The sequence below is a fragment of the Actinocorallia aurea genome, assembly GCF_054783995.1.
Genome location: NZ_BAAGPQ010000014.1, coordinates 54,811 through 258,243, shown reverse-complemented (window position 1 = coordinate 258,243; position 203,433 = coordinate 54,811). Strand labels below are relative to the sequence as shown.

Below are 203,433 nucleotides of genomic sequence, written 5' to 3'. Positions count from 1 at the left end.
TCGGCTCCCCCACCCCCCCGCCCCCCGGCACCCCCACCTTGCAAGGCGACTCCTCGAGCGCCCCCGGCGCTCCCGCCCTGCACAGCGACCCTTCGGGGGCCCACGGAACTCCGTCCCACGGGCCCGACGCCGCGCTCCCGAACGTCCCCGGCGCACCGAGCCCGACCACTGGTACGCCCACCGGCCTGCCGGGCGCCCCTTCGGGGCCGCCCCTGCCGCAGACCGCCGAGGACAACGCCTCAAGCACCCCCGGCGGCCCGCAGCCCGTGCGCCTGCCGGGCGGCCCTGACGCACCGCAGGGGCCGACCACCGGTCCCCTCTCTTCCCCGCAGAGCCTGAACGCCGCCGGTCTGCCGGGCCCTGTCCCCGGCACCGATCCGACGCGGCCGAACGCGGCCACGCCGCAGAACTCGGCCACGCCGCAGAACGGGGCCACGCCGCAGAACGCGGCCACGCCGCAGAACGCGGCCACGCCGCAGAACGGGGCCACGCCCCCCGGGGCCCCGGGCGAGACGCCCGGCACCCCCATCGGCCTGCCCGGCACCCCCGCCGAGGCGACCGCCCCCCAGACCACCGGCGAGAACGCGCCGCAGGGCACGGTCCCCTCGGCCGGCGGCCTGCCGGGCGCGCCCCACGCGGTCCCCGAGACCGGCGCGGCCTTCCCTTCCGGCCACGACGCGGGCACGACCGTCGGCCTTCCCGGGAGCGCATCCGGTACCGACGCGACGCGGCCGCATGCGGACGCACCTTCCCCCGCCGCAGGCGACGGCGGCGCGAGCGGCACGGCCCCAGGCGCACCCGCCCGCGCCGCAGACCCGACCATCGGCCTCTCCGAAGCCGCGCCGGGCGCGAACCCCACCCGGCCGAGCACGGCCCCCCACGACGGCGGCCCTTCGAACACGTCCGGCGCACCGCACGCGGCAGCCCACGTGCCGGGCACCGCGGCCGGATCCACGGGCCTGCCCCTCACCGGCGACGCCGCTTCCGGCATCGCCGCACCCGGACCGCACGGCACGCCTGGCGCGCCGGCCCCCGGCGTTCCCTACGGCCAGAGCGGCCCCCCCGGCGTCGGCACGGCAGGCACGTCCGCCGCGGCGCAGCAAGGAATCCCCGGTCCCGAGGCGACTTCCGGGAGCGGCGAACCGTCGGGCGCAGAACCCGGCCTGCGCGGCGCACCGGCCTCCGACGCGCCTCACCCGCCCGGCCACGGCGGGGTCCCCGGCCTCGGCTCGGCGGTCCCTTCCGCCGCTCCGCAGACAGGTGCCCCGGGTCCCGACGGCCCGGCTTCGGCCACGGCCGAACACGGTGCGCCGGGAACGCCGGCCTACGGCGTTCCTCACACGCCCGACCAGGGCACGGCCCCCGGCGTCGGCACGCCAGGCACATCGGCTGCGCAGGCGGGCGTCCCCGGTCTCGACGGCCCTGCGGCTTCCGGCGGCGGCGAACACGGGCCGCACGGTGCGCCGGACTCTGCGGCCTCCGGTGTGCCGCACGCGCCCGGTCAGGAGGGCGCTCAAGGCGCATCGGCCGGAGTTCCGGGCCTCGGTGGCCAGGCGGCTTCGGTCGGCGACGCCCTTCCCGGCTCGTACCGGCCTGACGCCCTCCGCGACGGGTCCGTCGGCGCGCCGAATGGACCGGGCCAGACCGACGGTCTCCCGGCCGCGCCGCCCTCGCATGACGGCGCCGCGGGAACACAGCACGGCTCCGGTGCGTTCGCCGGTGACCCGTCCCGGGGTGCTCCGCCTCTTCCCTTCGCCGACGCGCAGCCGTCCGTGCCGTCGGGCGGTGCCCTTCCCGGCGGGCTGCCCGTGAACATGTCCGTCGGTCTTACGGGCTCCCCGAGCGGGCCCGCGAACCCGGACGTTCCACTCTTCCCGGGCGCATCGCAGGACGCCTCGGGCCAGGGCGGTGCCGTCCCGCAGGAGGAACCGAGCGTCGGCGTTCCGGGCGTCCACGACGCGCACAGCCACCCCATGGCCTCCCAAGCGCCCGGTGAACCCGCGGCCCTCCCTCCGACGGACGGCGGCCCCGGCTCCGACGCGCAGGGCGCTCCGAGCGCGACCGCCCCCGGCCGTCTCCCCGAGGGCCTTCCGGGCTTCCCGCAGACCGGGGCGCCTCTGCCGAGCGACCCGGCGGCCGCCCAGGGCCACCCGGGCAACCCGTACGTTCCCGGCCTGCACGGTCCGACCGCAGCGCAACAGGACTCCTCCGTGTTCCGCGGCACGGGCGAGCACGCCGCGCACCCCGCGATCCCGCCCATGGGCCTCCCGAACTCCCCGCGCCCCACCCCGGGCCCGGACGGCTTCCCGAGCTCCGAGCAGACGAGCAGCGCACCCGCAGCAGGCCCCGCCACAGGCTCGGACGGCAGCCTCCCGAACTCCCCGCAGACGCACGGCGCGCCCGCGTCGGGTCCCGTCGCAAGTGCGGACGGCGGCCTTCCGGGGTTCCCGCCGACCGGTGTTCCGGCGAGCGCCGCCGAGGCGTCCGGCGGTCTTGCTGAGGCTGCCTCGCAGGGCCCCGCGGGCTTCGGCGATGCCGCCTCCGACGGGCAGGGCAGCAGCGGAACGGCTTCGGAAGGACTTCCCGGGAGCGCCGCGGCGGTCCCGGGCGCCGACGGTGCCCCGCAGGGCGACGCCAGGGTGCCCGGCGGCCTCCCGAGCGGATTTCCGAGCGGACTTCCGCCGCATGTCCAGGAGGCCCTGGGCCGACGGCCGGACGCGTCCGCCTTGCCGGGATCACCGGCTGCGGGCGGCTCCTCGGACGGCGACGTCGCGGCCCCCCAGGGCGGTCTGCCCGGAGACGTCCGCCATGCGGTCCCCGGCACGGCGCCGCACGGGGGACCCGCTCCTTCCGACGTCCCCGGCGATCCCAGGCTCGCCCTTCCCGGCTACTCCCCGCCCGCGCCCTACGACGACCCCACCCGTCCGGAGTCTCCCGCGGGCGCCGGAGTCTCCTCCGCGGCGAGCGCGCCGACCTCCTTCGGCCGCCCCGACCAGCAGCCCCGCGACGCCGCGGGCACACAGGCTCCCGCGCAGGACGCGCACCTCCCGTCCTCCTCGGGCGACGACGTACGTCAGGCCTTCCCCGCCGCAGACGCCCTCCAGGCGGACCAGCACGCGGCCAGGCACGGCCTCCGCCTCCCGTCCGACGAGACCGACCGACCCGGCATCCCGACCGCGCCGGGCCGACACGAGTCCGTCCCGGGTTCCGGCCACCACGAGAACGACCCGCAGCGACCCGGCTCCGACACCCACGGCTCCCACAGCGCAGCCCCCCGCCACGCCCAGAGCACCCAGCCCGCCCCGGACGGCGACCACCCGCAGCAGCCCGGCCCCGACCCGCGCCACGCACAGGGCCCCCTGCCCGGCGCGCAGCAAGCCGGAGCCGACTCGTCCGGCGCCCGGCCCGACGACGTCGGCGGCCAGGCTCCGGGCGCCCTGCCCGACGCCCTGAGCGCTTACCGCGGCGACTCCCGACGCGCCCCCGACGCGCACGGGACCCGGCAGACCGCGGCCGACCCGTCCGGCGCCCAGCCGACAGGCGACCTGGCCGGCGACCCGCGCCACGCACCTGGGGTCCAGCCCGGCACCCACGAGGCCGAGCGAACCGGAGCCGACACGTCCGGGACCCGGGCGGTCGGCGACCTCTCCGGCGACCCCCGCCAGGCGCCGGGCGCTCAGCCCGGCGCGGCCGACACGTCCGGGACCCGACCTGCCGACGGCGACCCTCGGCCCGCTCCGGGCGCCCAGCACGACGCCCCGGGGCAGGCCCGGTCGGACGCGGCGCAGGGTGACGACGCGCGCGAGGGGGCCGGGCAGAGGGACGAGTCCGCGGACGAGTGGTCGCCGCTGGAAGGGCGGGGGCAGGGTGCGCCGCGTTACGCGCAGCCCGTCTCCGACGGCACCGGCCGGGGCGCGGACGTGCCCGTCGCCGGTGTCGAACGCCCCGAGGACGTCGTCGTGACGGGCATGCCGAGCCTGGACGAGCTGCGCGCCGCCCAGGAGGCGCTCGCCGCCGACCTTTCGGGCGATCCGAACAACACGCTCCTCGACGGACTGCCTCCGCGGGCGGCCCGGGTCGAGGAGACCCTCGTCGACATGGCGCCGATCGACCCGTCGGCGCCGCCGCCCCGCGCCAGGTTCCAGCCCGCCAACCCGGTGGAGACCGAGCTGGTGCGCGCGGCCGACGAGGAGTCCCTCGTGCTGGCGCTGGCCAACGCCGAGCTGCTGCTCCCGGTCCCGCCCGGCACCGATCCCGCGGCGCGGCCGAGCCGTCCGGGCTTCCCGTGGACGCCGGGCGACATGGCGGGCACACCCGCGGTCCCCGCGTTCACCTCTCCGGAGCGGCTTCGTGACGTGATCGGCCGGGCCGAGTTCGTGCGGGTGCCGTTCGCCCTCGTGGCGCGGCACTGGCCGGACCCGATGTGGACGCTCGCCATCAATCCGGACACTCCGGTCGCGGCGACGATGGCGGGCGCGCAGCTGCCGCTCGTGTCGGCCGTGGTCGACGAGGCCAACGGACGCCGGGCGGAGGGGTTCGCGCCGCAGAACGAGCTCGAGGAGCGCATGCGGGACGCCGCCGCGCACGGCGACACCGAGGCACTGCTCGCCCTGCTCACCTCCGCACAGGTGATGATTCCGGCAGATCCGGACACCCCGTGGGGCGCCCGCCCCAGCGATCCGGACTTTCCCTGGCATCCCATACCGGTCAAGGGCGAACTGGCCGTGCTGGCGTTCACGTCGCCGCGGTGGATGCACGAGTCCGTCGGCCAGTCCCGATTCGTGATGCCCGATTTCCGGGATCTCGCGGCGAACTGGCCGGAGCAGAACTGGTCGCTCGTCCTCGATCCGGGCACGCCGATCTCGCTGACCGTCCCCGGTGACGCGCTGCGCGCCTCGGCGGCCCCGGTCGAGGCGCCGCGCCCGGTGCCCGCGTCGTTCGAGCCGGGCAACCGCGTCGACCAGGACCTGGACGAGGCAGTCCTCGCCGGGGACACCGACGACTTCCTGCGGGTGGCGCTCACCGCCGAGGTGCTCGTGCCGGTGCCGGCGTCGGCGGGCGACGTCCTGCCCGAGCATCCGGACTTCGACTGGTCGGCGGCGCTGTCGTCGTCGCCGCCCGCCCCGGACGCGTCCGTGCGGGTCTTCACGTCGCTGCTGCGGATGCAGGAGACGGTGGGCGACGTCCGGTGCGTCTCGGTCGCGTTCACCGACCTCATCGCGCACTGGCGGCGGCCGGACTGGACGCTGCACCTCAACCCGGGCAGCCGGATCGGCGCGTCGCTCACCGGCCCGCAGGTCCGCGAGCTGCACGACTGGGCGGTGTCGGTCGGGCTGCGGCCGGACGGCCCCGGCGCGGTCGCCGAGGTCCCGGCGCCGTCCGCCGAGCCCACTGCCGAGCCCACTGCCGAGCCCAACGCCGAGCCCACCGCCGCGCCGCGCAGGCTGGAGCGGCCGACCGGCCCGCAGATGACGGTCATGCAGAAGGTCCTCCCGCACGCGCAGGTCGGCTGGTATCTGGAGCAGGGCTACGACAGGGTCGGCGGGTTCGTGCATCCGCTGGCCGACTGCGCGGAGCTCCTCACGCCCGGCCAGCTGTACGACGCCTTGGGCCTGCTGTACGCGAACTCGCCTTTCCAGCCGTTCGACGAGGCCGTCCACGTCCTGCGCTGGCCCGCGTACTGCGAGGACCTCTACCGAGTGCCCCTCGGCGGGCGCACGGAAGACGACCTCCCGTCTTGGGGGGACGCGGGCTGGGTCGTCGAGCAGGCCCCGTTCACCGGCGACGGCTTCGCGGCCGGCTCCGCCGGGACCATACGCGAGTACAAGACCGACAGTGCAAGGCTCCCGTCCGGTACCGAGCTGTACCTGTTGGGCGCGGACAAGTCGGCGAAGCTGATCGCCGTATATGACGCGGACGTGCTCGCGTGGACGCGGCCGCAGAACGAGGAGTCCGGGCAGTGATCAGGGACGGCTACGTGGCGGTGTGGAACGGCTCGGAGTACGAGGCGAGCCCCGCCTTGCGGGGCGAGGTGCGGCTGTACACGACGCAGCCCGCGGAAGGCTTCGTGGAGACCCGTCCGGGGCGGCACCGCAGGAGCGTCCCCGTGGGCGAGCTGGAGCAGCTCCGCTATGTGCGCACCGCGTGCCGCTGGCGGGGCGAGCGGTTCATCGTCGTCGGCGAGCACGAGACCTGGCTGCGCGTCGAGTACACGGGCGGCCGTTCCACGGTCGCCGAGCGCCTCGGCCTCGACCGGATCGATCACGGCGTGTGGCAGACGTGGGCGCCGCGCATGGAAGTAGAGGAACTCCACGAAGAGTTCATCTAGTGATCATTAACTCAAGAAGGTATGACTCGGGCATCCGATAGATTCAGAGGGCCCGCTCATGTTGTGATGTGACGGCATTGGGCGGAGAACTCTGGACATGGGAGGTCCCGGGGCAGTGCACCCGAAAGCGCGCATCGGTACGGCCCTCGCGGCCGCCGCGATCGTCCTCACCGCGACTCCGGTACTCGCCGACGAGGCGGCCGACCCGTCGCCCTCGCCGGCGCCCGCCGAGAGCGCGAGCGCCGCTCCGGCGGAGACGCCCGCGCCGACCGCCACCTCGACGGCCACCCCGTCGTCGACCAAGGCGCCCTCGGACGAGCCGACGGAGACCGCGACGCCCGAGCCGACGGAGACAGCCGAAGAGGACGCCCCCGCGCCCGTCCTGTACATCGCGCTGACGCTCCCCCAGGCGACCCTGGAGCCGGGTGAGGACATCACCGCGACCGTCCACGTCTACGCCACCCAGGCCACCGCTCCTGCCGCCAAGCTCGCGCTCAGCGTCACCGGGGGCATCGACGTGTCCCCGACCTGCACGCTCGCGGCCGGCGTGTGCAGCCTCGGCGAGGTCGACGCCGCCGGAGAGTTCGTCCCGGTGAAGCTGTCCGTGCCCGAGGACGCCGCCGTGGGCCAGATCCGCCTCACGACGAAGGCCAGCGCCACCGGCGCCGCCGACAGGACCGTCGTCCACCTCCTGCGGGTCGCCGAGGCCGTCACGGCCACCCCGTCCCCGACCACCACGGCAACGCCGACGACCACCGCCACACCGACCACCACGCCCACCACCACGGCGACACCCGCCCAGACGACGCCCCCCGTGGCCCCGCCCCCCGCCACGACCACGATCCCTCCCACCACGCAGGGCACCGTCACCGTCCCGGACGCCACCGCCGCGGGCGCCGTCCCGGACGCGCTGCCGGAGGTCGCGACGCAGACGCAGGCGCAGCCGAACTCGATGACGGTCTCGGCCATCCGGCCCGACCCGGCGACGGACCCGGTGCTCACCTCCCTGGTGCGTGCCCAGGCGGTGTGGCTCAGCGTCCTGTTCATCCTCGTGGGCCTGCTGTTCACCCGCGCCCGCCGCACCCCGGCGACCGCGCGCGGCGCCCACCGGCGACCGGGCAGGGGCCGCTTCGCGCGCTGACCGGCGCGGGGAAAGTCCCCGATCTTCTCTCCGCGAACGCGAACATAACGCCTACGGCCATAGCATTTCCCAATGCGGACACGTAGCCGGATTGCCGGAGTGAGCGGGCCGGTGGTCCGGTACGTCCTGATCCTCATAGTTCTGTCGCTTGCGGTGTCGCACTACACGGTCTGGCCGCCGGACACCATGCTCATGCTGACGCTGCTGGTGTGCGCCGGACTCGGCCAGTTCCGCGCGTTCAGCCGGCACATCGTGCCGTTCGTCGTGCTGTTCGCGCTGTACTCGGTCGCCAGCAGCCTCGCCGACGACATCAACCCGCATGTGCACTACCTGCCCATGGCCCACTTCGACCACTGGCTCGGAGGCGGGCACCTGCCCACCAAGCACCTCCAGGACCTTCTCTGGAACGGCCATGTGAGCTGGTACGACTACTACTTCTACGTCCTGTACACGGCGCACTTCGTCGCACCGGTCGCCTTGGCGCTCTTCCTTTGGAAGCGTCGGGGGCACCTGTACTGGAGCTACCTGACGAGCCTCGCCCTACTGTCGCTCGCCGCGTTCCTCACCTACGTGCTGTTCCCCGCGGCGCCGCCCTGGATGTCGTCCTCGTACGGCTACATAGAGCCCATCCAGCGCATCTCCCACGACATCTGGACGGCCGTCGGCATCGACAGCCCCGACACGCTCTACAGCAAGCTGTCACCCAATCTGGTCGCCGCGGTGCCGTCCCTGCACTCGGCGTTCCCGCTGCTCATCTTCCTGTTCCTCGTCCGCAGCTTCGGCCTGCGCCGCGTCTGGTGGGCCGCCTTCTACCCCGTCTCCATGTGGGTCGGCGTGGTGTACCTGGGCGAGCACTACGTCTTCGACGTCCTGTGCGCGATCGTCTACGCGATCGTCGCCGCCACCGCGGGCACGGCCATCGCCGCCCGTCTGCGGGCCCGGCTCCCCGCGCCGGACGCCCCGAAGTCCTCCGAGGACGCTCTCGCGCCTCCGGCCGAGGACGTCCCGGCCCTCATGCACATGCCGCCGCCCGGCAAGGCACAGGACTGAGCACGGAAGGGCCCCGCCGCGACGGCCGCGGCGGGGCCCACCTTGCACTGCTCCTGCTACATCATGTCGCTGTCGCGGTCGTGGTCGCGCTCGTGTTCACGGCGCTCCTCGTTCTCGCGGTGCGGGTCCGAGCTCTCGTGGGACCGCTGGTCGCGCCCCCGCTGCTGCTGCTGGTCCCGACCCTTCTGCTGCGGCTGCTGCCCGCGCTGCTGCTGCGAGCTCCCGGGCGCCTGCGGACGCTGGTTCTGCCCCCGCATCTTGTTGCCCTCGCCCCCACGCCGCTCAGAAGGGTCCCTGTCCATCGGAGTGTTTTTCGCCATGCCCCACTGATACCCACCCAGAGCACCCGATATGTCACCCTCAGTAACTTTTCTGACCCATCACCCCACCACCCGCCCCCGGCACCCGCCCCGCCCTCAGACAACAGACCCCTCTAGCGGGTCACCAGGCTGTGGCACGCGATCGCCGTAGCGGCCACGACGTTCAACGAGTCGACGCCCAGAGCCATCGCCGACGCGCTCATCGGGATCGTCACGGCCTCGTCCGCTTCCTTGATCCAGTGGGAGGACAAGCCGTCACCTTCGGAACCGAGCATCAGGGCCACCTTCTCCCCCATCTCCGCCTTGTCGAACGGCACGGCGTCCTGATCCGGCGTCAGCGCCAGGAGGCGGAAGCCCGCCTCACGGATCACGCTGAGGTCGTTGTGCCAGTCGGTCATGCGCACGTACGGCACCGCGAACACAGCGCCCATCGACACCTTCACCGACCTTCTATATAGGGGATCGGCACAACGGGGGCTCAGGACGATGAGGTCGACGCCCAGGGCTGCGGCGCACCTGAAAATTGCTCCGACGTTCGTGTGGTTCGTCAGGTCTTCCAGGATCAGGATGCGGGTGGGGTGGGGGGTGGGGGGGTTCAGGGCGGTGGGGAGGGTGGGGAGGGGGAGGCGGGACATGGAGGCCAGGGCGCCTCGGTGGACGGCGAAGCCGGTGAGGGCTTCGGCCACGGGGTCCGTGACCAGGTAGACGGGGCAGTCGAGGGTGGGGAGGAGGTCGGCGAGGGAGGGGAGCCACTTCTCGGTCATCATGAGGGAGCGGGCGGGGTGGCCCGTCTCGATGGCGCGGCGGATGACCTTGGCGCCTTCGGCGATGAAGAGGCCCTGTTCGCTTTCGAGGCTCTTGCGCAGCTGTCCGTCGGTGAGGCTGACGTAGTCGGAGAGCCGGGGGTCGGCCGCGTCGGGGATGTGCACCAGTTCCGCCATAGAGGGCATTCTCCCAGGCCGTGCGGGGTGCGCGGGCCCGTCAGGGGAGCTGGAGCGCGGCCAGGACGGCCCTGTGGTCGGAGCCGTCGAGGGTGTGGACGGAGTAGTCGCGGACGGCGGTGGAGGCGGGGAAGAGCACGTGGTCGAGGGTGAGGGGCGGGCCCATCATGGTGACGCCCCACGTGGGCGTGAAGCCCTCACCGCTGGAGGATCCGGCGTCGGTGTAGCCGCGGTCGAGGAGGCCGCGGAAGGCGGCGTGGTCGAGGGTGCTGTTGAAGTCGCCCGCGAGGATCTGGACGGGGCCGCTGGCGCCGACCGTAGGCAGGCTGTCGTAGGTGCGCCGCCAGTCTGCGACGCCTTCGGTGTTGATGGGCGGCATCGGATGCACCGCGGTGACCTCGACGGCGCGTCCGTCGACGGTGAGGGAGGCGCGCGGCTGGTGGAGGATCGTGCCCTGGATGGGCGGGAGGGCGGTCAGCGGGTGGCGGGAGTACAGGCCGGAGCCTTCGGCGCCCCATTGCGGGGCGAGGACCTGGTAGGGGAGGTACTTGCCCAGGCCGTTCTCCTGGAAGGCGGCCTGCGCGTCGGGCGTGAACTCCTGCACGCTCAGCACATCGACGTTGTGCTCGGCCACAAGCCTGACGAGTTGCGCGGCGTCCGCGCGGCCGAACATGAGGTTGGCGGTGAGGACGCGCAGCCGCGGCCCGGTGGCTTCGGGCTGGGTCGCGGCGACGGTCCTGGGCAGCAGGGCGACGGCGAAGACGACGGCCACGCCCGCGGCGACGGCGGCGGCCCACCTGTTGCGCACGGCGGCGGCGATCCCGATGGTCGCGACGGAGGTGACCGCCGCGTAGGGCGTCAAGGCGATGAAGGGAAGACCGAAACCACCGACGCCCGGCAGCCGGTCGGCTCCGGCGGTTCTGGCGATGGCCCAGGCCGCTCCGAAGGCGACCGCCGCCCAGACGATTCGGTATCCGGTCCTGCGCCTCGGCAACGTTTCGGTCACGGATTCAGTGTCCACGACAACCTCAACGAACGGGGGCCGAACGAAGTCGTCACCCCGGAGGAAGAGATCACTGACTCGGCGCAGCGTAGGGAAACGGTTGCGTTACGTGGATTCGGGGTCCCGAAACTACTGACGGGTAATCCAAATAAATCCGGACATGGAACCTTCTACAGATAGATCGCCTGTTTGCAGCTCTTTGTGCCGGATGAGTGATAACGCTACAGTGCCTCCGACTGACGCCTGGCGCGTAGCTGACCAGGCAGGGCCCCGATGACAGAACCCGGAGAGCACCATGACTCGTCCCCCCGGAGACCTCCCGGGCGAGGGTGGATACGGCTCCTCCTCGGAGTACCCGTCCGCTGAGAGCACCGACTGGTTCAGCCCTCGGACGGGCGGCTCGTCTTCCGCGCATGGGCTCTCCGCGAGCCCCGGGCCCGCACAGCCCGCCGACTCGGCGTGGTCGCAGGACAGGTACGGCGCCTCCGCGTCCGGCTCCGCTTACGGCGTGGGCGGCTTCTCTGGCGCGTCCGACCCCAGCGGCCAGGCCTACGGCCAGGGTTCGGCGTCGGACAACTCCTACTACGGCGCGCCCGTGCAGGGGAGTTCCTTCGACCGCCCGTTCCCGACCGGCCCCGGCGAGGCTCCCTCCAGCTCGTCGTCGTCCCACTCCAACGGAGGTGGTGGAGGCGACTACGGGTACGGGGGCTCCGGCGAGTTCGGAAGCGGGAACGGCAAGCGCAAACGCAAGAAGAGCGCGCTCATCGGCCCGCTCGCCGGAGCGGTCGGCCTCGCGATGCTCCTCGGTGTCGCCGTCTGGGCGTTCGACCAGAAGTCGGGCGGCTGCTCGGGCACGAAGACGACGCTGACGGTCGCCGTGGCCAAGGAGATCGCTCCGGGCGTGGAGAAGTCGGCGCAGGCCTTCAACGACGCCGGCAAGGAGTTCGGCGGCGTCTGCTACACCGCCGACATCGTCGCCACCGACCCGAACGCCGTGCGCACCTCCCTCACCGGAGAGGGGGTCTCGTCCGGCACGGTCGAGCGCCCTGACGTCTGGATCCCCGACACGTCCCTGTGGACCGGCCTCGTGCAGGCCGCCGACAGCAAGCTGGTCACCCCGACCACCGTCTCCATCGCCACGTCCCCGATCGTGGTGGCCGTCCCCCAGACGCTCGCGAAGCAGCTGAGCAAGGAGGGCATCATGGAGAACCCGTCGTGGGACAACCTGCTGTCCGCGGCGGGCGGCGTGAAGGGCGGCGGTGTCACCAAGAACCAGCTGATCCCGCCGGAGCTGCTGGACATGCGGGTCCCCGACCCGGTGAGCACGGGCACGGGCATGTCGGCCATCTCGATGCTGCGCACGCTGCTGGAGAGCGACAAGGCCGCCGACACCATCTTCACCGGTATCGCGCAGACCATCCGCAACCACACCGTGGCGAGCAACGAGGCACTGTTCAAGAACTTCAAGCGTGACGCCCGCGGCCGCTTCCCGCTGCTGATCGCGCCCGAGTACTCGGTGTACGCGCACAACACTTCGAAGCCGAAGGAAGGCGCCGTCACGATCTACCCCTACGAGGGCATGGTCAGCCTGGACTACCCGGTCGCCATCACCGCGACGGACTCCAAGAAGGCGGAGGCGGGCCAGGAGCTGGCCAAGGCCCTGGCGACGCCCGAGGCGCTGAAGAACTACGAGGCGCTGGGCTTCCGCACCCCGGACCGCAAGGCTCCCGCGGCGTTCAACGAGAAGATCGGGCTGTCGTCGGGCCGGATCCAGAAGCTTCCGCTGGCCACCTCCGAGCAGATCTACAAGATCACGCAGGACTGGTCGAAGCTCTCCCTCGCGATCCGGATGCTGTCGATCCTCGACGTCTCCGGCACAATGAACCAGCCGGTCCCCGGCGCGGGCGGCGCCACCCGGATGCAGACCGTCCTCAAGATCGCCTCTGAGGGCCTCACCCAGTTCCCGCAGGACAGCCAGATCGGCACGTGGATCTTCTCGGACCTGATCGAAGGCAAGCAGGACTGGAAGGAGGTCGTGCCGGTCGCGCCGCTGAACAAGCGGTTCGGTTCGGTGACCCAGCTCGACCGGATCAAGCAGGGCCTGCTGTCGGTCAAGGCGATGCCGGCCAACAACACGGGTCTGTACGACACGATCCTGGGCGCCTACCGGTACATGAAGAAGACCCACCAGCCGGGCCGGATCAACTCGATCGTCCTGTTCACCGACGGTCTGGGCAATGACGACCCGAATGGCGGCATCACCCTTCCGGAGCTCACGAAGGCGCTGAAGAACGAGGCCGACGACCGCAAGCCGATCCAGCTCATCATCATCAGCATCGGCTCGCCGAAGAAGCAGCTGGCGATCATGCAGCAGATCACGAAGATCACGGGCGGTGACGCCTACATCCCGAAGAACGCCAAGGAGATCCAGCAGATCTTCCTGCAGGCGCTGTCGAAGCGGATGTGCGCGGGCGAGCAGACCACCTGCTAGAGGTACCGCTTCATTGCGATAAGGGGGCTCGACCGTGCCAGGTCGGGCCCCTTTTTCGGCAAGATCAGCGAATCACCGTCAGATAAATGGACGTACCCGTGTCAACCGTGACACAGTGCGAGCCGTCCTTTCTGTCGGATCCCTACCCGACTCCTCGCTGGAGGTCCTGAGTTGACCGCATGGCAGGGTCAGCACGAGTACGTGCCCGGCACCCCGCACGAGGACCAGCCGCTCGTCCGGGCGCTGCGCAACCGCTCCACCGACGCGCTCACGCTCGTCTACAGCCGCTACGGGCCTCAGCTCTTCGATTATTGTCACGCGATCCTGCGCGACGAGCCTTTCGCGGCCCGCGTCGTCCACGACACGCTGCTGGCAGCCGAGGCGCACATCGCGCAGCTGCCCGCCGGCGACCGGCTGCACGGCTGGCTGTTCGCGCTCGCGCGCCGGGAGTGCCAGCGCATCCTGCGCGGCCCGGACCGCCCCTCCCGCCGCAGGCAGGCGGCCGAGACGCCCGACACGTTCGCCGGATACGAGGAGCGCCAGCGCCACCAGGACGCCCGCGCCCTCGCCCACAAGGCCCTCAGCGCGCTCTCCGGACGCCAGCGCGAGGCCGTCGACCTCACCGTCCGGCACGGGCTCACCGACACCGAACTCGGCGGCGTCCTCGCCATCCCGCCCGCGGAGGCCGCGGCCCTGGCCGAAGGCTCGCGCGACGACCTCGCCGACGCCGTCGCCGCGCTCGTCGGCCACGACCGGGTCAAGCTCGACATCCTGCTCGGGGTCCTGCCCACCGTGATGGCGCCGCCGAACCTCGAGTCGCGGATCCTGGCGAGCGCGCTCGACCCGGAGATGAGCGACGAGCGCGCCGCCATCGCCCGGCGCGCGATGCCGTTCGACTCGCGCGGCTGGCCCGTCGAGTCCACCGCGCGGCAGGGGCACCGCGCCCCCGCCGATCCCGGGCGCACCACGGTGGACCGCCCCGGGCGCGGACCCGTCCCGACCGACCGCACGATGGTGGACCGCCCCCTGCGCGTCTCCGGCGCGCCGGACCGCACCATGGTGGACCGTCCGCTTCGCGCGGCCGGCGGCTCGGGCGGGAAAGGCGGCGCGGACAAGAAGGATGGCGTCCCGGCCTTCCTGTGGCCGACCGTGGGCGCCGCGTCCGTCGCCGCGCTGATCTTCGGGCTGTTCACCGTCGACTTCGGCACGGGCGACCTCGCCCCCAAGGTCGGCGAGTCGATCAGCGCGGAGAACCCGTCGCAGGCTCCGGAGATCACCGACGAGGAGCCTACAGAGCGTCCTACGAAGTCCAAGAAGCCTGCGGCGACCCCGACGGAAGAGGCCGAGGACGCCGAGCCCGCCCCCAGCGAGACCACCACGACGACCCCCACGTCCAAGCCGTCCTCGGCCGCGCCCAAGCCGACGGCGACCGAGACCGAGGAGGAGGCGGGCAAGCTCGTCGTCGGGGCGGGATGCCAGATCCCCGCGGACGCCGCGCAGTGCTCGGTCCGGATCTCGGCCAAGGGCGGCCCCGTCACGTGGTCCGCGCAGGGCTACGGGCTCGTCGGCGGAGGCGGCTCTGGGGTCCTGAAGGCGGGCGCCACCCGGCTCGTCACCTTCACCGTGACGCGGGAGGCGGAGTGCGTCGAGGGCGAGACCGTCATCGACTTCGCGCCCGCCGGCACCACCACGATCTCCTGGCTGTGCCCCGAGCCCGTGCCGGAGGAGGACGACGAGGGCGGCGGAATCGCCGGCCTCGCCGCCCGCTGACGCGGCGCCGTCAGCCCAGCACCTCGTGGGCGCGGTCGAGCAGGACGGGCACGCCCGCGCCGATCTGGTCGAAGCCCTCGCCGACGGTCTGGCCCTTGACGAACCTGGCGTGGATGCCTTCGAGGATGACGGCGAGCTTGAAGCAGCCGAAAGCGACGTAGTAGTCCATGTCGCTCACGTCGAAGCCCGTCAGCGCGGCGTACTTCTCGGTGAACTGCGCCCGGGTGGGGAAGCCTGGCTCGGCGGTGATGGTGGAGCCGACCGGGAGCTGCGCCTCGTCGGCCTCGGCCCAGTAGACGAGGGTGAGGCCGACGTCGGCCAGCGGGTCGCCGAGGGTCGACATCTCCCAGTCGACGACCGCGGCGATCGCGGGCTCGGGCTCCAGCCGCACCAGCGCGTTGTCGAGGCGGAAGTCGCCGTGCACGAGGCCGCTGCGCGGGTTGTCCGGCAGCCCTGCGCCCAGCCGCTCGACGAGGGTGTCGTAAGCGGGCAGTTCCCGTGTCTTCGAGCGCTCCCACTGCTGGCCCCAGCGCTTGAGCTGACGCGCCATGTAGCCCTCGGGGCGGCCGAAGTCAGCCAGGCCCGCCTTGTCGACGTCGAGGGTGTGGATGGCCGCGAGCGCCTCGGCGAGCCGGTCGGACACCGCCGCGCGCTGCTCGGGGGTGACGTCGCGGGCGTCCTCCGGGACGCGCAGGATCCGCCCGTCCACCCATTCCATGACGTAGAAGTCCGCGCCCAGCACCTCCTTGTCGGTGCACAGGGCGAGCGGGGTGGGCACGGGCACGCCGCCCGCCGCGGCGAGCGCGGACAGCACCTTGTGCTCGCGGGCCATGTCGTGCGCGGTCGGGAGCACGTGGCCGAGGGGCTGGCGGCGCAGCGCGACGGACCGGTCGCCGAAGTCAAGCCGGTAGGTGAGGTTGGACCTTCCGCCGGCGATCAGCTCGGCCCCGGTGAGCTCGCCCGATTCGGGGAGCGCGTCGGCGAGCCAGCGCGTGAGGCGGGGGAAGTCCAGTCCGGGTACGGGTTCGAGGCTCATGGGGCCCTATTAGAACGCGGCTCGGTCCGGTGCGGCGCACCGACCCCGCGACAGTGACCACTTTCTCCCTGTGTGGAGCACTTTCTTCTCGGGTAGTGCCTGACTGGACTATTGCCATAAGTCATGGGCATCTGGATTGCTTCAACTTCATATGCGGTGCCACGGGCAGGCACCGCCGATAGGGGGACACGTGGTCGAAGCCTGGATCACCGGCGCCGGACGACTGCACCTGGGCACCGACGGCGGACCGATGAACGGCGGTGCGCCCCGCGCCGTCTGGAGCACCAGCGAGCACGACCCGGCCGTCGTCTCGGCGAGATCCGTCGCGCAGGGCCTGGCCGGGGCGGGCACCCCGGCGCACGTCGTGTGGAACCCGCTGCGCGGTGACCTCGTCCAGCTCGTCCCGGCCACCCGCGCCGCCCTGCTCCTGGGGCCCGAGCTCGGCAGGCAGGGCCGGGTCTGCCTCCAGATCTGCGTCGTCGCCAAGGCCCGTGCGCCCTTCACCCAGACGACGATGGCCGAGGTCGACCTGCTGCTGACTTGGCTCGACTCCTGGGGCGTGCCCAGGCGCTGGCCCGCGGGCCCGCCGCTCGGCGTCCCCGCCTCGTACGAGACCTCGAGCGGCAGCCGCCGCCTCTGGGCCGGCGGCGGCCACTTCGGCCACTCCCAGGTGCCCGGCGCCGACCAGCCGTGGCCCGGCGGCATCGACGTCCGCAAGCTCACCGGGCCCGACACCTTCCCCGCCGAACTCCCCCGGCCCCGGCTGAGCACCGAGCAGCTCGGACTGCTCACCACCCGGCACGGCCAACGGCACCTTGAGGCTGCTGGTGGGGTTTGACACGATTGTGATCGATATGGCATAGGGTCGCGGCATGAACGGCCAGACTCCGCCAGGCTGGTACCCCGACCCATACGGGAACCCCGGCCTGCAACGCTGGTTCGACGGCACCCAGTGGACCCAGGCCACCCAGCCGACCGGACCCTCCGCTCCCCCGTCCTGGCAGCCTCAGGCCGGAGGCACCCCGCAGCCCTGGCAGCCCCCCGCCGAAGGAACCCCACCGCCTTGGCAGCCGCCCGCCGGCGGCCCCGGCACGCCCGGCCCCTGGAGCCCCGGACAGCCCGTGCCCGGACCGCCCCGGCAGAACAACCGCAACCTCCTGATGGTCCTCGGCGGCGCGGGCGTGCTCATCGTCATCATCGTGCTGGTCGCCGTCCTCGTCTCCGTCGTTTCCGACGGCGGCGACCCCGATCCCATCGCCCGGCCGACGCCCTCGGCTCCCGCGCAGAGCCCGGTGATCTCCCCCGTCAACGGCACGATCACCGACAGCAAGTCCGGCCTGTCGTGGCCGCAGCTCGGCGGAGAGTGGACGGACCCCTCCGACCCCACCGGCGACGACGAGGTCGGCCTGCACCTCGGCCAGACCGCGGTCGCCCAGACCGCCTACAACGGCGTCGGCGACTACGTCGCCTCCGTCTACGGCGGCGTCCTGCCCGAGTCCGTGCCCTTCGAGGGCGGCGCCGGAGCCGACCTGGAGGACGTCGCCAAGGCCTGGTTCGAGAAGATCGAACCCGAGTACTACCCCGAGCACGAACTCACCTACGGGGACTCGCGGGCGAGCAGCGTCAGCGGCAAGAAGGCCTGGTACTTCGAGGTCCTGCTCAAGTTCCCCCAGGCGAAGACCGAAGGCTGGGAGTTCAACCAGGAGCGCGTTGTCATCGTCGTGGTCGACCGCCCCGGATCCCGCCCCGGCGGCGTCTACGTCTCGATCCCCGACAACTTCGCCAGCCAGGGCGACGCCGAGACGGTCATCAACGGCCTCAAGAGCTCCTGACGGGAGCGCCTTCAAGGCTCCCTGCCGAGAAGGCGCGCGCAGGACCCGGCTCGCTTCCGTGGGAGCCGGGGTCCTGCCGTTCGCCCGGACATCCGGGCTGGGCGTAGGGTTGGAAGGCCGCCTGCGAACCGTCTCGGGCGGTGGTCGTCAGGCATGCCCTGACGGTCGTCGAGAGCTGCGGCGTCGATCGCCGCCGGCGCCGTCCGGCGGACGCTTCGGGGAATGCGGACGCTTCAGGTAATACTGTGGGACGTTTCCGCAGGTGAGAGGGCATATGGGCACGGATAAACTGGTCTGGATCGACTGCGAGATGACCGGCCTCGAACTCACCCGCGACGCGCTCATCGAGATAGCCGTCCTGGTGACCGACTCCGAACTGAACATCCTCGACGAGGGCGTCGACCTGGTGATCAAGCCCCCGGAGGAGTCGCTCACCCAGATGAACAAGGTCGTGCGCGACATGCACACCACCTCGGGCCTGCTCAAGGAACTGCCCGGCGGGATCACCCTCGCCGAGGCCGAGACCCGCGTCCTCGACTACGTGAAGCAGCACGTCCCGGACCCCAAGAAAGCGCCCCTGTGCGGCAACTCGATCGCCACGGACCGCTCCTTCCTCGCCCGCGACATGCCCGCGCTCGACGCGCATCTGCACTACCGGATGGTCGACGTCAGCTCCATCAAGGAGCTGTCCCGCCGCTGGTACCCGCGCGTGTACTTCGCCAGCCCGGAGAAGAAGGGCGGCCACCGCGCGCTCGCCGACATCGCCGAGTCGATCCGCGAACTCCGCTACTACCGCGCCGCCGTCTTCGTCGACCAGCCGGGCCCCGACACCGAGACCTCCCGCGCCCTCTCCGCGAAGATCGTCGCCGAGACCCCGGATATCGGGTGACGACCACCTTCGGAAACCCGCTATACTTTTCCTCGCCGCTTCAAACCGAAGCGACATGGTGGGTGTAGCTCAGTTGGCAGAGCACCAGGTTGTGATCCTGGGTGTCGCCGGTTCAAGCCCGGTCACTCACCCCAAGCTCAGAGGCCCCTTCGCTCCGGCGAAGGGGCCTCTGGCGTTAAGCGATGTCCGATTCTGGGGGCGAGCTGGGGGTGATCTTGTTTAGTCGCCTCGTCTACGCGCAGCTTTCCGACCGAAGCATGATCTCCGAATCGTGGAGATTGCAACGGAATCAGCAGAGTGCCCGACCGGCTCGGCGTCGGCGCTCACAGGCCGGGGCAGTTCGGTCCACACCGACCCTGGCTTGCGTACAGTAGGGGGGCATGTCGAACGCCTGGGCGAGTTGAGGCACCAGGCAGAAGCGGGCGGTGCGGTACTGGATAGCAGCCTTGCCCTTCCCGGTCCCTTCACGGGGACCCCCTCGATCTTGTTGGGAAGCCGTCTAAGAACCGAACCCAGGGGGTGCTCGTCCGTGTCGAATTCGTCCGGGCCGCCCTTTGATGACAGGCCTCGGCGCTTGCCGGGGGTCCCAGGGACGGGGCGGCGGGTTAGGCCGGCTTGTGGATGCCGGATGTAGTTGTTTTGTGTGGGAACCGGCGGGGGCGGGGCGGGGTCTGTACAGCAGAAGGCTGAGGGACGGGGCCTGACGCTAAAGCAGGTGGGCGAAAGGGTGCAGGGTGTCGGTGCTAGTCGATCCAATCACTGGCTGGCTGGGCGGGCTGCTCGGCAATGGCCTGGTGGGTCTGTTGCGTGGTTCGCCGGATGAGCGGGCGGCCCGGCAGGCGATGGCTGATGCGGTCGAGGATGTGCTGACCGCGATCGTCGATCCGGATGAGCGGGGTCGGGTGCGGGCGGGGTTGCGGGATTGCTTCACTCGCCCGCCGCTCCCGCGGCCCGACGGCGGGTTGCGGGAGGCGGTGATCGCCCAGGTCGGCCTCCTGCGCGAATCGTCTGATGGGCGCGGTTTGTTCTACGACACCGTCACTGTCGATCCCGTGTGGCTGGAGGAGCAGGTCGCCGAGGCGTTCCTGGCCGCGGTGGACCGGATAGTGGCGGCCTCCAGCCTCGCCGAGGCCGTGCACCAGCAACGCCATGAGGCGCTGCTGCGGAGTCTGGAGGACTTCCGTGCCCTTCTCCGCCGCCGCCCCGGCGCCGGTGGCGGGGGCGGTAGGGACGACTCGGGCGACCAGCCGGAGGTCGCCGGAGATGTCGTCGAAGTAGGGGTGGAGGGTCTCTTCCTCAGCGGTGCTGGGGTGTCGTCACGCTTGGTCATGTTGCAGTCCGAACAGGCGGGGATCAGGTTGCTGGGGTGACGGCTAGGGCCGGGTATCTGGCCTCGGGCAGGTAGTGGTCGAGGGTGACGACTGAGCGGTGGCCGCACAATGGGCACCGGTCGTAGGGAGCACCGCGCACACGCCGGAGTCGAAGACCGCGTCCGCACGAACAAGGCCATGGGCCTGTCGAACCTTCCCTCGAAATCCTGGCAGGCCAACCAAGAGCGGGTCCTGGCGGCGAACCTCGACGCCTGGGCCCGGCTCCTGTGCCTGCACGACATCGACGACCCCAAAGACGCCGAACCTGACACCCTCCGCTACCGGCTGCTGCACCTTCCCGCCATGCCCGCATCCGCACCCTGGCCCTCAGCCGCGACTGGCCCTGGGCACAAGCGTTCTTGACCTGCTGGAACAGGCTCACCACCCTGCCACCAGCCCCCACCTGACAGCCCGCCCCCCGACGACCCAGAAAGAACCCCCTCTGAGCTTCCCCCCGGAACCGGACGCAGCCGCAGCGGCACGCGAAGGGCCCACCCCCTCACCCAAGGGACGAACGGGCATCAACCACCACACCGATCAACCACGGAACACCCTGAGGAATCGAGGCACAGAGTGCTCAAATAGAAAAGGGCGCATAGATTTATCTTTCAAGAAATGAGCGAGCCCGCCCCTGCGGCCTTGAGGAAGAATTGATAGGACCCCTCACAGCCCTTTTGGTTTTCTGCTACAGCTTTCGGAATGGTTGACACCCCTCCAGAGAAGGTAGTATTTCCATTCGAGCTTATCTTCAAGGAGACATCGACCGGACCAGGCCCTGTTAGTCCGTCGGTATAAACTATTAGCCCTTTGCTCTGTCCGTTCAATGGCCAGAGGTTCGTCATTTGGCAGTTGGAATCAACACAGAGCACGGCTGTCGCCTGCGTAGCATTTGCCGAGTCCGGCCAAATATCACCGGGAACCTCCACGGTTCCTCCAGGGGCGCCGAGGCACGCGTTGACTTCGTTGCCGGAGCATCCTGCCAAAGTGATCCACAATGCAAGGATCGTGCTCGCCCGATGGGTGATCGTCTTCATTTGCCTTCCTCTTGTTGGACAGTTGCTTGATATAGTGCGGGCCCGGGCCAGCCCCGGGCCCGCACATGCTGGCGATAGGTCGTCAGTTGCTGGACAGTACCGGACGCCCGCCATTACTCAGGACGGCGGCGTAGTAGACCGGGGTAAAGATCAGTTTGCAGCCGGTCTTCTGGTTGAGAGCATTTTTGATCGTGCCGCCTCCGGAAATAATTCCATGGACCCTGACCTTGCCCTTATTGGCGCCAGTCTGGTAGATCGTGTAAACCGTTCCCCCCGAGTCGCCTTTCTGCATGCATTGCATTCCGGAGTTGTAGATCTTTGCCACAACCGCTCTTCGGATCGTTGCACCGCTTTCATATTTGATGTCCTTTCGGACATCGGTAACCTTCCACCCGCATCTTGATCCGGTGACCTGGCCGCTGGTGCATCGCGAGTGATGGACGAGTTCGCCGTTGACACCTGTCCATACAGTCGGTTCCGAGAGGTCGTAGCCCTTGACCGGCACCTGGGTAGCAGAATGGATACTTCCGGTCATGACGCTCGCGTTCATTGCGGAGGCAGAGCCCAGCCTGACGAATGCCAGGTCACCGAGATTGTCCGTCGACCCGTTGCTCTGATGCCAATTGTCAGGAGCATTTCCGGTACCCCATGTACCACCCTTAGCGGTCGACCAGGTATCGTTCCAGTTGTAAGCGCAATGACCGGCGGTGAGCGCATAGTAGGTACTGCCGGTCTTCCACTTCATTCCAGCAGAGCACCAAAAGCTTTGGTTCTGGTTACTCGGCTGAAAGCTCACAATTCCGGTACCACCAGAAAGACGCCGCCCACTTACTCCGGTGAGACAGTGCCGGTCGTATGGTGCGGAACAGCTACCATGCTGCACATCATCAACCGGCGCTGCGGCATCGCTGTACTCAGAATTCGGCGTGAGGTTCACGGCGACCTTGCTCGGCCCGTACAGGGTGGTTAGCGCATTCTGCATGGTGGCTGGGGCTGCGGAGGACTCGATGACGACCCGGTTGTTCTCCTGCTGAACGTAGAGTGCCTCGATCGCGCTCGCCCCCGGCAGGTCGGCCTCGGTGAAGGAGAGGATCTCGTCTTTGATGACGTCCAGGGACTGCGCAGAGTTCGGTGCAAGGACGGCTCGCGGTGAGACCGTCGTTGTCGCGGGGGTCGTCGGCACGACATCAGGAGCGTCAGTAAGGTCAACGTCAGAGGGGGTATCGCTGGGCGCGACGCTGTCGTCGCCCACAGATGGGTCATCCGACGGTGCGGCTTGGACGGTGACGGGCTGCGCAGCTGTGGCCAAGGCAGAACTTGAGGTCGCGGAGGTGATCACGGTTTTGGTTTGAGGATCATATGAAACCGTGCCGAGATCCGGATTCGAGCCTGCGTTGGTGATGGCCGCAGAGATCGCGTTCGAATCAACGTATTCGCCTGACCCCACAGGCTCAATGTCCCCCTCTACTATCTCGACTGTTTGGTGGATGTAGAAGCCTCGGACACTGACTTGGACGTGGACGGGTCCGGTGCCGTGGTTGGTGATGGCGACGCGGCCAAGCCCGGAGACCATTTGGATGTCGAAGTTGATGGCGTCTTCGCCGGTTTGGTAGACAAGGCTGGAGATAGGGATCTCGGCTTTGTCTTCGGGGCGGAGGGTGATCCAGCCGGGTGCGGTGGTTCCGCTGATGCGGACTTGCATGGCGGCGGCGGAGACGGTGTTGGCGGGGACGCCGGAGGGTCCGGTGGTGTCGAAGACGAGGTGGCTCTCGGCGCCGAGTTTGGCGGTAGAGCCGCCGGGGCGTCCGAGGCCGGTGGCTGTGTCGACGACGGTGGTGGTGTCGACTGGCTTGTAGCGCGAGCCGGTCTGGGTTTCGTCCCAGTAGGTGAAGTAGCCACGCACCGAGATGGAGACGTTGACGGTGCCGGGGCTGCTGTTGGTGACACGCAGCTGTCCGGTGCAGGAGACCTGGACGATGGAGAAGGTGCTGTTGTTCCAGTCGTTCTGCGTGAACCGCAGCGTGCCGACACCGATCGGGGAGTCCGTCGGCTCGACCTTCAGCTCACCGTTCGTCGTCTGCTCCAGCGCCACGATGTTCAACGCCACCGCGGCGGACTGGTCACACTGGCCGGGGATGCCGACCTTGCCGGCGACCTGGATGTTGACGCTGCTCCAGGGTGCCATCGGCGTGGTCTGCAGCGGTGCGCCAGTGGCGTACTGGGCACGGGTGTCCCACAGGACCGCAGTGGTGAGGGGCTTGTAGACGGTGGTGGCGGCACCGCCGGACTTGTAGTAGCCGTCGACCGCGACCAGAGCGTCCACCGGCGCGGTGCTGTTGTTGGCCACGGTGATCTGCCCGGTGGCGGTGATCTGGGTGATGTCAGCACCGGTGCTGTTCTCACCGGTCGTGAACGCCACGGTCGAGATCGTCGTGGGCTTGTCCGACGGGTAGATCGACAGGTGACCGTTCGCGCCGGGGTTGACCGCGTGGACGTTGACCGAGATGGCCGCCACACCCGACGCGGGCAGGCCGCCACGGCCGAGGGCCTGGAAGGTCATGGTCCCGCCGGCCGGGATCTTCTGGATGGCGTTGTTGGGGGTGCCGATGCCGGTGACGGTCTCCAGCAGCGGGGATGCCCACAACGGCAGGTATTCCCCAGCAGTCGCCGGCTCATCGGCTTTCGCCTCGCGGACGAGGGGAGGGAACGCTGAGGCCAAGCCCAGCACAAGGATGAGCGCTGTGACCAGCGCCGTCGTCCGCCTGGTCAGGCGAGACGACACGGGGGTGAATGCACTAAAGCTCTCCCGGGTTCACGATCGCCTGGACGGCCCAAACGATCTTCGAGAAACCCCGCAAAATTACCTTAGAGTCACCAAATTCGGAAGACTGACTACTTAATGCAACACTATGAATTTTGCCTTAGAAAAAGGGGATTCCATGCAACCCTTTCGCCTTATACCGTGCGACCCGGGTTTCCGGCCTGGTCCACTGCGCGAGGATCGTCACACTCCGCTTCGATCTTGGATACGCAAAGAAAGCAAGATTGGTTCACTCGAACCTGGCGGCAAGGGTCAGTGTGGCGTTAGCAGCGCGGATCCTTGAGCTGGTCAGGGGTCTCGATGGCCCTCTTGCAGGCAAGGCCGGTAGTGAGGCGCTCGATGAAGGTCTCCTGGTCGGTGACAGCCTGGTGGCAGATGGCAGGGATGACCTCGATGAGGGCGGACACTCATCCACGACCTCGTCGGGGGTCGTCCTTCGGCGGCAGGCGGCGCTGGCCAAGACAAGATGGGGGCGGAGTGGGGGTGATCATGCTCGGCTTGATGCGGTCAGACGAGGTCACACGATGCGGGGCACGGCGCTCTAGCTGGGCTTGAGCACGTCAGCAGGGCTTCCAGCCTCAAATGATCTCGGTTGTGATCCTGGGTGTCGCCGGTTCAAGCCCGGTCACTCACCCCAAGCCCAGAGGCCCCTTCGCTCCGGCGAGGGGGCCTCTGGCGTTCTCCAGTGTCCGATTCTGGGGGCCGCCTGGGCGTGATCTTGCTCTGGAGCGCCTTCGGCAGCCGCTCCAGAGCGGGCACGAGCGAGGTCGGGTGGAGCTTCGCGTTCCCGGGACCTCGTGGCCCGTCCGCTCGGACTGGGAGACGTGGGGGGACGTGGGGGACGGCGGATGCCACGCCATCGGCACCCGCCGATGACAACACCCTGACCAGACGACAGCGGCATCATCACCAGCGCCAACATCGGCTGCACGGGCGTCGGCATCGAGGCAGGCGACCCCGTCCCGCTGAGCGGCGGCTTCACCGTCGTCTACCCCGTCCCCTCGCCGACCCTCACCGTGACCGTCCCCTGATCCACCGGGCTTTGCTTCGTCGCGGGTGACATGGGGCTTTTGCTGGGGGGAATCCGGAACTTCGGGTATGCGGGGGCTGGGGCTTGTTGTCTTCGGCTTCTCTATGCTGAGTTCATGATCCATGCGCTGGAGTCGCTGCCCAAGGTCGAGTTGCACTGCCATGTCGAGGGGACGATGCGTCCTGCCACGGTCGGGGAGCTGGCGAAGGCCAACGGGATTCCGCTGCCCGTCGCGGACGTGACCGAGCTGTACCGGTACGGGTCGCTCGACGAGTTCCTGTCGGTGTTCTGGCTGGTGCAGTCGGTGCTGGTGACGCGGGGTGACTGGGCGCGGCTGGCGTACGAGAGCGTGGTGGACGCGGCGGCGCACGGGCGGGTCTACGCGGAGCTGTTCTTCACGCCCGCGCGGCATCTGGCGGCCGGGCAGCGGCTCGCCGACATCGTCGCGGGGCTGGCCGAGGGGCTGGAGGCGGCCGAGGCCGAGACGGGATCCCGGGCGATGCTCATCGCCGACATCGACCGCGCGTACGGGCCGGAAGCGGGGCTCCAGCTCGTCACGGAGCTGGGCGAGCTGCGGCCAGAGCGGGTGCTCGGCATCGGCATGGACTCGACCGAGCTGGGCGTGGACCCCGCGTCGTTCCGCGAGGCGTACGCGCTCGCCGCCCGGCTCGGGTTCCGCAGGACCGGCCACCAGGGCGAGAACAGCCCCGCGTCCGCGATCGCGACGGTCGTGGACGTGCTGGGCGCCGAGCGGGTCGACCACGGGCTGTCGCTGATGGAGGACCCCGAGCTGGTCCGGCGGTTCGCCGCCGAGCGGATCCCGCTGACGGTCTGCCCGAACTCCAACATCCGCATCGCGAACGCGTTCCCGTCGCTGGAGCTGCACCCCTACCCCGCGATGCGCGAGGCGGGCCTGCTGGCCACCCTCAACACCGACGACCCGGCGATGACCGACCTCGACCTGGGCTACGAGTACCGCTCCGTCGCCGAGGCGTTCGGCTACTCCTTCGACGACATGGTCGCGATCGCCCTCGACGGCGTCGAGGCGAGCTGGCTCGACGACTCGGGCAAGGCCGAGCTGCGCCGCCGCGTCCAGGACGAGGCCGAAGCCCTGCGACAGGCCTGAGTCCGGGCGCGCGTCGCGTCGAACGGGATCTTTCCGGGTAAGGCGGTCAGCGAGACCGTCCGACCCTTCCCCTTGGAGGACCCATGTCCCTTCCGCCGCTGCCCGCCCAGGCGCAGGAACTGCTCGCCAAGCCGCTGCCGGCCGTCATCGCCACGGTCCGGTCCGACGGGGCGCCGGTGACGACCCCGACCTGGTACCTGTTCGAGGACGGCCATGCCGTGGTCAGCATGGACGCGGGGCGGGCGCGGCTGAAACACCTGCGGCGCGATCCGCACGTGTCGCTGACCGTGCTCGCCGAGGACTGGTACTCCCACGTCACGCTGCTCGGCCGGGTCACCGAGCTGCGCGACGACGTCGGCCTCACCGACATCGACAGGATCGCCCGGCACTACACCGGCAAGGACTACCCGGACCGGGTGCGTCCGCGCGTCACCGCGACGATCACGGTGGACCGCTGGCACGGCTGGGGCGAGTTCCGGGACAGCCCTCAGGCTTCCACGGACTGACGGCACGCTCCGCATGACCATAACGACGCGGGGCAATCACCCGATGTAGGTACATGTCGGGAGAATGCGGGTGACCCGATGGAGGAGATCACAACTTCGTCTCCAACGAGATGATCGTCCAGGGGCCCGCCGCCGAGATGGCCGGGACCAGGCCGAATCCGAGGCCGAACGGCCACCAGGCCCGGCTGGACGGGCTCATCAAGGCAGCCCGGGGCTGATCGGTGGACCGGTATCCCGGCAGCGGCGACCACGGCATGGTCGGCGACCTCCAGACCGCGGCACTGATCGCCCGGGACGGGACCGTCGACTGGTGGTGCACGCCGCGGTTCGACTCCCCCGGCGTCTTCGCCTCGCTCCTCGACCTGCGCAAGGGCGGGCACTGGAGCCTGGAGGCGCCGGAGGAGGGCGGCACCGTCCGCCAGCTCCACCTGCCGGACACCGCGATCCTGCTCACCCGGTTCATGGGGCCGGGCGGGGTCGGCGAGGTCGGCGACTTCATGCCCGCCGACGAGGGCCCGGCCACGGACCGGCACCGGCTGATCCGGGGGCCGGGTCTCGACCTGCACCTGCACGCGCTCGGGAACAGCTCGGCAATTTTCCGCAGGCCTTCACCCATATCGCACTCATCGGGGCCGCCTTGGCCCTCGACGAGCGCCTCGACGACCGCGCTCCTTGACCGCGCTCCTTGACCGGGCCCCGACCGTTTGATGGGCCTGTGTCGACGTACGGATCGGTATGACGGTCTTAGGGCGGAACTACTGCGGGGGGCGTCATGAAGGGCAAGGTCACGGTCATCAGCAAAGGGCCGGTCACGGTGCACAGCTACCAGGCGCCGACCGACGGGCTGGAGGTGACCACGCAGCTCATCGAGACACCGCAGCGGATCATCGCGGTCGACGGGCAGTACAAGCTCGAGTACGCCGACGAGGTCGTCGAGTACGCCAAGGGCCTGGGCAAACCGATCGACCGGCTGATCATCAGCCACGCCCACCCCGACCACTTCCTGGGCGCCGCCCGGTTCGACGCCCCCATCTGCGCGCTGCCCGAGACCCGGGCCGCGATCGCCGCGATGTCCGACCTGAAGGACCCGTCCGGACGGCAGGTGCGGATCGACGACGTGGTGCCCACCGAATCGCTCGTCACCGGAACCGACCTCATCGACGGGATCCCGATCTCGTTCGAGCACCTGCACGGCGGCGAGATCGCCGACTCGCTCCTCATCGCGCTGCCCGAGCACCGCATCCTCATCGCCCAGGTCGTCAGCAACAAGGTGCACCTGTGGGTCGCCGACCGGGACTTCGCGGGGTGGAAGGCCTACATCGAAAAGCTCGTCAACCGGCGCTACGACACGATCCTGCCGGGCCACGGCGAGCCCACCGACCGCTCGGTGTGGGCCGAGATGTACGACTACCTCGACGTCGCGGGCGACTACGCCGACTCCGACGGGCCCACCTACAAGGCGAAGATGACCGAGCGCTTCCCCGACTACAGCGGCGTCGAGATCATCGACATCGCGAACGCGCTGCACCCTGCCTGACGTCAGCGCGGCCACGGTGCGGCGGGATCGGCCAGGACGGACCGGGCCGCCGCGGTGGTCAGCGCGCGGTAGCGGACGGCGGCGGTCTCTCCCGCGTAGTGGCCCGCAAGTTCCAGGCTGAGCGCGCCGTGGGAGGCCGCCCAGAGGAGGTCGGTGACCTCCTCTGGATCGGCGTCCTTCGCGAAGACACCGGCTTGCCCGCACGCGACGACGGCCGAGCGGAGCACGTCGAGGCTCGCCCTCGCCTCGGCGCGTGCCTGCTCTCCGGGGGTGAAGCCCGGGATGACGGCGAAGAACATCACCCTGTACAGATTCCGTTCGGCGAGCGCGTTGACGCGGTAGGCACGTCCGATACTCGCGAGGTGCTCGGCCGGGCCGCCTCCGTGCGGAGCCTCTTCCAGCCGCCTCTTGAGCCGCGTGAACCCCTCCCGGTACAGGGCGTCGGCTATGCCGTCCTTCCCGCCGAACACCCTGTAGAGGACCGTCGTGGAGCAACCCGCGGCCGTCGCCAGACGCCGCATGGTGAGGGCGGCGGGGCCCTCGTCGGTGAGGAGCTGGGCGGCGAGGTCGATCAGGCCCGTGCGCAGCGCCGCCTCGCCGCGCTCGCGGGCGTCGAGATAGAAGCTCATCCCTGGTGCCAGTCCTGGAGCGGCCGGTAGACGGGGATGCCGGCCTCGACCATGGCGTCGCGGCGGGCGAAGTACGCCTCGCCCATCGGGTCGATCCCGCGCAGCGGCATCGTGCCGCGCCAGATCGTCACGTCCTCGGGGGCCAGCTCGCCGGCCGCCGCGAAGTGCTCCTCGGCCTCGGTCTCCCTGCCGTTCCGGTGCAGCCACAGGCCCAGCGCGGCCTCCGTCCTGGCGCGCTGCCGCTCGGGGGTGGCGTGCCGGGTGGTCCGCTCGACGTCGGCGCGGCTGAGGCCGCTGTCACCGTCCTCGACCCAGCGGCCGAGCGCGCCGAGCGCCGCCGCCGCGGCGATCCCGGACATCTCGCGGAAGAGGTCGGTGGCGAACTGGGTGTCCTGCGGGCGCGCCACCCTGCCTTCCTCGTCGATCCACACCACGGTCGGCACGTTGAGGACGTCGTAGAGCTCCGCGACGTGCCCGTCGGCGTCGATCAGCGCGGTGTGCGGCTCCCCGCCGGCGAGCGCCTCGGCGATCCAGGGCGCGGCGTCCTCGGGCCTGCGGTCCAGCGCGACGCTCACCACTTCGAGCCCCAGCGGCGCGAGCACCGCGTGCCGCTCCTGCCAGGCCGCGAGGTCGTACCGGCAACCGCACCACGACGCCCAGAACACCAGCGCGACCTTCTTCCCGCGCAGCTCGCCGAGGGTGTGCGGCCGGCCTTCCACATCGTTCAGCGTGAAGTCGGGAGCCGTCTCCCCGCTCAGCGCCGACGCCCGCTCCCCCGCCGAGACCCCGACCGCCACCGCCCCCTCGGCGACGGCCACCGGCCGCCCCAGCAGCTCCGCGAACCCGATGAGATCGACCCGCTCCCCGTCCTCGACGCCGGCCGCCGCCGCGGCCGGCACGCACGCCTCCTCCCGGCACCACCCGTGCGGCTTGCGCTCCCACCCGAGCAGCTCCCGCGCGACCTCCCGGGCCACCCACCTCCCGCCCTCCGCCTCGACGGCGGCCTCGCGCCCCTCCACCAGCACCGTGATCCCCATGACATCCCTCCTGAGTAACAGCGTTTTATCAACGTAACGCCGTTTTTTCCACCGCACAAGGGCGCCGCTGCTGAACGGCCCGGAACGCGGGAGAGGCGGTGGCGCTCCAGCGCCACCGCCTCTCCCGACTTCCACGGCGCGGCCAGGGGCCGCCCGCACCGCGCGCTCAGTACCGCCGCCCGCGGCCCCGCCTGTTCAGCAGCCCCCGCACCTTCGCCTGCGTCCGCGGGTCCCGCGCGATCCGCTCCACTCGGGCCCGAGCCTGCCGGCCCTGCGGGCTCCTGAAGAACCTCTGAATCCTGCTCACCAACGAGGCCACACGTTCCTCCTCGACTCCCGCACGACCCATCCGGAGGGCCGCGCTCACCCCGCCCAACGGCCGACCCCCCGACGCCGTTCCCCCGCCTCCCCGCCCACCGAGCCCCACCGGAGCCCTCGGTTCCCGGAGTGGCCCCAGTGGCTTGAGCGCCTCGCGGACCTCACCCGAACGCCACACTTCCCTGACCCCCGGTCCCGCGGACCAGACCTGGCCCCCTCTTCCGGCACCTGCGGACGCGAGCCGCCGCTCAAGGGTTCGAGCCGCCTCTCCAGCCGAAGATCGGAACGCGCCGAGAGTTCGGTGGGCCCCCGTCGCCGATGGCCGACTCCCGCGATGAGGGCGGCTCCACGAGCGGGGGCAGGGCATGTGGAGCACGAGATATGCAAGGGTCCCGCCCCTGGGGATCGGGGGAGGTGATCAGCCCCAGCCGGGGGTCTCCTCCGGGTCGGGGCCTGTGCGGACCATCGGGAGGGGAAGGAGGAGGGCGCCGCGCGCCGTCTCGGGGACGGACGGGGTGCGGGGCGGGATGGCGGTGAGGCGAAGGTAGGGGTCGCCCTGGAGCGGGCGGGGGTCGGTGTCGCCCTTGTTGGGCCACAGGGACATGGCGCGCTCTGCCTGGGCGGTGATCGTCAGGGCCGGGCCCGCGCCAGGGTCGGCCGTGAGGGCGGAGGAGTCGACGACGTGGAGGTTCGGGTAGCCGTGGACGCGGTGGTAGGGGTCGATCACTCCCGTGATGCGGGAGACGCCGATGGGGCAGCCGCCCTGGAAGTGGGCGGTGGTCCACAGGCCGAAGAGGTCACCTAGGGAACCCGCGGCCTTGGCGTGCATCCGGCGGGCCATGACCTCGGCGGTCCGCCTCGCCTTCGGGATCTCCCTCGTGCCGGTGCGGGGTTCCTTGAAGCGCAGCCTGTGGCCGAGGAGGCCGCGTTCCTCGAAGACGGTGAAGACCGCGGCGCGCGTACGGGTCGCCATGAGGATGATCGTCCGGTCGGACCAGCGGCGCTGGTCGAAGAGGCGGAGGCTGCCGGCGGGGTTCTTCACCGCCCGGCGCAGGGCCCTCCTCCAATGCCGTCCGTCGCCGTCGGCCGTGATCGGGGCCCGCAGCAGGCCTGCGAGGTTGGAGCCGCTGCCGTACCTGACGGGCTCCAGGCGGGTGCCGGGCGCAGGGGAGATCGACGAGGTGACCGCGACGCCCCGGTTCACCTGCCTGCCCTCCTCGCCGGTGAGGCTGAGGAAGTCGGTCGCGGCGGCCCTGCTGAAGGTGCCGAGGGTGTCGGAGAGCTTGGGCAGTACCCTGGCCGACTTCATCCGGTGCAGCAGCCGCTGGGTGCCCTCGGCCCCCGCCGCGAGGACGACGTGGGTGGCCCGGAACGTCCGGCGGCCGTGGCCGGAGCGGGTGCGCAGGGGCCCGGGCCGGACGCAGTGGACGGTGAAGCCGCCGGACGCCTCGGGCCGCACGGCCACGGCCTCGCAGGACGGGTGCATGACGGCCCCGGCCCGCTCGGCGAGGTGGAGGTAGTTCTCCGGCAGCGTGTTCTTGGCGCCGTGCCGGCAGCCCGTCATGCACTCCCCGCACTCGATGCATCCGCTGCGGGCGGGTCCGGAGCCCCCGAAGTAGGGGTCGGGGACCTGGACTCCGGCGGGGTCGTTGAAGAAGACGCCGACGGGGGCGCGGCGGAAGCTCTCCGAGACGCCCGTCTCGGCGGCGGTCTGGCGGAGCAGGAGGTCGGCGGCCGTGGTGGTCGGGTTCTCCACCACGCCGAACATGCGGGACGCCTGGTCGAGGTGGGGTTCGAGTTCGCTCTTCCAGTCCGTGATGTGCGCCCACTGGGGGGCCTCGAAGAACTCGTCGGACGGGCGCTGGAACACGTTGGCCGAGACGAGGGAGCCGCCTCCGTGCCCCGCCCCGCCGAGGACGAGCAGGCGGCCGCGCCGGTCGCCGCGCAGGATCTTGAACCGCTGGATGCCGCGGAGCCCGGCCGCGGGGAGCCACAGGTAGTCGTGCAGCCGCCAGGAGGTCGCCGGAAGGGCTGTGCGGGCCCTGCGCCGCCCCGCTTCCAGGACGCCGACACGGTAGCCCTTCTCGCTCAGCCTGAGCGCCGCGACGGCGCCGCCGAAGCCTGAGCCGATCACGAGCACGTCGAACTCCGTCGCCGCAGATTCCATCCCGGGTTCCATGCCCGGGAGGTACCCGACACCATGCCGGACAGATCTTGATATCGCCCGTATTTGCAGTAATTTGGCGCCCGGTTTCCTCTTGACGAAATATTGACTACAGTAAGAATCATGCCTCCGGAGACCTCCCACCTCACCCCCCTCAGCCGCGTCGACCTCGCCCCGGGCCTGCACGCCGCCACCGACCAGCACTCCGCCGCCGTGCGCGACATCCTCGTCGCCAGCGGCCTGGAGCCCGACCAGCCGACGCTGCGCGAGTACCTCGACGGGTTCCTCAGCGGCTGCGCCGAGACCGGCTGGACCCTCGGCACCCAGCTCGACTGGCACGCCCAGCGGATGCTCGCCGTGCAGCGCATGATCGAGGCCGTCCCCCCGGCCTGAAGGCGGGAAGACGGCCTCGGATCTCTCGTCGCCGCGGACCTCACTCGCGGCCTCGGCGACGGCGTTACCGCGGCGGCGTCTGACCGGGCCACTCCGGCCCGCCCTGGGTGCCGCCCATGCCCGCGCCCGAAGGGCTCGTCGCCCCGGTGTCCTGCGGCATCCGCGCGCCCTCGCCGCGCATCGCGTCCTCGCGGCCCCGCGAGCGGGCCCCGCCGCGGCGCGCCCGGGTCTCGTTCTCCATGTTGTCCAGCCAGCGCTCCCAGCGCTGCTGCATGGGCCGGACGAGCCCGCCGCCGAGGCCGATGGCGAGGATCGCCCCGGCCGTGGCCAGGAAAGCGATGAGCACCGGTCCGGTGATCGCGTTGGCGACCCCGATCTGGTTGAGCGCGGCGATCACACCGAGCGCCACCACGAAGATCTCGACGAGGTTGGCCAGGAAGCGGCCGTAAGACAGGTCGCCGAGAGCCGCGTTGGTGATGTTCTTCAGCGCGTGGCCGATGGCCGCGGCGATCACCACCAGGACGATCGCGACGATCAGCCTCGGGATCCACGCGACGATCGCGGCGAGGAACGCGCTGATCGGGTTGGCGCCGAAGACGCCGAACGCCATCTGCAGCGTCACCAGCAGGATGGCGTAGTAGACCAGTGCGCCGACCAGGCCCGAGGCGGTGTAGTCGCTGCGCGCCAGCGCGTCCCCGACGACCCCGCGCTCGGTCAGCCGGTCGAAGTTCACCTTGTGGAGCAGCTTCGTCACGATGCCGCGCAGGACCTTGGCGATGATCCAACCGACCACCAGGACCAGGATGAACACGAGGATCTGCGGAAGGGTCCGCACGATCGTGTCGAACATGCTCTGAAAACTCTGCCCGATGTTCATCGGCGACCCCCCGGAAAAGTACTTGTCCTCAGGGCACCTACCCGAGCAAGGGCCGAAGAAAGTAGATAAATCGGAAAGAACAGATCTTTTCCAGAGGCTTTTGCGAAGCTTTGAGGAATCGCCCGCACTTACGGGCGGGCGATTCCTGCGGCGGGGCCGTCGGAACGGCCCCGCGCGCTCAACCCGCCGCGTGGTAGCAGGCGGAGGTCAGGACGTGGTCCTTCGCCGTGATCCCGGTGTAGAAGTCCGAGACGACCCGGACCCCGGTGTACTGCTCCGGATCGACGCGGCTGACGACCGTCCCCCGGTAGGGGTTCGACGCGTCCCCCGCCGCCACCGGGAGGATCCCCTCGTAGTCGACGCCCCGGAGGTCGCGGACGGCCTGGAGCAGCCGCGTCCGGGTGAGCGGCCCGGAGGCCACGGTGTCGCGCAGCGCCTCCAGCAGGGGGTAGGAGAAGGTCCAGCCGCTCACGTACGCGTCGTCGGGGGTGACGTCGCCCAGGGCGCGGCGCATGGCGGCGTGCCCTGGCGAGTCCGCGGCGAACGGCCACCAGGCGCCGCCCTGCCAGTACTGCTCCTCCAGGCCCGGCAGCGCCGCCATCGTGTGGTGCCAGTTCGTCGTGCTGCCGAGGAACCTTCCCTTGTATCCGGCCTTGACCGCTCCGGTGATGAAGGCCGACGCGTCGGCCGGCGCCATGGAGAGCTGGATGAGGTCCGGCCCGCCCTTGAGCACCCGCTGGACGGCCGCCCCTCCCCCGCCCGTCTTCACCGCCACGTCGGAGAAGGTGAAGCCGTTCCGCTTGGCGGCGAACCTGGCGCCCGCGGCGGCGTCCGCGCCGTACTCGCCCTCGTAGTGCACCGACGCGACGTTCTTGATCTTGAACGGCTTGTCTTCGAGCGGGAAGTACTCGGCCGCGTAGTCGACGAGGTTCATCGCCTCGAAGCAGTAGTTGGCGCCCGACTCGATCACGTTCGCCGAGAACGCCCACTGCGAGGTCCAGCTCATCGGCGTCGTGACGATCTGCTCGTTCTCCATCGTCGGCAGGACCCGGAGGGTGTGCTGGGAGCCGAGCATCTGGGCGTAGGCCAGGACGGAGTCCTTGGTCTCGTCGAACATCCGCTCGTGGGCGGCCACGTCGTAGCCGGTGTCGCGGACGTAGGTGGTGACGTCGACGTCGTAGCCGCCGATGCCGCCCGTGTCGTTGACCCGCTGCCAGAACGCCTCCTGGGCCTCGGTGGCGAGGGTCGTCAGCGGGCTGAACGGGCCGGTGAGGTCGGTCAGGGTGCCGAGGAAGATGCATCCGTTGCCCTCGTTCACCGGCTTCGGGCAGGGCGCCGCCGTGACGCCCGGGGTGCCGGGCGCGGCCGCCCTGCCGTCGTCCGAGCAGCCGGACAGCAGGGCCAGCACCGAGACGAGGCCCGCCGCGGCCGCCTTGCGCGCTCTCACGCCGCGGGCTCCGTCCGCTCCAGCACGTGGCGCACGAGCGTCACGAGGGCGTCCTTGGCCGACTCTCGGCGCCGCGCGTCGCACAGCACGACGGGCACGGCGGGGTCGAGGTCGAGCGCGGCGCGGACGTCGGCGACGTTGTAGAGCTTGGCCCCGTCGAAGCAGTTCACCGCGATGACGAACGGGATGTCCCGCTCCTCGAAGTAGTCGACCGAGGAGAAGCAGTCGGCGAGCCTTCGGGTGTCGGCCATGACGACGGCCCCGAGCGCGCCCGTGGACAGTTCGTCCCACATGAACCAGAACCTGTCCTGGCCGGGGGTGCCGAACAGGTAGACGCTGAGCCCTTCGCGCAGGGTGATCCGGCCGAAGTCCATGGCGACGGTGGTGGTGGACTTGTCCTTGACGTGCCCGATGTCGTCGACGCCCTCGCTCCGCTCGGTGAGCGGCGCCTCGGTGCGCAGCGGCCTGATCTCGCTGACCGCGCCGACCAGGGTCGTCTTGCCGACGCCGAAGCCGCCCGCGACCATGATCTTGATCGCCACCAGATCGTGGCTAAAGCGCTGAGAGTCCATCCATCACTTCCTTGAGCAGGCGCGCGTCGGGGAGACGCGACACCGAGGCGGGCTTCCTTACCCGGATGAGCCCGTACCGCAGGAGGTCGCCGAGCAGCACTCGGACGACGTCGACCGGAAGGTCGAGTTCGGTGGCCACCTCGGCCACCGAGGGGTGGTCGCCGGCCAGACGGCGGATGCGCAGGTGCTCGGGCCCGAGCTCCATCACGGCCGTCGCCTCGGCCTCCTCGGCGGCGATGAGGTCCATGAGGTCGAGCACCGCGCCGGAGTCATGGCGGGTGCGGCCCCCGGTCACCGCGTAGGGGCGCACGATCGGGCCGGCGTCCTCCTCGGCCCACGCGGGCTCGTCCACGTCAGAGGCCGCCCGGCACCCGCGCCTGCGCGGACAGGTGCTCGCCCACCCGGCTGACCAGAAGCGCCATCTCGTAGGCGATGACGCCGACGTCCGCGCCCTCCTCGGCGAGCAGGGCGAGGCAGGCGCCGTGTCCCGCCGCCGTGACGAACAGGAAACCGCCTTCCATCTCCACGATGGTCTGCCGGACGTTCCCAGCGGCGAAGTGCTCGGCGGTGCCCCTGGCGAGGCTCTGGAAGCCCGAGGCGACGGCCGACAGATGCTCGGCGTCGTCGCGGAGCAGCCCCCGCGACGAGGCGATGCGCAGCCCGTCCCCGCTGAGCACCACGACGTGCCGCGCCTCAACGACGCGGTCGAGCATCGCGTTGAGCAGCCAGTTGAGCTCCCCCTGGGCGGTGTGATCAGCGCTCACTGTCTTCCTGTCCTTCCTCACGCGACTGAACTTCGGCCCGTCCGCGCTGCCAGCCCTGCTGCATCGCGGACAGGACGCTGCGGGCCTCTTCCGGCCGCCGGGCCGTGGGCAGCCCGGGGCCCGGTTCAACGGCTTCAGGCGTCTTCTCGCCGCCCTGCGCGCGCAACTGCGGCGCGAGGCTGCGCTGGCGGACGCGTTTGGGCAGTTCGCCCTCGTGCGCGGGCGGCCTGACGACCGCGGGTTCCATCCTGACCCTCGGGCGCGGCTCGTCGGCGGGCTGCTCCGGGGCCGGCCGCTGCGCCGCCTCGGGCTCCGGCCCCGCCTCCGCGGGCTCGGCGAGCAGGGAGCCGGGGATGAGGGCGATGGCGGTGACGCCGCCATAGGGCGACGGCCTGAGCTGCACCTTGATGTCGTGCTTGCGGGCCAGTCGCGCGATGACGAACATGCCGAGCCGGGCGCTGTCGAACAGGTCGAAGTCGGGCGCCTCGGCGAGGGTCCTGTTGAAGGAGTCGAGCTTGGCCTCCTCCAGGCCGAGCCCCCGGTCCTCGACCTCCACCGCGAGGCCGTGCGCCACGAGCTGGCCGGTGATCTCGACCTGCATCTCCGGCGGGGAGTACATGACGGCGTTCTCGACCAGTTCGGCGAGCAGGTGGATGACGTCGGCGGCGACGGTGCCGCTGAGGGCCGTCTCCGGCAGCGACGCCGAGACCTTGACGCGCGTGTAGTCCTCGACCTCGGCGACGGCGCCGCGCACGACGTCGACGAGCGGGACGGGCCGCCGCCACGTCCGTCCGGCGGACTGCCCGGCGAGGATGATCAGGCCCTCGGCGTGTCGCCGCATCCGGGTGACGAGGTGGTCGACGGCGAACAGGTCGTTGAGGTCCTCGGGCGACTTGGCCTTGCGCTCCATCGCGTCGAGTTGCTTCAGCAGCCGGCGCAGCAGCACCTGGTTGCGCCGCGCGAGGTTGACGAAGACCGCGCCGAGCCCGCGCCGGGCGGCGGCCTCGCTGACGGCGGCGGCGACGACCGCGCGGCGGGAGCTGTCGAAGGCGTCGAAGACCCGGGCGATCTCGGTGATCGTGTAGTCGCCGTGCCGGACGTCGGCGTCGAGGTCGATCTCGGCGCCCTCCTGGACGAGCGCGGGGATCTTCGGGAGCCGCTCGTGCGTGAACGTCTCCAGCTCCTCGACCATGTTCCGGTTCTCGGCGATGAGCCGCCGCGCGAGCCGGAGGCCGACGGTGACGGCAGCGACGATCGCGACGAGGCCGACGCCGAGGGTGAACACGAGCCGGAAGATGACGCCCTTGGCCCAGTCGATGGCTCGGACGGCGAGGGTGTCGCGGGTCTCGTCCGCGTAGTCCGTCAGGTCGTTGCGCCAGCGTTCCACCGCGGTGTGCCACGCGCCCGCGTCGATGGTCGGGTCGGCGGCGGTGCCGCGGTCGGCGACGAGCGCGTCCTCCAGCGCGGCGAAGTCCTTGTAGTGGTCGGTGCCGTGCAGGCGTTCGAGCTTGAGGGCGTCGGTCGTGTTCATCTGCCGGATCAGCTCGGCGTAGCGTGCGCGCTGGGCGCCGACGGCTTTGATGAACTCCGCGTGGATCACCTCGCGCGGCGCGCCCGTGTCGAGCACGCCGACGAGGAGGGCGTCCTCGTAGTTGAGGAGTTCGAAGGCGTCGGCGAGACTGACCTGGACGCGGGTGTCGCGGTTGATCTCGGCGTCGCCGGTCTCGGCCGCGTCGAAGATGAGGTTCGCGGCGACGATGAGGTCGGTGTACTGGCTCAGCAGGTCGGGCGGGCTGACCTTGGCGTCGCCGACGGCCTCGCGCAGGGCGCCGAGGTTCGTCAGGAGGTCCAGCATCCGCTGGGTGCGGATCCTGGTCAGCTCGTTGGTCGCGGTCTCGTAACCGGACGAGGCGACCTTGCCCTTGATGGCGTCGGCGGCCTTGTCGGTGATGAGGCGCTGCGCCTGGAGGCCGGTGAGGCCGACCATGGGGTCGGCGCCCAGGTAGGCCAGCGACATCCGCCGCTCGGCCTGGAGCGAGTCCGTCAGGTCCTGGACGGGCTCGACGACCAGCGACAGGTAGTCGCGCGCCTGGAGGAGGCGAAGGCTGTCCTGGAGCGTCGTGGACAGCATGACGGCCCACAGCACGACCAGCGCGGCCAGCGGCACCGCGAGCAATGAGAAGATCATCCGCCGTACGGACCGCGTGCGGTGCCGACTCCCACCCATCACGCATCCCTCGTATGTGACTCAGTTCACAGGAGGAATGATCTTAGCGTGGACAATAACGGAATTTAAGTCGTACACGGAAACAAATTGGCAACCGTGGCGATACCAGACGGGAAGGTTTCCTCCATGGAACTCCGCATCTTCACCGAGCCCCAGGAAGGCGCCACCTACGGCGACCTCCTCGCGGTCGCCCAGCAGGCAGAGCGCCTCGGTTTCGGGGCGTTCTTCCGCTCCGACCACTACCAGCAGATCGCCGGCGGCGGCAGCGGCTTGCCCGGCTCCACCGACGCGTGGCTGACGCTGGCGGCCCTCGCCCGCGAGACGTCGACGATCCGGCTCGGCACGCTCGTGACCAGCGCCACCTTCCGGCTCCCCGGCCCGCTGGCCATCAGCGTCGCCCAGGTCGACGAGATGAGCGGCGGACGGGTCGAGCTCGGCCTCGGCGCGGGCTGGTACCAGGCCGAGCACGAGTCCTACGGCATCCCGTTCCCGCCCACCGGCGAGCGGTTCGAGCGCCTTGAGGAGCAGCTGGACATCATCACCGGCCTGTGGCGCGCCGAAGGCCGCTTCGACTACGCGGGCAGGCACTACACGATCACCGACTCGCCCGCCCTGCCCAAGCCCGTCCAGGCGGGCGGCCCGCCGATCCTCATCGGCGGCACCGGGCCCAAGCGCACACCGCGCCTTGCCGCGAAGTTCGCCGCCGAGTACAACGTGCCGTTCGGCTCCATCCCCGACACCGGAGCCGCCTTCGACCGGGTCCGCGCCGCCGCCGGAGGCCGCGAACTCGTCTACTCCGCCGCGCAGGTCGTGTGCTGCGGCCGGGACGACGCCGAGATCGCCCGGCGGGCCAAGGCGATCCACCGCGACGTCGAGGAGCTCCGCGAGAACGGATTCACCGGCAGCCCCGCCGAGGTCGTCGACCGGATCGGAAGGTTCGCCGAACTCGGCGCGACCCGCCTCTATCTCCAGGTCCTCGACCTGTCCGACCTCGACCACCTCGAGCTGATCGCCTCGGAAGTGATGCCGCAACTGTAGGCGGCGCGCGGATCTCGTCCGGGATCAGTGACCGCCGGGTATACCGCCGGTCATGTCCGGGGGGTTACGATCCCCCCTCCAGACGGGCGATCGCAACGGAGTGGAGCCGGCGATGGGCACGATGGGTGACGGGCGTGAACCCGTCAGGGTCCTGGTGGTGCACGCGGACGCCCTGACAAGGGCGGACCTCGTGGGCCGCTTCGCCATCCCCGGTGAGACCGTGGTGGTCGGCGACACCCCCGCCGACCCCCTGCCCCATGTCCTGCGGCTGCGGCCCGACGTCGTCGTCCTCGACGATCCGGCGTTCGCGTCCGCGCTGGACAAGCGGTGCCGGGTCCTGGTGCTCGGCGCGGACCTGCCCGAGGCGGGTGAGCCCATGGACCTGATCCGGGCCGTGCGGGCCGCCGCGAAGGCGGGGCTGGGCCTTTCGGCCCGCGAGTCGGAGGTCATGGACCTCATCGCGTCGGGCCGCTCCAACGGCGAGATCGCCCGTGAGCTGTATCTCAGCGAGAAGACCATCAAGAACCACGTGAACCGGATCTACGCCAAGCTCGGCGTGCCGAACCGGGCCGTGGCGATCGCGCTGTGGCGCGGCGTCCTCGCGGAGCGCGCCATCGGCTAGCGGAGCGTGATGCAACGGTTACCCTCCGGCCGTCAACCGGGCGGAGGGTCCGCGCATCCTCTTCCCGTACGTCGAAGGGAAGGGACGCGCTCATGTACTGGATATAGAGGTCAGGGGCCTGCCGGAGGGCCTCGCCCGGTCAAAAGAACATAAAATTATGGATCGTGCCAAATGCCCCGGTCCCTGAAGCTTCCGCCGAAGCACCCGAAAACCTCCGGAAGCCCACCCGGACGGCGTGGATCCTCGCGTCCGTGGCGGTGCTCGCCTACGTGGCGGCCGTGCTCCACCGGACGTCCTTCGGCGTCGCGGCGATCGAGGCGACCGAGCGGTTCGGCATCTCTGCGGGCGTCCTGTCCTCGTTCACCGTCCTCCAGGTGCTCGTCTACGCGTCGCTCCAGATCCCCGTCGGCGTTCTGCTGGACCGGTACGGCCCCCGCGTCATGATCGCGCTCGGCGCCCTGCTCATGGCCGCCGGCCAGATCCTGCTCGCCTTCGCCCCGAACGTCGCGACCGCCGTCGGGGCGCGGATCCTCGTCGGCGCGGGCGACGCGGCGACCTTCATCAGCGTGCTCGGGCTCATCACCGGATGGTTCCCGCCCCGGCAGGCCCCGCTGGCCACCCAGCTGATCGCCATGCTCGGCCAGATCGGCCAGGTCCTCTCCGCGGTCCCCCTCGTCGCGCTCCTGCACGGACCCGGCTGGCCAACGGCCTTCGGCTCGGTCGCGGCCGTCGGCGTGCTCGTCGGGATCCTCGCCGTGCTCGTCCTCAGGGACCCGCCGGTCCATATCGCCTCCCGCGGCTCGGGAGCCCCCCGCGAACGGCTCCTGGCGTCCCTGGGGGCCGCGTGGAGGCGCCCCGGGACCCGCCTCGGCATGTGGACCCACTTCACCACCCAGGTCGCCGCCAACTGCTTCGCGCTGATGTGGGGCTACCCCTACCTCGTCACCGCGCAGGGCCTCTCCCCCTCGACGGCCGGGGCCTTCCTCACCCTCTTCGTCATCGCGACGATGACCGCCGGGCCCGTCCTCGGCCGCGTCCTCGGACCCCGCCCGCACTGGCGCACCCGGACGGCGATCGGGATCGTCCTCGTGATCGCCGCCCTGTGGGCGGTGGTCCTCCTGTGGCCCGGACACGCGCCGCTCTGGCTGCTGGTCCTCCTCATCGTCATGACGTCGGTCGGCGGACCCGCCAGCATGATCGGCATGGACCACGCGCGCGACCACAACCCCTTGGCCAGCCACGGCGTGGCCGCCGGGATCGTCAACGGCGGCGGCTTCTTCGCCGCCATGCTCGCCATCCTCGCCATGGGCCTGATCCTCGACTTCGCCAGCCCGTCCGGCGGCTTCACCCCCGAAGCCTTCCGCCTCGCCTGGCTGGCCCTCTACCCCCTCTGGGCCCTCGGCCTGTTCCAGATCATCCGCACCGCCCGATTCGCACAACTCACCCCACCCCGGTAGTCTTTCTCCGTCACCAAGACGCGCCGCTAGCTCAGTTGGTTAGAGCAGCTGACTCTTAATCAGCGGGTCCGGGGTTCGAGTCCCTGGCGGCGCACCGTGATCAGAAGGCCCGCTCTCCCGGGAGCGGGCCTTCTGCGTCTCCTCCCGCTCCCGCGCTCTCGGCCAGATGCTCGTCGAGCTCCCCGGCCACGGTCAGGGCGATGTCACGCGCGGCGATCAGATAGCGCAGCGCGCGAGCCGGATCCGACGGCGGCGGGCGGTGCTCGCAGGCGACTTCGACGGCTTCGACGGCGAACGACTCCACCGGATCCAGCTCCGCCGCCAGGACCCTGGAGGTCCGGGTCTCCCTCTCCTCGAAGACCACATGGCGGTAACGACACGCGTTGACCAGGACCTTGTGCGCGAGGTGAGCGGTCGCCGGTCCGTCCTCCAACGCGGCCTCCGGTTCGGCGCACCGGTGCCAGAGCGTGTCGGCGGCGGCCCGGCACCAGTGGAGGCCCTCCAGCGCGACGGCCCGCGAGTCCGGCCAGACGAGAGGGGGAACCTTCCCGATCAGCGCGACCCCCTCGCAGATCAACCGGCAGGTGGCCATCGGCGACCACGTCGCGAAGCCGTCCGGCCCGGCGACCGTCACGCGGAGGGCGGGCATCCGGCGGCGCATGAGGCGGATCGGCCCGATCCACGCCTCCGGCGGCACGTCGGTCACCAGGGTCAGGTCGACATCGCTGCGCCGGGTCCAGAAGCGCGGTTCGAGCAGGGAACCCGTGATGACCGCCGCCTGCGGCACCAGGCCGATCCCGGCGCACCACCGCTCCAGCCAGTCCGCCAGGTCCTCGACCGACGGGCCCAGACGGACCGCGGTCCCCGAGGGATGGACGGGCCGGCCGTCGGCGAGAGGGAAGTCCCCGGCCTCGTGCCGGTGGAAACTCACCCTCGTCCGCAGTCCCAGGGCCGCGCGGAGGGCCACTGCCGCGCTCTCCCTGTCCGCCTCGGCGAGCGGCGCACGCGCCTGGTAGTCGACCCGGACCTCGCCGGGCCCCTCCTGCGCCAGGGAGATCCGGTCCACCGGAAGCGCGATCATCCTCTTGATGAACAGGCTGCTGGAGACGAGTTCGCCCTCGTCCGTCACCAGATGATCGGGGGTCCTGGCCCCGGTGAGCGCGAAGACGGGCTCGGCTCGGCCGCAGCGGCACCCGTCCGGCAGCCACCGCGCCCGGTCCCCGCTCCGGTACCTGATGAGGGGCATCGCCCGGTTCGAGAGCGGCGTGACGAGCACGTCCCCGTCCGCGATCTCGACATGGCAGGAGCTCGGTTCACCGTGGTAGGCGCCGACGGAGGCCGGGCATTCGGTGGCCACTATGCCGACCTCGGCCATCGTGTAGAGGGACGACGCCGGGCAGTCGAACCGCGCCTCGATCCTCGCGCGCAGCTCCGGTGTGCAGCTCTCCCCCGACATGAAGACCGCGGCGGGCGCCGAGGTCACCCGGTCGCCCAGCCGCTCCGCGAGGAGGCCGACCACGGACGGCTTGGCGGTGAGGATGCGGCCTGCGGCCTCCCGCTCGAACTTCGCGGCGAAGGCCCGGTCGTCGAGCTGCCACAGGCGGGCGAGATTCCAGCGGATGAGGACGTTGCCGTCTCCCCAGGGCGAGACCATCGCCCCCGACGGACCCGGCGCGTGCAGAGTGAGATGGAGGATCCCCGGACTCCCGTGGACCGCGAACCGTGCGGCGTGTTCCAGAAGGAGCCGGATCTCCAGAGCCTGGGGCGGACGGTCGAAGAGCACCGTCAGCGGCTCCCCGGTCGTCCCTGACGTCGAGGTGGCCAGCCAGTCCTCGGGGTCGCCCGCCAGCGAGTGCAGGGACCGGCCCGCCCGCTGTACGTCGACGCGGTCGAGGACCGGAATTCCTGCCAGACCTTCACCGATCGCGGGGATCTCGATCCGCCCGTAGTACGGCACGTTCTCACGAGCGTATTCCAGCAGTTCGATGATCTCGGCGGGGATCTTCTCCGGCATCAGCCGTCCAGTATCCCGAGCAGGTTCAGATCGATCCTGTTGACGATCTGCCGGAGCATTCTCTTCTCCATGCCATGGGCCATCCAGAAATCGTCGAGCCGTCTTCTGTACTCCGCGTGCTCGCCGAGCCTGCCGAGGCTCTCCCTGACCACCTGGTATTCGAGGACGATGAGGATCGCGTCGAGGTAAGTGCCGTCGAGGCCTTGTTCCGCCCACGCGGACCGGATCTCCGCTTTCAGCGCCTCCTCCTCCGCAGCGGCTGCGCCGTCTCTTCCGACTTCTCGTCCGACGAGCTCGGCGTAGCGGTTCAGCTTGCCCTTCAGGCGGGCGGGGACCTCCGGGTCCGACTCGAAGAGCAGTGGATTTCGGATCACCGTCCGGCCGGGCTGCGGCATCGGTCTCTGCCTTCTGCGACGAAGCATCCCGCCCTCATCCTTCCGGTGTTTCCAGATCGCTGAGCATTTCCGCCGCCAATTCGGCGACTCGGGTGTTCGCGGCGCCGGTCGCACAGACCTGACGCACCAGGCCGAGCGCGAGTTCCCGGTGCCCACGGGCCAGCGCGATCTGCGCGTAGGAGAGATTGGCGCGCGCGATTCCGGCGTCGTATCCGCTGTCGGCCATTCCCTGCACCGCCCGGTCCAGCCGGTCCGCCGCCGCATCGAACCGGTCGCTCTTGGCGTCCATGAGCGCCAGATTGACGAGGGACTCCCAGTGGTGTTTCGACTCCTCGCCGGAATGGGCGAAAGCCCACTCGTAGGCGCGCCACGCGTCGGCGGGCCGGCCCGCCCGCTCATAGACGTGGCCGAGCTGCTTGTTGACGATCACGAGCAGTTCCCGCTCCTGGTGCTCCCCGGCCAGCCGCAGCGCCCGCTCGTACGACCGGAGCGCCGATTCCACGTCACCGCGCATCAGCGCCAGAAGACCCTGGTGGGAGGTCAGATGGGCGTGCACCGCAGTGTCTCCCGCGCCCAGCCGCGCGGCGGCGAGGCGCAGGGACTCCTCGGCCTCCGGGAAGGAGCCGAGCTGCACGAGTTTGCGCGCGATCCGCATCCTCAGCTCCACCTCGGTGTCCGCCGACCCTGTCTCGACGGACGCCCTCACCCCCAGCCTCGCCATCGCGAGATAGGCGTCCCAGCGGCCGCGGCGGCTGAACTCCTCCAGGGTCTGCGGGCAGGAGACCTCCAGCAGTTCCGGCCAGGCCTCGATCCGGGCCAGGTTGTGGGCGACCGCGGTGAACACCTCGGCCAGAGGTGAGATGTCCCGGTGGGCCGCCCGCCAGGTTCGGGAGATCCCTGCCAGCGCCGTGGCGACGGCCGCGGCCTCCTCACCGACGGCGGCGGGATGGACGGCCCTCAGGTTGGCCACCACGACGGTCGGGACGGCGATCGTGGGCTGGACGCGATCGATCAGCGCACGGCGCAGCAGGACCCCGAGCTCGTCCTCCAGTCCGCGCAGCGAGACCCTGCCCGCGTAGGTGAGGATCGCGGTGATGTCCGAACCGTGGAAGAGCGCCAGACGGGTCAGCGCGCGCACGGCCGATGGCTCCAGGCGCAGCAGGATGTGCTGGACCAGTCGGGAAGCGGACGCCGCGGAGTCCGGAAGCAGTTCCAGCGGACGGTCCTTGAGATACCCCAGCGCCATTTCGAGGGTGCGCGGATGCGCGCAGACGGCTTCCGGCAGCTTCCTCAGCACCTCGTCGATGTCGATCCGGAGGTCGAGCAGGCCGGCCGTGTGACGGGCGAACTCGCGGCACTCCTGCGCGGAGAGCTCGGGAACGTGCAGGGTGCCGACACCGACGCCCGGCTCGACGCCTTCGGCCGAGGCGGCGAGCACCTTGACGCCGTCGAGCCCCTCCAGCGCCGGCAGCAGCGCCGCCCGCGTGGCGGCGTCGGCCAGGTGCAGGCCGTCGATGAGCACGAGGACGCCTATCCCCTGGAGGCCCGCCGTCAGCTGGCGCAGCGTCGCCGGTCGGGGCGCCTGCTGGAGTTCGTTGTCGTCGACCGCCCTGCCGAAGCCCGCCAGGAAGCGGTTGAACCGGCCCAGGACGAAGCCCATGTCCTCTGCCTGGTAACCGTCGAAGGCGAGCCAGATGCCGTACCTGAAGTCGGTCCGGCATTCCATGGCGATCTGCGTGAGCAGCGTCGTCTTGCCCGATCCGGGCAGCCCGTGGACGACGGTGGGCCGAGCCTGTTCCCTGACCATCGCCACTCCGGCGGAGACCAGGGCGCCGCGGCGCCACAGGTCCGAGCGTCGGCCCAACATGACGATCGCCTCGTCGAGGGTCCTGCCCCGCTCGTCGATCCGCACGTCGGGCGGCCTGGACACGTCGTCGCCCTGGAGCAGGAAAGCCGCGCAGCCCAGCGCGACGCCGGCCACCGCGCAGATGACGAAGACCGTCCAGGCGTTGTCGGCGACCCAGCCGAGCGGTCCGGGAAGCGGGCCGCTGGTGGCGATGTTCGTCACCGTGGGGAAGACGACCCCCGTCACGACGAGCCCGGTCACGATGACGGCGCCGTTCACCGTTCTTCTGTCTATGTTCGCCTCCCGCGCCCCAGGGTAGGCGCTGCGATGGCGGTGGCAGAAGGACTCGAGCGTTCGTCGGGCTGTCCGGAGCGGGTCAGAGGAGGGTTCGGGTGGTGAGCCAGTAGAGGCTGATCAGGATGACGGGGGTGGTGAGGGTGCGAAGGGCCCAAGGGGACGGGAAGCGGCGGCGGAGGAAGGTGAGGAGGGGGTAGGCGACGGCGATCAGGGCCAGTTGGGTGGCTTCGATGCCGAGGTTGAAGCTGAGGAGGGGTATCAGGAGGGACCAGGAGGGGTCCTCGGCGAGGTCGAGGGAGGCGGCGAAGCCCAGGCCGTGGACGAGGCCGAAGAGGAAGACCACGGGGAGGCGCCACCGGCCGAGGCGCTCGTCGGAGCCGCCGAAGAGGTTGGCGACGGCCACGACGCCGATCGACGCGGCGATGACGGGCTCGACGATCGACGCGGGGGCGCTCACGTGGCCGAGGGCGGCGAGAAGGAACGTGACGCTGTGGGCGGCGGTGAAGGCCGTCGCGGTGAGGACGACGTCACGCAGCCGGCGGGCGCCCAGGAGGAGGGCGAACAGGAAGCAGAGGTGGTCCAGGCCGAGCAGGAGGTGCTCGACGCCCAGCTTGAAGAACTCCGCGACGCTCGCCGTGGTCTGCTCCGCACCGACCGGCACGGTCGGGTCCTGCTCGGTGAGGACTGCGGAGGCCGCGACGCCGTCGAGGTCGTAGGTGAGGAGCGTCTTCGTGCTGTGGACGAAGTTCTCCATCTCGGGGAAGAGCGCACTGGAGATCTCGTGGCGGCCGCCCGGCTCTCCGGCGCAGTCGAAGGCGAGGGTCAGCTTCGCGAAGGCCTTCTCCCCCCGGGTGACGATGTCGGCGCCGCCCGTCTGGGCGGCGGCGCACCGGTCGCCCTCGTAGCCGACGGCGAAGCGCGCCGACACGTAGTCGAGGACCGCGTCGCGGTTCAGGGCGAGCTGCCTGAGCTGCTCCTCCTCCCCCTTGGCCTCGTAGGCCTCGGCGTATAGCTGTGGTACTGGGCCTCGGTGGAGTTGGATCCGACGTCGAAGCGCAGGTACGACGAGCCGAGCGTCTTGGCGGCGTCGATCGGCGTGCCGTCCATGGTGAGCGCGGTGACGCTTTCCTGCGCCGTGGTGGGCACCGCGCTGAACTTCTGGGTGCCTTCGAGGTACGAGCCGTCCGCGGGGGTGAGGACGGGCGGGGTGGCGGTTTCGGACGGTTCGGTGGGCCGCGGTTTCACGGGGGCCGCGTAGGCCGTCGCCGCCAGGTTGACGGCGATCAGCGTGGTGGCCGCCGTGGCTGCGCGCAGCCATCTGCGGGTTCTTGCAGGCTGCATCTCGGGTGCAGTCCCTTCGGAGAGGAGACGAACACCGAAACGCTGGATCACTCAGGTGAACGGAGCGGGGCGGGAGATCGAGAAGATCACCAACAGGGCAAGCATTCCGGACATAAAGCCAAAATAAGGATCTCGTCCCTCACGCCCGCACACCCCGGGCGGCGGGCACGGGCAGGGGCGGCGGTTCCGCGGCGACCGGCGCGTCCGTCGGCACAGGCGGCGGCGCGTACGCCGCGGACGCCGGACGCGGCTTCGGGGCACGGTGCTTGAAGAGCCAGTCCGTCGGCGGTTCCAGGACGGACCTGAACACGACCTGGGTGGGACGGCTGCACAGGATCACGCCCAGGACCACGCAGAGCGCGAGGGTGAGCAGGGCTCCGGCGGGCCCCCCGGGGACGAGGTCGAACCACTCGCCCGCCAGGACGATCCGGATGACCGCGTAGTGCAGCACGTACATGTAGAGGGAGCGGGAGCCCAGCCGGGAGACCGGTCCGGAGCGCGCCGGGATCAGGGACAGCACCGCCGCGCCGACCGCGATCGTGCCGAAGAGGGCGAGGAAGCGCAGCCCGGTGCCGACCGGGGCGACGAACCCGGCGTCGGCGTAGGAGCGGTTCCACAGGCCGCGGAAGAACTCCCTGCCGTCCATGAACTCCGGGAGGACCAGGAGGATCACGGCGAACTCGGCGACGAGCACCCCGACGGCGGCGAGCCGGACCGCCGGGCGGCGCAGGATCTCGAAGTGCTCGCGCTTGACCAGCAGGCCGAGCACGAAGAACGGGAGCATCGACAGGATCTTCGTGAAGATCCCCATCTGCGAAAGACCCGCCACGAGGGAGACGAAGACCGCCACCGGGAACGGATGTCGCATCTGCCACCAGAGCGGAGCGCTTCCCCGCCACACGAACATCGCGGTGAGGAACCACAGATGGGTGTAGGGCGACAGCGGCGAGAACTCGAACGGGCGCAGGCCGAGCACCGCGTCGAGGATCTTGTAGAGCAGGTCGAAGGCCAGGTAGGCGAGCGCGATCTTCGCGATGAGCCTGCGCGCCCTGCCGGTCGAGCGCAGGAACCCCTGGCTGAAATATCCGACGAGGAACGCGAACACCGGCATCCGGAACGACGAGCCCATCGCCTCGAACGCCGTGAACCACCGGCCGAGGTCGACCCAGGTGAAGGCGTGACCGACGACGACCAGGCAGCCGATGACGAATTTGGCGTTGTCGAAATACGCCTCACGACCGGCCGGACGACTCAAGACACACTCCGCTCGCCGATGGCTTCCAGAACGGACGAAAACCGCTGCCCCCCGACTCCAGGGGAGCTTAGGATATAAGCGAAGAAAGGTCTCCGCCCGCCCCCGTGAAGCAAGCGGCTTCGCTGAACCTTCGCATGCGGCAGGGCCCTGGCGTGCGGATTCCATGGATCGGAGACGAAGAACCTGCGTCCGCAGGCAGTGCCCGCCCCTTCGGGTACGGCGTGTCCCGCCCGATCCGCGCATACCGCCGCCGCAGAATTCACGAAAGTGAAAAGTGCGGCAACATCCTGTCATGGCAATCGGTCCGCCCGGTCGCGGCGGCGCAATTCCCCGCGCGCCAGCCAGGTGTCCCGGGGGCGGCAGACCAGGGCGGCGTCGGCAGCCTCGCACCAGGTCCGGTAGTCCCCCGAGTAGAGCCGCTGACCGAGCCAGCGGAGGTCGGCCGCCGCGTCGGCCGGCGTCTCCTGCGCGAAGTTCGCGGCGTCGTCGGGGTCGCCCGCCCCCGTGTAGCGGGCGACCGCCGGATACGGGTGGACGGGGCGGGTGACGTGCCCGTCGCCGGACGCGAGGATCTCCCCCGGCTCGGCGCCGGTCTCCGTCCACGCCATCAGGGGCGTCAGGACGTCGAAGCGGCCGGGGCCCTGGCCGCCGGCGCAGTGCGCGACTCCGGGGAAGAGGTAGAGCCTGGCGAGGGAGTCCGCGGCGGTGCCCATGGCCGTGCGTACGGCCTCGTAGTAGGCGAGCGTGTTCCTCGGCGCGATGTACTGGTCGTTCCAGCCGTGCCAGAGCAGCAGCTTGCCTCCGGAGCGCTGGAACGCGCCGAGATCGGGATCCATGGCGGCCAGGTGACCCGAGGAGCGGATCAGATCGGCGAACGCACTCGCGGTGAACTTGAGGTCCGTCAGCCTCCATCCCGGATCGACCACGTTCACGCGGCCCAGGTAGCGGCCGTAGGCGAGAACCGCCTTCTCGCTGTAGGTCTTCTGGCCGGCCCGCTCGGGCACGAACAGGTTCCAGCCCAGCTCCGATCCCCATTCGTGGGCGACCTGCGGCTCCAGCCGCTCCCCTTGCGCGTCGACCGCGCCGTCGTGCAGCCGCCGGACCGCGCCGACCTCCGCCGCGGTGAGGCAGCGGGCGGGCCTCTGGCCGGGCGCGCAGCGCAGGGTCCCCGGGTCGAAGTCGCAGCGGCGCGGGTCGGCGAGGACTCCGTCGGCGAGCCCGTCCAGCCTGTCGCAGGCCGCGAGGACGGCCCGGTGGAGCAGCGGGAGCCGACCGGCCAAAAGGACGGGGTCGCCGTGGGCGTCGCGGTTGGCCAGCACGCTCCAGCCGTGGTGGAAGAAGTTCTGCACGACGAGGTTGTTGGCGGGGGCGCCCGCGACGATCCCGTCGAAGTCGTCCGGGTAGCGCTGGGCCTCCATCAGGCCCTCGCGGCCGCCGTCGGAGCAGCCGACGAAGTAGGAGTAGGCGGGCGGGCTGCCGTAGAACCGGGCGATGACCGCCTTGGCGACCTGGGCCGTGACGTGCACGGCGCGGTAGGCGAAGTCGATCTGCGCCTGCGGGTCGTACGCCGCCCAGGACCCGTCGTCGCGGCCCTGGTGGCCCATGTCGGTGGTCGCCGTCGCGGCGGTGCCCGCTCTGACCACGGGGCAGTTCGCGGCCTTTCCGTAGTTGATGACCGCTCTGCCGCATCTGCCGCCGCACCCCGTCTGCACGTAACGCCGTGTCCAGCCGTCGACGGGCAGGCGCAGCACAACGGTGTCGTCGGGTGCGACGACGGCCTTCACCTCGCAGTACGGCGCGCCCGCTCCCCTGGCCGTCACCCTCGCCGAGCGGATCGACGCGTAGGAGTCGGCGACGCCGTCCAGCGACAGGGCCTCAAGTTCCGAGCACCCCATGACCGGCGGCAGCGCCTGGAGCGCCGCGAGCCCCCGCCCCATCTTCGGAGGTCGCTGCGCCGTCTTACGCGGTGTCTCGACCGGCTCTTCCCCGCCCCGCACCGAGACGAACGCCGCGAGGAGCACCAGCACGCCGAACACGGCCAGGACGATCCTGACCCGCGCTCCTCTTCCAGCGATCCCGTGCATGAACTGATGCTTCCCCGCTGAAGATCGTCGGCCCCCTCCGCGGTCGACGAAAATCCACCCGGGGATAATTCCGACATTATAGATAGAGAAGATCAGGTTTCGTGCCGTGCGCGCACTTCGGCGGGAGGCGGCGGAACCCGCTGGCCACAGGGTTGTGGCCGGAAAATGGTTCGACCCGGGCGGCGCGGGCGGGAGAGCATGGAGGCCTTCGGCTGCTCTGGGGAGGGCGGATGGCGGGGGACATGACGGGGGACATCGCGGGCGACGGGGAACGGGCGGGCAAGGCCGCGGTGCTGCTGGCGCTCCGGTGGTACCTCGGAGAGCTGCGGCGGCAGTGGCGGATCGCGCTGCCGACCACGACACTGCCCGCCGCGGGCAACGTGTGCCTGTACTACCTGGCGCCGCTGTTCGTGGGCGCGCTCGTGGGACGGCTCGCCGAAGGCGGCGACGTGCCCGTCGGCGCGCTGCTGCCGTACGTGCTCGGCTTCGGCGGCGTCCTGCTCGCCGGCGAGGCCTGCTGGCGGGCCGGACTGCACTTCCTCAACCGGGTCGACGCGCGGGGCATCGAGCGGCTCGGCGCGCGGGCCATGGACGAACTGCTGGCCAAGGACGCGGCGTTCTTCCAGAACTCCTTCGCCGGATCGCTGACCAAGCGCGTCCTCGGATTCTCCAACGGGTTCGAGGAGTTCGCCGACACGATCACCTTCTCGGTCATGGCCGCGGTGATCCCCGTCCTGTTCGCCTCGGTGGTGCTGTGGCGATACGACCCGCTGCTCGTGGTGGTGCTGCTCGGCCTGATCGTCCTCACCGGGCTCATCTCGGCGCCGTTCATCCGGCGGCGGCAGCGGCTCGTGGACGAACGCGAGGCCGCCAAGGTGCGCGTGTCAGGACATGTCGCCGACATCCTGACGAACATGGAGACCGTCCGGGCCTTCGCGGCAGAGGAGAGGGAGGCCGCCGAATACCGCAGGAGGCTCGCCGAACAGCAGCGGCTCTCCCTGCGCTCGTGGGACTACGGCAACCTACGGGTCGACATGGCCGTCGCCCCGATGTCCGTCCTCACCAGCGCGCTCGGCCTGCTGCTCGCGGTGGCGCTGCGCGGCGGGCTCGGGCCCGAGGCCATCGTCGTGACCTTCGCCTACTACTCCAACGCGACCCGCATCATGTTCGAGTTCAACCAGGTGTACCGCCGCATGGAGAGCACCCTCACCGAGGCCGCCCAGTTCACCGAGCTGCTGCTGGTCCCCCCGACCGTCCTCGACCCCGCCGACCCCGAGCCGCCGCGCTCCGCCGACGCCGGCGTCCGCTTCGAGAAGGTCATCTTCACCCACGGCGGCGGCAGGTCACTCTTCGAAGGCCTCGACCTCGACATCGCCAGCGGCGCGAAGATCGGCCTCGTCGGCCGCTCCGGCGGCGGCAAGACCACCCTGACGCGGCTGCTGCTGCGGCTCATGGACGTCGAAGGCGGCCGGATCCTCATCGGCGGCCAGGACATCGCCCGGATCCGGCAGCGCGACCTGCGCGACCTCATCGCCTACGTCCCGCAGGAACCGGTGATGTTCCACAGGTCGGTCCGGGACAACATCGCCTTCGCCCGGCCCGGCGCCACCGACGCCGAGGTCCTGAGCGCCGCGCGGGCCGCGCACGTCACCGAGTTCACCGACCCGCTGCCCGCCGGCTGGAACACCCTGGTGGGCGAGCGCGGCGTGAAGCTGTCGGGCGGCCAGCGGCAGCGGGTGGCGCTCGCCCGCGCCCTGCTGCGCGACTCGCCCATCCTGCTTCTGGACGAGGCGACGAGCGCCCTGGACTCCGAGAGCGAGGCCCTCGTCCAGGAAGCCCTGTGGCGGCTCATGCGCGACCGGACGGCGCTCGTCGTCGCGCACCGGCTGAGCACCGTCGTGGCGATGGACCGGCTCGTCGTCCTCGACCGGGGCAAGGTCGTCGAGCAGGGCTCGCACCACGAGCTCCTCGACGCCCGAGGAACCTACGCCCGGCTGTGGCACCACCAGTCCGGCGGCTTCCTCACCGAGCAGGGCGACGTCCCCGCGGCGTCGTCCTGAGGGACGGTCAGTCGTCGGCGCCGAGCTCCGGGAGGTTCTTGGCCAGCGGCACGAACTCCTCCACCGACAGCAGACCGTTGTGGTCGACGTCGTACTCGGCGAACAGCGCCCCGACGATCCCGGACAGGTCGGCGACCTCCGTCGCCGGGAACATCCCGGCGATGGCCGCCGTCACCTCCTCGACGGTGAGCTGCCCATCCCCGTCGGTGTCGTACCGGGCGAATATCTCCACGTAATGATCGGACATGATTCCCTTCCTCCCCAACTCTTCCGGGCCCCGATCGTAGCCACCCCCGGTCCGTGAGTCCCCCTTCCCCACCGCGAAGGCCCCACTCACCGTCCCCCGGCCATCGCGCCGCGCACCCTGACCGACAGGAGCAGAAGCCACCGGCGCCACTCCGGCAGCAGCACCCGGATGAGGACCTCCTCGGCGACCGGGCGGCGGCCCGGATCCCCGGCGGCCCAGGCGCGGGTCAGGAGGACGGCGGCCTCGCGGCGCACCGGGCTCGGCCGCGCTCCCTTGACGACCGCGGCGACGAGCGCGGGACGGAGGCCCGGCTGGATCCGTGCCGCGTCCAGCCAGTGCCCGAACGCAGCCACCGCGTCGCGGAAGTCGGCGGGACGGTCCAGGACCGTCGCCCAGACCGCGGCGGCCCGCACCGGATCGCGCGCGACGGCGTCGGCGGGGCCCGGCACGCCGGGATCGGCGAAGAGCGCCAGAAGCAGCCGCGCGCCGAAGAGGCGGCGGTCGTGGTCGGCGGACGCCGCCTGGTAGAGGGCGAAGGACGCGACGGTCTGCGGATGGTCCTGGGCGAGCGCGCGCGTGCAGGTGAGCAGGTGCTTCCGGAGATCGCTCCGCCCCCTTGACAGCAGGTGGTCCACCTCGTCCAGCACCTTGCGCACCCCCTGCGCCCCGAACCCGGGAAGCAGGACGCGCAGCACGCGCACCGCGACGTCAAGGCGCCGCCCCGCCTCCAGGTGGCTGCGCCCTCCCGCGGTGCGCATCCAGCGCAGCATGGTCGCGAAGACCGCGGCCCCGTCCCGCGTCGCCAGGTCGACGGCCACCGCGGCCACCTCCTCGCGCACCTGCGCGTCGCCGGAGGTGGCCAGGTGCATCAGCCGCGTGAGCGCCACCGAGGGGTAGTCCTGCGCGATGACCTGGCACACGCGGGCCACCGTCAGCTTCAGCGTCTGCGGCGCGCGGCCCTCCCTCGACCAGTGGTAGAGGCAGGTTCGGATGCGTCCGCCGACGGCGGGGTCGAGGCAGGTCTCGGAGAGCACGACGAACGCGAGATCGGCGTCGTGGCGCGTCTCGGTCCACTCGCGGGCCTTCGAGGTGATCTTCTCGGGGGCGTCGCAGCGGACGGCCAGCGCGGCGAAGGTCCGGGCCAGCCGCTCCCTCTCCTGCGCCGCCCACGCGAGCTCCGGGTCGGTCGGCAGGTCGCCGAGCCAGCCGATGAGATCGGTCTGCGCGAGCGGGTACTCGGCGCAGACATGGTCGAGGACGGACTCGGCGAACCCGTGCCGCGGGAAGACGATCCGCCGGCCGTGCCGCTCGGCGTCCAGCAGTTCGTCGAGCGCGGCCGTCGGGGTCCAGGCCAGGCCCCCGCCCGGCGGCGTCGCCTCAAGGCGCCGGGTCAAGGGCAGCGCCGCGCCGTAGACCTTCCCGTCCTCCGCGGGCGCGACCGCCGTCGCGGCGATGAGCAGCGCGCGTTCCAGCGGGTCGGGGTGCCGCCCGAACCACTTGTGCAGTTCCTCCCTCCAGTGCCGGTAGGCGTTCACGACCTCCTGCGCGCCGCCGTCCTGCGCGCCGACAACATGGACGAGCCGGGCCAGGCGGACGGCGTCGCGCGGCGAGCCGTTCCGGACCAGGTCCTCGCCCTCCCTCCAGTTCAGCCACCGCCGCGGGACGCCGAGATCGCGCAGATGGCTGCGGTAGACGTCGAGGGACGACGGCGGTTCGACCTCGAGGGGGACCAGGAACTCCGCGAAGGCGCGGTGCTCGGCGGGCGGCCCGAAGACGACCGCGAACGCGTCTGCCGCACGGACCCTTTCGCGCAGGGCGCGGAGCTGGGACGGATCCTCGTCCCGCGCGCGCAGGAGATAGCCGCCCGCCATACGCGCGGCCACCTCCTCCAGATCGTCCTGGCCGGTGGAGAACCTCCTGATCCGGGACGCGGGCAGCAGCTCACGCAGGCACGCGATCGCCGTCGTCTCCAGCCCCGAGCCCGCAGGACCGGACAGCGCGACGAGCCTCTCCTCAGCGAGCGCGTCGATGATCGACCTGTGGCGGGCGACCCGCACGTACGTGCGGGCCCTTGCCGCGATCTCGTCGTCGGACAGGACCAGCCCGGGACGTGCCCGCGTGATCCTGATCTGCTCGATGACGAGGTCCCGCCCGACCGTGTTGCCGAAGGCATTGACGGCGTCGTCGCCGCTGATGTCGACGTCCTGGATGACGGTCACGGTCACCCCATGCTCAGGTCGCCGTGCACGACGTTGCCGAACTGGCTCCGGCTGCCCGGCCCGCTGACCGTCACGCCGTTCAGCACCGGCCCGGCCGGAGCCGGAGATCCACCGCCGCCGGAGGGTCCCGAGGGCTCGCCGCCGGTGGGGCCCGAAGGCCCGTCTCCCGACGGCGCTCCGGGACCGCGCGACGGCTCGGGCACCCAGAGGTAGGCGTTGCGGCTGTACTGCTTCACCGACACCAGGACCTCGGTGAACTGGCTCTCTTGCAGCCCGGTGTGGCCGCCCGCGACGTAGGGGCGGAACACCTCCTCGGACAGGAGCACCGCCGCGAAGGTGACGTCCGGGTCGCTGGTCTTGAGCGCGTCGCGCAGCGGCGCGCTGTCCACGAGGCGGCACACGTCGATGGTGGCGGTGGAGATCCCGGGGGCGTCCTCCCGCTCGTCGTCCACGAGCCCGGCGTGCAGCGCGACGCGCAGGCGCAGGCGCAGCCCCTGAGCGCGCAGCTCCGGCGCCGCTGCGGCGAGCGCCTCCTGCACCGCCTTCGGGAACGGGTGCACGAGCGCGGGGAGCGCCTCGGCGGGCAGGACCGCCAGCAGGCCGTCCCCGGTGCTCTGCAGGAACCGGACGGCGTCCCAGGCCTGGCCGAGGCCGCTCACCGCGCACGCCGCCGCGAGCGCGCGGCGGATCTCCATGTGGAGGCCGGGCAGGTCGGCGTCCCGGTGGGCGCTGAACCTCTCGGCGTCGACGGTGAGGAGCGCGCTGTACTTCTGCATGCCATGGCCTTTCGGGAGGAGGATTCGACGCGTCAACGGTGCTCGGCGCGGCCGGGCGGGGCTGTCATCCGGATGACACCGCGGTGGCCCGATGCGGCCACGGCGCGCAGTCCTTCGGGATCGGTGACCACCACGCGCCGCACCTCGGTCTCGATGAGGCCCGCCTCCCGCATCCGGGCGAGCTCCGCGGCGACGGCGCCGCGCGACATCCCGACCGCCGCGCCGATCTCGGACTGGCTCAGCGGGATCTCGGGCCGGCCGGCGCCGGCGACCGACAGCCGTAGCAGCGCCCGTGCGACGCGCGGCCGCGCCGGCAGCGTCGCCGTCTCGGCGCGCCACTGCTCCCCTTCCTGGACGCGCAGCATGGTGCGCCGCAGCAGCGCGGGCTCCGCCCCGGCGGCGCGGACGAGTGAGAGGAAGCGGTCCGCGGGCAGCACGCGCGTCAGGCAGGGGGTGACGGCGACGACCGTGGCCGAGCGGGGGGCCCGCCCCACCACGCCCATGATCCCGAGCACCTCGCCGGGGCCGCGGGTCGCCAGGAGCAGCCGTTCGCCGTCCGGGAGATGGAGGACGATCTTCACCGCGCCGGTCAGGAGCAACGCGATGTGCGTCGGCGGATCGCCCTGGTGCAGCACGGGCCGTCCGGGGGAGAAACGGACTTCGACGCCCTCGCTCTCAAGGTCGTGCCGCAGCTTCGCCGTGACGTCCAAGCCCGTGTCCTTCCGGTCTGGAACAGACCATCATGACAACATCTTTTCGATCACCACGGCGGGTGTTTCACGACATTCCTTGCGAAATACGCAAAAGGCGAGTGACGCGTATTTTTTGCATTAGCCGACAGTTCTGGCCGACCTCGCGTCGCCCGGATCAGGAAAGGAGGGACTCTATACGGGCGACCTTGGCCGTCATCGCGTCGGTGGTTCCGGGGCGAATGTCGGCCTTGAGGACGAGGCTGACCCTCGGGGCGGTGCGTTCCACGGCTGCGACGGCCTGGCGGATCACTGCCATGACCTCGTCCCACTCGCCCTCGATCGTGGTGAACATGGCGTCCGTGCGGTTCGGCAGACCGCTCTCCCGGACGACGCGGACCGCCTCGGCGACGAGGTCTCCGACGCCTTCGCCCACGCCGAGCGGGGTGATCGAGAAAGCTACGAGCACGGTGCCCTCCTCTTTCGGCGCGCGGCGCCTGGTGACCGGCCTCCCAGGCTAGCCGCGGCCGCGGGGCAAGGAGAGGAGGTCGGTGAGCGGCTTGCCTTCCTCGGACCAGCGCCGGAGAAGGGTGCGGTCCACAAGGTGCACGCGGAGGGCGCCGGCCTGAGCGTGCGCCTCCCGGGTGTAGAAGCCGTTGGTGATGACGAGGGCGCTCCGGCGTCCGGGGGCCGCCGCGTCACGCGCCGCCAAGACCGCGCGCGCCCCCACGCCCTCGTCGGAGTGGGCGCCCTCGACCCGCACATGCAGGCGCTGCCCTGCAGGCGTCTGCGCGAACAGCCCGTGCGGCGCGGCCTCCGCCGAGAACCCGTCGCGGCGCATGAGGTCCCGTACGGCGAGGGTGAAGGCCGCGTGGTCGAGGCCGTCGAACCCGGCCTCCTGCTCCGTCCACGCCGCGGTGAGCCGCTCGGCGCAGTACAGGACGGCGCTCACCGCGAGCAGCACGACCACGACGATCCCCGACGGGTGCCGCACGAGGACCTCGGCGAGGCCGATGACCAGGCCGGCCAGCACGGACCCGCACAGCGCGACGCCCCCCACCGCGACCGCCCACCCGCGGGCCCCCGTCGGCTGCCCCAGCCGGAGGCGCGTGCGCCCCCCGGCACGCCGTCGCCCGGCACCGCTCACGCGCCAACACCGGGCATGGCCCCTCCTCACGCTCGGACAACTCCAATTCACACCGAGTCAGAGTGAAGCACCCGCAAGTACAGCAATCTGCCGAAACACCCGCGCTTCCCGGAAAAAACTTCCCCTCAGGCGAGGGTCGTCTTACCTCCGGGACAGCCACGGAAGGCAGAACGGGTTCACGCCGCGACGGCGAGAACCCTGAGGTGCTGGTCCGCCCTCATCGGTCGGTCGGCCTCTGCACCATGCATTCGTCGGCTGAGCACGGGGAACCGCACCGGAACAGCGGCTGACGCGTGCTCACCGCGCGTCCGAGCACCCTCGGCAGAACACGTTCCACACCGACGGTGAGGCCGGCCCCGACCGGGTCGACCGGCCGGTGCGCCCGACAGCGGCCGTTGGCGACTTCGGCCGCCCCGCCGCGCCTCCGTCGAGATCAGGACTTGGGGGTTTTGTTGAAACTGAAGACGCGAACGTAGTCAACGACCATTTTGGCGGGGAATGGGGTGTCTGCGGTGGGTTCCCCGGGGAAAGGCCCGCCGACGGCGAGGTTCAGGACGAGGAAGAAGGGGTGGTCGAAGACCCACTTGCCCGGGACCTCGGCCTTCTTCACCGTCTGGACGACCTTTCCGTCGATCATGAACGTGAGGGAGTCGGGGGTCCAGTCGAGCGCGAAGACGTGGAAGCGGTTCGAGAAGGCGACGTCGCGGCCCGGGGCGTACTGCCTGCTGATGCCGACCCCGGAGTAGCCGGGGCCCTGGACCGTCGCGTAGTACCGGTCCGTCTGGTCGCCGCGTCGCTCCATGATGTCGATCTCCCCCGACTCCGGCCACGGGTTCTTGACGTGGTCGGCGCCGAGCAGCCAGAAGGCGGGCCACAGGCCCTGCCCGTCGGGCGACTTGATGCGCGCGACGAAGCGCCCGTAGGTCGGCGCGTACTTGCCCTCGGTCGTGATGCGGGCGGAGGTGTAGCCCTTGGCGCCCGATCTCGCGGTGATCACCAGCCGGCCCTTGCCGTCGAGCGCGACGTTCTTGGGGGTGTTGCGTTCCAGTTCGCCGGTGCCGGGCGTCCGCGTCTCGATGTTCCACCGCGACGGGTCGGGCTTGGCTCCGCGCTTCCCCGTGAACTCCTCGCGCCAGGCGAGGGTCATCCCCTCGGGGGCGTCGGCGGCCGTGAGGTCGCCGGGGCCGAGCAGCGGGACCTTGGTGGGCTCCGCCGCGGGCGCCGGATCCTCCCAGACGTTCCTGAGCCACTGGGGCGGTCCGAGATTGACGATCACGGCGATCGCGAAGCAGACCGCCACGAGAACGACCATCCCCACGCCGCGCAGACGCTTCTTCAAGAGTGCCCCCGTGGTCGCACCGTGATCTTCACTGCCTCGTTCATCGCCATTCACCCGCGGCCACGCGACCGTGAACGGATAGTTATCCGAACAAACCTGGGTTGGTGCGCATCTGTACGATAATTCCATACAGAGGCTAAGGGTGCCGTTGTGGCGCGATGTGGAGAGTGAGCCGGAGATGGCCGCGGACGAGCCGCCACGGTGGGGTGCCCCCTCCCCCCATCCCGTCGAGACCTGGGTGCCGGGCATCGAGCGCCGTTTCGACGACGACCCGCTGAAGACCCGATCCGACGGATTCATCCCGGTCCGGGCGGTGCCGGCGCGCGCCCACACACCACCGGCGCTGCGCACCTCGTCACCGCAAGTCGCGCCGCCTCACCCGGCCGCACCACCGCGCCCTCCCGGACCGCCGCACCGTCCGGTCGCCCCGCCGCGGCGCCCCGCGCCGCCCCCGAGGCCGCCCGTCGACGTGCCCGTGGCCCGGCCCGTCCCCGGCCGCGGGATGTCGACCCGCCCGGCCAGACCCTCGGCGGACGCGCCCGCGATCAAGGCCCGCAAGAAGAACCGCAAGTACGCGGGCGACGGCAAACGCGACCTTCCGAGCATGGACCCGTCGGCACTGAGGGTGACGGTGCTGATCCCCGCGCACAACGAGGTCAAGCAGATCACCGAGACGATCGCGTCACTGCGCGACCAGCTGCGACCGCCGGACCACATCGTGGTGATCGCCGACAACTGCACCGACAAGACCGCCGCCCTCGCGCACCTGCTCGGCGCGGAGATCGTCGAGACCGCCGGGAACAAGCACAAGAAGGCCGGGGCGCTGAACCAGGTCCTCGACCGCCTCCTCGACGTCTGCGACGACCACGACGTGATCATGGTAATGGATGCGGACTCCTCCTTGGACGCCGGATTCATCCACTACGGCGTCGAATACTTGGCTTCGGGCGACTACGCGGCCGTCGGCGGCACGTTCACCGGCAAGCCGGGCGGCGGGCTCGTCGGGATGTTCCAGCGCAACGAGTACGCGCGCTACGCCCGCGACGTGAGGCGCCTCGACGGGCAGGCCCTCGTCCTCACCGGCACGGCCACCCTGTTCAGGGCCGGCGTCCTGCACGAGGTGGTGGAGGCGCGCCGCGCAGGAGACCTCCCCGGCCTCCCGACGGTCTACGACGTCCGCGTCCTCACCGAGGACAACGAGCTCACCCTGGCGATCCTGCACCGGGACTTCCGGATCCTGTGCCCACCGGAGTGCACCCTGACGACCGAGGTGATGTTCACCTGGGGCGACCTGTTCCGCCAGCGCCTGCGCTGGAAGCGCGGCGCGCTGGAGAACCTGGTCGACTACGGCTGGACGCCCGTCACCCGCCCCTACTGGGGCCGGCAGGCGCTCTCCCTCCTCGGCATCATCGTGATCCTCACCTACCTGCTCACGCTGGCCTACTCGCTGGCCTTCGGCGGGTTCAACCTCTCCCCGCTCTGGCTCGGCGTGACCGTGATCTTCATGGTCGAGCGGATCGTGTCGGTGCGGCAGCGGGGCGGCGTGCAGATGGCGATCGCCGCCACCATCTGGATCGAAATGATCTTCGATGTCTTCCTTCAGATAGCCCAGGCGAAAGCGTTCTGGGAAGCAGCCCTCAGCAAAGAGAGAAAGTGGTGACGATGTACAACAACGCCCCCCTCGGCAGCCTCATGGCCGGTGCCGCCGGCGGTGCCGCCTCCGCCCCCTTCATCGGCCTCCAGGCCGTCTGGATCGGCCTCGCGACCTTCACCCTGGTGTCGGCCTGCCTCGCCGTGAAGCGCATCCTCCCCAAGCGCTCGGCCTGAACCACCGCACGCTCACCGGGATCGGGCACACCCCGGCGGCAGCAGGGAACCCACGGGCATAGCGGGTACGGGCAGCAGAGACCAGCGCGGCCCCGTCCGGAATCCGGACGGGGCCGTCGGCGTGCCGGGCGGGGTCAGCCGTTGGGGCAGGTGCTGCGGAACTCTTCGACGTCGAGGCTCCGGGACGGGCCCGGGCACAGGAACTGCTCGAAGCGGGTGTCGTCGTCCACGAAGCGCTTCAGCCAGGAGATCGAGTACTTGGCGATGGTGGTGTTGGAACTGTTCGGCGCGAAGTGCGAGGCGCCGTTCAGCTCCAGGTAGGCCTTGTCCGGGGTCGACGGGAGGCTGGTGTAGAAGGGCTCGGAGTGGCTCGCGACCGGGGCGACGGTGTCGCTCTCGGCGCCGACGATGAACGTCGGGACGCGGTTCCCGCTCCAGTTCTTGGTCAGGTTCCACGGGGTCAGCGGGATGCCGGCCTTCAGGGACGGCCGGTCCTTGATGGCCTCCAGAACGCCGCCTCCGCCCATCGAGTGGCCCATGACGGCGAGGCGGGAGGCGTCGATGCGGGTGCGGACGGAACTGCGCTGGGTGAGGTAGTCCAGCGCGGCGAGCATCTGGTCGCCGCGGCTGTCGGGCTGGTCCAGAGTGGTGTTGGTGTCGATCGTGAAGATCACGAAGCCCTGGGAGGCGAGGCGCGGGCCGAGCCAGGCCATGCTGGACTGGTAGGCGGTGAAGCCGGGGGCGACCACCACGGCGCCGAAGGTGCCGTCGGAGGTGGAGGTCGGGTAGTAGATCGTGCCTCCACCGAAGCCCGTGACGCCCAGGCTGGACACGGACGTCTGCGACACCGCGTAGGAGCCGCGCAGGGCCTCGATGCTGGAGTTCGTCGGCGCGGGACCCCTCTCGTAGGGGTTGGCCGCGGCCTGCGCGGGGGCGGAGGCCAGGGCGGCCACTGCCGCGACGGCCGCGGCGGCGGGCAGCAGGCGCAGGACTTTCAGGCGCTTCGCGAACACAGGGGGGCTCCTCTCGTGGGCCGCGGCGTGGGGGTGGTGCCGCCGCGGTCGCTCGTTCGCAGTCTGGGCCGCCGGGGGCGCGCGGGCATCGGCGAAACGACCTGCCGTCCCGAACGCCGGATTGGAGCGCTCCGAAATCGGATTCGGCCCGATCTTGGCGCGGCGGAGCGTCCGAAAGTACGACAAAGCTCGCTTACCGTGGTCGGGTGAGATCCGGGTGGAGGCAGTGGTGGAGCGGGCATCCCGCGCTGGTCAGCGCCGCGCTGTGCCTCGCCGTCTTCGGGCTCTCGCTGATGACGCTGCGGATGGATCCGAACGGCCGGACGCGCGCGCTCCTGCCGGTGAACCTCGTCTTCGCGGCCCTGGCCGTCCCGCCCCTGATCTTCCGTCACCGGTGGCCGATCGGGGTCCTCGCCGCGGTGACCGCGATCACGTCGCTGCACCAGCTGCTCCCCGGCGGCGAACTGGTGACCCTGCCCGCCCAGGTCGCGATCTACGGGGTGGCGTTGCGCACCGACAGGCTGCGCGGCTGGCTGGCGGGCGCGGCGACGGCCGCCTGGCTCGTCCTGCTGATCGGCGTCGCGGGCCGGTGGGACTGGGAACCGCAGGCCCTCGGCGTCTTCACCGGCGCGGGCCTCGCGGCGGCGCTCGGCGACGCGGTCCGCAACCGGCGGGCCTACGTGGCGGAGCTGGTCGAGCGCGCGTCGCGGGCCGAGCGCACCCGCGACGAGGTGGCCGCCCGCCGCGTCGCCGAGGAGCGCATGCGGATCGCCCGCGAGCTGCACGACGTGGTCGCCCACCAGCTCACGCTGATCAACGCCCAGGCCGCGGTGACGCTGCACCTGAACGAGGCCTCGGGCCACGCGGCGGAGGTCCTCGCCCACATCAAGGACGACTCGCGCGAGGCGCTCACGGAGCTGCGCGCGATAGTCGGGCTTCTCGGGAGCGGTGAGGACGAGGCGGACGCGTCACGGGCCCCCGTCCCGGGACTCGATCGCCTCGACGAACTGGTCAAATCGTTCAGACGGGCAGGATTGGCTGTGGATATCTCGACCGAAGGCGATCCGCGGCAGCTACCGTCGGCGGTGAACGTGTCGGGCTACCGGATCATCCAGGAGGCGCTCACCAACGTCCGCAAGCACTCGGGCTCCACCGAGGCGAAGGTCCGCGTCCAGTACGCGCCGGACGCCTTGCGGATCACCGTGCGGGACGACGGCCCCGAGGCCGCCCCCTCCGGTGACGGGGTCGGCAGGGGCCTGCTGGGCATGCGGGAGCGCATCGCGGCGGTGGGCGGAAGGATCACGATCGGCCCGGCCGTCGGCGGAGGGTTCATGGTGGACGCCGAGCTTCCCCTGGGGGCGCGATGATCAAGGTGGTGCTGGCCGACGACCAGGCGCTCCTGCGCGGCACCCTGCGGTACCTGCTCAGCCGCGAGACGGGCATGGAGGTGGTCGGCGAGGCCTCCGAGGGCGGCGAGGCCGTCACCCTCGCGCTCGAGACGCGCGCCGATCTGGTGATCATGGACATCCGGATGCCCGGCATGGACGGCCTGGAGGCGACCCGCAAGCTCAAGGAGGCCATGCCGGACTGCAAGGTCCTCATCCTCACCACCTTCGAGCTCGACGAATACGTCTTCGAGGCCCTGCGCGCGGGCGCGAGCGGGTTCCTCGGCAAGGGCGTCGAGCCGGTGGACCTCCTCAGCGGCATCCGGACCGTCGCCGCCGGTGAGTCACTGCTCTCACCCGCGGCCACCAAGGCGCTCATAGCGCGTTTTCGCGCGAGCCCCACGCAGCCCCTCGAATACGGGCAGGAGCGGCTCGCGGAGCTCACTCCGCGTGAGCGCGAGGTGCTGTCGCTCGTCGCGTGGGGCCTGTCGAACGACGACATCTCGGCGAGACTCCACCTGAGTCCGCATACGGTAAAGACGCACATCAACAGGACCATGTCGAAGCTCGGTGTCAGCGATCGGGCCCAGCTCGTGGTCATCGCCTACGAGACCGGACTCGTCCGTCCGGGCGAGAGGTGACTCTCCGCATACCGCGGTCGCGGTAGTCGAGATACCCGCCGTGCTCCGATCCGGCAGCCACCCCTGCGGCGACAAAGTTAATAGCGTCCTGTCCGAACTCCCGTGAAACGAGCATTCCCCCGTGTCCTGGTTGTCCAGATTCAGCCTCAGGCAACGCAAGCTGGTCATGCTGATCACGCTCGCGGTGCTCGCGGTGGGCGCATACGCGATCCCGTCACTCAAGCAGCAGCTCCTGCCCAACCTGAGCCTCCCCGTGGTGGCGGTCTCCGCCGTCTACCCGGGCGCCTCCCCCGAGGTGATCGAGGAGCAGATCGTCAAGCCCATCGAGAACGCGGTGAAGAGCACCGAGGGCCTGGACACGATGTCGTCGACGTCGCGCCAGTCCGTCGCCACGATCTTCATGATGTACGAGTTCGGCACGGACACCGACGCCCGCGTCAGCGAGATCCAGCAGGCGGTCAACCGGCTGAGCCAGATCCCCGACTCGGTCGACCCGCAGGTGCAGACCGGCTCCATCAGCGACTTCCCGACCGTCACCCTGGCGGCCTCCGGCGGCTCCAGCATGCAGGACCTGGCCGACCGCCTCGAGCGCTCGGTGGTCCCCGAACTCCGCTCGATCGACGGGGTGAACGACGTCACCGTCACCGGTGTGCGCGAGAAGATCGTGCAGATCGTCCCGGACGCCGCGAAGATGGCCGCGCGCGGCCTTGACGCCGGCGCGATCAGCGGCGCCCTGTCCGCCGCGGGCAAGACCGTGCCGAGCGGCTCGATCGCCGCCGACGGCAAGAACCTGAGCGTGCAGATCGGCGGTCCGATCACCTCGGTGAAGGACGTCCAGGACCTCTGGATCACCCCGACCGCCGCCCCGGGCGCCGGCGCCGCCGCGGCCGCGGGCCCGGTCCGCCTGTCGGCGATCGCCGACGTCTCCCTGGCCGACAGCGACGCCACCTCGCTGACGCGCACCAACGGCAAGGACAGCCTCGGCGTCGCGATCACCCTCGACCACGACGGCAGCGCCACCACGGTGTCGAACGGCGTCCAGGACAAGCTCGCCGATCTGAAGAAGGCGCTGGGCCCGGGGGCCGAGCTCACGGTCATCTCCGACGGCGGGCCGCCGGTCGCCTCCGCGGTCCGCAGCCTGGTCGAGGAGGGCCTGCTCGGCCTGATCATGGCCGTGCTCGTGATCGTGGTCTTCCTGCGCTCCGGCCGCTCCACCCTGGTCACCGCGATCTCGATCCCGCTGTCGCTGGTGGTCGCGCTGATCGCGCTGAAGCTCTTCGACTACTCGCTCAACATGCTCACCCTCGGCGCGCTCACCATGGCCGTCGGACGGGTCGTGGACGACTCGATCGTCGTCCTGGAGAACATCAAGCGCCACCTCGGCTACGGCGAGGAGAAGCACACCGCCATCATCTCGGCGGTCAAGGAGGTCGCGGGAGCGGTCACCTCCTCCACCGCCACGACCGTCGCGGTGTTCCTGCCCATCGCCGTGGTCGGCGGCATCATCGGCGAGCTGTTCCGGCCCTTCTCCATCACCGTGGCCGTCGCGATGATCGCCTCCCTGTTCGTCTCCCTGACGATCATCCCGGTGCTGGCCTACTGGTTCCTCAAGATCCCCGAGACCGGCGGTGACGTCGAGGCGTTCCGCGCCAAGGTCGAGGAGGAAGAGCGCCAGGGCCTGCTCCAGCGCTACTACGTCCCGGTCATCGAGTGGGCCACCAGCAAGCGCCTGCTCGTCCTGATCATCGCCGCGGTCATCTTCATCGGCACCATGCTCATGAGCGGGCTGCTGAAGTCCAGCTTCATCGGCGGAGGCGACGTCGCCTCGCTGCGGGTCACCCAGACCCTCCCCGTCGGCACCGACCTCGCGACCACGAACACCGCGGCCCAGAAGGTCGAGACGGTGATCAAGGAGACCGAGGGCATCGAGTCCTACCAGGTCACCGTCGGCGAGGGCAGCGCCGGCATGTTCGGCGGCGGCGCGGGCAACACCGCGGGCTTCACCGCCGCCCTCGCCGAGGACGCCGACGCCGACACGGTCGAGGACGCGCTGGACGAGCGGCTCCAGGCGCTGCAGGGCGCCGGTGAGCTGAGCGTCGGCGCCGACGACGGCATCGGCGCGAGCAACACCGTCGACATCCTGGTCAACGCCCCCGACGACGCCACGCTGAAGGCCGGCGCGGAGAAGATCCAGACCGCGCTGGAGAAGCTGCCCGAGCTGGACAAGGTCACCACCGACCTGGCCGAGAGCGCGCCGCAGATCAGCATCCGCGCGAACGACGTCCGGGCGGCCAAGGCCGGCCTGTCCGAGGTCGCGATCGCCCAGATCGTCGGCCAGACGATCCAGGGCTCGACGGTCTCCACGGTCAACGTCGAGGGCGCCGAGACCGACGTCGTCATCAAGAGCAGCACGACCAAGCCCACCTCGGTCGCGGAGGTCGAGAACCTGCGCGTCCCGACGGCGACGGGCCTGGTGAAGCTCGGCGACATCGCCGACGTGAAGGAGGTGGCCGGCTCCGCCGAGCGCACCCGCCTCGACGGCGAGCGCACCATCACCGTCTCGGCCGCTCCGGTGGGCGACGACCTCACCAAGGCGAGCAGCGCGGTGCAGAAGGTGCTCGACGAGACCGACCCGCCCGAGGGCGCGACCTACACCCTCGGCGGCGTCACCGCCGACCAGGGCGACGCGTTCGGCCAGCTGGGCCTGGCCATGCTGGCGGCGATCCTGATCGTCTTCCTGATCCTGGTCGCCGTGTTCGGCAGCATCCGCCAGACCCTGATCCTGCTGGTCTCGGTTCCGTTCGCCGCGACCGGCGCGATCCTGCTGCTGCTGATCACCGGCACCCCGCTGGACGTCGCCGCGATGATCGGCATGCTGATGCTGATCGGCATCGTCGTGACCAACGCGATCGTGCTGGTGGACCTCATCAACACCTACCGCGAGCAGGGCATGCCGCTGCACGAGGCGGTCATCGAGGGCGGCCGGCGCCGCCTGCGCCCGATCCTCATGACGGCCCTGGCGACGATCTTCGCGCTGATCCCGATGGCGCTCGGCGTCACCGGGCACGCGGGCTTCATCTCCAAGCCGCTGGCGATCGTGGTCATCGGCGGTCTGATCAGCTCGACGCTGCTCACCCTGGTGCTGATCCCGACCCTCTACACGATGGTCGAGGGCCGGCGCGAGGCCAAGCACGCCAAGAAGAAGGGCGCCGCGGTCGAGCCTCCGGCCGCCTCGGACGAGGGCACCTCCTCCGAGCTCACCCCGGTCGGCTAGCCCGTCCCGCCCGTCGCGCGGCCCCCGTCCCCTCCCGGGACGGGGGCCGCGCCCGTTTCGCTAGGGAGGCGGGGCTTCCTGACGCCGTCCGGCGAGCTCCCTTACCCGTCACGCCGTCCGGCGAGCTCCCTTACCCGTCAGGTAAGCGATCTTCGCTTCCCTCCCGCTTTCGGTCGTTGTCCGAAAAAGCCGAAACCGGGAAAAGAGGACCCTCGCACCCCCCTGCGAGACGGCCCCCCGCCACACCTGGCCGAACATGATCCCGACGCTCGCGGCCCCAACGCGGTACAGGACAAAACAGACCTAAGGGACTTTTCACCACATAAGGACCTGGTAGAGCGAACCGCCGAATATGACATGCGACACTAACGCGGCCCGCAACTCCCGCTCTGAGAGGCGTGCCACCTGGCCTTTCGGCCGGTGGACCGGGACAATTTACACTCCGGGGACAGCTGTCAACAGTCGCGTTAGACCCCACCGGACCCGCGGAGATAGCAGAAAATGTCACTTCGGGCCGCCGAATACGGCATGCTGCCACCTGCGTATGAATCGTGTCCGTCACATGATGAGGACCTCGTCCATGTCTACGGCTTCCCCGCCCGTCAAAGCACCCCGTCCGCCGGTCGAACGGGCCCTGCTCGCCTGGCTTTGCTGCGTCCTGGCAGCCGGGGCCGGCTGGGTATGGGCCGTCACCGCGGTCCCCGCCGACGTCCGCGAGGTCACCGCCTGGGCCGGTGGAGGCGTCGCCCTCGCCCTGTGTCTGTCCTGCGCGCTCACCGTCTACTTCGCGGCCCGCGGCCGCTGGGACGCCGCCAGGGTCGCGCACACCGGGAGTGAGCTGAGCGCGGTCGAGGCCGAGCTGTACCGGATCGGTGAGGAGTCCCTGCCGACGCTCGTGCGGCGCGCCCGCGAAGGCGCCCCGCTGGAGGTGATGCTGGGCGAGATCCGGCGGCCCTCCAACCTCACCCTTCAGCGGCTGGTGCACACCGTCGCCGCCGAACTGCAGGCGGCCGAGCAGCGCACCTCCGCCGAAGCCGCCGGGGCCTCCCGGCACGCGACCGAGACGGCCCGGATCACCGACGAGCTGCTGCCCGAGATCGTCCGCCTCGCCCGCGACGAGCGCGCGTCCCGCGAGACCGTGTTCTCCGTGCTGGAGCGCCCCGCCGACGCCGAACTGAACCGCCTCCTGGAGGCGGTGGCCGAAGCCGTCACCGGCGGCGAGCGGCGCGGCGGCGCGGCCATGGCCGCCTGCGCGAACGCCGCGGCCCGGGTGCAGGCGCAGACCACCAGCCTCCTCGCCGAACTGCGCACCCTGGAGCACAGGTACGGCGACGACAAGGTCTTCTCCGACCTCCTGGAGATCGACCACCGCGTCTCCCAGCTCGGCCGCCTGGCCGACAGCATCGCGCTGCTCAGCGGCGGCCGCACCGGCCGCCGCTGGACCAAGCCGATCGTCATGGAGAGCATCCTGCGCGGCGCTATGGGCCGCATCGACGCCTACCGGCGCATCCGGCTGCACAACACCAGCAAGGCCGCCGTCGTCGGCTACGCGGCCGAAGGCGTCATGCACGCGCTCGCCGAGCTGATGGACAACGCGACGACGTTCTCCGCGCACGGCAGCGAGGTCCACGTCTACCTGGAGGAGGAGGACGCGGGCGTCATCATCACCATCGAGGACAGCGGCCTCGGCATGCGCAAGCGCGAACGGCAGCGCGCCGAGTCCCTCGTCTCCGGTCCGCTCGACCTGCGGACGATGCCCGGCACCCGCCTCGGCCTCGCCGTCGTCGGCCGCCTTAACGCCAAGTACGGGCTGAACGTGAACTTCCGGCCGTCCTCGCGCGGCGGCACCGGCGTCGTCATGATGATCCCGCGCCAGCTCGTCACCCAGCCGCGACCCGACGGGCAGCCCGCCGCCCTGTCCGGCAGGGCGCCCGCGACCGTCCCCGCGGCCCCCGCCGCCGAACCGGCCGCCGCCGTGGCGGACACCGCGGCGACGCCGTCCGGCGGGAACTGGGCAGATCTGCCCAAGCGCCCCCGAGGCGCCGCCTTGGCCGCCGCAGGCCACCTCGATCTCCCGGCCGAACCCGTGACCCCGGCGGACATCCGCGAGGTGGGCAACCGGTTCGCCGCCTTCCGGCAGGCCGGGAAGGACACGTCGCAGAACCCCCAGGACGAACGATAGGAACCGGCTTCCCCGATATGAGCACCCTCGACTCCACCAGCGCCACGGAGCAGACCCTCGAATGGCTGCTGGAAGCCCTGCGCCAGAAGACCCCCGGCATCCGGCACATCCTCGTGCTGTCCAAGGACGGTCTGAAGATGTGCTACACCACAGGCCTCGGCGTGGATCAGGCCGACCAGCTCGCCGCCATCTCCGCCGGCATCCAGAGCCTCTCGCTCAGCGCCTCGGCGGAGTTCGGACACCGCCTCGGACCCGGCCAGGCCATGGTCGAGTTCCCCGGCGGCGTCCTGCTGATCGTGCCCGCCGGTGAGGGCGCGCACCTCGCCGTCGTCGCGGCCGAGGACTCCGACGTCGGCGTCATCGGCCACAACATGAGCGAACTCGTCGAGCAGATCGGCGGGTTCCTCACCGCAGCGCCCCGCCGACCTGATCCGGCGCCGTGACCCCGCCGAACCTCGACACCGAGGATCCGGACCGGTTCTACACCGTCACCGGCGGCCGTACCGACGCCGCCGACACCGGTCTGGACATCGTCACGCTCGTGTTCACCGAGTCCGCGCCGACCCCCGGCATGCAGTCCGAACACGCGCAGATCCTGACGCTGGCCGAGTCTCCCGTCGCCATCGTCGAGCTGTCGGCGGAGCTTCGGTTGCCGATCAGCGTCGTCAAGCTCCTCCTCGTCGATCTCATCGACACCGGACGCCTGTCGGTGCGCGGTACCGCCGCGCAGCGCCGCTCCGAACTCCCCGACATGGAAACGCTGAAGCAGGTGCTCCTTGGACTCCAAAGTCTCTGACCCCGCCGTGCGCACCCCCCTGCGCAGCACCGCCACGGACGGATTGAAGATCGTGATCGTCGGCGGCTTCGGGGTCGGCAAGACGTCGATGGTCAGCGCGGTGAGCGAGATCAGCCCGCTCAGCACCGAGGAGATCATGACGCAGGCGGGGGTGGGCATCGACGACGTCGGCAAGGTCGCCTCGAAGCGCACCACGACCGTCGCGTTCGACTTCGGCCGCATCAGCCTCAACGCCGAGCAGGTCCTCTACCTGTTCGGGGCGCCCGGGCAGGACAGGTTCTGGTTCCTGTGGGACCAGCTGTTCTCGGGCAGCCTCGGCGCGGTCGTCCTGGTCGACACCCGGCGGCTGAAGGACTCCTGGTACGCCATCGACAGGCTCGAACACCACGGCATGCCGTTCGTGGTCGCCGTCAACCGCTTCGAGCCGGACGAGCCGAGCCTGGAGCAGGTGCGGGACGCGCTGTCGCTGCCGCCGGACGTGCCCATGCTGGACTGCGACGCGCGCATGCGCGAGTCGTGCAAGTACGTCCTCATCTCGCTGGTCCGCCATCTGACCCGTCTCCGGGAGGCCAAGCTTTGACCGCGGAAGAGCCGATCCGTCTGTACGGCACGCACATCGCGGCCGACCCGACCGATCTGTACGAGGAGATCCGGCGCACCCACGGGCCCGTCGCGCCGATCCTGCTGGACGACGACGTGCCCGCCTGGTTCGTCATCGGGTACCGGGAGGCGCACCACATCACGAGCAACCCGCAGCTGTTCGCGCGGGACTCGCGCCGCTGGAACCAGTGGGAGAACGTCTCCGCGGAGTGGCCGCTCATGCCCTACGTGGGCTGGACTCCGTCGGTGATGTTCGCCGAGGGGACCGAGCACCAGCGGCGGGCGGGCGCGATCGGCGACGCGCTGGACATCTTCGACCGCACCGAGGTCGCCGCGATCTGCGAGCGGGCCGCCGACGTGCTCATCGACGAGTTCTCCGGCGACGGCTCGGCCGACCTCATCGCCCAGTTCTCCTCGCAGATCACGCTGCAGGTGCTGGCGAAGCTGTTCGGGCTGCCCGACCGGGACATCCCGATCCTCGTCCAGGACGTGGCGGAGTCCCTGGACGTCGACGAGAAGGCGGCGCTGGCGCACGGCCGCATCCAGGAGCGGATGACGCGCCTGGTGGCGGAGAAGCGCGCCGTTCCCGGGCCGGACGTGCCGTCGCGGCTGATCACGCACCGTGCCGAGCTGTCCGACGACGAGATCATCATCGATCTGCTCGTGGTGATGGCCGCCGCACAGGCGCCGGTCGGCAACTGGATCGGCAACGCGCTGCGGCTGATGCTCATCGACGACGAGTTCTCGGTGTCGCTGCAGGGCGGGCGGTCCAGCGTCTCGCACGCGCTGAACGAGGTGCTGTGGAAGGACACCCCGACGCAGAACTTCATCGGGCGTTTCGCGGTGCACGACTGCGAACTCGGCGGGCGCCGGATCAAGCGGGGCGACCTGCTCGTCATGGGCTACGCGGCGGCGAACCGGGACCCGCAGGTGACCCCGTCCTACCAGCATTCCGGGACTAACCGGGCGCACATGTCGTTCGGGCACGGGGAGCACGGCTGCCCCTACCCGGGTCCCGAGCTGGGCGAGGTGATCGCGAAGACGGCGATCGAGGTGCTGCTCGACCGGCTGCCCGATGTGGCGCTCGCGGTGGACGCGAAGGAGCTGCAGTGGCGGCCGTCGCTGTGGATGCGCGGCCTGTTCACCTTGCCCGTCTCCTTCACGCCCACCGCGCGGATGGACTTCTGAGCGTCAGGCGGGGGTGAACTCCACGCGGAGCGACGCCGGACCGCGCGTGAAGACGCCCTTCTCGACCGGGACGAAGCCTTCGGCGAGCCTCAGGTCGGGGAGGGCGTCGAGGAGCTGGTTGGTGGCGACCTCGACCTCGGTCTTGGCCAGGAGCGCGCCGACGCAGAAGTGCCGGCCGAGCGCGAACGCCAGGTGGTCGGCGGCGGCGGAGAAGGCGCTGGAGGTCTTGAGGTCGTCCCGGAAGATGTCGAAGGAGTCCGGGTTCTTGTAGCGCCCGGGGTCGCGGTTGGCGGCGCCGATCAGCGCGGTGACGGTCTTGCCGGCGGGGATGACGCCTCCGGCGATCTCGACGTCCTCGGCGGGCTGGCGCATGATCATGTGCACCGGGGGGTGCAGCCGCAGGGTCTCGGCGAACGCGGCGGAGATGAGGGTGCGGTCCTCCCGCACGGCGGCGAGCTGCTCGGGGTGCTGGAGCAGCAGCGCGAACATGCTGGCGACCGCCTTGTCGGTGGTCTCCCCGCCCGCGGCGAGCAGCAGCGAGCAGAAGGACTTGACGTCCTCGTCGCTCATCGTCTCGCCGTCGATCTCGGCGGTGACGAGCGTGGACAGCAGGTCGTCGCCGATCGCCGAGCGGCGGGCGTTCACGACCGGGAGCATGTACTCGGCGAACTCGGTTTTGGTCTGGAGGCCGCTCTCGGTCACCTTCTCGTCGCCGCTCAGGTTGCCCAGGAAGGCGATGATCGAGGTGTACCACTTCTGGAACTTGGGCTGGTCGGCCTTGTCGAGGCCGAGCATGTCGACGATGACGCCGACCGGGAACCGGGTCGCGAATTCGGCGACCAGATCCGCCGATCCGGCCGAACGGAATCCGGCGATGAGGTCAGCGGAGTTCCGCTCGATGATCGGCAGGAACTTCTCTTCGAGTTCGCTTCCCCTAAATGCGGGGGCGACGAGCGCACGGCGGACGGAGTGCTCACGCCCGCTCAGCTGCACAATGGTCTTTCCGTGGACCGGCTCCAACTGCCAGTCGTAGTTCGCGGTAGTGAAGACCGAGTCCTTGAAGACCCGCTCGACATCCGCGTATCGCGAGACCACGTAGGACTGCATGGCCTCGTGGTAGAAGAGGGGCGCCTGCTCACGGAAGACGGCGTACGCGCTGTACGGGTCCGCAGCGAATTCCGGCGACAGCATATCGGGAATTGTCCCGGTCACGATCAGGCCTCTCGTCGGGGAAGTTTCCGGTATTCACCCTAGGGAGCGAGCGGCACAAGATCCAGATCTGCTTGCGTGACGAGCCGTCACCCGAAGTGCGATTTCCCTATCGGGTGACGGCTCATTGAGCACAGGACTCTGATTTGTCAGGGGGCCTGCGTGGCGACCGTCACACCGGCGTCCGCCGCGTCACCGGTCTGGTACACGTAGCTCGCCGCCGCGGAGTCGCCGAGCTGCGCCTTGAGGAACAGGGCGGCCCAACGCGCGGTGGTGGCGATGCTGGCGGCCTGCGAGATGGTCTGGGTCGAGACCTCGGCGTCCGCCCCGGGCGGGCTCTGCACGTCGGTGATGCCGTAGTGGTTGGCGCCGGCGATCCGGACGATCTGCTTCGGCCCGTGCTCCAGCTTGGTGTAGGTGGTCTCGGCGTCGGCCGGGAGCGCGGCGCCGTCGACCGTGCCCTGCAGGAGCTGGACGGGGATGCCGTTGTCGATGTCGGCGAAGGTGCCGAGGAGCGGCGACTTGTTGTTGGTGCCGTACAGCGCGGCGGCCTTCACCTCCGCCGGACGGTCGTAGCCGAGCGTGGTGCAGAACGGGATCCCGCACGTCTCGTCGGAGACGTTCAGCGCGGCGGCACCACCGAAGGAGTGGCCGAGCAGGACGAGCGTGTCGGTGTCGATCTTGCCGGCGAGCGGCGAGGAGGTGTTCGCGTCCTCGGCGTTCATCCAGTCGACGGCCTCGGCGGGCATCTTCTGCGACGGGTAGTAGTCGTTGTCGAAGAAGACCAGGCGCTTGTGGTTGGGCACCACGACGATGAAGCCGTAGGCGGCGATCGCCTGGGCGTACTGCGCGTAGTACATCCGGTGCACCTGCGCGCCCTGCATGAGCAGCGCGACGGGCAGGCGACCGGTCGCGCCGGCCGGGTAGTAGACGTCGGCGCCGTCGTTCTTGACCTGGCTGGAGTAGTGGGCGACGGCGGGGTCCGCGGACGCGGGTGCCTGGAAGGTGGACAGGAGCCCGGCCGCGAGTGCGGCGGCCACGGCAAAGCGGGGGGTACGTCCAAGACGCACGGGCTTCCTCCGAAGAGAGATTCCAGATGGAGAGTTTCCATTGCGGAACAGCGTTCCACACATGCAGACGAAGTTTCCCTGATGGATACGTGTGGGGTCAAGAGCCGAACACGCGGTGTACGGCGGGCGGCGGGCGGGCGGCGGGCGGGCCCGGCTCAATTCCCGATAGAATCGGCACGCGATTTTGTCGCCGGATGCGCAGGCCGCAAGGCGCCAATTGGCCCGGTTGCCAGGTGACTTAGGCCACTGTAGGTTCCTGAATTCATGGACCTCTCGCCGGCGCAGTTCAGCATCTGGGCGGCGCAGCAGCTCGCACCGGAACTCCCCCTGAAGATCGGCCTTTACGCCGACCTGGACGGTGCGTTCGACCCGGACACACTCTGCTCCGTCGCCGCTTCGATACTGAGCGAAATCGAGGCCCTGCATGTGCGGATCGAGACCGTCGAGGGGGTTCCGCGACAGGACGTCGGCCATTGTCTTGACAATTCAGTGACCCGTGTAAATTTCGCGGGGGATTCCGATCCCGAGGCCGCCGCCCAGGACTGGATGCGGGCCGATCTCCGCGCGCCGCTCCAGCTCGGCACCGACCCCCTCTTCCGGATGGCGCTGCTGACGCTCGGCCCGGGACGGGCGTACTTCTACGTCAGATCGCACCACATCGCCCTCGACGGGTACGGCGGCCAGATCATCATCCGGCAGGCCACCGAGGCGTACGCGGCGGTCCTGCGCGGCGAAGAGCCCGTCATCGACTTCGGGTCGCTCGCCGACGCGGTAGCCGGCGAGATCGCTTACGCCTCGTCCGACCGGCACGAACGCGACCGCGCCTACTGGTCGCAGAGGTTCGCCGAGCCCCCGGAGGTACGGAGCCCCTCCGGACGGCCCGACCCCGTGGCGCCGTCCATCGACTTCCACCGGGTCGGCGGCCTCGTCGAGGCCGACCTCGCCGGGCCTGCGCGCGCGCTGGGCACCAACGTCCCCGGGCTCGTCCTGGCCGCCGCCGCCGCTTTCACCGCGCGGGTCACGGGCACGCAGGACGTCAGCCTCGGCGTGCCCGTGGCGGCCCGGACCACACCCGTCGCACGGCGGACCCCGGCGATGATGTCCAACGTGCTGCCGCTGCGCACCCGGATCGACCCGGCCCTGACCACCCGGGAGTTCATCAGATCCGTCACCGCCGACGCGGGCGGGCTGCTGCGCCGCCAGCGGTACCGGTACGAGGAGCTGCGGCGCGACCTCGGCCTCGCCGCCGACCCCAGGCCGCTGTACGGGCCCGTCGTGAACATCCTGCGCCTCGACGAGCAGATCACCCTGCCCGGGACCCGGCTGGACCTGCGCGTCCTCTCCCTCGGCCCCACCCAGGACCTCGCCGTCAACGTCTACGACGGCTTCGAAGGGGCGCTGCGCGTCGACTTCGACGGCAACCCCGCCCTCTACACCCGTGACGAAGTCGCCGCCCTGCGCGACTTCTTCATGAGCGTCCTTGAGGCCCTCTCCTCGGCGGATCCCGAGACCCCGTACGGGCGGATCGCCCTAGGGCTGGAGCCTTCGGCGCTCGTCGGCCCCCCGGAGGCCGAGCCCCGTACGCTCGCCTCGTACGTCGCGGAGCAGGCGGCGCGGTACCCCGGCACCGTCGCCGTCGAGACCGACGACGCGCTGCTGACCTACGCCGAACTGGAGTCGGCGGCCGACCGGCTCGCCCGGCGCCTGCGCTCCGGCGGCGCGGGCCCCGGCGAACTCGTCGCGCTGGCGCTGCCGCGCTCGGCCGAGCTCATCACCGCGATGGTCGCCGTCGGCAAGACCGGCGCCGCGTACGTGCCCCTCGACCCGGCGTACCCGGCCGAGCGGCTGCGGTACATGCTCGACGACTGCCGTCCGCTGCTCGCCCTCGCCCGGCCCGAGGACGTCCCCGGCCTTCCCGAGCGGGAGTGGCTGTCGCCCGGCGACGTCTCTTCGGCCCCCGCCGAACCCATCGCCCATGCGGCCCTGCCGGACGAGACCGCTTACCTCATCTACACGTCGGGGTCCACCGGGCGGCCCAAGGGAGTCCTCGTCACGCACCGAGGACTGGCCTCGCTGGCCGTCCATCAGTTGGAGCTCTACGACACCGCTCCCGGGGACCGGGTCTTCTTCGGGTCGTCGCCGAGCTTCGACGCCTCGGTCCTGGAGATCCTCCTCGCCTTCGCCTCCGGCGCGACCCTCGTGCTGGCTCCCCCCGGTGTCAACGTCGGCGCGGAACTGCGCGACCGCCTCGCCAAGGTGACGCACGCGTTCCTCATCCCGTCCGTGCTGGCCTCCGTCCCGGAGGGTCCGCTCCCGGGGCTGCGCGCGCTCGCCGTCGGCGGCGAGGCGTGCCCGCCCGAGCTGATCGGCCGATGGGCGCCCGGACGGCGGATGCTCAACGCCTACGGCCCCACGGAGACCACGATCGTCGCCGCCATGGGGCCGCTGCCCGACGGGCCGGGCGCGCCGATCGGGCGGCCGGTCCGCGGGGCGCGCCACTACGTCCTGGACGCCGCGCTGCGACCCTCGCCCGTCGGGGTGCCGGGTGAGCTGTACGTGGCGGGCGCCGGGGTCGCCCGAGGCTATCTGGGACGCGCGGCGCTCACCGCCGAGCGGTTCGTCGCCGATCCGTTCACGCCCGGCGCGCGCATGTACCGCACCGGCGACCTCGCCGTCCGGCGGGCCGACGGGGTGCTGGACTACCTCGGCCGGGCCGACGCCCAGGTCAAGGTGCGCGGTTTCCGGATCGAGCTCGGCGAGATCGAGGCGGTCCTGCGGCGGCACCCCGCGGTCGCGCAGGGCCACGTGATCGTGCGCGAGGACGGCGGCGTCAAGCGGCTCGTCGCCTACGTCGTCCCGGCCGGGGAGGGCGACGCCGACTCCGCCGCCGCCGCGCTGCGCGGCTTCCTCGCCGCCGAGCTCCCCGAGCACATGGTGCCCGCGGCGTTCGTGCTCCTGGACGCGCTGCCGCTGACGCCCAGCGGCAAACTCGACGTCCGCGCCCTGCCCGCGCCGGCCTTCGCCGCGGCGGTCTCGCGCGCGCCGCGCACCGCGCGCGAGGAGATCCTCGCCGGCATCTTCGCCGAACTGCTCGGCCTGCCCGAGGTGGGCGCCGACGACGACTTCTTCGCCCTCGGCGGCGACTCCCTCATCGCGGCCCGGCTCGTCGGCCGGGCCCGTGCTGCCCTTCACGTCGAGCTGTCCGTGCGCGACCTGTTCGAGCACCCGACGGTGGCGGGCCTCGCCGCGGCGGCCTCCCGCGAAGCCGAACTGCCCCCGCTGCGCCGGGTCGAGCACCCCGACCTGTCGCCGCTGTCGTACGCCCAGCGCAGGCTGTGGTTCCTCAACCGGCTCGAAGGCCCCGCGGCCACCTACAACATGCCCATCCCGCTGCGCCTTTCCGGCCCGCTGGACACCGCCGCCCTGTACACCGCCCTCCTGGACGTCGTCGGGCGGCACGAGACGCTGCGCACGACCTTCCCCGAGGCGGACGGCGAGCCTTGGCAGCGCGTCCACCCGTGGGAGGCGGGCGGCGAAGGAGACCCGGCGTTCGGCGACCTGTTCCGGATCGTCGAGGCACCCGCGGAAGGGCTCGGGGAGGCCCTGCGGGCGGAGGCCGTGCGGGGGTTCGACCTTGAGTCTTCGGCCCCCTTGCGCGCCTCGGTCTTCCGCGTCTCGCCCACCGAGCATGTCCTTCTCCTCGTCCTGCACCACATCGCAGGCGACGGCTGGTCGATGGCCCCCCTGGCGGCCGACGTCATCGCCGCCTACACCGCGCGTGCCGCCGGAACGGCCCCGGGCTGGGACGAGCCGTCCGTCCGGTACCGGGACTACGCCGTCTGGCAGCAGGCCGCCTTCGGCTCCGAGGAGGACCCCGAAAGCCCGCTCGCACGTCAGGAGGCCTACTGGCGGCGCGCCTTGGCGGGGCTCCCCGACACGCTTCCCCTACCGCTCGACCATGCCCGCCCGTCCGTCGCCTCGTACGCCGGGGGCACCCACCGGTTCACCGTCGACGCGGGCCTCCACTCAGCGCTCCAGGCGCTCGCCCGGGAGTCGCAGGCGAGCCTGTTCATGGTCGTGCAGGCCGCGCTCTCCGCTCTGCTCACCCGCCTGGGCGCGGGCACCGACATCCCCTTGGGCTCGCCGATCGCCGGGCGCTCCGACGCCGCGCTCGACGACGTCGTCGGCGTGTTCGTCAACACGCTCGTCCTGCGCACCGACACGTCCGGAGACCCGGCGTTCCGGGAACTGCTCGCCCGCGTCCGCGAGACCGACCTCGCCGCCTACGCCCACCAGGACCTGCCCTTCGAGCGGCTCGTCGAGTCCCTCGCGCCCGCGCGTTCCCTCTCCCGCCACCCGCTGTTCCAGGTGATGCTCACCCTCCAGAACAACCCGCCGGCCGGTGTCGAGGTCGACGGCCTCGCCGTCGCGGTGGAGCCGGTCGACGCCGGAGTCGCCAAGTTCGACCTGGAGATCCAGTTCGAGCCGGGCGAGGACGGGACCCTGCTCGGCTCGATCGAGTACGCCACTGACCTGTTCAGCGCCTCCACGGCGGCACGGCTCGGCGACTGGCTGCACGCCGTGCTCGCCGCCGTCGCCGCCGATCCGTCCGTGCGCGTCGAGGACCTCGACCTGCCCGGCGCGGCCGATGCCCGCGACGCGGTCCGGCGGCGGGTCGCCCGGCAGGCCGACCCGCGGCTCGTCGCGTACGTGGTGCCCGCGCCCGGGGCCGTCGTCGACCCCGCCGAACTGCTGGCGTTCGTGCGCGAGCACCTGCCGGAATCGATGGTCCCCTCGGCCCTGACCGTCCTCGACGCGCTGCCGCTGACCGCGAACGGCAAGGTCGACGTCAAGAACCTGCCGAAACCCGACCCCTCGGCCCTGGCCACCGCGGTGTACCGCGCGCCGCGCACCGAACCCGAGCGGATCCTCGCCGAGATCTTCACCGAACTGCTCGGCGCCGACCGCGTCGGCGTCGACGACGACTTCTTCGCGCTCGGCGGCAACTCGCTGCTCGCCATGCGGGTCACCGCCCGGGCGCGGACCGCCCTCGCGGTCGAACTGCCCGTCCGCGCGCTGTTCGAGACCCCGACCATCGCCGGGCTCGCCGGACTGCTCGCCGACGCGGTGCCCGCCCGGCCTCCGCTGCTCCCCGCGGAGCGGCCCTCTCCGATCCCGCTGTCGTACGCGCAAGCGCGCTTGTGGTTCATCAACCGGTTCGAAGGGCCGTCGGCCACCTACAACCTGCCGATCGCGCTGCGCCTCACCGGAGAGCTCGCCTCCGAGGCGCTGCGCAAGGCGCTCGGCGACGTCGTCGCCCGCCACGAGTCGCTGCGCACCGTCTTCCCCGACACCGCGGGCGTGCCGCGCCAGCAGATCCTCGACCCGCGCACCGCGGTGCCCGCCCTCGCCGTCGCCGACGCCACCGAGGCCTCGCTGCCCGCGCTGCTCGCCGAGGCCGCCGGACGCGGGTTCGACATCGCCGCCGAACCTCCGCTGCGCGCCCACCTGTTCCGGATCTCCCCGACCGAACACGTCGCGCTGCTGGTCCTGCACCACATCGCGGGCGACGGCTGGTCCCTCGCGCCGCTGGCCCGCGACGTCATCGCCGCCTACGCGGCCCGGGCCGGGGGCGCGGCGCCCGGGTGGAAGCCGCTGCCCGTCCAGTACGCCGACTACACGCTGTGGCAGCAGGAACTGTTCGGTGCCGAGGACGACCCCGCCGGCCTGGCCACAAGGCAGCTCGCCTATTGGACCGAGGCCTTGGCCGGGCTTCCTGAGGAGCTGCCCCTTCCCGCCGACAGGCCGCGCCCGGAGCAGGCGTCCTATCGGGGCGGCACCCTGCGGTTCGCCCTTCCGGCACGCCTGCACGCCGCGCTCTCGCGCTTCGCCCGGGAGACGCGCACCTCGGAGTTCATGGTGGCGCGCGCCGCTTTCGCCGCGCTGCTGTCGCGGCTGAGCGGAGCCACCGACATCCCCGTCGGCTCCCCCGTGGCGGGCCGCACCGACGCCGCCCTCGACGACCTGATCGGCATGTTCGTCAACATGCTGGTGCTGCGCACGGACACGTCCGGCGACCCGACGTTCCGGGAGCTCCTCGCCCGCGTCCGCGAGACCGACCTCGCCGCCTACGCCCACCAGGACCTGCCCTTCGAGCGGATCGTCGAGGCGCTCAACCCGCCCCGGCACCTCGGCCGCCACCCGCTCTTCCAGCACGGCCTCACCTTCCAGAACAACCCCGAGGCGCGCCTCGACCTCGACGGGTTCAGCGCGCGGGTCGAGCCGCTGCACGCCGCCGTCGCCCGCTTCGACCTGCTGCTGGTCCTCAGCGAGACCTTCGCCCCCGACGGGGAGCCCGGCGAACTGTCCTGCGAGCTCGAATACGCGCTGGACCTCTACGACCCGGCCACCGCGCGCGCCTTCGCCGCGCGCTTCGCCCTTCTCCTCGAAGCCCTTCTGGACGCGCCGGACGCGCCCATCGCCTCCCACTCCCTGCTCACGCGGCGGGAAGAGGACGTCATCCTGAACTTCTGGGCGCGGGGCGACCTGGAGGAGACGCCGCCTCCGGTGCCGTTCCCCGGCGAGGAAGGCGCCGCCCTCGCCGTCCCGGCCGACCGTGCCGCACGAGGCCCCGGGCTCTGGTCCGGGCCGACGTTCCCGCCGGCGGGCTCCCGGTCGATCGTCGAGGTGTTCGAGGGCTGGGCGGCGCAGACCCCCGAAGCCGTCGCGGTGTCCTACGAGGACGAACACGTCTCCTACGGCGAGCTGAACCGGCGCGCGAACCGGCTGGCGCGGCTGCTCGTCGAGCGCGGTGCCGGGCCCGAACGGTTCGTCGCGGTCTCGCTGCCCAGGTCCGCCGACCTGGTGGCCGCGGTCCTCGGCGTGCTCAAGTCCGGCGCCGCCTACGTGCCGATCGACCCCGACTACCCGGCCGAGCGGATCGCCTACACCGTCGCCGACAGCGCGCCCGTGCTCACCGTCGACCAGTCCGTCCTGGCCGACGCCGAAGGGTTCCCGGACACCGACCCGGGCATCGCCGTCGATCCCCGGTACCCCGCGTACGTGATCTACACCTCGGGTTCGACCGGGCTGCCGAAGGGCGTGGTCGTCCCGCACGGCAACGTGCTGCGGCTCATGTCCGAGACCGAGCAGTGGTTCTCGTTCGGCCCCGACGACGTCTGGACGCTGTTCCACTCGACGGCGTTCGACTTCTCCGTCTGGGAGCTGTGGGGAGCGCTGCTGTACGGTGGCCGCCTCGTCGTCGTGCCTTACGCGGTCTCCCGGAGCCCCGAGGAGTTCCTCGGCCTTCTGGACCGCGAGCGCGTCACCGTCCTCAACCAGACGCCTTCGGCGTTCTACCAGCTCATGGCCTCCGACGACGGCCGTCCGCTCCCCCTGCGGTACGTCGTCTTCGGCGGGGAGGCGCTGGAGCTCAAGCGCCTCGCGGATTGGTACGCCCATGGCCGGGACGCCCTACTGGTCAACATGTACGGCATCACCGAGACGACCGTGCACGTCTCCTACGCCGCCCTCGACCCGCTCACCTGCGCGACCGCGCCCGGCTCCGTCATCGGCGTCGGCATTCCCGACCTGCGCACCTACGTGCTCGACGCGCGGCTGCGCCCCGTGCCGCCCGGGGTCGTCGGCGAGCTGTACGTCGCGGGGCCCGGCCTGGCCCGCGGGTACCTGAACCGGCCCGCGCTGAGCGCTGAGCGGTTCGTCGCCGACCCGTACGGGCCGCCCGGCGGCCGGATGTACCGGTCCGGCGACCTCGCCCGGCACCTGCCCGACGGCTCCCTCGACTACCTGGGCCGCGCCGACCACCAGGTGAAGATCCGCGGCTTCCGCATCGAACTCGGCGAGATCGAAGCCGCCCTCACCGCCCTTCCCGAGGTCGCCGACGCGGCAGTGGTGGCACGGGACAGCAGGCTCGTCGCCTATCCCGTCCCGGCCGATCCCGAAGGCGAGCCGCTGGACGCCGCCCGGTTGCGGGCCGCCTTGGGCGAGACCCTGCCTTCGCACATGGTCCCCGCACTGTTCCACGTCCTCGAAAGGCTGCCACTCACCTCCAACGGCAAACTCGACCGCGCAGCGCTCCCGGAGCCTTCGGCCCCCGAACGCGTCGCAGGACGGACCCCGCAGGGCGAGGCGGAGGAGACGATGGCCGCGCTGTTCGCCGAAGTGCTCGGCGTGTCCGGGGTCGGCGCGGACGACGCGTTCTTCGATCTCGGCGGCGACTCGATCGTCGCGATCCAGCTCGTCGCGCGGGCCCGCCAGGCCGGACTCGTCGTCACCGCCCGCGAGGTCTTCCAGCTCCGCACCGTCGCCGCGCTCGCCGCCGCGGCCCGTCCCGCGGGGGCCGGCGACGCGGTCGAGCCGGAGGAGCCCGGCGCGGGGCTCGGCGCCGTCCCGCCCACCCCGATCACCGCGTGGCTGCTGGAGCGCGGAGGCGACATCACCTCCTTCCAGCAGTCCGTGCTGCTCAGGGTGCCTCCCGGCCTCGACGAGGCAAGACTGGTCCACGCCCTGCGCGCTGTCCTCGACCACCACGACATGCTGCGCGCGCGCCTGGAGGACGGCCGCCTCGTCGTCGCCCCGCCGGGCGCCGTGGACGCCGCCCCCCTCGTCCGCCGCGTCGCCGGGCTCGGCGCCCTGGAGGCCGAGGCCCTCGCGGCGGCGTCCCGCCTCGACCCGGAGCGGGGAGTCCTCGTCCAGGCCGTCTGGTTCGACGCGGGGGACGCGCAGGGCAGGCTCCTGGTGATGGGACACCACCTGGCCGTCGACGGCGTCTCCTGGCGCGTCCTGCTGCCCGACCTGGTCACCGCGCTGGTCTCCGACGCGCCCCTCGCCCCGGTGCCGACCTCGTTCCGACGCTGGGCGGGCAAGCTCACCGCGGAGGCCGCGGAACCGGTCCGGACCGCAGAACTCGACACCTGGCTCGACCTCGTCGAAGGGCCCAACCCCCGCCTCGGCGCCCGCGCGCTCGACCCCGTCAAGGACACCGCCGCGTCCACGCTGCGGCACACGGTCGAGATCGGCGCCGACACCACGGGGCCGCTGCTCGCGGAGGTCACGACGGCCTTCCACGCGGGGCCCGACGACGTCCTGCTCACCGGGCTGTCCCTCGCCGTCGGCCACTGGCGCAGGACGCGCGGGGGCAGGGGCACCGGAGTCCTGCTCGACCTGGAGGGCCACGGCCGCGAGGAGATCCTCCCCGGCGTCGACCTCTCCCGGACGGTCGGGTGGTTCACCAGCCTGTACCCCGTGCGCCTCGACCCGGGCGCGGCCGACTGGCAGGACGTCGCGACGGGCGGGGCCGCCGCCGGGCGCGCGCTCAAGGCCGTCAAGGAGCAGCTGCGCAAGGTCCCCGACAACGGCATCGGCTTCGGTCTGCTCAGGTACCTCAACGAAGAGACCGCCGAGGAGCTGCGCGACCTGCCCCGGCCGCAGATCGTGTTCAACTACCTCGGCCGCGTCGCGTCGTCGGAGGACGACTGGAGCCCCGCGCCGGAGGAGCTGCCGCCCGGGGAGGACCCCGGGATGGCCGTGGCGCACGTCCTGGAGATCAACGCGGTGACGGAGGACCGCCCGAACGGGCCCGTGCTCCGCGTCACGCTGACGTGGCCGCAGGACGTCTTGGCCGCCTCCGATGTCCGCGCCCTCGCCGACGACCTCTCGACGGCCCTGCACGGGCTGGTGGAGCACGTCCGCAAGGGCGACGCCGGAGGGTTCACCGCTTCGGACCTCCTCGTGGACCTCGACCAGAGGGAGATCGACGCCCTTCAGTCGGCCTGGCGCAATAGGTAGAACGTGTTCTAGATTTCCGGGTGTGAGCTACGTACTGGTGGACAGGCCCCGCAAGGGGATCGCGCGGATCACGCTCAACCGCCCCGAGCGCATGAACGCGATGGCCTTCGACGTCATGGTCCCGCTACGGGACGAGATCGAGAGGGCGTCCGCCGACAACGACGTCCGGGCGATCGTGCTGACCGGGGCGGGCGAGGGCTTCTGCTCCGGCGCCGACCTCACCGACGCCGGCGTGCCCCCGGGCATCGACGGGCTCACCCTGCCCTCGATCGCGCGGCGCGCGATGGAGGTGCTCGACCGGGTGGTCCTCGCCCTGCGCCAGGCGCACCAGCCCGTCATCGCCGCGGTGAACGGGCCCGCCATCGGCGGTGGCTTCTGCCTGGCGATGGCGGCGGACGTGCGGCTCGCCGCCGACAGCGCGGTCTTCCGCGCGGCCGGCATCACCAACGGCCTCACCGCCGCCGAACTCGGCCTGTCCTACCTGCTGCCCCGGGCCGTCGGATCCTCCCGGGCCTTCGAGATCATGCTGTCCGGGCGCGACGTCGAGGCGGACGAGGCCGAAAGGATCGGACTCGTCTCCCGGACCGTCCCGGGGGACGACCTCCTCACCGCCGCCGAGGACCTCGCCGAACGGATGGCGTCCTACAGCCGGGTCGGCACCGAGATGACCAAGCGCCTGCTCTGGTCCTCGCTGGACGCCGCGAGCCTCCAGTCCCACATGGAGCAGGAGACCTACGCCCAGCTCCTCGTCCGCCTCACCACCCGCAACTTCGACGAGGCGGTCCGCGCCCGTCGCGAGTCCCGCCCGCCCGTCTTCGACGACTAGGGCCCCGCCCTTATCGATTCGCGCACCTCCCCACCTCCTGGTAATGTTCTCCACGTCGAGCGGGACACCGCGAGACGACCCGCGCCGCTAGCTCAGTTGGTTAGAGCAGCTGACTCTTAATCAGCGGGTCCGGGGTTCGAGTCCCTGGCGGCGCACCACCGAAGAGCCCGTTCCTCCCCGGAACGGGCTCTTCGCTTTTCCCGTCCTTTGCCATCTGGTGGGTTGTCCACAGGGCTGGAAGGCTTCCGGCGGGCCGCGGTGGCAGACTCGTGATCAGGGCGGATCTCGGGGTCCGCCGCGGACGTCGCGGGGCGGGAGGCAGGGCGATGAGCGGGCGCAAGCTGCGGAAGCTGGGGTTCTTGACGATCGGGCTGTTCGACGGGAGCGATCCCGCGCGGGGGCACGAGACGACACTGGAGATCATCGAGCTGGGCGAACGGCTCGGGTTCGACACCGCGTGGGTGCGGCACCGGCACCTGCAGTACGGGATCTCCTCGCCGGTGGCGGTGCTCGCGGCGGCGTCCCAGCGGACCAGCCGGATCGAACTCGGCACCGCGGTGATCCCCCTCGGCTGGGAGAACCCGCTGCGGCTCGCCGAGGACCTCGCGACCGTCGACGTGCTGTCCGGGGGACGGCTGAACCCCGGCGTCAGCGTCGGGCCGCCGATGCGGTGGGACTCCGTCAAGGAAGCGCTCTACCCGGACACCGCGGAGGCCGAGGACTTCGGGTACGGCCGGGTGAGCCGCCTGCTCGACCTCGTCCGCGGGGAGCGCCCGCTGGGGACCGCCGGGACCGTGGGCTTCGAGGTCTTCGCCGACCGCGTCCAGCCGCACTCCCCCGGCCTGGCCTCCCGCCTCTGGTACGGCGGCGGCAGCCTGCGCTCGGCCCGCTGGGCGGGCGAGAACCGCATGAACCTCCTCACGAGCAGTGTCGTGCGGGCCGAGGAGTCCGAGGACTTCCAGGAGATCCAGCTCTCCCACATCCGCGCCTTCCGCGCCGCGCACCCGGCCGGGGAGTCCGCGCGGGTCTCCCAGGGCCTCGTGGTGATCCCCACCGACTCCGCGACACCGGAGCAGCGCGCCAAGTACGCCGCCTACGCCGAGGCCCGCACCCCCCGCACCCGCGCACCCCAAGGCCCGGCCCGGATGATGTTCGCCCCCGACCTCGTGGGTTCCTCCACCGAGATCGCCGACCGCCTCGCCGCCGACCCCGCCTTCGCCGAGGTGGAGGAGGTCGCCTTCGCCCTCCCCTTCACCTTCGCCCACGAGGACTACGTCCAGATCCTCACCGACACCGCCGAACGCCTGGCCCCAGCCCTCGGCTGGTCCCCACAGCCCTGACGGCGCGCGCCCGGTCGGCCGGGCGCGGGTCAGGACGCCGGGATGGCGAGGGTCGCCCAGACCCATTTTCCGCCGCCGGGGTCTTCGCGGGTGCCGCAGGCGGTGCTGAGGGCTTGGACCAGGGGGAGGCCCCAGCCGCCGCCGTGGTCCCAGTGGGCCTCGTCGGCGACGGCGTCGAGTGCGTCCAGGGTGAGCGGGGCGCGGTCGCGGCGGCGCGGCCGGCCCGCGCCGCCGTCCCAGACCTCGACGAGGAGGGATCCCGGTTCCCGGACGAGGCGGACCACGATCGCCTTGAAGGGGGTCTCGGCGCAGGCATTGGTCACGAATTCCGTGACCACGAGCAGCACATCACCGCGGATGTCGAGAATGTCCCATTTGATGAGGCGCTGTTCGACGAGAGTGCGGGCCAGGCCGCTCGCGGCGGGCGACGCGGGCAGCTCCATGCGCAGCTCAGAGGAGGTGGCGTGAATCATCGGGCCCCTTCGGGTGACTTTTCCACCGGCGGTGGATTTCTCGGCCTGAACACCCTCGACAATGGCGGCAAAGGATTATGTTGAAGCCGGACAAGCGCCGATTCGAAACAGCGGAGGTGCCGTGCCCGTCGTCCGAGCGCCCCTCGACCCCGAGGACTCCCTGTGGTCCTGGCTCGCCTACGAACTGCGCGCCCAGCGGGAGCGCCACGGCCTCAGCCTCACCCAGGTCGGCCGGCTCATCCACGCCGCCCGCAGCACCGTCTGCAACATCGAGGCGGGCCGCGCCCGCATCAACGAGGACCAGGTCAAGATCCTCGACGCCCGCTACGGCACCGGCCGCACCCTGGAACTGGTGCTCTACTTCGCCCGCCTCGGCCACGACCCCGACTGGTTCCGCCAGTACACCCAGTACGAAGTCGAGTCCCGCATCGTCCGCGTCTACGCCGGGCAAGGCATCCCGATGCCGTTGCAGACCGACCTCTACACCAGGAGCCTGGTCGCGGAGCACAGCCTGGGCGACCGCGAGATCGAACTGAAGTCCCGAATCCTGCGCAGGGACCTCATCCTCGAACGTGCCGACCCGCCCTATGTTTGGGCTCTCCTGGACGAAGCCGCACTCGAACTGGAGGTAGGGGGCGTCAGCACCCTGATCACCCAGCTCGAATACCTGCTGTGCCTCGCCGAAAGGGCCAACGTCTGCACCCGCGTCATCCCCAAATCAGCGGGTGCGCACCTGGGCACCGACGGCGCTTTCCGGATCATCAGCATGGAAGGCCGAGACATCGCCTATGCAGGTGCCTACCGTGGAGGACGCCTCATCGAGAGCCCTGCCGAAGTCCGGGAGGTTGTCATAGATTACGAGCGGATCAGCCAAAAGGCGCTGTCCGAACGTGACACCTGCGCCCTCATCGAGCGGAAGCTGGAGTGGTACCGATGCGTACAGAGTGGCGGAAAAGCTCCTATAGCGGAATGGTGAACGACAACGCCTGCGTCGAACTCGCCCGGCTCCCGGACTCCATCGGCGTCCGGGACTCCAAGCACCCGTCGTCAGGCCATCTGGCCCTCGGGAAGCGCGCCTTCAAAGGGCTCCTTCGCGAGGTCAAGCGCCGGGCCTGACCGGTGTGCCGAGAGGGGCCTCGACCGCGACACGGCAAGGCCCCTCCCGATACGAAACAGCACGGTCGGCGCGCTTCTTGTGCACCTCCCCGGCTCACTGGTAAACGCCTCTGGGCCGGCGGCGGGCGTCAGGACTGGCGGCGCATGGCGCGGATGCCCACGGCGAGGCCCAAAGCGGCCAGGGCGAGGGCCCCGGTGAAGCCGTAGAGGGCGGTGTCCGTGAGGACGTCGCCCGCCAGGAGCGCCCGTTCGGCCGAGACGATGTGGCTGATGGGGTTGACGGAGGCGGCGGCGCGCATCCAGGCGGGGCCGTCGTCCAGCGGGAGGAGCATCCCCGAAAGGATCATCAGGGGGAAGATGAGGGACTGCTGGACGGCCCAGAACATCCAGTCCTTCTTGCGGCTGGCCAGGGCGAGGGTGTAGCTGAGGGCGCCGAGGCCGACGCCGAACAGGGCGAGCAGGACGAACCCCGCGAGCAGCCCGAACGGGTCGGCGCGGTACCCGAACGGCAGGGTGACGGCGACGATCAGGGCCGACTGGGCGATGATCGGGGCGATCTCCTTCAGGGCGCGGCCCACCAGGAGCGCCGACCGGGAGACCGGGGCCACCAGGGTGCGCTCGTGCGCCCCCGTCTGCGCCTCGAACAGCAGGTTCGCGCCGGTGGAGCCCGCACCGAACAGCACGGTCATCACCATGATGCCGGGCACGAACCAGACGAGGGTGTCGGCGGCCGGACCGCCCGAGGTCCCGATGAGGAGCGGGCCGAACAGGCCCAGGAAGACCAGCGGCTGGAGCAGGCTGAAGATCAGCGAGAACGGGTCGCGCAGCACGGGGCGCATCTCCCGCACGAACACGTTCCAGGTGTCGGCGAGGGGCCGTTCCCGCAGGACCGCGGTGGAGGCGACGGACATGGTTCTCCTTCAGGACCGGACGCGCCGGAGCGGCGCGGGAACGGGGGACGGGGAGGCGCGGAGCACGGGCTCGGTCATGAGGCGGGGACGGGCTCGGAACGGGCCTCCTCCGACGGCGCGGAGGTGTCTCCGGTATCGCGGAGGGTGCGGCCGGTGAGGGCGAGGAAGACGTCGTCGAGGGTCGGCTCCCGCAGCGACGCCCGGTGCGGCGGCGCGCCCGCCGCGTCGAGGGCGCGGATCAGCTCCGGGACGAGCGCCGGACCGGAGTCGACGGTGACGCGGAGGGTCCGCGCGTCCAGCCGTTCGGGGGCCCGGCCGGTGCGTCCCGCGACGACGGCGACGGCCGGCTCGGTCTCGGCGGGGTCGGCGAAGCCGAGGGTGAGGGTGTCGCCGGCGAGGTCGGCTTTGAGGCGGTCGGCGGTGTCGTCGGCGATGACCCTGCCGTGGTCCATCACCAGGACGCGTTCGGCGTACTGGTCGGCCTCCTCCAGGTAGTGGGTGGTGAGGAAGACCGTGGTCCCGTGGGTGCGGCGCAGGTCGAGGATGTGCGCCCAGAGGTTGGCGCGGCTCTGCGGGTCGAGGCCGGTCGACGGCTCGTCCAGGAAGAGGACGCGCGGCCGGTGGATGAGGCCGAGGGCGATGTCGAGGCGGCGTTTCTGGCCGCCGCTCAGCCCCGACACGGTCCTTCCGACCAGGGCGCCGAGGTCGAGCGAGTCGATCAGCTCGTCGGCGCGGCGGACCGCCTCCTTGCGGCCGAGGCCGTAGAACGCGCCCTGGCTGAGCAGCTCGTCGCGGACCCGCTGGTTGTGGCCCGCGCTGTCGCCCTGCCCTACGTAGCCGATCGCGCGGCGCACCGCGGCGCGCTCGGCGGCGACGTCGTGCCCGGCGACCCTGGCGGTGCCGGACGTGGCGGGCAGCAGCGTGGTCAACATCTTGATCGTGGTGGATTTGCCCGCCCCGTTGGGGCCGAGGAACGCCAGCAGCTCCCCTTCGGCGACGTCGAGGTCGAGCCCGGCGACTGCGGTGACGGGGGCGCGCGCCACCGTGAAGGTCTTGGCCAGCCCCCGCGCCGTGATGATCGGTGTGTCCATGCGGCCAAGGTAGGAAGAAACGCGGACGCTTCATGTCCGCGTCTCCGCCTAATCTCGGCGGCATGGGCGAGAGCACCGCAAGGACACTGAGCCTCCTCACTTTGCTGCAGGCGCACCGCTGGTGGCCGGGTGAGGAGCTCGCCGATCGGCTGGGGATCACCACCCGGTCGGTGCGCCGCCGCGTCGACGCGCTGCGCGAACTGGGCTACGAGATCGAGTCGACCCCGGGCGTCGGCGGCGGCTACCGGCTCGCCGCGGGCACCCGGATGCCGCCGCTGCTGCTCACCGACGGCGAGGCGGTGACGGTCGCCGTCGGCCTGCGGATCGCCGCGGCGACGGGGATCGCCGACGGGGAGAGCACCGCGCTGAGCGCGCTGGCGAAGTTCGAGCAGGTGTTGCCGCCCGCGCTGCGCGAGCGGGTGAACGCGCTCGGCCGGTCGATCGAGCCGCGCGCCCCGCGAAGCGGTCCGGTGCCGTCGGAGCTGCTCGGCGCGCTCGCGCTGGCCTGCCGAGACCACGAGCGCGTGCGGTTCGCCTACACGGCGGCGAACGGCGCCGAGACCCGCCGGCACGTCGAGCCGCACTCGCTGGTGTCGGGCGACCGCAAATGGTTCCTCATCGCTTGGGACCTGCGCCGCGAGGCCTGGCGCACCTTCCGGGTCGACCGGGTCTCGGAGCTGCTGGCCACGGGGGTGCGGGCGGAGCCGCGGGAGCTGTCGGAGGAGGCCGCCGCCGAGTTCGTGCTCGCCGCCTCCGACCGGAAGGTCACGCACACCGCGAGCGCGATCCTCGACCTGCCGCTCGACGAGGCCCGCGCCTACTTCGGCCCCTGGGCGCAGCACGCCGAGGCGGTGGACGGCGCGCGCACGTCCTGGCCGTTCGGAGGCGACGGCCACCCCGAGATGACGACGTCACTCGTCTGGATCCCCGAGGGCGTCTCCTACGAGGTCAAGGCCGACCGCGCCTATCTGGAGTTCCTCCGCGAGCACGCCGCCCGCATGCTCGCCGCCGCCGAAGCCTCCCTGGCCCGCCTGGACCTTTCCGAACGCTGACGGCTCCGGGCCGCCGCGGCCCGGAGCGCGTGCCCGCCCCGGGGCGGGGCGGGCACGCGGGGGCGGGTCAGTCGGGCGGGGTCCAGGCCGAGCGGATGAGGGAGCGTTCTGCTTCGTGGAGGTGGAGGGCGGAGGCGAGCCATGCTTCGGCGAAGGGGGCCGGGTCGGGGTCGGTGAGGCGGCCGAAGGGGTCGCGGGGCCGGCGGTCGGCTTCGGCGGTGAGCGCCGCGGCCAGGGCCGCGGCGTTGGGGAAGCCCGTATGGCGCAGGCGGACGGGGTCGGCGTCTCCGCGCAGGGACTGCGCGGTCGCCCTGCGCCCGCCGGAGACGGCGAGTTCCACGAGACGGCGTATGCGCCACAGAGGCGAGTCGGCCAAGGGGTCCGCGGCCGCGAAGCCGTAGGGCGGCTCGGACAGCTCGTCCGGGAAGTGCACGCCCTGGAGCATGTCGTAGCCGAGGTCGGCGTGGCCGCCCCACTCCTTCGGCAGCCGCAGCGTCGCCTCGCCGGACGGCGCGGGGGCCACCGCGAGGGGGACGAGGGCCGCGGCGCGGCCCGGCTCGATCCGCGCGACGACGCGCAGCCGCAGGCCGGGACGGGCGCCGATCCTGCGCAGGTTCTCCAGATGGCCGAGGTCGGGGTGGCGCAGCGCGGGCAGGAGCCGCACGACGGTCCCCGGGGTCCCGTCCGGCAGTTCCTCCCGGGCGAGGATGTGGTCGCCCTGCGGGCCGAGGATCACCACGTCGCAGCCGAGGGGGGTCCGGGCGCGCCGTTCGGCGTCCTCGGGATCGGCGGCGGCGCCGGACCCGCCGAGCCGCTCGGCGACGAGTTCGGCCAGCGGCCTGCCGAACAGGCCGGGCGCCGCCCAGCCGTCGCCCTGCACCTCGGTGGCCCGCACGCCCTTGCCGGTGCCGAGGCGGCCGTCGTGCGAGACCGTCGCGCCGGTGACGAGGACGCCGGTGCGGGCGAGCATGGCGTGGTCGAGGACCCCGCCCGCGAGCCCGACCGCCGCTCTGCCCGCGCCGCGCGCGCGGGCCGCGCCGCCGGGGCGCACGTCGCCGAGGTCGTACCAGGCGCCGTCCGGTCCGATGAGGTGGGTGACGACGCCGCCGTAGCCGGTCGCGCTGATCACCGGCTCGCGGAAGACGCCGTGCAGCCGCAGGCTCCCGCCTGGCTTGTAGGCCCGGCGTGCGGTGCCGACGAGCGCCGGGTCGGGGTGCGCGGCGGCGAGGAGGCGGCTGGTCAGCAGCAGTTCGCGCAGCGCCGTGGTGAGGTCGCCGAGCCGGTGCCCGTCGTAGCGGGCGCGGGCCGAGCGCAGCCCGCGCACGACGCGCAGCGCGGCGGCCTCCGCCCGGTGCAGCCCGGCGACGCGGGCGGTGTGCGCGGCGCGCAGCAACTCGGCCTGCTGGACGGCGCCGGCGGCGGGCACCCCCGCGGCGAGGATCGCCGACGCGGCCCGGTAGAGGTCCTGCGCGGCGCGGACCTGCTTCGGAGACGGCGGCGCGGGCGCGGTGCCGGCCTCCGCCGGAGTTCCCGAGCCGTCTTCGGCCGCTTCCTTGCCGGCGGTGTCCTGCGCCCCGTCCGGAGCCGTCGCCTCCGCGGCCTCACCGACCGGGCAGAGGCTGAGGACGGCGGCACGGTGCAGGCAGCGGGGAGCCAGCAGGCAGGAGCACGCCGCGGAGGCCGCGTCCCCGATGACGCCGGACGGGCCCGGCGCAAGGGTGACGACCGTGTCCTCACCGCAGACGATCCGTATGGCGCCGTCTTCGTCGGACGTCCTGGGCGCTTCCCCGTACTGCGCCACGGCCGCGTCGAGTTTCTTGCGCAGCCGCGTCGTCAGCGCCTCGACGGCTTCGGCGACGACGCCGGGGGCTGCGGGCGGAAGCGGGATCTCGGTCATCGGGTCTCTCCGCGAAGGCGTTCGCCGACCCAGCGGGCCAGCGCGAGGGGGCTGAGGGCGGCCACGGGCATCCCCGCCGCGGCGAGCTGCCGGGCGACGGGCAGGGAGTAGCGCGGTTTGCCGTGGTCGTCGAGGGCGGCGCAGCCGAGCAGGTGCACGCCCGCCGACGTCAGCGCGCGCACCTCGCCGAGGAGGTGGCCGAGCGGACCGCCTTCCTCGAAGTCGCTGACGGTGACGACCAGGGTCCGGCTCGGCACGGTGACGAGGCTCCGGGCGTGCGCGAGGCCCTTGGCGATGCTGGTGCCGCCGCCGACCCTCACCTCCAGCAGCAGCGACAGCGGGTCCTCGACCTTGTCGGTGAGGTCGATGACGCTCGTGGAGAACGCCAGGAAGTGCGTCGAAAGGGTCTTGACCCCGCCCAGCACCGCGGCGGTGAGGGCCGACCAGATGACCGACGCCTCCATCGACCCCGACACGTCGACGACGAGGATGAGCCGCCAGTCGGAGGCGATCCGGGACCGCGTGGCGAACACCGGCTTCTCCGGGACGACGATGGTCCTGCCGTCGTCGAGGGTCTGGGTGTGCTGGAGGTTGGCGCGCAGGGTCCGCGGCAGGTCGAGCGGGCCCCCCGGGCGGTGGGTGGGACGGGGGCTCGCCAGGCCGGTGAGGGCGGGCCGCAGCGTCGTCGCCATCTCCTTGGCGAGCTCGTCGACGAGCCTGCGCACCAGGGGGCGCAGCTTCGCGACCTGCTGCTCGGGCATGCCCCCGGCGAGGTTCAGCACCGTCGTCAGCAGCTCGACGGACGGGCGCACCGCCGCGGGGTCGAGCTGGGCGAGCACGTCGGTGCGGCCCGCGTCGGCGGCTTCGGCGAGCACCTCTTCGCGGACGTCCGCGCCGAACAGGGCCTCCAGCTCGTCGGCCCACTCGCGCGCGGTCGGGAAGGATTCCTCCTGGCCCGCGCCCAGGCCGTCGCCGCCCGCACCGAAGTCGGACGCGCCCTCGCCCTTGCCCGCGCCGTAGAGCTCGTCCAGCGCGCTCGCGTGCCGGCGGAGGTCGTCGTCGAGCTTGTCGCGCTGCCTTCCGAGAAGCAGCCTCCACCGGTCCGCGGGCGTGATGCCTTGGACCGGCTCGGGCGCCTTCGCCTCCGGGGCCTCCTCCTGCGCGGTCTCCGTCGCGTCCGGCACGGGGGCCGTCTCCTGCGGGGCGAGGCCGATCGCGTGGAGGGCGGCCATGGCCGTCACGTCGGCGGCCGTCCACTGGGCGAGCAGCTCGGCGGGCGCGGTGAGGTCGGTGGAGACGCGTTCGCCCAGCCGTTCGGTGACGGTGTCGAGCAGCCTTCCGCGCGCGGCGGGCGACAGCGCCTCGAAGCCGCCGCGCAGGGCGGGCAGCCGGTCCAGGAAGGCCCGGTCGGGCAGCCCCTCGACCCGGTCGAGCAGCGGGTCGAGAGCCGCGGCCGCGCTCTGCAGCAGCGGTCCCGCCGCGGTGAGCAGGCCGCGCAGCCGCAGCGCGAGCGTGCGCCTGCCGTCGCGGTTCGTCGCCGCGTCCACCCATCCGGCGACGCGCGCGCCGAGCCCCTCGGCGTCCTCCAGCTCCAGCAGGACCCGGACGGCGAGGGCCGCGCCCTGCATGAGCGGCGAGCCCTCGCGGGCGAGGAAGTCGAGCGCCGCCCGCATGCGCAGTCCGACGCGGTGCTCGGCGGCGCGCACGGCGAGTTCCACCACCGCCGCGGCGTCCTCGGGCCGGTCGCCGCCCGCGAGGCCCGGCAGGGCCTGCACGGCGGTCTCCAGCAGAACCTCGCCCAGGGCCGCGGCGCGGTCGCGCAGCGGCTCGGTGGTGCCGAAGAGATGGCCGCGGCGCAGCCCTTCGGTGAGATCCAGGCCGGCGATCAGTTCCGGCAGCGTCGCGGCGGCCGGAAGCACCTCGGCGGCCTCGGCGAGCCGGACCTCGACGAGGTCGGGCAGGTCGCAGCGGGCCGCGGCCTCCAGTCCGGACAGGACGAGGGCGCTCGTCGCGCCGCCTTCGGCGCTCTGCCTGCGGTGCGTCTCCGCGAGGGTGCCCGCCGCGGCCTGGGCCGCGGTGACGCCCCTGACCCCGGCGAGGTCGAGGCGGGCCGCCACGGACGGCGTCCAGTTCATCTTCCACTTGGTGCTGAGCGCGGACGCGTCGCCGGTGCCGGCGACGTCGAGCGGGCCGCCGTAGCCGACGCCGCAGACGGCGAGGCGCTGCAGGAGGATCTCACGCCGCCGGTCGAGGTCGGAGCGCAGCGGGTCGAGCCGCATCTCGCGGGCCTCGGGCTCGTGCGGTCCGGGCAGGCGCAGCGCCTCCAGCTCGGCCTCGACGGACGGGCCGAGGCCCGAGCGCGGGGTGCCCGGCGCGGTCCGGCCGCGGTCGGCGCCGACGAGGACCTTCTCCAGCGCCTTGGCGAGGGCGCGGCCGCGTCCGAGGGTCTCGCCCTGGCCGAGCACCGTGGCGACGCCCTCGACGAGTTCGCCCCGGCCCGGGGCGGGCAGCCCGCGGAGCGCGGCGAGGTCTCCGGCGACCCGGAGGGTCTCGGCGGCCTCGCCGGTCCCCGCGGTGTGGCCCGCGGCGCGCAGCGCGCGGCAGACGTCGGTGATGGCGCGGGCCGCGGCCTCGCGCAGCGCGCCGGGGTCGCCGCCCGCCTCGAAGACCGCCTGCTGCCAGCGCGGGTCCCGGATGCCCGCGGGGTAGCCGGAGCGGGAGTCGAGGAGGTCGAACGCGTACGGGACCAAGGAGGTGACCGTCTCGTCCTTCCCGGGCTCCTTCGCCATCTCCTTTTCGGGGTCGTACGTCGCGGTGTCTTCCGCGCAGCGTTCCGCGATGAGAGCAGGCGCGTGGAAGGACCCGACGACGGCGACCGCTCGGCGGCCGCCCGCGGCGGCGTGCCGGAGCACGGCGCGCATGTGGGCCTCGCGGGCGAGGTTGACGGCCGAGACGCCTTCCCCCTCATCGGCGCGCAGCGCCCATCCGACGGCGAGGGCGGCCCGCCGCACCTCCTCCGGAGCGCATCCGGGGGCGAGGACCTCCACCGAGCGGTCCCACATGTCGTCGCCCTCGCGTCCCGTGGCCGAGGCCCGGAGCGCCGCGGCGTAGGCGCGGTCCGAGGCGGGACCGTCGTCTTCGGCCGACCAGCCCGGGTCGTCCAGCGGGAGGTCGCAGCACAGGACGGGGACGTCGTGGGCGCGCGCCCAGCGCAGGGCGGCCAGCTCCGGGGAGAAGTCCGCGAACGGGTAGAAGCCCAGGCCGCCGCCCGGCCGCGCCCCGGCGAGCGCGACGGGCGCGACGGTGCCGGGGGCGGCCAGGTGGGGCAGCCAGGCCTGGAAGTCCGCGGGCAGCTCCACGCAGACGACGTCGGGCGCCGCCGCGTCCAGGAGCGCGGGGACCACCGCGGCGAGGGCGGGGCTGTGGTGCCGCACGCCCAAGAGGTAGGGGCGGGCGCCGTCGGCGAGGGACGCGACGGCGGCGCGCGGGTCGGCGGCGATCAACGCAGCGTCTCCCGCAGGTCCCACAGGCGGCGCCACAGGGCCGAGCCCTCTTCGGCGCGGCGGCGGACGGGGCCGTCCCAGTAGCCGAGCAGCCTGTCGTGGTCGGCGGGGTCGTCCTTGCGCACGACGCCGAGGAGGTGGCCGGGCAGGAGGTCGAGGACGTCCCCGGCGGGCAGGTAGGCCTCCGCGATCGCCAGGGACGCCGCGACCTGGACCGCCTCGGCCGTGGACATGACGGTGCCGGGCCGCTCCACGTCCCAGCCTTCGGCCGAGCGCCCGGCGCGCAGGTCGCGGAAGACGGTGACGAGCGCGTCGAGGACCGAGGCGTCCACGCCGAAGGCGGCGCCGGCCCGTTCGACGGCGCCGGTCGCCTGGCGGCGGACCAGCGCGGTCTCGGCGACGGGGTCGCCGATCGGCGCGACGGTCTCGAAGTTGAACCGGCGCTTGAGCGCGGCCGACATCTCCGACACGCCCCGGTCGCGCAGGTTGGCGGTGCCGATGACGGTGAAGCCCTGCGCCGCCGCGACGATGCCGTCCTCGGTGCCGGACAGCTCGGGCACGCTCACCCGGCGGTCGGAGAGGATCGACACGAGCGCGTCCTGCACCTCGGGAAGGCAGCGCGTCACCTCTTCGATGCGCGCCACCCGGCCGGTGCGCATGGCCGTGAGGACCGGGGAGTCCACGAGGGCCTGCTTGGACGGCCCCTGCGCGAGGAGGAGCGCGTAGTTCCAGCCGTAGCGGAAGGCGTCCTCCGTGGTGCCCGCGGTGCCCTGGACCGTCAGGGCGCTGGTGCCGCTGACCGCGGCCGACAGCAGCTCCGACAGCATCGACTTGGCGGTGCCGGGCTCGCCGACGAGCAGCAGGCCGCGTTCTCCGGCGAGGGTGACGACGCAGCGCTCGACCAGCGCGCGCTCACCGACGAACTTCGGCGCGATCTCCAGCTTGTCGGGCAGCCCGGCCGCCGGCGCGGCGAGCACCAGCGGCTCGTCCGCGCCGCACACGAACGTCACGACCGCGCGGGGCGTCAGGGCCCAGCCGGGCGGCCGCGCACCGGTGTCGTAGGCGGCGAGGAAAGCGAGCTCCTCGGCGTACCGCTCCTCGGCGGGCAGAACCTGCCGGGCAGGTGCGGGGGTCGTCATCGGGGGTTCCTCTCGAATCGGGTAGGGGGTCAGCGGCGGCGCTTGGCGCGAGGGATCTCCAGCTCGCGGAAGCGGGGGAGGTCGCCTTCGGCGATCCGCCGCCACGCGCGCCGGTACACGTCGGCGACGGGCTCGGTCGGAACGACCGTGGTCAGCGGCGTGAGGCCGCCGTTGGAGAAGGGGTACAGCCCCTGCTTCCAGTCCTCCATGGGGATCTCGGGGCTCTTCGCCTCGACCCAGGGGCAGTGCAGGAAGAGGGTCCGGCCGGAGCCGGCCCGGCGCGCCTCGGTGACGAGGTCGGTGCCGGCCAGCTCGGCGCGGGCGTCCTTGAGCCGGGCGGGCCGCCAGCCCGTCCAGCGCGCGGTGTGGCGATCGGACGGATCCGGCATCGCCAGCACCATGAGGTACACCGCGGCCGCGTCGGCCGACAGGCCGTGCGTCTTGGCGACCTCGGCCACGAGGTCCGGAACCGACCGGGAGGGATCCTGCGGATACCAGGTCCCGTCCTTCAGCCGCCCGCCCTCGACGGGCTCGCCCGGATCGGCGAGCAGCGCGGCGAACCGCTCGTCCCGCGCCGTCCGCAGGGCGACCTCGACGGGCATGGGACGGCCGAGCTCGCCCCGCAGCAGCGGCAGCAGCGGGTCCTGGTCGTTCTCGTCCAGCAGCGCGAGCCTGATGCCCGGGGTGGGAAGGTCCCAGTCGCGCACGATGAGGATCGCGCCCCACCGGTCCCAGTGCTCGGTCTCCTCGTCGGGAGGGCCGAGCGTGGACAGGTGATCTCGGACGCGGAACAGATAGGACGAGCCGAGGATGAGGTCCGGGTGGGCGAGGCGCTCGCGCACGGCGGCGAGCCCCGCGGGCAGCCGGTCGCGCAGCGGGTCTCCGGCGGGGAGCCGGTGCGCCAGCCACGCGAGCATCCGCACCGAGGTCGTCAGCGTCTGCGCGGTGAACCCCCGGTCGCCGACCGGCGCGAACATGCCGTGGACCGTCCGGAACTCCGCGTCCTGCGTCAGGTCGGGGTGGTTCGCCGGGTCGAGCACCGCGCGCAGATGGAGCTGCGAAGGCTGGTGTTTCTCGAAGGCCTTGTCGGCCTCGATCAGCAGCGCCTCGGGCACCGTGGCCCGGCGCGGCGTCGCCCAGCGCCACACCTCGGCGGCCGCCGCCACGTCCGGGCCGTCGGTCCACAGCCGCGCGGGGTCGGCGGGCAGCAGGGCGCCGACCAGCTCGCGCCGCACTTTCTGCGGCAGCTTCGCCAGCTCCCGGTGGGCCGCCTCCACCTCGGCAGGCTTGAGCTTGAGGACGGTGCGCACCTCATCGGGCAGCCACAGAGCGGAATGATGGACGACGACCGGAAGTCCGGACACCACGAGAGCCGCGGTGGTCGGCGTGACATCGGCCAGCGTCGCGAACTCCGCGACGGCGTCCGCTCTCCAGGGGGCGGGCCCCTGGGCGTCCAGCAGCTTCAGGACCTCGGCGACGGGCACGTCGGACCGCGGGCCGGCGAAGGGCAGCTCCTCGATCTGCTCGTAGCCCGCGGGCAGCCTGAACGCGCCGGACGGGTCGTGGAAGAGGGCCGTGACCTCCTGCCGCTGCCCGGTGCGCCAGGGATCCTGGGCGATGACGGCGAGGAAGGCCCCTTCGCCGAGCGGGAACCCTCGGCAGAAGTTCTCACGGGTGTTCTCCGCGCCCGGCATCGCCAGCCGGAGCAGGCGCCAGGCCCCGGGCGCACTGGTCAGCAGCCCCGCTTCGTCGAGCAGCGCGAGCAGTTCGCGCAGCGCCTTCCGGCTCGCCTCGGGGGTGATCCGCGAGGCCATGCGCAGGACGAGCGCGGGCAGGCCGTCGACCAGCCACGGCAGGTGCAGCCGCTGCCGGGGAAGCGCGACGCGCGGCGCCGCCCCCTCCCCCGGGGACTCCGTCTCCGCCGTGCCCGCGCGCAGCCTTCCCATCTGCCAGAGCAGGAGCGCGGACAGGGCCGTGTTCCCGACGCTCGCGTTGGCGGTGATCCCGTCGAGCAGGTTCTCGACGGCACGGTGCACGGCCCTGTCGCTGGGCGAGGACGGCCGCTCCGAGGCGACGGGCACCACGGCCCGGACCGCGGTCTCGACGGATCGCACCACCGTGGCGACGGTCCGCTGGGCGCGCTGCGCCGCGGCGACGATCCCTGCCACGCCCTTGCGCAGCGCCGGGTCGGAGACCTCCGGCAGCGCCTCCGCGACGCGTTCGCCGATCGTCTCCCACGTCCCGTCGAGCAGCCGCTCGGCCAGCGCCCGGTCCGCGCGGCGCAGCGCCGCGGACCCGCGCGGGTCCCGTGGCCGCAGGTAGGCCCAGTACTGCGGCGGCAGCGTGACCTCGCTCCCGGCCGCGAAGAGCCGGGGCATGCGGGTGTCGGCGAGGACCAGGCCGTCAGGGCCGATCAGGCGGAAGTAGGTGTCCTGGCCGTGCTTCGCCGGGACCAGCGCGCGGGGCCGGTCGTCGCCGGGCATCCGCACCAGCCATACCGACGCGTAGCCGGACACGGCGGGCGAGGCGTTCCCCGCGAGGTCCTCCGCCCGCGCCGTGCCGTCGGGCGCGCCGACCATCCGCTGGCCGAGCAGGCCGTCCACGGCGTCGCCCAGCGGGGTGGGGCCGGCGCCGGGGAACGGCACGAGGAAGCCGCCCCGGAAGGCCTCTCCCGGCTCGGCGAAGAATCCCGGCATCCCGGGCCCCTCGGATGCCCCGGTGCCCGGGTCCACGCCGTGCCAGGCGCGGCCGCCCTCCACGGGGAGCCGCGCCCAGAGCTTCCGGCCGTCGGAGGCGGTCGCGGCCCAGGCGGGCGCGAGGGCGTCGCCCGGGCGCAGCACCGCGCTTCCGACCGCGCGTCCCCCGCCCGGCGCTTCGAGGGTGGGCTTCGGGGCCTTCCACGAGTGCGACAGGTACCTGCTGAAAGTCTTGGGGCCGTCCAGGGGCAGCACCCGGTCGGGTTCGGTGTGCCAGTACCCGTGGCGCCGCGCGTCGCCGTCGCCGCGCCAGTGGACGAGCAGCGCGCCGTCCGCGTAGTGGAATCCGAACCACCGGCTGTCGGTCGGCGGGAGCCGCAGGGCGTGGTCGAGGACGACGCCGGAGCCGTCGAGCACGAGCGCGCGCGTACGGTCGGCCAGCACCAGGTAGGGCCACTCTTCGGCGATGACGCTCGCGCGCATGTGCTCGGGGAACAGCTCGGCGCAGGCCGCTTCGAAGGCGGGCCAGTGCAGCTCGTCGAACAGGCCGCCGCGCAGGGTCCGGGCCAGCAGTTCGGGGAGGTCCACCGCCAGGGCCGCGCGCACCGCGCGTTCGGCGATCCGCTTGGATCCGGCGTCGAGCCGCTGGATCGCCTCGACCGCGTCGGAAAGGGTCGGCAGCCCCGTGCCCGCGACCCGTCCCGCGAGGTCCTCGGCGCGCGCCAGCACGTGCGGCCGCGTCGCGGGCGAGGCCGCGAACACGCTGTGGCCGCGGACCGTGTGCCAGGCGGTCGAGTCGAGCGCCCGGCGCAGGGCGGGGGCGAAGCGGGGGTCGGCGCAGAGCAGGGAGAGTTCCTTGCGGTTCTCGCCTTGCGCCCAGGGACCGAGCTGCACCGCGGAAGCCGGCCCCGGGTCGGCGACCGGGACTTCGAGCTCCAGCAGCAGTTCGATGAGGTCGGCGCTCTCCGGAAGGGCCAGCGGCGCGCCTCTTCCGGCGATCTCCGCCTTCAGCCTTCCGGACATGCGGGTGACCAGGGACTCCAGCGCCGCCACCCGCTCCCCGGCCGAGTAGCCCAGACCACGCGCCGCGAGCAGGCGCTCCAGCCATCCCACCGCGCCGCCGTCGGGCAGGTCGCCTGCGCAGAGCAGCGCGGCGGCGCCCGTGTCCTCCAGAATGCCGAGCCAGAGCGCGACGAGGCTCGGCTCCGGGTCGGTCGGCACGATGGCCAGGAGGGCCCGGCGGGTCTCGGGACGCTCGGCGGCCAGGGCCTTCAAGGCCGCCCGGTGCGCCTTCCACCACGTCTCGGGGGCGAGCACCGTCGCCGGGAGGGTCAGCGCCTCCGCGAGGTAGGACCGCTCGGCCTTCCCGGCGTCTCCCGGGACGGCCTTGGCGAGGCGGCGCAGGTCGGCCGCCATCGTCGCGGTCGGAGGCAGCCCGCCGGACGTCCTGCGCAGCGCCAGCCGGACGAACCTGCGCAGGGCCTCCTCCGGGGAGAGGCGCAGGGCGAGTTCCTTGGAATAGTCCGAAAGGACCTTCACCGGAAGGGCGCCCGCCAGGATGAACTCGACGAAGACGTCGTCCATCCGGTCCTGGTCGACGACCAGGCCGTGCTCGCTCTCGGCCTTGCGCGCCGCGCCGAACAGGCGGGCAGCGTAGTCCGGCCGCTCCGCGGACAGGAGTTCCCTGGCTGCCCGCTCGAAGAACGTCGGCATGAAGTGCGGCACCGAGGCCGCCAGCCGGGTGCCGAGCCCGAGGAACCCGTCGCACGCGGCGCTGGCCTTGGCGTGCGCCAGCCGGGACAGCCTGTCGATCTCGGGCAGCAGCGCGAGCGCCCGGGCGCCGTCCTCGGGGTGGTGCAGCAGGACCCATTCGGGGAAGCCGAGCCGCTCCCGGGCGCCGAACCCCACGACGTCGGCGGGACCGACCCGCTCCAGGCCCAGGAAGGCCGCCGCGGCGTCCTCGGCCTCGCCGGTCTCCTCCGGCGCGAGGCGGACGACGGTGCGATCGGCCATTCCAGGCCTTCGGTAGGCACGGGCCGTGATCGCCACGCCCGAGCCGCGGTCGCCGGTGTCCGGATGCAGGTACGCGCCGGCCTCCAGCAGCACCCCGACGGCGTCGGGCTGGTGCGGCACGGGCTTTCGGGTGGTCATCAGCTCTTCCTTCAACGGGTCGGGGTCAGCGGCGGCGCTGGGCGCGGGGGATCTCCAGCTCCCCGAAGCGCGGCACGTCGCCTTCGGCGACCCGCCGCCACGCCCGCCGGTAGACCTCCGCGACGGGCTCGGCCGGGACCACCGCGGTCAGCGGCGCGGCGCCGCCCTGCGCGAAGCCGTAAAGCTCGTGCTTCCACTCCTCCATCGGAAGCCGGGGGCCGCGCGCCTCGCTCCAGGGGCACGGCAGGAACAGCGTCCGGCCCGCCTTGGTGCGCCGCCCCTCGGTGACGAGACCGGTGGCCGCCAGCTCGGCGCGGGCGGCCTTCAGGCGGGCTGGCTTCCAGCCCGTCCAGCGCGCGGTGTTGCGGTCGGTCGGATCCGGCATCGCCAGCAGCATCAAGTAGACCGCCGCCGCGTCCGCCGACAGCCCGGACTCCTTGGCCGCCTCGACCACCAGCTCCGGCACCGAGCGCGACGGATCCTGCGGGTACCAGGTCCCGTCGTCGAACCGCCCGCCTTCGACGGGCTCTCCCGGATCGGCCAGCAGCGCCGCGAACCGCTCATCCCGGGCGGCGCGCAAGGCGACCTCCCACGCCATCAGGCGGCCTGCCTTGTCCCGCAGCAGCGCCAGCCGCGGGTCGTCTCCGCCGGAGTCCAGGAACGCCGCCCTGACGCCCGGCCTCTGGAACAGCCGGTCGGTCAGCACGAGGACGGGACCGTACCTCGCCCAGCGTTCGCCTTCCTCGTCGGGAGCGCCCGCCGCCCTCGCGAACTCCGGGACGCTGACGCGGTGCTCCGACCACAGGACCAGCTCCGGGTGGGCGAGCCGCGCCCGGACCGCCGCCAGCCCCGCGGGCAGCCGCGCGCGCAGCGGGTCTCCGGCGGGCAGCCGGTGCGCCAGCCAGGCGAGCGCCCGCACCGCGGAGGTCAGGGTCCGCGCGGTGAACCCGTACCCGCCCGCGACCTCGAACTGGAAGTTCCCGGCCCGCCACCGCGCGTCCTGGGACAGCTCGGCGTTCGCCGCGGGATCGAGGACCGCCCGCAGCTCGGTCTGCGCCACGGAAAGGTGCCCGAGCTCCTTGGCGGCCTCGGTGAGCAGCGCCTCGGGCACCGCGACCGCCGGAGCCACCGCGCGGTTCCACACGGCGGCCGCCGCCGCGGCGTCCGGGCCCTCGGTCCACAGCCGCACGGGATCGGCGGGCATCAGGGCCGAGAACAGCTCGCGGCGCATCTCGCCCGAGAGCCTGCGCAGCTGCTGGTTGGCCGCCTCGACCTCCGCGACCTTGACCTTCATGAGCCTGCGCTGCGCCGCCGAGAGCAGGGTGGCCCGCAGGCCCCAGAGGCCGAGCCCGCCGGACAGCACGAGGGCCGCCATCGTGTGCGTGACTCCCGTCAGACGCGCGAACTCCGCGACCTTCTCGGCGTTCCAGGGCGCGGGTCCCCGCGCGTCGACGAGGGCCATGACCTCCGTGACCGGCGGATCCGGCCGGACCTCGGTGAGAGGCTCCTCCTTCAGCACCTCATAGCCTTCCGGCACGGCGAACCGGCCTGAGGGGTCGTGGAACAGCGCTTCCAGGTCGACCGAGTACGCCTGGTTCCGGCGCGTCCAGCGCTGCTCGACCACGGCGAAGAACGCGCCCCCTTCGAGCGGCACCGCGTGCAGCAGGTCCGTCCGCTCCGCGGGCTGGACGGCCGGACGGACCCGCAGCATCCGCCACGCTGCGGGATCGGGCGTGCGCAGGCCCGCCTCGTCGAGCAGGCCGAGCAGCTCCCGCAGCGCGGTCCGGGCCTCCGGCGCGGTGGCCTCCGACGCGGCGATCAGGGTGATCGCGGTGAGGCCGTCCACGACCCAGTGCAGGCCGAGGGAGGTGCTCGGCAGGGGGACGTGCGGGGTCTCGCCCTCCGCGGCGCGGTAGGCGCCCTCGCGCAGCCGGGCCAGCCTCCACAGCAGCCGGGCCGAGCCCGCCTGGTGGCCGCCGGAGCCGGTCCGCTCGCGCAGGCCGTCGAGACCGAGCTGGAGCGCGGCGTCCGTCGGCGACTCCGGAAGCTCCTCCACGAGGGAGGGCGCGAGTTCGCGCTCGATCCGCTCGCGGGCGTCGGCCGCCGCCTCGCGGGCGACGATAGCCCCCGCGACCACGCCCACGACACCGTGGATCAGGCCGACGTCGGACAGCTCCGGCAGGGCCGCGGTCACCCGGTCGGTGACCTCCCCCCAGGTCTCGCCGCCCTCGAGGAGCCGCTCGGCCAGGGCGCGGTCGGCGCCGCGCAGCCGGGCCGAGCCCCGCGCGTCGCGGGGCCGCATGTGGACCCAGTACTGGACCGGCGGGAAGTCCCGGGTCCCCAGGCGGAAGAACCTGCGGTCGTCCTCGGCGAGGACGAGGCCGTCGGGGCCGATCAGCCGGAGCGTGGTGCTGTGGTTCGTCAGGACGCGGACCAGGCCGCGCGCGCCGTCGTCGCCGGGCAGGCGCAGCGGCCACGGCACGACATGGCCGGAGACCGCGGGGGAGAGCGCGCCGGCGAGGTCCTCGCCCCGCACGGAGCCGTCCGGGCCGGCGACGGCCCGGTGGCCGAAGACGCCGTCCACGACCGCGCCGATCGGTGTCGTCCCGCCGCCGGGCAGGGGCGCGAGGAAGCCGCTGCGCAGGTTCGGGCCCGGCTCGGCGAGGAACGCGGGCGGGTCGGGCTCGCCGACCTCACCGGTGCGGGGATCGACGGTGTGCCAGAGCAGGCGGCCCGCGCTGTACCGGCCCGTCCAGTACCGCGCCCCGTCCGAGGCGACCAGCGACGGGGCGGGCGCGACCGCGTCGCCGCGGTGGATCACCGCGGCGCCGGTGACCCGGCCGCCTCCGGGCGCCTCGACGCTGATCCGCCCGTTCGCCGAGCGGGCCGGGAGGGAGAGGCCGTTCGCGCGGTCTCCCTTGAGGCGCATGACGTGGTCGGGCCTGGTGTGCCAGTAGCCCTTCAGCTCCGAGTCGTAGTTCTCGCTCCAGTGGACGAGCAGCGCTCCGTCGACGTAGCGGAAGCCCCGCGAGTACGTCTTCTGCGGCATCCGGAGGTGGTGGTCGAGGGCGACGCCGGAGCCGTCGAGCACCAGCGCGCGCTGGGCGCCGGCCACCACGAGGTAGGGCCACTCCTCCGCGATCGTCCTGGGCCCCTGGTAGCCCTCGGGGAACAGCTCGTCGACGGCGTTCTCGAACGCGGGCCAGTGCAGCTCGTCGAGCAGGCCGCCGCGCAGGGTGCGGGCGAGGAGATCGGGGATGTCGACCGCCAGGCCGGCCCGCACGGGCTCCTCGGCGATCCTCCGGATGCCCTCGGGCAGGTCGGCGAGCGCGCCCAGCGCGCCCTGGAGCCCCGGCAGGCCCGCCCAGGCGACGCGCCCGGCGACGCCTTCGGCGTAGGCGAGAAGGTGGGGGCGCAGCGCGGGGGCCGAGGAGAGCACGGGCTGGACGGCGTCGTGCGCCGCCACCGCCTCGATCCCCGAGCGCAGGCCCGCGGCGAAGCGGGGGTCCGCGCACAGCGCGGCGAGCCCGCGGCGGCCCTCCCCGCGCGCCCAGGTGTCGAGGGCCGCCCGGAAGCCCGGCACCGGATCGGCGACGGGGACGCCCAGCTCAAGCAGGAGATCGAGCAGATCGGCGCTCTGCGGGACGGCGAGCGGCGCGCCCCGTTCGGCGGTCTCGGCCTTCAGCCGGCCCGCCATCCGAACGACCAGCGGCTCCAGCGCGGTGAGCCGCCGCGCCGCGCGGTACCGCTGGCCACGCGCCTTGAGGAGGCGTTCCAGCCAGCCCGCGACACCGTCTTCCGGGCCGGCGCCCTCGGCGCCGTCGTGCAGGAGCGCCGCGGCGCCGGTCTCGGCGAGCAGATCGAGCCAGAACTCGAGGAAGCCGTGGTCGCCGTCGGGCGTGATCCGCAGCAGCAGGGCGCGGATCTCGGGGCGCTGCGCGGCGAGCGCGACGAGGGCGGCCCGGTGGCCCTTCCACCAGGCCTCGGTGGCCAGCGCCGTCGAGGGGAAGGTGAGCAGTTCGGCGAGGTACTCCCGCTCGACCCGCGCGACGTCCGCCGCGGCGGCCTTGGCCAGCCGGCGGACGTCCGGCGCGGTGGTCGAGGAGGGGGGCAGCCCGCCCGAGGTCCGCCGCACGGCGATGCGCAGGAACCTGCGCAGGGCCTCCTCCGGCGGAAGGCGCAGGGCGAGCGCCTTGCCGAACTCCGAGAGGGTGCGCGCCGGGAGCGCCCCGGCGAGGGCGAACTCGACGAAGACGTCGTCGAGCCTGTCCTCGTCGATGGGGAGGCCGTGCTCGGTCTCGGCCTTGCGGGCGAAGGTGAACAGGCGCGCGGCGAGCTCCGGCTTCTCCGCGGCGAGGAGCTCGCGGGCCGCCCGCTCGTAGAACAGCGGCAGAAGGTGCGGGACCGAGGAGGCCAGCCGCTCGCCCAGCCTGCTGAAGCCCTCGTAGGCGACCTTGGGCTTGGTCGCGGCCGTCCGGGAAAGCCGGTCGATCTCCGGCATCAGCCCGAGCGCGTGGTGGCCGTCCTCCGGGTGGTGCACGAGCACCCATTCGGGGAACGCGAGACTTCCGCGCAGGCCGAACCCGACGTGCGCGGCGGGACCGACGCGCTCCAGCCCGAGGTAGGCGGCCGCCGCGTCCTCGGCCGCGCCGATCTCCTCCGGCACCAGCCGGACCACGGTGCGGCCGATCAGGCCGGGCCGCCGGTAGGCGCGGGCCGTCACCGGCACGGCCTCTCCCAGGTAGGCGGTGTCCGGGTGAAGGTAGGCGCCCGCCTTGAGCGCCTCGGCGGCGGACTCCCCGGCTGCGGGCGGCGGGGGGCTCATGCGTTCTCCTCCACGATCCGGCCCGCGAACAGCGCGGCGGCCATCCGCATGCCCTCCGACCACGCGACGGGGCCGACCTCGGCGAACGGCACGGTCCTTCCGTCCGGCCCGTGCCAGGTGAGCGCGCCGGTCTGGACCTCCTCGGCGTCCCAGCTCGGCACCCCGATCCACAGCGTGGCCTCAAGGGTCCGGCCGTCCTCGCGCACGGTGCAGGCCGCGTACCCGCCGGACACCCGGTAGCCCAGGCTCGCCGCGCGGGCCGCGATCCGGAACCGGGAGCTGTACCGGCCCCCGGAGAACTTCTGGACGGCCTCGCCCGCCGCGTCCTGCGGTTTGGCGAAGGTGGCGCGGTAGATCTGCTCGACCCGCTGGGTGACGCCGAGCTCCGCGGCGAAGTCCCGCAGCTCCTCAAGGTCCGGCAGCAGGACGGGGTGCGGCATCCGCAGGTTGCGCGCGTCGAGCCTGACGGTCTCGCCGTCGAGGTTCACCACGCGCAGCGCGCCGTCGGCGGAGATGTCGCGCAGGAAGCCGACCTCCTGCGGGTCCTCGCCCACGACGGCCATGTCGCGCAGCGCGGCGCGCCACGCCTCGTCCTCCCACACCTTGGCCAGGAGCGGCGCCGGCACCGGCAGCGAGGAGGTCATCCACGCGTCCACCTTCGCGACGCACTCGGCGGCGTGCCGGTCGAGCCAGGTGGCGAACCGGCGCAGGCTCTCCACCTCCGGGTGGTCGCGCAGTGCCTTGGGCAGCGCCTTGAGCGGTTGCCCCGGCCCCTTGCCGGGGGTGACGCGGCGCGCGGCCACCTTGCCGTCCACGAGGGCGACCTCGTAATCCTCTCCCGCGGCTGTCCAGCTCACGCGAGCTCACCTCCTCTGCCGGAGCGGCCCGTCGGGGGACGGACCGGGGGGAAGGCCGCGGACCGGAACGGCTCCGCGACCATGATCAGAACTTAGCGGTCGGCACCGACAATCCGCGGGGCCGACCGAAAACCGGGCGACGCCGCCCGTCCGGCCCTGATCCGGACGGGCGGCGCGGCCGTCACCTGCGGCGGCCGCCCTTGCGGACCTTGAGGTCGGCGAAGCGCGGGCCGTCGCCCTCGGCGATCCTGCGCCATGCCTTACGGAAGAGGTCGGCGACGGGCTCGGTCGGCACGACGGTGCGCAGCGGCGCCGCACCGTCCGGGGTCAGATCGAACAGCGCGTGCTTCCAGGTCTCCATCGACGGCCGCGGGGCGCGCGCGTCCGTCCAGGCGCCGGGCAGGAACAGCGTCCGGCCGGCGCGGGTCCGGCGGGCCTCGACGACGAGGTCGGTCGCCGCGAGCTCCGCCCGCGCCGCCTTGAGCCGGGCGGGCTTCCAGCCCGTCCAACGCGCGGTGTTGCGGTCCGTCGGATCCGGCAGCGCCAGCAGCATCAGGTACACCGCCGCCGCGTCCGCCGACAGGGAGTGCGCCGCGGACACCTCCGCGACGACGTCCGGAACCGACCGCGACGGATCGTGCGGGTACCAGGTGCCGTCCGCGAACCGCTCGCCGCCGGCGGGGTCTCCCGGGTCGGCGAGAAGGGCGGCGAACCGCTCGCTCTTGACGATCCGGAGGGCCAGCTCGATGGGGAACGGCTCCCCCGCGGCCGAACGGAGCGCCGGGAGGTACGGGTCCTCCCCCGCCTCGTCGAGGAGCGAGGTCTTGAGCGCCGGGTAAGGCATGGTGTCGTGGGTCGACAGGACGATGGCCCCGTAGCGGACGAATCCGAGGCCCTCCTCCGTCGGAGCACCCGCCGCCTTGCGGAAGGCCGTCACGTCGAAGTACCGGTCGAAGCCGAGCATCAGCCCCGGGTGGGCGAGCCGGGCCCGGACGGCCTCCAGGGCGTCTGGCAGGCCGGCGCGCAGCGGGTCGCCGGCGGGCAGCCGGTGGGCGAGCCACGCGGCCATGAGCACGACCGAGGTCAGCGTCCGCGCGCCGAATCCCCGGCCCTCATCGGCCTGCACGACCTTGTCGCCGGAGACCTTCCACGCGAGGTCCCGCGTCAGCTCCGGCGACGAGGCCGGGGCGAGCACCGCGCGCATGGACGAGGCGAGGTCCCAGCGTTCGAAGACCGCCTTCTTGGCCTCGGCCAGGAGCGCCTCGGGCAGCGCGATCTCGCCGCCCATCTCCTTGTTCCACACCTCGGCGGCGGCCGCCACGTCCGGACCGCGCGTCCACAGCTCGGCGGGGTCGGCGGGCAGGAGCGCGCCCACGAGGTCGCACCGGAACCGCCACGGCAGCGCCCGCAGCGCGCTGCGGGCCACCCCCGCCTCGGCGACCCTCACCCCGAGGGCCTTGCGGACCTCGGCGGGCAGGAACGAGTGCTGGTGGTCGTCCAGCCCCGGCAGGCCGGCGACGACGAGCGCGGCGATCGTCGGCGTGGTCCCGGTGAGCCTGGCGAACTCCGCGGCGGACTCGGCGGACCAGGGCGCGGGGCCCCGCTCGTCCAGCTCGGCCAGGTAGGCCGCGGGCGGCAGCGGACGGCTCCACCAGCCCTCGATCTCCGCGCACGACTCCGCCTCATAGGGGGCGGGCGGCTCGAACGCGCCCGACGGGTCGTGGAACAGCCCCCTGAAGAGGTCCGTGTCCTCGCGGTTGTCCCAGTCACCGAAGGCGAGGAACGCGCCGCCCTCCAGGCCGAGGGTGCCGCGCCGGTGGCCCGGCCGGGCGTTGCCGTTGGCCAGGCGGGTGGCGGACCTGGGCAGGCCGAAGCCGACCTCGCGCCACCGGCCCGCCGCGTCGGCGGTGAGGCCCGCGCGGTCGAACGCCTCGCTGAGGTACCGCAGGGTCGGCCGGGCCTCGTCGCCTCCGGTCCACGACAGCGCGCGGTAGATCCCGGCCTCCCGGGGCCGGAGCACCGACTCGACGCTGAGGCGGCTGGGCGCCAGGGGGCGCTCGTCCAGGTGCACCGCACCGGGCGCGGCCGGCTCCTCCGCGCCGCCGGCCAGGACCGCGAAGCGGTGCAGGATCGTCGCGATGCCGCGGCTCTCGTCGCCCCGGTAGCCGGTGGCGCCCGTGATTCCGCCGAGGGCCTCGTGGATCATCCGGTCGGACGGGCCCTCGACCTGCTCCTCCACGACCTCGCCCTTGAGCGTCTGCTCCAGCTTCTGCACGGTCTCGTCCAGCCGGATCCGCTCGGCGGACGCCTTCTGCGTCACGCCGACGATGCCCGCGATGAGGCCCTCGTGGGTGACCTCGGGCAGGAGGGCGCGAACGGACTCGACCGGATCGTCGCCCTGCACGACGGCCTCCAGGAGCGCCGCGCACGTCGCGGCGTCGACCCGCCGCAGCAGCGCCGAACCGCGCTCGTCGCGCGCCGTCAGGTGGGACCAGTAGCGCAGCGGCGGGAGGATGACCGTGCCGAGGGCGTAGTCGCCCGCGGGACCGTCGGTGACGACCTGGGCGGTGTGCGTGCCGTCGACGTCGTGGAGGTCCACCCTCCAGGACTGGCGGACGTAGGTGCGCGGACGGTCGTCGCCGGGGAAGTAGAGGGTTCCCGGGAGATAACTGGCGGAGTAGAGCGAGCTCGTGCCCGACATGTCCTCCGCGCGCAGCCCGCTGCCGGGCCGACGGACGTAGCGCAGGCCGACCAGCCCGTCGACGACCGGGCCGACCGGGGTGGGTCCTGCACCGGGGAACGGGAGGATCCAGCCGTCGCCGGTCACCTCGCCGTCGGCGGGGTCGCCCGCGTGCCGCGTCAGGAACTCCGGGGCGCTCTCCCTGCCGAGTTCGCCGGACGCGGGGTCGTACTCCGTCCAGTACGCGACGCCGCCGTCCCGGTAGCGCTGGACCCAGTGGGACCTGCCGTCGGTGATGACCAGGCCGCCCGTTTCCGGCACCACGCTGTCACCGCTGTGGATCACGCCGAGCGCCGTGGTCCGGCCGCCGCCGGGCACCGGGAGGGTGACGGGCTCGTTGCCCCGGTGCCAGTTCAGCGTGAGGTCCGCCGTCCCCTCGCCCTGCATGCGCAGGACGCGGCCGGGTTCGCTCGTCCAGTACCCGTGCCTGGTGTCGCCGGACTCCCAGTGGACGAGGAGATCACCGTCCACGAAGTGGAACCCCGGCTCCCGCGCCCCGGACGGCGTGCGCAGCTCGTGTTCGAGGACGCGCCCCTCCAGGCCGACCACCACGGCCTTCGCCTTGTTGGCCACGACCAGGTAGGGCCATTCCTCGGCGATGATGAGGTCGCGTGCGTTCTCCCGTGGGCTGAGCTCGCCCACGGCCTCCTCGAAGGCCGGCCAGGAGAACTCGTCGAAAAGGCCGGTGCGCAGGGTCCGCGCCAGGATCTCCCCGAGGTCGGCCCTCGTGGCGGCGCGCACGGCGTCCTCGGCGAGCGACAGGATGTCCCCGGGCAGCCAGGACAGCATGTGCAGCGCGGCGGGCAGGCCCGGGAGCCCCGTCGCCCACGAGCGCTCGGCGACCTTGTGCACCCACTCGGTGAGCAGGTTCCGGACGCCCGGTGCCGCGGCCAGCGCCCGGAACGTCGCCACCTCGCCGGAGCCGAGACGGTCGAAGGACAGGTGCAGGGACTCGTGGAAGCGGTCGTCGGCGCCCAGCGAGACCAGGTCCCGCCGCTCCTCCGCGCGCGCCCACGACTCCAGCTGCAGGATTCGGCCGTCCGGCGCGGCGACCGGAAGGCCCAGCTCCAGCATCAGGTCGAGCAGGTCGACGCTGTACGGGATCGGCAGCTCGCCCCCGTCGGCCAGGTCGGCGCGCAACCGGTCGGCCATCCGCACGACCAGTTCCTCCAGTGCCGGCACGCGCGAAGCCTCGCGCCAGCCCTGCCTGCGGAACTTCAGGTAGCGGCGCAGCCATCCGGCCGATCCGTCCTTGGGCCGCTGCGCGGCGGGCACGGAGTCGTCGTAGAGGCCCGCGATCGCGCCGGACTCCGTGAGCACGTCGAGCCACAGCGCCGACAACCCGTGATCGTCGTAGGAGGGCAGCAGGTCCAGCAGCAGGCCGCGCGTCTCGGGGCGGCGCCGCGCGAGCTCGACCAGCGCGGCCCGGTGCGCCTTCCACCAGCCGGCGCCCGCCCGCGCCGTCGCGGGCAGCTCCAGCATCTCGCCGACGAACGCGATCTCGACGCTGAGCGCGTCGTCTCCCGCCTCGCGGGCCAACTTGCGCAGGTCGTTGCCCATCTGGGCCGACGGAGGCATGCCGCCCGACGCGCGGCGCAGGCACAGCGTCGTGTAGCGGCGCAGAGCCTCCCCGGGGGAGACTCGCGCGCTCAGCTCCTTGGCATAACCCGAAAGGGTCTTGACCGGGAGCGCCCCGGCCAGCGCGTACTCGAGGAACACCTCGTCCAGCCGGTCCTCGTCGATGTCGAGGCCGTGCTCCACCTCCGCCTTGCGCGCGCGGCTGAAGAGCTGGCCCGCGTACTGGGCGTTCTCCACGGCGAGGAAGGCGCGGCCCGCCCGTTCGAAGTACGTCGGCAGGAGGTGGGGGACGGACGATGCCAGCCGCTGCCCGAGCGCGACGAGGCCGTCCATGGCGGCCTTCGGCTTGGTCTTGGCCTGCTTGGCCAGGCGCTCCAGCTCGGGGACGACGGCGAGCGCGCGGTGCCCGTCCTCGGGGTGGTGGGCCAGGACCCATTCGGGGAAGCCCAGCGTCTGGCGCGGGCCCGCTCCGACGATCGCGGGCTCGCCGTCGGGCACCAGGCCGAGGAACCCCGCCGCGAGGTCCTCGGCCGCGCCGAGGTCGGCGGGGGCGAGGCGGACGACGACGCGGTCGTCCAAGGCGGGGTGCGTGTACGAGCGCGCCGCGATCGGCACCGCGCCCTCCGCCTGCGCGCCGGGGGGCAGGACCGCCCCCGCCGCCAGCAGCTCGGCCGTCATGCTCGCGTCCCCGCCTTCGGTGTCCTTGGCGTTGGTATCCATGGCGTCGGTGCCCATGCCTTCAATGGCCATGCCTTCGACGACCGTGCCTTCGATGTCCACTCCGCTCACGCCTTCTCCTCCACGATGCGTCCCGCGTACAGGGCCGCAGCCATCCGCATGCCTTCCGACCACGCGACGGGGCCGACCTCTCCGAGCCGTACGGCCCGGCCGTCTCCGTCGCGGAAGGTGAGGGCGCCGGTCTCGGAGTCGCCGTCCCAGTAGGGCTCGCCGATCCATACGGTGGCGTCGTACATCCGGGCGTCATCGCGGACCCGGCAGGAGGCGAAGCCGCCCGACACCTTGTAGCCGAGGGACGTCGCGCGGGCCGCGAGGCGGAAGCGGGAGCCGTACTGGCCTCCCTGGAAGCGCTTGTCCTCGACGGCCTTGGGGTCGAGGTCCGCGGGCTTGGCGAAGGTGGCCCGGTAGATCTGCTCGACGCGCTGGGTCAGCTCCAGCTCCGCGGCGAACTCCCGCAGCTCGTCGAGGTCGGGCAGGAGCACAGGGTGCGGCAGCGTCACCGTCCGCGCGGCGAGCCTGACGGTCTCGCCGTCGAGGTTGACGACCCGCAACTCCCCTTCGGGCGTCACGTCGCGCAGGAAGCCCACCTCGTCGGGGTCGTCGCCGAGCACGGCGAGGTCGCGCAGCGCGTCCCGCCAGGCCTCGTCCGCCCACACCCTGCCGATCAGCGCGGTCGGCACGGGCAGGGAGGACACCATCCATGCGTCGACCTGCGCCACGCAGGCGGCGGCGTGGCGGTCGAGCCATTCGGCGAAGCCGCGCAGCCGCTCCACCTCGGGGTGGTCGCGCAGCGCCTTGGGCAACGTCTTGAGCTGCCGCCCAGCCGACCGCCCCGTGGTGGCGCGCACCGCCACCTTGCCCTCGACGAGGGCTATCTCATAGCTCTCATCCACTGACACCCATCCCACCCGGGGCCACCTCCTGATGCATGTGACGGCGTCGCCCGCGCGCACACGGGCAGGGGGAAACGCCGGAGAGAACGGGAGCTCTTCGGCGTCCCGTCTGACGATGATCAGAACTTAGCGGGCGGGAGTGACAAACCAGCTGGAACGGAGAAGTCGGACTGGGCGAAAAATCTTGAAGGCCCCCGCCGTCGCCGGTGGAGGCCTTCTGAACTGCGCAGAACCGTGGGTCAGCGCTCCAGTTCCGCGCGCGGCCAGCCTGCGCCGCCAGCCGCCGCCTCGTAGGTCGCCTGGAGGAACGCGAGCAGCTTCGCGTCGGGATCGGCCGCCGTGCGGACCGCCTCGTACGGCAGGACGAACTCGCCCAGCGCCGCGTCGTAGTGCGCCTCCGGTACGCCCGCGGGCATCTCGCGGTAGCCGGACGGCTCCGGATAGGCGTAGGAGTAGAAGAAGCCTTCGCCCTCTCCACCGGGCCAGTAGCCGCAGCTGCTCACCTCGTGCGAGTACGCCTCGTGCATCACGTGCGGACCGCAGTTCGGCGCCCCGCCCGGATGCGGCGGCGCCGTCCTTCCGGAGAACCGGGTGGTCGCCAGGTCGAGCGCGCCCCAGAACAGGTGCACGGGGCTGTTCTTGCCGACGAAACGGGCCCGGAAGACGGTGAACACCCGCTCGGCCTCCACCAGCAGCCGCCAGAACCTGAGCGCCTGGTCCGGGTCGTAGGAGCGCGGCGCGTCGTCCTCGGGGAACGGGATCGACCCCTCCAGCTCTACGGGCACCGGCCAGATCTCGGTGTGCAGGCCGAGCTCGTCCAGCAGCTCCATCAGCCGCGCGTGGAACTCCTCGACGGTCCGCTGCTCGGCCAGCGCCATCCGGCGGCCCGTCCCGTCCGTGGCGGCGATGTCGAGCGACCCGGCGAGGAAGTCGAAGTCGATCGCGAAGCTCCGGCCCGGGGCGCCCGGGATCAGCGAGGTGGTGAAGCCGCGCGGCGTCAGGTACAGCGGCGCGTTCCACCAGTGGTTCACCAGCGGCGTGCGCGCGATGCGGACCTTGCCGACGACCTGCGTCCACAGCAGCAGCGTGTTCTTGGTCGGTTCGAACTCAGCGAGCGGAAGCGACGGCCAGACGGACACTTCGGAACCCCTTCTCAGACGACGGGCACGGACACGCGCAGCTTCGACTGCTTGTGCGGGAGCACTTCCCAGTCCTCCATGAACACCGCCTTCAAGCCGTGCCTACGGGCCAGCTCGGTCAGCGTCTCGGTGCGGTAGTAGAAGTCCTCGCGCAGCACCTGGTGCTCCGGGCCGACGGTCCGGTCGAAGGTGAAGTCGAAGAAGCCGCCGGGGGCGAGGACCCTCCCCACGTGCGCCATGCACTCGTCGATGACCGGCAGAGGCGAGTGGGAGAAGACGCTGTGCGCGTGGATGACGTCGAAGCGCGCCTCAGGCAGGAAGGAGAAGTCGAGGCTGCGCACGGGCGTGAGATGGGGGACCTTGTCCTGCAGGCCCTGCCCGGACAGCACCTTCTGGGCGGCGAACAGGATGTCCGGGGAGATGTCGATCCCGTAGTAGTTGCCTTCGTCCAGGTACTCGATGAACCGCCAGCCCGCCCGCAGGTTGCCGCAGCCGATCTCCAGAAGGCGGTGCTGCGGCCTGAGCCCGTGGCGGACGAGGTAGTCGAACTGCATGGCGCCGAGCGCAAGCCATCTGTCGTGGGAGGCGCTGCCCACGGCCTGTTCAGGACTCCGCGCCGAATCCGAGCGCATCACGGCCCGGTAGTAGCTCACATGGTCGTCGGTCGTCATGCGCAGCCACGAGTCGCGCGCCCAGCGCTGCGCATAGGCGGTGATCCGATGAGGATGGCTCACCGCGTACCTCATCTTGTGGGCGAGAGACGCCCGGTTCTTGAATTCCATGCGGCCCCTCCGCCACCCGGTGCGGCCGACGGCTCACCCGGCCACACCGCGTTGTACCAGGGGTTCGTCCGCCTCCCGAAGGGCTGGCGGCTTCGTCACCGGACACACCACTCAGCCGTGTCGGGGCCTTTTTCCCGCTATGTCACCCTGTGCTTCCGCCCGGCCGGGCCGCTACTCCCGCTCTCCCCGGGCGCGGACGACCAGGGAAGGCTCGTCGTCCCAGCCGACCAGCCGCACCACATGGCAGAGCAGCGGCGCGAGGTCGTTCACGTACAGCTTGCGGCCCGGCGCGAGGCGCGCGGCCACCTGCGCGATCGCGCGGAACCCGGCGAGGTCGATGAACTCCAGCGCGCTCATGTCCAGGCGAAGGTCGCCCGGCCACCGCGCCGCCGTGTACAGGGCCTCCGCGAGGACGGCGACCGTCCGGTAGTCGACGGACCCGGCCACCCGCAGCTCCCGGCGCCCGTCGCGCAGCACGGGCAGGAGCCGCAGCGTGGCGTCCTCGTGCAGAGCGGGCACGGTGGCCGCCGCGGGATGGACGCGGTCGGCGACGGTCAGCCTGTCGGCGTCGAACCTGCGCACGTCGTACTGGCACAGCGCGGTCGCGCGGCGCCCGGCGACCAGCGCGCCGACCTTCTCCTCGAACGCCGGCAGCCTGTCGGCGCCCGGCACGTCGCGCAGCGCCCAGTCCATCTCACCTGTCAGGCGCAGCCCCGAATGACCGGCCTCCAGGCTCAGCGCGACCTCGCGCTCGATCGTGGCGACCGTCGCGTCGGCGTCGAAGCGGCCCGAGGCCAGCAGCGAGGCGTCCACCGGGACGATCTTGAGGCTTCCGTCGGCGACGGCCGGCGCGGGATCGACGCCCGCGTCGCGCAGCCAGCCCGTGACGGTCTCCGGGGCGCTGCGCTCGGTGTAGTAGAGCAGCCTCTCACCCCGCTCCAGGCCCACCGACAGATAGCGGGTGAGCACGTCCCTGCGCTCCGACTCGTCGGCGAAGGCGAGGCACAGGTGGTCTCCATGGCGCAGGTCGGACACCTGGCGCTCCCTGAGTCCCTGCGCGGTCACGACGGACCCGCGATGCTCAATCCCGCCCCCAAGATCCCACCCTCAGACCGCGCTCCCCGTGCCCCCGGGGCCCCTCTCCGGGCGTCCCGCGAAGACTGTACTCCCGAGCAGAACAACCAACCATTCGAACCAATTGTGACCGCAGCCACACGCTAAGAAAAGGGCCCAAGGTCCCTAGCCGCCCTCCGCGCGACGAAAGACACATAAAGGACGCCCAGGTCCAGGCCCCGCCGAGCCCGCGAGCGGCACGGGACGCCACCCCGGCGTGAAAATTGCGGGCCTCGCGGCGAGGGCCGCCGCGGCACCGCCAGAAGCCTTCGGCCAACGTGCCCAGAGCGACCCCGCCGAGCGGCAGGGCCACAAAGGAGTTACTTGGAGCAACATCAATGTTGCTTTTCGGAGTATGGCGAGGTGGGGCGCGGTCGGGTCGGGTGGGACGCGGGTGACCCGAGGGGCACCTGCGGCGGCCCGGTGTCGGCGGGCGGTCAGGGATGCGGGTGGCGGATGAGGAGGGCGGCGTGGACTTCTTCGGAGGTGGCGGTGGCGTACAGGTGCGGGGTGTCGGAGGTCCAGGAGGCGTGCGCGCCCGCCGGGACGGTGAGGGGGCCTTCGGGAGGGCCGACGAGCGCGGTGCCCTGGAACACGGTCAGATGCTCGGTCACGCCCACGGGATGGGCCGGCGAGATCTGGCGGCGGCCGGGGAGGATGCGCAGCCGGTAGAGCTCCGTGGTCCAGGCGGCGTCCTCGAACGTCTCCAGCAGCTCGGCGGTGACCGCCGCGCCGTGCACGGGCGGGACGGCGGCGTGCGGGCCCGGGTCGGTCAGCAGCGCGGCGAGCGGCACATCGAGCTGAGCGGCGATCGCGTACAGGGTCTCGATGGTCGGGTTGCGGGTGCCCGCCTCCAGCGCCGAGAGCGTGGCCTTGCCGACCCCGGCACGCTGCGCCAGCTCCGAGAGCGACAGCCCGCGAACACCGCGCAGCGCCCTGATCCGCCGCCCGATCCCGGCGGCGAACGCCGCCGCGTCGGCACCGGGGACACCGGGACCGGGGAGCCTCTGCCCAGGGAGGCTTTCCGCGGGGACGTGGGGCTCGGGAAGGTCGGTCACGGGACAAGGATGCCACTGTTCCGTTTTGTGACTGAGCGCTTCACCTGGCGGATTTAGTGTCGTAGTTGGCGGAACCGCCAGCTCCGATGCTCTGTCAGTCACGTGGGAGGCTGGGTCCTCTTGCGTCGAGGCTGTGGGTGTGGGCTTGAACAGGTCGTTTGGTTGCTGCTCAAGCCCTGAAGGCCCGGGGTTCGCGCGAACTGAGGGTTCTTCAAGGGGTTGCAGGCCGGGACCGTCGCCTGGGTGGATCACGATGGTGTCCCGCACGCCTGCTGAGATGACGAAGCCGTCGTCGGCGTACGAGACCACTGTCCGTGAGGATGGGCCGGCAACGGCTCTTCCTGATCGTCCTGAGTGACGAACGGAGGACCCCAGGGAGCCGCTTTGATCGCGTAGCGCTCCCGAAGAACGGTGGAAGGAGCGCGCCGCGTGTCCCTGTCCCGGTCGGCGTCATCCTGCGAGACCAGCGGTCTCTTTCAGCGGAAGACGCCGGTGTGGCCGAGGGAGTAGCGGCCCGGCTGGGGGTAGACGCACAGGCCGTGGGGGCCCTGGCCGACGGGGATCCTGCGCAGGAGGCGTCCGGTCTGGGTGGAGATGGCGTAGATCTCGGCGTGGTAGCGGCCGGAGAGCCACAGGACCTTTCCGTCGGCGGAGACTCCGCCCATGTCGGGTGAGCCGCCGCCCGGCAGGCGCCACCGTTTGGCGACGGTGCCGGTGGCGAAGGAGACGACGGAGATGGAGCCCTCGCCCCGGTTGGAGACGTAGAGGTGCTGCGCGTCGCGGCTGGGGTAGAGGCCGTGGGCTCCCTTGCCGGTGGGCAGGAAGCCGGTCTTGCGGAACGTGGCGGCGTCGATCGTCCACAGGCCGCCGGCCATCATGTCCGCGACGTAGAAGGTGCGGCCGTCGGGTGAGAGCTTGACGTCCTGCGGCATGCCGCCCTCGGCCAGGCGCAGCCTCCCCGTCACCCGCTGGGTTCGGACATCGACGCGGACCGCGTCCCCGGAGAACTCGCAGGCCGTGATGAAGAACGTGCCGTCGGCGGAGAAGTCGGCGTGGTTCGGTCCTCGGCAGGGCACCTTGACGCTCCGCACGAGCTTGAACGTCCGGGCGTCCCGGAAGTCGATGCGCTGGAGCCGTTCGGCCATGATGACCGCGTACTTCCCGTCCGGGGTGTAGTACATGTTGTACGGGTCCTCGACCGGTACGCGCTTGCCCGGTTTTCCCGTTCGGGGGTCGATCGGGATCAGGTCGTTGGAGTCGTTGTCGTTGACCCACAGCGTCTGCATGTCCCATGAGGGCACCACGTGCTGCGGTCTGCGCCCGGTCTTGAAGCGGCCGACCTGTTTGAAGGTCGCCTGGTCGAAGACCATGACCTCGTCGCTCTCGGAGTTGGGGACGTACACCCGGGCCGGAACGTCGCGCACCGCGTCGCTGAGCATCCCGGCCCCGGCATGCGCGTACACGTCCGTCTCCGGAGCCCCCGTCACCGGTCGCGAGACCGGCGCCGCCGGGGGAACGACCTCTTCATGAGGCATCCCGTGGTGCGGGCCGTGCTCCCCGTGCGCGCACCCGGCCAACGCGGCACCGGCCGCCAGCACGAGCAGAGCCGACCGCCTCGCGAACCCGCCGATCACCATCGGCAACCGAATGAACACGATTGACGATCTTAGGGAGAGGACTCCCAACGGCCCGGAAAGATCGCGAACGCTGTGACGCCTGGTTCGGCCGCATGCACACCAAGATCCATGATGCGCCCGTGACGCACCGGCGCTGTCACGGGGTGCGCGTGGAGGTCGGGCTGCCGGTCGGGTCAAGCCGATGGGATTACCGCGATGGGGGTGGGGCGGAACGCGTGGTGGCGACGAGGCCCGCGGTGATCTTCTGGAGCAGGCTGTAGGCGAGGATCGGCAGGAGGACCTGAGGGCGGTGGGCGAACGAGCCCGCCGCCAGGACCGCGGCCGCACTGGTGTTGTTCATCCCGGCGGCGAAGGCGAGTGATATCCCGTCCGGGTGGGCGCTTCGGGTCCACCGCGCCATCGACCGGCCGATGAGGAAGGACAGGCAGCACACCGTGCCGGACACGATCACGGCCAGGACCAGCAGGTCGGGGTCGGGTCGGGCCAGGGCCTCGCCGAGCGCGCCGGCCGCGTTGAGGTAGCACAACAGCAGAATGTTCACCACGTTGACCAGCTTCATGACCGGGACGGCTCGCGCCGCCCGCCGCTCCCCGAGTCCCGCCCGGATGACGATCCCGGCCAGGCACGGCACCACGATCACGGCGACGGCGAAAGCGCCCGCACCCGCCGTCCCCGCCAGGGTGTCGAGCCGCGCGGTGTCGTCCAGGCCGCCGACACCCTCCGGGCCGATCAGCGCAGCGGTGACGGTCAGGCCCCACGGGACCGTGAGGGGGCTGAGCAGAGTCGAGACCACGATCATGGCGACGACCAAGGGGACGCTACCGCCCGCGAGCTGCCCCCACGACGCCGCGCCCCCGGCGATCGGCATCGCCAGGACCAGCAGCAATCCGACCATGAGGCACTCCGCCTCTGCGGCGTCGTGCCATCCCCGTAGGAGCAGCGCGGCGACCGGCAGCAGCACGACCGGCAGCAGAGCGTTCGCCACGACACCGGACGCCGGCCGCAGGGGTCTGCGCATGACACCGCTCAGATCGCGCACCCGCACCCCCAGACCCGCGGTCAGCAGCATGACGGCGAGCAGGACCATCGGCACGGAGAACCGCCCACCAGCCGGTGACGCCCAGGTCACCGCTCGCACCGCCTCCCCCGCCTGAGGGAACACCGCGGCCAGCGCATAGCAGACGATCATGAGCGTGAGCAACTTCCGCTGCATCAGAGCCATCACTCGAACCATCACCCAAACAACACTAGTCACTACTCCAAGTCACACTGGTGTCGTGCGTGCGGGGCGAATGGCCGGAGCCCGCGTGAAGCGGGAGTCCGGTACCGAACCCGATGCGTCGATCGGCGGTGGCCGGGCGGTCGCGGCCTGCGCTGCCCCGCTCTAGGGCTGCGGACGTTCACGTAGGGTCGGCGGGTGGCCTTCATCGTGGTGTGCGAGGACGACGCGGCGGTGCGCGACGTCCTCAAGCGGGTGCTCGAACACGACGGCCATGCCGTCACGGTGACCGGTACGGCGGACCGCCTCCTGCGGAACCTCGATCCGGTGCCGGACCTGGTCGTGCTGGATCTGGGGCTTCCGGACGCCGACGGCCGCGACGTCTGTGTGGCGCTGCGGGCCCGGGGCGTCGACGCGCCGGTGCTGATGCTGACCGCCCTGGACGGCATGCATCACAAGGTGGGCGGCTTCGAGGCCGGCGCGGACGACTACGTGACCAAGCCGTTCGACGTCCCGGAGCTGCTGGCGCGGGTGCGTGCCCTGCTGCGCCGGACGACCGCCCTCACCTCGCCGAGCGGCGTCGTCCTCGATCCGGCGAAGCACGTCGTGACCTGCGGTTCGGGGAGCGAGAGCCTGACGCCGACCGAGTTCCGGTTGCTGGGCAGGCTCATCGCCGCGCGAGGCGAGGCGGTGCGCCGTCACGCCTTGGTCGCCGCCGGCTGGCCGCATGGCGCGCACGTCAGCGACAACACCCTGGACTCCTTCGTCCGTCGGCTGCGGACCAAGCTCGGCGTCCTGGGTGCGGCCGATCATCTGGTGACGGTCCGGGGGGTGGGCTACCGGTGGCGGTGACGGGCTTCCGCGGGAGGGTCGTCGCGCTCACCGTGGTGATCGCGACCGCGGTGGTCGCGGTCCTGGTGGTGGTCTCGCACGTGCTGCTGAGCAGGGTGACCGACGCCGACTCGCTGGACCTGGTGCATACCCGCGCGGAGGCGGTCGCCACGAACGTCACCGTGCGCGGCGGCCGCGTCGTGATGACCGAGAACGGAAACGAGGCGCTGGACACGGTCTCGTGGGTGTACGCCGACGGGCGCCTCATCGACGGGATCGCGCCGGACGGCGGCCTTGACCGCGTCGACGCGCTCGCCGGTTCTCCGCGGTCCCGGACCGTCACCGTCGGCGACCGTCTGCTGTACTCCCTGCCGGTCCCGATCCAAGGCCACCTGGTGGTGGTCGTCGCGGAAGTGGATCTGACGCCCTACGAGGCGTCGGTGCAGCGCGGCCTGGCCATGTCATTGATCTTGGGCGGCCTCTCGATCCTGCTCGCCGGCGTCGTCGCCTACCTCGCGGTGCGCCGGGCGCTGCGGGTGGTTCACGACATGGCCGCGCTCGCCGACGAATGGGGCGATCACGAACCCGGCCGACGGTTCGACCTCGGCGTCCCCCGCGATGAGTTCGGAGAGCTCGGACGCACCCTCGACCGCCTCCTGGAACGCGTCGAGGCCGCGCTCGCCGACGAGCGCCGGCTCACCGACGAGATCGCCCACGAACTGCGGACGCCCATGACCGTCCTGCGCGGCGAGGCCCAGCTGGCGCACCTGTCCGGCCGCGAACTGCCGCCCGGCTCGGTTCTGCGGGAAGTCGACCGCCTGGACGCGGCCGTCACCACGATCCTCGGCGCCGCCCGGCCGCGGATCGACGGCCGTGCCCGCTGCGACCTCCGGGCCGCCGTGCGGCAGGCGATCGCCGGACGCCCCGTCGACCTCGCCGTGCCGCCCGGAATCGACGTCGCCGTGACCGCCGAACTGGTCGTGGCCGTCCTGTCGCCCCTGCTGGACAACGGTCTGCGGCACGCGGCCTCCCGTGTCCAGGTGACGGCGCGGCTCCAACCTGGGAGCGTGCTGATCGAGGTCCTCGATGACGGCCCCGGGTTCGATCCGGCGGACGTCGACCGGGCCTTCGAAGCGGGATTCACCGGCGGCGACGGGAACGGGCTGGGGCTGGCCGTGGCCCGACGCCTGGCCACGGCCGCCGGAGTCGGGGTCCGGGCGATCGCCGACGGCCACGGCCGCGTCGAGGTGGAGCTCCCCGCGGTCTCGTAGTCAGGTTAACGGCAGGTTCTCCGCGCCAGCCTGGCCGCATGACAACGACGAGCACGGTATCGACCCGGCACGAGCGGCTCCTGCTGAACAAGGTCCCCGAGGTCACCGTCTGGTTCTGGGTGATCAAGATCCTCTGCACGACCGTCGGGGAGAGCCTCGCCGACTGGATCAACATGCGGCTGGGCGTCGGCCTGGTGAACACGGCCTGGATCTTCACCGCGGTCTTCGTGTCGGTGCTGGCCGTCCAGCTACGGCTGAAACGGTACATCCCGTTCCCTTACTGGCTCACCGTGGTCGTCGTCAGCGTCACCGGCACCCTCTACACCGACATCCTGACCGACCAGTACGGCGTGCCGCTGTGGATCAGCTCCGCGGTGTTCTCGGTCCTGCTCGTCGCGGTCTTCGGCGTGTGGTGGCTGCGCGAGCGGACCCTGTCGATCCACGCAATCACCACCCTGCCGCGCGAGTCGTTCTACTGGCTGACGGTCCTGGTCACCTTCGCGCTCGGCACCGCCACCGGCGACTGGACCCTTGAACTCACCGGCTGGAGCCCCGGCGTCTCGGTCCTGCTGCCGCTCGGCCTCATCGCCTCGATCACGCTGCTGTGGAGGTTCGGCGCGAACCCCGTGCTGTCGTTCTGGCTCGCCTACATCCTCACCCGCCCGCTGGGTGCCAACATCGGCGACTGGCTCGCCTCCCCGAAGACCGCCGAAACCCCGGGCGACCCGACCGGCCTCGCCCTCGGCACCTTCACCACCAGCCTGATCTTCCTCGGACTGATCCTGGCGACGGTCCTCTACCTGACCGCCACACGCTCCGACGTCACCGGCACCGAAGCGGGTGAGCACATCCCGCGCACCCCCGCCCACCCGCTCCGGGAACGCGTCGCGCTCGCGGGTCTCGGCGTTCTCGCCGTCGCCACCGCGGGCCTGCTCTTCTGGGCGCACGGTCGCCCGCACATCTCGCCGGCGCCGGAGGACGACGCGACCTCCACCGTCCAGCTCGCCCCCGGCCAGGCCGTGCAGAACTTCCCTCCCGACAAGATCGCCGCGCTGAAGGCACTCGCGACGACCGCCCTCAGGGACGCGCGATCGGGGGACACGGCCGGAGCCCACGCCTCCGCCGCATCCCTACGCGACCTCTGGGACGCCGACGAGGAGTCCCTGCGGCCACTGGACGGCACCGGCTGGACGTTCCTCGACGCGCAGCTGGACCTGGTCCTGAAGACCTTCGGCATCGACCACACCAACCCGCCGATGCCGCCAGCTCAACAGGAAGCCGAACTCGGCACCCTCCTCACGGACCTGGGCTGACGCCACCCCGGTTCGCACCACGACCCGGCCATCGGAAGTGGCAAGGCCAGGCCAAGTCGGGTCTCCGTACCGGACTGGATGGGGTGAAGTGCCTGGTGGGAGGCTTAGCATGGGGTGATGGCGCGTCTGCTGGTGGTGGAGGACGACGACGTCATCGGTGAGGTGCTCGAATCCCGGCTGCGCGCCCAGGACCATGGGGTGGTGTGGGAGCGGACGGGTCGGGGTGCGCTCCGTGCGGCCGAGACCGAGGTCTTCGATCTGGTGCTGCTGGACCTCGGGCTGCCGGACATCGACGGTGTGGAGGTGTGCCGGAGGTTGCGCCGGGTCCAGCCGGGCTGCGTCCTGGTCATGCTGACCGCGCGGCAGGACGAGATGGACGTCGTGCTCGGCCTGGAGGCCGGGGCGGACGACTACCTGACCAAGCCGTTCGGGTTCGCGGAACTGCTCGCGAGGGTCCGTGCGCACCTGCGGCGCGGGGCGCCGAATCCACCGGCGCCGGCGCGGATGGAGGTCGGAGACCTCGTCGTGGACACCGCGGCCCGCCGCTGCACGGTCCTCGGCCGGGAACTGGAGCTGCGGCCCAAGGAGTTCGACCTGCTGGCCCGGCTGGCCGCCGACGCCGGTACGGCGCTCACCAGGGAACAGCTCATGGACGACGTGTGGGACGTGAACTGGCACGCCTCGACCAAGACACTCGACGTGCACGTGGCGGCCCTGCGCGGCAAACTCGCCGCCGCGGCGCGGGAGTCCGGGGCGACGCTTCCCGGGATCGTCACGCTGCGCGGCCACGGTTACCGGCTGGAGGGGCCGCAGGACGGGCCCGTCACAGGTCGCGCAGGACGGTGACCGAGGGCTTGCGGGCCAGCCGCACGGTCGCCGCCGAGACGGCGGCCAGCGCGGCGACGGCCACCGCGGCGACGGTCGTCAGATAGGGCCAGGGCACCGCCAGGGCGGACGGCGGCGGGTCGAACACTCCGGTCAGGACCTTGACGAGCATCTGCGACAGCAGCCAGCCGAGGCCCGCGCCGGCGGTGAGTCCGCAGGCGGTCAGCACGGCGGTCTCGGCGAAGACGAAGCCGCGCAGCTGCCGGGCGTCGGCGCCGAGGGCCGCCGCGATGGCGAAGGTCCGCCGCCGCTCGGTGAGGCCGAGCGCCAGGACGAGTCCTCCGGCTGCCGCGGCGAGGAGCAGGGCGAAGGCGAGTTCCACCCGGGTGAGTCCGGCCAAGTCGACGGCGGTGAGGCTGGACCCGGTCGTGGTCCGCGCGGCGGTGAGATCGGTGACGGTCGCCGACGGCCCCAGCCCGGCCTGCACCTTGCGGGCGACGGCGGCGGGGTCCTTGCCTCCGGTGTCGATGAGGAAGGCGCCCACGGCGTCGCTGCCGGTGCGCTGGGCGACGTAGGTGGCGTTGGCGACGAAGAAGCTGTCCTTGGGCGCGGTCGGGAACTCGTTGACGACCCCGGCGTAGTGGAACGGGACCGTGGTGAGCTGCTTGGTCCTGCCGTTCTGGAGGCGCAGGTTGAGCAGGTCGCCGGGCTTGAGCTGGAAGTCGTGCACGGTCTCGGCCGAGACGAGGACGGAGTCGGGCTTGGCGGCCAGCACGGACATGAGGTGCTGGGCCGTGCCTCCGGTGAAGTAGGCGTCCTGGAGCGAGGTGGCGCGGGCGACGGTGTGCGGCCTGACCCCGTAGAGGTCCTGGAGGTCGGCGCCGACGTAGGCGAAGCGGTGCTGGACGGGTTCGACGGTGCGCACTCCGGCGATCCGGGCGATCCGGGCGGCCTCGTCTGGCCCTGCGACGGTGCCGGGCGACTGGGTGACGGTGACGTCTGCTCCGTTGGTGAGCCGCGCGTCCGCCTCGGCCTGCTGCCGGTAAGTGGCGTTGAAGGTCGCGGTGGATCCGGCGAACGCGACGGCGACGGCCAGTAGCACGACCGCGCGGGACAGGGTGCCGCGCCGCCGGGAGATGCCGGCGGCGACGGTGCCGGACAGCCCGCCCGCGACCGGCTTCAGGCCGGTGGCGACGAGCCGGCGGCCTCGGCCGAGCAGGAGGTCGGCGAGCCGCCAGGCGAGCAGTGCGCCGCCCGTCCACAGCAGTGCCGGTCCGGCGAACGCCCAGTAGGAGACGGAGATGGCGGGGACGCCCTCCGGTGCGAGCACGAGCTGGTAGCCGTTGCGGCCGGTCAGCAGGAAGACGGCGGCGGCGAGGCCGAGGAGGATGAGGTCGAGCCCGTAACGGGTCCAACGTGGGGCCGCGGTGCGGCCGATCGGCGTTCGGTTCTGGGCGACCGTCGTTGCGCGCAGGTCGCGGTGGGCGGGCAGCAGCACGGTGGCCGCGGCGATGAGCAGCCCGGACAGTGCCGCCCCAGCGGTCCAGGCCAGGGCGGTCGCCGGGGTCGCACCGAATTCCGCCGAGCCGAACGCCCAGCGGCCGACCAGCGCGGCCCCGAAGAGGCCCAGGAGGCTGCCCGCGGCGCCGACCACGGCGGCCTCGACGGCGGCGAGGGCGAGCAGGGTCCTGGCCGAGGCTCCGCGTGCCCGCAGCAGCGCCTGCTCGGCGCGTCGCCGCTGCGCGCCGGTAGCGGTGAGGGCCGCGGTGAGCAGGCCCGCGAGCACGGCGCCGGGGAGGCCGAGGAACAGGAAGAGCACCTGGGAGTAGGCGGCGTCGCCGCGCGCGGCGTCGAGGGATGCGCCGAGGTTGTCGCCGACGGTCGCGGCCCCGGACGTGGCGGCTTCGAGGTTGTGCGCGAGCGCGGTGCTGCGGGTGTAGGCGGCGGCGGGGTCTGCGGGCAGCCGGTGCGTCCGGGCCGCGTGGACCTGGGTGGAGACCAGGTCGGGCCGGGTCGCGGCCAGTGGGTCGAACACCTGGTGCCAGGTGTTCTGCGGGAGCAGCAGGACATTGTCGGGGGGCGCGACGGGCTGGGCGCCGACCGGGGCGCCGACCTTCTGGAACAGGGAGTCGGCCTGCGGCAGGTCGACGACGCTGGTGACCTTGACGGGCACCGGGGGCAGTCCCTGGCGGCCGATGGAGATGGTGTCGCCGGGCCGCGCGTGCAGGTTCGCGGCGGTCTGCTGGGCGAGCATGACCCCGTTGCCCGGTCCGGAGAGGGTCCGCACCGCTGCGGGGAAGATCTGCCGGTAGGCGTCCGGCACGCCGAGGACGACTCCGGGGCCCGTCGTCTGGGTGGTGGTGCCGCTGTTGGAAAGTCCGCTGGTGGTGGCGAATCCGACGGGGACCGCCGCGCGGGTGCCGTGCGCGGAGCCCACCGCGGCGAGGACCGCGGCAGGGTCGGCGCCGGGGGCCACCTCGACCTGCCAGTCCACGGCCACGCTCGTGGCGGCCCGGGACGTCATGGTCGCCTTGGAGGCGGCGAGGAAGGCGCCGAGCGAGGCCAGCAGCGCCACCGCGACGGCGATGCCCGCGGTGGTGGCGGCGAGACGGGCCGGGCGACGGCTCAGCAGGCCGCGCAACCAGATCCAGATCATGGCGGGCCCTCCGTTCCCGGACGTGGGGCGGGCGCGGCGGTGAGCGCGCCGTCCCGCATCGTCCACCGTTCGGTGAAGTGGTCGAGCACCGCCGGGTCGTGGGTGCTGATGACGAGGGCAGCGCCGAGTTCGTCGGCGGCCTCCAGCAGGACGGTGATGACGCGTTCGCCCGCTTGGTGGTCGAGTTGGCCGGTGGGCTCGTCGGCGAGGATCAGGGCGGGCCGGCCGGCCAGGACCCGGGCGACCGCGGCACGCTGGGCCTGGCCGCCGGACAGCTCCTCGGGAAGCTTCGCCGCGAGGTCGGCCACCTGGACGCGCCGCAGCGCCTCGCCCGCGTCGCGCAGGGCGTCGTGCTCGGGTGTTCCGCCGAGGATCAGCGGCAGCGCCACGTTCTCGCGCACGTCCAGGTCCGGGAGGAGGCTGGGGCCCTGGAAGACCAGGCCGACGGTGCCGGGCCTGCCGTGCGGCGGACCGCCGAGACCGGGCCAGGAGATCTCGCCCTCGGTGGGCGTGTCGAGCCCGGCGAGCAGGTGGAGCAGCGTCGACTTCCCCGACCCCGACGGACCGGACAGCGCGATCCGCGCGCCGGGAGGCACCGTGCAGGAGACGCGGTGCAGCGCGACGGTCGCCGCACGACCCGACCCGAAGGTCCGGGCCAGGCCCGCGCAGCGCACGACCGCGTCGGGGGCGGGTCCGTCCGCGGTGAGGCGGGTGCCGTTCATGACGTGACCTTTCCGTCGCTGAGCCCGATCACCCGGTCGGCGGCGGCCGCGACCGCGGGGCTGTGGCTCGCGACGAGGACTGCGGTGCCGAGGGCGGCGCGGTGCAGCAGCAGGTCGAGGACCTGGGATTCGGTGACGGAGTCGAGTTCTCCGGTCGGCTCATCGGCCAGCAGGACCGCCGGGTCGGCCGCGAGGGCAAGGGCGAGGCCCGCCCGTGCCGCCTCCCCGCCGGACAGCTCGGCCGGCCGGGCGCCCGCGCGCGCGGTGAGTCCGACCGCATCCAGCAGCATGCCGCTGTCAGAGCCCGGCCGGTGGGAGGGCAGCCTGCGGCACAGCGCGAGGTTCTGCGCGACCGTCAGGTGCGCGAGCAGGTTCCCGGACTGGAACAGGACGCCGACGCGGTCCGCCCGCAGCCGTGCGCGGGCCGTCTCCGGGCGGTGGCTCATCCGCTCGCCGCCGATCCGGACGGTGCCGCCGTCGGGTTCGTCGAGCCCGGCCAGGCAGGCCAGAAGGGTGGACTTGCCCGAGCCCGACGGCCCGGCGACGACCGCGAACTCACCTGAGGCGACGGTCAGGGACACTCCGCGCAGCGCGAGGGTCTCCTCCTCCCCGGCCCGGAAGAACCGGTAGAGCGAGTCGGCTTCCAGCGCGATGGTCATGGCGTCCACTGCACCGAGTCGGTGATCGTCCGCCACGGGTCCACGTTGTCGGCGCCGGTCGGGCCGGACAGGGTGAGCACGGCCTCGTGCCCGCTCTTCCAGAACGTGTAGTGCTCGACCGCGTCGGTGATGGTCTTGCCGGTCACCGTGTTGGGGGCCGACTTCTGCTGGTAGGTGATCAGGATGGCGGGGCCCGCCTTGCGCTGGACCTGCGACACCTGACCTCCGGAGAACCCCTGGGCGGACGCCTTGATCTTGGCGAGCTCCGCCCGGGCGGTGGCCGTCGTCGGTGCCGACGTAGCGGCCGCGGACTCGATCCGTACCGTGTTGAGCTTGTCGGTGAAGACCGTGGCCTGCCCGTCCTGGGATCGCGCCCACCCTTCGGGCACCTTCACGGTGAAGGTCCCGCCAGGGGCGGTGACGGGCACATAGACCTGGTTGTCGGGGATGTCGCCGGGCGGGTTGACCTCCGGCGAGGGCGGCTGGTCCCGCACGGCGGAGGCCATGGCGTAAGGAGACCCGGCGTGGCAGGCACCGAGGGCCACAACCGCCGTGGCGCCCAGGGCGAGGCAGGCGAGCCGGTTGCGGAAAGCGTTCATGACCGCCCCCAAGGAGGAAGGCTGACGTTCTTTACAAAGCCGACGTTAGGCACCGGTGGGACAGCGCCGCCTTCGCGGAAGGGAAGAGCACGGCAAACTCCGGACGCCGTTCCGCGCGGTGCGGCGCGGGCGCGTCAGACTGGTCGGTGGCCGGAGGGAGAACGGGTGCGCAGACGGATCGTCGGCCTGAGCCTGCTGGCGTCGGTGCTGGCCATCAGCCTGTTCGGCGTCCCGCTCGCGGCGGGCGTCGCCCGCTACTACCTCGCCGACGAGCGCGGCGAACTGGAGCGGATCGCCGTTCAGGCGACCCTCGCGGTGTCCTCGGACGTGCTGCGCGGCACGGACACCGCCGAGCTTCCCCGAGCCGAGTCCGAGATCTCCCTCGGCCTCTACGACGCCTCAGGCCGCAGGATCAGCGGCGCCGGTCCGGCCGGGGCGGACGCGGCCGTCCGGCGCGCGCTCAGCGGGCAGGTCGCCGGCACCGACCGCGGTGCCGACCTCGTGGTCGCCGTTCCGGTCGCGGGCGAGGAGAACACGGTCGCCGTGCTGCGGGCGGCGTCCCCGCGACGGGAGGTCTACCGGGATATCGGGCTGACCTGGCTGCTCATGCTCGGCATCGCCGCCCTGGCCCTCGTCCTGGCCTGGCTGCTCGCGCGCCGCCAGGCCCGAAGGCTCGCGCGACCGATCGAGGACCTCGCGGTGGCCGCGACCCGCCTCGGCGAGGGCGACTTCAGCGTTCGCACGCACCCCACAGGAATCCCCGAGGTCGACGCCGCGGGCGCCTGCCTGGACACCACCGCCGCCAGGATCGACGACCTGATCACCCGGGAGCGCGCCTTCTCCGCCGACGCCTCACACCAGTTGCGGAACCCGCTCACCGGTCTGAAACTGCGGCTGGAGGCCGCCCTTGACGATCCGTCAGCCGACCGGAGCCGGACGCTCACCCAGGCGATCGACACCATCGACGCACTGGAAGACACCATCGCCGACCTCCTCGCCCTCGCCAGACGCTCCCCCCGCCGCGGCCAGACCCTCGACGTGCCCTCGCTCATCGAGGAGATCGAGCGCACCTGGCACGGCGACCTCGCCGCCCGCACCCGTCCGCTGCGCGTCAGCGCCGCACCGGATCTGCCGCCCAGCACCGCCTCGACCGCCGCCGTCCGGCAGATCCTCGCCGTTCTCCTCGACAACGCCTCACGACACGGCTCCGGCACCGTCACCGTGACCGCGCGTGACACCGCCGGCGCTCTCGCCCTCGACGTCTCCGACGAAGGCGACGTCTCAGCCCAGGACACCGCGGCGTTCTTCGCACGCGGAACCACCCAGGAGGGCCACGGCATCGGCCTGCCCATGGCCCGGACCCTCGCCGAAGCCGAAGGCGGCCGCCTCACCCTCCGTGCCCCATCACCGACCACATTCACCCTCCTCCTGCCCCCGGCCCCGATGCCCTGACACCCCGACCGCACTCCAACAACGCCGACGCGCTCTCGTCCGGCGCATACGGCGACCACAGATCCTCAAGCGCGCAGCAATGCGACCACACGGGCTCGCTCGGCATCGGCACACCGCAAGGACAACCCGCCGACCACGGCGAGCGAAAGAGTGAACGCGCAAGGGCGTGGAAGTGTCACCCGGAAGTGGCGTACGCCGCCATGCCGAGCACGCCATCCGCCAGCTGTAACGCCAAATCCGCCAAATGGAGCGCTCAGGCACACGTTTACGGAACGGGATGCCTACACTGTTGTTCCGTATACGGAACGGTGGTGGGGTCATGCGGTATCTGCAGCCGGTGATGGCGGGGGTGGTCCTCGCCGTCGTGGGATTCGCGAGTTCCTTCGCGGTGGTGCTCGCGGGGCTGCGGGCGGTCGGCGCCGACGAGCGGCAGGCGGCCTCGGGCCTGCTGATCCTCTGCGTGACGATGGGGCTCGTCGCGATCCTGCTCGGGCTCAGGTACCGGATCCCCCTCAGCATCGCCTGGTCCACACCGGGCGCGGCCCTGCTGGCGACCTCCGCCTCCGGCGGGGTCTCCTACCGGGAGGCGCTCGGGGCCTTCGCCGTGACGGGCTGCCTGATCGTGCTCGCCGGGCTGTCGAAGACGCTCGGCAGGCTGATCGCGGCGATCCCGGTGCCCCTGGCGTCGGCGATGCTCGCAGGGGTGCTGCTCCCGCTGTGCCTCGCCCCCGTCCACGCGGTGGCGGAGCTGCCGCGGGCCGCGGTGCCGATCGTGCTCACCTGGCTGGTGCTCGGGCGCTTCGCGGCCACCCGGCGGTGGGCGGTCCCGGCGGCGCTCGCGGTGAGCGTGGTCGCGGTGCTGCTGCTGCGCGAGCCGGGCGAGGCCTCCTCCACGTTCCTGCCCGCGCTGACCTGGGAGGTCCCTGAGCTGTCGGCGCAGGCGCTCGTCGGGGTGGCGCTGCCGCTGTTCGTCGTGACGATGGCGTCCCAGAACGTGCCGGGCATGGGGGTCCTCGCGGCCAACGGCTACCGTGCCGACCTGCGCCCGATCCTCGTCTCCACGGGGGCGGCGACCGCGGTGGGCGCGCCCTTCGGCGGGCACGCGATCAACCTCGCCGCGATCACCGCGCAGCTCGCCGCCGGGCCGGACGCGCACCCGGATCCGGCCCGCCGCTGGATCGCCTCGGTCTCCGGCGGGGCGGTCTACCTGGTGCTGGGCCTGGGCTCCGGCGTCGCGGTCTCGCTCATCGCGACCTCTCCGCCGCTCCTCATCGAGACCGTCGCGGGGCTCGCGCTCCTGGCCTCCCTGGGCTCGGCGCTCCACGCCGCCGTCCAGTCCCCCGCGACCCGCGACGCCTCCGTCATCACCTTCGCCGTCACCGCCTCCGGCATCACCCTCCTGGGCGTCGGCGCCCCCTTCTGGGGCCTCCTCGCCGGCCTCACCTACTCCGCCCTCACCCGGTTCCCCACCCGAAAGCCCGCCCCTGCCCCGACCCCCGCCCCCTCCCCACGCCGACCGACCCCGGCCGAGCCATGACCACGCAGCCAGACCCCGACCGCGACAGGCGAACCGGCACAGTCGTGACCCTGGCGCCGAACTCGGCCGGGCCCTGAGCTCAGGGGAACCGGCGCAGTCGTGACCGCGGAGCGAACTCGGCCGGGCCCTGAGCGCGGAGGGGCGAACCCGCCGAAGCCGTGATCGCGGTCTTAGCGGCCGTCGCCGCCGTGCGCGCGGCCAGCCTGACGTTCTCGCTGCCCGTCCTCGTCGGCGGCGCGTTCGTGGGCGTCGCGGCGGCCGACGTGTTCGTCAGCGCCTTCGAGCGGGCGCTGCTGCCCGCGCGGAAGGACCTGCCTCCCGCGTTCATCGCCAGCGCCGCGGGCCGCGTCATCGCCTCCAACAGCGCGCGCTGGATCAGCGGCGCGGTCTACCGCGCCGCGCCGGGCCACACCTGCCACCCCATCGGACGGACGGGGCTGTCCCTCATCACGACCGCCTGACGACCCGGCCCGCCCTCCGCGAACACCGCCCCGGGCCCCTCCACCGAAGAGCACACCCGGCATCCGCGACACTCCACACCCGTCAGGCACCGATGCCCCACGCGGCGCGCGCGGGTCTACAGTCGAAGATCTATGAGTGCGCACCTGGGCCCGTGGGCGGCCGTCGACGTGGAGACCTCGGGGATCGACCGCAACCGGCACCGCGTGCTGTCCCTGGCCGTCATCGTGCTCGACAGTGGCGGCGGGCCCGTCGAGGAGTACTCGACGCTGCTGAACCCGGGGGTCGACCCCGGTCCCGTCCACGTGCACGGGCTGACGCCGGAGCGGCTCGCGGGCGCGCCTCGGTTCGAGGACGTCGCCGAGCACACCGCGGAGCTGCTGCGCGGCAAGGTGATGGTCGCGCACAACGCGCAGTTCGACTACGGCTTCCTCAGCCGGGAGTTCGGCGCGCTGGGCATGCCGATGCCTGTGCGGCACTCCTTGTGCACGCTCCGGCTGAACCGGAAGCTGCGCCCGCCCACGGCGGACTTCAAGCTCGGCACCCTCGCCGCGCATTACGGCGTCCGGCAGGAGCACGCGCACGACGCGCTGGACGACGCCCGTGTCCTGGCGGGCATCCTGCGCGGTTCGCTCGCCGCGGCCGAGGAGCTCGGGATAGAGCCGCCGATCGTCGAGGGCGACCTCGTGGGGCGCGGCTCCTTCCCGCCCGTCGTGCCCAAGCAGCGGTGCGCCTACGAGAGCCCGGGCCGCTGGCGCGACGGGCAGCCGCTCGTGCAGGGCATGAAGGTGGCCTTCACCGGCGACACCCAGGTGCCGCGCGAGGACCTCATGGCGCGGTCGGCGGCGGCAGGCCTGAACGTCATGGGCAACGTGAGCCGCTACACGAGCCTGATCGTCGCCAACGACGTGCGCGCGTCGTCGGCGAAGGCGCTGCGTGCCCGCTCCGAGGGCGTCCCGTTCATCGACGAGCGCACCTTCCTCGCGCTGCTCGCCGCGGTCCGTCCGGGCCGCCGGGTCCCGTCCTGACGCCTCAGGCCGCCAGCGCTCTGAGGGCCGCCGCGGGGTCGTCGGCGTAGAGCCGGACGACCCGGACCCGCGTCCGCGCGCCGAGCGGCCGTACGACGTCCACGGGGGCGGCCAGCGTCAGCACCACGTTGGTCTGGGAGGCGACGGCGACGCCCAGCGCCTCGTCCGCGACGGTGACGCCGTCGTCGGCGTCGTACACGCGGACGAGCCTCGCCTCGGTGATGAGGGCGCGCGGGATCCGCAGGTCGAAGAACGCGCCGTGCCGCACCCGCACGTACTCGCCGGTGACGACGTGCGGCCTGGTGATGTGGGCGGCGGCCGTGGTGAGCAGGACGAGCACGGCCCACCCGTGCAGCGCCAGGGAGACGGACCCGGCGGTCGGGGGCATGTCCGTCCCCCGGAACAGCGCCTCCAAGGCGATGGTCTCCACGGCGATCGAGAACAGCACGACGAAGAACATCGCGCTTCCGCCCGAGGCGTACGCGACGGGGACCGCGCCTTCGGGGACACCGTGCCTGCGGCGGGCGAACCAGAGCGCAAGGCTGACGGTCCCCTTCACGTCGATGCCTATGAGGAGCCGCGCCTTCTCCGGCACGCAGCGCCTCCACAGCCCTCCGGGCCCGCGTTCGGTGTCCATGGCCCCATTCCACACTGATCACCCATACCGGGGTCAACCCCTCGATTCCGAGAAGGGATCTTCGGCGAAGGTCGCTAGTGAAAGCGGTATTGCATTTACGCGGAGTGGCCGACCGCGGTCAGTGCCGCCGGGAACATCTCATCCGTAATGGCAACCATCCTGCCGAAGATCCACGAGTTTCGTGAGAGAATTTCGGGACCGTTCCGAAATTCTCGATCTTGCGGAATTCTCCGGACACACCTGGCCGACGCGGTGTTCCCGCTGGTGGCGGCGGACCCGGGGCGTGCCTCGCGACCCGCGAAAATCCCCGCACCACGGGTGTCCCCGCCGCCCCTGCAGCATGAATGCGTCAAGCGGCACAAAAGCCAAATGGATCAAGTTCCGATTACCGACCTGCGGCACTCGTCCTCCGACGATTTAGGGAACAGCCCTAATTCAGCACCCATGTGGCTCACTCAGTACGTTCCGGTCCATCGGGTTGACCGGTCCGACCGGACAGGGGTCGAATAGCGCCACATCGCCCCGTGATCCACGGGGTCGGGGACGGGACTGGGATGAGCGGGAACTGGCGACTCGACGGATATGACGAGCAGGGCGAACTCGGCGCGGGCCAGCAGGGGCGCGTCGTCCTCGCCCGCCGCGCGGGATCGGACGATCTCGTCGCCATCAAGTACATGGACGCCGGGGCGGCGCTGCCCGAGGACACCGACGAGCGCACCATGATGCGGCACGAGGCGCGCATGCTCGTGGCGGTGCGCGACCAGCACGTCGCGCAACTCTACGACGTGGTGGAGAACCGGCACGGCGTCGCGATGGTCATGGAGGCGGTCGACGGCGTTCCGCTGAAGACCGTCCTCGCCGAGTACGGGGCGCTGCCGCCCGAGGCCGCGCTCGTGGTGCTGCGCGGCTCCCTGCTCGGCCTTGAGGCCGCGCACCTCGCCGGGGTCGTCCACCGCGACTACAAGCCCGCGAACGTCATCGTGCGCGAGGACGGCGTCAGCAAGCTCATCGACTTCGGCATCGCCACCCACGCGGGGCGCCGCTCGATGGCGGGCACCCCGGCCTACATGGCGCCGGAGCAGTGGCGCGGCGACGAGGCGCTGCCGTCGACCGACGTGTACGCCGCGACCGTCACGTTCTTCGAGTGCGTGACCGGGCACCGCCCCTACGTCGGGGCGAACCGGCTCGCGCTGATGGAGCAGCACCTGAGCGCCCCGCCGCCGCTGCACGAGCTGCCCGAGGAACTGCGCCCGCTCGTCGCGCACGGCCTGGCCAAGGGCGCGGCGGAGCGCCCGCCGAGCGCGGCGGCGTTCCTCGCCGAGCTGGAGGCCGCCGCGCTCGGCGCGTACGGCGAGGACTGGCGCAAGCGCGGGGCGCTGCTGCTCGGTGGGATCGCCGTGACGTTCGCAGGGCTGTTCCCGCTAACCGTCACGGGCCTTGCCGCGGGCGGCGCGACGACCGCGCTGACCGGCATGGGCGCGGGCGGCGCGGCCGGCGGCTCGGTGGGCTCGTCGGCCTTCAGCTCGGTGGGCACGGGGGTGCGCGGCGGCGTCAAGGCGCTGGTCGGCGGCGGCGGCAAGGCGCTGGCCGTCGCGACGGTCGCGGCGGTCGCGGCGGCGGCCACCACCGTGGTGATCGTCCTGGCGAACGACAGCGACCCGGTGCCGGAGGCGAAGCCGACCCAGGACACCGTGACGTTCGTGCCGGCCGCTCCCCCCGCGCCGACGGGCACGCCGAAGCCGTCCGGGTCCCCGACCGCCTCGCCCGAGGCGACGCCGTCGGCCGCGCCCGGCCAGACTCCGAATCCCGCGCCCGGGCCGTCCGGCACCGACCCGCAGCCGCCCGCCCCTGACCCCGGCCCGGCCGATCCGGATCCCGAAGTCCCCGACCCTGAGGTCCCCGACCCTGAGGTCCCCGATCCCGAGCCCCCCGCACCGGACCCTGATCCGGAGCTGCCCGACCCCGGTCCCGTCGTGCCCCCGCCGGCGGGCCCGGCCGTCCCACCGGGCCCGGCGGTCCCCCCGCCCGGCCCCGTGGTCCCCCCGCCCGGCCCCGGGGAGCCCGAGGTCCCGGACTGCGCCGTCGCCGCGCTGCCGGCCTACGGCTTCGGAGACGTCGCGGTCGGGCAGGCCCAGACGACGACGGTGACGTTCCCCTGGCGGGACTGCTACGCGGGCGCCGAAGGCCAGCCCGCGGTGACGCTGCGGAACGCCTCGCCCGCCTTCACCCTCACCTCCGTGACGTGCGAGGGCGGCCAGTGCACGGCGGCCGTCAGGTTCGCCCCGGCCACCCTCGGCGCGCACGACGCGACCCTGGTCGTCGCGGCCGACGACGGCGCCGACGGCCTCACCTTCGCCCTCTCCGGCACCGGCACCTTCGTCTGCGCGCCTTACGGCGACAACGTCCAGCTCCCGTCCATCGCGCAGGACGCCGAGGCCGCGACCTACGCGATCCGCTACCCCTGGCTGCTGTGCGACGACGAGGCGGGCCTGACGGTCGAGGGCGACCCCGGGTTCTCCGCGGCGTTCGGCGAGTGCGAGCAGACCGGATCGGGCACCGTCTGCACCATCTACGTGAAGTTCACGCCGGGAGAGGACACCGCGGTCGGCACGCACACCGCGACGGTCATCGTGCCGAACGACGCGGGCGGCACCGGGACCGTCCGGATCACCGTCTCGATCGAGGTGACCGAGGCGGGCGAGGGCGAGCCCACGCCGACGCCCACCCCGACCGGCACCGACGAGGGCACCCCGGACGGGGAGGGCGGACCGGAAGGGGAAGGCGACACCGCCACCCCGACCGTGCCCGTCCCCGAGCAGACCCCGAAGGGCGACCCGGCGACGACGCAGCCGGACACCCCGAAGACCGAGCCGGAGACCAAGCCCGAGACGAAGCCCGACACCCAGCCCCAGACCAAGCCCGAGCAGGCCCCGCCGACGCTGGAGCCCAGCCTGACCGGGACGAACCAGGTGGCCCCGGACGAGCCGGAGCCCGCGGCCGAACCGACCACGGAGCCCGAGACCCCGCAGCCCGCCCAGCCCGGCGAGCCCGCCCCGTCCGCGACGCCGACCACGGCGGCTCCCCCCGCCGAGCCCTCCGCGCCCGACACTCCCCCGGCCACCACCACGTCCGAGGGCTGAGGAGGCCCGGTGACGGCCGACCGGCCCCCGCGCACCGCGGCGCGGGGCCGGTCGGTAGCTTGGGCGGTGAGCAGCGCGATCAAGCGGAAGGGTGTGGGGGCGTTGGGTGAGTCCGTGGTTCTGGTCGAGGTCGATCGGGGGGTCGCGGTCGTCACGCTGAACCGCCCGCAGGCGCTCAACGCGATGACCCTGGAGATGGCGCTGGCCTACGCGACCGCGCTGCGCGACGCCGACGACGACCCGGAGGTCCGCGCGGTCGTCGTGACGGGGGCCGGGCGCGGCTTCTGCGCGGGCGCCGACCTGGCCATCCTGGCGCAGGGCGGCGAGGCGATCCGCAAGTTCCTGCCCGCGGCCGACGACATGCCGCGGCTGGCGCTGTCGATGGCCAAGCCGGTGGTGGCCGCGATCAACGGCCACGCGGTGGGCATCGGGTTCGCTTACGCGCTCGGCAGCGATGTGCGCTTCGCGGCCAGGGGCGCCAAGCTCGCCACCTCCTTCTCCCGGCTCGGCCTGGTCGCCGAGTACGGGCTGTCCTACCAGCTCCCCCGGCTCATCGGCGCCGCCAACGCGATGGACCTGCTGCTGTCCGGCCGGACGATCGACGCCGACGAGGCGCACGCGCTGGGCGTGGTGAACCGGGTCGTGGAGCCCGAGGAGCTGCTGCCGGCCGCGATCGGCTACGCGCGCGACCTCGCCGACAACTGCGCGCCGTCGTCGCTGGCGACGATCAAACGCCAGGTGTACGGCCACCTCGACCTCGTCGAGCCCGACGCGCTGGCCGAGACGCTGGAGCTGATGGACGCGACGTTCGGCGGGGCCGATCTGGCCGAGGCGCTGCGCGCCCGCACCGAGAAGCGCAAACCCGTCTTCGCGCCCCCCACGGCGCGTCCCTGACCCGTCACGGCCCGGCCCCCGTCATCATGCCTCCGACCGGTCAACAGACCTACGGGGGTTGTATGAAGCGGGGGCTGAGGGGCCTGGCCGCGGCGGTGGCCGCGGTCGGGGGCACGATCGCGATGGCGGCGGTGCCGCAGTTGGCGGAAGCCGCGCCGCCGGGAGCGCGTCAGCTTGAGGTCGTGCGGGAGTTGGGGCAGTACGTCGTCCCGCACAAGCTGGAGGTCGACGGGACGACGTTCGGCGGCATCTCCGGGATCGACCGCGACCCGGTGACGGGCCGGTGGTACTTCATCTCCGACGACCGGGGCCGCTACGGCTCGGCCCGGTTCTACACCGGAAGGCTGGACTTCGATCCGCGCAGCGGCGTCTTCCGGGGCGTCGAGCTGCAGGACGCGCGGACGTTCCACCGGCCGGACGGCTCGGCCTACCCGGAGTACGGCAAGGAGCACTCCGTCGACCCGGAGTCGCTCAGGTTCGACCCGTGGGCGCGCAGGCTGCTGTGGTCCAGTGAGGGCGACCGGCCGAAGGAGTCCGACAAGAGCATCCCGGTCGCGCAGATGGGGCTGTACTGGGCCGACACCCAGGGCGCCGAGACGGGGCGCGTCAGGCTGCCGGGCAACCTGCGGATGACCGACACCGACGCAGGGCCGCGCCGCAACTTCGGCATCGAGGGCGTCGCGACGACCCGCCGCACCATCGTGGCCGCGGTCGAGGGCCCGCGGTTCGAGGACGGGGCCCCGCCGACCGTCAAGGAGGGCGCGCCGACCCGGATCACGGTCTGGAACCGGGACACGGCCCGGCCGATCGGGCAGTACGTGTACCCGCTGGACCGGCTGCCGGAGGCGCCGAAGCCCGCGGACGGGCTGAGCGACACCGGGATCTCGGAGCTGCTCGCGGTCTCCGGCTCCCGGTTCCTCGCGCTGGAGCGCACCTGGCTCGAAGGGGTCGGCTACAAGGCGCGGATCTACGAGTTCGACCTGGCGGGGGCGACGAACGTGCTGCACCGCGATGACCTGTCGCGCCCGCACGCCCCGGTCGACAAGCGCCTGGTCTACGAGTTCGAGCCGACCGTGGAGAACTTCGAGGGGCTGGCGTGGGGGCCGCGGCTGGCGACGGGCGAGTGCTCCATCGTCGCGGTCTCGGACGACAACTTCTACCAGCCGGAGCGCACGGTCTTCCTCGCCCTCGCGGCGAAGGGCTGCCCGCGCCCCCTCGACTGACCCTCGACGCGCGGGACGGGTTACCGACAGAATGGAAACACTGTTTCCCATCTGAAGGTCTTCCCATGCGCTATGTGATCATCGGTTGCGGCAACGTCGGCATGGAGCTGGCCCGGCGGTGGACCTCCGCCGGGCACTCCGTCGTCGGCACCACGACCACCGAGACGCGCGTCGCCGAGCTGTCCGAGGTGTGCACCGAGGTGGCGGTGCTGCGCGGCAGCGACCGGCCCGCGGTCGAGCGGGCGGTCGAGGGCGCCGACGCGGTGGTGCTCACGGTGAGCCCGCGCCTGTCCCGCTCGTTCGACGCCGCCCAGCGGGTCGCCGAGTACGCCGACACGCTCACCGCGAGCGCCGCGACGGCCGCGGCGGTCCACCCCCGGGTCCTGTTCACCAGCTCCGTCTCGGTCTACGGAGCGGGCGAGGGCGACCTCGTCACCGAGGAGACCCCGGTGACGTCCGAGGACGACGCCTCGCCGCGCGAGTTCGCGAACGGAGAGCGCGCGGTGCTGGCCTCGCCCGGCGGCTCCGCGGTCCGCATCCCCGACGTGTACGGCCACCCTCGCGACATCGACTACCCGAGCCGGGTCAAGATGGCCCACGAGATGCTCGGCGGCAGCGTCCCCTTCTCCGCCGACTCACTGCTCTACCGGATCGACTACCGCGACGCCGCCGCCGCGCTCGCCTTCGTGGTCGAGAACGGGCTGACCGGCCTCTACAACGCGGTGCCGGACGCCGTCGTCCCGCCGACGAACGAGGCGGCCTTCGGCGCGATCTGCGCCGAGCACGGCTGGCCCGCGCTGTCGTTCCGCGGCGAGATCAAGACCCCGAAGGTCCCGGTCTCGTCCGCGAAACTGCGCGCGGCGGGGTTCTCCTTCAGCCACGCGTGAGGGCGCGGCCGACGAGCCGCCCGAACGCCATCGCGGGGGTGAGGCACATCCCGGAGCAGAACGCGTTCCCGTTCACCGCTGCGGATCCGATGACCTCGCCCACCGCGTACAGGCCTTCGATGACGCTTCCGTCGGCCCGCCTCACCCGGGACTCCTCGTCCACGTCCACGCCGGTGAAGGTGATGAGCGTGACGGGGTGGTTCTCCACCGCGTAGAAGGGCGCCTTGAGGATGGGGGCCGGAAGGTGGGCGCGTCCGAAGTCGTCGTCCTTGCCCGCCGTGACGAAGCCGTTGTACCGGGCGATGCCCGCGACGAGCCCCTCGGGGTCGATGCCCGCCCGGGAGGCGAGCTCCTCCAGCGTGTCGCCCTTGTGGACGCCCCGGCGGACGCCGCACTGGGCGTCGAGTTCCTCCGGGGTCCAGCCGTGGACCATGGGCCGGGAGGCGTCCAGGGCCGCGGCGTCGAAGACCATCCAGAAGGTCATCCGCTCGATGCCGGTGAGCGCGCGTTCCTTGTGGTCGATGCTCGGGTCGTCCTCGGCGACCCAGCGCGCGCCGCTCCGGTCCACGTAGACCTCCCACGGGGCCCGCTCGGGCGCGACGAGCTGAGGCCGGTGGTTCCAGTCGACGCGCGGGTCGCCGGGTTCGGGCGGCAGCCCCCCGAAGGTCGGAATGTACCTGCCGAGCCCCTGCAGCCCCGCGCCGATCCGGCGGGCCATCTCCAGGCCGTCGCCGGTCGACGTGGGCGCGGCGGACGTGGTGAGCGGCGCGCCCTCCAGTTCGCTGAACAGCCCCGGGTGGTGGCCGAACCCGCCGGTGGCCAGCACCACCGCGGGCGCCTCGATCTCCTCGCACGACTCGGTGATGACGCCCGCGACCGCGCCGTCCCGCACGAGCAGGTCGCGCACCGGCGTGGCGCAGCGGACCTCCACCGCGCCGCTCGCGGTGTGCGGGGCGAGCAGCAGCCGCAGCACCCGCAGGATCTCGGGGCCGCCGGGCGTCTCGGTCGCGTGCACCGTCCGGGGCGTCGAGTACTGCTCGTGGCCGTGCACGATGCGGGGCGTCTCCGGGTCGAGCCGCAGGCCCGCGTCCAGCAGCCACTCAAGGACGGCGGGCTGCTCGTGCAGCGAAAGCAGGGTCAGGTCCTCGCGGCCGAGTCCCCGGCTGATCCGCCTCACGTCGTCCCAGTGGGCCGCCACATCGTCGGTGATGCCCTTGTCCCGCTGCGCGGAGAACCCTCCGGCGGACAGGTGCCCGCCGGAGAAGTGCAGCGCCCCGCCGATGTCGCCGGCCTTGTCCAGCACCAGGACACGCGCCCCGCCTTCGGCCGCCGTGATGGCGCACGCGAGCCCTCCGGGACCGGCGCCGACCACGATCACGTCCACCGCCATCGCCCCGCCCCTCTACCGCTTCAGGTTGTTTCACCAGTGCAGACAGTGTTTCCCTTTTTCGCGGTCCCGGTCAAGATCGGGCGGCGGGTCGGCGAATCGCACCAACGCGAGGGGCCTGGAACGTGGCAACCTGGATCTCACGACAAATGGTGAGATTTGCGTAACAAGCCTGAATCTATTGTGGACCTCTGGCGCAACAGCGCCTCCTTAACGTCACCCCCTGAGTCGCCGCAACACCCCCCTGATCGGAGCCCTCAGTGACGTATGACCTCGACCGCCGCGCGATCCTGCGGGGCGGCCTGTTCGCCACCGGCCTCTTCGCCGCGGCCCCGCTGCTCGCCGCCTGCGGAGACGACGAGCCCACCGACCAGGCCACCGCCGCCGCGGGCGCGATCGGCGCCGGAAGCCTGCGCTTCTCCTGGGTCAAGAACGTGGAGTTCGCCGGCGCCTACATCGCCGACACGAACGGGTACTACAAGGCCGAGGGGTTCAGCTCCTTCGAGCTGATCGGCGGCGGCCCCACCGCGACCCCTGCCGAGACCGACGTCGTCTCCGGCAAGGCGCTCATCGGCATCAGCGCCCCCGACACCGCTGCGGCGGCCATCCTCAAGGGCGCCCCGATCAAGATCATCGGCGCCGAGTACCAGAAGAACCCCTTCTGCATCCTGTCGATGGCCGACAAGCCCATCAAGACCGTCGCCGACCTCAAGGGCAAGAAGATCGGCGTCCAGGCGACGAACGAGGCCATCTGGGCCGCGTTCCTCAAGGCCAACGGCATCGACCCCTCCAGCCTGGAGAAGGTGCCCGTCCAGTTCGACCCGATGCCGCTCACCACCGGCACCGTCGACGGCTGGATGTCCTTCGTCACCAACGAGCCCAACGCGCTGCGCATCAAGGGCTTCGAGGTCGAGACGATGATGTTCGCCGACCAGAACTACCCGCTCGTCAGCGAGGTCTACGTCGTCGCCGACAAGACCATCGCCGAGCGCCGCGACACCCTGAAGGCCTTCATCCGCGCCCAGGCCAAGGGCTGGAAGGAGAACTTCAAGGACCCGTCGCTCGGCGCGAAGCTCGCCGTCGAGAAGTACGGCAAGGACCTCGGCCTCGACCTCGAGGAGCAGATCCTGGAGTCCAAGGACGAGAACAACCTCATCAACACCGAGGACACCAAGAAGAACGGCCTGTTCACCATCACGCCCGAGCTGATCGAGCAGAACATCGCCACGCTCAAGTTCGCCGGGCTGGACATCACCGCCGACAAGCTCTTCGACATGTCGATCGTCGAAGAGGTCTACAAGGAAGACCCCTCTCTTGTCTGACGGCATCACCCTCAACGGCCTGGTGAAGGAGTTCAAGCTGGGCCGCAGGTCCGTCACCGCCCTCAAGGGCGTGGACCTGCGGACCCCGCAGGGCGCCTTCCTGTCCCTCCTCGGCCCCTCCGGCTGCGGCAAGTCCACGGTCCTGCGCATCCTCGCGGGCCTGGAGAAGCCGACGGCCGGGGAGGCCCTCCTCCACGGCGAGCCGCCTTCGGTGGCGCGCAGCAGCCACCACCTCGGCATCGCCTTCCAGGACTCGGCCCTGCTGCCGTGGCGGTCGGTGACGGCGAACATCCGGCTGCCGCTGGAGGTCGCCGGGATCAAGCCCGCCAAGAACCAGGTGCAGGACCTCATCAAGCTCGTCGGCCTCGAAGGGTTCGAGAAGGCGCGGCCCGCGCAGCTGTCCGGCGGCATGCGCCAGCGCGTCGCGATCGCCCGCGCCCTGGTCGTCGAACCGCAGGTGCTGCTGCTCGACGAGCCGTTCGGCGCCCTCGACGACATGACCCGCCAGCGCCTCAACCTGGAGCTCCAGCGGATCTGGACCGAGCGCGCGGTCACCACGCTGCTGGTCACGCACAGCATCTCCGAGGCGGTGTTCCTCAGCGACGTCGTCGCGGTGATGAGCCCGCGGCCCGGCACCGTCACCGCCGAGGTGCCGATCGAGCTGCCCCGGCCCCGCACGCCCGACGTCATGCGCGCGCCCGAGTTCCACGCCTACCAGGACAAGCTCTCCGAGCTGCTGTTCGGCCCGGGGACGCAGGAGTGAAGGCCGCCGGCGAAAGGAGCTTCGCCCTTCCGAAGTGGGCCGCGGGCCTCGCCGGCCTCGTCGCCCTCGTCGCGGCCTGGCAGATCGCCTCCCTGACCGTCCCCGGCGACGCCGTCCCCACCCCGTGGGGCACCGCCAAGGCCCTGGCCGACGACGGCTGGGACTACTACTGGCCGCACCTGGAGGGCACGGGGTGGGAGGCCCTGCGCGGCTTCTTCTGGGGCAACGCCATCGCGTTCGCCCTCGCCCTGCTGGTGATCCTCATCCCGCAGACCGAGCGGGTCATCACGCAGGTCGGCGTCGCCTCCTACTGCCTGCCCGTCATCGCCGTCGGCCCGATCCTCACCGTCGTGCTCGAAGGCGACTCGCCCATGGTCGCGATGGCCGCGCTCCAGGTGCTGTTCACCACGCTCATCGGCGTCCTCGCCGGACTGCGCGCCGCCGACAAGGCGAGCCTCGACCTCGTCAGCGCCTACGGCGGCGGCCGGTGGAAGCAGCTCGTCAAGGTGCGGCTCATCGCGGCGCTGCCGTCCAGCTTCGCGGCGCTGAAGATCGCCGCGCCGTCGGCGGTGCTCGGCGCGATCATCGGCGAGTTCCTCGGCCGCGTCGACCAGGGGCTCGGCCTCGCCATGGTCGTCGCGCAGACCCAGCTCGCCACCGAGCGGACGTGGGGGGTCGCCATCGTCGCGGGCGCGCTCGCCGGCTTCGGCTACGCGGTCATCGCCCTCGTCGCCCGGCTCGCCATGCCCTGGGAGCGTACATCGTGATCCTGAAGAGAACCGCGGGCACACTGCTGTCCATCACCGTCTCGCTCGTGCTCGTCGTGGTGGCCTGGCTGGTCTTCATCCGCGAGTTCGACATGAACCCGATGGTGGTGCGCGGCCCCGGAGACGTGTGGGCCTACCTGTTCACCGCCGAGACCGCCGAGGCCAACCGCGCGCTCGTGTGGGACGACCTGTCGATCACCCTGATCGACGCGGGCCTCGGGCTCGTCGTCGGGCTCCTCGGGGCCTCGGTGATCTCCGTCGCGTTCGTGCTGTCCGCCGCCGCCGAGCAGGCGTTCATGCCGATCGCCATGATCATGCGCAGCGTGCCGCTGGTCGCGATGACCCCGGTGCTCACCCTGGTCTTCGGCCGGGAGCTGACCGCGACGACCATCATCGTCGGGATCGTGGTGTTCTTCCCGGCGCTGGTCAACCTCGTGCTCGGGCTGCGCTCGGCGTCCCCGCAGGCGATCGACCTCGTGCGCGCCTACGGCGGCGGCACCTGGACGGCCATGCGCAAGGTGCTCATCCCCTCTGCCCTGCCCGCCTTCTTCACCTCCGCCCGTATCTCCGCCCCCGGCGCCATCATCGGGGCGATGCTCGCGGAATGGCTGGCCACCGGCAAGGGCATCGGCTACCGGATGCTCCAGGACGTGAGCACGTTCGAGTCCGACAACCTGTGGACGAGCGTCGTCGTCATCACCCTGGTCTCCCTCGCCGTCTACTCGGTGATCAGCGTGATCGAGAACATCGTCCTCGCGCGGTTCGGCCGTAACGCCTGACCCGCGGCCGCCGGGCCGCCACACTGGAGTCATGACCGACACCCCGCCGCTCGGGCTGCGGCACGGAACCGTCAAGGTCGTCCCCAGTGACCCGCGCTGGCCGCAGACCTACACGCTGCTCGCCGCCGACCTCGCCGCCGCGCTCGGCGGGCTGGCCTCGGACCTGGAGCACGTCGGCTCCACCTCGGTACCGGGGCTGCCCGCCAAGCCGATCATCGACATCGCCGCGCTGCTGGTCCCCGGCGCCGACCCCGGCGCGGTGGCCGAGGCCGTCGCGCCGCTCGGCTACGGCTACCGGGGCGACACCGGGGACCGGGGCGGTCTCCTGTTCGTCCTGGAGCCCTCGGGCGCCCCGGACCACGCGCTCGCGCACCTGCACGGGATCGTTCCCGGGGACGTCCAGTGGGAGCGCTACCTGGAGCTGCGCGACCTGCTCCGCAAGGACGAGGAGGCCCGCGACGCCTACGCCGGGCTCAAGCACGAACTCGCCGCCCGGCACGGCGACGACCGCACCGGCTACACCGACGCCAAGTCCGCGTTCATCGACGGGCTGCTCGGCGGCCCGGTCGGCGAGGCGCAGGCACGGCGCGAGGCCGGGCTCTAGGCGCCCCGATCAGCGGCGGAGCCGCGGCACTCGATCAGCGGCGGAGCCGCGGTGTCCGATCAGCGGCGGAGCCGCGGTGTCCGATCAGCGGCGGAGCCGCAGGGCCAGATGGAAGTCGACCCGGTCGGCGAACAGGTCGAGGTCGCGGCCCGTCAGCTCGGCGATCCGGCGCATCCGGTAGCGCAGGGTGTTCACGTGGACGTGCATGATGCTCGCGCAGCGCGTCCACGACCCGTCGCAGGCGAGGAACGCCTCAAGGGTGCGCACCAGCTCGGAGCCGTTGCGGGCGTCGTAGTCGACGAGCGGGGCCAGCAGCCGCTCGGTGAACGCCTTGCGGGACGACGCGGGGATCCCGGCGAGGAGCAGGTCGTGGGAGGCCAGCTCTTCGCAGCTCACCACGTGGGCGCGGCCCGGCCGCTCCAGCGCGTAGGTGTGCGCGTGGCGCGCCTCGGTGAGCGCGGCGGCCAGCCCCTGCGGTGCGCGGGCGGCCCGGCTGACGCCGATCGTCACCCGGGTCGCGACCGACATCCGGGCCACGTCCTCGCGCAGTTCCGCGAGCCGTCCGGGCCCGTCCGGGACGACGGCGACGGCGGTCCCGTCGAGATCGGCGACCGCCCCGTTCGTCACCTCCTCCAGGAGGGCGCCCGCGGGCCCGCCCGCGAGCGAGCCGACGAGGACGAGGTGGGGCGCGGCGGGGTCGAGGCCGCAGGCGCGCAGGGCCGCGACCGGGCTCTCCTCCGCCCCGAGCACCTCGACGAGCTGGGCGGCGAGCCTGCGTTCGATCTGGCGGGCGCTCTCGGACCTGGCCAGGTCGAGCGCGGCGAGCGAGACGAGCTCGTCCATGCCCTCCGGCGAGAGGCTCGCCACGAACCTGCCGCCGAGCCGGGGCACGCCGGGCAGGCCCTCGATCCGGTAGAGCCTGCCGTCGAGGGTCGCCGCGGCCGGGAGGCGGTCCGCGGACAGGAACGCGCCGGCCAGGCGGCGGGCCTCGGGCAGCCGCCCGCCCGCGAGCACTCTCCCGGACGAGCCGATGGTCCAGGCGTTGACTGACGGCCACACCTCGCGGAGCGTGGCGCCCGCGGTGAGCGCGGCGACGAGGCCGCGGTGCCGGCTGCGGGCCGCGAGGGAGGCCGCCTCGCGCTCCGCCCACAGGACCGTCGCCATCCGCTCGGTGATCTCGCGGAACGACACGTCGGCGGGGACGGCGAAGAGCGGGACCGCGTGCCTGCGGCAGGCCTCGACGAGATCGTCGGGGACCGAGCCGAGCAGGCCCTCGCCCGCGCCGAGCGCCGCGATCCCGGCCCGCGCCAGGTTCTCCACGAACACCTCGGAGTCGGCCGGGTCCTTGCGCCACATCAGCCCGGTGAGCACCATCTCGCCGCCCACCAGGTACCGGCCGGGGTCGAGGAGGTCGGTGGTGAAGCTGGACCGCAGCGGCCGGTCGAGCTGCTGCGCGCCGATCAGGACGGGCAGGCTCCGGCCGGGTTGCTCCAGCACGTCCCTGAGCTGCATGGTCCCCTCCTTGTAGCGGTCTCCAAAGAAGTTAGCCCCGCGTTGTTTCATCTTCGGTGCTTCGCACGTTTCGGTGGTGCTACCCGGGGAGATTGACTCAGGTCATGACGATGGCGGACTTCAACACCGCGCCCCGGGCCGAGGCCGAGGAGGGCCTGCTGGCCTGCTGCGCCGTCCCGCGCTGGGCACGCGAGGTCGCCGACGGGCGGCCGTATCCGGACCTCGCGGCCTTCACCGAGGGCGCGGTCTCCGTCCTGGACGGCCTGTCCTGGGACGAGGTCCTGACGGCCCTTTCGGCCCATCCGCGGATCGGAGACCGGGCCTCGGGCGCGTCGCGGTCGGAGAAGGAGGCCGCCTGGTCGCGCCAGGAGCAGTCGGCGGCGGCCACCGGCGACACCGCCGCCAAGGACGCCCTGGTGGCCGCGAACCTCGCCTACGAGGAGCGGTTCGGCCATGTCTTCCTCATCTGCGCCACCGGCCGCACCGCCGGCGAGGTCCTGCAGGCCGCCCTCGACCGGCTCGGCAACGATCCCGGGTCCGAGCAGCGCGTCGTGCGCCGCGAACTCGCCGCGATCGTGCGGCTGCGCCTGGAGAAGCTGGTGAACCCATGAGTCTTTCCACCCACGTCCTGGACACCACCCTGGGACGTCCCGCGCAGGGGATCCCCGTCGCGCTCGACCGGCTCGGCCCGCAGGGGTGGGAGACGGTCGCGGAGGGGATGACCGATGACGACGGCCGGATCTCCGGCTGGCACGCCGCACCGGGCCGCCACCGGCTCAGGTTCGAGGTGCCCCAGTCGTTCTTCCCCGAGGTGTCGATCGTCTTCGACGCCGACGGGCAGGGCCATCTGCACATCCCCCTGCTCCTCAGCAAGTACGGCTACACGACTTACAGGGGTTCGTAGAGATGAAGTTCAATCTGGGTCCCAACGGCTACGGCAAGGCCGAGGTCCGGCTGGTGCGCGTCGAGCGCGACGGGGGGCGGCACACCGTCACCGACCTCAACGTCAGCACGAAGCTCTCCGGTGATCTCGCGGCGACGCACCTCACCGGCGACAACTCCGGCGTCCTGCCGACGGACTCGCAGAAGAACACGGTGTACGCGTTCGCGCGGCGGTTCGGGATCGGCGAGATCGAGTTGTTCGCGACGACGCTGGCGAGCCACTTCGTCGCGTCGCAGGAGCAGATCCACAAGGCGCGCGTCGCGATCGACGCCTACTCGTGGGACCGGGTCGGCGACCACTCCTTCGCCAAGGCGGGCGGCGAGATCCGCTCGGCCGTCGCGACGGTCACCGAGGACGGCGCGTGGGTGACGGGCGGGCTGCGCGGCCTGACCCTCATGAACACGACCGACTCGGAGTTCCACGGCTTCCCGCGCGACGAGTACACGACCCTGGCCGAGACGTCCGAGCGGATCCTGGCCACCGACGTCGCCGCGACGTGGCGGTTCGGGACCCTGGACGTCGACTGGGGGCCCGCCTACGCGCTGATCCGCGAGTCCCTGATCTCCGCCTTCGTGGAGACCTACAGCCTGTCGCTCCAGCAGACGCTCCACGCGATGGGCGCCCGGGTCCTGGAGAAGGTGCCCGAGGTCGCCGAGGTCAGGCTGGCCCTGCCGAACAAGCACCATTTCCTGGTCGACCTGTCCCCGTTCGGACTGGACAACCCCGACGAGGTCTACTTCGCCGCCGACCGCCCCTACGGCCTCATCGAGGGGGGCGTGGTGCGCGACGGGGCCCCGGACGAGGGGCTCGCGTGGAGTTCCTGAGCCCGCGGACCTGGGCCGAGGCCCTGGCCGCCAAGGCGGAGCTGCCCGGCGCGGTGCCGCTCGCCGGCGGCACCGACGTCATGGTGGAGCTGAACTTCCGCAGGCGGCGGCCGGAGGCGCTGCTCGACCTGACCCGGATCGGTGAGCTGCGCGAGTGGTCCGAGGCCGACGGGCTCGTCCGGATCGGCGCGGGCGTGTCCTACGCCCGGATCATGTCCGAGCTGGGCGACCGGCTCCCGGGGCTCGCCATGGCCTCGCGGACCGTCGGGTCGCCGCAGATCCGCAACCGGGGGACCCTCGGCGGCAACCTCGGCTCCGCCTCGCCCGCCGGGGACGGCCATCCGCCGCTGCTGGCGTCCGGCGCGGTGGTGGAGGCCGCCTCGGTGCGCGGCGTGCGGACCGTCCCGATCGCCGAGTTCTTCCTCGGCCCGAAGCGGAGCGCGCTCGCGCCGGACGAGCTGATCGCGGCGGTGCTGGTGCCGCCCGCGCCCGGCCCGCAGCAGTTCGCCAAGATCGGCGCCCGGAACGCGATGGTGATCGCGGTGGCGTCGTTCGCGCTGGAACTCCGCCCGGAGGCCGGGGGCGCGGGGAGCGTCGGCACCGGGATCGGATCGGCCGGGCCCACCCCGCTGCGGGCGCCGGAGGCCGAGGCGTTCGCGGCCGGGGCGCTGCCCTGGGGCGAGCGCGCCGACCTGCCACCGGAGCTGACCACGCGGTTCGGCGAGCTGGTCGCCGCGGCCGCCTCCCCCATCGACGACGTGCGCGGCACCGCCGCCTACCGCCGGCACACCCTCGCCGTGCTGGCGCGCCGCACCCTGACCTGGGCCTGGAGCGAGCTATGCGGGTGACCTGCAGGATCAACGGGGTGCCGCGCACCGCCGACGACGTGTGGGAGGGCGAGAGCCTGCTCTACGTCCTGCGCGAGCGGCTGGGGCTGCCCGGCAGCAAGAACGCCTGCGAGCAGGGCGAGTGCGGGTCGTGCACGGTCTACCTCGACGGGGTCGCGGTCTGCGCGTGCCTGGTCGCGGCGGGCCAGGCGGCGGGCCGCGAGGTCGTCACCGTGGAGGGCCTGACCGAAGGAGACGAGCTCGACCCCGTCCAGCGAGCGTTCCTCGAGGCGGGCGCGGTGCAGTGCGGGTTCTGCACGCCCGGCCTCGTCGTGGCGGTGCACGACCTGCTGAACCGGGTGCCCGAGCCGTCCGACCCCGAGATCCGCGAGGCCCTCGCGGGCAACCTGTGCCGCTGCACGGGCTACGAGAAGATCATGGACGCGGTGCGCCTCGCCGCCGCCGAGAGGGACCGGAGCCGATGACGTCCACCCTGGTCGAGAACGCCGCGATCGCCACCGTCGACGCCGCGGGCACCGAGCACGCGCGCGGCCACGTGCTCATCGAGGACGGCGTGATCACGTCCGTCGGTCCGGGGCCCGCGCCGCGCCGCGCCGACCTCGTGCTCGACGGGACGGGCTGCCTGGCCACCCCGGGCCTGGTCAACACCCACCACCACCTGTACCAGTGGGCCACCCGCGCGCTGGCCCAGGACGCGATCCTCTTCGAGTGGCTCAAGGCCCTCTATCCCGTCTGGGGCATGCTCGACGCCGAGATCGTGCACGCGACGACGGGCGCGGGCCTCGCCACGCTGGCGCTGTCGGGCTGCACGACCAGCACCGACCACCACTACGTCTACCCCCGCGACGGCGGCGACGTCTTCGCCGCCCAGGTCGAGGCCGCCCGGGGGATCGGGCTGCGCTTCCACCCGTGCCGGGGCTCGATGGACCTCGGCGCCTCCCAGGGCGGGCTGCCGCCGGACAACATCGTCGAGACGACCGAGGCCGCGCTCGCCGCGACCGCCGACGCGATCGACGCCCACCACGACCCGTCGCCGGGCGCGATGCTGCGGGTCGCGGTCGCGCCGTGCTCGCCGTTCTCGGTCACCGAGGACCTCATGCGCGAGGCCGCCGCGCTGGCCCGCGACAAGGGCGTCCGGCTGCACACGCACCTCGCCGAGACCGTCGAGGAGGAGGAGTTCTGCCGGGAGCGGTTCGACTGCACGCCCGTGGAGTACGCCGAGCGCCTCGGCTGGACCGGCTCCGACGTGTGGCTCGCGCACACCGTCCACCTGGACGCCGCGTCGATCGCCACGCTCGGCCGGACCGGCACCGGCGTCGCGCACTGCCCGAGCTCCAACGGCAGGCTCGGCGCGGGCGTCGCGCCGGTGCGGGCGCTGCTCGGCGCCGGCGCGCCCGTCGGACTCGGCGTGGACGGCGCGGCCTCCCAGGAGGCGGGGCGGCTCGCCCCGGAACTCCGCCAGGCCCTCTACTTCGCCCGCCTCGCGAGCGGGCCCGCCGCGCTGAGCGCGCGCGAGGCGCTGCGGCTCGGCACCATGGGCGGCGCGCGCTGCCTCGGCAGGCAGGACGAGATCGGCTCGCTGGAGCCCGGCAAGCTCGGCGACGTCGCCCTGTGGCGGCTCGACACCCTCGCCCACGCCGGCATCGCCGACCCGGTCGCCGCCCTCGTCCTCGGCGCGGAGCCGCCGCTGGCCGCCCTGCTCGTCGCGGGCTCCCCCGTCGTCCGCGACGGCCGCCTGGCCACCGCCGACGAGACCGCCCTCGCCGCCGCGCTGACCCGCGCGAGCACCCGCCTGGCCGGAGCCGCGACATGAGCCCCCGGACGGCCCGCGGGAGCCGGGTCCCGAACACGAAGGCCGCGGTCCGCGCGGCCCGCGCGCTGCGGAGGGAGGGCCGATGACGGCGCACGTGGGGCTGGCCGCGGGGGTCGAGGCGGGGGTGGGGAGCAGCCCTCGGCGGCCGGACGGACGGCTGAAGGTCACCGGGGAGTTCGCGTTCTCGTCGGACCTGTGGGCGGATCAGATGGTGTGGGGGGCGACGCTGCGCAGCCCGCATCCGCGGGCGCGGATCACCGGGATCGACGTCGGGCCCGCGCTCGCGATCGACGGCGTGCGGGCCGTGCTCACCCACGAGGACGTGCCTGGACGCAAGGTCTACGGCCTCGAAGTCGTCGACCAGCCCGTGCTGGCCTTCGACGAGGTGCGCTACCAGGGCGAGCCCGTCGCGATCGTGGCGGCCGACCATCCTGAGACCGCGGCCCGCGCCGCGGCGGCGATCCGGGTCGGGTACGCGCCGCTGCCGCCCGTCACGGACGCGGAGGCCGCGGTGCGCCCGGACGGGCCGCGCGTGCACGCCGACCGGCCGAACCTGCTGCGGCACGTGCCGATCCGCAAGGGCGACCCCGCGGCGTCGGCGGAGGTCGTCGTCAGCGGGGTCTACGAGGTCGGGATGCAGGACCAGGCGTTCCTCGGGCCCGAATCCGGGCTCGCCGTCCCCTCCGACGACGGCGGCGTCGACCTGTACGTGGCGACCCAGTGGCTGCACTCGGACCGGGGCCAGGTCGCCGAGAGCCTCGGCCTCGCCCCCGACAAGGTGCGGTTCACCCTTGCCGGGGTGGGCGGCGCGTTCGGCGGGCGCGAGGACCTGTCGATGCAGATCCACGCCTGCCTTCTGGCGCTGCGCACCGGCCGCCCCGTGAAGATGGTCTACGGCCGCGAGGAGTCGTTCTTCGGGCACGTCCACAGGCATCCGGCCCGTCTCTGGTACGAGCACGGGGCCGACGCTGACGGCCGCCTCGTGTACGTGAAGGCGCGCATCCTGCTCGACGGGGGCGCTTACGCCTCGTCGTCGCCCGCCGTGGCCGCCAACGCCGCGACGCTCGGGATCGGCCCGTACGACGTGCCCAACGTCGTCATGGACTCACGGGTCGTCTACTCCAACAACCCTCCGTGCGGAGCCATGCGCGGCTTCGGGGCCGTCCAGGCCTGCTTCGCGTACGAATCGCAGATGGACCGGCTGGCCGAGGCCGTCGGGGTGGACCCGGTGGAGATCCGGGTCCGCAACGCGCTCAAGGTGGGCGACCGGATGCCCACCGGCCAGATCGTCGAAGGGGCCGCGCCCGTGGCGGAGCTGCTGCGGCTGGTGCAGGGGCGGCCCGCGCCCGGCCCTGCCGCCCTCCTGCCCGGCGGCACCGCGAACACCACGCGCGGCGAGGGCGTCGTGCGCGGCGTCGGGTACGGGATCGGGATCAAGAACGTCGGGTTCTCCGAGGGCTTCGACGACTACTCGACCGCGCGGGTCCGGCTCGAACTCGTCGGCGACCGCCCTGCCGTGCTCGTGCACACCGCGGCGGCCGAGGTCGGGCAGGGCCTGGTGACGGTCCTCGCCCAGATCGCGCGGACCGAACTGGGCGTCTCCCAGGTGACGATCGCGCCCGCCGACACCTCGGTGGGCTCGGCGGGCTCCTCGTCGGCCTCCCGGCAGACCTACGTGACGGGCGGGGCCGTGAAGGCCGCCTGCGAGGCGGTCCGGGACCGGGTGCTGGCCGGGCTCGGCGACGGCCTGCGCCTCGCCGACGAGCACGTCGTGGACGCCTCCGGGAACCCCGTCGCACCGCTCGCCGACGTGCTCGGCGGCGGCCCCGTCGAGGAGACCGTCGAATGGCGGCACAAGACCACGTACCCGCTGGACCCCGAGACCGGCCAGGGCGACGCGCACGTCCAGTACGCCTTCGCCGCGCACCGCGCGACCGTCGACGTCGACGTCGAGCTCGGCCTGGTCCGGGTGGTGGAGATCGCCACCGCGCAGGACGTGGGCAAGGCCGTCAACCCGCAGGCCGTCGAGGGGCAGATCCACGGCGGCACCGCGCAGGGCCTCGGCCTCGCGCTGCTGGAGGAGATCCAGGTGGTGGACGGGGTTGTGCGCAATCCCTCGTTCACCGACTACCTGATACCCACGATCATGGACATGCCGCCGATGTCGGTGGACATCCTGGAACTCGCCGATCCCGACGCGCCCTACGGGCTGCGCGGGGTGGGCGAGCCCCCCACGATCTCCTCGACCCCGGCGGTCGTCGCGGCCATCCGAGCCGCGACGGGCACGGCCCTCACCCGGGTGCCCGTGCGCCCGGAGCACATCACAGGAACCGCATGCTAGAAGCCCTTTACACCGAACTCGACGGGCGGCTGGCCACGGCCGACGCCGAACTCACCGCGCGCTATCCGGGCGACAGGCCGGGCCGGCAGCCCGTCCACACCGTCTACGTCCCGGCCGACCGCGCCACCGCGGACCTGCCCTCGACCTGGGGGCGCGCGGCCCTGGCGGCGCTGGACGAGCACGGCCTGCCCTACCCGCCCGAACTCGACGCGCTGGTCCGCGCGAAGCTCGCCGACGAGCCGATCGAGGACCTCCGGATCGACTTCGAGGACGGCTACGGCCGCCGCGACGACGCCCAGGAGGACGCGCACGCCCGCGCCGCCGCCGAGATCCTCGCCGCAAGGATCACCCCGTTCTCCGGAATCCGGATCAAGTGCCTGGAGGCGGACCTGCGCCGCCGGGCCGTCCGGACCCTGAAGATCCTGCTGGACGAGATGGGCGGGGTGCCCGCGGGCTTCGTCGTCACCCTGCCGAAGGTCACTTCCGTCGCTCAGGTCGAGGCGATGGTCGCGGTCTGCGCGACGCTGGAGTCCACGCCGGGCGAGCTACGGTTCGAGATCCAGATCGAGACGCCGCAGTCGATCCTCGGCCCGGACGGCACCGCGCTCGTCGCGCCGATGATCCACGCCTCGGCGGGCCGCTGCACCGGGCTGCACTACGGCACCTACGACTACTCGGCCTCCTGCGGGATCGCCGCCGCCTACCAGGCGATGGACCATCCGGCCGCCGACCACGCCAAGGCGGTCATGCAGGCCGCGGCGGCGCTCACCGGGGTCCGGCTCAGCGACGGCTCGACCAACGTGATGCCGGTCGGCGCGCGGACCCGGGACGCCTGGGCGCTGCACTCCCGGCTGGTCCGCCGCTCGCTGGAGCGCGGCTTCTACCAGGGCTGGGACCTGCACCCCGCGCAGCTCCCGACCCGGTTCGCCGCGAACTACGCGTTCTACCGGGAGGGCGCCGAGGAGGCAGTCGCCCGGCTGGACGCCTACCTGAACCGGACGGAGAGCGGATTCCTCGACGAGCCCGCCACGGCCCGCGCCCTCGCGTCGTACCTTCGGCGCGCCCTGGACTGCGGCGCTTTGGCCCCGTCCGACCTCCCCTTCCCCACGTCCACTCTGGAGGGCCTGTGACGACGCCTGGAACGATCGGCGAAGGCGGCCCGCTGAAGGCCGTCCGCGCAAGGCGGGTGCTGCTCCCCGAGGGCGAGCGGCCCGCGACGGTGGTCGTGCGCGACGGGAAGATCGCCGAGATCCTCCCGTACGACGCCGCCGTCGAGGACGTCACCGACCTCCCCGAGCACCTCGTGCTCCTTCCCGGTCTGGTGGACACGCACGTCCACGTCAACGAGCCGGGCCGCACCCAGTGGGAGGGCTTCGCGACCGCGACCCGGGCCGCCGCCGCGGGCGGGGTCACGACGATCGTCGACATGCCGCTCAACTCGCTGCCACCGACCGTGGACGTGCCCTCCCTGGAGGTCAAGAGGAAGGCCGCCGAGGGCCAGATCCACGTCGACGTGGGCTTCTGGGGCGGCGCGATCCCGGGCAACGCGGGCGACCTCGCGCCGCTGCACGCGGCAGGGGTCTTCGGGTTCAAGAGCTTCCTCATCGACTCCGGCGTGCCGGAGTTCCCGCCCCTGGACCCGGCCGGCCTGGAGCAGGCCATGCGGACGGTCCCGGACGCGCTGTTCATCGTGCACGCCGAAGATCCGGAGCTGGTCGGCGAGTCCCGTCCGGCGTTCCCCGACTTCGTGGCGTCCCGGCCGCCGGAGGCCGAGGCCGCCGCCGTCCGGACCGTGATCGAGGCGGCCCGGCGGACCGGCGCGCGCGCCCACATCCTGCACCTGGCCGCCGCCGACGCCCTGCCTCACCTGCGCGAGGCGCAGGCCGAGGGGGTGCGGATCACCGCCGAGTCGTGCCCGCACTACCTGACGCTGCGCGCCGAGGACGTGCCGTCCCACGCGACCGAGTACAAGTGCTGCCCTCCGATCCGGGAGGGCGCCCACCAGGACGCCCTGTGGGAGGCGCTCAAGGAGGGCGTGATCACCTGCGTGGTCTCCGACCACTCCCCCTGCACGCCCGACCTGAAGGAAGGCGACTTCGCGACGGCCTGGGGCGGGATCGCCTCGGTCCAGCTCGGTCTGCCCGCCATGTGGACACAGGCCGTAAAACGCGACATTCCACTCAGTACTCTCGTTGAATGGATGAGCCGGGCGCCCGCCGATCTTGTGGGACTGCCCGCGAAGGGAAGGATCACGGTGGGGGCGGACGCGGATCTCGTCGCGTTCGCGCCGGACGAGGAGTTCACGGTGGACGCGGCACGCCTCTTCCACCGCAATCCCGTCACCCCGTACCACGGCAGGACCCTTCGCGGCGTCGTCCACACGACGTGGCTGCGCGGCACGCCGGCCGGCGGCGACCCCGCCGGACGGTTCCTGCACCGAGAGGAAAGCGTTGTTCACTGAATTGCTGGACCTGGCCTCACGCGCGATCGGCGGGACCGTCGTCTCCGCCAACGACGAGTTCTTCGCCGACCGCGAGAACCTGATCAATCCGCACCGCCCGACCTTCACCCTGGCGACCTTCGGGCACAAGGGCCAGATCTACGACGGCTGGGAGACCCGGCGGCGGCGCGAGCCCGGGCACGACCACGCGATCGTGCGCCTCGGCGTGCCCGGCGTGCTCCGCAACATCATCGTCGACACCGCCTTCTTCACCGGCAACTACCCGACCGAGGCGTCGGTGGACGGGTGCTTCCTGCCCGACTACCCGTCCGCCGAGGAGCTGGAGAAGGCCGCCTGGTTCCCGCTCATCCCCCGCTCCGAGCTGGAGGGCGACACCGAGAACTCCTTCCCGGTGCCGTCGGAGCGGCTGGTCACCCATGTGCGGCTGAACATCTACCCCGACGGCGGCGTCGCCCGGCTGCGGGTGCACGGCAGCCCGATCATCGACCCGGCGCTCGTCCCCGACGTGTTCGACCTGGCCGCCGCCGAGAACGGCGGCGCCGTCACCGACTGCTCCGACCGGTTCTACGGCTCGCCCAACCAGCTCCTGCTGCCCGGCCTCGCCGCGACCATGGGCGAGGGCTGGGAGACCAAGCGGCGCCGCGACGACGGCAACGACTGGGTCGAGGTCAAGCTGGCCGCCCCCGGCATCCCGCAGCTCATCGAGCTCGACACCTCGCACTTCAAGGGCAACTGCCCGGGCAGCGCGCAGGTGAGCGCGCTCGACGGGCCGGTGCTGCTGAAGCGCGTCCCGCTCCAGCCCGACACCCGGCACCGCTTCCGCGTCCCGGCCGGCCTGGTCACCGCCGACCGGCCGGTGGACGCGGTCCGGCTGGACATCTTCCCCGACGGAGGCATGGCGCGCTTCCGGCTGTACGGCACCCTCCCCCCGCAGTCCCGCGCGGACATGGCCGCGCGGTGGAACGGACTCCAGGAGGACTAGTGACCATCCCCGGCCTTCTGCTCGCCGCTGGGGCGGGACGGCGCTACGGCATGCCCAAGGCGCTCGTCCCGACTCCCGGCGACCCGGATCTGCTGCTCGTCGAGCACGGCGTTCGGACCCTGCGGGAGGCCGGGTGCGCGCCCCTGGTGGCGGTGCTCGGCGCGGAGGCGCGCCGGGTGCCGCCGCTGCCCGGCGTCATCGTCGTGGTGAACGCCGACTGGGCCTCGGGGATGGGCTCGTCGCTGCGGGCCGGCCTCGCCGCGCTGGAGGCCGACGCGGTGGTGGTGCTTCCGGTCGACACCCCGTGGATCACCCCGGAGGCCGTTCAGCGGCTCGCTGAGGGCGCGGGACGCGCGACCCTGCGCGTCGCGACCTATGAGGGCCGCCAGGGCCACCCGGTGGTCCTCGGCCGCGAGCACTGGGCGGGCGTCGCCGAGCTCGCGGTCGGCGACGTGGGGGCCCGGCCCTACCTGAGGCTGCACGAGCACGAGCGGGTGCCCTGCGACGACATCGCCGACGGCACCGACATGGACGTGCCCCTTGCGTGACGTCCTGGACGAGCTGCACGAGCTGTGGTCGGCGGGCCGCCCGGCGGGGCTCGCCACGGTCGTGGAGACCTGGAACTCCGCGCCGCGCCCGCCCGGCGCGGCCATGCTGGTGTCGGAAGCCGGCGAGGCCCTCGGCAGCGTGTCCGGAGGCTGCGTCGAGGGGGCCGTCTACGACCTCGCCCACGCCGCCGCCACCGATGCCGCCGCCGGACCCGTCCTCGAACGGTACGGGGTGAGCGACGACGACGCCCTCGCCGTCGGCCTCACCTGCGGCGGGACCATCCACGTCTACGTCGAGCGGATCAGCCCGGAGTCCTTCCCCGAGCTCGCGGGGGTCGTCGCCGACATCCGGGCCGGAACGCCCGTCGCCGTCGCCACCTGCGTGGAGCCCGCCGACGCCGCGGCGTTCGGACGCCGCATGGTGATCCGCGCGGACTCCGCCGAAGGCACCTTCGGCTCGGCCCGGCTCGACGAGGCCGCCATCGACGACGTCCGGGGCATGCTCGCGTCCGGGACCACCGGGACGCTGCGCTACGGCCGCGACGGAGAACGCCTGGACGGCGACCTCACCTTGGCCGTCCAGTCCTACGCGCCGCGGCCCCGCATGATCGTCTTCGGGGCGATCGACTTCGCCGCGGCCCTCGCCCGCGCGGGCTCGTTCCTCGGCTTCCACGTGACGGTCTGCGACGCACGTCCCGTCTTCGCGACCCGCCGCAGGTTCCCGGGCGCGGACGAGGTCGTCGTGGACTGGCCGCACAGATACCTCGCCGCGGAGGCCGCCGCGGGCCGGATCGACGGCCGGACCGTCCTCGCCGTCCTCACCCACGACGCCAAGTTCGACGTCCCGCTGCTGGAGGTCGCGCTGAAGCTGCCCGTGGCCTACGTCGGCGCGATGGGCTCGCGCCGCACCCACGCCGACCGCATGGCGCGCCTGCGCGCGACCTCGCTCACCGAGGCCCAGCTCGCCCGGCTGCACTCCCCGATCGGCCTCGACCTGGGCGCCCGCACCCCAGAGGAGACGGCCATCAGCATCAGCGCCGAGATCATCGCCGCCCGCTGGTCCGGCACCGCGGTCCCGCTGACGCGCGGCCTCGGCTCGATCCACCGCTGAGCTGAGCCGGCCGCAAGGTCAGACCTCGGCGACGGCCTCGTCGATGGGTGTGTCGCCCTGGATCAGCTCCAGGGTCTCCTGGACCCCGGTGCCCTGGGTCAGCAGGGCGGCGATGACCGCGGCGACGTCGGCGCGCGGGATCTCGCCGCGGCCGGTGGCCGGGGCGAGCCTGACCCTGCCCTGGGCGGGCTTGTCGGTGAGAAGGCCGGGGCGCAGGATCGTCCAGTCGAGGTCGCGGGTGCGCAGGTCGGCCTCCGCGGCCGCCTTGGCCTCGATGTAGGCGGCCCAGACCTCGTCCTTCAGCCGGTCCGGCATGGTGTCGGCGCCCATCGCCGAGATCTGCACGAGGCGCCGCACGCCCGCCCGCTCGGCCGCCGCCGCGCAGAGGATCGCCGCGTCCTGGTCGACGGTCTTCTTGCGCGCCGCGCCGCTGCCCGGGCCCGCGCCCGCGGCGAAGACCAGGGCGTCGAAGCCGGAGATCGCCTCGGACAGCTCCTGGACGGTCGCCCGCTCCAGGTCGAGCACCAGCGCGGACTGGCCGGCGGCCTCCAGGTCGGCCGCCTGGCCGGGATCGCGGATCAGGCCGACCGCCGAGCCGTCGGGCCACTGCTTGAGCAGGTGAAGGGCGATCTGGCCGTGTCCGCCCGCGATGACTATGCGCATGCCTTGATCATCGCAGGTCACAGATGGGGCTCCACGACCGACAGGACGAGTGTCGCCACCCTTTCCTCGAGTTCGGCGGCGGTCAGCGGGAGCGTGCCCTCGACCCAGCGGATCACCAGTTCGGCCGCGCCGCCGAGGGCGAAGAACATCGCGGTCTCGAAGCCCGTGGCGTCCGCCGGGTGCAGCTCGCCGCGCGCCTGCGCCGCGAACATCGCGTAGGTGGCGCGGCGCCTGCGCTCCAGCGCGGGGCTGCCCGCCGGCTCGGCCAGGCCCACCCTGGCGCGCCGCGGGTCGGCCGCGAACGCGCCGACGAACGCGCCGATCGCCCGGCGCAGGCGCAGCCGCGGATCGGGCTGTGCGGAGGCGGCCCGGTCGAGGTGGCGCACCAGGTCCTCCAGCGCGCGGTCGTAGACGGCCAGGAGGAGCGCTTCGACGTCGGCGAAGCTCGCGTAGAAGTACCTGTCGTTCAGCCCGGCCCGCGCGCACACGCCGCGCATGGTCACCGAGGCCCAGCCGCCGTCGCCCCACAGCTCCAAGGCCGCCGTCAGCAGCCGCTCGCGCCGCTCTGCCGTGCGCTCGGCCGCGGAGCGGCCCCGGTACGAACGTGTCGGAGATCCCATCGCCTCCCATCTTGACGCCTCGGCACCGGAAAACCATAGTCGGTGGCGGCTGCCACCAGATAATGGCGGGACAGCCGCCCGTCCGGCACCGCCCACAGGAGGAGTCATCTCGTGCAGCCCCTCGGTCCCACGTCCCTGACCTGGCGTTTCCTCGGCGACAACCGGACGCTGCTCACGGGCCCGCGCGCGGGCATCCTCCAGCTCATGCTCCCCGAACTCGGCCAGGGCGTCCTCGACCACTCGGTCTTCTTCTCCGACACCCTCGGCCGCCTCCTGCGCTCGGCCGGGCCGATCCTGGGCACCGTCTACGGCGGCCCCGACGCCCGCAAGACCGGCGCGACCGTCCGCGACTACCACCGCGACATCAAGGGCGCCATGCCGGACGGCGCCAGATACCACGCGCTCGACCCGGACATCTACTTCTGGGCGCACGCCACCTTCGTCGACCACCTCTTCTACTCGACCGAGACCTTCATCCGGCCCCTCACCAAGGCCGAGAAGGAGGCCATGTACCAGGAATCGAGAACCTGGTACGCGATGTACGGGGTGAGCGACCGGCCCGTGCCCGAGGACTGGGCGGGCTTCCAGGAGTACTGGGACGGGATGCTCGCCGAGCGCGTCACCGCCCACAAGTCGGCCCGCTACAGCGTCGGGTACGCCACCAAGGGCCTGCCCCGGCCCAAGCAGGTCCCGGCGGCGGTCTGGAGGGTCCTCGGCGCGCCCGTCAACGCCGTCGCGCGCTTCCTCACCGTGGGCGGGCTGCCGCCCAGGACCCGCGAGATCCTCGACCTGCCCTGGTCGGCCGCCGACGAGCGCCGCTACCAGGCCTTCGCCCGGACCGTCCGACGCGCCGACGGCCTGTGGAACGTGCTGCCCAAGGCGGTCCGCTACGCCCCGCACGCCCGCCGCGCCTTCTCCCGGGACGGCAGTCCCCGCTGACGTCAGGTTCCGCTGACGTCAGGTTCCGGCAAATCTTCGGTGAGGATTCGCCAAGCGGACGCGGTGCCGCCGCCCGGTCCGGGATCCTCGGCTCCCGGGATCGCGGACGGGACGGCGGGGGGACAGGGTGCGGCGCTGGACAAGGTGGGCGGCTTTGGGGCTCGGGGGCGCGCTCCTGGCGGGGTGCGGCCTCTTCGACAAGGCGCCTGAGGCACCCGCGCCGGGCACGCCCGCCGCGTCCGTCCCCGGCGACGGGTCCGCGGTCGTCAGCGGGCCGCAGCCGCGCGCCTGGACCCCCGAGCGGATCAGGCCCGGCGAGCGGCCTCCCCAGTTCGTCGTCCTGTCCTGGGACGGGGCGGGCACGGCGGCCGGGACGTTCGCGCGGGTCCGTCAGACCGCCCGCCTGAACGGGGCCACGATGACCTTCTTCCTTTCGGGGCTGCACCTGCTGCCCGAGCGGCAGCGGGACCTCTACCGGCCGCCTCACCGGCCCGCCGGCGCCTCCCGCCACGTCTCCCCCACCGACGCGCAGATCCGCGACACGATCCTCAACCTGGGCCTGGCCTGGCGCGAGGGCAACGAGATAGGCGCCCAGGTCAACGGGCGGCGCTGCGCCGGGGTCCGGCGCTGGACGGCCGCCGACTGGAAGTCCGAGATCGAGCAGTCCGTCGGGTTCGTCGGGGCGTGGAAGACCCACACCGGCTTCACCGACCTACCGCCCCTGCCGTTCGACCCCGCCGCCGACCTCGCCGGAGGACGCGCCCCCTGCCCCGGCGGACCGCGGGCCCTGCGCAAGGCGGCCCGGCAGCTCGGCTGGAAGTACGACGCGGGAGGCACCGGCCGCCAGGTGTGGCCGCACCGGGACCGGGGCCTGTGGCGCCTGCCCGTCCAGACCCTCCCGCTGCCAGGACGGGCCCGCGAGGTGCGCGGCACCGACCTCGACCTCTTGCGCGTCCAGGTCCACCGCGGCCGGCACGGCAGCGCCCACCTCAGGCCGCGCTGGCGCAAGCAGGCGGGCGCGGTGCTCCAGGCGGGCTTCGAGCGCGCCTACCGGGGCAACCGGGCGCCCCTGATCGTCGGCACGCATCTCGCGCACTGGAACGGCGGCATCTACCTCGAAGCCGTCCAGGAGCTCCTCACCCGCAACGCGCGCCGGCCCGACGTCCGGTTCGTCTCCTACCGGCAGCTCGTCGAGTGGCTCGAACTCCAGGACCCGGCGGTCCTCGCCAGACTGCGGGCGCTGCCCGTCGGCAAGGCGCCCGCACGCGGCTGGCCCCGCTACCTGGCCCCCGCCTCCCCAGCGGCGGACGGCGGGAAAATCAGGTGACAGCCGGTACCGCGACCCACACCATGGGTTCATGAAGCACTGGCCTCTCTTCGGACTCCGGGTGCGCACCCCGCGCCTGGAACTCCGCCTGCCCCGCGAGCACGAACTCGACGCGGTCGCGGAGGTCGCCGCGGCCGGCATCCACCCGCCGGACGCCATGCCGTTCAGCGTGCCGTGGACCTCCGAGCCGCCCGAGCAGGTCGCGCGCAGCGTCGCGCAGTTCTACTGGACCCGGCTGGGAAGCTGGAAGGCCGAAGACTGGAACCTCCCTCTCGCCGTCTTCGCCGACGGCGAGCCGATCGGCTTCCAGGACGCCTTCGCCCGCGGATTCCGGACCGCCCGCCACGCCGAGACCGGCTCCTGGCTGGGCCTGGCCTCCCACGGCCGCGGATACGGCACCGAGATGCGCGCGGCGGTCCTCGCGCTCGTCTTCGCCGGCCTCGGCGCGCGGACGGCGGGCAGCGCGGCCCATACCGACAACGCGGCGTCCAACGCGATCTCGCGGCGGCTCGGCTACCGCGAGAACGGCATCCGCTTCTCGGCGATCCAGGGCCGCCGGGTCGAGGACACGCTGTACCTCCTGGACCGGGAGTCCTGGGCGGCGCACCGCACCGTCGAGGCCGAGATCACCGGGCTCGGGCCGTGCCTGCCGATGTTCGGCCTCTCCGAGGACGCGGCCGTCGCCGAGCCATGAGCGGCGGCCCGCCCGGGGCTCAGTCGCGGTAGAGCTTCGCGGCGTAGGTCTCCGGGGCGTAGTACGCCTCCAGCTCCGCCAGGCTCTCCTCGGTCTTCTGGGTGTCCTTGACCAGCCGCGCGTTCGACGGCAGCGCGTCCGGGTCCCAGGTCTCGGGGAGCCAGAGCCCGGAGCGCAGGAAGGCCTTGGCGCAGTGCAGGAAGATCTGCTCCACCGCCACCTCGACGGCCAGGACCGGCCGGTGCCCCTTGACGACGAGGTCGTCGAAGTAGGGGGCGTCGCGCAGCAGCCGGGCCCTGCCGTTGACGCGCAGGGTCTCGTTGCGGCCCGGGATGAGGAACAGCAGCCCGACGTGCGGGTTGGAAAGGATGTTGCGGTAGCCGTCGGCGCGACGGTTGCCGGGGCGCTCGGGGATCGCCAGGGTGCGCCGGTCGACGACGTGCACGAACGAGCCCGTGGGGTCGCCCTTAGGGGAGGCGTCGAGGAGTCCTTCGGCGTTTCCCGTGGCCATCACCAGGAACGGGGAGGCGGCGATCCACTCCAGGTCCCGGTCGTGCAGCTCGACCCGCTCCTTGGCCACGGCCCGGGGCATCGGCTCACCAAGGAGTTCGCGCAGTTCCGCCTCGGACGTGATCTCACTCATCAGACCATCCAAACAGATCGGAAAGACCCGGGCACTCCATTAAAGTATGCCCGGACTCGGACGGTGTGACAGGAGTGAAGCATGGTGGATCCCCTGCGGGCGGGCGACCCCGCGGCGATCGGGCCCTACACCCTGGCCGGGGTCCTCGGCGAGGGTGTCCGGGGCACCGTCTACCTGGCCCGGCGGGACGGCGTCGACGTCGCCGTCAGGCTCATGCCCGCGGGGTCCGCCCCCGACCCCGAGGCCCTCGCCCGGTTCGTGGACGAGCTCAGCGCGGCCAAGGAGGTCGCCCGTGCCCGTACCGCGCGGGTGCTCGACGCCGGAGCGGACGGCGAGCGGCCCTACGTGGTCAGCGAGTACGTCCACGGCGTCTCCCTCCAGGACTCCGTGGCCCAGGAGGGGCCGTGCGGCGGCGCGGTCTTGGCCCGCCTCGCGGTCGACACGCTGACGGCCCTCACCGCGATCCACGCCGCCGGGATCGTCCACCGCGACTTCAGGCCGGCCAGCGTCCTGCTCGGCGACGACGGGCCGCAGGTCGTCGACTTCGGGATCGCCCGCGCCCTCAACACCACGGCGCACAGCGCCGACGTCGGATCACCCGCCTACATGTCGCCCGAGCAGGTCGCGGGCCGCGAGCTGACCTTCGCGTCCGACCTGTTCTCCTGGGCGTCGTCGATGCTGTTCGCGGCCACCGGCGCGCCCCCGTTCGGCACCGCCGAGACCGGCGACGTCGCCCACCGCATCCTGCACGACGAGCCCGATACCGGGGTGCTGCCGCAGCCGCTGCGCGACGTCGTCGCGGCCTGCCTGGCCAAGGACCCCGAGGCGCGGCCGAACGCCGACGACGCGCGGGCCTCCCTGGCCGGGGGGTTCGTGACCGAGACGGCAGGGCAGAGCGCCGAGCGGTCGCCGCGGGCCACCCGCACCCTGCCCGGGAACTCGACCGCCGCGGAGGCCGCCGAGCGGGAGCCTTACCCGTTCGAGATCGGCCCCGCGCCCGGCGAGAGCGACGCCCTGGCGGGACGCGGCCCGACCCTCGTCATCTTCGCCTTCATCGCGCTGATGATGGCCGTCTCCGTCACCGGCTGGGCCCTCACCCGCGACTCCGGCGCGAGCACGACCCCCTCCGTCACCGTCTCTCCGGTGCCGACCTCGGACCGTGATCGCGGCGGCCCCCAGGTGATGCCGCCCGACGAAAGCGCGGAAGGGCCTTCGGCGAAACCGTCGGACGACCCGTCGGACGACCCGTCGGACAAAGCATCGGACAAACCGAAGTCCAAGCCCTCGAACGGCGCGACGACCCCCGCACCCTGATCCCGAACGGAAATCGACGCCGCCCCCGACGTCCCTTTCACAGAACTGCGCCTGAAATTTTCGGACAAGATCGTACGAATGGCGCTTTCGCAGTAAGGTCGGACGGTTGGTTACGGCAGGTGCGCCGAGCCATGAGCCGGGTGAATCGGGAGTCGGGGGATGGCTGAGGCGCGGGAGCTGCGGACCGGGGACCCCGCGTCCGTCGGACCGTACGTGTTGCTGGGGCTGCTCGGCGAAGGCGGCCAGGGATCGGTCTACCTCGCCGAACGCGACGGCGTGCGGGTGGCCCTGAAGCTGCTGCACACCCGCTTCGCCGACGACGGCGACGCCCGGCGCAGGTTCGTCCGGGAACTCGAGGCGGCCAAGAAGGTCGCGCGGTTCTGCACCGCCCACGTCCTCGACGCCGACCTCGACGGCGACCGGCCCTACATCGTCAGCGAGTACGTGCCGGGGGTCTCCCTCCAGGACCTCGTCACGGCCGAGGGGCCCCGCGTCGGCGGCGCGCTCGAACGCCTCGCCATGAACACCCTCACGGCGCTGGCGGCGATCCACCAGGCCGGGGTGGTGCACCGCGACTTCAAGCCGCAGAACGTCCTCATGGGCCCCGACGGCCCCCGCGTCATCGACTTCGGCATCGCCCGCGCGCTCGACGCGACCACCCAGAGCCAGGCCGTCGGCACCCCCGCCTACATGTCACCCGAGCAGCTCAACGGGCTCCCCCTGACGGGCGCCTCCGACCTGTTCTCCTGGGGCGCCAGCATGGTCTTCGCCGCGACGGGCGCCTCCCCCTTCGCCGCCCCCGAGATCGGCACGATCCTGCACCGGATCATCGCCACCCAGCCCGATCTCTCCGCGCTGCCGGAGCCGCTGCGCGGCGTCGTCGCGGCCTGCCTCGCCAAGGACGCCGCGGCCCGCCCGTCGGCCGCCCAGGCGCAGGCCGCGCTGCTCGGCGCGGCCCCCGCGCCCACCGCGCCCGCGCCGCAGACCCCGCGGGTTCCGGTTCCGGGCCCGCCTCCGCAGCCCCACGCCGACACCGCTCCCCCTGCCGCGCACCCGCAGCCGTACGCCCGCACCGTTCCCCCGCAGGCGCGGACCGCCCCGGAGCCGTACCCGTTCGAGGTCGGGCCGCCGGAAGGCGGGCGCAACGCGCTGTCGGGCCGCAGGTCGGCCCTGGTCGTCGGGGGCGCGGTCGCCGCGGTCCTGGTCCTCGGAGTCGGCGGGTGGGCGCTGACCAGGGACGGCGGACAGGCGGACAAGACCCTCACCTCCGCCGACCAGGCGGACACGACCACGACTCCGCCCGGCGGCGTCGACGCGGACGCGCAGATGGGCCAGGGTCCGAACGGCGGGGCGCCGGAGCCCGGGACGTCCCCGACGGAAAGCGCCAAACCGAAGAAGAAGGGCAAGAACGGCAAGGGCGGCGGCACCGCCAAGCCGAGCGCGAACGCGTCCCCCAGTTCTTCCGCGGGCACCGACGGCACCGCGGACGGCGGCTCGGGCGACGGCACCGGCTCCGGCACCCAGGAGTCCACCGCGCCCGCCCCCGTCGAGACGACCACCAACCCCGCCCCCGCCGCCCCGGCGCCCGCCACCACCGCCAACCCCTACACCGCGGCGCAGGTCTGCGGCTCGGGCTACGCCGTCCAGCGCTCGGCGTCCTTCTCCGGCGGCACCGTCTACCAGCTCTACAGCAACTCCACCAAGAAGAACTGCGCGGTCGCCCTGAAGAACACCTCGGTGGGCGCCAAGACCACCGTCTGGGTCACCCTCAGCCGGCAGTCCGACGGCACCGCGGTCACCGACCGCGGCTCCTACGGCTACTACGCCGGCCCCGTCTACCTCTCCGCTCCCGGCGTGTGCGTGAAGATCGCCGGTGGCGGCGCCGCAGGCCAGATCGCCACCGGCTGGGCCAACTGCGACTGACCCCCTGCACCGAACTTCCGCGGCCGGGATCATCCAGGCCGCTTTCGGCCTTTTCCGCTGATCGCGGCCCTTGTGGTGCGCGAATCCACCGTCGAGCTGCTCGGGTGAGCGGTGGCAAGGCGAAAGCCCCCGTCCGGGGGGACGGGGGCTTTCGGTGGTCACTGGCCGGGCGCGGGGCGCCCGGAGCGTGATCAGACCTGGCCGGCCTTCTCCAGGGCGGTGCAGCAGGTGTCGGTGATCATGCGGGTGACGATGTACGGGTCCATGTTGGCGTTCGGGCGGCGGTCCTCCAGGTAGCCCTTGCGCTCGATCTCGACCTGCCAGGGCAGGCGGATGGAGGCGGCGCGGTTGGACACGCCGTAGGAGAACTCGCTCCACGGCGCGGTCTCGTGGGCGCCGGTGAGGCGGTCCTCGATGCCGGCGCCGTAGGCCTTGACGTGCTCCAGGAACTTCTCGCCCAGCGCCTCGCACGCGGTGATGATGGGGTCGTAGCCCTCGCGCATCGCCTGGGTGGAGAAGTTGGTGTGCGCGCCGGCGCCGTTCCAGTCGCCCTTGACCGGCTTGGACTCGATGGAGAGGACCACGCCGTGCTTCTCGGCGATCAGCGCGAGGAGGTAGCGGGCGACCCAGATGTGGTCGGAGACCTCGACCGGGCCGGCGGCGCCGATCTGGAACTCCCACTGGCCGGGCATCACCTCGGCGTTGATGCCGGAGATCGTCAGACCGGCCTGGAGGCAGGCCTCAAGGTGCTCCTCGACGATCTCGCGGCCGAAGGCCTTGTCGGCGCCGATGCCGCAGTAGTACGGGCCCTGCGGGCCGGGGAAGCCGTGCTCGGGGAAGCCGAGCGGACGGCCGTCCTTGAAGAGGGTGTACTCCTGCTCGATGCCGAACCACGGGTCCTGGCTCGCGTACTTCTCGGCGATCGGCGTGAGCAGCGCGCGGTGGTTGGTCGCGTGCGGGGTGCCGTCGACGTTCAGGACCTCGGCGAGGACCAGGACGTGCTCGCCACCGCGGACCGGGTCCGGGAACACCGCGACCGGCTTGAGCTGGCAGTCCGAGGAGGTGCCCTCGGCCTGGTTGGTGCTGGAGCCGTCGAAGCCCCAGATCGGCAGGTTCTCGAGCTTGGCCTTCTCGGCACTGTCAAGGATGCGAGTCTTCGACCGCAGCTGGGCGGTGGGCTCGGTGCCGTCGATCCAGATGTACTCAGCCTTGACCTTGCTGCTCATGAGTGTCCTTGCCGTGTGCGAGGGATGTGACTCCGGGGTTCTGCCTACGGAGGATTTTGCTGAGCCGCGATTTCGCGTCGATTGCCCTTGTGTAAACCCGAAGTTAACTCGGCATCGTTCCAACATGCCTGAGCAGGGCGGTTACGGTTTGGTATAGACCAGTGTCCGTACCGCCGAGGGCCCGGAACCGGGCCGCGAGCAGGGTTTTCAGCGGTGTGCGGGGACGAACCCGCCGAAGGAACCATGAACATACAGCAAGGGTGTGGCTCCCGTCACGTCGGCGGAGAGAACGTAGCCGACCTCCAGGGTGTGGTCCCCCAGATCGAGCCGATCGTAGGTGCGGCACACGAGTTGGACGGCGGCCCCGTCGATCAGCGGCGCCCCGTGCGGGCCGGTGCGCCAGGACGTCCCGGTGAACCGGTCCTCGGGGCCCGCGCCGAAGCGCTCGGCGATCTCGCGCTGGTCCTCGGCCAGGATGTTGACGGCGAAGTACGGCAGGCGGCTCAGGGCGGGGAAGGTCCGGGAGGAGTGCGCCGCGTAGTACGAGACCAGTGGCGGCGCCTGGCTCACCGCGGCGAAGGAGGTCGCGACCAGTCCTATGGGGCCGTCCTCTGTGTGCCCGGTGATCACCGCGACGCCGGTCGCGTGCGCGCCGAGCGCCTCGCCGTAGACGTCCGGGGCGACGCCTCGGCGGGCGTTCAGATCGGCGATCTTCGAGGGCGCCGCGGTGCCGTCCTGGGGGCGCCGGCTCAGCCTTGTGCTCATGCGCCCCACTGAAGCAGTCGCCGGGCCATTAAGTCAATATTTCCTACCTAGTTAATAGGCATCTAGGATCCGGATCACACGGTGCCGGAGATCCAGGAGGATCGATGTCGGACGAGAACAAGAAGGTCGTCGAGGAGTTCCTCGCCGCGCTGGAGGCCTTCGACCTCGCGGCCGCCGAGCGGCTGCTCGCCCCTGGCGTGCTCTACCAGAACGTCCCGCTCCCGCCCGCCCGCGGCAGGGGGGCGACCATGCGCCAGCTCAAGCTGATGATGAAGCACCTGACCGCCTTCGAGGCGGTCAACCACGACATCGCCGTCAATGGCGACACGGTGCTGACCAGCCGCACCGACGCGCTGGTCCGCGGCAGATTCCGCGCCGAGTTCTGGGTCGCCGGAACGTTCCGCGTCCGGGAGGGCCGGATCGTGCTGTGGCGCGACTACTTCGATTGGACGACCTTCGCCTTCGCGGGCCTGAGAGGGCTCGCGGGGCTCGTGCTGCCCGGGGCGAGGACCACCCGCCCGGCAGGCCCCCGCACCGCGCCCGAATAGGCATTCAGAGCGCCGGATGCGGACTCTGTCCGGTTCCGGCCGCGGAAATTGGCCGAGGCCCGCCCCCCTGCTCGGGGAGACGGGCCTCGGGGGCTCGCGGGGTCGGCCACTGGGCCGCGGCGGACGGCCGGCCGACGGACTACCGGACCTGCTAGGCCGGGTAGTGGCGCTCGGGGGAGCCGACGTAGATCTGGCGCGGACGGCCGATCTTGGTCGTCGGGTCGTTGATCATCTCGCGCCACTGGGCGATCCATCCGGGGAGGCGGCCCAGCGCGAAGAGCACGGTGAAGGCGTTCACCGGGAAGCCCATCGCCTTGTAGATGATGCCGGTGTAGAAGTCGACGTTCGGGTACAGCTTGCGCTGCACGAAGTAGTCGTCGGTCAGGGCGACCTCTTCGAGCTGCATGGCGAGGTCCAGCATCGGGTCGTTGACGCCGAGGGTGTCCAGGACCTTGCGGGTGGCCTTCTTGACGACCGCGGCGCGCGGGTCGTAGTTGCGGTAGACGCGGTGCCCGAAGCCCATGAGCTTCACGCCGTCTTCCTTGTTCTTGACCTTGTTCACGAAGGCCTTGACGTCCCCGCCGTCGGCGTGGATCTTCTCCAGCATCTCCAGCACGGCCTGGTTGGCGCCGCCGTGCAGCGGGCCCCACAGGGCGTTCACGCCGGCCGAGACCGAGGCGTAGAGGTTGGCGTGGGAGGAGCCGACGAGCCGCACCGTCGAGGTCGAGCAGTTCTGCTCGTGGTCGGCGTGCAGGATGAACAGCATGTCGAGGACCTTGGCGACCTCGGGGTCGACCTCGTACTTCTCGGTCGGCAGGCCGAAGGTCATCCGGAGGAAGTTCTCGACGTAGCCGAGGGTGTTGTCCGGGTAGAGCAGCGGCTGGCCCACGGAGGTCTTGTAGGCGTAGGCCGCGATCGTCGGGAGCTTGGCCAGCAGCCGGATCGAGGCGAGGTCGACCTGCTCGGGGTCGAACGGGTCGAGGCTGTCGGGGTAGTACGTCGACAGCGCGCCGATCGCCGAGGACACGACCGCCATCGGGTGCGCGGAGCTGGGGAAGCCGGAGAAGAACGAGCGGAAGCGCTCGTGCAGCAGCGTGTGGTTGGTGATCTTGTCCTGGAAGTCGGTGAGCTGGGCCGGGGTCGGCAGCTCGCCGTTGATGAGCAGGTAGGAGACCTCCAGGAAGGAGGACTTCTCCGCCAGCTCCTCGATCGGGTAGCCGCGGTAGCGCAGGATGCCCGCGTCACCGTCGATGTAGGTGATCTCGGACGTACAGGACGCCGTGTTGACGAACCCGGTGTCCAGGGTCACGTAGCCGGTCTCGCTCAGGAGCTTGCCGATCTTGAGCCCGCCCGGGCCCTCGGTCGACTCGGTCACCTCAAGAGGCAGCCGCCCGTCTTTGTGGTCAAGCCCGAAGTCGGACATGTTTCTCCCGCTCTCCCGTTATCCGTTCGGTGTCCGTCTGGTCGGACCCGTACTGCTGGGACTCCCAGTCTGCCGCGTGACCGTGGATGGCCGGTCCGGACGGGATTCCCTGCGGAAGCGTAAACCTCTCACCGTACGGAACCGCAAGGCGGCCTGGGTGACCTACTTCACAAGTCCGTAACGTGCGGCTCAGACCGTGGGTTCCGCGCTGCGCAGCTTCGGCTGGGCCGCGAGGAAGGACAGCAGGAGCTCGCGGGTGAGGGCCAGGCCCATCTCGCGCTGCTCGGGGGTGACGGTCTCCAGGACGGGGTTGTACTCCACGTTCCGGCGCAGGAGCAGCTTCAGGTCGTCCTCGGCGATCGCGGCGGAGCAGGCCGCGCAGACCCGCCACGGGGTCGTGTAGTGGTAGGTCCGGTCGCCGACGCGCAGGGTCACCGGCCGGTCAGGGGTGATCGTCCAGACGTTGACGAAGCCCTCGGGCCGCGGCGACTCGATGCCGCAGCAGTCGCAGCCGACGTCGAGCGGCTCGTCGGTGAGGTCGGCGAGCGCGGGCAGGGCGGCGTGGTCATAGGAAACGCCCGGGAGCACAGGGTGCTCGAACCGGATTCCGGCCAGTTCTCCGTCCGCCCAGTCCTCGCTGAAGTCGAGCGGGGCGTCACACTCGAGACAGACCATCTGGATCGCGGTTTCCAACAGAAAGCACCTCCTGGACCACATGACGTGCGAACCCTAATCAAGGTCGCACTATGTCCAACCGCGGAACGTCTCATGGGCATTCCATGACCAGGGTAAAGGATGAACGCCTCCCGATCTTTGCCCGGTTGACCAGGCACGTCCCGTCGACCTGCCCGGGGCGCCGGATTTTTTACCGAACGGCGCGCGGGAACCGCGAAAATGCGCGGACGATCCGCCGGGGCGGCCCGCGCGGGCGCATCGCGGAAACGCGGGGTTAAGGCAGCAGGGCGAGCCGGTGCGCGGCGAACAGGAGGTTCGCGTGGAACGGGGCGGTGAGCTCCGCGCGCGGCACGGACTCCAGCTCGGCGAACGCGGGGCGCAGGATCTTCGACGCGGTCGGCAGGGGCAGCGTGCTCACGACGACCTCGCCTTCCTCCAGCACCCGGCGGATCTCGGCGCGCATCCCCATCATGTCGGTGACCGCGACGAGCTGGACGGGAAGCCCCGCCGACAGGGAGATCGACAGGGCGTGGTGGCCGCTCCCGTCGGGGTAGCGGTACTCGACCAGGTACTGGGTCCGGTCGAGGGTGCCGTCCTCGATCGAGCAGGCGTCGACGGCCTTGGCCAGGCCCAGGTCGGCGGTCCAGGCGGGCGGGGCGGGCAGGAGCGGCCCCGAGAGGTCCGCGGCGGCCTTGGCCGCGGACGGCCTGTGCTCCTCGGGGCCGACGGCGGCCATCACCGCGAGGAAGGCGTGCGCGCCGGGGGTGCCCGCGCGGCGCAGCACCTTGATCAGGTCGCTGTAGGCCTTGCCGAGCGCCTCGGCGTCGGGCGCGGCCTGGCTCAGCTCGCCGAGCTGGGCCGAAAGCCACAGCTCGGCGGCCAGCGCGCCGTCCCGGCCGAGGAGTTCCGCGCCGGCCCGCACGTACAGGTCGTAGACGGGCAGCAGCCCGGGCAGCGCCAGCTTCGGAGGTCCGGGCACGACCCGGAAGAGGTTGTTCCCGTCGGTGCTCACGCGCCCAAGGCTACTGCGCGGTAATCGGCGCTGTTCCGGGACTACCCGACGACCGCGTAGGCCCGGACGGTGAAGGTGCCGACTCCGGCCAGCGCGGGAGGCGCCGAGTGGAAGCGGAACCCGGCGTCGGGCAGGCCCGCCAGTCCCGTCATGTGCTCCACGATGGGGATGCCCGCCCCGAGGAGCGCGCTGTGGGCAGGGCGCTCTCCTCCCTTCATGGAGTCGACGTTCTGGGAGTCGATGCCGAGAAGGGCGGCGCCTTCGGCGACGAGGAGGTGGGCGGCCTCGGCCGTCAGGTAGGGATGGCCGCCGGCGAGATAGGCGTCGGTCCCCCAGTGCCGGTCGAACCCGGTGTGCACCAGGACCGCCTTGCCCGTGACGTCCAGGCCGGCGAAGCGGTCGGCGTCGATCTCGGCCAGGCCCGCGGCCCGGACGACCAGGCCGTCGAGGTCGGCGAAGGACGCCAGGGGCAGGCCCGCGAGGTCGGCGCCGCCCTCGTAGCGGTGCAGGGGGGCGTCCAGGTACGTCCCGGTGTTGCCGACCATCGTCACCCGGGCGAAGTGGAACTCGGTGCCCGGGGAGTACTTCGGACGCGACTGGGCGTGCGTCATGTGGTCGGTGATCTCGGGCGCGGGCAGCCCCGGCACCGTCGCCATGCCGGAAACGACGGGGTGGCTCAGGTCGACGAGCCGTCGGCCCCCGGTCAGATCTTTCGTCATGGCGCCGATTCTGCCGCCTCCCGGGTTCCCCGGACGACGGCCGCGAGCCGGTACAGGACGCAGAAGGCCACGAGGCATCCGATCACGGCCGCCATCGCTCCGGTGACCGCGTGAGAGAAGTCGTGGTAGAGGGTGTGCGGCAGCCGCTCGACACCGATCCGCGCGCCCACCGCGCCCGCCACCGCCGCCGCGAGGGCCACGGTCAGGGCGACGGCGGGCGGCACGCCCGGCTCGGGCGTGCGCGGCGCCGCGCGCAGCCACATCACCAAAAAGACCGCGACGGCGAGGAGGCCGAGCACCCCGGAGCCGTACTGGCCCCACCGGTACCAGGCCAGCGGCCCCGCCTCCTCCCGCAGCACCGGCCACAGCTCCACGAACGGCCCGGTGAAGTGCGTGAACCCGTCCCAGAACAGGTGGGTCGCCTGGCCGATCAGCAGCGACGGGAGCGCGAGCCAGGCGCGCCGCCGGGTCAGCGCCGCCGCCGGGGCCGCCAGCCGCTCGCGAAGGGCGCGCGGAGCGAGCCGCAGCAGGGGGCGCTTCATCAGCAGGTGGAACCCGGCGAACAGGACGAGGCCGAGCCCGAGGTTCCAGGTGAGGACTCCGGTCAGCGCATGCGTCTCCTGCCGCGAGGAGATCGGCACGAACAGCGGCACATCGGGCACCATCGCCCCGATCGCCAGCGCGGACGGCACGAAAGGCCGTCCGCGCAGGGGAAGGATCGCGGCCACGTGGCTCACGGTGAAGGGCATCGGCGCTCACAGGGTCGGGGCGGGGGCGCTCCTCCCATGATCCTTCACGGTCGGGTGGGGTCGGCGACCCTGGCGAGGAAGAGCGGCTCACCTGTTACGTCGTCGCGCACGAGCAGGAGGTACGGGCGGTCGAAGACGACCTCCATGGGCGCCTCGGAAGGCAGCTGCGCGCCTGCCGCCATGTCGACGGCCGTGGCCGCGGCGGCCTCGGTGCCCTCCTCGTCCACCCGCAGGGTCGCGGCGTGGAGCACCATGCCGATCCCCGAGGCGTCCGGCGCGATGCCCGTGAAGTCGGCCGCCTCGGAGAAGGCGGCGGGCATCCCGGCCTCGGCGAGGAGGCCGGACAGCTCGCGGCGGGTCTTCAGATCGGTCTTCGGCAGGGACAGGGACACACTCTCGACCTTCGGTTCGAGTCCGCCCAGGGTGGCCGCGGAGGGGGTCTTGCAGGCCGCGTCGTCGGCGGCGGCATCGGGCAGGAGAGCGAGCATCGAGAGGCTCCCCTTCGTGTAGGGGATCCGGACGGCCGTCCACCCGTCGGCCTGGGCGTAGGCGTACGAAGCGGTCCGGCGCAGGAAGTCGGCGTCGACGCGGCCGCCCGCGGCGGTCGTGAAGGGCGCGCGCTCGGTGTCGTCGGGCTCGAACGGGTCCGCCCAGTCGGCCTTGAAGTGGACCGCGTCGGTGAGGACCCAGCCCGCCCCCTGGAGGGATCCCTCGGGGAGCAGGTCCTCGATCAGGCCGTCCGTGTCGTCGGCCACGGCGGCGTTGACGGTCTTGCGGGCCCCTTCGGGGTCATCGTCCAAGGGGACGAGGTAGAGGGGCGCCTCGTAGGCCGTCTGGAGGGCGTCGAGGTAGTCCGGGGCGGTCTTGCGGGCCGGGTCCGTCCACACGCGGTCGCTCACCTTGAGGCCGGGCAGGGCGCGCATCGCGGCGGCCCTGGCCTTCAGGTCGGGCACCGGGTCGGCGGGCCAGCCGAGCACCTCGTCCATCTCCTCGGCCGTCCGCCCCTTCGCGCCCAGCGCCGCCATGCCGAGCCCGGACGCCACGCTCGACGGGGACAGCACGAGGTTCGCGGCGGGATCCGCCGCGCACCAGGCGTCGAGGAGGCCCAGGCCGAAGGCGAGATCGGCCGCCGCGGCGGCCTTCGCGTCGCCGTCCGCGACGCTGAGCGCCGAGCCCCTCGCCTCCTCGGCCCGCGCGCTCCCGCAGCCCGCCAGACCAGCGATTCCCACCAAAGCCACCGATCCAGCCATCAACCGAATATTGCGCATGTCCCATAGACGGAGCCGACGCCGCGGGACGTTGCAGTGATATACGGGAAAAAATGCCTTGATGGTTTGCGCGGTACTTTGCCGGGCGTTCACCCGGTATTTCCCGGAAGGCCGCCCCAGCCGTCGAAGCTCGCTGAGCGAACACCCGCACCAGCGTGCGCAGGGAATCATCGGCGCACCAGAGGCAAAAAGGAAGTCCCGCATGACCCGCGTCAATGCCGACGTCGACCCGGACGACGTCCCGTCCAACACCTCGGACAACCGCCACATCCGCGACGTCATGTCCCGCAGGGCCGTCATCGTCGGCGGCGGCGTCGTCGCCGCGGCGGGCTTCATGACGACGCCCGCCCTCGCCAAGGGGAACGGCAAGGGCAAGGGCAGGCCCGGAAAGCCGGGCAAGCCGAAGCTGCTGGGCTTCAAGGCCATCGCGCCGAGCACCGACGACGCCGTGCGCGTCCCGGAGGGCTACTCCGCCCAGGTGATCATCCCCTGGGGCACCCCGATCCACAGCAACGGGCCCGCCTTCAAGAAGGACGGCTCGAACACCGCCGCCGAGCAGCGCCGGCAGATCGGCGCCCACCACGACGGCATGCACCTGTTCCCGCTGACGGGCTCGTCCGGTCTGCTCGCGATCAACCACGAGTACATCGACACCACCCTGCACTACGCCGACGGCAGCGCGGTGATCACCCAGGAGAAGGTCGACAAGGCCACCGCCGGGCACGGCATCTCCGTCGTCAAGCTGGAGCGCGACCGCAAGTCCGGCAAGTGGGAGCTGAAGGACTCGCGGTACAACCGCCGCGTCACCACCGACACCCCGGTGGAGTTCTCCGGCCCCGTCAAGGCCTCCCACCCCCTCCTGCGCAGCAACAACGCGCCGAAGGGCACGCTGAACAACTGCTCCAGCGGCTACACCCCGTGGGGCACGTACGTGACCTGCGAGGAGAACTTCAACGGGTACTTCGGCACGGACGCCGCGTTCACCGCGAGCACCGAGCAGAAGCGCTACGGCATCTCCGCCGCCTCCGGCTACAACTGGCACAAGGCCGACGCCCGCTGGGACATCGCCGCCAACCCGAACGAGGCCAACCGGTTCGGCTGGGTCGTCGAGATCGACCCGTTCGACCCCAAGGCCGCCCCGGTGAAGCGCACCGCCCTCGGCCGCGTCAAGCACGAGAGCGCGACCGTCACCGAGTCCAAGGGCCGCGTCGTCGTCTACACCGGTGACGACCAGGACGGCGAGTACGTCTACAAGTTCGTCGGCGAGGGCACCTGGCGCAAGCACCGCGCCAAGGGCCAGAGCCCCCTCGACCACGGCACCCTGTACGTCGCCAAGTTCAACGACGACGGCTCGGGCGTGTGGCTGCCGCTGGAGTTCGGCCAGGGCCCGCTCACCGCGGCGAACGGCTGGGCCGACCAGGCCGACGTCCTCATCCGGACCCGCTCGGCCGCCGACGCCGTCGGCGCGACCAAGCTGGACCGCCCCGAGTGGGTCGCCGTCAACCCGGACAACAAGGACGTCTACCTGACGCTGACCAACGGCGTCGGCAACGGCGGCGCGGCCAACCCGCGCAAGCCCAACCCGTACGGCCACATCGTGCGCTGGCACGAGAAGAACGGCGACAACACCGCGCTGACCTTCACCTGGGACGTCTTCGTGCTCGCGGGCGACCCCGCCTACGACCCCGCGGTGACCCTCGGCCCCGACAACATCTTCGGCTCCCCCGACGGCATCGGCTTCGACACCGACGGCCGCCTGTGGATCCAGACCGACATCTCCAACACCTCCCAGACGCTCGCGTCCAAGGGCTACGACAACATCGGCAACTGCGCGATGCTGGCCGCCGACCCGGAGACCAAGGAGATCAAGCGGTTCCTCACCGTCCCGCGCGGCGCCGAGGTCACCGGCATCACCTTCTCCGCCGACGGCAGGTCCCTGTTCGTCAACGTCCAGCACCCCGGCGAGGCCTCGACGGCGTGGGGCGCGCCCACCCCGGCGAACCCCCGCGCGGTCTCCAACTGGCCCGACTTCGACCCGGCCGGCCGTCCCCGCTCCGCCACCGTCGTCATCACCAAGAACGACGGCGGCAAGATCGGAACCTGACCGCCCCCTCCTTCGTTCCAGGAATAACAGGCGCCCCCTTCCCCCCACCTGAGGCCTCAGGGGAGAAGGGGGCGCCGCCAACTCCCCCGCTCGCCGACGCGGATCCCGGCCGTCTCTTCAGCCGCTCAGCCCCCGACCCCGGCGACCAGCCCCCGCCAGGCCGCCCGCCCGAACACGAGCACCGGCCCTTCCACGTCCTTGCTGTCCCGCACCGCAACGACAGCGGAAAGATTCATGGCGACCTCGACACAGTTGTCGCTATTGGGCGAGCTGTGGCTGCTCTTGAACCAGGCAGCACGCGACAGATCGGACATGGTCATGGCCTGAACCCCTAGTTTTGAGCGATCGTTAGATGAGTTCGGCGGACGCCTCCGAAGGCAACGCCAACCGGGCGATCCTGTCAAACGCCAGCGTACTGAGACCCACCTGAAACTGGTTCTCCACGTACATATCGCCAGCCGCGCTATCGACGAACACGACGTCCGATGCCTCGGGGAGAAGGGGATCAGCTCACTCGCGCGGGCGCTCTCGGCTCCCGAGCCCCCGGACCAGCCCGCGCCACGCCGCACGCCGGAACACCAGCACCGGCCCCCCGGCGTCTTTGCTGTCCCGCACCGCCACCACGGTGGGAAGATTCAGCGCCGCTTCAACACAGGCATCGCTGTTGGGAAGGCTTCGGCTGCTCTTGAACCAGGCGGCATCGGACAGGTCGTACTGAATGGTCATGGCTTAGACCTTTTGTCGCTTCGGATGATCGTCGCGATGAGATCGGCGGACGCCTCCGAAGGCAACGCCAACCGGGCGATCCTGTCGAACGCCAGCCTACTGAGACCCACCTGAAACTGGTTCTCCACGTACATATCGCCAGCCGCGCTATCGACGAACACGACGTCCGACGCGAGGTCCCCCAGCCCCAACACCGAAAAGGAGCCGCTGAGGCCGGGGTGGCCGCCGGATCCCGTCGGCAGGATCTGAACTGTCACGTGGGGACGTTTGGCGTCGGACAGAAGCCGTTCCAACTGCCCCTGCATGACATCGGGGCCTCCGGCGTTCAGCCGCAGCGCCTCCTCGCCGATGACCGCGTGGAGCCTGGCCGGAGGCGGTTCCAGTCGGGTGAGCACGAGCTGTCGCGACATGCGGGCGCGGAGCCAGGAGTCCGGCGGGCTGTCCTCGTTCGCCTCCCGGCGGACGGCCTGCGCGTACTCCGGCGTCTGCAGCAACCCCGGGATCACCAGCGGCGCCCACTCGGAGATCTCGACCGCCGCGTCCTCCAGCGCCACGTACGGGCCGTTGAAAACGCCACTGAAATCGGCCCACCAGTCGCGTTTGTCCACTTCGCGCGAAAGCCGTGCGATCGCGTCCCGCACCTCACCGGGAGCCCCGTAGAGGTCGAGCAATTTCTGGACATCGCGAGCATTTATCCGATTTCGGCAGTTCTCCACGTGGCCGATCTTCGCCGGAGACCAGCCGACGGCCGCGCTCACCATCGCCTGGCTCATCTTCGCCGAGGTGCGCAGGTCCCGGAGAGTTCGTGCGAGCTGCCGGGCCCGGACGCTCGGTATGTAGCTCGTGGCTGACGACATGGGCCCAGTTTCTCGCGGCGCGCATCCGTCTGGAGCACAAATTCACCGAAGCAAATGTAGAGGTCTACTGGACATTGCTAGACCCCATCGTGCACGCTGACGTTCTCTTCGACTACAGCGAGCTACGCATCGGTGGGCATTGATGGATGAGTTTTTGCAAGTGGGACAAGTCGGTCCTTCTGGGTTCAGGCTCGTCGGTATCACCCGGTTCCGGGCCGAGGCGCGGATGCCGGCCTGCGCGCGGGAGTGGGCCGCGGGGCTCGCGGCTCCGTTCGTCGCGCCGGAGGTCCTCGACACGATCCGGCTCCTCGCCTCGGAGGTCGCGACGAACGCCTTCCGGCACGGGTGCGCCGCGGGCGGCGTCCAGGTCGCGCTGCTGCTGACCGAGGCGGGCGGCGTGCGCGTCGAGGTGCGTGACGAGGGCGCGGGTGTTCCTCGGCGGCGGGCCGCCGCCGAGGACGACGAGGACGGGCGCGGCCTCCTCCTCCTCGACGCCCTCGCCCGCGCCTGGGGCCACGCGCCCGCCCCCGACGGCCCCGGCACCGTCGTCTGGTTCGAGGTCGACCCTGGGACCGCCGTCTGAGCCCGCCCCTGCCCGAGCAGTCCCCTTCCCGAAACGCGACGAGCCGCCCGCCGCCCCGTCCCGGCCCACCTCCACTCGGCCAACAGGCCCCGACAGAGAACCGAGGAAACGACCCATGGACGACCGTCACCGCCCGCCTTCCGGAGCGCACCGCACCTGGACCGGGCACCTCCGCACCCCCACGATCCGCACCCCCACGATCCGCACCGCCCCGCCTCCGCCCCGCGCACCGGAACCCCAGCGGCCCGGACCCGCCATCACCCGTCCGCCGGCGGCCGACCCCGGCCCACCGGCCCGAAGCCCCGCAGTCCCCCTGCACCTCCACCCCGACCCCGCCCCGCCCCGCCCCCTGCCCCCTCGCGGCCGAACCCCGGCCCGGACCCGCAGGGCGCCGCGCACACCCCGTCCCACGCCGCATCACCCCCTGCTCCCGTCCGCCCGGACCCGCAGACCGCCGCACGCACAGTGCACTCCCGGCCCCACGCCGCTCCGCTCCACGCGCACTCCCTACCGGGGCAGGGGACCACCGCACGCACTCCGCGCAACGAACCCCACGCCGCTCCGCCGCCCGCGCCCTCCAGGCCGAACCCGGTCCAGGAGCGGCGGAACCCCGTCGACGCGCCGCCAGCGTGGGGCGCGGCATCCGGTCCAGCGCGGCCCGGCACAGGCCGCCCGGTGCACACCGCGCCGGACGGGCGCTCGCGGCCGGCGCCGCACCGGGTCGCGGGGGCCGACCCGGCGCGGTCCGGAGCGCGCGGCGCGGAACTCACCGCCGGGGCGCTGCTCCGCGCGTTCCCCGAGGCCGCCACCCTCTGGTTCGGGCAGGCCACCGGCGTGTGGCGGGCGCTCGTGCGGGTCGACGGGCGGGACGCGTGGCTCACCGCCGACACCCTCGAACACCTGGGCCATGCCCTGTGGCGCCTGCGCCGCGCCCAGGGCGCGGCCCCGGCCCGTCCGTCCGGCGCGGGCACCGGCGCGTACGCGTCGCCCGCCCCCCTTCACCGCAGGCCCCCGCTCCGACCGGTCCCGGCCCCCGCCTGCTCCCCACCCGGATCCGGCCGCGACCCGGACCGCGCCCCGCGGCGTCCCGGCCTGCTGGCCCGGCTCACCGGCCGCACCCGCAGAACGGCCGCCTGAGCCGTCCCCGGCCGGTCCGGGCAGGGGGAACGGGTGGAGGATCGAGGGCGGGCCCGAGCCGCGAGGGCCTGAGTGCCCGTCGACCGGGCACCCGCCCCACGTCCGTTACCGCTCCTCTGCCGAGCCGGGCCGTCAGGTGAAGACGGACTTCGGGGGGACGGGCGGGGTGACCTTGTCGCCGTCGTGGATCGGGGGGTGGCCGGAGGCGAAGCGGGTCACCTCGGCGGTGTCGAGGCAGCGGGCAGGGATGGGCTTGCCGGCGCTGATGCGGGTCAGCGCCGGGATCGGCAGGGGCTCGCGGGAGGCGCCGATGATGAGGTTGCCGTAGCGGCGGCCGCGCAGGACGCCGGGCTCGCCCATGAGGAGGGTGTGGGGGAAGACCTTCTGGACGGTCGCGGCGAGGCGGCGGGCGAACGGCAGGCGGCCCCCGTCGGCGACGTTGATCAGGTAGACGCCGTCGTCCCGCAGGACCCTCGCGACCTCCCCCGTGAACTCGGCGGTCGCCAGCGGGAGGGGCATCTCGGCACCGGAGAAGGCGTCCAGGACGACGAGGTCGTCGGAGGCGTCCGGCAGGGACGCCACGCCCGCGCGGCCGTCCCCGATCCTGATCTTGAGGCCGCGGACGTTCCTCAGGGGCAGGTTCTCGCGGACGAGCTGCACCAGCAGGCCGTCGAGCTCGAAGACGACCTGCCGGGAGCCGGGGCGGGTGGCCGCGATGTACCGGGCGAGGGTGCAGCCCGCCCCGCCGACGTGGACGGCGTCCAGGGGCTCGTCGCCCACGCCCAGATGATCGACGACGTCGCCGAGCAGCCGCATGTACTCGAACTCCAGATGGGACGGATCGTCGAGGTCGACGTACGACTGCGGCACGCCGTCGATGCGGATCACCCAGCCGCCGTCGCGGTCCCCGTCGCGCAGCAGCTCGGCCTCCCCCTGCCCGATCGGATGCACCCCCGCCAGCGGCCTGTCCCCACGTCTCATCCCGCCAGCCTAAGCGCCCCCCGCACCCGCCTGTCAGGTCAGCCAGACGAAGGCGGCGAAGCGGCCGGTGTTCTGGTCGCGGCGGTAGGAGTAGAGCTCGGGGGTCTCGATGGTGCAGCGCGGGTCGTGGGACGCCGGGACGCCCAGGTCGGCGAGCTGGGCGGCGAGGGCGGCGCGCAGGTCCAGCGCGGGGGTGCCCCAGCTCGTGGTGGCGCGCATGACGAGGGGGGAGGCGGCGCGCATCTCCTCGGGCACCTCGTAGCAGCGGCTGCACGCGCCGGGCCCGATGAAGGCGGTGAGGTCTTCGGCCCCGGCCTTGCGCATGGCCTCGACGAGGGCCGGGACGACGCCGTCGAGGGTGCCCCTCCGGCCCGCGTGGGCGGCGCCGACGAACCCGTCCCCGGCGACGACGACCCCGGGGCAGTCGGCGCCGAGCGCGGCCAGGGCCAGGCCGGGGACATCGGTGAAGACCGCGTCGGTGTCCGGCACTCCCTCGTGCGCCGCGGACACCCGTTCGACCCGGGTCCCGTGGACCTGCCGCATGAACACCGCGCCCTCAGCGCCGAGTTCGGCGACCGTCCGGGCCCGGTTGCGGGCGACCGCGCGGGGCGCGTCGCCCACGTTCGGCCCGAGGTTGCGGCTGTCGTAGGGGCCGGTGCTGAATCCGCCGGTGCGGTCGGTGACGACCGTCCGCACGCCGTCCGCGAGCTGCATGGGGCAATCCTGCCGCATTCGCGCCGGCCGACCCTACCCGCCCCGCACCCGAAACCCCCCATCCGGCCCCGCGCGGGGCCGCTCCTCCCGGCCGGGCGGCATGCGCACGGCCGAAGGCGCTCACCGCGTCGAGACGGAAGGCCCCCACACCTGCGCAGACGGCACCGCACCGCCCGCGCACCCGCACGGCCGTCGCGCCGTGCGGGCCGGGGAGGCCGCCGGGGCCGGCCGCCGGGGGAGTGCGGCGCGGCCCCGGCGGCTGGTCAGGCGGCCCGGGTGGACTGGGAGCGCTTGCCCTGGAAGGGGAGGAAGCGGTCTGGGCGGTGGGGGGAGGCGGGGAGTTCGGTCTGCTCCACGGCGAGGATGCGCTCCATGCGGAAGGCGCGGACGCCGTGGCGCAGGCGGCACCAGCCGACGAGGTACCAGTGGTCGCCGTGCACGAGGGTGGTGACGGGCTCGACCTCGCGGTGCGAGACGCGGCGCTTCTCGTCGGCGTAGTGGACGCGCACGACGCGGCGCTCGGTGATCGCCTGGGCGAGGACCCGGGCGCGGCGTGCGGTGTCGGGGTCGAGCGGGGTGAGGAGGGCGGCGAGATCGGGCCCGCCGCGCTCGGCCAGATGGGCGAGCGCGCGCCGCGCGGTGGCGGCCTGTGGACCCGCGCCGAGGTGCGCGAGGGAGAGCGCGAGTGCGGAGATCTCATCGGCGGACAGGGTGAGGCGATCCATCTCTTCGAGGCTGCGTGCGTTCGAGGGAAGCGTCATCACGTCCATGCGCTCAGTATAACACATCATTCGATCGCATGTTCGATTAACTCAACCGTGGAACCGCCTCTATCAGGGCTTTCGTGTACTCGTGCCCCGGTGATCCCGTCACCTGTTCGACGGTCCCGCACTCCACGATCCGTCCCTCGCGCAGCACCGCCACCCGGTCGCACACGTACCTCACGACCGCCAGATCGTGGGAGACGAACAGCACCGCGAGGCCCAGCGCGTCACGCAGGTCGCGGACGAGGTTGAGCACCGCGCCCTGGACCGACGCGTCGAGGGCGGAAGTGATCTCGTCGGCGATGAGCAGCCCGGGACGGGCGCCCAGCGCGCGGGCGAGCGCGACCCTTTGCCGCTGCCCGCCGGAGAGTTCACGCGGATAGCGCGCGGCGAGGTCCCCCGGCAGCCCGACCATCTCCAGGAGCCGCCGCGCCTCGGCGGCCCGCTCGGCCCGTCCGACGCCCCGGCCCAGCCCCTCGGCCACCGCGGCCCCGATCCGCAGCCGCGGGTTCAGCGACCCGTACGGATCCTGGAACACCATCTGGACGCCCCCTCCCCCACGCACCTCCCCCTCGTAAGGCACAAGCCCCGCCAGCGCGCGAGCAACGCTCGACTTCCCCGACCCCGACTCCCCGACGAGCCCGAGCACCTCCCCCTCCCCGATCTCGAACGACACCCCGTCCACGGCCGTGAAACCCCCATAGCGGACCCGCAGCCCCGAAACCCGCACCCCGCCCGCCGCCTCCCCCCGGGCCGCTCTCCGCCCCACCCACGCACTCATCCGGCGCTCCCCTCCCCGACACCGTCCACCCCGCCCCGCACCCCACGACCCGCATCGCCCGAAACCCCGCCGCCGGGCTGGTCGCCGCCCGAATCATCGCCGCCCGGATCGTGGCTGCCCGGATCGTGGCTGCCCGGATCGCCACCGCCCGAATCGTCAGCGCGCTGATCGTCACTGCCCGAAGCCTCACCGCACGAAGCGTCGCTGGCCGAAGCCTCACCGCCCGGATCTTCACCGCCCGAAGCGTCGCCGCCCCAAGCGTCGCCGCGCCGATCGTCGCCACCCGAAGCGTCGCTGGCCGAAGCCTCACCGCCCGGATCTTCACCGCCCGAAGCGTCACCGCGCTGATCGTCGGCGCACGAAGCGTCGACGTGTGGGGGTTCGTCTGTGGGTTGGGTGGGGGCGGGGTTCGAGGTTCGTGGGGCGGGGGGTTCGGGGGGGTCGCTTTGGGGGTGGTGGCAGGCCACGCCGGTGGTCAGTGGGGGTGTGGTTTGCTGGCAGGTTTCGTCGGCGAAGGGGCAGCGGGGGGCGAAGGCGCAGCCGGAGAGCGGGAGGTCTGAGGGGGCGGGTTGCGCTCCCGGGATGGTCGCGAGGGGGAGGGCGCGGTCGGTGGTGAGGTCGGGGATCGAGGCGACGAGCGCGCGCGTGTACGGGTGGCGTGCTTTGCGCAGGTCGTCTGCCGGCAGGTCCTCGACGACGCGGCCCGCGTACATGACGAGGACGCGGGAGCAGCGGCTGGAGACGACGGCGATGTCGTGGGAGATGAGCAGCGCCGCGGTGCCCGCTCCCGAGGTGACCTCCGCGAGGAGGTCGAGGACCTTGCGCTGCACGGTCGTGTCGAGCGCCGTCGTCGGTTCGTCGGCGATGACCAGCCGCGGATCGCCCATCAGGCCCATCGCGATGACGGCGCGCTGCCGCATCCCGCCGCTCAGCTCGTGCGGGAACGACGCGGCCCGCGCGGCCGGCACCCCGGTCCGCTCCAGCCGCTCCGCGGCCCGCGCGCGGGCTTCCCGGCGCGTCATGCCCAGGTGGACGGTCGCGGTCTCCGCGAGCTGCGTGCCGACGCGCAGGGCGGGGTTCAGGGCCGACAGCGGGTCCTGGAACACCATGGCGAGCCTCGTCCCCAGTTCCTTGCGGGAGAGCTCCCCCAGCGGCCTGCCTTCGAGCAGCACTTGCCCGCGCACCCGTCCGGGGTAAGGCACCAGCCCGCCCACCGCCAGCGCCGTCAGGCTCTTCCCGCTGCCCGATTCCCCGACGATCCCGACGACCTCGCCCGCCCCCACGCAGAACGACACTCCGCGCACGGGTGTGACGCCGCCGAAGGAGACGGTCAGATCGCGCACTTCAAGGACGGCGTTCGAGGGCCCAGGCCGGGAAGGCTGCTCAAAGGGGAGTTCGGCCTCCTCCCCGGCTCCGGGCGGCTCAGGGGCCCGCGCCGCGGCACGGGCCAAGGATTCCCCGACAAGGGTGAACCCGATACCCGCGACGGCGACGGCGAGCGCAGGCCCGGCGATCACCTCCGGGTCGACGTACACGCGCGGTAGGGCGTCGTGCAGAAGACGTCCCCAGTCGTAGTCGGGAGGCTGAACGCCGAGGCCGAGCAGCGAAAGCGTCGCCATTCCCAGCAGCGCGTACCCGAGCGCGGCGGTGACGGACAGGATCAGCGGTTCCGCGATGTTCGGCAGCACGTGCCGGGTGAGCACCCTGACCCGTCCCGTCCCCAGCATCCGGGCCGCGGCCACGTAGTCGGCGGACTCCACGCCCGCCGCGAGGGTCCGCGTGAGCCGCGCAAGGCCGGGCGCGGAAGCCACCCCGATGCCTACGACGGCCCCGGTCGTTCCCGTCCCCGCGACGAGCGCCGCGAACATCGCCAGCAGCAGGACGGGGATCGCGGTGAGCCCGTTCACCAGCGCCGTGATCAGCCGGGCGGCGCGAGGGCCGAGCATCGAGGGCAGCGCGCCCAGGGCGATGCCGAGGACCGCCCCGATGACGGTCGCCAAGGCGGCGAGCACAACGCTGAGCCGGGTGGCGGCGAGGGTGCGGGCGAGCATGTCGCGGCCGCCGTCGTCGGTGCCGAGCCAGTGCGCGGAGCCATGCCCCTCAAGGGTGTGCAGCGGGTCGAAGCGGACGGCCTCCGCGCCCCACACCCACGGCCCGAGCACCGCGAAGACAAGGGTGACGGCGACGAGGACGGCTCCGGCGAGCGCGGCGGGCCGGCGTGTCACCCTCTGCTCCCCAGGACGGAGCGCCGGTCGAGCAGCCCGAGGGCGACGTCGACGGCGAGCAGCACAGTGAGCGAGATGGCTCCGTAGACGAGTACGGCAGCCTGTGCGAGCGCGTAGTCCTTGCCCGCGATCGCCTCGACGGCCGCCCCGCCGAGGCCGGGCCACTGGAAGACGTACTCGATGACGACGGATCCGCCGAGCAGCGACGCGAGCAGCAGGCCCCCGGTCGTCAGCGTGGCGGTGAGCGTGTTCGGCAGCAGGTGCCGCAGGTGGATCCGAAGGGCCGGGAGCCGCTTCGCTCGGGCGAGCCGCACGTAGTCGGCGCCGAGTTCGCGCAGCGTCTCGGCGCGGACCAGCCGGGCGAGCAGCGCGGTGGGCCCGGCGGCGAGCGCGAGGACGGGCATCACGAACGAGGCGGGCCCGTCCTTGCCCGCGACGGGCAGCCAGCCGAGCGCCACCCCGAAGACCGCGACCATGCCGACGGCGAGCAGGAACTCCGGCACGACCGACAGCGCGCCCGTCGCGGCGGTGAAGGCGAGTTCCGTCCCGCGCCCCCGCCCGTTCTCGGTGCGGGCCGCCGCCCACATGCCGAGCGGCACGGCGACGGCGAGGGCCAGCAGCATCGTCAGCGCGACGAGCTGGACGGTGGCGGGCAGCCGGTCGGCGATCACCTCGGCGGCCGGCCTCCGGGACAGGAACGATTCGCCCAGGTCGCCGTGGAAGATCCCGCCGACGTAGGAGGTGAACTGGTCGAGCAGCGGCCGGTCGAGCCCCAGTTCCGTCCGGCGCCGCTCGACCGTCTCGGGGGGTGCGGTCGGGCCGAGGGCGGCGCGCACCGGATCGCCGGGAATGAGGTGGAGCATGGCGAAGGACGCCACGACCACCCCTCCCAGGGAGGAGGCGAACCGGAGTGCGCGCCGCCCCCATCTCACGGCGCCAGCATCCTGATGGAGGTCGGGCGCACGATTCCGCCGATCACCTGTACTTCGGCGTTCTTGGCGGCGACGAGCTGGGTCGGCAGGACGACCGGGACGACGTCGGCGTTCTTCACCAGCGCGGCCTGGGCGGCGGTCCAGCCTTCACAGCCCGCGACGCCGACGGTCGCGGCGGCCTCGCCGGACAGCTTGATGTAGTCCGCGTTGTCCAGGTGCGCGAAGTTCGCTCCGCCGTCGTCGGGTGACGCGCCGGACAGGTAGCCGGTGAGCTGGGTCGGCAGGCTGAGGCCGAGCGGCACCCACGCCATGTCCCAGTCGCCGTTCTTGAACAGCGAGTCGGAGTAGGCGGCGTCGGCGCTCCCGACGAGCTTCGTCTCGACGCCGAGGTCCTTCCACTTCTGCGCGACGAACTCCATGCCCGCCTGGACCGAGGGCCCTGCCGAGGTCTGGTAGGCGATCCGCAGGGTGAGCCTCTTGCCGTCCTTGGCGCGGATGCCGTCGGATCCCGCCTTCCACCCGGCGGCGTCAAGCGCGCTTGCGGCCGCCGAGGCGTCGAACGAGGGGAGGTTCCCGGTGACGGCGTCGCCCCGGCAGGGGTCGGGCGCGAGCGACGTCAGGTGGGTGGCCGGGTCGCCGTTGCCGCCGGACGCGATCGTGCGCAGCTCGTCGAGGTTCAGCGCCTGCACGAGGGCCTTGCGCACCTCGGACGACGCGCCGGGCCGGTCGTCCCCCTGGTGGAAGAAGAACTCGCCGATCCCGTCGGGCGCGCTTCCCGTCCGGATCCCGGGCAGCGCCGCGACCCGCGCGCGGTCGGCGCCGGTGAACTGGCCCGCGGTGAGCCCGCCGGAGGTGAGGAGGTTCGCGGCGGTCGACTCGTCCTTGACGACCTTCAGCACGACCGTGTCCGGCATGCCCTTCACCACCCCCGCGCCGGCCGGCCCCCACGCGTAGTCCTTGCGCACCTTGAACGTGTAGTGGTCGCCCGAGACCGCCTCGGCGAGCGTGTACGGGCCAGACCCTGACGTGCCGGCCTGCAGCAGGCTCCGGTCCGCGAGCCCCTTCCCGCACACGACGGACACGGCGGTCATCGACTCCAGCAGGAAGGGATTCGGCTCCTTCGTCGCGAGGGTGACGGTTCCGGCCGCCTCGTCCGCGGTGGCCGTCATGCCCGCGGGGATCAGCACCCCGAGCAGCACCGCCTTGTTGGCCGGGTCGGACAGATAGGTCATCGAGTCGGCGACGGTCTTCGCCGTCACCGCGGAGCCGTCCGCGCAGGTCACGCCCTTGCGCAGGGTGAACACCACCTGGTTCGCCGACGCGTCCCACTTCTCGGCGATGCCCGACACGATCCGCCCTTCCGCGTCGGAGTGCACGAGCGGGTCGTAGGCGAACCCGAGCGTCGTGTTGGTGACGCCCAGCGCCGCGCCCGCCGGCTCCAACGCGCCGGGATCGGCCGACAGCGCGAACGTGAACGTCCCTCCGCCGACCACCTCCGGCGCGTCGTCGGAGCCGCCGGAGCCGCACCCGGCGGCCGTCAGCGCCAGCGCCACCGCGACGCCCAAAGCCTTCTTCATGGATCCTCCCTGGGGGGTAAGAGGAGATCCACAACCTTCCCGAACACCCCGGCCCCCCGTCATCGTCGAATCCCACGAGCCCCACCCGCCCGCTTGTCGATCCGCACAGACAATCCGGACACAAGAGTCAACCCCCGGCAGGCGGGACCCGGGGAGGCGTCAGGGGTCGGTGGGGCGGGGCGGGGAGGCGGACGGGGGGTAGAGGCGGAGCTGGAGCATGGTGGCGAGGCGGGCGTTGGGGTCGGTGAGGTCGAGGGAGGAGATCTCGGTGAGGCGGCGGAGGCGGTAGCGGAAGGTGTTGGGGTGGACCCGGACCGCGGCGGCGGCCTCGTTGACGTTGCCGAAGGCGTCGAGGTAGGCGGCGAGGGTCGCGCAGAGGTCGGTGTTGTGCTCGCGGTCGTGGTCGAGGAGGCGGCGGTAGGGGCCCGTGGGGGGCTGGTCCTGTTCGGCGGCGAGGTCGGCGAGCTGCAGGAGCAGGGAGTCGAAGTGGACGTCGCTGAAGGTGACGGCCCGGCCTGTGGCGCCCCGTTCGCGCAGGACGCGCAGGGCCCGGTCGGCGTCGTCGCGGGAGCGGGTGATGTCGGCGAGGGAGCGGGCCAGGCGGCCCACGCCGATGTTGGCGGGATGGCGGGCGCCCACGCGGGCCAGGAAGTCCTCGGCGATCTGGACGGCCCGGGACCGGCTGCCGGTGAGTGGCAGGACCGCGTAGGCGATGTTCCCGACGAGAGCGGCGGCCGCGCGCGGGTGGACCGCTCCGACGTGCAGGGCCAGGGCGTCGCAGAAGCGCTGGCGTTCGCTTTCGGCCCGCGCGCTCAGGCGGCTCTCCCCTCGCGCCTCGCCCTCCCCGGTGAGCTGGGCGGCCAGTACGCAGACCCGGTTGGTGGCGAGGTCGAGGCGGGCGGCGGCCTCGGCGGCCTGCTCGCCGCGGGTGAGGACGGTGGCGAGGAGTTCGGCGCGGAGCCTGCGCTGCATGTCCGAGCCCGCCCTGCGGCGCAGCAGGTGCAGCGCGACGATCTTGGCCGCGTCGGCGAAGGCCGCCGCGCGCTGGGCGGTGAGCGGCTCCCGCACGGCGGCCCACATCGAGCCGAGGATCTCGTCGCCCGCCCGGACGGCGACCGCCGCGCGCGGCAGCATCCCGGGCACGTCGAGGTGGACGGGTTCGTGACTCTGGTAGAGCGTCCGGAAGAACCCCATCTCCTCATAGAGGCGGATGAACCGCTCCGGGACGCGCCGCCCCAAAATCGTCTCGACCCTGAACTCGTCGGCCTCCTCCTGGCGTCCCGAGTAGGCGAGGACGCGCGAGGAGCGGTCCTCGATCGTCACGGGGGCGTCCAGCAGCGCGCAGACGGCGTTCGCGACGGCGAAGAGGTCGGCCTCGCTCTCGTCGGCGCCGGTCGCGCCGTCGCCGAGCAGGGAGCGCACCAGGGCCGCGATCTGCCCCCAGGACGCGGCCCGGGTCAGGCCGAGGAGCGCGACCCCGGTATCGGCGACCGCCTTGCGCAGCGCCTCCCCGGGAGGCGAAGCGGCCTTCACCATGAGCCCGGCCGCGCCGCAGCGGGCGAGTTCCGCGAGCAGCGCCGCGACGGGCTCCTCGGCCGCCCCGTCGAGTCCCACCCCGAGGACGAGCGAGCCGGGAACGAGCCCGGCATCGCCCTCGAACGGGTCGTGGATGTGCACCCCGCTGACCTCGCCGCCTTCGGCGGGAAGCACGGCGAAGCCCACGACCGTGGACCCCAGATCCTCCAGCAATCGCTTCAAACCGGACGCCATGCGCCCACGCTACGGCCCGCTGATTCCAGCCGCGCATCCCGACCGGAGAATCCGCCCCTACCGCGCCTTCAGCGCCGCGACGAACGCCCGGTAGACCTCCCGCCCGACCGTCAGCACCTCCCCCTCGGCAGCCTTGCTGTCCCGAAAGTGCCGATCCCCCTCACCGAACGCGACTTCGACACAGTCGGTCTGATGCCCCTGGCTCCGCGAGGACTTGAACCACTTCAGCTCTTCACTCATCGCACAACTCCCTCATGGTCTTGGTGATCAGTGCCCCTGACGCGGCGGCGCTCAGAGCCTTCTCGCCCATCCGGCGGAACCGCAACTCGAACGTTCTGGCGGTCTCCGGGTCGTCGAGGAGCCGCCCGCCCCCTGTCGTCTCGGTGTACGCCTGCATCTGGCCGTTCACCCGCATGACCTTGAAGGACGAGGAGACACCCGGATGCCATCCCGCCTCAAAAGGGATGATCCGGATACTGATCTCGTGCCGGCTCGCCATTTCGAGCACTTTCGCCAACTGCTCGGCCATGAGAAGCCGATCCCCGACGATCCGCCGAATGACCGATTCATCCATTAGAGCCCACATTAGCGGGGGTTTGGACTTGTCCAAGATTCGCTGACGGTTCATGCGCTGCGCCACGTCCGCCTCGATGTCAGGGGAGTCGCCGGCCTCGGTGAGGACCCGGCGGGCGTAGGCCTCAGTCTGAAGGAGACCGGGGATCACGTCGAGGGCCGCGAGGAACAGTTCCTCGGCGGCCTGCTCGACGTGCAGGTGCTCGGCGAACCAGTTCTCCGAATGCCTCGCGGAGGCCTCCCGGACGAGCCTCTGGAAGTGGTCCGGCAGGTCGAAGTGCTCGTCGAGCGCCTTGGCGTGACGCTCTTGGAGACGCCAGCCGGACTTCGCCGTCTCGTAGTTCGAGACATGGGTTCGCTGGGCTCCCATTATCGGTGCCAGCTGCTCCCCGGTGAGGCCTGCCCTGAGCCGAAAGAAGCGCAGGTCGTAGCCAATTCTGTGGTGAATCGAGATGGAAGGGTCCAGTGACCGAGTGCGCGGCACCGCCTACTCCTCGTTGTCTCGAATATCTCGAACAGACAGAACAACGCTAGCCGGGCCGGGCTACATCTGTCCTCGACATAGGCGCACTGGACGGAGGATCGGCATGGCCGCGATGGAACGTGAATCTCCCCCCGGGAGGCCCAGGCGGGAAGTGCCGCTCGGGCTGCGGGACGGGTCCGGGCCGAGGGCGGCGCGATCCCATGTCGCGGTGCTCGCGCGAAACTTCGGGGTGCCCGAGGACGCGCGGATCGCGCTCGGGCTCGTCGTCAGCGAGCTCTGCACCAACGCGTGCGTGCACGCGAGCGCGCCGGGGGCGCCCCACCCGACCTGCTCGGTGCGCATGGGTGCGCGCCGGTGCCTCCTGGAGGTGTGGGACCACCTCTCCTGGCGGGACCTTCGCGCGATCGCCGACGCGGCACCCGGGGGCTTCGCCGAGAGCGGCCGAGGGCTCGGCATCGTCGCCGCTCTCGCCGAAAGCTGGGGCGTCCGGCCCTCGACCCGCGGCGGCAAGGTGGTCTGGGCGGTGCTCGCGTGGTGAGCACCTTCTGCGCCGCCGTCACCGGCACCTCCTGGGGGCTGGCCGGGTTCACCGCCCTCACCGTCACGGCCCTGGGCCTCCTCGCGGGGCTCGGCACCATCCTCTACGAGGATCTCCGGCCCCAGGGCCGGCACCACCGGTCGTGACGTGGGCCGGCCGATGTTCAGGTCCTGACGCCGGCCGGCAGGAACTCCGTCCGGACCGTGAGTTCGCGCAGGACGTCCAGGTCCGGGGTGACGCCGATGCCGGGGCCCGTCGGCACCTTCAGGGCTCCGTCTTCCAGCATGAACGGCTCGGTGACGTCGGTCGCGAAGTACCGGGACGAGGCGGACGTGTCGCCGGGCAGGGTGAAGTTCGGCAGCGCGGCGAGGGCGACGTTGGCGGCCCTGCCGATCCCCGTCTCCAGCATGCCGCCGCACCAGACCGGGACGCCGTGCGCGGCGCACACGTCGTGCACCCGCCTGGCCTCCAGGAAGCCGCCGACCCTTCCGGGCTTGATGTTCACCACCGAGGTCGCGCCGCGCGCTATCGCGTCGGCGGCTATCGCGGCGGAGGTGATGGACTCGTCGAGGCAGACGGGGGTGGTGAGGCGGCGGGCGAGGGCGGCGTGCCCGGCGATGTCGTCCTCGGGCAGGGGCTGCTCGATGAGGAGGAGGTCGAACGGGTCGAGGCGCGCGAGGTGCCTCGCGTCGGCGAGCGTGTAGGCGGTGTTGGCGTCCACCTGGAGAAGGATGTCGGGGTGCTTCTCGCGGACGGCCCTGACGGGTTCGACGTCCCAGCCCGGTTCGATCTTGAGCTTGATCCGCTGGTATCCCTCGGCGAGGTAGCCGCCGACGGCGTCCAGGAGCTGCGGGACCGAGTCCATGATCCCCACCGACACGCCCGACGGGACGGCCGGGCGGACCGCGCCGAGGAACTCCCCGAACGAGGTGTCGCGGGCGCGCAGCCACACGTCCAGGAGCGCCGCCCCGACGGCCGCCTTGGCCATCGGATGCCCGTGCACCGGCCGGAACGCCTCCTCGGCCCGCCACGGATCGACGCCGACGCCGAGCCTCGGCAGGAGGAACTCGCCGATGACGTGCGCGGCCCCGTCGACGTGTTCGGCGGAGTAGAGCGGCTCGTCCATCGCCACGCACTCGCCCCACCCTTCACCGTCGCCGGTGATGGCCCGCACGAGCAGCACCCGGCGCGCCGTCTCGGTGCCGAACGAGGTGCGGAACGGGGAGACCAGCGGGATGTCGATCCAGCGCAGCTCCAGGCCTTCCAGCGTCGTCATGACCTGACCTCCAGCACGTAGTGCCCGTCGAGGGTGATTCCGGTGATCCGGCCGCCCGCCGCGAGCGCCCCGGTGAGCGCCGCCCGGACCGCGTACCGCGCCTTGCGCGCCCGCTCTTCATCCTCTTCCCTCAGCCGCTCGATGTCCGGCGGAACGGCGACGAGGAGCACGCCCCGGTAATCGGACTCGACCGGGGCGTCGGAGTCCTGCCCCAGGAGGACGTGCGCGCCCGCGTCCTCAAGGGCTCTCCTGTCGGGGACGGGCGTAGGGGACGCGTCGAGGGGCCAGCGGACGAAGAGCCGGTCCGAAGGCACCCCTTCGTTGACGCGGTCGCGCATCGCCCCGTAGAAGTTCGGCAGGTACTCGACGGGGTGGGCGCCCAGGACGTGCATGTTGAAGTGCGCGTTGCGGCGCACCAGGGGGTCGTACGTCCAGACGATGCCGTTCAGGCCGCGGTCGCGCGCCCAGTCGCGCTGGTGCAGCTTCAGCGCCCGCCCGATGCCGAGGCCCGCCACGTGCGGACTGATCGCGGTGACGTGGGAGTGCAGGGCGCCGTCGGCGGTCCGGAAGCCGAAGGAGATGCCGACGAGCTCCTTGCCCTGGTAGGCGCCGGCGACGTAGTTGCCCGAGTGCACGAGGGCCGTCAGCAGCCCCGGTTCGGCGAGGGGCTTGCCCCACACCTCGGCCATCAGCTCGGTCGCCGCGCCGTGCTCGGCGGTGTCGTGCGCCTCGCGCACCTCGAACTCGCTCACGTGACCAGCCTGCCCGTCCGCGGGTGCGCGCTCATCGTCGGCAGAGCCAACCGAAGGCCCGTTTTTGGTGCGATCACCCAAGGGCACGGCTCGGTCAGGCCAGGCGTCGCAGCAGTTCGGCGAGCAGCGCGGCACGTTCCGACATCGCCCGCAGATCCACCCATTCCTCCTCGGCGTGCGCGCCGCCGCCGACCGCGCCGAGGCCGTCGAGGGTCGGCACGCCGAGCGCGGCGGTGAGGTTGCCGTCCGAGCCGCCGCCGACCGACGCCTCGCGCAGCGGGGCCAGGCCCAGGTCCTCGGCGGCGCGGGCCGCCTGCTGGAACAGGCCGAACGAGGCCGAGCGCTGGAGCGGTCCACGGCGCGGGCCCGGGCGCACCTCCAGGCGCGCGCCGGGCAGGACCGGCCTGCGCTCGCGCATCCAGCGGTCGACCCTGTCGAGTTCGGCGGCGTCGAACGCGCGCACGTCCACCGCGATCGAGGCGTTCGCGGGCACGGTGTTGACGGTGCTGCCCGCCGCGCACACCGACGGGGTGACCGTGGTGCCGCGCGCGGGCGCGGTGAGCGCGGCGATCGCGCGGATCTGGTAGGCCATCTCCAGCGCGGCGTTCACGCCCCGCTCGGGGTCGAGGCCGGTGTGCGCGGCCCTGCCGTAGATCCGCAGGTCGTACCGGGCGAGGCCCTTGCGGGACGTCTTGAGCGCGCCGTCGGCGCTCGGCTCGGCGACCAGCACCGCTCCGGCGTCCGCCGCCGTCGCCTCGATCAGGGCGCGGGACGTCGACGACCCGGTCTCCTCGTCGGAGGTGACGAGCACGCCCACGTCGGCTCTGCCCGGGACCTGGGCGAGGGCGTGGAAGAGCTGGACGAGCCCCGCCTTCATGTCGAAGCAGCCCGGCCCCGTCGCGCGCGTCCCGGCGACCTCGAACGGGCGGGCGGCGAGCGTCCCGACGGGCCAGACGGTGTCGTAGTGGCCGAGCAGCAGCAGCCGGGGCCGCTCGGGGCCCCAGCGCAGGTGCTCGCCGTGCCGGGCGGGCGCGGCGCCGAGGAGCCGCGCGCCCATCTCCGCGACGAGGTCCCGGCAGGCGGCGAGCGCGGCGGTGTCGCCGCTGGGCGACTCCGCGGAGACCAGCGCGGCGAGGTCCGCGGTCATCTCCGCGCGGTCGAAGGCCTCAGCCGGCACCGCTGCCCGCCCGGGTGCGCGGGTTGGTGCGCGCGCTGTAGTGGACGTGAGGGGAGCCGTCCGGCAGCCGGTGGAAGACGAAGGGCACCCTGGCGGGATTCCCTTCGGCGGTGCCGGTGAACGTCACCTCGTCGACAGGGGACAGTGTGAGCTCCAGCGGCTCGGCGAGGTCGGCGAGCCCGGGGGTCGTCACCTCGATCCTGGCGTGCAGGCCGGACGGCCCTCCCCCGGCGCGGCGTTCGGTGATCGTCGTGGTGACGTGCCTGCGCTCGTAGACACCGGTGTAGTCGGCGGGATCGAAGGCGACGGGTTCGCTTGACGGCTCGGGGGTCTGCCGCATGGCGATCCCGGCCGTCTCGGCGAAGATCTCGCGCGCCAGCGCCTCGGCCAAGGCTCCGTCGTTGCCTCCGTTGCTGAGGAGCGCGACGGAGAGGTCGGCGTCCGGCAGGACCCACAGGGAGGCGTTCTGCCCGATGGTGCTGCCCGAATGCCACAGGACGGGACGGCCCTCCCAGGTGTCGAGGATCCAGCCGAGGCCCCAGTGCGTGCCGAGGCCGTGCGGGTTGGGCACCTCGATCTGGGGTGCGCGCATGGCCGTCAGGGACTCCTCGGTGAGCAGCCCCGGGGCCAGGTGGGCGGTGCCGAACGCGGCGGTGTCGGCGGCGGTCGCGCAGATCAGCCCGGCCGGGCCGACCGACCGCATCAGCCCCCAGCGCGGGGTCGGCCGCAGCTTCGCGCCCTTGCCGAGGTGGCCGACGGCGGCGCGGCGCAGGATCGCCTCCTCCGGAAGGGTGCAGACGCCGTCCAGGCCGAGCGGCTCGACGAGCATCTCGCGCAGGGCCGCGTCCCATACCGAGCCCGTCGCCTTCTCGATGATCCGGCCGAGCACGCTGTAGGCGGCGTTCACATACGACTGGGTCTCGCCGGGCCGGTGCAGTTGCGCCAGCCCGGCGCAGGCCGCGACGTACCTCTCCAGGCAGTCGTCGCCGCGCCCGGTGTCGAGGAAGAGGTCGCCGTCGATGCCGGAGGTGTGGCTGAGCAGCTGCCGCACCGTCACCTGCGCGGAGACGACGGGATCGGCGACGGCGAACTCCGGAAGGGCGTCCCGCACCGGCGCGTCGATGTCGAGGTCGCCGCGCTCGGCCAGCAGCATCACCTGCGACGCCGTCCACACCTTGGTGACCGACCCGATCTGGAAGACCGAATCCGGCGTCACCGGCACGTTCGTCGCGGTGCTCAGCACGCCGGTGGCGTGCTCGGCCGTCGCGCCCCGGTGCCGCACCGCCAGCGCCGCCCCCGGCACCCCGTGCGCGGCGGCCAGTTCGGCGAGCCGTCCACCCCAGTCCACCGGGGCCTCCTTCACACTTCACGGAAGAACTGACGCAATGTAGCCCGCTGCGGGCCATGCGCTCATCAGAGATGTTCACAATCCTGCGCCCGGGTTTTGTCATCTTCACTCGCGCTTCTCGCGGCGCGGGTCCTTACAGTGGGCGTCCATGCACGATCTCGTTCTGCGCGGCGGTGAGGTCCACGACGGGCTCGGCTCGCCCGGAGTCCTGGCGGACGTGGCGGTCTCGGGGGGCCGGGTGGCGGCCGTCGGGACCTCGCCGGGGCCCGCACGCCGGGTCGTGGACGTCTCGGGGCTGGTGGTCGCACCCGGATTCGTCGACCCGCACTGCCACTCCGACCTCGTGCCGGTCCTGCCCGAGGCGCAGCCGTTCAAGCTCCTGCAGGGCGTCACCACCGAGGTGAACGGCAACTGCGGCTTCTCCTACGCGCCCGTGCTGGAGCGCGACGTCGAGGTCATGTCGGGCTACGCGGGCGCGCCCGTCACTCCGGGCTCCTTCGCCGAATACCTGGCGGCGATGGAGGAGGCGGGCCCGACCAACCACATGGCCACCCTCGTCGGCCACTCGACACTACGCATGGCCGTAGCCGGCTGGGAGCCTACGGTCTCCGAGAAGGCCCTCGCCGAGATGTGCGCCCTGGCCGCCGACGCGTTCGCAGCGGGCGCCTGCGGCCTCTCCAGCGGCCTCATCTACCCGCCCGGCTCCTTCGCCGACACCGACGAGCTCGTCGCCCTGGCGAAAGTCGCCCACAGATACGGCCGCCCCTACACGACCCACCTGCGCGACGAGGGCGCAGGCCTCTCCGACGCCCTCGACGAGGCCATCGAGATCTCCCGAAGGGCCCGGGTCCCCCTCCAGGTCTCCCACTGCAAGACCGCCGGCCCCCGCAATCACGGCCGCGCCGGGATGATCCTGAACAAACTACGCAATGCCCGCGCCGAGGGCCTCGACGTGCGAGGCGACGTCTACCCCTACCTCGCCGGCGGCACCACCCTGTCGGCGCTGCTCCCCCCGTCGGCCCTGGAAGGCGGAATCGAGGCGCTCCGCACACGACTCGCAGGCGACCTGGAGCCTTTGCGCAGAGCCGCCGAAGACCCCTCGCCGCTGCGCGGAACGGGCCTCTGGCGCGACACCACCCCCGAGGGCGTCCTCATCACCACCCACACCGACCCGTCGGCGGTCGGCAGGACCCTCGCCGACCTCCCCGGCGACCCCTTCTCGACGGCCTGCGCCCTGATCTCGGCGGACCCCGCCGCCACCATGGTCATCACCATGATGTCCGAACCCGACGTCCGCACTTTCCTCGCCGACCCCCTCCTCGGCATCGGCTCCGACAACGGCATGCCCCTCGGCCTCGACCACCCCCGAACCTGGGGCTGCTTCCCCCACTTCCTGGGCGCCTACGTCCGAGACGCCGCGCTCATCCCGTTGCCCGAAGCCATTCGCAAAATGACCTCCGCCAACGCCGCCCCCTTCTCCCTGAAGGGCCGAGGCATTCTCACCCCCGGCGCCTGGGCCGACATCACCTGCTTCGACCCGCGCACCGTCTCCCATCCCGGCACCTACACCTCTCCCCACCACCCGCCGGCCGGCATCCCCTACGTCCTCCTGGAAGGCGACCCCGTCATCACCGAGGGCGCCTTCACCGGCGAACGCAAAGGCCGAGTCCTCCGCTAGCCGTCATGTCCACGAGCGTTGTCGACACGGGCGTGCGGATGCTTGATCGATAGCGAAGGCCTCCGGTGTGGTGGGGGCAGTGCCCGTCACCGCGCTGGAGGTCTTCGTCGCCGTAATGCCCGGCTGACCTGTTCGGGCGCCGCGCCGGGCGGGAGCGCCTGGCGCCCGGGTGAAGCCGCCGCCCCGCCCCGCCCCGCCCCGGCAACCGAAGCACTCAGGCACAACCGGCCATATCGCACGGATTAGATTAACCTTTCTTATCGGACGTTCTAAACGCTCAAAAAAACTCGCCGGAAAATGTTCGAACTGGTTTTCGATCGGGTATCTTCGAGGGCATGGAGCAGCGCGATGACATCGGTGGTGTCCCGGACCTGGAACTGGTCGGGATGCTTCGAAGCGTGCTGTCGGAGCTTCTGCGCCGTGAGGTTCCCGGGTCGGGGACCGCGGCGATGGAGCTGGCCTCCGAGGTGAGCCGGTCACTGGATCTGGGGCATGCGCTCCTGGCGATGCTGGTCGCACGGGTGGAGGCGACCGGCGCGCACCGTCGGATGGGCCGCCAGTCGGTGTCGGCGTGGTTGCGCAACGATCTGGGGATGCGATCGGCGAGAGCCGAGGAGCTGGCGGTGGCGGCGCGCCAGATGCCGCGCCTCCCCGAAACGGGCGGCCGGTTGAAGTCCGGTGATCTGCCCTGGGGGCAGGCGGCCACGATCGCCGGGGCCCTGGAACGGGTCACCGATCCCGACGACCTGCGGGCAGGCGAGGAGATCCTGCTCGGCCTGGCCGATGCCGGGAGCGTTCCCGATGAGACCGCCAAGGCCGGCAGGCGGATCAAGACCCTCATCGACGACGCGCTGAATCGTTCGCCCGAAGACGTCAGGCGCGGCTACGAGCGTTCGTGGATGCGGATGTCCAAGGGCATCGACGGCGGCGCTCACGTGCAGGGCTGGCTCAAGCCCGAGGACGCCTCGGCGCTCACCGAGACACTCGCGCCGCTGATGAGACCGGCGGGCACCGAAGACGACCGCGACCACGCCCAGCGCACAGCCGACGCCATGATGGCCCGCATCACCAAAGGCCACGGCGACGCCGGCATCACCGTCGTGGTCGACCTCTCCGCTTGGATCGCGAAAACAGGCTCCGCCCACCCCTTCGGTCCCGCCACCCCCGCGGCCACGGCGACCTCGGCGCACACAGGGCCCTCAGCGCACACGGGAATCTCGGCGCATACAGGGCCCTCAGCGCACACAGGACCCTCAACGCACACAGGGCCCTCAACGCACACAGGACCCTCAACGCACACAGGGATCTCCGCTCAGACGGCGACGTCAGCGAGCACGGCAGGCCCCGCAGGTACAGCGGTCCCGGCCGCGCGCCTCCGGGACGGCACCGAACTCGATGCCGATGATGCCCGCCGCATCGCCTACCAGGCCGGCATCAGCGTTCTCCTCCTCGGCCCCGAAGGGCACCCCCTCTACCTGGGCAGGACGGCCCGGCTGGCCAGCGCAGCGCAGAGACGAGCCCTCAAAGCCCTCTACGAGACCTGCGCGGTGCGCGGGTGCCCGGTCCCCTCCCACCTGTGCGAAGCACATCACCTGGGCGCCGGATGGATCGGCGGCACCCCCACCGACATCGACCGCCTCGCCCCGGTCTGCCGATGGCACAACTCCTGGATCACCGCCAACCCCGACCGCATCCGGGAAACCAAGATCAACGGCCGTACCCGGATCACCATCGCCCCACCATGGCCGCACCGGCAAGCCGCATGACGAACACACGGGACCTACAGCCGTGCACCCCCGCGCCGCGCGGGCCGCTCGAAGCTCCGAGCCGGTCCGAGGCCTCCGACGCCATCGTGAACCCGTACTGACACGGGGATGCGGGTCGTCAGAGGCCCCGCGGCTCAGGTGCAGGCAAGCACGGCCCGCATCCGTTCGAGACCCACCGAGAAGGTGAACCGGTCGGGGATCGTCCCGCTGTACCGCCGCCACCGGCCGCGCTGCCCATGCGACGCGTATCTGCTGCTCGCGGATCGGTGCCGGAAGCTCGGGGAGCGGGGGCGCACGTCGTATCTCCTCAATCCGGCGGGGCGTCCCGTGCGCGGGTCGACCGGACGGTCGTCGCGCGGGACAAGCTCCGGGCGACCACGACGGAACAGTCCGACGGGTGGGGCGTTCGCCTGAAGCAAGCGGGAGCCAGGGTCGGGCATGTCGAGCAGGTGGCGGAACTCATCACGCGGGTGGTGGCGGCGTGACCGGGTGGCGGGTCGCGGCGGGCGGGTCGCGGCGTGCTTCCCCGGGCGGGTCGACCAGGCCGGGGTGGCACGGCGGGTGGCACGGCGGGTGGCTCGGCGGGTGGCTGGGGGAAGGGCGTCTCGCCGAGGAGATTGCCCTGCTGCTGTCGGAGACGTTCGCATGCCTGCCCGTACAGTCGGCCGGCGTTACCGGACGGGGTCGTGGAGGTTGCGGTGACGCCGTTCGGGGGCCCATCGAGATCGAGGTCACCGAGGGCGGGCGCGGGGCCACGGACCCGTCGCGGAACCCGTCCGGGGGCATGCCGACGACGATGCCGAGAGCGGCCGGGGGTTGGAACCGGTGAGTCTGCTCGCCGAGGAGCGGTCTTCACCGCATCTGCCCGACGGACGGTTCCGGGTGCGCTTCGGCGTCGCGTTGTGAGCCGCGCGAAAGCGCATCAGGTCGGGCGAGTGGGGCGTGTCTGTCAGCGCTGCTCGTTAAGGTGAGGGCTCATGGCGCGGCCGTTGAGTGAGATCGTCGAGGAGGGGTGGGCGAAGGCCCTGGCCCCGGTGGAGTCGGATGTCGCCGCGATGGGCGACTTCCTGCGGAATGAGCTGGCGCAGGGGCGGAGGTATCTGCCCGCCGGGGCGAACGTGCTGCGGGCGTTCCAGCAGCCGTTCGATGAGGTCAAAGTACTCATCGTGGGGCAGGATCCCTATCCGACGCCGGGGCACGCGGTCGGGCTCAGTTTCTCCGTCGCCCCGGAGGTGTGGCCGCTGCCGCCGAGCCTGATCAACATCTACACCGAGTACATGCAGGATCTCGGGCTGCCCGGGCCGGCCAATGGGGATCTCACGCCTTGGACGGGGCAGGGGGTGCTGCTGCTCAACCGGAGCCTCACGGTGCAGCCGCGCAAGCCCGCCGCGCATCGGGGCAAGGGGTGGGAGAAGGTCACCGAGCAGGCGATCCGGGCGCTTGCGGAGCGGCGGAAGCCGCTGGTGGCGATTCTGTGGGGGCGGGACGCGCAGTCCCTCCAGCCGATGCTCTCCGACTACCCGTGCATCGCGTCGGCGCATCCGAGCCCGATGTCGGCCGATCGCGGGTTCTTCGGCTCCCGGCCGTTCTCCCGGGCGAACGCCGCGCTGCAGCAGCAGGGTGCGGACCCCGTGGACTGGCGGCTGCCCTGACCGCGGCCGCCAGTCCGTATCTGGGACGTCCTTTAGACGTCGGCGGTGACGCGGGTGAGCTTGAGGAGTTCGTTCAGCGAGTCGCGCAGGTAGTCGACCAGGTTCCAGGCGTCGGGAACGAGTTCGGGACAGGCGATGACGCCGATG

163 protein-coding genes, 3 tRNA genes and 2 pseudogenes (1 of these 168 only partly in view) are annotated in these 203,433 nt (G+C 72.3%); 82 read left to right on the top strand and 86 right to left on the bottom strand.

Annotated elements, in window-relative coordinates:
• The first annotated feature begins 38 nt into the window (after positions 1-38).
• From ACYVOM_RS18985 to ACYVOM_RS18970, 4 genes are all read left to right on the top strand, one after another.
• A complete protein-coding gene (locus ACYVOM_RS18985) occupies positions 39-5,963 on the top strand; it encodes an SseB family protein (protein WP_460304744.1) in 5,925 nt (1,974 codons plus the stop codon).
• Positions 5,960-6,328, top strand: a complete 369-nt coding sequence (locus ACYVOM_RS18980; RefSeq protein WP_460304743.1) for a hypothetical protein — start codon at positions 5,960-5,962, stop codon at positions 6,326-6,328. The genes ACYVOM_RS18985 and ACYVOM_RS18980 overlap by 4 nt, the downstream gene beginning before the upstream one ends.
• 115 nt (positions 6,329-6,443) lie before the next feature.
• Positions 6,444-7,469: a hypothetical protein gene (locus ACYVOM_RS18975; protein WP_460304742.1), complete on the top strand. Its 1,026-nt coding sequence runs from the start codon at positions 6,444-6,446 to the stop codon at positions 7,467-7,469.
• Between the two features lie 72 nt (positions 7,470-7,541).
• Positions 7,542-8,519, top strand: a complete 978-nt coding sequence (locus ACYVOM_RS18970; RefSeq protein WP_460304741.1) for a phosphatase PAP2 family protein — start codon at positions 7,542-7,544, stop codon at positions 8,517-8,519.
• A 56-nt stretch (positions 8,520-8,575) separates the two neighbouring features.
• On the opposite strand, the gene ACYVOM_RS18965 is transcribed toward ACYVOM_RS18970, so the two are convergent.
• From ACYVOM_RS18965 to ACYVOM_RS18955, 3 genes are all read right to left on the bottom strand, one after another.
• Positions 8,576-8,776 carry a hypothetical protein gene (locus tag ACYVOM_RS18965; RefSeq protein ID WP_460304740.1) on the bottom strand — a complete coding sequence of 67 codons (201 nt, stop codon included), beginning with the start codon at positions 8,774-8,776 and terminating at the stop codon, positions 8,576-8,578.
• A gap of 176 nt (positions 8,777-8,952) precedes the next feature.
• Positions 8,953-9,780: a TrmH family RNA methyltransferase gene (locus ACYVOM_RS18960; RefSeq protein ID WP_460304739.1), complete on the bottom strand. Its 828-nt coding sequence runs from the start codon at positions 9,778-9,780 to the stop codon at positions 8,953-8,955.
• 40 nt (positions 9,781-9,820) lie between these two features.
• Positions 9,821-10,786: an endonuclease/exonuclease/phosphatase family protein gene (locus tag ACYVOM_RS18955; RefSeq protein WP_460304738.1), complete on the bottom strand. Its 966-nt coding sequence runs from the start codon at positions 10,784-10,786 to the stop codon at positions 9,821-9,823.
• 292 nt (positions 10,787-11,078) lie between these two features.
• Between ACYVOM_RS18955 and ACYVOM_RS18950 the strand changes: the two genes are divergently transcribed.
• Together ACYVOM_RS18950 and ACYVOM_RS18945 are read left to right on the top strand one after the other, a co-directional pair.
• The gene (locus ACYVOM_RS18950) at positions 11,079-13,274 is read left to right on the top strand and encodes a substrate-binding and VWA domain-containing protein (RefSeq protein ID WP_460304737.1); all 2,196 of its coding nucleotides are present in this window, start codon (positions 11,079-11,081) and stop codon (positions 13,272-13,274) included.
• A gap of 171 nt (positions 13,275-13,445) precedes the next feature.
• A complete protein-coding gene (locus ACYVOM_RS18945) occupies positions 13,446-15,044 on the top strand; it encodes an RNA polymerase sigma factor (RefSeq protein WP_460304736.1) in 1,599 nt (532 codons plus the stop codon).
• Positions 15,045-15,054: 10 nt separating this feature from the next.
• Here the strand turns inward: ACYVOM_RS18945 and ACYVOM_RS18940 are convergent, their stop codons facing one another.
• Positions 15,055-16,080, bottom strand: a complete 1,026-nt coding sequence (locus ACYVOM_RS18940) for a phosphotransferase family protein (protein ID WP_460304735.1) — start codon at positions 16,078-16,080, stop codon at positions 15,055-15,057.
• Positions 16,081-16,270: 190 nt separating this feature from the next.
• On the opposite strand from ACYVOM_RS18940, the gene ACYVOM_RS18935 reads away from it, so the two are divergent.
• The 6 genes from ACYVOM_RS18935 to ACYVOM_RS18910 all read left to right on the top strand — a co-directional run bounded on the left by ACYVOM_RS18935 (position 16,271) and on the right by ACYVOM_RS18910 (position 20,534).
• Positions 16,271-16,918 (top strand): hypothetical protein, encoded by a 648-nt coding sequence (locus tag ACYVOM_RS18935; protein WP_460304734.1) that lies wholly within the window; start codon positions 16,271-16,273, stop codon positions 16,916-16,918.
• Between the two features lie 34 nt (positions 16,919-16,952).
• Complete coding sequence (locus ACYVOM_RS18930) at positions 16,953-17,912, top strand: DUF2510 domain-containing protein (protein WP_460304733.1); 960 nt, start codon at positions 16,953-16,955, stop codon at positions 17,910-17,912.
• Positions 17,913-18,186: 274 nt separating this feature from the next.
• Entirely contained in the window at positions 18,187-18,801 is a 615-nt protein-coding gene (orn, locus tag ACYVOM_RS18925; protein ID WP_460304732.1) for an oligoribonuclease, read from the top strand.
• A gap of 58 nt (positions 18,802-18,859) precedes the next feature.
• Positions 18,860-18,935: transfer RNA gene (locus ACYVOM_RS18920), tRNA-His, on the top strand.
• A gap of 600 nt (positions 18,936-19,535) precedes the next feature.
• Positions 19,536-20,171: a hypothetical protein gene (locus ACYVOM_RS18915; protein WP_460304731.1), complete on the top strand. Its 636-nt coding sequence runs from the start codon at positions 19,536-19,538 to the stop codon at positions 20,169-20,171.
• A gap of 69 nt (positions 20,172-20,240) precedes the next feature.
• Positions 20,241-20,534: a hypothetical protein gene (locus ACYVOM_RS18910; RefSeq protein ID WP_460304730.1), complete on the top strand. Its 294-nt coding sequence runs from the start codon at positions 20,241-20,243 to the stop codon at positions 20,532-20,534.
• A gap of 245 nt (positions 20,535-20,779) precedes the next feature.
• On the opposite strand, the gene ACYVOM_RS18905 is transcribed toward ACYVOM_RS18910, so the two are convergent.
• Together ACYVOM_RS18905 and ACYVOM_RS18900 are read right to left on the bottom strand one after the other, a co-directional pair.
• The gene (locus ACYVOM_RS18905) at positions 20,780-21,205 is read right to left on the bottom strand and encodes a hypothetical protein (RefSeq protein WP_460304729.1); all 426 of its coding nucleotides are present in this window, start codon (positions 21,203-21,205) and stop codon (positions 20,780-20,782) included.
• Between the two features lie 82 nt (positions 21,206-21,287).
• Positions 21,288-23,987, bottom strand: a complete 2,700-nt coding sequence (locus ACYVOM_RS18900; RefSeq protein ID WP_460304728.1) for a chymotrypsin family serine protease — start codon at positions 23,985-23,987, stop codon at positions 21,288-21,290.
• 1,184 nt (positions 23,988-25,171) lie between these two features.
• Between ACYVOM_RS18900 and add the strand changes: the two genes are divergently transcribed.
• The 4 genes from add to ACYVOM_RS18880 all read left to right on the top strand — a co-directional run bounded on the left by add (position 25,172) and on the right by ACYVOM_RS18880 (position 28,225).
• Positions 25,172-26,182, top strand: a complete 1,011-nt coding sequence (gene add / locus ACYVOM_RS18895) for an adenosine deaminase (protein WP_460304727.1) — start codon at positions 25,172-25,174, stop codon at positions 26,180-26,182.
• Positions 26,183-26,265: 83 nt separating this feature from the next.
• A complete protein-coding gene (locus ACYVOM_RS18890) occupies positions 26,266-26,688 on the top strand; it encodes a PPOX class F420-dependent oxidoreductase (protein ID WP_460304726.1) in 423 nt (140 codons plus the stop codon).
• A gap of 221 nt (positions 26,689-26,909) precedes the next feature.
• Positions 26,910-27,377 (top strand): trehalase-like domain-containing protein, encoded by a 468-nt coding sequence (locus ACYVOM_RS18885; RefSeq protein WP_460304725.1) that lies wholly within the window; start codon positions 26,910-26,912, stop codon positions 27,375-27,377.
• A gap of 83 nt (positions 27,378-27,460) precedes the next feature.
• Positions 27,461-28,225, top strand: a complete 765-nt coding sequence (locus ACYVOM_RS18880) for an MBL fold metallo-hydrolase (protein ID WP_460304724.1) — start codon at positions 27,461-27,463, stop codon at positions 28,223-28,225.
• A 2-nt stretch (positions 28,226-28,227) separates the two neighbouring features.
• Here the strand turns inward: ACYVOM_RS18880 and ACYVOM_RS18875 are convergent, their stop codons facing one another.
• The 3 genes from ACYVOM_RS18875 to ACYVOM_RS18865 form a co-directional block, all read right to left on the bottom strand.
• Positions 28,228-28,854: a TetR/AcrR family transcriptional regulator gene (locus tag ACYVOM_RS18875; RefSeq protein ID WP_460304723.1), complete on the bottom strand. Its 627-nt coding sequence runs from the start codon at positions 28,852-28,854 to the stop codon at positions 28,228-28,230.
• Positions 28,851-29,891 (bottom strand): redoxin domain-containing protein, encoded by a 1,041-nt coding sequence (locus ACYVOM_RS18870; protein ID WP_460304722.1) that lies wholly within the window; start codon positions 29,889-29,891, stop codon positions 28,851-28,853. Before ACYVOM_RS18870 ends, ACYVOM_RS18875 begins: the two co-directional genes overlap by 4 nt.
• A 736-nt stretch (positions 29,892-30,627) precedes the next feature.
• Complete coding sequence (locus ACYVOM_RS18865; RefSeq protein WP_460304721.1) at positions 30,628-32,376, bottom strand: GMC oxidoreductase; 1,749 nt, start codon at positions 32,374-32,376, stop codon at positions 30,628-30,630.
• A gap of 120 nt (positions 32,377-32,496) precedes the next feature.
• Here ACYVOM_RS18865 and ACYVOM_RS18860 point away from each other — a divergent pair, with 120 nt between their 5' ends.
• Positions 32,497-32,766 carry a DUF6401 family natural product biosynthesis protein gene (locus tag ACYVOM_RS18860; protein WP_460304720.1) on the top strand — a complete coding sequence of 90 codons (270 nt, stop codon included), beginning with the start codon at positions 32,497-32,499 and terminating at the stop codon, positions 32,764-32,766.
• A 64-nt stretch (positions 32,767-32,830) separates the two neighbouring features.
• Here ACYVOM_RS18860 and ACYVOM_RS18855 read toward each other — a convergent pair whose 3' ends face one another.
• From ACYVOM_RS18855 to ACYVOM_RS18830, 6 genes are all read right to left on the bottom strand, one after another.
• A complete protein-coding gene (locus tag ACYVOM_RS18855; protein ID WP_460304719.1) occupies positions 32,831-33,643 on the bottom strand; it encodes a mechanosensitive ion channel family protein in 813 nt (270 codons plus the stop codon).
• A 178-nt stretch (positions 33,644-33,821) separates the two neighbouring features.
• Entirely contained in the window at positions 33,822-35,090 is a 1,269-nt protein-coding gene (locus tag ACYVOM_RS18850) for an ABC transporter substrate-binding protein (protein ID WP_460304718.1), read from the bottom strand.
• The gene (locus tag ACYVOM_RS18845; protein ID WP_460304717.1) at positions 35,087-35,662 is read right to left on the bottom strand and encodes a GTP-binding protein; all 576 of its coding nucleotides are present in this window, start codon (positions 35,660-35,662) and stop codon (positions 35,087-35,089) included. The genes ACYVOM_RS18850 and ACYVOM_RS18845 overlap by 4 nt, the downstream gene beginning before the upstream one ends.
• Entirely contained in the window at positions 35,643-36,014 is a 372-nt protein-coding gene (locus tag ACYVOM_RS18840) for a DUF742 domain-containing protein (protein WP_460304716.1), read from the bottom strand. Before ACYVOM_RS18840 ends, ACYVOM_RS18845 begins: the two co-directional genes overlap by 20 nt.
• 1 nt (position 36,015) lies before the next feature.
• A complete protein-coding gene (locus tag ACYVOM_RS18835; protein WP_460304715.1) occupies positions 36,016-36,426 on the bottom strand; it encodes a roadblock/LC7 domain-containing protein in 411 nt (136 codons plus the stop codon).
• Positions 36,416-38,614: a sensor histidine kinase gene (locus tag ACYVOM_RS18830; RefSeq protein ID WP_460304714.1), complete on the bottom strand. Its 2,199-nt coding sequence runs from the start codon at positions 38,612-38,614 to the stop codon at positions 36,416-36,418. The genes ACYVOM_RS18835 and ACYVOM_RS18830 overlap by 11 nt, the downstream gene beginning before the upstream one ends.
• Positions 38,615-38,779: 165 nt before the next feature.
• Between ACYVOM_RS18830 and ACYVOM_RS18825 the strand changes: the two genes are divergently transcribed.
• The 4 genes from ACYVOM_RS18825 (at position 38,780) to ACYVOM_RS18810 (ending at position 41,864) form a co-directional block, all read left to right on the top strand.
• On the top strand, positions 38,780-39,691 hold the full coding sequence (locus ACYVOM_RS18825; protein ID WP_460304713.1) for an LLM class F420-dependent oxidoreductase: 912 nt from the start codon (positions 38,780-38,782) through the stop codon (positions 39,689-39,691).
• Between the two features lie 112 nt (positions 39,692-39,803).
• On the top strand, positions 39,804-40,313 hold the full coding sequence (locus ACYVOM_RS18820) for a response regulator transcription factor (RefSeq protein ID WP_460304712.1): 510 nt from the start codon (positions 39,804-39,806) through the stop codon (positions 40,311-40,313).
• A 251-nt stretch (positions 40,314-40,564) separates the two neighbouring features.
• Positions 40,565-41,770, top strand: coding sequence for an MFS transporter (locus ACYVOM_RS18815; RefSeq protein WP_460304711.1), 1,206 nt, complete (start codon positions 40,565-40,567; stop codon positions 41,768-41,770).
• 20 nt (positions 41,771-41,790) lie between these two features.
• Positions 41,791-41,864 (top strand) — tRNA-Lys (locus ACYVOM_RS18810).
• A 6-nt stretch (positions 41,865-41,870) separates the two neighbouring features.
• Here ACYVOM_RS18810 and ACYVOM_RS18805 read toward each other — a convergent pair.
• From ACYVOM_RS18805 to ACYVOM_RS18775, 7 genes are all read right to left on the bottom strand, one after another.
• Entirely contained in the window at positions 41,871-43,784 is a 1,914-nt protein-coding gene (locus ACYVOM_RS18805; RefSeq protein ID WP_460304710.1) for a phenylacetate--CoA ligase family protein, read from the bottom strand.
• Positions 43,784-44,179 (bottom strand): hypothetical protein, encoded by a 396-nt coding sequence (locus ACYVOM_RS18800; RefSeq protein WP_460304709.1) that lies wholly within the window; start codon positions 44,177-44,179, stop codon positions 43,784-43,786. The genes ACYVOM_RS18805 and ACYVOM_RS18800 overlap by 1 nt, the downstream gene beginning before the upstream one ends.
• A gap of 34 nt (positions 44,180-44,213) precedes the next feature.
• Positions 44,214-46,304, bottom strand: coding sequence for a hypothetical protein (locus ACYVOM_RS18795; RefSeq protein ID WP_460304708.1), 2,091 nt, complete (start codon positions 46,302-46,304; stop codon positions 44,214-44,216).
• A gap of 97 nt (positions 46,305-46,401) precedes the next feature.
• The gene (locus ACYVOM_RS18790; RefSeq protein WP_460304707.1) at positions 46,402-47,250 is read right to left on the bottom strand and encodes a HupE/UreJ family protein; all 849 of its coding nucleotides are present in this window, start codon (positions 47,248-47,250) and stop codon (positions 46,402-46,404) included.
• A 23-nt stretch (positions 47,251-47,273) separates the two neighbouring features.
• Entirely contained in the window at positions 47,274-47,663 is a 390-nt protein-coding gene (locus tag ACYVOM_RS18785; RefSeq protein WP_460304706.1) for a hypothetical protein, read from the bottom strand.
• 139 nt (positions 47,664-47,802) lie between these two features.
• Positions 47,803-48,918: an acyltransferase family protein gene (locus ACYVOM_RS18780; protein ID WP_460304705.1), complete on the bottom strand. Its 1,116-nt coding sequence runs from the start codon at positions 48,916-48,918 to the stop codon at positions 47,803-47,805.
• A 290-nt stretch (positions 48,919-49,208) separates the two neighbouring features.
• Positions 49,209-51,002 (bottom strand): tannase/feruloyl esterase family alpha/beta hydrolase, encoded by a 1,794-nt coding sequence (locus ACYVOM_RS18775; protein ID WP_460304704.1) that lies wholly within the window; start codon positions 51,000-51,002, stop codon positions 49,209-49,211.
• A 230-nt stretch (positions 51,003-51,232) separates the two neighbouring features.
• Here ACYVOM_RS18775 and ACYVOM_RS18770 point away from each other — a divergent pair, with 230 nt between their 5' ends.
• Complete coding sequence (locus ACYVOM_RS18770) at positions 51,233-53,062, top strand: ABC transporter ATP-binding protein (RefSeq protein WP_460304703.1); 1,830 nt, start codon at positions 51,233-51,235, stop codon at positions 53,060-53,062.
• A gap of 7 nt (positions 53,063-53,069) precedes the next feature.
• On the opposite strand, the gene ACYVOM_RS18765 is transcribed toward ACYVOM_RS18770, so the two are convergent.
• The 7 genes from ACYVOM_RS18765 to ACYVOM_RS18735 all read right to left on the bottom strand — a co-directional run bounded on the left by ACYVOM_RS18765 (position 53,070) and on the right by ACYVOM_RS18735 (position 59,479).
• Positions 53,070-53,309, bottom strand: a complete 240-nt coding sequence (locus ACYVOM_RS18765; protein WP_460304702.1) for an EF-hand domain-containing protein — start codon at positions 53,307-53,309, stop codon at positions 53,070-53,072.
• Positions 53,310-53,395: 86 nt separating this feature from the next.
• Complete coding sequence (locus ACYVOM_RS18760; RefSeq protein ID WP_460304701.1) at positions 53,396-55,528, bottom strand: hypothetical protein; 2,133 nt, start codon at positions 55,526-55,528, stop codon at positions 53,396-53,398.
• A 2-nt stretch (positions 55,529-55,530) separates the two neighbouring features.
• Positions 55,531-56,304, bottom strand: a complete 774-nt coding sequence (locus tag ACYVOM_RS18755; protein ID WP_460304700.1) for a hypothetical protein — start codon at positions 56,302-56,304, stop codon at positions 55,531-55,533.
• Positions 56,305-56,336: 32 nt separating this feature from the next.
• Positions 56,337-57,014, bottom strand: coding sequence for a Crp/Fnr family transcriptional regulator (locus ACYVOM_RS18750; protein WP_460304699.1), 678 nt, complete (start codon positions 57,012-57,014; stop codon positions 56,337-56,339).
• A gap of 157 nt (positions 57,015-57,171) precedes the next feature.
• Positions 57,172-57,462, bottom strand: a complete 291-nt coding sequence (locus ACYVOM_RS18745; protein ID WP_460304698.1) for an MTH1187 family thiamine-binding protein — start codon at positions 57,460-57,462, stop codon at positions 57,172-57,174.
• A gap of 48 nt (positions 57,463-57,510) precedes the next feature.
• On the bottom strand, positions 57,511-58,053 hold the full coding sequence (locus ACYVOM_RS18740) for a restriction endonuclease (RefSeq protein ID WP_460304697.1): 543 nt from the start codon (positions 58,051-58,053) through the stop codon (positions 57,511-57,513).
• A 520-nt stretch (positions 58,054-58,573) separates the two neighbouring features.
• Positions 58,574-59,479, bottom strand: a complete 906-nt coding sequence (locus ACYVOM_RS18735) for a glycoside hydrolase family 16 protein (RefSeq protein ID WP_460304696.1) — start codon at positions 59,477-59,479, stop codon at positions 58,574-58,576.
• 178 nt (positions 59,480-59,657) lie between these two features.
• Between ACYVOM_RS18735 and ACYVOM_RS18730 the strand changes: the two genes are divergently transcribed.
• Together ACYVOM_RS18730 and ACYVOM_RS18725 are read left to right on the top strand one after the other, a co-directional pair.
• Entirely contained in the window at positions 59,658-61,139 is a 1,482-nt protein-coding gene (locus ACYVOM_RS18730; protein ID WP_460304695.1) for a glycosyltransferase family 2 protein, read from the top strand.
• Positions 61,136-61,306 (top strand): hypothetical protein, encoded by a 171-nt coding sequence (locus ACYVOM_RS18725; RefSeq protein WP_460304694.1) that lies wholly within the window; start codon positions 61,136-61,138, stop codon positions 61,304-61,306. The genes ACYVOM_RS18730 and ACYVOM_RS18725 overlap by 4 nt, the downstream gene beginning before the upstream one ends.
• A gap of 134 nt (positions 61,307-61,440) precedes the next feature.
• Here the strand turns inward: ACYVOM_RS18725 and bdeA are convergent, their stop codons facing one another.
• Positions 61,441-62,319 carry a bis(hydroxyethyl) terephthalate hydrolase gene (gene bdeA / locus ACYVOM_RS18720; protein WP_460304693.1) on the bottom strand — a complete coding sequence of 293 codons (879 nt, stop codon included), beginning with the start codon at positions 62,317-62,319 and terminating at the stop codon, positions 61,441-61,443.
• A gap of 206 nt (positions 62,320-62,525) precedes the next feature.
• Here bdeA and ACYVOM_RS18715 point away from each other — a divergent pair, with 206 nt between their 5' ends.
• The 8 genes from ACYVOM_RS18715 (at position 62,526) to ACYVOM_RS18680 (ending at position 72,385) form a co-directional block, all read left to right on the top strand.
• Positions 62,526-63,686: a sensor histidine kinase gene (locus tag ACYVOM_RS18715; protein ID WP_460304692.1), complete on the top strand. Its 1,161-nt coding sequence runs from the start codon at positions 62,526-62,528 to the stop codon at positions 63,684-63,686.
• Positions 63,683-64,345, top strand: a complete 663-nt coding sequence (locus tag ACYVOM_RS18710) for a response regulator (RefSeq protein ID WP_460304691.1) — start codon at positions 63,683-63,685, stop codon at positions 64,343-64,345. Before ACYVOM_RS18715 ends, ACYVOM_RS18710 begins: the two co-directional genes overlap by 4 nt.
• A gap of 121 nt (positions 64,346-64,466) precedes the next feature.
• Complete coding sequence (locus ACYVOM_RS18705; protein ID WP_460304690.1) at positions 64,467-67,619, top strand: efflux RND transporter permease subunit; 3,153 nt, start codon at positions 64,467-64,469, stop codon at positions 67,617-67,619.
• A 580-nt stretch (positions 67,620-68,199) separates the two neighbouring features.
• Positions 68,200-69,801, top strand: a complete 1,602-nt coding sequence (locus ACYVOM_RS18700) for a sensor histidine kinase (RefSeq protein WP_460304689.1) — start codon at positions 68,200-68,202, stop codon at positions 69,799-69,801.
• Positions 69,802-69,818: 17 nt separating this feature from the next.
• Complete coding sequence (locus tag ACYVOM_RS18695; RefSeq protein ID WP_460304688.1) at positions 69,819-70,244, top strand: roadblock/LC7 domain-containing protein; 426 nt, start codon at positions 69,819-69,821, stop codon at positions 70,242-70,244.
• Positions 70,241-70,597 (top strand): DUF742 domain-containing protein, encoded by a 357-nt coding sequence (locus ACYVOM_RS18690; RefSeq protein WP_460304687.1) that lies wholly within the window; start codon positions 70,241-70,243, stop codon positions 70,595-70,597. Before ACYVOM_RS18695 ends, ACYVOM_RS18690 begins: the two co-directional genes overlap by 4 nt.
• Positions 70,578-71,177: a GTP-binding protein gene (locus ACYVOM_RS18685; RefSeq protein WP_460304686.1), complete on the top strand. Its 600-nt coding sequence runs from the start codon at positions 70,578-70,580 to the stop codon at positions 71,175-71,177. Before ACYVOM_RS18690 ends, ACYVOM_RS18685 begins: the two co-directional genes overlap by 20 nt.
• On the top strand, positions 71,174-72,385 hold the full coding sequence (locus tag ACYVOM_RS18680; RefSeq protein WP_460304685.1) for a cytochrome P450: 1,212 nt from the start codon (positions 71,174-71,176) through the stop codon (positions 72,383-72,385). The genes ACYVOM_RS18685 and ACYVOM_RS18680 overlap by 4 nt, the downstream gene beginning before the upstream one ends.
• Before the next feature lie 3 nt (positions 72,386-72,388).
• Here the strand turns inward: ACYVOM_RS18680 and ACYVOM_RS18675 are convergent, their stop codons facing one another.
• Complete coding sequence (locus ACYVOM_RS18675) at positions 72,389-73,576, bottom strand: cytochrome P450 (RefSeq protein ID WP_460304684.1); 1,188 nt, start codon at positions 73,574-73,576, stop codon at positions 72,389-72,391.
• A 167-nt stretch (positions 73,577-73,743) separates the two neighbouring features.
• Positions 73,744-74,634 (bottom strand): alpha/beta hydrolase family protein, encoded by an 891-nt coding sequence (locus tag ACYVOM_RS18670; protein ID WP_460304683.1) that lies wholly within the window; start codon positions 74,632-74,634, stop codon positions 73,744-73,746.
• A 294-nt stretch (positions 74,635-74,928) separates the two neighbouring features.
• Here ACYVOM_RS18670 and ACYVOM_RS18665 point away from each other — a divergent pair, with 294 nt between their 5' ends.
• The 4 genes from ACYVOM_RS18665 (at position 74,929) to ACYVOM_RS18650 (ending at position 86,637) form a co-directional block, all read left to right on the top strand.
• On the top strand, positions 74,929-84,471 hold the full coding sequence (locus tag ACYVOM_RS18665; RefSeq protein ID WP_460304682.1) for an amino acid adenylation domain-containing protein: 9,543 nt from the start codon (positions 74,929-74,931) through the stop codon (positions 84,469-84,471).
• 22 nt (positions 84,472-84,493) lie between these two features.
• Entirely contained in the window at positions 84,494-85,297 is an 804-nt protein-coding gene (locus ACYVOM_RS18660; RefSeq protein WP_460304681.1) for an enoyl-CoA hydratase, read from the top strand.
• Positions 85,298-85,378: 81 nt separating this feature from the next.
• Positions 85,379-85,455, top strand: a tRNA-Lys gene (locus ACYVOM_RS18655).
• A gap of 168 nt (positions 85,456-85,623) precedes the next feature.
• The gene (locus ACYVOM_RS18650; protein ID WP_460304680.1) at positions 85,624-86,637 is read left to right on the top strand and encodes an LLM class flavin-dependent oxidoreductase; all 1,014 of its coding nucleotides are present in this window, start codon (positions 85,624-85,626) and stop codon (positions 86,635-86,637) included.
• 29 nt (positions 86,638-86,666) lie between these two features.
• Here ACYVOM_RS18650 and ACYVOM_RS18645 read toward each other — a convergent pair whose 3' ends face one another.
• Positions 86,667-87,110, bottom strand: coding sequence for an ATP-binding protein (locus ACYVOM_RS18645; RefSeq protein WP_460304679.1), 444 nt, complete (start codon positions 87,108-87,110; stop codon positions 86,667-86,669).
• A 121-nt stretch (positions 87,111-87,231) separates the two neighbouring features.
• Between ACYVOM_RS18645 and ACYVOM_RS18640 the strand changes: the two genes are divergently transcribed.
• Together ACYVOM_RS18640 and ACYVOM_RS18635 are read left to right on the top strand one after the other, a co-directional pair.
• Positions 87,232-88,086, top strand: a complete 855-nt coding sequence (locus ACYVOM_RS18640) for a helix-turn-helix domain-containing protein (RefSeq protein WP_460304678.1) — start codon at positions 87,232-87,234, stop codon at positions 88,084-88,086.
• The gene (locus ACYVOM_RS18635; RefSeq protein ID WP_460304677.1) at positions 88,080-88,226 is read left to right on the top strand and encodes a DUF397 domain-containing protein; all 147 of its coding nucleotides are present in this window, start codon (positions 88,080-88,082) and stop codon (positions 88,224-88,226) included. Before ACYVOM_RS18640 ends, ACYVOM_RS18635 begins: the two co-directional genes overlap by 7 nt.
• 128 nt (positions 88,227-88,354) lie before the next feature.
• Here ACYVOM_RS18635 and ACYVOM_RS18630 read toward each other — a convergent pair whose 3' ends face one another.
• Positions 88,355-89,137: an ABC transporter permease gene (locus ACYVOM_RS18630; protein ID WP_460304676.1), complete on the bottom strand. Its 783-nt coding sequence runs from the start codon at positions 89,135-89,137 to the stop codon at positions 88,355-88,357.
• A 74-nt stretch (positions 89,138-89,211) separates the two neighbouring features.
• Positions 89,212-90,216, bottom strand: coding sequence for an ATP-binding cassette domain-containing protein (locus ACYVOM_RS18625; protein WP_460304865.1), 1,005 nt, complete (start codon positions 90,214-90,216; stop codon positions 89,212-89,214).
• Between the two features lie 74 nt (positions 90,217-90,290).
• Here ACYVOM_RS18625 and ACYVOM_RS18620 point away from each other — a divergent pair, with 74 nt between their 5' ends.
• Entirely contained in the window at positions 90,291-91,280 is a 990-nt protein-coding gene (locus ACYVOM_RS18620; protein WP_460304675.1) for a helix-turn-helix transcriptional regulator, read from the top strand.
• 67 nt (positions 91,281-91,347) lie between these two features.
• Here ACYVOM_RS18620 and ACYVOM_RS18615 read toward each other — a convergent pair whose 3' ends face one another.
• The 14 genes from ACYVOM_RS18615 to ACYVOM_RS18550 all read right to left on the bottom strand — a co-directional run bounded on the left by ACYVOM_RS18615 (position 91,348) and on the right by ACYVOM_RS18550 (position 121,239).
• Entirely contained in the window at positions 91,348-93,177 is a 1,830-nt protein-coding gene (locus ACYVOM_RS18615; protein ID WP_460304674.1) for a hypothetical protein, read from the bottom strand.
• Positions 93,174-96,680 (bottom strand): DUF5682 family protein, encoded by a 3,507-nt coding sequence (locus ACYVOM_RS18610; protein ID WP_460304673.1) that lies wholly within the window; start codon positions 96,678-96,680, stop codon positions 93,174-93,176. The genes ACYVOM_RS18615 and ACYVOM_RS18610 overlap by 4 nt, the downstream gene beginning before the upstream one ends.
• The gene (locus ACYVOM_RS18605) at positions 96,677-97,819 is read right to left on the bottom strand and encodes an ATP-binding protein (protein ID WP_460304672.1); all 1,143 of its coding nucleotides are present in this window, start codon (positions 97,817-97,819) and stop codon (positions 96,677-96,679) included. Before ACYVOM_RS18605 ends, ACYVOM_RS18610 begins: the two co-directional genes overlap by 4 nt.
• 29 nt (positions 97,820-97,848) lie before the next feature.
• Complete coding sequence (locus ACYVOM_RS18600; protein WP_460304671.1) at positions 97,849-102,666, bottom strand: DNA-binding protein; 4,818 nt, start codon at positions 102,664-102,666, stop codon at positions 97,849-97,851.
• Positions 102,667-102,691: 25 nt separating this feature from the next.
• Entirely contained in the window at positions 102,692-107,491 is a 4,800-nt protein-coding gene (locus ACYVOM_RS18595; protein ID WP_460304670.1) for a DNA-binding protein, read from the bottom strand.
• Positions 107,488-108,348: a DUF4132 domain-containing protein gene (locus ACYVOM_RS18590; protein ID WP_460304669.1), complete on the bottom strand. Its 861-nt coding sequence runs from the start codon at positions 108,346-108,348 to the stop codon at positions 107,488-107,490. The genes ACYVOM_RS18595 and ACYVOM_RS18590 overlap by 4 nt, the downstream gene beginning before the upstream one ends.
• A gap of 181 nt (positions 108,349-108,529) precedes the next feature.
• Complete coding sequence (locus ACYVOM_RS18585; RefSeq protein ID WP_460304668.1) at positions 108,530-113,455, bottom strand: ATP-binding protein; 4,926 nt, start codon at positions 113,453-113,455, stop codon at positions 108,530-108,532.
• Positions 113,452-114,297, bottom strand: a complete 846-nt coding sequence (locus tag ACYVOM_RS18580; RefSeq protein ID WP_460304667.1) for a DUF4132 domain-containing protein — start codon at positions 114,295-114,297, stop codon at positions 113,452-113,454. The genes ACYVOM_RS18585 and ACYVOM_RS18580 overlap by 4 nt, the downstream gene beginning before the upstream one ends.
• 239 nt (positions 114,298-114,536) lie before the next feature.
• On the bottom strand, positions 114,537-115,436 hold the full coding sequence (locus ACYVOM_RS18575; RefSeq protein WP_460304666.1) for a DUF5996 family protein: 900 nt from the start codon (positions 115,434-115,436) through the stop codon (positions 114,537-114,539).
• A gap of 14 nt (positions 115,437-115,450) precedes the next feature.
• Positions 115,451-116,218, bottom strand: coding sequence for a class I SAM-dependent methyltransferase (locus ACYVOM_RS18570; RefSeq protein ID WP_460304665.1), 768 nt, complete (start codon positions 116,216-116,218; stop codon positions 115,451-115,453).
• A gap of 171 nt (positions 116,219-116,389) precedes the next feature.
• On the bottom strand, positions 116,390-117,253 hold the full coding sequence (locus ACYVOM_RS18565; protein WP_460304664.1) for an MEDS domain-containing protein: 864 nt from the start codon (positions 117,251-117,253) through the stop codon (positions 116,390-116,392).
• Positions 117,254-117,768: 515 nt separating this feature from the next.
• On the bottom strand, positions 117,769-118,389 hold the full coding sequence (locus ACYVOM_RS18560) for a helix-turn-helix domain-containing protein (RefSeq protein ID WP_460304663.1): 621 nt from the start codon (positions 118,387-118,389) through the stop codon (positions 117,769-117,771).
• Positions 118,390-118,865: 476 nt separating this feature from the next.
• Complete coding sequence (locus tag ACYVOM_RS18555; protein ID WP_460304662.1) at positions 118,866-120,044, bottom strand: YVTN family beta-propeller repeat protein; 1,179 nt, start codon at positions 120,042-120,044, stop codon at positions 118,866-118,868.
• A 169-nt stretch (positions 120,045-120,213) separates the two neighbouring features.
• Positions 120,214-121,239: a bile acid:sodium symporter family protein gene (locus ACYVOM_RS18550; RefSeq protein ID WP_460304661.1), complete on the bottom strand. Its 1,026-nt coding sequence runs from the start codon at positions 121,237-121,239 to the stop codon at positions 120,214-120,216.
• Between the two features lie 204 nt (positions 121,240-121,443).
• Between ACYVOM_RS18550 and ACYVOM_RS18545 the strand changes: the two genes are divergently transcribed.
• The 4 genes from ACYVOM_RS18545 to ACYVOM_RS18530 all read left to right on the top strand — a co-directional run bounded on the left by ACYVOM_RS18545 (position 121,444) and on the right by ACYVOM_RS18530 (position 125,506).
• Positions 121,444-122,097 (top strand): response regulator transcription factor, encoded by a 654-nt coding sequence (locus tag ACYVOM_RS18545; protein ID WP_460304660.1) that lies wholly within the window; start codon positions 121,444-121,446, stop codon positions 122,095-122,097.
• Positions 122,088-123,347, top strand: a complete 1,260-nt coding sequence (locus ACYVOM_RS18540) for a sensor histidine kinase (protein WP_460304659.1) — start codon at positions 122,088-122,090, stop codon at positions 123,345-123,347. The genes ACYVOM_RS18545 and ACYVOM_RS18540 overlap by 10 nt, the downstream gene beginning before the upstream one ends.
• 38 nt (positions 123,348-123,385) lie before the next feature.
• Positions 123,386-124,660, top strand: coding sequence for a COG4705 family protein (locus tag ACYVOM_RS18535; RefSeq protein WP_460304658.1), 1,275 nt, complete (start codon positions 123,386-123,388; stop codon positions 124,658-124,660).
• 117 nt (positions 124,661-124,777) lie between these two features.
• A complete protein-coding gene (locus ACYVOM_RS18530) occupies positions 124,778-125,506 on the top strand; it encodes a response regulator transcription factor (RefSeq protein ID WP_460304657.1) in 729 nt (242 codons plus the stop codon).
• Here ACYVOM_RS18530 and ACYVOM_RS18525 read toward each other — a convergent pair.
• The 4 genes and pseudogenes from ACYVOM_RS18525 to ACYVOM_RS18510 form a co-directional block, all read right to left on the bottom strand.
• A complete protein-coding gene (locus ACYVOM_RS18525; protein WP_460304656.1) occupies positions 125,484-128,141 on the bottom strand; it encodes an FtsX-like permease family protein in 2,658 nt (885 codons plus the stop codon). The two genes, ACYVOM_RS18530 and ACYVOM_RS18525, sit on opposite strands and share 23 nt — an antisense overlap.
• Positions 128,138-128,863 (bottom strand): ABC transporter ATP-binding protein, encoded by a 726-nt coding sequence (locus tag ACYVOM_RS18520; protein WP_460304655.1) that lies wholly within the window; start codon positions 128,861-128,863, stop codon positions 128,138-128,140. The genes ACYVOM_RS18525 and ACYVOM_RS18520 overlap by 4 nt, the downstream gene beginning before the upstream one ends.
• Positions 128,860-129,441 (bottom strand): annotated as a pseudogene (locus tag ACYVOM_RS18515) (ABC transporter ATP-binding protein); the annotation flags it as partial. The gene ACYVOM_RS18520 and the pseudogene ACYVOM_RS18515, both read right to left, overlap by 4 nt.
• A 77-nt stretch (positions 129,442-129,518) precedes the next feature.
• Entirely contained in the window at positions 129,519-130,121 is a 603-nt protein-coding gene (locus ACYVOM_RS18510) for a hypothetical protein (RefSeq protein WP_460304654.1), read from the bottom strand.
• Between the two features lie 165 nt (positions 130,122-130,286).
• Here ACYVOM_RS18510 and ACYVOM_RS18505 point away from each other — a divergent pair, with 165 nt between their 5' ends.
• The 4 genes from ACYVOM_RS18505 (at position 130,287) to ACYVOM_RS18490 (ending at position 134,597) form a co-directional block, all read left to right on the top strand.
• On the top strand, positions 130,287-131,573 hold the full coding sequence (locus ACYVOM_RS18505) for a sensor histidine kinase (RefSeq protein WP_460304653.1): 1,287 nt from the start codon (positions 130,287-130,289) through the stop codon (positions 131,571-131,573).
• 319 nt (positions 131,574-131,892) lie between these two features.
• The gene (locus tag ACYVOM_RS18500; RefSeq protein WP_460304652.1) at positions 131,893-133,110 is read left to right on the top strand and encodes a benzoate/H(+) symporter BenE family transporter; all 1,218 of its coding nucleotides are present in this window, start codon (positions 131,893-131,895) and stop codon (positions 133,108-133,110) included.
• Between the two features lie 158 nt (positions 133,111-133,268).
• On the top strand, positions 133,269-133,571 hold the full coding sequence (locus ACYVOM_RS18495) for a hypothetical protein (protein ID WP_460304651.1): 303 nt from the start codon (positions 133,269-133,271) through the stop codon (positions 133,569-133,571).
• A gap of 132 nt (positions 133,572-133,703) precedes the next feature.
• On the top strand, positions 133,704-134,597 hold the full coding sequence (locus ACYVOM_RS18490) for an exonuclease domain-containing protein (protein WP_460304650.1): 894 nt from the start codon (positions 133,704-133,706) through the stop codon (positions 134,595-134,597).
• A gap of 4 nt (positions 134,598-134,601) precedes the next feature.
• Here the strand turns inward: ACYVOM_RS18490 and ACYVOM_RS18485 are convergent, their stop codons facing one another.
• The gene (locus ACYVOM_RS18485) at positions 134,602-135,234 is read right to left on the bottom strand and encodes a hypothetical protein (RefSeq protein ID WP_460304649.1); all 633 of its coding nucleotides are present in this window, start codon (positions 135,232-135,234) and stop codon (positions 134,602-134,604) included.
• Between the two features lie 554 nt (positions 135,235-135,788).
• Between ACYVOM_RS18485 and ACYVOM_RS18480 the strand changes: the two genes are divergently transcribed.
• From ACYVOM_RS18480 to ACYVOM_RS18465, 4 genes are all read left to right on the top strand, one after another.
• Positions 135,789-138,374 (top strand): protein kinase domain-containing protein, encoded by a 2,586-nt coding sequence (locus ACYVOM_RS18480; RefSeq protein ID WP_460304648.1) that lies wholly within the window; start codon positions 135,789-135,791, stop codon positions 138,372-138,374.
• A 102-nt stretch (positions 138,375-138,476) separates the two neighbouring features.
• Positions 138,477-139,268 (top strand): enoyl-CoA hydratase-related protein, encoded by a 792-nt coding sequence (locus ACYVOM_RS18475; RefSeq protein WP_460304647.1) that lies wholly within the window; start codon positions 138,477-138,479, stop codon positions 139,266-139,268.
• A 62-nt stretch (positions 139,269-139,330) separates the two neighbouring features.
• A complete protein-coding gene (locus ACYVOM_RS18470; RefSeq protein WP_460304646.1) occupies positions 139,331-140,491 on the top strand; it encodes an esterase-like activity of phytase family protein in 1,161 nt (386 codons plus the stop codon).
• A 65-nt stretch (positions 140,492-140,556) separates the two neighbouring features.
• The gene (locus ACYVOM_RS18465; RefSeq protein WP_460304645.1) at positions 140,557-141,378 is read left to right on the top strand and encodes an NAD(P)-binding domain-containing protein; all 822 of its coding nucleotides are present in this window, start codon (positions 140,557-140,559) and stop codon (positions 141,376-141,378) included.
• Here the strand turns inward: ACYVOM_RS18465 and ACYVOM_RS18460 are convergent.
• Entirely contained in the window at positions 141,365-142,768 is a 1,404-nt protein-coding gene (locus tag ACYVOM_RS18460; protein ID WP_460304644.1) for an FAD-dependent oxidoreductase, read from the bottom strand. The genes ACYVOM_RS18465 and ACYVOM_RS18460 overlap by 14 nt on opposite strands.
• A 257-nt stretch (positions 142,769-143,025) precedes the next feature.
• Here ACYVOM_RS18460 and ACYVOM_RS18455 point away from each other — a divergent pair, with 257 nt between their 5' ends.
• The 5 genes from ACYVOM_RS18455 to ACYVOM_RS18435 are packed head-to-tail and all read left to right on the top strand — an operon-like array spanning position 143,026 to position 147,000.
• Positions 143,026-144,087 carry an ABC transporter substrate-binding protein gene (locus ACYVOM_RS18455; RefSeq protein WP_460304643.1) on the top strand — a complete coding sequence of 354 codons (1,062 nt, stop codon included), beginning with the start codon at positions 143,026-143,028 and terminating at the stop codon, positions 144,085-144,087.
• Positions 144,080-144,850 (top strand): ABC transporter ATP-binding protein, encoded by a 771-nt coding sequence (locus ACYVOM_RS18450; RefSeq protein ID WP_460304642.1) that lies wholly within the window; start codon positions 144,080-144,082, stop codon positions 144,848-144,850. Before ACYVOM_RS18455 ends, ACYVOM_RS18450 begins: the two co-directional genes overlap by 8 nt.
• Entirely contained in the window at positions 144,847-145,617 is a 771-nt protein-coding gene (locus ACYVOM_RS18445) for an ABC transporter permease (RefSeq protein WP_460304641.1), read from the top strand. Before ACYVOM_RS18450 ends, ACYVOM_RS18445 begins: the two co-directional genes overlap by 4 nt.
• Positions 145,614-146,396 carry an ABC transporter permease gene (locus tag ACYVOM_RS18440; protein WP_460304640.1) on the top strand — a complete coding sequence of 261 codons (783 nt, stop codon included), beginning with the start codon at positions 145,614-145,616 and terminating at the stop codon, positions 146,394-146,396. Before ACYVOM_RS18445 ends, ACYVOM_RS18440 begins: the two co-directional genes overlap by 4 nt.
• Before the next feature lie 31 nt (positions 146,397-146,427).
• Entirely contained in the window at positions 146,428-147,000 is a 573-nt protein-coding gene (locus ACYVOM_RS18435) for a GrpB family protein (RefSeq protein ID WP_460304639.1), read from the top strand.
• Between the two features lie 84 nt (positions 147,001-147,084).
• On the opposite strand, the gene ACYVOM_RS18430 is transcribed toward ACYVOM_RS18435, so the two are convergent.
• Entirely contained in the window at positions 147,085-148,512 is a 1,428-nt protein-coding gene (locus tag ACYVOM_RS18430; protein WP_460304638.1) for a PucR family transcriptional regulator, read from the bottom strand.
• A 104-nt stretch (positions 148,513-148,616) separates the two neighbouring features.
• Between ACYVOM_RS18430 and uraD the strand changes: the two genes are divergently transcribed.
• From uraD to ACYVOM_RS18370, 12 genes are all read left to right on the top strand, one after another.
• Positions 148,617-149,123 (top strand): 2-oxo-4-hydroxy-4-carboxy-5-ureidoimidazoline decarboxylase, encoded by a 507-nt coding sequence (uraD, locus tag ACYVOM_RS18425; protein ID WP_460304637.1) that lies wholly within the window; start codon positions 148,617-148,619, stop codon positions 149,121-149,123.
• Positions 149,120-149,416: a hydroxyisourate hydrolase gene (uraH, locus tag ACYVOM_RS18420; protein ID WP_460304636.1), complete on the top strand. Its 297-nt coding sequence runs from the start codon at positions 149,120-149,122 to the stop codon at positions 149,414-149,416. The genes uraD and uraH overlap by 4 nt, the downstream gene beginning before the upstream one ends.
• Before the next feature lie 2 nt (positions 149,417-149,418).
• Complete coding sequence (gene pucL / locus ACYVOM_RS18415; protein ID WP_460304635.1) at positions 149,419-150,279, top strand: factor-independent urate hydroxylase; 861 nt, start codon at positions 149,419-149,421, stop codon at positions 150,277-150,279.
• Positions 150,267-151,127, top strand: a complete 861-nt coding sequence (locus ACYVOM_RS18410) for an FAD binding domain-containing protein (protein WP_460304634.1) — start codon at positions 150,267-150,269, stop codon at positions 151,125-151,127. Before pucL ends, ACYVOM_RS18410 begins: the two co-directional genes overlap by 13 nt.
• Positions 151,118-151,591 carry a (2Fe-2S)-binding protein gene (locus ACYVOM_RS18405; RefSeq protein WP_460304633.1) on the top strand — a complete coding sequence of 158 codons (474 nt, stop codon included), beginning with the start codon at positions 151,118-151,120 and terminating at the stop codon, positions 151,589-151,591. Before ACYVOM_RS18410 ends, ACYVOM_RS18405 begins: the two co-directional genes overlap by 10 nt.
• Positions 151,588-152,940 (top strand): 8-oxoguanine deaminase, encoded by a 1,353-nt coding sequence (locus tag ACYVOM_RS18400; protein ID WP_460304632.1) that lies wholly within the window; start codon positions 151,588-151,590, stop codon positions 152,938-152,940. The genes ACYVOM_RS18405 and ACYVOM_RS18400 overlap by 4 nt, the downstream gene beginning before the upstream one ends.
• Before the next feature lie 82 nt (positions 152,941-153,022).
• Positions 153,023-155,281 (top strand): xanthine dehydrogenase subunit D, encoded by a 2,259-nt coding sequence (gene pucD, locus ACYVOM_RS18395; RefSeq protein ID WP_460304631.1) that lies wholly within the window; start codon positions 153,023-153,025, stop codon positions 155,279-155,281.
• Complete coding sequence (locus ACYVOM_RS18390; RefSeq protein WP_460304630.1) at positions 155,275-156,411, top strand: DUF6986 family protein; 1,137 nt, start codon at positions 155,275-155,277, stop codon at positions 156,409-156,411. Before pucD ends, ACYVOM_RS18390 begins: the two co-directional genes overlap by 7 nt.
• Positions 156,408-157,742 carry an allantoinase AllB gene (gene allB, locus ACYVOM_RS18385; protein WP_460304629.1) on the top strand — a complete coding sequence of 445 codons (1,335 nt, stop codon included), beginning with the start codon at positions 156,408-156,410 and terminating at the stop codon, positions 157,740-157,742. The genes ACYVOM_RS18390 and allB overlap by 4 nt, the downstream gene beginning before the upstream one ends.
• The gene (gene alc, locus ACYVOM_RS18380; RefSeq protein ID WP_460304628.1) at positions 157,732-158,724 is read left to right on the top strand and encodes an allantoicase; all 993 of its coding nucleotides are present in this window, start codon (positions 157,732-157,734) and stop codon (positions 158,722-158,724) included. The genes allB and alc overlap by 11 nt, the downstream gene beginning before the upstream one ends.
• Positions 158,724-159,272: a nucleotidyltransferase family protein gene (locus ACYVOM_RS18375; protein ID WP_460304627.1), complete on the top strand. Its 549-nt coding sequence runs from the start codon at positions 158,724-158,726 to the stop codon at positions 159,270-159,272. The genes alc and ACYVOM_RS18375 overlap by 1 nt, the downstream gene beginning before the upstream one ends.
• Positions 159,265-160,383 (top strand): XdhC family protein, encoded by a 1,119-nt coding sequence (locus ACYVOM_RS18370; RefSeq protein ID WP_460304626.1) that lies wholly within the window; start codon positions 159,265-159,267, stop codon positions 160,381-160,383. Before ACYVOM_RS18375 ends, ACYVOM_RS18370 begins: the two co-directional genes overlap by 8 nt.
• 18 nt (positions 160,384-160,401) lie before the next feature.
• Here the strand turns inward: ACYVOM_RS18370 and ACYVOM_RS18365 are convergent, their stop codons facing one another.
• Positions 160,402-161,046, bottom strand: coding sequence for an NAD(P)-binding oxidoreductase (locus ACYVOM_RS18365; RefSeq protein ID WP_460304625.1), 645 nt, complete (start codon positions 161,044-161,046; stop codon positions 160,402-160,404).
• A 17-nt stretch (positions 161,047-161,063) separates the two neighbouring features.
• Complete coding sequence (locus ACYVOM_RS18360; RefSeq protein ID WP_460304624.1) at positions 161,064-161,666, bottom strand: TetR/AcrR family transcriptional regulator; 603 nt, start codon at positions 161,664-161,666, stop codon at positions 161,064-161,066.
• A 111-nt stretch (positions 161,667-161,777) separates the two neighbouring features.
• Between ACYVOM_RS18360 and ACYVOM_RS18355 the strand changes: the two genes are divergently transcribed.
• The 3 genes from ACYVOM_RS18355 (at position 161,778) to ACYVOM_RS18345 (ending at position 164,626) form a co-directional block, all read left to right on the top strand.
• Entirely contained in the window at positions 161,778-162,605 is an 828-nt protein-coding gene (locus ACYVOM_RS18355) for an oxygenase MpaB family protein (RefSeq protein WP_460304623.1), read from the top strand.
• Positions 162,606-162,759: 154 nt separating this feature from the next.
• Positions 162,760-163,932, top strand: a complete 1,173-nt coding sequence (locus tag ACYVOM_RS18350; RefSeq protein ID WP_460304622.1) for a polysaccharide deacetylase family protein — start codon at positions 162,760-162,762, stop codon at positions 163,930-163,932.
• Positions 163,933-163,963: 31 nt separating this feature from the next.
• Positions 163,964-164,626: a GNAT family N-acetyltransferase gene (locus ACYVOM_RS18345; RefSeq protein WP_460304621.1), complete on the top strand. Its 663-nt coding sequence runs from the start codon at positions 163,964-163,966 to the stop codon at positions 164,624-164,626.
• Between the two features lie 19 nt (positions 164,627-164,645).
• Here the strand turns inward: ACYVOM_RS18345 and ACYVOM_RS18340 are convergent, their stop codons facing one another.
• On the bottom strand, positions 164,646-165,269 hold the full coding sequence (locus tag ACYVOM_RS18340; protein ID WP_460304620.1) for a pyridoxamine 5'-phosphate oxidase family protein: 624 nt from the start codon (positions 165,267-165,269) through the stop codon (positions 164,646-164,648).
• Between the two features lie 81 nt (positions 165,270-165,350).
• On the opposite strand from ACYVOM_RS18340, the gene ACYVOM_RS18335 reads away from it, so the two are divergent.
• A complete protein-coding gene (locus ACYVOM_RS18335; RefSeq protein ID WP_460304619.1) occupies positions 165,351-166,583 on the top strand; it encodes a serine/threonine-protein kinase in 1,233 nt (410 codons plus the stop codon).
• Positions 166,584-166,742: 159 nt separating this feature from the next.
• Entirely contained in the window at positions 166,743-168,506 is a 1,764-nt protein-coding gene (locus tag ACYVOM_RS18330) for a protein kinase domain-containing protein (RefSeq protein ID WP_460304618.1), read from the top strand.
• A 191-nt stretch (positions 168,507-168,697) separates the two neighbouring features.
• On the opposite strand, the gene glnII is transcribed toward ACYVOM_RS18330, so the two are convergent.
• On the bottom strand, positions 168,698-169,732 hold the full coding sequence (gene glnII / locus ACYVOM_RS18325; RefSeq protein WP_460304617.1) for a glutamine synthetase GlnII: 1,035 nt from the start codon (positions 169,730-169,732) through the stop codon (positions 168,698-168,700).
• Between the two features lie 207 nt (positions 169,733-169,939).
• Positions 169,940-170,497: a flavin reductase family protein gene (locus ACYVOM_RS18320; RefSeq protein WP_460304616.1), complete on the bottom strand. Its 558-nt coding sequence runs from the start codon at positions 170,495-170,497 to the stop codon at positions 169,940-169,942.
• Positions 170,498-170,601: 104 nt separating this feature from the next.
• On the opposite strand from ACYVOM_RS18320, the gene ACYVOM_RS18315 reads away from it, so the two are divergent.
• Positions 170,602-171,045 (top strand): limonene-1,2-epoxide hydrolase family protein, encoded by a 444-nt coding sequence (locus ACYVOM_RS18315; RefSeq protein WP_460304615.1) that lies wholly within the window; start codon positions 170,602-170,604, stop codon positions 171,043-171,045.
• Positions 171,046-171,196: 151 nt separating this feature from the next.
• On the opposite strand, the gene ACYVOM_RS18310 is transcribed toward ACYVOM_RS18315, so the two are convergent.
• From ACYVOM_RS18310 to ACYVOM_RS18285, 6 genes are all read right to left on the bottom strand, one after another.
• Positions 171,197-172,468, bottom strand: a complete 1,272-nt coding sequence (locus tag ACYVOM_RS18310) for a citrate synthase (protein WP_460304614.1) — start codon at positions 172,466-172,468, stop codon at positions 171,197-171,199.
• 189 nt (positions 172,469-172,657) lie between these two features.
• Positions 172,658-173,161 carry a hypothetical protein gene (locus ACYVOM_RS18305; RefSeq protein ID WP_460304613.1) on the bottom strand — a complete coding sequence of 168 codons (504 nt, stop codon included), beginning with the start codon at positions 173,159-173,161 and terminating at the stop codon, positions 172,658-172,660.
• 256 nt (positions 173,162-173,417) lie between these two features.
• Positions 173,418-174,155: a hypothetical protein gene (locus ACYVOM_RS18300; RefSeq protein WP_460304612.1), complete on the bottom strand. Its 738-nt coding sequence runs from the start codon at positions 174,153-174,155 to the stop codon at positions 173,418-173,420.
• A 41-nt stretch (positions 174,156-174,196) separates the two neighbouring features.
• Complete coding sequence (locus tag ACYVOM_RS18295) at positions 174,197-174,874, bottom strand: cyclase family protein (RefSeq protein ID WP_460304611.1); 678 nt, start codon at positions 174,872-174,874, stop codon at positions 174,197-174,199.
• Positions 174,871-175,623, bottom strand: coding sequence for a DUF4184 family protein (locus ACYVOM_RS18290; RefSeq protein ID WP_460304610.1), 753 nt, complete (start codon positions 175,621-175,623; stop codon positions 174,871-174,873). The genes ACYVOM_RS18295 and ACYVOM_RS18290 overlap by 4 nt, the downstream gene beginning before the upstream one ends.
• Positions 175,624-175,667: 44 nt before the next feature.
• The gene (locus tag ACYVOM_RS18285; RefSeq protein WP_460304609.1) at positions 175,668-176,852 is read right to left on the bottom strand and encodes a serpin family protein; all 1,185 of its coding nucleotides are present in this window, start codon (positions 176,850-176,852) and stop codon (positions 175,668-175,670) included.
• A 241-nt stretch (positions 176,853-177,093) separates the two neighbouring features.
• Here ACYVOM_RS18285 and ACYVOM_RS18280 point away from each other — a divergent pair, with 241 nt between their 5' ends.
• Positions 177,094-178,995: a PhoX family protein gene (locus ACYVOM_RS18280; protein ID WP_460304608.1), complete on the top strand. Its 1,902-nt coding sequence runs from the start codon at positions 177,094-177,096 to the stop codon at positions 178,993-178,995.
• A gap of 125 nt (positions 178,996-179,120) precedes the next feature.
• Here the strand turns inward: ACYVOM_RS18280 and ACYVOM_RS18275 are convergent, their stop codons facing one another.
• From ACYVOM_RS18275 to ACYVOM_RS18260, 4 genes and pseudogenes are all read right to left on the bottom strand, one after another.
• Positions 179,121-179,315, bottom strand: coding sequence for a DUF397 domain-containing protein (locus ACYVOM_RS18275; protein WP_460304607.1), 195 nt, complete (start codon positions 179,313-179,315; stop codon positions 179,121-179,123).
• A 28-nt stretch (positions 179,316-179,343) separates the two neighbouring features.
• A pseudogene (locus ACYVOM_RS18270) lies at positions 179,344-179,478 on the bottom strand (helix-turn-helix domain-containing protein); the annotation flags it as partial.
• Positions 179,479-179,505: 27 nt separating this feature from the next.
• On the bottom strand, positions 179,506-179,721 hold the full coding sequence (locus tag ACYVOM_RS18265; protein ID WP_460304606.1) for a DUF397 domain-containing protein: 216 nt from the start codon (positions 179,719-179,721) through the stop codon (positions 179,506-179,508).
• Positions 179,718-180,578 carry a helix-turn-helix domain-containing protein gene (locus tag ACYVOM_RS18260; RefSeq protein ID WP_460304605.1) on the bottom strand — a complete coding sequence of 287 codons (861 nt, stop codon included), beginning with the start codon at positions 180,576-180,578 and terminating at the stop codon, positions 179,718-179,720. The genes ACYVOM_RS18265 and ACYVOM_RS18260 overlap by 4 nt, the downstream gene beginning before the upstream one ends.
• Positions 180,579-180,738: 160 nt before the next feature.
• Between ACYVOM_RS18260 and ACYVOM_RS18255 the strand changes: the two genes are divergently transcribed.
• Both ACYVOM_RS18255 and ACYVOM_RS18250 read left to right on the top strand, forming a co-directional pair.
• On the top strand, positions 180,739-181,161 hold the full coding sequence (locus tag ACYVOM_RS18255; protein ID WP_460304604.1) for an ATP-binding protein: 423 nt from the start codon (positions 180,739-180,741) through the stop codon (positions 181,159-181,161).
• 675 nt (positions 181,162-181,836) lie between these two features.
• Positions 181,837-182,298, top strand: coding sequence for a hypothetical protein (locus ACYVOM_RS18250; RefSeq protein ID WP_460304603.1), 462 nt, complete (start codon positions 181,837-181,839; stop codon positions 182,296-182,298).
• Between the two features lie 132 nt (positions 182,299-182,430).
• Here the strand turns inward: ACYVOM_RS18250 and ACYVOM_RS18245 are convergent, their stop codons facing one another.
• The 10 genes from ACYVOM_RS18245 to ACYVOM_RS18200 form a co-directional block, all read right to left on the bottom strand.
• Complete coding sequence (locus tag ACYVOM_RS18245; RefSeq protein WP_460304602.1) at positions 182,431-183,279, bottom strand: spermidine synthase; 849 nt, start codon at positions 183,277-183,279, stop codon at positions 182,431-182,433.
• Positions 183,280-183,312: 33 nt separating this feature from the next.
• On the bottom strand, positions 183,313-183,993 hold the full coding sequence (pgeF, locus tag ACYVOM_RS18240) for a peptidoglycan editing factor PgeF (RefSeq protein ID WP_460304601.1): 681 nt from the start codon (positions 183,991-183,993) through the stop codon (positions 183,313-183,315).
• 263 nt (positions 183,994-184,256) lie between these two features.
• The gene (locus ACYVOM_RS18235) at positions 184,257-184,763 is read right to left on the bottom strand and encodes a helix-turn-helix transcriptional regulator (protein WP_460304600.1); all 507 of its coding nucleotides are present in this window, start codon (positions 184,761-184,763) and stop codon (positions 184,257-184,259) included.
• Between the two features lie 37 nt (positions 184,764-184,800).
• Entirely contained in the window at positions 184,801-185,538 is a 738-nt protein-coding gene (locus ACYVOM_RS18230) for an ABC transporter ATP-binding protein (protein ID WP_460304599.1), read from the bottom strand.
• On the bottom strand, positions 185,535-187,763 hold the full coding sequence (locus ACYVOM_RS18225) for an oligopeptide/dipeptide ABC transporter ATP-binding protein (protein WP_460304598.1): 2,229 nt from the start codon (positions 187,761-187,763) through the stop codon (positions 185,535-185,537). Before ACYVOM_RS18225 ends, ACYVOM_RS18230 begins: the two co-directional genes overlap by 4 nt.
• On the bottom strand, positions 187,760-188,695 hold the full coding sequence (locus tag ACYVOM_RS18220; RefSeq protein ID WP_460304597.1) for an ABC transporter permease: 936 nt from the start codon (positions 188,693-188,695) through the stop codon (positions 187,760-187,762). Before ACYVOM_RS18220 ends, ACYVOM_RS18225 begins: the two co-directional genes overlap by 4 nt.
• Positions 188,692-190,272, bottom strand: coding sequence for an ABC transporter substrate-binding protein (locus ACYVOM_RS18215; protein ID WP_460304596.1), 1,581 nt, complete (start codon positions 190,270-190,272; stop codon positions 188,692-188,694). The genes ACYVOM_RS18220 and ACYVOM_RS18215 overlap by 4 nt, the downstream gene beginning before the upstream one ends.
• Positions 190,273-190,431: 159 nt before the next feature.
• The gene (locus ACYVOM_RS18210; RefSeq protein ID WP_460304595.1) at positions 190,432-192,042 is read right to left on the bottom strand and encodes a PucR family transcriptional regulator; all 1,611 of its coding nucleotides are present in this window, start codon (positions 192,040-192,042) and stop codon (positions 190,432-190,434) included.
• A gap of 57 nt (positions 192,043-192,099) precedes the next feature.
• Entirely contained in the window at positions 192,100-192,282 is a 183-nt protein-coding gene (locus ACYVOM_RS18205; RefSeq protein ID WP_460304594.1) for a DUF397 domain-containing protein, read from the bottom strand.
• On the bottom strand, positions 192,275-193,099 hold the full coding sequence (locus ACYVOM_RS18200) for a DUF5753 domain-containing protein (protein WP_460304593.1): 825 nt from the start codon (positions 193,097-193,099) through the stop codon (positions 192,275-192,277). The genes ACYVOM_RS18205 and ACYVOM_RS18200 overlap by 8 nt, the downstream gene beginning before the upstream one ends.
• Here ACYVOM_RS18200 and ACYVOM_RS18195 point away from each other — a divergent pair.
• Complete coding sequence (locus tag ACYVOM_RS18195; RefSeq protein WP_460304592.1) at positions 193,068-193,637, top strand: ATP-binding protein; 570 nt, start codon at positions 193,068-193,070, stop codon at positions 193,635-193,637. The two genes, ACYVOM_RS18200 and ACYVOM_RS18195, sit on opposite strands and share 32 nt — an antisense overlap.
• The gene (locus ACYVOM_RS18190) at positions 193,634-193,783 is read left to right on the top strand and encodes a hypothetical protein (RefSeq protein ID WP_460304591.1); all 150 of its coding nucleotides are present in this window, start codon (positions 193,634-193,636) and stop codon (positions 193,781-193,783) included. The genes ACYVOM_RS18195 and ACYVOM_RS18190 overlap by 4 nt, the downstream gene beginning before the upstream one ends.
• 17 nt (positions 193,784-193,800) lie before the next feature.
• Here ACYVOM_RS18190 and menC read toward each other — a convergent pair whose 3' ends face one another.
• From menC to ACYVOM_RS18170, 4 genes are all read right to left on the bottom strand, one after another.
• A complete protein-coding gene (gene menC, locus ACYVOM_RS18185; protein WP_460304590.1) occupies positions 193,801-194,913 on the bottom strand; it encodes an o-succinylbenzoate synthase in 1,113 nt (370 codons plus the stop codon).
• Positions 194,910-195,665, bottom strand: coding sequence for a GNAT family N-acetyltransferase (locus ACYVOM_RS18180; RefSeq protein WP_460304589.1), 756 nt, complete (start codon positions 195,663-195,665; stop codon positions 194,910-194,912). The genes menC and ACYVOM_RS18180 overlap by 4 nt, the downstream gene beginning before the upstream one ends.
• Positions 195,666-195,759: 94 nt before the next feature.
• Positions 195,760-196,842, bottom strand: a complete 1,083-nt coding sequence (locus ACYVOM_RS18175) for a M20 family metallopeptidase (protein ID WP_460304588.1) — start codon at positions 196,840-196,842, stop codon at positions 195,760-195,762.
• The gene (locus ACYVOM_RS18170) at positions 196,832-198,190 is read right to left on the bottom strand and encodes a serine hydrolase domain-containing protein (RefSeq protein WP_460304587.1); all 1,359 of its coding nucleotides are present in this window, start codon (positions 198,188-198,190) and stop codon (positions 196,832-196,834) included. Before ACYVOM_RS18170 ends, ACYVOM_RS18175 begins: the two co-directional genes overlap by 11 nt.
• 148 nt (positions 198,191-198,338) lie before the next feature.
• Between ACYVOM_RS18170 and ACYVOM_RS18165 the strand changes: the two genes are divergently transcribed.
• The 3 genes from ACYVOM_RS18165 to ACYVOM_RS18155 all read left to right on the top strand — a co-directional run bounded on the left by ACYVOM_RS18165 (position 198,339) and on the right by ACYVOM_RS18155 (position 203,286).
• A complete protein-coding gene (locus ACYVOM_RS18165; protein ID WP_460304586.1) occupies positions 198,339-199,868 on the top strand; it encodes an N-acyl-D-amino-acid deacylase family protein in 1,530 nt (509 codons plus the stop codon).
• 335 nt (positions 199,869-200,203) lie between these two features.
• On the top strand, positions 200,204-201,634 hold the full coding sequence (locus ACYVOM_RS18160) for an HNH endonuclease signature motif containing protein (protein WP_460304585.1): 1,431 nt from the start codon (positions 200,204-200,206) through the stop codon (positions 201,632-201,634).
• A 977-nt stretch (positions 201,635-202,611) separates the two neighbouring features.
• A complete protein-coding gene (locus ACYVOM_RS18155) occupies positions 202,612-203,286 on the top strand; it encodes a uracil-DNA glycosylase (RefSeq protein ID WP_460304584.1) in 675 nt (224 codons plus the stop codon).
• Positions 203,287-203,318: 32 nt separating this feature from the next.
• Here ACYVOM_RS18155 and ACYVOM_RS18150 read toward each other — a convergent pair whose 3' ends face one another.
• Positions 203,319-203,433, bottom strand: the 3' end of a protein-coding gene (locus tag ACYVOM_RS18150; protein WP_460304583.1) for a WS/DGAT/MGAT family O-acyltransferase. Its footprint extends 1,331 nt past the window's final position; 115 of the gene's 1,446 nt are visible here — the last part of the coding sequence; its start codon lies off the right edge, out of view — the gene reads right to left on this strand; its stop codon occupies positions 203,319-203,321.

Excerpts from the sequence above, each read along its gene's own strand:
- ACYVOM_RS18940 (WP_460304735.1), bottom strand. The coding sequence starts at position 16,080 with ATGAGCCTCGAACCCGTACCCGGACTGGACTTCCCCCGCCTCACGCGC.
- ACYVOM_RS18330 (WP_460304618.1), top strand. The coding sequence starts at position 166,743 with ATGGCTGAGGCGCGGGAGCTGCGGACCGGGGACCCCGCGTCCGTCGGA.
- ACYVOM_RS18630 (WP_460304676.1), bottom strand. The coding sequence starts at position 89,137 with ATGTCCGTCGCCTCCACCGCGGTCCTGCGGGAACGGCCCCTCGCCGAC.
- ACYVOM_RS18340 (WP_460304620.1), bottom strand. The coding sequence starts at position 165,269 with ATGAGTGAGATCACGTCCGAGGCGGAACTGCGCGAACTCCTTGGTGAG.
- orn (WP_460304732.1), top strand. The coding sequence starts at position 18,187 with ATGGGCACGGATAAACTGGTCTGGATCGACTGCGAGATGACCGGCCTC.
- ACYVOM_RS18480 (WP_460304648.1), top strand. The coding sequence starts at position 135,789 with ATGAGCGGGAACTGGCGACTCGACGGATATGACGAGCAGGGCGAACTC.
- ACYVOM_RS18695 (WP_460304688.1), top strand. The coding sequence starts at position 69,819 with ATGAGCACCCTCGACTCCACCAGCGCCACGGAGCAGACCCTCGAATGG.
- ACYVOM_RS18765 (WP_460304702.1), bottom strand. The coding sequence starts at position 53,309 with ATGTCCGATCATTACGTGGAGATATTCGCCCGGTACGACACCGACGGG.
- ACYVOM_RS18930 (WP_460304733.1), top strand. The coding sequence starts at position 16,953 with ATGAACGGCCAGACTCCGCCAGGCTGGTACCCCGACCCATACGGGAAC.
- ACYVOM_RS18905 (WP_460304729.1), bottom strand. The coding sequence starts at position 21,205 with ATGAAGACGATCACCCATCGGGCGAGCACGATCCTTGCATTGTGGATC.
- ACYVOM_RS18195 (WP_460304592.1), top strand. The coding sequence starts at position 193,068 with ATGGAAGGGTCCAGTGACCGAGTGCGCGGCACCGCCTACTCCTCGTTG.
- ACYVOM_RS18345 (WP_460304621.1), top strand. The coding sequence starts at position 163,964 with ATGAAGCACTGGCCTCTCTTCGGACTCCGGGTGCGCACCCCGCGCCTG.
- ACYVOM_RS18310 (WP_460304614.1), bottom strand. The coding sequence starts at position 172,468 with ATGTCCGACTTCGGGCTTGACCACAAAGACGGGCGGCTGCCTCTTGAG.
- ACYVOM_RS18800 (WP_460304709.1), bottom strand. The coding sequence starts at position 44,179 with ATGCCGCAGCCCGGCCGGACGGTGATCCGAAATCCACTGCTCTTCGAG.
- ACYVOM_RS18465 (WP_460304645.1), top strand. The coding sequence starts at position 140,557 with ATGCGCTATGTGATCATCGGTTGCGGCAACGTCGGCATGGAGCTGGCC.
- ACYVOM_RS18770 (WP_460304703.1), top strand. The coding sequence starts at position 51,233 with ATGGCGGGGGACATGACGGGGGACATCGCGGGCGACGGGGAACGGGCG.
- ACYVOM_RS18275 (WP_460304607.1), bottom strand. The coding sequence starts at position 179,315 with ATGACCATGTCCGATCTGTCGCGTGCTGCCTGGTTCAAGAGCAGCCAC.
- ACYVOM_RS18645 (WP_460304679.1), bottom strand. The coding sequence starts at position 87,110 with ATGATTCACGCCACCTCCTCTGAGCTGCGCATGGAGCTGCCCGCGTCG.
- ACYVOM_RS18600 (WP_460304671.1), bottom strand. The coding sequence starts at position 102,666 with ATGACCACCCGAAAGCCCGTGCCGCACCAGCCCGACGCCGTCGGGGTG.
- ACYVOM_RS18260 (WP_460304605.1), bottom strand. The coding sequence starts at position 180,578 with ATGTCGTCAGCCACGAGCTACATACCGAGCGTCCGGGCCCGGCAGCTC.
- ACYVOM_RS18665 (WP_460304682.1), top strand. The coding sequence starts at position 74,929 with ATGGACCTCTCGCCGGCGCAGTTCAGCATCTGGGCGGCGCAGCAGCTC.
- ACYVOM_RS18160 (WP_460304585.1), top strand. The coding sequence starts at position 200,204 with ATGGAGCAGCGCGATGACATCGGTGGTGTCCCGGACCTGGAACTGGTC.
- ACYVOM_RS18550 (WP_460304661.1), bottom strand. The coding sequence starts at position 121,239 with ATGCAGCGGAAGTTGCTCACGCTCATGATCGTCTGCTATGCGCTGGCC.
- ACYVOM_RS18620 (WP_460304675.1), top strand. The coding sequence starts at position 90,291 with ATGGGCGAGAGCACCGCAAGGACACTGAGCCTCCTCACTTTGCTGCAG.
- ACYVOM_RS18595 (WP_460304670.1), bottom strand. The coding sequence starts at position 107,491 with ATGAGCCCCCCGCCGCCCGCAGCCGGGGAGTCCGCCGCCGAGGCGCTC.
- ACYVOM_RS18805 (WP_460304710.1), bottom strand. The coding sequence starts at position 43,784 with ATGCCGGAGAAGATCCCCGCCGAGATCATCGAACTGCTGGAATACGCT.
- pucD (WP_460304631.1), top strand. The coding sequence starts at position 153,023 with ATGACGGCGCACGTGGGGCTGGCCGCGGGGGTCGAGGCGGGGGTGGGG.
- ACYVOM_RS18650 (WP_460304680.1), top strand. The coding sequence starts at position 85,624 with ATGAGCGGGCGCAAGCTGCGGAAGCTGGGGTTCTTGACGATCGGGCTG.
- ACYVOM_RS18865 (WP_460304721.1), bottom strand. The coding sequence starts at position 32,376 with ATGGAATCTGCGGCGACGGAGTTCGACGTGCTCGTGATCGGCTCAGGC.
- ACYVOM_RS18490 (WP_460304650.1), top strand. The coding sequence starts at position 133,704 with ATGAGTGCGCACCTGGGCCCGTGGGCGGCCGTCGACGTGGAGACCTCG.
- ACYVOM_RS18245 (WP_460304602.1), bottom strand. The coding sequence starts at position 183,279 with ATGAGACGTGGGGACAGGCCGCTGGCGGGGGTGCATCCGATCGGGCAG.
- ACYVOM_RS18500 (WP_460304652.1), top strand. The coding sequence starts at position 131,893 with ATGCGGTATCTGCAGCCGGTGATGGCGGGGGTGGTCCTCGCCGTCGTG.
- ACYVOM_RS18460 (WP_460304644.1), bottom strand. The coding sequence starts at position 142,768 with ATGGCGGTGGACGTGATCGTGGTCGGCGCCGGTCCCGGAGGGCTCGCG.
- ACYVOM_RS18205 (WP_460304594.1), bottom strand. The coding sequence starts at position 192,282 with ATGAGTGAAGAGCTGAAGTGGTTCAAGTCCTCGCGGAGCCAGGGGCAT.
- uraD (WP_460304637.1), top strand. The coding sequence starts at position 148,617 with ATGACGATGGCGGACTTCAACACCGCGCCCCGGGCCGAGGCCGAGGAG.
- ACYVOM_RS18880 (WP_460304724.1), top strand. The coding sequence starts at position 27,461 with ATGAAGGGCAAGGTCACGGTCATCAGCAAAGGGCCGGTCACGGTGCAC.
- ACYVOM_RS18405 (WP_460304633.1), top strand. The coding sequence starts at position 151,118 with ATGCGGGTGACCTGCAGGATCAACGGGGTGCCGCGCACCGCCGACGAC.
- ACYVOM_RS18910 (WP_460304730.1), top strand. The coding sequence starts at position 20,241 with ATGGGCACCGGTCGTAGGGAGCACCGCGCACACGCCGGAGTCGAAGAC.
- ACYVOM_RS18785 (WP_460304706.1), bottom strand. The coding sequence starts at position 47,663 with ATGCAGCCTGCAAGAACCCGCAGATGGCTGCGCGCAGCCACGGCGGCC.
- ACYVOM_RS18875 (WP_460304723.1), bottom strand. The coding sequence starts at position 28,854 with ATGAGCTTCTATCTCGACGCCCGCGAGCGCGGCGAGGCGGCGCTGCGC.
- ACYVOM_RS18890 (WP_460304726.1), top strand. The coding sequence starts at position 26,266 with ATGTCCCTTCCGCCGCTGCCCGCCCAGGCGCAGGAACTGCTCGCCAAG.
- menC (WP_460304590.1), bottom strand. The coding sequence starts at position 194,913 with ATGACGACGCTGGAAGGCCTGGAGCTGCGCTGGATCGACATCCCGCTG.
- ACYVOM_RS18960 (WP_460304739.1), bottom strand. The coding sequence starts at position 9,780 with ATGGCGGAACTGGTGCACATCCCCGACGCGGCCGACCCCCGGCTCTCC.
- ACYVOM_RS18570 (WP_460304665.1), bottom strand. The coding sequence starts at position 116,218 with ATGGAATTCAAGAACCGGGCGTCTCTCGCCCACAAGATGAGGTACGCG.
- pgeF (WP_460304601.1), bottom strand. The coding sequence starts at position 183,993 with ATGCAGCTCGCGGACGGCGTGCGGACGGTCGTCACCGACCGCACCGGC.
- ACYVOM_RS18965 (WP_460304740.1), bottom strand. The coding sequence starts at position 8,776 with ATGCGGGGGCAGAACCAGCGTCCGCAGGCGCCCGGGAGCTCGCAGCAG.
- ACYVOM_RS18315 (WP_460304615.1), top strand. The coding sequence starts at position 170,602 with ATGTCGGACGAGAACAAGAAGGTCGTCGAGGAGTTCCTCGCCGCGCTG.
- ACYVOM_RS18295 (WP_460304611.1), bottom strand. The coding sequence starts at position 174,874 with ATGACGAAAGATCTGACCGGGGGCCGACGGCTCGTCGACCTGAGCCAC.
- ACYVOM_RS18970 (WP_460304741.1), top strand. The coding sequence starts at position 7,542 with ATGCGGACACGTAGCCGGATTGCCGGAGTGAGCGGGCCGGTGGTCCGG.
- ACYVOM_RS18165 (WP_460304586.1), top strand. The coding sequence starts at position 198,339 with ATGCACGATCTCGTTCTGCGCGGCGGTGAGGTCCACGACGGGCTCGGC.
- ACYVOM_RS18365 (WP_460304625.1), bottom strand. The coding sequence starts at position 161,046 with ATGCGCATAGTCATCGCGGGCGGACACGGCCAGATCGCCCTTCACCTG.
- glnII (WP_460304617.1), bottom strand. The coding sequence starts at position 169,732 with ATGAGCAGCAAGGTCAAGGCTGAGTACATCTGGATCGACGGCACCGAG.
- ACYVOM_RS18230 (WP_460304599.1), bottom strand. The coding sequence starts at position 185,538 with ATGAGTGCGTGGGTGGGGCGGAGAGCGGCCCGGGGGGAGGCGGCGGGC.
- ACYVOM_RS18235 (WP_460304600.1), bottom strand. The coding sequence starts at position 184,763 with ATGGACGTGATGACGCTTCCCTCGAACGCACGCAGCCTCGAAGAGATG.
- ACYVOM_RS18435 (WP_460304639.1), top strand. The coding sequence starts at position 146,428 with ATGACCGACACCCCGCCGCTCGGGCTGCGGCACGGAACCGTCAAGGTC.
- ACYVOM_RS18700 (WP_460304689.1), top strand. The coding sequence starts at position 68,200 with ATGTCTACGGCTTCCCCGCCCGTCAAAGCACCCCGTCCGCCGGTCGAA.
- ACYVOM_RS18605 (WP_460304672.1), bottom strand. The coding sequence starts at position 97,819 with ATGACGACCCCCGCACCTGCCCGGCAGGTTCTGCCCGCCGAGGAGCGG.
- ACYVOM_RS18215 (WP_460304596.1), bottom strand. The coding sequence starts at position 190,272 with ATGAAGAAGGCTTTGGGCGTCGCGGTGGCGCTGGCGCTGACGGCCGCC.
- add (WP_460304727.1), top strand. The coding sequence starts at position 25,172 with ATGATCCATGCGCTGGAGTCGCTGCCCAAGGTCGAGTTGCACTGCCAT.
- ACYVOM_RS18155 (WP_460304584.1), top strand. The coding sequence starts at position 202,612 with ATGGCGCGGCCGTTGAGTGAGATCGTCGAGGAGGGGTGGGCGAAGGCC.
- ACYVOM_RS18855 (WP_460304719.1), bottom strand. The coding sequence starts at position 33,643 with ATGAACATCGGGCAGAGTTTTCAGAGCATGTTCGACACGATCGTGCGG.
- ACYVOM_RS18485 (WP_460304649.1), bottom strand. The coding sequence starts at position 135,234 with ATGGACACCGAACGCGGGCCCGGAGGGCTGTGGAGGCGCTGCGTGCCG.
- ACYVOM_RS18825 (WP_460304713.1), top strand. The coding sequence starts at position 38,780 with ATGGAACTCCGCATCTTCACCGAGCCCCAGGAAGGCGCCACCTACGGC.
- ACYVOM_RS18525 (WP_460304656.1), bottom strand. The coding sequence starts at position 128,141 with ATGATCTGGATCTGGTTGCGCGGCCTGCTGAGCCGTCGCCCGGCCCGT.
- ACYVOM_RS18730 (WP_460304695.1), top strand. The coding sequence starts at position 59,658 with ATGGCCGCGGACGAGCCGCCACGGTGGGGTGCCCCCTCCCCCCATCCC.
- ACYVOM_RS18530 (WP_460304657.1), top strand. The coding sequence starts at position 124,778 with ATGGCGCGTCTGCTGGTGGTGGAGGACGACGACGTCATCGGTGAGGTG.
- ACYVOM_RS18400 (WP_460304632.1), top strand. The coding sequence starts at position 151,588 with ATGACGTCCACCCTGGTCGAGAACGCCGCGATCGCCACCGTCGACGCC.
- ACYVOM_RS18845 (WP_460304717.1), bottom strand. The coding sequence starts at position 35,662 with ATGGACTCTCAGCGCTTTAGCCACGATCTGGTGGCGATCAAGATCATG.
- uraH (WP_460304636.1), top strand. The coding sequence starts at position 149,120 with ATGAGTCTTTCCACCCACGTCCTGGACACCACCCTGGGACGTCCCGCG.
- ACYVOM_RS18870 (WP_460304722.1), bottom strand. The coding sequence starts at position 29,891 with ATGGGGATCACGGTGCTGGTGGAGGGGCGCGAGGCCGCCGTCGAGGCG.
- ACYVOM_RS18360 (WP_460304624.1), bottom strand. The coding sequence starts at position 161,666 with ATGGGATCTCCGACACGTTCGTACCGGGGCCGCTCCGCGGCCGAGCGC.
- ACYVOM_RS18265 (WP_460304606.1), bottom strand. The coding sequence starts at position 179,721 with ATGACCATTCAGTACGACCTGTCCGATGCCGCCTGGTTCAAGAGCAGC.
- pucL (WP_460304635.1), top strand. The coding sequence starts at position 149,419 with ATGAAGTTCAATCTGGGTCCCAACGGCTACGGCAAGGCCGAGGTCCGG.
- ACYVOM_RS18950 (WP_460304737.1), top strand. The coding sequence starts at position 11,079 with ATGACTCGTCCCCCCGGAGACCTCCCGGGCGAGGGTGGATACGGCTCC.
- ACYVOM_RS18860 (WP_460304720.1), top strand. The coding sequence starts at position 32,497 with ATGCCTCCGGAGACCTCCCACCTCACCCCCCTCAGCCGCGTCGACCTC.
- ACYVOM_RS18510 (WP_460304654.1), bottom strand. The coding sequence starts at position 130,121 with ATGAACGCTTTCCGCAACCGGCTCGCCTGCCTCGCCCTGGGCGCCACG.
- ACYVOM_RS18830 (WP_460304714.1), bottom strand. The coding sequence starts at position 38,614 with ATGATCTTCTCATTGCTCGCGGTGCCGCTGGCCGCGCTGGTCGTGCTG.
- ACYVOM_RS18470 (WP_460304646.1), top strand. The coding sequence starts at position 139,331 with ATGAAGCGGGGGCTGAGGGGCCTGGCCGCGGCGGTGGCCGCGGTCGGG.
- ACYVOM_RS18710 (WP_460304691.1), top strand. The coding sequence starts at position 63,683 with ATGATCAAGGTGGTGCTGGCCGACGACCAGGCGCTCCTGCGCGGCACC.
- ACYVOM_RS18280 (WP_460304608.1), top strand. The coding sequence starts at position 177,094 with ATGACCCGCGTCAATGCCGACGTCGACCCGGACGACGTCCCGTCCAAC.
- ACYVOM_RS18635 (WP_460304677.1), top strand. The coding sequence starts at position 88,080 with ATGGTGAACGACAACGCCTGCGTCGAACTCGCCCGGCTCCCGGACTCC.
- ACYVOM_RS18675 (WP_460304684.1), bottom strand. The coding sequence starts at position 73,576 with ATGCTGTCGCCGGAATTCGCTGCGGACCCGTACAGCGCGTACGCCGTC.
- ACYVOM_RS18290 (WP_460304610.1), bottom strand. The coding sequence starts at position 175,623 with ATGCCCTTCACCGTGAGCCACGTGGCCGCGATCCTTCCCCTGCGCGGA.
- ACYVOM_RS18520 (WP_460304655.1), bottom strand. The coding sequence starts at position 128,863 with ATGAACGGCACCCGCCTCACCGCGGACGGACCCGCCCCCGACGCGGTC.
- ACYVOM_RS18210 (WP_460304595.1), bottom strand. The coding sequence starts at position 192,042 with ATGGCGTCCGGTTTGAAGCGATTGCTGGAGGATCTGGGGTCCACGGTC.
- ACYVOM_RS18335 (WP_460304619.1), top strand. The coding sequence starts at position 165,351 with ATGGTGGATCCCCTGCGGGCGGGCGACCCCGCGGCGATCGGGCCCTAC.
- ACYVOM_RS18390 (WP_460304630.1), top strand. The coding sequence starts at position 155,275 with ATGCTAGAAGCCCTTTACACCGAACTCGACGGGCGGCTGGCCACGGCC.
- ACYVOM_RS18755 (WP_460304700.1), bottom strand. The coding sequence starts at position 56,304 with ATGCAGAAGTACAGCGCGCTCCTCACCGTCGACGCCGAGAGGTTCAGC.
- ACYVOM_RS18535 (WP_460304658.1), top strand. The coding sequence starts at position 123,386 with ATGACAACGACGAGCACGGTATCGACCCGGCACGAGCGGCTCCTGCTG.
- ACYVOM_RS18615 (WP_460304674.1), bottom strand. The coding sequence starts at position 93,177 with ATGACCGAGATCCCGCTTCCGCCCGCAGCCCCCGGCGTCGTCGCCGAA.
- ACYVOM_RS18820 (WP_460304712.1), top strand. The coding sequence starts at position 39,804 with ATGGGCACGATGGGTGACGGGCGTGAACCCGTCAGGGTCCTGGTGGTG.
- ACYVOM_RS18430 (WP_460304638.1), bottom strand. The coding sequence starts at position 148,512 with ATGCAGCTCAGGGACGTGCTGGAGCAACCCGGCCGGAGCCTGCCCGTC.
- ACYVOM_RS18775 (WP_460304704.1), bottom strand. The coding sequence starts at position 51,002 with ATGCACGGGATCGCTGGAAGAGGAGCGCGGGTCAGGATCGTCCTGGCC.
- ACYVOM_RS18320 (WP_460304616.1), bottom strand. The coding sequence starts at position 170,497 with ATGAGCACAAGGCTGAGCCGGCGCCCCCAGGACGGCACCGCGGCGCCC.